The organism is Virgibacillus dakarensis, assembly GCF_900155625.1.
Classification (GTDB): domain Bacteria; phylum Bacillota; class Bacilli; order Bacillales; family Amphibacillaceae; genus Lentibacillus_C; species Lentibacillus_C populi.
Genome location: NZ_LT732553.1, coordinates 1,093,656 through 1,324,341, shown reverse-complemented (window position 1 = coordinate 1,324,341; position 230,686 = coordinate 1,093,656). Strand labels below are relative to the sequence as shown.

234 protein-coding genes and 2 pseudogenes (2 of these 236 only partly in view) are annotated in these 230,686 nt (G+C 40.3%); 66 read left to right on the top strand and 170 right to left on the bottom strand.

Annotation, left to right across the window (positions count from 1 at the left end; all coding sequences use genetic code 11):
• Together CZ382_RS06620 and CZ382_RS06615 are read left to right on the top strand one after the other, a co-directional pair.
• A protein-coding gene (locus tag CZ382_RS06620) for a type III polyketide synthase (RefSeq protein WP_088050416.1) crosses the window boundary here: on the top strand, positions 1-678 show its 3' portion. The gene continues 411 nt to the left of window position 1, outside the view; 678 of the gene's 1,089 nt are visible here — the last part of the coding sequence; its start codon lies off the left edge, out of view; it ends in the stop codon at positions 676-678.
• Positions 675-1,184: an isoprenylcysteine carboxyl methyltransferase family protein gene (locus CZ382_RS06615; protein ID WP_088050415.1), complete on the top strand. Its 510-nt coding sequence runs from the start codon at positions 675-677 to the stop codon at positions 1,182-1,184. Before CZ382_RS06620 ends, CZ382_RS06615 begins: the two co-directional genes overlap by 4 nt.
• Before the next feature lie 69 nt (positions 1,185-1,253).
• On the opposite strand, the gene CZ382_RS06610 is transcribed toward CZ382_RS06615, so the two are convergent.
• Positions 1,254-1,454 carry a cold-shock protein gene (locus CZ382_RS06610; protein WP_088050414.1) on the bottom strand — a complete coding sequence of 67 codons (201 nt, stop codon included), beginning with the start codon at positions 1,452-1,454 and terminating at the stop codon, positions 1,254-1,256.
• A 521-nt stretch (positions 1,455-1,975) separates the two neighbouring features.
• Between CZ382_RS06610 and CZ382_RS06605 the strand changes: the two genes are divergently transcribed.
• Positions 1,976-3,646: a formate--tetrahydrofolate ligase gene (locus CZ382_RS06605; protein WP_088050413.1), complete on the top strand. Its 1,671-nt coding sequence runs from the start codon at positions 1,976-1,978 to the stop codon at positions 3,644-3,646.
• Positions 3,646-4,236: an HD domain-containing protein gene (locus CZ382_RS06600; RefSeq protein WP_088050412.1), complete on the top strand. Its 591-nt coding sequence runs from the start codon at positions 3,646-3,648 to the stop codon at positions 4,234-4,236. The genes CZ382_RS06605 and CZ382_RS06600 overlap by 1 nt, the downstream gene beginning before the upstream one ends.
• A gap of 120 nt (positions 4,237-4,356) precedes the next feature.
• Here CZ382_RS06600 and CZ382_RS06595 read toward each other — a convergent pair whose 3' ends face one another.
• Positions 4,357-4,719: a DUF2512 family protein gene (locus tag CZ382_RS06595; RefSeq protein WP_088050411.1), complete on the bottom strand. Its 363-nt coding sequence runs from the start codon at positions 4,717-4,719 to the stop codon at positions 4,357-4,359.
• Between the two features lie 103 nt (positions 4,720-4,822).
• Positions 4,823-5,866 carry a C40 family peptidase gene (locus CZ382_RS06590; protein ID WP_088050410.1) on the bottom strand — a complete coding sequence of 348 codons (1,044 nt, stop codon included), beginning with the start codon at positions 5,864-5,866 and terminating at the stop codon, positions 4,823-4,825.
• Positions 5,867-7,221: 1,355 nt separating this feature from the next.
• Here CZ382_RS06590 and CZ382_RS06580 point away from each other — a divergent pair.
• From CZ382_RS06580 to CZ382_RS06520, 13 genes are all read left to right on the top strand, one after another.
• Entirely contained in the window at positions 7,222-8,181 is a 960-nt protein-coding gene (locus tag CZ382_RS06580; RefSeq protein ID WP_088050408.1) for a thymidylate synthase, read from the top strand.
• 17 nt (positions 8,182-8,198) lie between these two features.
• Complete coding sequence (locus tag CZ382_RS06575; protein ID WP_088050407.1) at positions 8,199-8,690, top strand: dihydrofolate reductase; 492 nt, start codon at positions 8,199-8,201, stop codon at positions 8,688-8,690.
• Positions 8,691-8,696: 6 nt separating this feature from the next.
• Positions 8,697-9,296 (top strand): molybdenum cofactor guanylyltransferase, encoded by a 600-nt coding sequence (mobA, locus tag CZ382_RS06570; RefSeq protein ID WP_230856083.1) that lies wholly within the window; start codon positions 8,697-8,699, stop codon positions 9,294-9,296.
• Between the two features lie 297 nt (positions 9,297-9,593).
• Positions 9,594-9,815 (top strand): twin-arginine translocase TatA/TatE family subunit, encoded by a 222-nt coding sequence (locus CZ382_RS06565; RefSeq protein ID WP_088050405.1) that lies wholly within the window; start codon positions 9,594-9,596, stop codon positions 9,813-9,815.
• Positions 9,816-9,821: 6 nt separating this feature from the next.
• Entirely contained in the window at positions 9,822-9,998 is a 177-nt protein-coding gene (locus CZ382_RS06560; RefSeq protein WP_088050404.1) for a twin-arginine translocase TatA/TatE family subunit, read from the top strand.
• Between the two features lie 134 nt (positions 9,999-10,132).
• Positions 10,133-10,900: a twin-arginine translocase subunit TatC gene (gene tatC / locus CZ382_RS06555; protein ID WP_088050403.1), complete on the top strand. Its 768-nt coding sequence runs from the start codon at positions 10,133-10,135 to the stop codon at positions 10,898-10,900.
• Between the two features lie 12 nt (positions 10,901-10,912).
• A complete protein-coding gene (locus CZ382_RS06550; protein WP_088050994.1) occupies positions 10,913-11,131 on the top strand; it encodes a YozE family protein in 219 nt (72 codons plus the stop codon).
• 113 nt (positions 11,132-11,244) lie between these two features.
• The gene (locus CZ382_RS06545) at positions 11,245-12,396 is read left to right on the top strand and encodes an exonuclease SbcCD subunit D (RefSeq protein ID WP_088050402.1); all 1,152 of its coding nucleotides are present in this window, start codon (positions 11,245-11,247) and stop codon (positions 12,394-12,396) included.
• 1 nt (position 12,397) lies between these two features.
• Positions 12,398-15,541, top strand: a complete 3,144-nt coding sequence (locus tag CZ382_RS06540; RefSeq protein WP_088050401.1) for an SbcC/MukB-like Walker B domain-containing protein — start codon at positions 12,398-12,400, stop codon at positions 15,539-15,541.
• A 584-nt stretch (positions 15,542-16,125) separates the two neighbouring features.
• The gene (vrrA, locus tag CZ382_RS06535) at positions 16,126-16,641 is read left to right on the top strand and encodes a VrrA/YqfQ family protein (RefSeq protein ID WP_159457770.1); all 516 of its coding nucleotides are present in this window, start codon (positions 16,126-16,128) and stop codon (positions 16,639-16,641) included.
• 80 nt (positions 16,642-16,721) lie between these two features.
• Positions 16,722-17,681, top strand: coding sequence for a peptide-methionine (R)-S-oxide reductase MsrB (gene msrB, locus CZ382_RS06530; protein ID WP_088050399.1), 960 nt, complete (start codon positions 16,722-16,724; stop codon positions 17,679-17,681).
• A gap of 50 nt (positions 17,682-17,731) precedes the next feature.
• On the top strand, positions 17,732-17,938 hold the full coding sequence (locus tag CZ382_RS06525; protein WP_088050398.1) for a DUF6501 family protein: 207 nt from the start codon (positions 17,732-17,734) through the stop codon (positions 17,936-17,938).
• A 204-nt stretch (positions 17,939-18,142) separates the two neighbouring features.
• Entirely contained in the window at positions 18,143-18,694 is a 552-nt protein-coding gene (locus CZ382_RS06520; RefSeq protein ID WP_088050397.1) for a histidine phosphatase family protein, read from the top strand.
• Here the strand turns inward: CZ382_RS06520 and CZ382_RS06515 are convergent.
• Complete coding sequence (locus tag CZ382_RS06515) at positions 18,689-19,879, bottom strand: M14 family metallopeptidase (RefSeq protein ID WP_088050396.1); 1,191 nt, start codon at positions 19,877-19,879, stop codon at positions 18,689-18,691. The two genes, CZ382_RS06520 and CZ382_RS06515, sit on opposite strands and share 6 nt — an antisense overlap.
• 176 nt (positions 19,880-20,055) lie before the next feature.
• On the opposite strand from CZ382_RS06515, the gene CZ382_RS06510 reads away from it, so the two are divergent.
• Positions 20,056-20,295, top strand: coding sequence for a DUF362 domain-containing protein (locus CZ382_RS06510; protein ID WP_088050395.1), 240 nt, complete (start codon positions 20,056-20,058; stop codon positions 20,293-20,295).
• A gap of 47 nt (positions 20,296-20,342) precedes the next feature.
• Here CZ382_RS06510 and CZ382_RS06505 read toward each other — a convergent pair whose 3' ends face one another.
• Together CZ382_RS06505 and CZ382_RS06500 are read right to left on the bottom strand one after the other, a co-directional pair.
• Positions 20,343-20,624, bottom strand: a complete 282-nt coding sequence (locus CZ382_RS06505) for an acylphosphatase (RefSeq protein WP_088050394.1) — start codon at positions 20,622-20,624, stop codon at positions 20,343-20,345.
• Between the two features lie 207 nt (positions 20,625-20,831).
• Positions 20,832-21,959 (bottom strand): RNA-guided endonuclease InsQ/TnpB family protein, encoded by a 1,128-nt coding sequence (locus CZ382_RS06500; protein WP_088050393.1) that lies wholly within the window; start codon positions 21,957-21,959, stop codon positions 20,832-20,834.
• A 427-nt stretch (positions 21,960-22,386) separates the two neighbouring features.
• On the opposite strand from CZ382_RS06500, the gene CZ382_RS06495 reads away from it, so the two are divergent.
• The 9 genes from CZ382_RS06495 to CZ382_RS06455 all read left to right on the top strand — a co-directional run bounded on the left by CZ382_RS06495 (position 22,387) and on the right by CZ382_RS06455 (position 32,223).
• Positions 22,387-22,803, top strand: a complete 417-nt coding sequence (locus CZ382_RS06495; RefSeq protein WP_088050392.1) for a hemerythrin domain-containing protein — start codon at positions 22,387-22,389, stop codon at positions 22,801-22,803.
• Positions 22,804-22,844: 41 nt separating this feature from the next.
• Positions 22,845-23,162: a hypothetical protein gene (locus CZ382_RS06490; RefSeq protein WP_088050391.1), complete on the top strand. Its 318-nt coding sequence runs from the start codon at positions 22,845-22,847 to the stop codon at positions 23,160-23,162.
• A gap of 84 nt (positions 23,163-23,246) precedes the next feature.
• A complete protein-coding gene (locus tag CZ382_RS06485) occupies positions 23,247-23,540 on the top strand; it encodes a hypothetical protein (RefSeq protein WP_088050390.1) in 294 nt (97 codons plus the stop codon).
• Complete coding sequence (locus tag CZ382_RS06480; RefSeq protein WP_088050389.1) at positions 23,521-27,204, top strand: nitrate reductase subunit alpha; 3,684 nt, start codon at positions 23,521-23,523, stop codon at positions 27,202-27,204. The genes CZ382_RS06485 and CZ382_RS06480 overlap by 20 nt, the downstream gene beginning before the upstream one ends.
• Complete coding sequence (gene narH, locus CZ382_RS06475; RefSeq protein ID WP_088050388.1) at positions 27,194-28,690, top strand: nitrate reductase subunit beta; 1,497 nt, start codon at positions 27,194-27,196, stop codon at positions 28,688-28,690. Before CZ382_RS06480 ends, narH begins: the two co-directional genes overlap by 11 nt.
• 3 nt (positions 28,691-28,693) lie before the next feature.
• Positions 28,694-29,296: a nitrate reductase molybdenum cofactor assembly chaperone gene (gene narJ, locus CZ382_RS06470; RefSeq protein WP_088050387.1), complete on the top strand. Its 603-nt coding sequence runs from the start codon at positions 28,694-28,696 to the stop codon at positions 29,294-29,296.
• A gap of 16 nt (positions 29,297-29,312) precedes the next feature.
• The gene (narI, locus tag CZ382_RS06465) at positions 29,313-30,014 is read left to right on the top strand and encodes a respiratory nitrate reductase subunit gamma (RefSeq protein WP_088050386.1); all 702 of its coding nucleotides are present in this window, start codon (positions 29,313-29,315) and stop codon (positions 30,012-30,014) included.
• A 147-nt stretch (positions 30,015-30,161) separates the two neighbouring features.
• A complete protein-coding gene (locus tag CZ382_RS06460) occupies positions 30,162-30,578 on the top strand; it encodes a hypothetical protein (protein ID WP_088050385.1) in 417 nt (138 codons plus the stop codon).
• A gap of 118 nt (positions 30,579-30,696) precedes the next feature.
• Positions 30,697-32,223 carry an FAD-dependent oxidoreductase gene (locus tag CZ382_RS06455; RefSeq protein WP_088050384.1) on the top strand — a complete coding sequence of 509 codons (1,527 nt, stop codon included), beginning with the start codon at positions 30,697-30,699 and terminating at the stop codon, positions 32,221-32,223.
• Between the two features lie 41 nt (positions 32,224-32,264).
• Here the strand turns inward: CZ382_RS06455 and CZ382_RS06450 are convergent, their stop codons facing one another.
• Positions 32,265-33,182 carry a LysR family transcriptional regulator gene (locus tag CZ382_RS06450; protein ID WP_088050383.1) on the bottom strand — a complete coding sequence of 306 codons (918 nt, stop codon included), beginning with the start codon at positions 33,180-33,182 and terminating at the stop codon, positions 32,265-32,267.
• Positions 33,183-33,253: 71 nt separating this feature from the next.
• Between CZ382_RS06450 and CZ382_RS06445 the strand changes: the two genes are divergently transcribed.
• The gene (locus CZ382_RS06445) at positions 33,254-34,321 is read left to right on the top strand and encodes a citrate synthase/methylcitrate synthase (protein ID WP_088050382.1); all 1,068 of its coding nucleotides are present in this window, start codon (positions 33,254-33,256) and stop codon (positions 34,319-34,321) included.
• 132 nt (positions 34,322-34,453) lie between these two features.
• A complete protein-coding gene (locus tag CZ382_RS06440) occupies positions 34,454-35,002 on the top strand; it encodes a DUF3231 family protein (RefSeq protein ID WP_088050381.1) in 549 nt (182 codons plus the stop codon).
• A gap of 300 nt (positions 35,003-35,302) precedes the next feature.
• Here the strand turns inward: CZ382_RS06440 and CZ382_RS06435 are convergent, their stop codons facing one another.
• The 5 genes and pseudogenes from CZ382_RS06435 to CZ382_RS06410 all read right to left on the bottom strand — a co-directional run bounded on the left by CZ382_RS06435 (position 35,303) and on the right by CZ382_RS06410 (position 40,814).
• On the bottom strand, positions 35,303-36,916 hold the full coding sequence (locus CZ382_RS06435) for an ABC transporter permease (RefSeq protein ID WP_088050380.1): 1,614 nt from the start codon (positions 36,914-36,916) through the stop codon (positions 35,303-35,305).
• 25 nt (positions 36,917-36,941) lie between these two features.
• Positions 36,942-37,823, bottom strand: coding sequence for an ABC transporter ATP-binding protein (locus CZ382_RS06430; protein ID WP_088050379.1), 882 nt, complete (start codon positions 37,821-37,823; stop codon positions 36,942-36,944).
• 180 nt (positions 37,824-38,003) lie between these two features.
• On the bottom strand, positions 38,004-38,615 hold the full coding sequence (locus CZ382_RS06425) for a TetR/AcrR family transcriptional regulator (RefSeq protein WP_235000396.1): 612 nt from the start codon (positions 38,613-38,615) through the stop codon (positions 38,004-38,006).
• Positions 38,616-39,303: 688 nt separating this feature from the next.
• Positions 39,304-40,053 carry an ABC transporter permease gene (locus CZ382_RS06415; protein ID WP_088050377.1) on the bottom strand — a complete coding sequence of 250 codons (750 nt, stop codon included), beginning with the start codon at positions 40,051-40,053 and terminating at the stop codon, positions 39,304-39,306.
• A pseudogene (locus CZ382_RS06410) lies at positions 40,054-40,814 on the bottom strand (ABC transporter ATP-binding protein). It abuts the gene before it with no gap.
• A 1,441-nt stretch (positions 40,815-42,255) separates the two neighbouring features.
• Here CZ382_RS06410 and ltrA point away from each other — a divergent pair.
• Positions 42,256-43,554, top strand: coding sequence for a group II intron reverse transcriptase/maturase (gene ltrA / locus CZ382_RS06400; RefSeq protein ID WP_088050375.1), 1,299 nt, complete (start codon positions 42,256-42,258; stop codon positions 43,552-43,554).
• Positions 43,555-43,729: 175 nt separating this feature from the next.
• Here ltrA and CZ382_RS06395 read toward each other — a convergent pair whose 3' ends face one another.
• The 14 genes from CZ382_RS06395 to CZ382_RS06330 all read right to left on the bottom strand — a co-directional run bounded on the left by CZ382_RS06395 (position 43,730) and on the right by CZ382_RS06330 (position 55,236).
• Complete coding sequence (locus CZ382_RS06395) at positions 43,730-44,038, bottom strand: DUF1048 domain-containing protein (RefSeq protein ID WP_088050374.1); 309 nt, start codon at positions 44,036-44,038, stop codon at positions 43,730-43,732.
• Positions 44,035-44,388: a DUF1048 domain-containing protein gene (locus CZ382_RS06390; protein WP_088050373.1), complete on the bottom strand. Its 354-nt coding sequence runs from the start codon at positions 44,386-44,388 to the stop codon at positions 44,035-44,037. Before CZ382_RS06390 ends, CZ382_RS06395 begins: the two co-directional genes overlap by 4 nt.
• Before the next feature lie 42 nt (positions 44,389-44,430).
• Entirely contained in the window at positions 44,431-44,763 is a 333-nt protein-coding gene (locus CZ382_RS06385) for a DUF1048 domain-containing protein (protein WP_088050372.1), read from the bottom strand.
• A gap of 1 nt (position 44,764) precedes the next feature.
• Entirely contained in the window at positions 44,765-45,103 is a 339-nt protein-coding gene (locus CZ382_RS06380; RefSeq protein ID WP_088050371.1) for a PadR family transcriptional regulator, read from the bottom strand.
• A gap of 487 nt (positions 45,104-45,590) precedes the next feature.
• Positions 45,591-46,310: a serine hydrolase domain-containing protein gene (locus tag CZ382_RS06375; protein ID WP_235000395.1), complete on the bottom strand. Its 720-nt coding sequence runs from the start codon at positions 46,308-46,310 to the stop codon at positions 45,591-45,593.
• Between the two features lie 46 nt (positions 46,311-46,356).
• Positions 46,357-46,833: a GNAT family N-acetyltransferase gene (locus CZ382_RS06370; protein ID WP_088050370.1), complete on the bottom strand. Its 477-nt coding sequence runs from the start codon at positions 46,831-46,833 to the stop codon at positions 46,357-46,359.
• Between the two features lie 744 nt (positions 46,834-47,577).
• Entirely contained in the window at positions 47,578-48,339 is a 762-nt protein-coding gene (locus CZ382_RS06365) for an ABC transporter permease (protein ID WP_230856015.1), read from the bottom strand.
• Positions 48,336-49,307 (bottom strand): ATP-binding cassette domain-containing protein, encoded by a 972-nt coding sequence (locus CZ382_RS06360; protein ID WP_088050369.1) that lies wholly within the window; start codon positions 49,305-49,307, stop codon positions 48,336-48,338. The genes CZ382_RS06365 and CZ382_RS06360 overlap by 4 nt, the downstream gene beginning before the upstream one ends.
• A gap of 21 nt (positions 49,308-49,328) precedes the next feature.
• Positions 49,329-50,201, bottom strand: coding sequence for a hypothetical protein (locus CZ382_RS06355; protein WP_088050368.1), 873 nt, complete (start codon positions 50,199-50,201; stop codon positions 49,329-49,331).
• A 3-nt stretch (positions 50,202-50,204) separates the two neighbouring features.
• The gene (locus CZ382_RS06350) at positions 50,205-50,540 is read right to left on the bottom strand and encodes a PadR family transcriptional regulator (RefSeq protein WP_088050367.1); all 336 of its coding nucleotides are present in this window, start codon (positions 50,538-50,540) and stop codon (positions 50,205-50,207) included.
• Positions 50,541-50,973: 433 nt separating this feature from the next.
• Positions 50,974-52,521 carry an ABC-F family ATP-binding cassette domain-containing protein gene (locus tag CZ382_RS06345; RefSeq protein ID WP_088050366.1) on the bottom strand — a complete coding sequence of 516 codons (1,548 nt, stop codon included), beginning with the start codon at positions 52,519-52,521 and terminating at the stop codon, positions 50,974-50,976.
• A 455-nt stretch (positions 52,522-52,976) separates the two neighbouring features.
• Complete coding sequence (locus CZ382_RS06340) at positions 52,977-53,390, bottom strand: hypothetical protein (RefSeq protein WP_088050365.1); 414 nt, start codon at positions 53,388-53,390, stop codon at positions 52,977-52,979.
• A 54-nt stretch (positions 53,391-53,444) separates the two neighbouring features.
• Entirely contained in the window at positions 53,445-54,317 is an 873-nt protein-coding gene (locus CZ382_RS06335) for a hypothetical protein (RefSeq protein WP_088050364.1), read from the bottom strand.
• Positions 54,301-55,236, bottom strand: a complete 936-nt coding sequence (locus tag CZ382_RS06330) for a WD40/YVTN/BNR-like repeat-containing protein (protein ID WP_088050363.1) — start codon at positions 55,234-55,236, stop codon at positions 54,301-54,303. The genes CZ382_RS06335 and CZ382_RS06330 overlap by 17 nt, the downstream gene beginning before the upstream one ends.
• A 157-nt stretch (positions 55,237-55,393) precedes the next feature.
• On the opposite strand from CZ382_RS06330, the gene CZ382_RS24525 reads away from it, so the two are divergent.
• The gene (locus tag CZ382_RS24525) at positions 55,394-55,678 is read left to right on the top strand and encodes a Uma2 family endonuclease (RefSeq protein WP_268811315.1); all 285 of its coding nucleotides are present in this window, start codon (positions 55,394-55,396) and stop codon (positions 55,676-55,678) included.
• Complete coding sequence (locus CZ382_RS06325; protein ID WP_268811314.1) at positions 55,563-55,979, top strand: Uma2 family endonuclease; 417 nt, start codon at positions 55,563-55,565, stop codon at positions 55,977-55,979. The genes CZ382_RS24525 and CZ382_RS06325 overlap by 116 nt, the downstream gene beginning before the upstream one ends.
• A 6-nt stretch (positions 55,980-55,985) precedes the next feature.
• Here CZ382_RS06325 and CZ382_RS06320 read toward each other — a convergent pair whose 3' ends face one another.
• Positions 55,986-56,561 (bottom strand): MOSC domain-containing protein, encoded by a 576-nt coding sequence (locus tag CZ382_RS06320; protein ID WP_088050362.1) that lies wholly within the window; start codon positions 56,559-56,561, stop codon positions 55,986-55,988.
• Between the two features lie 158 nt (positions 56,562-56,719).
• On the bottom strand, positions 56,720-58,177 hold the full coding sequence (locus CZ382_RS06315; protein WP_088050361.1) for an aminotransferase-like domain-containing protein: 1,458 nt from the start codon (positions 58,175-58,177) through the stop codon (positions 56,720-56,722).
• 124 nt (positions 58,178-58,301) lie between these two features.
• On the opposite strand from CZ382_RS06315, the gene CZ382_RS06310 reads away from it, so the two are divergent.
• From CZ382_RS06310 to CZ382_RS06290, 4 genes are all read left to right on the top strand, one after another.
• On the top strand, positions 58,302-58,919 hold the full coding sequence (locus CZ382_RS06310) for a LysE/ArgO family amino acid transporter (protein WP_088050360.1): 618 nt from the start codon (positions 58,302-58,304) through the stop codon (positions 58,917-58,919).
• A 138-nt stretch (positions 58,920-59,057) separates the two neighbouring features.
• On the top strand, positions 59,058-59,636 hold the full coding sequence (locus tag CZ382_RS06305; protein ID WP_088050359.1) for a Uma2 family endonuclease: 579 nt from the start codon (positions 59,058-59,060) through the stop codon (positions 59,634-59,636).
• A gap of 455 nt (positions 59,637-60,091) precedes the next feature.
• A complete protein-coding gene (locus tag CZ382_RS06295) occupies positions 60,092-60,868 on the top strand; it encodes a hypothetical protein (RefSeq protein ID WP_088050357.1) in 777 nt (258 codons plus the stop codon).
• Positions 60,865-61,725, top strand: coding sequence for a DUF3307 domain-containing protein (locus CZ382_RS06290; RefSeq protein WP_088050356.1), 861 nt, complete (start codon positions 60,865-60,867; stop codon positions 61,723-61,725). Before CZ382_RS06295 ends, CZ382_RS06290 begins: the two co-directional genes overlap by 4 nt.
• Before the next feature lie 60 nt (positions 61,726-61,785).
• On the opposite strand, the gene CZ382_RS06285 is transcribed toward CZ382_RS06290, so the two are convergent.
• The 6 genes from CZ382_RS06285 to CZ382_RS06260 all read right to left on the bottom strand — a co-directional run bounded on the left by CZ382_RS06285 (position 61,786) and on the right by CZ382_RS06260 (position 66,219).
• On the bottom strand, positions 61,786-62,079 hold the full coding sequence (locus tag CZ382_RS06285; RefSeq protein WP_088050355.1) for a nucleotidyltransferase family protein: 294 nt from the start codon (positions 62,077-62,079) through the stop codon (positions 61,786-61,788).
• A gap of 117 nt (positions 62,080-62,196) precedes the next feature.
• Entirely contained in the window at positions 62,197-63,090 is an 894-nt protein-coding gene (locus CZ382_RS06280; RefSeq protein WP_188724635.1) for a Cof-type HAD-IIB family hydrolase, read from the bottom strand.
• 1 nt (position 63,091) lies between these two features.
• Positions 63,092-63,871 (bottom strand): DeoR/GlpR family DNA-binding transcription regulator, encoded by a 780-nt coding sequence (locus tag CZ382_RS06275; protein WP_088050354.1) that lies wholly within the window; start codon positions 63,869-63,871, stop codon positions 63,092-63,094.
• Between the two features lie 265 nt (positions 63,872-64,136).
• Entirely contained in the window at positions 64,137-64,988 is an 852-nt protein-coding gene (locus tag CZ382_RS06270) for a deoxyribonuclease IV (RefSeq protein WP_088050353.1), read from the bottom strand.
• A gap of 11 nt (positions 64,989-64,999) precedes the next feature.
• Positions 65,000-65,809, bottom strand: a complete 810-nt coding sequence (locus tag CZ382_RS06265; RefSeq protein WP_088050352.1) for an Fpg/Nei family DNA glycosylase — start codon at positions 65,807-65,809, stop codon at positions 65,000-65,002.
• Between the two features lie 233 nt (positions 65,810-66,042).
• Positions 66,043-66,219 (bottom strand): YozQ family protein, encoded by a 177-nt coding sequence (locus tag CZ382_RS06260; protein WP_088050351.1) that lies wholly within the window; start codon positions 66,217-66,219, stop codon positions 66,043-66,045.
• 212 nt (positions 66,220-66,431) lie between these two features.
• Between CZ382_RS06260 and CZ382_RS06255 the strand changes: the two genes are divergently transcribed.
• The 7 genes from CZ382_RS06255 to CZ382_RS06225 all read left to right on the top strand — a co-directional run bounded on the left by CZ382_RS06255 (position 66,432) and on the right by CZ382_RS06225 (position 71,215).
• The gene (locus CZ382_RS06255) at positions 66,432-66,527 is read left to right on the top strand and encodes a YjcZ family sporulation protein (RefSeq protein WP_088050350.1); all 96 of its coding nucleotides are present in this window, start codon (positions 66,432-66,434) and stop codon (positions 66,525-66,527) included.
• Positions 66,528-66,842: 315 nt separating this feature from the next.
• Complete coding sequence (locus CZ382_RS06250) at positions 66,843-67,292, top strand: YndM family protein (RefSeq protein ID WP_088050349.1); 450 nt, start codon at positions 66,843-66,845, stop codon at positions 67,290-67,292.
• Positions 67,293-67,557: 265 nt separating this feature from the next.
• The gene (locus CZ382_RS06245; RefSeq protein ID WP_188724634.1) at positions 67,558-68,238 is read left to right on the top strand and encodes a hypothetical protein; all 681 of its coding nucleotides are present in this window, start codon (positions 67,558-67,560) and stop codon (positions 68,236-68,238) included.
• A 274-nt stretch (positions 68,239-68,512) separates the two neighbouring features.
• Positions 68,513-69,637, top strand: coding sequence for an SDR family oxidoreductase (locus CZ382_RS06240; protein ID WP_088050348.1), 1,125 nt, complete (start codon positions 68,513-68,515; stop codon positions 69,635-69,637).
• Between the two features lie 113 nt (positions 69,638-69,750).
• Positions 69,751-70,125, top strand: coding sequence for a carboxymuconolactone decarboxylase family protein (locus CZ382_RS06235; protein ID WP_088050347.1), 375 nt, complete (start codon positions 69,751-69,753; stop codon positions 70,123-70,125).
• A gap of 15 nt (positions 70,126-70,140) precedes the next feature.
• On the top strand, positions 70,141-70,347 hold the full coding sequence (locus CZ382_RS06230) for a heavy-metal-associated domain-containing protein (RefSeq protein WP_088050346.1): 207 nt from the start codon (positions 70,141-70,143) through the stop codon (positions 70,345-70,347).
• 358 nt (positions 70,348-70,705) lie between these two features.
• Entirely contained in the window at positions 70,706-71,215 is a 510-nt protein-coding gene (locus CZ382_RS06225; RefSeq protein ID WP_088050345.1) for a DUF3231 family protein, read from the top strand.
• Between the two features lie 222 nt (positions 71,216-71,437).
• Here the strand turns inward: CZ382_RS06225 and CZ382_RS06220 are convergent, their stop codons facing one another.
• The gene (locus CZ382_RS06220; RefSeq protein ID WP_088050344.1) at positions 71,438-72,229 is read right to left on the bottom strand and encodes a phosphosulfolactate synthase; all 792 of its coding nucleotides are present in this window, start codon (positions 72,227-72,229) and stop codon (positions 71,438-71,440) included.
• Positions 72,226-72,921 (bottom strand): 2-phosphosulfolactate phosphatase, encoded by a 696-nt coding sequence (locus CZ382_RS06215; protein ID WP_088050343.1) that lies wholly within the window; start codon positions 72,919-72,921, stop codon positions 72,226-72,228. Before CZ382_RS06215 ends, CZ382_RS06220 begins: the two co-directional genes overlap by 4 nt.
• Positions 72,922-73,354: 433 nt before the next feature.
• Here CZ382_RS06215 and CZ382_RS06210 point away from each other — a divergent pair, with 433 nt between their 5' ends.
• From CZ382_RS06210 to CZ382_RS06205, 3 genes are all read left to right on the top strand, one after another.
• Positions 73,355-74,062, top strand: a complete 708-nt coding sequence (locus CZ382_RS06210; protein WP_088050342.1) for a phosphoadenylyl-sulfate reductase — start codon at positions 73,355-73,357, stop codon at positions 74,060-74,062.
• 16 nt (positions 74,063-74,078) lie between these two features.
• Positions 74,079-74,207 carry a hypothetical protein gene (locus CZ382_RS24520; protein WP_268811313.1) on the top strand — a complete coding sequence of 43 codons (129 nt, stop codon included), beginning with the start codon at positions 74,079-74,081 and terminating at the stop codon, positions 74,205-74,207.
• 330 nt (positions 74,208-74,537) lie between these two features.
• The gene (locus tag CZ382_RS06205) at positions 74,538-74,726 is read left to right on the top strand and encodes a hypothetical protein (RefSeq protein ID WP_088050341.1); all 189 of its coding nucleotides are present in this window, start codon (positions 74,538-74,540) and stop codon (positions 74,724-74,726) included.
• Positions 74,727-74,831: 105 nt separating this feature from the next.
• Here CZ382_RS06205 and CZ382_RS23660 read toward each other — a convergent pair whose 3' ends face one another.
• The gene (locus CZ382_RS23660; protein ID WP_155554331.1) at positions 74,832-74,984 is read right to left on the bottom strand and encodes a hypothetical protein; all 153 of its coding nucleotides are present in this window, start codon (positions 74,982-74,984) and stop codon (positions 74,832-74,834) included.
• A 178-nt stretch (positions 74,985-75,162) separates the two neighbouring features.
• Positions 75,163-75,561 carry a VOC family protein gene (locus CZ382_RS06200; RefSeq protein WP_088050340.1) on the bottom strand — a complete coding sequence of 133 codons (399 nt, stop codon included), beginning with the start codon at positions 75,559-75,561 and terminating at the stop codon, positions 75,163-75,165.
• A 216-nt stretch (positions 75,562-75,777) separates the two neighbouring features.
• Here CZ382_RS06200 and CZ382_RS06195 point away from each other — a divergent pair, with 216 nt between their 5' ends.
• Positions 75,778-76,053, top strand: coding sequence for a YqhV family protein (locus CZ382_RS06195; protein WP_088050339.1), 276 nt, complete (start codon positions 75,778-75,780; stop codon positions 76,051-76,053).
• A gap of 35 nt (positions 76,054-76,088) precedes the next feature.
• Here the strand turns inward: CZ382_RS06195 and CZ382_RS06190 are convergent, their stop codons facing one another.
• From CZ382_RS06190 to CZ382_RS06180, 3 genes are read right to left on the bottom strand one after another with little or no spacing between them, the layout of a single operon-like run.
• Positions 76,089-76,844, bottom strand: coding sequence for an ATP-binding cassette domain-containing protein (locus CZ382_RS06190; protein ID WP_088050338.1), 756 nt, complete (start codon positions 76,842-76,844; stop codon positions 76,089-76,091).
• A gap of 25 nt (positions 76,845-76,869) precedes the next feature.
• The gene (locus CZ382_RS06185; protein WP_088050337.1) at positions 76,870-77,640 is read right to left on the bottom strand and encodes an ABC transporter permease subunit; all 771 of its coding nucleotides are present in this window, start codon (positions 77,638-77,640) and stop codon (positions 76,870-76,872) included.
• Positions 77,641-77,652: 12 nt separating this feature from the next.
• Positions 77,653-78,618: an aliphatic sulfonate ABC transporter substrate-binding protein gene (locus tag CZ382_RS06180; RefSeq protein WP_088050336.1), complete on the bottom strand. Its 966-nt coding sequence runs from the start codon at positions 78,616-78,618 to the stop codon at positions 77,653-77,655.
• 148 nt (positions 78,619-78,766) lie between these two features.
• Between CZ382_RS06180 and CZ382_RS06175 the strand changes: the two genes are divergently transcribed.
• Together CZ382_RS06175 and CZ382_RS06170 are read left to right on the top strand one after the other, a co-directional pair.
• Complete coding sequence (locus CZ382_RS06175) at positions 78,767-79,267, top strand: DUF3231 family protein (RefSeq protein ID WP_088050335.1); 501 nt, start codon at positions 78,767-78,769, stop codon at positions 79,265-79,267.
• Positions 79,268-79,438: 171 nt separating this feature from the next.
• Positions 79,439-80,656, top strand: a complete 1,218-nt coding sequence (locus tag CZ382_RS06170) for an MFS transporter (RefSeq protein WP_230856021.1) — start codon at positions 79,439-79,441, stop codon at positions 80,654-80,656.
• A 2-nt stretch (positions 80,657-80,658) separates the two neighbouring features.
• On the opposite strand, the gene CZ382_RS06165 is transcribed toward CZ382_RS06170, so the two are convergent.
• Positions 80,659-81,273 (bottom strand): YitT family protein, encoded by a 615-nt coding sequence (locus CZ382_RS06165; protein WP_088050333.1) that lies wholly within the window; start codon positions 81,271-81,273, stop codon positions 80,659-80,661.
• Between the two features lie 189 nt (positions 81,274-81,462).
• On the opposite strand from CZ382_RS06165, the gene CZ382_RS06160 reads away from it, so the two are divergent.
• Entirely contained in the window at positions 81,463-81,756 is a 294-nt protein-coding gene (locus CZ382_RS06160) for a phospholipase (RefSeq protein ID WP_308777255.1), read from the top strand.
• Between the two features lie 93 nt (positions 81,757-81,849).
• On the opposite strand, the gene CZ382_RS06155 is transcribed toward CZ382_RS06160, so the two are convergent.
• Positions 81,850-82,548: a DUF421 domain-containing protein gene (locus CZ382_RS06155; protein WP_088050331.1), complete on the bottom strand. Its 699-nt coding sequence runs from the start codon at positions 82,546-82,548 to the stop codon at positions 81,850-81,852.
• 168 nt (positions 82,549-82,716) lie between these two features.
• On the opposite strand from CZ382_RS06155, the gene CZ382_RS06150 reads away from it, so the two are divergent.
• The gene (locus tag CZ382_RS06150) at positions 82,717-83,460 is read left to right on the top strand and encodes a hypothetical protein (protein WP_088050330.1); all 744 of its coding nucleotides are present in this window, start codon (positions 82,717-82,719) and stop codon (positions 83,458-83,460) included.
• Between the two features lie 221 nt (positions 83,461-83,681).
• Positions 83,682-83,843, top strand: a complete 162-nt coding sequence (locus CZ382_RS23940) for a hypothetical protein (protein ID WP_188724632.1) — start codon at positions 83,682-83,684, stop codon at positions 83,841-83,843.
• Between the two features lie 79 nt (positions 83,844-83,922).
• Here the strand turns inward: CZ382_RS23940 and CZ382_RS06145 are convergent, their stop codons facing one another.
• On the bottom strand, positions 83,923-85,254 hold the full coding sequence (locus CZ382_RS06145) for a D-serine ammonia-lyase (protein WP_088050329.1): 1,332 nt from the start codon (positions 85,252-85,254) through the stop codon (positions 83,923-83,925).
• A 317-nt stretch (positions 85,255-85,571) separates the two neighbouring features.
• On the opposite strand from CZ382_RS06145, the gene CZ382_RS23935 reads away from it, so the two are divergent.
• On the top strand, positions 85,572-85,748 hold the full coding sequence (locus CZ382_RS23935) for a hypothetical protein (protein ID WP_188724631.1): 177 nt from the start codon (positions 85,572-85,574) through the stop codon (positions 85,746-85,748).
• A gap of 95 nt (positions 85,749-85,843) precedes the next feature.
• Positions 85,844-86,398, top strand: a complete 555-nt coding sequence (locus CZ382_RS06140) for a spore coat protein (RefSeq protein WP_088050328.1) — start codon at positions 85,844-85,846, stop codon at positions 86,396-86,398.
• Positions 86,399-86,546: 148 nt separating this feature from the next.
• On the opposite strand, the gene CZ382_RS06135 is transcribed toward CZ382_RS06140, so the two are convergent.
• From CZ382_RS06135 to CZ382_RS06125, 3 genes are all read right to left on the bottom strand, one after another.
• On the bottom strand, positions 86,547-87,044 hold the full coding sequence (locus CZ382_RS06135; protein ID WP_235000393.1) for a DinB family protein: 498 nt from the start codon (positions 87,042-87,044) through the stop codon (positions 86,547-86,549).
• A gap of 87 nt (positions 87,045-87,131) precedes the next feature.
• On the bottom strand, positions 87,132-88,079 hold the full coding sequence (locus CZ382_RS06130) for a helix-turn-helix transcriptional regulator (protein ID WP_088050326.1): 948 nt from the start codon (positions 88,077-88,079) through the stop codon (positions 87,132-87,134).
• Positions 88,080-88,285: 206 nt separating this feature from the next.
• A complete protein-coding gene (locus CZ382_RS06125; protein WP_088050325.1) occupies positions 88,286-88,465 on the bottom strand; it encodes a DUF1657 domain-containing protein in 180 nt (59 codons plus the stop codon).
• Between the two features lie 46 nt (positions 88,466-88,511).
• Here CZ382_RS06125 and CZ382_RS06120 point away from each other — a divergent pair, with 46 nt between their 5' ends.
• The 5 genes from CZ382_RS06120 to CZ382_RS06100 all read left to right on the top strand — a co-directional run bounded on the left by CZ382_RS06120 (position 88,512) and on the right by CZ382_RS06100 (position 92,583).
• Entirely contained in the window at positions 88,512-88,703 is a 192-nt protein-coding gene (locus CZ382_RS06120; protein ID WP_088050324.1) for a hypothetical protein, read from the top strand.
• Between the two features lie 188 nt (positions 88,704-88,891).
• Positions 88,892-89,761, top strand: a complete 870-nt coding sequence (locus tag CZ382_RS06115) for a COX15/CtaA family protein (protein ID WP_159457769.1) — start codon at positions 88,892-88,894, stop codon at positions 89,759-89,761.
• 82 nt (positions 89,762-89,843) lie between these two features.
• On the top strand, positions 89,844-90,977 hold the full coding sequence (locus tag CZ382_RS06110; RefSeq protein ID WP_088050322.1) for a zinc-dependent alcohol dehydrogenase: 1,134 nt from the start codon (positions 89,844-89,846) through the stop codon (positions 90,975-90,977).
• A gap of 297 nt (positions 90,978-91,274) precedes the next feature.
• Positions 91,275-91,793: a DUF2243 domain-containing protein gene (locus tag CZ382_RS06105; protein ID WP_088050321.1), complete on the top strand. Its 519-nt coding sequence runs from the start codon at positions 91,275-91,277 to the stop codon at positions 91,791-91,793.
• Positions 91,783-92,583, top strand: coding sequence for a cytochrome c oxidase assembly protein (locus tag CZ382_RS06100; protein ID WP_088050320.1), 801 nt, complete (start codon positions 91,783-91,785; stop codon positions 92,581-92,583). The genes CZ382_RS06105 and CZ382_RS06100 overlap by 11 nt, the downstream gene beginning before the upstream one ends.
• Positions 92,584-92,726: 143 nt before the next feature.
• On the opposite strand, the gene CZ382_RS06095 is transcribed toward CZ382_RS06100, so the two are convergent.
• The 17 genes from CZ382_RS06095 to CZ382_RS06015 all read right to left on the bottom strand — a co-directional run bounded on the left by CZ382_RS06095 (position 92,727) and on the right by CZ382_RS06015 (position 115,228).
• Positions 92,727-93,359: a DUF421 domain-containing protein gene (locus CZ382_RS06095; protein WP_088050319.1), complete on the bottom strand. Its 633-nt coding sequence runs from the start codon at positions 93,357-93,359 to the stop codon at positions 92,727-92,729.
• A 135-nt stretch (positions 93,360-93,494) separates the two neighbouring features.
• Positions 93,495-94,364: a 5'-3' exonuclease gene (locus CZ382_RS06090; RefSeq protein WP_088050318.1), complete on the bottom strand. Its 870-nt coding sequence runs from the start codon at positions 94,362-94,364 to the stop codon at positions 93,495-93,497.
• 2 nt (positions 94,365-94,366) lie between these two features.
• Positions 94,367-97,993, bottom strand: a complete 3,627-nt coding sequence (locus CZ382_RS06085) for a dynamin family protein (RefSeq protein ID WP_159457768.1) — start codon at positions 97,991-97,993, stop codon at positions 94,367-94,369.
• Positions 97,994-98,392: 399 nt separating this feature from the next.
• Entirely contained in the window at positions 98,393-98,848 is a 456-nt protein-coding gene (locus CZ382_RS06080; protein WP_088050316.1) for a CBS domain-containing protein, read from the bottom strand.
• A 62-nt stretch (positions 98,849-98,910) separates the two neighbouring features.
• Positions 98,911-99,399 carry a flavin reductase family protein gene (locus tag CZ382_RS06075; RefSeq protein ID WP_088050315.1) on the bottom strand — a complete coding sequence of 163 codons (489 nt, stop codon included), beginning with the start codon at positions 99,397-99,399 and terminating at the stop codon, positions 98,911-98,913.
• Positions 99,400-99,657: 258 nt separating this feature from the next.
• Complete coding sequence (locus CZ382_RS06070; protein ID WP_088050314.1) at positions 99,658-101,187, bottom strand: acyl-CoA carboxylase subunit beta; 1,530 nt, start codon at positions 101,185-101,187, stop codon at positions 99,658-99,660.
• Positions 101,188-101,204: 17 nt separating this feature from the next.
• Positions 101,205-101,987, bottom strand: coding sequence for an enoyl-CoA hydratase (locus CZ382_RS06065; RefSeq protein WP_088050313.1), 783 nt, complete (start codon positions 101,985-101,987; stop codon positions 101,205-101,207).
• An 89-nt stretch (positions 101,988-102,076) separates the two neighbouring features.
• Positions 102,077-102,289: an acetyl-CoA carboxylase biotin carboxyl carrier protein subunit gene (locus tag CZ382_RS06060; protein ID WP_088050312.1), complete on the bottom strand. Its 213-nt coding sequence runs from the start codon at positions 102,287-102,289 to the stop codon at positions 102,077-102,079.
• A 13-nt stretch (positions 102,290-102,302) separates the two neighbouring features.
• On the bottom strand, positions 102,303-103,658 hold the full coding sequence (locus CZ382_RS06055) for an acetyl-CoA carboxylase biotin carboxylase subunit (protein ID WP_088050311.1): 1,356 nt from the start codon (positions 103,656-103,658) through the stop codon (positions 102,303-102,305).
• Positions 103,655-105,304 (bottom strand): AMP-binding protein, encoded by a 1,650-nt coding sequence (locus CZ382_RS06050; RefSeq protein WP_088050310.1) that lies wholly within the window; start codon positions 105,302-105,304, stop codon positions 103,655-103,657. The genes CZ382_RS06055 and CZ382_RS06050 overlap by 4 nt, the downstream gene beginning before the upstream one ends.
• A 26-nt stretch (positions 105,305-105,330) precedes the next feature.
• Positions 105,331-106,473: an acyl-CoA dehydrogenase family protein gene (locus CZ382_RS06045; protein WP_088050309.1), complete on the bottom strand. Its 1,143-nt coding sequence runs from the start codon at positions 106,471-106,473 to the stop codon at positions 105,331-105,333.
• 104 nt (positions 106,474-106,577) lie between these two features.
• Positions 106,578-107,177, bottom strand: coding sequence for a TetR/AcrR family transcriptional regulator (locus CZ382_RS06040; RefSeq protein ID WP_088050308.1), 600 nt, complete (start codon positions 107,175-107,177; stop codon positions 106,578-106,580).
• A 142-nt stretch (positions 107,178-107,319) separates the two neighbouring features.
• Positions 107,320-109,770, bottom strand: a complete 2,451-nt coding sequence (gene parC / locus CZ382_RS06035; protein ID WP_088050307.1) for a DNA topoisomerase IV subunit A — start codon at positions 109,768-109,770, stop codon at positions 107,320-107,322.
• A 116-nt stretch (positions 109,771-109,886) separates the two neighbouring features.
• Positions 109,887-111,842: a DNA topoisomerase IV subunit B gene (parE, locus tag CZ382_RS06030; protein WP_088050306.1), complete on the bottom strand. Its 1,956-nt coding sequence runs from the start codon at positions 111,840-111,842 to the stop codon at positions 109,887-109,889.
• 365 nt (positions 111,843-112,207) lie between these two features.
• Positions 112,208-112,624, bottom strand: coding sequence for a CoA-binding protein (locus CZ382_RS06025; RefSeq protein ID WP_088050305.1), 417 nt, complete (start codon positions 112,622-112,624; stop codon positions 112,208-112,210).
• Positions 112,625-112,637: 13 nt separating this feature from the next.
• Complete coding sequence (locus CZ382_RS06020) at positions 112,638-114,164, bottom strand: ABC transporter permease/substrate-binding protein (protein ID WP_088050304.1); 1,527 nt, start codon at positions 114,162-114,164, stop codon at positions 112,638-112,640.
• Positions 114,164-115,228 carry an ABC transporter ATP-binding protein gene (locus CZ382_RS06015; protein ID WP_088050303.1) on the bottom strand — a complete coding sequence of 355 codons (1,065 nt, stop codon included), beginning with the start codon at positions 115,226-115,228 and terminating at the stop codon, positions 114,164-114,166. Before CZ382_RS06015 ends, CZ382_RS06020 begins: the two co-directional genes overlap by 1 nt.
• A 201-nt stretch (positions 115,229-115,429) precedes the next feature.
• On the opposite strand from CZ382_RS06015, the gene plsY reads away from it, so the two are divergent.
• From plsY to CZ382_RS05995, 4 genes are all read left to right on the top strand, one after another.
• Entirely contained in the window at positions 115,430-116,014 is a 585-nt protein-coding gene (gene plsY / locus CZ382_RS06010; protein WP_088050302.1) for a glycerol-3-phosphate 1-O-acyltransferase PlsY, read from the top strand.
• 273 nt (positions 116,015-116,287) lie between these two features.
• Positions 116,288-117,226, top strand: coding sequence for a GTP cyclohydrolase FolE2 (gene folE2 / locus CZ382_RS06005; RefSeq protein WP_088050301.1), 939 nt, complete (start codon positions 116,288-116,290; stop codon positions 117,224-117,226).
• A 36-nt stretch (positions 117,227-117,262) separates the two neighbouring features.
• On the top strand, positions 117,263-117,511 hold the full coding sequence (gene yidD / locus CZ382_RS06000; RefSeq protein ID WP_088050300.1) for a membrane protein insertion efficiency factor YidD: 249 nt from the start codon (positions 117,263-117,265) through the stop codon (positions 117,509-117,511).
• Between the two features lie 5 nt (positions 117,512-117,516).
• Positions 117,517-117,801: a HesB/YadR/YfhF family protein gene (locus tag CZ382_RS05995; RefSeq protein ID WP_088050299.1), complete on the top strand. Its 285-nt coding sequence runs from the start codon at positions 117,517-117,519 to the stop codon at positions 117,799-117,801.
• Between the two features lie 364 nt (positions 117,802-118,165).
• On the opposite strand, the gene CZ382_RS05990 is transcribed toward CZ382_RS05995, so the two are convergent.
• From CZ382_RS05990 to CZ382_RS05960, 7 genes are all read right to left on the bottom strand, one after another.
• A complete protein-coding gene (locus CZ382_RS05990) occupies positions 118,166-118,465 on the bottom strand; it encodes a hypothetical protein (protein ID WP_088050298.1) in 300 nt (99 codons plus the stop codon).
• Entirely contained in the window at positions 118,465-118,890 is a 426-nt protein-coding gene (locus CZ382_RS05985; RefSeq protein WP_088050297.1) for an acyl-CoA thioesterase, read from the bottom strand. Before CZ382_RS05985 ends, CZ382_RS05990 begins: the two co-directional genes overlap by 1 nt.
• A 116-nt stretch (positions 118,891-119,006) precedes the next feature.
• Positions 119,007-119,240, bottom strand: coding sequence for a small acid-soluble spore protein Tlp (gene tlp / locus CZ382_RS05980; protein WP_088050991.1), 234 nt, complete (start codon positions 119,238-119,240; stop codon positions 119,007-119,009).
• A 116-nt stretch (positions 119,241-119,356) separates the two neighbouring features.
• Entirely contained in the window at positions 119,357-119,485 is a 129-nt protein-coding gene (locus CZ382_RS05975) for an FbpB family small basic protein (protein ID WP_250889635.1), read from the bottom strand.
• Between the two features lie 73 nt (positions 119,486-119,558).
• Positions 119,559-120,149, bottom strand: coding sequence for a TlpA family protein disulfide reductase (locus CZ382_RS05970; protein ID WP_088050295.1), 591 nt, complete (start codon positions 120,147-120,149; stop codon positions 119,559-119,561).
• A gap of 160 nt (positions 120,150-120,309) precedes the next feature.
• A complete protein-coding gene (acnA, locus tag CZ382_RS05965) occupies positions 120,310-123,021 on the bottom strand; it encodes an aconitate hydratase AcnA (RefSeq protein WP_088050294.1) in 2,712 nt (903 codons plus the stop codon).
• A gap of 475 nt (positions 123,022-123,496) precedes the next feature.
• Entirely contained in the window at positions 123,497-124,639 is a 1,143-nt protein-coding gene (locus tag CZ382_RS05960) for an ATP-binding protein (RefSeq protein ID WP_230856019.1), read from the bottom strand.
• Between the two features lie 252 nt (positions 124,640-124,891).
• Between CZ382_RS05960 and CZ382_RS05955 the strand changes: the two genes are divergently transcribed.
• The gene (locus tag CZ382_RS05955; protein ID WP_088050293.1) at positions 124,892-125,377 is read left to right on the top strand and encodes a DUF2621 family protein; all 486 of its coding nucleotides are present in this window, start codon (positions 124,892-124,894) and stop codon (positions 125,375-125,377) included.
• Positions 125,378-125,390: 13 nt separating this feature from the next.
• Here the strand turns inward: CZ382_RS05955 and CZ382_RS05950 are convergent, their stop codons facing one another.
• The 9 genes from CZ382_RS05950 to CZ382_RS05910 form a co-directional block, all read right to left on the bottom strand.
• Positions 125,391-125,867: a CcdC family protein gene (locus tag CZ382_RS05950; protein ID WP_088050292.1), complete on the bottom strand. Its 477-nt coding sequence runs from the start codon at positions 125,865-125,867 to the stop codon at positions 125,391-125,393.
• 6 nt (positions 125,868-125,873) lie between these two features.
• Positions 125,874-126,269 (bottom strand): response regulator, encoded by a 396-nt coding sequence (locus CZ382_RS05945; protein WP_088050291.1) that lies wholly within the window; start codon positions 126,267-126,269, stop codon positions 125,874-125,876.
• The gene (locus CZ382_RS05940; protein ID WP_088050290.1) at positions 126,247-126,717 is read right to left on the bottom strand and encodes a Na(+)/H(+) antiporter subunit B; all 471 of its coding nucleotides are present in this window, start codon (positions 126,715-126,717) and stop codon (positions 126,247-126,249) included. Before CZ382_RS05940 ends, CZ382_RS05945 begins: the two co-directional genes overlap by 23 nt.
• Positions 126,718-126,783: 66 nt before the next feature.
• On the bottom strand, positions 126,784-127,488 hold the full coding sequence (locus tag CZ382_RS05935; RefSeq protein WP_088050289.1) for a cytochrome c biogenesis CcdA family protein: 705 nt from the start codon (positions 127,486-127,488) through the stop codon (positions 126,784-126,786).
• A 234-nt stretch (positions 127,489-127,722) separates the two neighbouring features.
• Positions 127,723-127,941 carry a YneF family protein gene (locus tag CZ382_RS05930; protein ID WP_088050288.1) on the bottom strand — a complete coding sequence of 73 codons (219 nt, stop codon included), beginning with the start codon at positions 127,939-127,941 and terminating at the stop codon, positions 127,723-127,725.
• 50 nt (positions 127,942-127,991) lie between these two features.
• Entirely contained in the window at positions 127,992-128,447 is a 456-nt protein-coding gene (sirA, locus tag CZ382_RS05925; RefSeq protein ID WP_159457767.1) for a sporulation inhibitor of replication protein SirA, read from the bottom strand.
• A gap of 323 nt (positions 128,448-128,770) precedes the next feature.
• Positions 128,771-130,774, bottom strand: a complete 2,004-nt coding sequence (gene tkt, locus CZ382_RS05920; protein WP_088050286.1) for a transketolase — start codon at positions 130,772-130,774, stop codon at positions 128,771-128,773.
• 105 nt (positions 130,775-130,879) lie between these two features.
• Positions 130,880-131,113 carry a DUF896 domain-containing protein gene (locus tag CZ382_RS05915; RefSeq protein ID WP_088050285.1) on the bottom strand — a complete coding sequence of 78 codons (234 nt, stop codon included), beginning with the start codon at positions 131,111-131,113 and terminating at the stop codon, positions 130,880-130,882.
• Positions 131,114-131,195: 82 nt separating this feature from the next.
• Positions 131,196-131,834: a YneB family resolvase-like protein gene (locus CZ382_RS05910; RefSeq protein ID WP_088050284.1), complete on the bottom strand. Its 639-nt coding sequence runs from the start codon at positions 131,832-131,834 to the stop codon at positions 131,196-131,198.
• A gap of 293 nt (positions 131,835-132,127) precedes the next feature.
• Here CZ382_RS05910 and lexA point away from each other — a divergent pair, with 293 nt between their 5' ends.
• Complete coding sequence (gene lexA / locus CZ382_RS05905; protein WP_088050283.1) at positions 132,128-132,751, top strand: transcriptional repressor LexA; 624 nt, start codon at positions 132,128-132,130, stop codon at positions 132,749-132,751.
• A 324-nt stretch (positions 132,752-133,075) separates the two neighbouring features.
• Here the strand turns inward: lexA and CZ382_RS05900 are convergent, their stop codons facing one another.
• The 16 genes and pseudogenes from CZ382_RS05900 to gltB form a co-directional block, all read right to left on the bottom strand.
• Positions 133,076-133,423: a hypothetical protein gene (locus CZ382_RS05900; RefSeq protein WP_088050282.1), complete on the bottom strand. Its 348-nt coding sequence runs from the start codon at positions 133,421-133,423 to the stop codon at positions 133,076-133,078.
• A 409-nt stretch (positions 133,424-133,832) separates the two neighbouring features.
• Positions 133,833-135,170 (bottom strand): type I glutamate--ammonia ligase, encoded by a 1,338-nt coding sequence (gene glnA / locus CZ382_RS05895; RefSeq protein ID WP_088050281.1) that lies wholly within the window; start codon positions 135,168-135,170, stop codon positions 133,833-133,835.
• A 180-nt stretch (positions 135,171-135,350) separates the two neighbouring features.
• Entirely contained in the window at positions 135,351-135,749 is a 399-nt protein-coding gene (locus CZ382_RS05890; protein WP_088050280.1) for a MerR family transcriptional regulator, read from the bottom strand.
• Positions 135,750-135,969: 220 nt separating this feature from the next.
• Positions 135,970-137,214 (bottom strand): methionine gamma-lyase family protein, encoded by a 1,245-nt coding sequence (locus CZ382_RS05885; protein ID WP_088050279.1) that lies wholly within the window; start codon positions 137,212-137,214, stop codon positions 135,970-135,972.
• A 7-nt stretch (positions 137,215-137,221) separates the two neighbouring features.
• Positions 137,222-138,457 carry a GTPase HflX gene (hflX, locus tag CZ382_RS05880; protein WP_088050278.1) on the bottom strand — a complete coding sequence of 412 codons (1,236 nt, stop codon included), beginning with the start codon at positions 138,455-138,457 and terminating at the stop codon, positions 137,222-137,224.
• Between the two features lie 118 nt (positions 138,458-138,575).
• Positions 138,576-139,490 (bottom strand): stage V sporulation protein K, encoded by a 915-nt coding sequence (gene spoVK, locus CZ382_RS05875; protein ID WP_088050989.1) that lies wholly within the window; start codon positions 139,488-139,490, stop codon positions 138,576-138,578.
• A 175-nt stretch (positions 139,491-139,665) separates the two neighbouring features.
• Positions 139,666-139,890: an RNA chaperone Hfq gene (gene hfq, locus CZ382_RS05870; RefSeq protein ID WP_088050277.1), complete on the bottom strand. Its 225-nt coding sequence runs from the start codon at positions 139,888-139,890 to the stop codon at positions 139,666-139,668.
• Between the two features lie 39 nt (positions 139,891-139,929).
• Positions 139,930-140,862, bottom strand: a complete 933-nt coding sequence (miaA, locus tag CZ382_RS05865; protein ID WP_088050276.1) for a tRNA (adenosine(37)-N6)-dimethylallyltransferase MiaA — start codon at positions 140,860-140,862, stop codon at positions 139,930-139,932.
• Between the two features lie 20 nt (positions 140,863-140,882).
• Positions 140,883-141,339 (bottom strand): annotated as a pseudogene (locus tag CZ382_RS05860) (Dps family protein).
• Positions 141,340-141,507: 168 nt separating this feature from the next.
• Positions 141,508-143,439, bottom strand: a complete 1,932-nt coding sequence (mutL, locus tag CZ382_RS05855; RefSeq protein ID WP_088050275.1) for a DNA mismatch repair endonuclease MutL — start codon at positions 143,437-143,439, stop codon at positions 141,508-141,510.
• Between the two features lie 19 nt (positions 143,440-143,458).
• The gene (gene mutS / locus CZ382_RS05850; protein ID WP_088050274.1) at positions 143,459-146,035 is read right to left on the bottom strand and encodes a DNA mismatch repair protein MutS; all 2,577 of its coding nucleotides are present in this window, start codon (positions 146,033-146,035) and stop codon (positions 143,459-143,461) included.
• Positions 146,036-146,153: 118 nt separating this feature from the next.
• A complete protein-coding gene (gene cotE, locus CZ382_RS05845) occupies positions 146,154-146,729 on the bottom strand; it encodes an outer spore coat protein CotE (protein ID WP_088050273.1) in 576 nt (191 codons plus the stop codon).
• Positions 146,730-146,886: 157 nt separating this feature from the next.
• A complete protein-coding gene (locus CZ382_RS05840; protein WP_088050272.1) occupies positions 146,887-147,315 on the bottom strand; it encodes a RicAFT regulatory complex protein RicA family protein in 429 nt (142 codons plus the stop codon).
• Position 147,316: 1 nt separating this feature from the next.
• A complete protein-coding gene (gene miaB, locus CZ382_RS05835; RefSeq protein ID WP_088050271.1) occupies positions 147,317-148,885 on the bottom strand; it encodes a tRNA (N6-isopentenyl adenosine(37)-C2)-methylthiotransferase MiaB in 1,569 nt (522 codons plus the stop codon).
• A 654-nt stretch (positions 148,886-149,539) separates the two neighbouring features.
• Positions 149,540-151,036: a glutamate synthase small subunit gene (gene gltD, locus CZ382_RS05830; protein ID WP_088050270.1), complete on the bottom strand. Its 1,497-nt coding sequence runs from the start codon at positions 151,034-151,036 to the stop codon at positions 149,540-149,542.
• 18 nt (positions 151,037-151,054) lie between these two features.
• Positions 151,055-155,614, bottom strand: coding sequence for a glutamate synthase large subunit (gltB, locus tag CZ382_RS05825; protein ID WP_088050269.1), 4,560 nt, complete (start codon positions 155,612-155,614; stop codon positions 151,055-151,057).
• A gap of 138 nt (positions 155,615-155,752) precedes the next feature.
• On the opposite strand from gltB, the gene CZ382_RS05820 reads away from it, so the two are divergent.
• Positions 155,753-156,655, top strand: coding sequence for a LysR family transcriptional regulator (locus CZ382_RS05820; protein WP_088050268.1), 903 nt, complete (start codon positions 155,753-155,755; stop codon positions 156,653-156,655).
• A 184-nt stretch (positions 156,656-156,839) separates the two neighbouring features.
• Here CZ382_RS05820 and spoVS read toward each other — a convergent pair whose 3' ends face one another.
• The 74 genes from spoVS to CZ382_RS05455 form a co-directional block, all read right to left on the bottom strand.
• Positions 156,840-157,100 carry a stage V sporulation protein SpoVS gene (gene spoVS, locus CZ382_RS05815; RefSeq protein ID WP_028782854.1) on the bottom strand — a complete coding sequence of 87 codons (261 nt, stop codon included), beginning with the start codon at positions 157,098-157,100 and terminating at the stop codon, positions 156,840-156,842.
• Between the two features lie 105 nt (positions 157,101-157,205).
• Positions 157,206-158,003 (bottom strand): TIGR00282 family metallophosphoesterase, encoded by a 798-nt coding sequence (locus tag CZ382_RS05810; protein ID WP_088050267.1) that lies wholly within the window; start codon positions 158,001-158,003, stop codon positions 157,206-157,208.
• Positions 158,004-158,153: 150 nt separating this feature from the next.
• Complete coding sequence (locus tag CZ382_RS23375; RefSeq protein WP_140392717.1) at positions 158,154-158,354, bottom strand: hypothetical protein; 201 nt, start codon at positions 158,352-158,354, stop codon at positions 158,154-158,156.
• Between the two features lie 68 nt (positions 158,355-158,422).
• A complete protein-coding gene (rny, locus tag CZ382_RS05805; RefSeq protein WP_088050266.1) occupies positions 158,423-159,982 on the bottom strand; it encodes a ribonuclease Y in 1,560 nt (519 codons plus the stop codon).
• 501 nt (positions 159,983-160,483) lie between these two features.
• Positions 160,484-161,518, bottom strand: a complete 1,035-nt coding sequence (recA, locus tag CZ382_RS05800) for a recombinase RecA (RefSeq protein ID WP_088050988.1) — start codon at positions 161,516-161,518, stop codon at positions 160,484-160,486.
• A gap of 175 nt (positions 161,519-161,693) precedes the next feature.
• Positions 161,694-162,941, bottom strand: a complete 1,248-nt coding sequence (locus CZ382_RS05795) for a competence/damage-inducible protein A (protein ID WP_088050265.1) — start codon at positions 162,939-162,941, stop codon at positions 161,694-161,696.
• Complete coding sequence (pgsA, locus tag CZ382_RS05790) at positions 162,941-163,519, bottom strand: CDP-diacylglycerol--glycerol-3-phosphate 3-phosphatidyltransferase (protein ID WP_088050264.1); 579 nt, start codon at positions 163,517-163,519, stop codon at positions 162,941-162,943. Before pgsA ends, CZ382_RS05795 begins: the two co-directional genes overlap by 1 nt.
• Positions 163,520-163,677: 158 nt before the next feature.
• Positions 163,678-164,577: a helix-turn-helix domain-containing protein gene (locus CZ382_RS05785; RefSeq protein ID WP_088050263.1), complete on the bottom strand. Its 900-nt coding sequence runs from the start codon at positions 164,575-164,577 to the stop codon at positions 163,678-163,680.
• A gap of 17 nt (positions 164,578-164,594) precedes the next feature.
• Positions 164,595-165,386, bottom strand: a complete 792-nt coding sequence (locus tag CZ382_RS05780; protein WP_088050262.1) for a DUF3388 domain-containing protein — start codon at positions 165,384-165,386, stop codon at positions 164,595-164,597.
• Positions 165,387-165,654: 268 nt separating this feature from the next.
• Positions 165,655-165,915: a DUF3243 domain-containing protein gene (locus CZ382_RS05775; protein ID WP_088050261.1), complete on the bottom strand. Its 261-nt coding sequence runs from the start codon at positions 165,913-165,915 to the stop codon at positions 165,655-165,657.
• A 151-nt stretch (positions 165,916-166,066) separates the two neighbouring features.
• Positions 166,067-166,783, bottom strand: coding sequence for an elongation factor P 5-aminopentanone reductase (ymfI, locus tag CZ382_RS05770; protein ID WP_088050260.1), 717 nt, complete (start codon positions 166,781-166,783; stop codon positions 166,067-166,069).
• Positions 166,784-166,791: 8 nt separating this feature from the next.
• Complete coding sequence (yfmH, locus tag CZ382_RS05765; protein ID WP_088050259.1) at positions 166,792-168,075, bottom strand: EF-P 5-aminopentanol modification-associated protein YfmH; 1,284 nt, start codon at positions 168,073-168,075, stop codon at positions 166,792-166,794.
• Entirely contained in the window at positions 168,068-169,357 is a 1,290-nt protein-coding gene (yfmF, locus tag CZ382_RS05760) for an EF-P 5-aminopentanol modification-associated protein YfmF (RefSeq protein ID WP_088050258.1), read from the bottom strand. The genes yfmH and yfmF overlap by 8 nt, the downstream gene beginning before the upstream one ends.
• A gap of 468 nt (positions 169,358-169,825) precedes the next feature.
• On the bottom strand, positions 169,826-170,785 hold the full coding sequence (locus tag CZ382_RS05755) for an ABC transporter permease (protein WP_088050257.1): 960 nt from the start codon (positions 170,783-170,785) through the stop codon (positions 169,826-169,828).
• Positions 170,786-171,832, bottom strand: coding sequence for an ABC transporter permease (locus CZ382_RS05750; protein WP_088050256.1), 1,047 nt, complete (start codon positions 171,830-171,832; stop codon positions 170,786-170,788).
• Positions 171,829-173,340 carry an ABC transporter ATP-binding protein gene (locus CZ382_RS05745; protein WP_088050987.1) on the bottom strand — a complete coding sequence of 504 codons (1,512 nt, stop codon included), beginning with the start codon at positions 173,338-173,340 and terminating at the stop codon, positions 171,829-171,831. Before CZ382_RS05745 ends, CZ382_RS05750 begins: the two co-directional genes overlap by 4 nt.
• Positions 173,341-173,726: 386 nt before the next feature.
• Complete coding sequence (locus tag CZ382_RS05740) at positions 173,727-174,836, bottom strand: BMP family lipoprotein (protein ID WP_088050255.1); 1,110 nt, start codon at positions 174,834-174,836, stop codon at positions 173,727-173,729.
• 119 nt (positions 174,837-174,955) lie between these two features.
• Positions 174,956-175,681, bottom strand: a complete 726-nt coding sequence (locus CZ382_RS05735; RefSeq protein WP_088050254.1) for a GntR family transcriptional regulator — start codon at positions 175,679-175,681, stop codon at positions 174,956-174,958.
• Positions 175,682-176,081: 400 nt separating this feature from the next.
• The gene (locus CZ382_RS05730) at positions 176,082-178,355 is read right to left on the bottom strand and encodes an FtsK/SpoIIIE family DNA translocase (RefSeq protein WP_088050253.1); all 2,274 of its coding nucleotides are present in this window, start codon (positions 178,353-178,355) and stop codon (positions 176,082-176,084) included.
• Positions 178,356-178,497: 142 nt separating this feature from the next.
• Positions 178,498-178,701: a YlzJ-like family protein gene (locus tag CZ382_RS05725; protein ID WP_088050252.1), complete on the bottom strand. Its 204-nt coding sequence runs from the start codon at positions 178,699-178,701 to the stop codon at positions 178,498-178,500.
• Positions 178,701-179,435 carry a ClpP family protease gene (locus CZ382_RS05720; protein ID WP_088050251.1) on the bottom strand — a complete coding sequence of 245 codons (735 nt, stop codon included), beginning with the start codon at positions 179,433-179,435 and terminating at the stop codon, positions 178,701-178,703. Before CZ382_RS05720 ends, CZ382_RS05725 begins: the two co-directional genes overlap by 1 nt.
• A 153-nt stretch (positions 179,436-179,588) precedes the next feature.
• Complete coding sequence (gene dapA / locus CZ382_RS05715) at positions 179,589-180,455, bottom strand: 4-hydroxy-tetrahydrodipicolinate synthase (RefSeq protein ID WP_088050250.1); 867 nt, start codon at positions 180,453-180,455, stop codon at positions 179,589-179,591.
• A 42-nt stretch (positions 180,456-180,497) separates the two neighbouring features.
• The gene (gene dapG / locus CZ382_RS05710; protein ID WP_088050249.1) at positions 180,498-181,730 is read right to left on the bottom strand and encodes an aspartate kinase; all 1,233 of its coding nucleotides are present in this window, start codon (positions 181,728-181,730) and stop codon (positions 180,498-180,500) included.
• Positions 181,731-181,759: 29 nt separating this feature from the next.
• Positions 181,760-182,806, bottom strand: coding sequence for an aspartate-semialdehyde dehydrogenase (gene asd / locus CZ382_RS05705; RefSeq protein WP_088050248.1), 1,047 nt, complete (start codon positions 182,804-182,806; stop codon positions 181,760-181,762).
• A gap of 307 nt (positions 182,807-183,113) precedes the next feature.
• A complete protein-coding gene (dpaB, locus tag CZ382_RS05700; protein WP_088050247.1) occupies positions 183,114-183,719 on the bottom strand; it encodes a dipicolinate synthase subunit B in 606 nt (201 codons plus the stop codon).
• Positions 183,719-184,603 (bottom strand): dipicolinic acid synthetase subunit A, encoded by an 885-nt coding sequence (gene dpaA, locus CZ382_RS05695; protein WP_088050246.1) that lies wholly within the window; start codon positions 184,601-184,603, stop codon positions 183,719-183,721. Before dpaA ends, dpaB begins: the two co-directional genes overlap by 1 nt.
• Before the next feature lie 413 nt (positions 184,604-185,016).
• A complete protein-coding gene (locus tag CZ382_RS05690; protein WP_088050245.1) occupies positions 185,017-185,250 on the bottom strand; it encodes a YlmC/YmxH family sporulation protein in 234 nt (77 codons plus the stop codon).
• Positions 185,251-185,329: 79 nt separating this feature from the next.
• Complete coding sequence (locus CZ382_RS05685; protein ID WP_088050244.1) at positions 185,330-186,550, bottom strand: M16 family metallopeptidase; 1,221 nt, start codon at positions 186,548-186,550, stop codon at positions 185,330-185,332.
• A gap of 31 nt (positions 186,551-186,581) precedes the next feature.
• Complete coding sequence (locus CZ382_RS05680) at positions 186,582-187,535, bottom strand: polysaccharide deacetylase family protein (RefSeq protein WP_088050243.1); 954 nt, start codon at positions 187,533-187,535, stop codon at positions 186,582-186,584.
• Positions 187,536-187,694: 159 nt separating this feature from the next.
• Entirely contained in the window at positions 187,695-189,809 is a 2,115-nt protein-coding gene (gene pnp / locus CZ382_RS05675; RefSeq protein ID WP_088050242.1) for a polyribonucleotide nucleotidyltransferase, read from the bottom strand.
• Between the two features lie 153 nt (positions 189,810-189,962).
• On the bottom strand, positions 189,963-190,232 hold the full coding sequence (gene rpsO / locus CZ382_RS05670; RefSeq protein WP_088050241.1) for a 30S ribosomal protein S15: 270 nt from the start codon (positions 190,230-190,232) through the stop codon (positions 189,963-189,965).
• Between the two features lie 188 nt (positions 190,233-190,420).
• Positions 190,421-191,359 (bottom strand): riboflavin biosynthesis protein RibF, encoded by a 939-nt coding sequence (gene ribF / locus CZ382_RS05665; RefSeq protein ID WP_088050240.1) that lies wholly within the window; start codon positions 191,357-191,359, stop codon positions 190,421-190,423.
• Between the two features lie 34 nt (positions 191,360-191,393).
• Positions 191,394-192,281: a tRNA pseudouridine(55) synthase TruB gene (gene truB / locus CZ382_RS05660; RefSeq protein WP_088050239.1), complete on the bottom strand. Its 888-nt coding sequence runs from the start codon at positions 192,279-192,281 to the stop codon at positions 191,394-191,396.
• A 90-nt stretch (positions 192,282-192,371) separates the two neighbouring features.
• Positions 192,372-192,716: a 30S ribosome-binding factor RbfA gene (gene rbfA, locus CZ382_RS05655; protein ID WP_088050238.1), complete on the bottom strand. Its 345-nt coding sequence runs from the start codon at positions 192,714-192,716 to the stop codon at positions 192,372-192,374.
• Positions 192,717-192,835: 119 nt separating this feature from the next.
• Positions 192,836-193,114, bottom strand: coding sequence for a DUF503 domain-containing protein (locus CZ382_RS05650; RefSeq protein ID WP_088050237.1), 279 nt, complete (start codon positions 193,112-193,114; stop codon positions 192,836-192,838).
• The gene (gene infB, locus CZ382_RS05645) at positions 193,111-195,282 is read right to left on the bottom strand and encodes a translation initiation factor IF-2 (protein WP_088050236.1); all 2,172 of its coding nucleotides are present in this window, start codon (positions 195,280-195,282) and stop codon (positions 193,111-193,113) included. The genes CZ382_RS05650 and infB overlap by 4 nt, the downstream gene beginning before the upstream one ends.
• 20 nt (positions 195,283-195,302) lie before the next feature.
• Positions 195,303-195,602, bottom strand: coding sequence for a YlxQ family RNA-binding protein (locus CZ382_RS05640; protein WP_088050235.1), 300 nt, complete (start codon positions 195,600-195,602; stop codon positions 195,303-195,305).
• Positions 195,592-195,873, bottom strand: a complete 282-nt coding sequence (gene rnpM, locus CZ382_RS05635; protein ID WP_088050234.1) for an RNase P modulator RnpM — start codon at positions 195,871-195,873, stop codon at positions 195,592-195,594. The genes CZ382_RS05640 and rnpM overlap by 11 nt, the downstream gene beginning before the upstream one ends.
• Positions 195,874-195,886: 13 nt before the next feature.
• A complete protein-coding gene (gene nusA, locus CZ382_RS05630) occupies positions 195,887-197,005 on the bottom strand; it encodes a transcription termination factor NusA (RefSeq protein ID WP_088050233.1) in 1,119 nt (372 codons plus the stop codon).
• 13 nt (positions 197,006-197,018) lie between these two features.
• A complete protein-coding gene (gene rimP / locus CZ382_RS05625) occupies positions 197,019-197,489 on the bottom strand; it encodes a ribosome maturation factor RimP (RefSeq protein WP_088050232.1) in 471 nt (156 codons plus the stop codon).
• A gap of 461 nt (positions 197,490-197,950) precedes the next feature.
• Positions 197,951-202,240, bottom strand: coding sequence for a PolC-type DNA polymerase III (locus CZ382_RS05620; RefSeq protein ID WP_088050231.1), 4,290 nt, complete (start codon positions 202,238-202,240; stop codon positions 197,951-197,953).
• A gap of 70 nt (positions 202,241-202,310) precedes the next feature.
• Positions 202,311-203,573: an RIP metalloprotease RseP gene (gene rseP, locus CZ382_RS05615; RefSeq protein WP_088050230.1), complete on the bottom strand. Its 1,263-nt coding sequence runs from the start codon at positions 203,571-203,573 to the stop codon at positions 202,311-202,313.
• A gap of 140 nt (positions 203,574-203,713) precedes the next feature.
• Positions 203,714-204,499 carry a phosphatidate cytidylyltransferase gene (locus CZ382_RS05610; RefSeq protein WP_088050229.1) on the bottom strand — a complete coding sequence of 262 codons (786 nt, stop codon included), beginning with the start codon at positions 204,497-204,499 and terminating at the stop codon, positions 203,714-203,716.
• A gap of 14 nt (positions 204,500-204,513) precedes the next feature.
• Positions 204,514-205,281 (bottom strand): isoprenyl transferase, encoded by a 768-nt coding sequence (locus tag CZ382_RS05605; RefSeq protein ID WP_088050228.1) that lies wholly within the window; start codon positions 205,279-205,281, stop codon positions 204,514-204,516.
• 520 nt (positions 205,282-205,801) lie between these two features.
• Positions 205,802-206,359 carry a ribosome recycling factor gene (frr, locus tag CZ382_RS05600; RefSeq protein ID WP_088050986.1) on the bottom strand — a complete coding sequence of 186 codons (558 nt, stop codon included), beginning with the start codon at positions 206,357-206,359 and terminating at the stop codon, positions 205,802-205,804.
• A 3-nt stretch (positions 206,360-206,362) separates the two neighbouring features.
• Positions 206,363-207,085, bottom strand: a complete 723-nt coding sequence (pyrH, locus tag CZ382_RS05595; protein ID WP_088050227.1) for a UMP kinase — start codon at positions 207,083-207,085, stop codon at positions 206,363-206,365.
• A 220-nt stretch (positions 207,086-207,305) separates the two neighbouring features.
• Positions 207,306-208,190: a translation elongation factor Ts gene (gene tsf / locus CZ382_RS05590; RefSeq protein ID WP_088050226.1), complete on the bottom strand. Its 885-nt coding sequence runs from the start codon at positions 208,188-208,190 to the stop codon at positions 207,306-207,308.
• 98 nt (positions 208,191-208,288) lie between these two features.
• Positions 208,289-209,053: a 30S ribosomal protein S2 gene (gene rpsB / locus CZ382_RS05585; protein ID WP_088050225.1), complete on the bottom strand. Its 765-nt coding sequence runs from the start codon at positions 209,051-209,053 to the stop codon at positions 208,289-208,291.
• 258 nt (positions 209,054-209,311) lie between these two features.
• Positions 209,312-209,755 (bottom strand): DUF6115 domain-containing protein, encoded by a 444-nt coding sequence (locus tag CZ382_RS05580; RefSeq protein WP_088050224.1) that lies wholly within the window; start codon positions 209,753-209,755, stop codon positions 209,312-209,314.
• 11 nt (positions 209,756-209,766) lie between these two features.
• On the bottom strand, positions 209,767-210,054 hold the full coding sequence (locus CZ382_RS05575) for a hypothetical protein (protein ID WP_230856020.1): 288 nt from the start codon (positions 210,052-210,054) through the stop codon (positions 209,767-209,769).
• A gap of 39 nt (positions 210,055-210,093) precedes the next feature.
• On the bottom strand, positions 210,094-211,461 hold the full coding sequence (locus CZ382_RS05570; RefSeq protein WP_088050222.1) for a DUF342 domain-containing protein: 1,368 nt from the start codon (positions 211,459-211,461) through the stop codon (positions 210,094-210,096).
• A 64-nt stretch (positions 211,462-211,525) separates the two neighbouring features.
• Positions 211,526-212,305, bottom strand: a complete 780-nt coding sequence (locus CZ382_RS05565) for a FliA/WhiG family RNA polymerase sigma factor (protein WP_088050221.1) — start codon at positions 212,303-212,305, stop codon at positions 211,526-211,528.
• Positions 212,306-212,521: 216 nt separating this feature from the next.
• Positions 212,522-213,019 carry a chemotaxis protein CheD gene (locus tag CZ382_RS05560; protein ID WP_088050220.1) on the bottom strand — a complete coding sequence of 166 codons (498 nt, stop codon included), beginning with the start codon at positions 213,017-213,019 and terminating at the stop codon, positions 212,522-212,524.
• A complete protein-coding gene (locus tag CZ382_RS05555) occupies positions 213,012-213,650 on the bottom strand; it encodes a chemotaxis protein CheC (protein WP_088050219.1) in 639 nt (212 codons plus the stop codon). The genes CZ382_RS05560 and CZ382_RS05555 overlap by 8 nt, the downstream gene beginning before the upstream one ends.
• Positions 213,651-213,656: 6 nt before the next feature.
• Positions 213,657-214,127, bottom strand: coding sequence for a chemotaxis protein CheW (locus CZ382_RS05550; RefSeq protein ID WP_188724610.1), 471 nt, complete (start codon positions 214,125-214,127; stop codon positions 213,657-213,659).
• A gap of 38 nt (positions 214,128-214,165) precedes the next feature.
• A complete protein-coding gene (locus tag CZ382_RS05545; RefSeq protein WP_088050217.1) occupies positions 214,166-216,175 on the bottom strand; it encodes a chemotaxis protein CheA in 2,010 nt (669 codons plus the stop codon).
• A 1-nt stretch (position 216,176) separates the two neighbouring features.
• The gene (locus tag CZ382_RS05540) at positions 216,177-217,241 is read right to left on the bottom strand and encodes a protein-glutamate methylesterase/protein-glutamine glutaminase (protein WP_088050216.1); all 1,065 of its coding nucleotides are present in this window, start codon (positions 217,239-217,241) and stop codon (positions 216,177-216,179) included.
• Positions 217,238-218,116 carry a MinD/ParA family protein gene (locus CZ382_RS05535; protein WP_327365023.1) on the bottom strand — a complete coding sequence of 293 codons (879 nt, stop codon included), beginning with the start codon at positions 218,114-218,116 and terminating at the stop codon, positions 217,238-217,240. Before CZ382_RS05535 ends, CZ382_RS05540 begins: the two co-directional genes overlap by 4 nt.
• Positions 218,103-219,218 carry a flagellar biosynthesis protein FlhF gene (gene flhF, locus CZ382_RS05530; protein WP_088050214.1) on the bottom strand — a complete coding sequence of 372 codons (1,116 nt, stop codon included), beginning with the start codon at positions 219,216-219,218 and terminating at the stop codon, positions 218,103-218,105. Before flhF ends, CZ382_RS05535 begins: the two co-directional genes overlap by 14 nt.
• Positions 219,215-221,248 carry a flagellar biosynthesis protein FlhA gene (gene flhA / locus CZ382_RS05525; RefSeq protein WP_088050213.1) on the bottom strand — a complete coding sequence of 678 codons (2,034 nt, stop codon included), beginning with the start codon at positions 221,246-221,248 and terminating at the stop codon, positions 219,215-219,217. Before flhA ends, flhF begins: the two co-directional genes overlap by 4 nt.
• Positions 221,235-222,347 carry a flagellar biosynthesis protein FlhB gene (gene flhB / locus CZ382_RS05520; protein ID WP_088050212.1) on the bottom strand — a complete coding sequence of 371 codons (1,113 nt, stop codon included), beginning with the start codon at positions 222,345-222,347 and terminating at the stop codon, positions 221,235-221,237. Before flhB ends, flhA begins: the two co-directional genes overlap by 14 nt.
• A 1-nt stretch (position 222,348) precedes the next feature.
• Positions 222,349-223,128, bottom strand: coding sequence for a flagellar biosynthetic protein FliR (gene fliR / locus CZ382_RS05515; RefSeq protein WP_088050211.1), 780 nt, complete (start codon positions 223,126-223,128; stop codon positions 222,349-222,351).
• A gap of 3 nt (positions 223,129-223,131) precedes the next feature.
• Positions 223,132-223,401: a flagellar biosynthesis protein FliQ gene (gene fliQ / locus CZ382_RS05510; protein WP_088050210.1), complete on the bottom strand. Its 270-nt coding sequence runs from the start codon at positions 223,399-223,401 to the stop codon at positions 223,132-223,134.
• Between the two features lie 15 nt (positions 223,402-223,416).
• Complete coding sequence (fliP, locus tag CZ382_RS05505) at positions 223,417-224,085, bottom strand: flagellar type III secretion system pore protein FliP (protein WP_088050209.1); 669 nt, start codon at positions 224,083-224,085, stop codon at positions 223,417-223,419.
• A complete protein-coding gene (locus CZ382_RS05500) occupies positions 224,078-224,740 on the bottom strand; it encodes a flagellar biosynthetic protein FliO (RefSeq protein WP_088050208.1) in 663 nt (220 codons plus the stop codon). Before CZ382_RS05500 ends, fliP begins: the two co-directional genes overlap by 8 nt.
• Before the next feature lie 263 nt (positions 224,741-225,003).
• Complete coding sequence (locus CZ382_RS05495) at positions 225,004-225,366, bottom strand: response regulator (protein ID WP_088050207.1); 363 nt, start codon at positions 225,364-225,366, stop codon at positions 225,004-225,006.
• Positions 225,367-225,379: 13 nt separating this feature from the next.
• A complete protein-coding gene (gene fliY / locus CZ382_RS05490; RefSeq protein WP_088050206.1) occupies positions 225,380-226,546 on the bottom strand; it encodes a flagellar motor switch phosphatase FliY in 1,167 nt (388 codons plus the stop codon).
• The gene (gene fliM / locus CZ382_RS05485) at positions 226,536-227,534 is read right to left on the bottom strand and encodes a flagellar motor switch protein FliM (protein WP_088050205.1); all 999 of its coding nucleotides are present in this window, start codon (positions 227,532-227,534) and stop codon (positions 226,536-226,538) included. Before fliM ends, fliY begins: the two co-directional genes overlap by 11 nt.
• Positions 227,535-227,606: 72 nt before the next feature.
• Positions 227,607-228,029 carry a flagellar basal body-associated protein FliL gene (fliL, locus tag CZ382_RS05480; protein WP_088050204.1) on the bottom strand — a complete coding sequence of 141 codons (423 nt, stop codon included), beginning with the start codon at positions 228,027-228,029 and terminating at the stop codon, positions 227,607-227,609.
• Positions 228,022-228,240, bottom strand: a complete 219-nt coding sequence (locus CZ382_RS05475; RefSeq protein ID WP_088050203.1) for a flagellar FlbD family protein — start codon at positions 228,238-228,240, stop codon at positions 228,022-228,024. The genes fliL and CZ382_RS05475 overlap by 8 nt, the downstream gene beginning before the upstream one ends.
• Before the next feature lie 58 nt (positions 228,241-228,298).
• Positions 228,299-229,096 carry a flagellar basal body rod protein FlgG gene (gene flgG, locus CZ382_RS05470; protein ID WP_088050202.1) on the bottom strand — a complete coding sequence of 266 codons (798 nt, stop codon included), beginning with the start codon at positions 229,094-229,096 and terminating at the stop codon, positions 228,299-228,301.
• Between the two features lie 82 nt (positions 229,097-229,178).
• A complete protein-coding gene (locus CZ382_RS05465; protein WP_088050201.1) occupies positions 229,179-229,550 on the bottom strand; it encodes a TIGR02530 family flagellar biosynthesis protein in 372 nt (123 codons plus the stop codon).
• A 1-nt stretch (position 229,551) separates the two neighbouring features.
• On the bottom strand, positions 229,552-230,046 hold the full coding sequence (gene flgD, locus CZ382_RS05460) for a flagellar hook assembly protein FlgD (RefSeq protein WP_088050200.1): 495 nt from the start codon (positions 230,044-230,046) through the stop codon (positions 229,552-229,554).
• Between the two features lie 9 nt (positions 230,047-230,055).
• Positions 230,056-230,686 carry the 3' portion of a flagellar hook-length control protein FliK gene (locus CZ382_RS05455; RefSeq protein WP_088050199.1) on the bottom strand. 656 nt of this gene lie beyond the right edge of the window, so only the last 631 of its 1,287 coding nucleotides appear in the window; its start codon lies beyond the right edge, outside the window; it ends in the stop codon at positions 230,056-230,058.

Sequence of the window (230,686 nt, the reverse complement as noted above, 5' to 3'; positions counted from 1 at the left end):
CCATTGTGGGGTCTTGGTTGTGCGGGGGGAGCAATCGGGTTATCCCGGGCATATGATTTTCTCGAGGGACACCCTGACAAAACAGTACTGGTTGTATGCGCAGAATTATGCAGTTTAACATTTCAAAAAGATGATCATAAAAAGAGCAATCTGGTTGGCAGTGCATTATTTGGTGATGGAATCGGTGCTGTATTGATGTGTGGCAATCATTCTTCCTATCGTTTTTACCGAACAAAAGTCTTACCTAAAATAAAACGTACAAGTTCGTTTACAAAGAAAAACAGTCTCCCTGTGATGGGCTGGGATATTACCAACAATGGGCTGGAAGTTGTCTTTTCCAAAAGTATCCCCAATCTTGTCCGGACACTTTGGAAAGACCATATCAATACATTTTTGCAAAACGTTAATTTAACAGAAAAATCGATTCACTCGTTTATCGTTCATCCAGGTGGAAAGAAAGTGTTACAGGCGATGGAGGGGACATTACATATTACTGCGGAAAAACTGGAGCATTCGTATCAAGTGTTACGAAACCACGGAAATATGTCCTCGGCCACGGTGATTTATGTGTTACTTGAATGGATGAAAGAAACGGTCAAGGAAAAAGAGCAGAGTATAGTATCTGCATTGGGACCGGGGTTTAGTTCAGAACTATTATTATTGGAGTGGAACAAATGACGACATGGATGGGCTTATTAATTGGTGTAATAATCTGTCAGCGGTTGGCAGAGCTGTTTATCGCAAAAAGTAATGAGAAATGGATGAAGGCGCGAGGGGGAATTGAGAAAGGAAAAAAACATTACAAATGGTTCATTATGCTCCACGTGTTGTTTTTTCTTGCTGTTATTTTTGAGGCCTCAGCAAATGATACTGCAGAGCGGCAATTAAATTACTTTTTGTTCACGATCTTTATCGCTGCCCAGCTAGGCAGGTTTTGGTGCATCCATACGTTAGGCAGGTTTTGGAATACAAAAATAATTGTACTGCCTGGTGTATCACTTATTAAGAAGGGGCCTTATAAATATATGAAGCATTCAAATTACTTGATTGTGTTAGTGGAACTGTTTGTCATTCCGCTTTTAGTCGGTGCTTATTTTACCGCAATCCTGTTCCCGCTCCTGCACCTTGGGCTGTTAAAATTACGGATACCAAACGAAGAGAGGGCATTGACAAAAGCGACGTGAGAATACAACCTTAATAAAACGCAAAAGGCGGTAATCCAGTGTGATTACCGCTTTAGTATATTCGTTAAATTATTTTTTTACTACATTAGCTGCTTGCGGGCCACGTTCACCTTCAACAATTTCAAACGACACTTCTTGTCCTTCTTCAAGTGTTTTGAAACCTTCTTCTTGAATTGCGGAATAATGTACAAATACATCGTTTCCATCCTCGATTTGAATGAATCCATAACCCTTTTCCGCGTTGAACCATTTTACTACTCCGTTTTCCATTGTATTAAATCCTCCCTAAAACTTTCACGCAAAAGCATGCATACACATCCTCTAAAACGTGGTGATAATACAAAGCAGGATGATAGAAAAAAGGCAACCCATATAGAAGCGTAGGATCATAAGTTACATCCACTTCTATAGAAGCTGCCTGCCGTTCATGATTCCATACATCTTCTTTGCTTGTGTAAATAATAGCTTATTTTAATTGCCTCGTCAAGAATTAGCCTTAAAAATTCACTATTTTTTCAGATCTTTTAGGGGATGTTCAGGAAGCTCAGAAAATGATAGGCGGCCAACTCAGGCACTTGCTTGCTTCTCCGTTTTTTGGCTAATATTGCACCTTTCCCGCTTGCAATGTGAATTCTGAGAAGTTTTCCTTGGTGCTTTCAATCGCGCCGCCTTGACTTTCAAGACGCAATTCAATGATTTTTGAACCCCCACTTATAGCTATATTTTTACCGCCATTCACGTTATAATGAAGGCGTCTTCATAAATAAAGGATGGGGAAGGGAGTAATCAGGATGAAAACAGATATTGAAATTGCACAGGAAGCGAAACTGAAACCAATCAGAGAAATAGCGGAAAGTCTTGATTTAACGGAAGATGATTGGGAGCCATACGGACATACGAAAGCGAAATTGTCCGATAGGCTGCTGAAGAAATTGGATCGTGTACCAGACGGAAAGGTTATTTTAGTTACATCGATTAATCCAACCCCGGCTGGCGAAGGAAAATCAACGGTTACAGTTGGGCTGGGACAAGCACTGCATAAAATTGGGGAGAAAGCGATTATTGCGTTACGTGAGCCTTCCCTGGGACCCGTAATGGGGATGAAAGGGGGAGCAGCTGGCGGCGGTTATGCACAGGTACTCCCGATGGAAGATATCAATTTGCATTTTACCGGTGATTTGCACGCCATAACAAGTGCGAATAATGCATTATCGGCTATGATTGACAATCATATTCAACGGGGAAACAAGTTGCAGATTGACCCCCGAAGAATTGAATGGAAACGAGTGCTGGATATGAATGATCGTGTGTTAAGGCAAATTGTTGTCGGATTGGGCGGTCCTAAACAAGGGGTTCCAAGAGAAGATGGGTTTACCATTACCGTTGCCTCGGAAATAATGGCAATTCTCTGCCTTGCAACTGGACTGGACGACTTAAAAGAACGGTTGGCTCGGATTGTTATCGGCTATACGTTTAAGGAAAAACCAGTAACCGTTAAGGATTTGAAAATAGAAGGTGCGCTTGCGTTACTGCTGAAGGAGGCAATCAAACCAAATTTGGTGCAAACGGTGGAAAACACGCCGGCAATCATTCACGGTGGCCCATTTGCCAATATTGCTCACGGCTGTAATAGCATTTTAGCAACAAAAACAGCTGCGAAATTAGGCGACTATGTTATAACCGAAGCGGGATTTGGCGCTGATTTGGGTGCCGAGAAATTTTTGGACATTAAAACACGGGCCGGTAACTTTGAACCAAGTGCAGTTGTCATTGTTGCAACCGTCCGAGCATTAAAAATGCATGGCGGTGTTGAGAAAGACCAGTTGACGACGGAAAATGTGGAAGCTTTGAAACAAGGCATGGCTAATCTTGAAAAGCATATCGAAACAATTGAACACTTTGGCTTGCCATATGTTGTGGCAATTAATAAGTTTCCGACAGATACCGAAAAGGAAACAAATTTTATTCATTCATGGTGCAGGGAAAAAGGAATTGATGTCGCCCTAACCGATGTATGGGCACACGGGGGAGAAGGTGGTATTGAATTAGCAGAAAAGGTTGTTCAAAAAGCGAACACAAAAGAACGTCATTTTAATCGAGTGTATGAATTAGACGAGCCGTTGGAAACCAAAATACGGAAAATAGCTCAAAAGGTTTACGGTGCAGTCGATATCGAATTTGCTGCGAAAGCAAAAAAACAACTGCAATTTTATCAGCAGCAAGGCTGGGGTAATCTGCCTGTCTGCATGGCCAAAACACAATATTCATTATCCGATAACCCGGCATTACTAGGAAGGCCTTCAGGATTCACCATAACAATCAGAGAATTGCGTGCTTCCATTGGTGCAGGATTTATCGTTGTTCTGACGGGGGAGATGATGACAATGCCTGGATTGCCCAAGCATCCAGCCGCATTAAATATGGATGTTACAGCTGATGGCAAGATTGCAGGATTATTTTAATGGAAAAAGGGGAACAGTTACTAAAAATACAAAATTATTGTCTCCCGCTTTTCCAGGACGATGCAACTGGCCATGATTTTTTTCATATGAAACGTGTTGCACGAATGGCGCGCTTGATTGCAAAGGAAGAAAATGCGGATACGTTCATTTGTGAGGCAGCAGCATGGCTCCATGACGTCGGCGATCATAAACTTTTTGCCGATCCTGAAAAAGCATTAAAAGAGACAGATTTATTTTTACAATCAATTGACATTACAGATGAATGGTTAAAACAAATAAAAACGGCAATGAAGGATGTTTCTTTCAGCAAAGGGCAGATACCGGAAACAATCGAAGGAAAAATAGTTCAGGATGCAGACAGGCTTGATGCTATTGGTGCGATTGGCATAGCCAGAACCTTTGCCTATGGAGGGGTCAGAGGGCAGTTGATTTATCATGATACGAATAGGGATAAGACATCGATCCAGCATTTTTATGATAAATTGTTGAAATTAAAAGCTGGGATGCATACAAAAACAGCAAAGCGGATCGCAGCTGAACGACACCTCTTCATGGAGGAATATTTGGCCCGATTTTTCAAGGAGTGGTGAAAAATAGCCGGTTTAGGTACTCAAAATCACTTAATCGAAAATCAATCTTTTTGGCGGCCTTTTTAAAACAAGTCGGGCAAGGAACCACCCTGCCCGACTTGTTTTTATCTTGTATTAATCTTAATCACCAACAGGTTCTTTCTGTGCTCTTCCGGTTTGCAACAGCCAATAATGCTGAAATATTTCCGTTATTCCGATGAGAAGACCAGTTAGGACCGCTCCCCAGAAGGTAACGTTTGTATCGACAAAAAGCATCGCTCCGAAATAAACTACTAGTGACGCGACAATAAAATCAATTGCCGTGCTTAACCAATTTGTGTTCTCACGTAACATCCATACTTCCATAAAATAGCCGATAACTGCCAAAACGACACCAATGATAATTGGCTGATACCAATAAGCAAAATCAACATTGGGAAAAATCCATGAAGCAAGTATAATGCCTACCGGACAGACAATTAATTTTACGATAAATCCACTCATTTTTATCCCACCTTTAAATATGATTACGCCTAGTATTCACCATATTGACGAGATTATTACAAAATGAGTGGATTTGTTCAAAAGACCATGTTACATTACGTGTTTAAATCCGTTTTGCTCCCAAATATTTTGCTTCCCAATAGGAATTGTTCATTTCGCTTATTTCGACCCCACGTGATTCCCCGGCGTGGATAAATTTTCCGTCACCCAAATAGATTCCCATGTGTGACGGACCTGGTTTATAGGTTTCAAAAAAGACCAGATCACCAACTGAGGGGCTGTCAACAGGTGAGGCAAAATTCCAGATATCACTAACCGTTCTTGGTGTAGTAATATCATGGGTTTGATATACATATTGAATGAATCCGCTGCAATCAAATCCACCTGGCGATTCTCCTCCCCATACATAGGGGGTGCCAACGTATTGGGTAGCGGCTTGTGCGATTTCAGCGTTATTGTTTCCTGTCACTTCCAAATTCATAACTTTACTTTTCTGGTTATCTGCTACCTGGTTTTGTTCCTCTGGCTGTGACTCTTGTTCGACTACTTTTTCCTGGCGGCTGCTTCCTTCTGCATCAGCCTTTTTGTATAATGCTGAGAGCTTTTGTTGTGTAACTTCATTCGTAAGCTCAATTCCAAGTTCGTCTTCAGCGGTTTCAAGTGCCCTGTTTGTCATCGGTCCGTAAATGCCGTCAATTTCCCCTTCATAATATCCAAAATAATGCAATGCTTGTTGAACTACTTTAACATCTTTGCTATGCAATCCAGGATAAATAGAATCAGATAAGTCCTTTATTTGCTCTAGATACATTGCCTTTTCCGCTTCAATTAATCTATATATCGTTTGAATGTCTGCCTGGCCTGTTACGACAACATTATTATCCTGTTGAAATTTTTTTAATGCATGTTCTGTCAGGATACCAAAATCACCATCCGTTTGATCGTCATAATAGGATAATTTATTCAGTTTTTGCTGTAATACACGAACTGTTTCTCCATGTTCGCCGTAGGAAAGAGTTTCTGCTTCCAATAGAAGTTTGTTTTGCAGGACAGGATATGCATCAACATAAACAGCGAGCGGCTGACTTAATACAAAGCTGTATAGCACGGATTGTTTGACAACTTGCTCTGGCAGTATATTTATCATGCAACGAGCTCCTTTCCCTTTTTTGTTCTTCTAATGGTGTTCAAAAGGAGGATAAACAGGAACGAGGTCGGTTAACGTCTGGAGGCATCCTGTTGCAACACCGCTGCCAGTACGTCTTGTGCGTCCAACTTGGAGGTGGCTTTATGAGAGCACCAGGGGAAAGCACTCCAAAGTATGCATCGCACGCAAAAAAGAAGTGGTATTCGGCAAGGATCGGGCTTGCACAGGACGTACCTGCTGTCTATTGACGTGGACGATTTGAGCAAAAAACCTCAAATGCTAATAGAAATCTCGAAACGTCATTTTTACCGGAATTTTGAACATCCTCTACACAGTTTTATGCCGAAATTAATGGTTTATGATCTACAGGAGATTACGTTTATGTTACAATGAATGAAAGAATGATTCGGTTTTATCCAGAACAAAGGCGCAAGCGCCGTTTAGCGGCGTATGGACTGCGCCCTGCCAAGCAGGGTGGTTCGGTGTTGCTGCGCAAAGCAGCGGTTTTAACCGAACATTCCTACGCAGGAGATAAAGGAAACATGCCCCTTCAAAAGGGGTAGACGTGAGTTGGCCGCAAAGGCCGTTCTTAGTCGGCCTTCCTTCCTACCCGAACCGATGTTGACTTATCGTACGGAGGCGGGTGTTGCACACTAGCCGCTGGGCGCTGGAGCCGGACGTGGCTTACTCTGCTGAGAGCAGAATAGAGCCTAAATTTATATACTTTTGTATGAAAACACTTATCGAGAAAAGCCAATACAAAGCTAGACCCTTCATCATTCAATTTTTTGAAGGGGTTAAATTATCTACGGACTTTATTTGTGATCTAAAGATAAAATACTATGTCCTTTCTTTGAACAAATTTAGCAATTTTGGTTAGGGTCTCCTTTATATTATAGTTAATGGAGGATGACCACATTACCAATATAACAATACAAATGACAGTAGTATTATTGAAAAACTTTTGTATACGTGTTCTAGTCACAATAGATGGTACTTCTATACTGTCACAACCCGTTTCTTATACAGGGTATCCCCTTTCAGGATCCACCAGAGTATTTTCGGCCTTGTTGTATTGTTATTAAACTGTATTGGCAATAAATGAATGTGATATACCTCCTATCCAGGCTAGAAATTCTTTTTCATCATAGATGGTGGCTGCGCGAATGCGGAGCCATGTTGGTTTCTTATCTCACGAGATTAACGGACTGTAATACACCATCTCTAAGTGTCAGTAAACTTGAAGGAGAGGTAAACAAGCCCGTAAATTCCTGATTTGTCGTGGGGAGGAAACCCTCACTGAATGAAGTTTCACTTTATGAACCAAATTACCACAAAACACGGGGGTTGAAATAATGCTGAAGGATGAACAAGCATACCTGGACTTATGTAAAACTGTTCTCAAAAATGGAGCTAAGAAAGAGGATCGTACAAACACTGGAACATATTCGGTGTTCGGCCATCAAATGCGGTTTGATTTAAGCAAAAGCTTTCCACTTTTAACGACAAAAAAGGTTCCGTTTCGTTTAGTAGCAAGTGAACTGCTTTGGTTTATTAAAGGAGACACTAATATTCGCTATTTAGTTAAACATAAAAATAACATCTGGAATGAATGGGCATTTAAAAAATGGGTAGAGAGCCCGGATTATGAGGGACCAGACATGACGGATTTCGGTAATCGCTCGCAGTGGGATCCGGATTTTAATGCGCGGTATCAGGAACAGATGACTATATTTAAAGAGAAAATCCTTCATGATGACACATTTGCTGCAACATATGGTGATCTTGGTTCGGTTTACGGTAAACAATGGCGTGCATGGAAAACGTCAAAGAACGAAACGATCGATCAATTAAAAAACGTCATTGATTCGATACGTACAAACCCGGATTCCCGCCGCCACATTGTTACTGCCTGGAACCCGGAGGACGTACCATCCAACATGGCGCTGCCACCATGTCATACGTTATTCCAGTTTTATGTTGCCGATGGGAAGCTTTCCTGTCAATTGTATCAGCGCAGTGCAGATATCTTTTTAGGTGTTCCGTTTAATATCGCAAGCTACGCGCTGTTAACACGTTTAATTGCACATGAATGTAACCTGAATGTCGGTGAGTTTATTCATACTTTAGGGGATGCACATATATATGCCAATCACATCGAACAAGTAAACATTCAGCTGGAGCGGGAACCAAGGGCATTTCCTAAACTAAACCTGAATCCGGAAAAAGAAACAATATTTGACTTTGAAATAACGGATTTTGAAATTGTGGACTACCATCCACATCCAGCTATTAAAGCGCCAATAGCTGTATAAATAAGGAGGAATTTACGTTGATTTCACTTCTCTTTGCCATGAGCCAAAATCAAGTTATTGGTTCAGAAGGAGATTTACCTTGGCATTTACCGAACGACTTGCGGTTTTTTAAAGAATTAACAACCGGTCATACCATTATTATGGGAAGAAAAACGTACGATTCCATTGGCAAGGCACTGCCGAACAGGAAAAATGTCGTTATTACAAAAAAGGATGAACAGCAATTCCCCGATAGCGTTCATGTCATTCATGATCTGGAAGCAGTCGAAAGGTGGAACGAAGCAAACCCAGATGAAGAGTTTTTTGTGATTGGTGGCGGTGCAATTTTTGAACAGCTCATAAACCACGCTGATCGTATGTATATTACATTTATTGATGCTTCATTTGCTGGCGACACACATTTTCCTATTTTCACAATGGACGAATGGTCGCTTACATCAAAAATAAAAGGGGAGAAGGATGAAAAAAATCCTTATGATTATTACTTTTTACAATATGATCGAAGGTAAGGCGGTATGATGAACAGCTGTGGTGTCATTCTTTCGGGCGGTAAGTCATCAAGAATGGGAGAAAACAAGTCATTACTACCATTAAATGATAAACCGGTAATTGAGCATATTGCAAACGAATTGACATTGATTAGTGATAAGGTTATTGTTGTCACAAACGAGCCTTCTGTGTATACATTTCTTGATTTACCACTTGTGGCAGACAGGTATTTTGACAAAGGCCCTTTAGCGGGGCTTGAGACAGCATTGTACCATCATCAGGCAGACGTTTATTTCGTTACTGCCTGTGACATGCCGTTTATCAATCGGCGGGTTTACTCGTATCTGCAAGAGCATTTAAACGATTACGATGCCGTTATTCCGATATATGAAAATCAGCTCCAGCCGCTTGCGGGAATATACAGGAGATCCGTATTGCCGGTAATCCAGCGGCATTTGGATAACGATAATCGAAAAGTACTAAGTATAGTTGACGATATTCGTGTCAACTATATTCATGAATTTGGCACAATTCCGGCTTATGTACGAACAAAACATTTCTTTAATATGAATAATCCGGCACAATACGAACAAGCTAAGTTGTCTTGGCAAAGGAATTTGTGTTAAAATATGTAGGCTATAAGAGATGTATTTTTAGAACAAAGGCGCAAGCGCCCGATTAGCGGCGTATATGCTGGACTGAACCGCAGGAGATAAAGGAAACACGGTGAGCTGGAAGCGAACCGATGTTGACTTATCGTACGGAGGTGAGGGAAGTCCACTAGTCGCTGGACGCTGGAGCCGGACGTGGCTTATCCTGCTGATAGCAGAACAGAGCCTAAATTTATATACTTTCTTATCTTTTAAAAAATAATTCCAAGTCAATTGCGTTGGCTTTATAATTAATGACAAAGAGGTGTACATATGTTTGCAAATATAGGATTTCCAGGATTGATTTTAATTTTAATCATTGCATTAGTCATTTTTGGTCCTAAAAAACTGCCGGAAATCGGTAAAGCAGCTGGTCATACATTAAAGGAATTCAAAAATTCGGCACGTGACCTGACAAGTGATGTTACGGATGAAGTAAAGGAAGCAAAAGAAATTATTGATGGCAAAGAAAGCAAATATAATCATTCGGAGTGATACATTATGTTTAGCAATATCGGTATTCCAGGGTTAATTTTAATTCTGATCGTTGCATTAGTCATATTTGGTCCTTCCAAGCTTCCCGAAATTGGCAAGGCATTTGGGAATTCACTAAAAGAATTTAAAAATGCTACAAAAGATATTGTCTCTGATGATGATAAAAAGGATAGCAACAAATAATACCAGTGATGGATTCCGAGAAGGTGTAAGGGCAATAACCTTACATCTTCTTTTGTGCTAGTCTAGGTAAATATTGAAATTTATGTGCTAGGCGCTTGCACTTTTGTGCTACTAACCGGGAGGAGTGTAAGGCAATGTCTGAAGATCAACAACAAACTGAAAATGAAAAGGAAATGAATATTACCGGACATTTATCCGAGTTAAGAAATAGACTAATCGTAACTGCAGTATTTTTTGTACTGTTTTTTATCCTTGGCTTTGTTTATGTGAAAGATATCTACGGTTTTTTTGTGAATGATTTGAAATTCACGTTAAATGTCATCAGCCCCGGGGAAATTATCTGGGTTTATTTTACCATGGCCGGGTTAGTTGCAGTTATTGGAACCATTCCTATTTTATTTTTGCAAATTTGGCTCTTTGTCAAACCGGGGTTAACCCCTGCTGAGCGAAAAGCGTCTGCTGCCTATATTCCGGCGGTCTTTCTATTATTTATTGGTGGACTGGCATTTGGCTACATTATTTTTATTAAGCTTATTTTACCGTTTTTGCTATCATTAAATGACGGGATGTTCAATGAGCTTTTTACCGTTGACAAATATTTTAAATTTTTGCTGCGTGTAACAATACCATTTGCGATCCTTTTTGAAATTCCGATTATTGCTATGTTCTTAACCAGTCTTGGAATTCTCACACCCGATTTTATGCGAAAAACACGAAAATACGCCTATTTTGTATTAATTATTATCGGGGCAATTGTCACGCCACCAGACTTTGTGCTGCAAATTGTTGTGGCAATCCCACTAATCATTCTATATGAAATAAGTATTTCTCTCTCCCGGATCGTATACAGGAAAAAGCTGAAAAAGCATCAGGAATTCATGGAACAGGACAGCTTTGAATAGGGGTGATATATGTTGCGCTCATTTTACCATTATATGATGACATACCGGGGGAAAAAACAACCTGACAACAGGAGCAGACTCGCTGATTGGATGTTTTATGATCATGATTTTCCAAAACATGCAATAGATTATGGAGAAATTTCAAGCTACCTGGAATGGAATAGTCCATTCCCAAATGCGCTGATGGTGTTTGATGAAGTATGGGATCTATATAAACGTGATGAAGAATGAAAAACTCTGGAGCAGATCCGGAGTTTTTTTGTTAAAATGGAACTAATAGAGGAGTTCAAAGTCACCAGCCAATTTGGCGACTTTTTAACACGTACTCATAAGGGGATGATGAAGTGAAGCTCTTACATACAGCAGACTGGCATTTAGGTAAGATTGTTAACAGTGTGCATATGACAGAAGAACAAGATTATGTACTAAATCAATTAATGGAAATTGTGAAAGAAGAACAACCAGATTGTCTGATTATTGCGGGTGATTTATACGATCGGGCTGTACCGCCAAAGGAAGCTGTTGAACTGCTAAATAAAATGTTAACCACTTTGATTATTGATTGCAACATCCCGGTGCTGGCGATTGCTGGAAATCACGATAGCCCTGACAGGCTTGAATTTGGCAATCAGTTGTTCCGGTCACAGCAATTGTATATTGAAACGAAATTATCAGCACCGCTCATGCCAATTACGATTCATGATGAATTTGGTCCAGTACATTTTCATTTAATTCCATACGTGGAGCCTGCAGAGGTTCGGTCATTTTTTGATAACGAAGAAATTACATCCCATCATACGGCAATGGAAGCAATCATCGATCATATTAAACAAAACAACGACATGAAAGAGCGTCATCTGTTTATTGGACATGCTTTTTTGGCTGGTGGAATGGAGTCAGAATCAGAAGAAAGGTTGTCTATGGTTGGTGGAAGCCCCTATATTGATGCATCACTGTTCAGCGATTTTTCTTACGTTGCGTTTGGCCATTTGCATCAGGCACAGCGCATAACAAGGGATACGATTCGTTATAGCGGGTCGATCTTAAAATATTCCTTTTCTGAAGCAAATCACAATAAATCAGTTACCATTGTAGAAATGAATGAAACGGGACATTGTGATTTGCGATTGATCCCCTTAATCCCAAAACATGATATGAAAGTAGTTGAGGGATATTTCCAGGAGTTAATGGATTACCCGGTGGAGAATACGGATGACTTTTTACATATCCGGTTACTTGATGAAGGAGAAATTATCGATCCAATGAATAAGCTGCGGAGCATTTACCCGAATATCCTTCGACTTGAACGTAAGGGACTGGCCAGATCTGCCAGTTTAGGGGATTTACAGCAAATCAGACAGCAGCAATCAAAGTCACATAGCGAATTATTTTCATCCTTTTTTGAAGAGATAAAAGGAGCACCGATAACAGCGGAACGGAAACAATATGTCGAAAAAATTGTTACCCAATTACTAAAAGACGAGAGAGGGGAGTAAGATGCGTGCGATTAAACTATGTCTTACTGCATTCGGCCCTTATTTGGAAAACCAGGCAGTAGACTTTCGCGAACTGGGAAACGAGTCTATTTTTTTAATAACAGGCCCAACAGGTGCTGGAAAGACAACGATTTTTGATGCGATTTGCTACGCATTATACGGCCGGGCAAGTGGTTCTGACCGTGACCAGGATTCACTGCGCAGTCATTTTGCCAAAATGGCTGAACCAACCGAAGTACAATTCCGTTTTTCCCTGAAGCAAAAAGTCTATGAAGTTATTCGAAGTCCAAAGCAGCCTCGTAAAAAAGATCGGGGAGACGGATACACGGAAGAACCAGCTAAAGCGGTACTTTATGAAATTGTTGACGGAAACAGTGTATTAATTACATCCCGAATAAAAGAAGTCAATGAAACACTGGAGGAAAGACTAGGCTTTGATTATGAGCAATTCCGAAAAATGGTGTTAATCCCACAAGGTGAATTTCGTAAATTAATCTCGGAAAATAGCAAAGAACGTGAAGTGATTCTGCAAAAGATTTTCCGAACTTATTTTTATGAGAGAATGACCGATGCGTTAAAAGCAGAAGCAAAATCCCTAAAGGAAAAAATTAGTGAGTTAGACCGGATGATGGAACAGGAAATAACGAAAATCAGCTGGCAGTATGAACAAATTGAGGAAGCAGACTCCATGGAAGTAGTTACGGAGAAAATCCAGGCGGAAATCGCCTATACGAAGAAACAGCTTGACGAGCTGGCACGAAAAAAAGCACTACAGCAAGAAGCGTTGAAACAGGCCCAGCAAAAACTGCACGAAGGAAAGTCACTGGAAGAAAAATATGTGGAACAGGAAAAACTGAAGAAAGAACAAGCAGCATTACAGGAACGTTTACCAGGTATCATAAAGCAAAAAGAGCGACTGAATTTGGCAAAAGCAGCACAGGAAATTATTCCGTTTGAAAATCAAAGCAATGCCCGTAAAAAGGAATGGCAGGAGCAAAAAGAAAAATTAGCAAAACAGCAGGCAAAAATAAATCAGCTGGAAAAAGAATTTACGGAAACTGAGGTAGCCTACAAAGAAGCAGCTGATCGGGAACCAGAACGAGAGAAACTGAAAGAATCAGTCAAACAGGCCAAAGTTCAATTAGAACAGGTAACGAGTTTCTTGACATTGCAAAGGGAAGCACAGCAAATAAATGCGGCCAAGGACAAGTACAAAGCACAACGTGATAGAGTCGAAACGAAGATAAAGCAGCTGGAAAACGAGATTGAAAAAATAGAAATAAAGTTAAATGATGAACAGGAAATGACGAAAACATTTTATCTGAAGCGGGAAGAGCTTGAGAAGGGAAAAGAAAAAGTCAATCAACTGGAAAGCTTGTTTACTGAAAATAATAGACTGGTAGAATTACGGAAAAACTATCAAGTGATGCAGCGAGAACTCGATAAGCGAAAGTCTCGTCTCGAACAATTGCGGGATCGGTGCAATTGTAAGGAAGAAGAGCAGAAAAAGCAATATGCTACGTTAATGGCACATCATCTAGAGGATGGGAAGGCGTGCCCTGTCTGCGGATCATTGGAACATCCTGAAAAAGCTCGTGCACATGAAACAGCAGTAAGTGAAAATGAACTGGAACAGCTCAAATCAGAACTTCAGCAAAATGAACAGGAATACGTGGCTTTTCAAGAGAAGGTTTTAGTATGTAAATCAGAGGGACAAAGTCAACGCGCTCAAGTGCAAAAGCTTTTTGATTCATTAGGTAACGATTTGACAGAGCTTGAACAAAATACTATTCAGCATGCAATTAACAACTGGAGAAAAATTCTGTCAAATTTGCAAAATGATAAAGACAATCTAGCCAGACAGCTAACTATACTGGAAGCATTAAAAAAGCAGCGGATACAGTATAAAAATGACCAACAAAAATTTAAACAAACGTTTGATCAATTGTCAGAGACCTACCAAAGCACTGCAAATAAAGCGGTAAAGGTAGAGGCCAAACTGGAAGAATTGGCCAAGCAGTTACCGGAAACGATCAATGATGCTGCAAATTTTAGAAACCAAATAGAGCAAATGAAGGCTGTTTTAGAGCAGGAGTTATTACGTTGGGAAAAGATTCGCGAGCAGTATCAGCAGTCCCATGATCGTTTGCAAAAAGAAATAACCATTTTGGACCAACAGCAATTATTTACAAACAACACGAAGCAAAATTTTGACGAGCAATATAACGTATTTACCAATGCGGTATATAGGAATGGATTCTCCACTATAGAATCGTATCAGGAGGCAAAGCTTACTCCGGACGAACAACAGAAAATGGAAAATCAACTCACTGCTCATGAGACCAGGAGAGAACAGATACGCTATCGCCTTGATGAGTTGGCAAGGCAAATAAACGAACAGCCTAGACAAGACATTGAGACGTTAGAAGCGCAAGTTGATCGTAAACAGGCAGAATTCCAGCAAATAAGTGACAAGATGTACGCGCTTGAATTAAAACAACAAAACGACATACAAACGGAACAGAATGTAGCCAACCAATTTGATCAGCAAAAACAGTTGGCAAACGAATATTATTCAGTTGGAGAATTAGCCGAACTGGCAAATGGGAACAATCATTTAAAGCTTTCGTTCGAACGATATGTCCTTGCTTCCTTTTTGGATGAAATATTACTGCAGGCAAATGTTCGGCTTGACCGCATGACGGATCACCGTTACCAGCTAATGCGCAGCGGTCAAGTGGCAAAACGAGGTGCGCAAAGCGGGCTGGATTTGGAAGTGCTCGACCACCATACTGGCCAAAAGCGGTCTGTCAAAACACTGTCAGGAGGGGAAGGATTTAAAGCGGCACTATGTCTGGCATTAGGATTAGCGGATGTAGTACAGGCACATGCAGGTGGTGTGCAATTAGATACGTTATTTATCGATGAAGGATTTGGAACGCTGGATGAAATTTCCTTGCAACAGGCGATCGATTGTCTAAAAGATTTACAGGAGAGCAACCGATTACTCGGAATCATTTCCCATGTTCCACAGTTAAAAAGCGAGATTCACGCTAAATTGCTAATTACACCATCACATCAAGGTTCAAAACTAGCCTTTTCATTTGGGCAACATGAAATTAGCAAATCCATTGTGAAACTCTAGCATCATTGTTCGTTATTATTCGGCAAAAAACGATAGAAAAGCCCGAAAACCTGTTACATTTTGCGGTTTCCCGGGAAATACTAGCTTTCTTATTTCCGATCATATTTCAGAATTTCGTCAAATTTGGGAGCCCCGTAAAGGAAAGGGTTGGCTTATAATAAAGGTATAAGCTACGAAAGAGGGGATACCATGTTATCTGTTATTTTGTTGGGGATTATTTTACCAGGTGCCATTGGATCGATTATTGCATCTGAGGTCATTGGTTAGACTACTTCTGAAAGGTCTTTATTGATCCTAAAGAAAGTATAAAAATTTGAACTCTATTTAGTTCGCAGCAAAGTGTGCCACGTCCAGCTCCAGCGCCCAGCGGCTAGTGGACTTCCTTCACCTCCGTACGATAAGTCAACATCGGTTCGCTTCCAGCTCACCGTGTTTCCTTTATCTCCTACGGCTCAGTCCAGTCCATACGCCGCTAACCGGGCGCTTCCGCTTTTGTTTATAAAGACCTTTTCCTTTTTGCCTACACCCTTTACATATAGCTACGTACAATAATCTAGACAATGATAACGAAAAGAGGGATAAACATGGTATTCCCATTTCAGCGTCCAACCAACTTCCCGTCTGGCCAAATGCCAATGCGACCAGGTCCGATGCAGCGAATGCCTGGTAATCCAATGTTTCCAAGTCGGGGTATAAACGGTGCTCCGAGTGGCAATTTTATGCAAAACATGCTTGGCCGGTTTCTCCAACCACAAAACCTGCAGCAAGGAGGGGCTGCCCTGCCAACACAAGCTGGAGGTGGTCTTACCAACACCTTAAATAATGTACAGCAGGTATTAAAAATGGTCCAGTCAACAGCTCCAGTTGTCCAGCAGTATGGTCCGATGGTAAAAAATATCCCAGCGATGTTTCGCATGATGAAGGCACTTAAAGATACAGAGGATGAACCAGAAGAAAGTACCGAGGATCCGCCAAAAGAACAAGATACCAGTAGTAAAAAAGAAGATTCCGGCAATGATAAAAATGAAAAACAACAACCATCGACACAACCTAAAACGAATATGAAAGATGGCGAGTCCAAACCAATGTTGTTCATCTGATCTGTTCAAGTCACATAACTTGCTTTTTTCCCAAAAAGACGAAAAAATGGAAGCAAACATTGCAAAATGGAGGTTACAAAATGGCAGCTAATGAAGAAATTGCTACATTTGCTGGTGGATGCTTTTGGTGCATGGTAGAACCGTTTGATGAGCGACCAGGTATTATAAAAGTAGTGTCTGGTTATACAGGCGGGGAAACAGAAAATCCAACATATGAGGAAGTATGCTCCCACACAACTGGTCATGTAGAAGCAGTGCAAATTACATTTGACCCGGCAATTATGCCTTATCAGCAACTGGTTGAAACTTTTTGGCAGCAAATCGATCCAACCGATCCCGGTGGACAATTCAATGATCGGGGAGATTCCTATCAAACAGCGATTTTTTATCATAATGAAAAGCAAAAAGAAATCGCTGAGGACGCTAAGCAAAAGTTAGCAGATAGCGGGAAATTTAACAAGCCAATTGTCACAAAGATTCTTCCCGCTAAATCTTTTTATCCAGCCGAGGACGAGCATCAGAATTATTATAAAACCAATTCCTTTCACTATAAATTGTACAAAAAGGGGTCAGGAAGAGCTGATTTTATCGAAGAAAACTGGAAAAAATCGTATGATAAAAGTAAACTAAAAGAACAATTAACACCAATTCAATACAATGTTACCCAGGAAAATGGAACGGAAACACCATTTCAGAATGAATACTGGGATAATGAAAAAGAGGGAATATACGTCGATATCGTTTCTGGCAAGGTATTGTTTTCATCCAAGGACAAATTTGATGCGGGCTGTGGCTGGCCAAGCTTTACCAAACCCGTTGACAATTATCAGGTGAAAGAAAACACCGATACTTCACATGGTATGATCCGTACGGAAGTAAGAAGCAGGGAGGCAGATTCACATTTAGGACATGTTTTCAATGATGGTCCAAAAGAGCATGGAGGACTGCGTTACTGTATGAATTCTGCTGCCATGCGCTTTATTCCAAAAGAAAAAATGGCAGAGGAAGGCTACCAAAGCTATTTATATTTATTTGAGTGAAGTTAACGGTAATTTAATTATGTAAACTAAAAGTAACGGAGTGGAAAGAAATGATCCATTTAAATTGGGAAAACAGCGACACAATCAAACAAATTAAATGTGTCCATGCAGATGCAAAAAAATTTATCGTCCATAACAAATTAACACCTGGAAAAGTGTACGATGTAAAAAATGAAACCGATGAATTTTATTTTATTATTGATAACAGTGAGCGTATTGGCGGATATTTAAAAACGTATTTTACGGAGATCAAATAACAGGGAATAACCCTGTTATTTTTTTAAAAAGATGGTTAAAATATTTTTGAATAATCATGTAACTTTTTGTCAAGGATTGAGATAAAAACCTTTTCTATCTTTAGCATGAATGCTATAATTGATTTATATTTTTAATTATTCCATATTTTGTTTTTCACAAAGCTAAGCTGCAACATCATATGCCATACAAGGGACTGAATTGTATTGAAAAAAATATTTTTGGTTCGTCATTGTTCAGCTGTTGGGCAACATAAGGATTCGCCATTAACCAAGGAAGGGATAAGACAAGCTCGCCAGCTTTCAACCTTTTTTGCAAGACAAAACATTGAATTTGATAAAATTATTTCAAGTCCTTATTTACGTGCAATTGAGAGCATCAAACCATATGCAGAACAGATCAATTCCCGGATTGAAGTGAACGAAAACTTAAGGGAACGAATATTAAGTGAAGAACCAATTGATGATTGGCTGGATGTGTTGGAACAATCATTTATCGATCTTGACTTTGCTTTACCTGGCGGAGAATCAGGAAACGATTGTATACGCCGTGCTAATTCTGTTTTGGAAAGCCTCTATTCTAATAATGCGTTATCGAATATTATTATTGTCAGTCATGGAAACTTGATTACATTACTCTTAAAGTATTACGATAACACGTTTGGATTCGACCATTGGAAAAGGCTAAGGAATCCGGATGTGTTTGTTATAACCCTTGATAATGGTTTGAAAAAGATTGAATGTTTGTGGGATCTATAAGTAGAGACTTGCAAGCAGAATCGCCAGGCTCTCCTGATAGATAGCAGGAAATTGTTTAATCGGCAGCGGGTTAACCCCGCTCCCTAATTCAATTGTAAAACCAGGCCTTCCAAATTCCTGGATAAACCAGTCTTTAAAGCCTGCATAATTATCCAGGTTTTGAATTGCAGCATATCCGCTTACACGAGCAAATTCTTCCACCATAATCGCCGAAATAGACGGTTCAAAATTTTTAAACCCCCAATATATTTCCTTTCCCTGTGTATGAAAAGCAAGTACCCGTGAGAAATTTTCTGTTTTAGCTAAATCAGCCATTGCAATAGCTTCCGGTTCTGACAACGGCTGCTGTCCTGGATAGTCTCTCGGTCCAGGTGATTTCGTTTTTCGGTTCGCTTCTTTTTCCCATAATGCCGGATATTGTTTATTTAAATCGACTCCCCTAATATTTGCTTTCCAGTTTGAAAAGTCTTCCTCTGGATGATTTAGTATTTGTACTTCATCATGAAAAGAACCTGCTGCATCCAACCCATTTAACACAAGATTTACTCCATCCGGATTAACCATCGGCACAATGGATAAACTTGAATCAATGTACAGTGAAAGCAGATAGATTCCATTGATAGACTGATTATTTGTAAGCGATAACGCGTACTGATTCAAAAAATTCATGATAACGGCTGATGTTATCCATTCATTTGCATGGAATGATCCATTCACATGGACGTGCTTGTCTCCCATGCCAATTTGCAGCTCAATTAAATCTTTTCCCATTACTGATTGGCCAATTGATTGAGCGGTGATAAAGGGATAAACTTTGATGAGCTGATTAATCGCTTTTATCATTTCTTCATACGTATAATGATCAACATCCGTTACAATAAGATCATTTACCCGTTCCGGTATGAAAATTTGCTGCCCTGCTTGTATACTATAGTGGTTAACGAATGGATTTACGAGAGTCAGGGCATCCATTGGAATATTGTGGCGGATAGCAATCTTCCATAATGTATCCTCTTTATTTATGATGTATTCGCTTAAAATGTAACCTGGAATCTGAATGGTTTGTCCAGCATTTAGTTGCTTTGCATCTAGTTTCGGATTTGATTTTTCAATGAGTACGAACGGTATATCAAATAACTGGCTAAAATACCAAAGTGAATCTTTATTCCGAACGGTTACTTCCATTTTGCTTCCACTCCTCAAAAAACGGTTACTACACAATATGATTGCCTGAAGCAAAACATGAATTTTTTTACGTATACCTTGAAAGAAGCAAGGTTGTTAGGTAGTATATTAATATACAAATTTTAATTAAGATGATTTGTACATATATTCGGAACGAGTGAAGGGAGGGGACTTGCTTGGCTTTTGTCATTACATCACCTTGTAAAAATGAAAAATCAGGGGAGTGTGTAGAAGTATGCCCCGTTGATTGTATAGAAGAAGGTAAAGATATGTTTTATATTGACCCTGATATCTGTATTGACTGTGGAGCATGTGAAGCGGTATGTCCGGTTGAAGCAATATACATGGAGGATGAGGTACCAGAGGAAGAAAATGAATATATCGCGTTAAACCGGCAATTTTATGAAGACCGATAAGGAATAAAAGCCACTACTTTTATGTAGCGGCTTTTTTTAATAAAATGTTATCTAATCGTAAACCCATCAAAATCATTTGTGGCAGACTGAGACGTTTCTACCTGCAGGTCATCTACACGAATAAAGCGGTTAAAGCCGGATTTAAGTTTTGCCAGAAAACGATTGACATCTGTTTCCTTTCCGGCAATTTCCAATTCAACAGTACCGTCCGCTTTATTTTGTACCCAACCAACCAAATTATGCTCCAATGCCGCTTGGCGTGCCGCGTAACGGAATCCTACACCTTGTACACGTCCACTAACAATAATATGTGCTTGCAACCAAGACATCCCCTTAAATAATCTATTCCTATATGTTATTTTACCTTACAGTGAATGACCCCACCTTATCATCCTTTCGGAATGCTTGAAGGTAGGGCTTCCTGTTTCACAGACCATTGCATCTTAGGGGATTCCTAAGACGTCTTACATTGTCTCCACAGGCTTTGTTTAGACTGTTCGGACACAACCTTGCCCTACAGTTTTTCGTGTTCTCATTTAGTCGATGACTACCATCTGATCCAGCTGTTCCATTCCTTTACGCAATATATTAAGACTTGCATTGTGGTCACGATCCAGGATTGTTCCACATCCTTTACAAATATGCGTACGAATAGAAAGAGATTTCTTTACTCGTGTTCCGCATGTAGAACAATCCTGTGACGTGAATGCTGGATCGACTTTTAGCAAGATACTTCCATTTCGTTCACATTTATAGGAGAGCATGTTTCGAAACATGCCCCACCCTGCATCGGAAATGGATTTTGACAAACGTTTATTTTTTACCATATGACGGATTTCGAGATCCTCTACGGCAATGATCGAATAGTCTTTCGCCAAATGGTAGCTTAATTTATGTAAAAAATCTCTTCGCTGATTCGCTACCTTTTCATAAAACAAATGGACTTTGCTCACTTGTTTCGCATAATTTGCCGATCCGCGTTTCATTTTAGAAAGTTTTGCCTGCGCTCTTTTAAGTTTCTTTTCTGTTTTACGAATAAATGTAGGGTTTTCATAGCTTTTTCCATCGGACAGAACTGCGTATTTATGCAGACCTACATCAATACCAACTGCAAGATCACGATTGATTGGAGCCGGGTATGCTTGTCCTTCGACACTGAAAATAGCATACCAGCGACTGCCTTGTCGCTTGATGATGAGTTGTTTGATTGTGCCTTCCATTGGTCGATGTAAGTGAATAGGAATTTGCCCGAGCTTGGATAGTTGTAACTTGCCGTTTTCTGTAAAAGATGCTGCATAGCGATGATGTGTATTCGGTTTGAAGCCAAATTGTGGGAAGGTCATGCTGTTGTAATCCTTGTGTTTTTTTAGTTTAGGGTAGTTCGTTTCTTTTCGAAAGAATTTGGTAAATGCATGGTCTAGGCGGCGGAACACTTCTTGTAAGGCTTGTGATGGTATTTCTTTTAGGAATTCCCATTCTTGCTTGTCTTGTTTCAGTTGCTTTTGCATGTCAAAACGACTATACGATTCCTTCGATTGTCTGTATTTACGTTGTTTGTCGAGAAGTGCAGAGTTGTATGTTAGCCGACAATAGGAAAGCCAGGTCTCCAGTATTTCTATTTGTTCAGGTAAAGGGAAAATTTCATATTTTTGATTCAGTAACATGAATGCACCTCCCAACTCTATTATGGATCATGCGTTTGGGGTTTACAAGCATTTTACGAAAGCAAACCGAAATTCATCACCCCTTAGCCTTTAGGGATTGCCAGTAACAGGCTTGAAGAGGGAGACTTCTTTCGGAAGGCAGTCAAAAATTAAAACATAACAATCCAGAACATTTTCAAGGTATATTTGCTATTCAGGAGATAAAAAGTTTTCATTTTGGGCACACTCATAATAAAATCTAACACATGTTATGTCGAAAAAGTAATAACGTGATAGTTGTCACACTAATTTGACTATCTATTGTTATGCAATATTATCCATGTTATTCTTAAAGTTATCAATACTATGGTTTATTAGATTATTCTTATTGTTATTCTTTATCGGTAATGGTCGTTTTTTTACTATTATTAGTGAGGAGAGAAGGATTATGTCAGGTCCCGCATTAAAACATGTGGATAGTCATGCGGCTATTCATGAAGCTGCATTACACGAAGCAGCAGAGTTAACCGGAATACTTGATCATTTGATCAGGGATGAGCAATTTGATAAAGCACTTGAAGTCGCATTAGTCACACTTGAACACTGGGAAACCAGAACATTGCGCCATGCGGATTCCGAAGAGGAAGGGTTGTATAAAGAACTTGTCGAGACCACACCATCATTAAAGGAATCTATTATAGGGCTGACACGTGACCATGATCTGTTACGGCTCCTCGTAAAAGAAATCAAGGTTATGCTAGATGAAGGAATTATTAATGATACTATCGTTCAGCGATTCCAGGCATTAATATTAGTTGATCAGCTTCATAATCAGGCGGAGGAGAAAATTTTACCCAATCACTAATTAGCCACCGGTTAAACATCACATTTTTGGAGGTGAGCTCGATGGAAACCGGGAATAAAAGTCAGGTGAAAGAACGGTCGTTGCGCATCGTATTCCCTGGACTATATCACCATATCGTTTCCAAATTGGAAGATATGCACATTCAACCATACGATATTCAAGCAACACTGCGAGAAGGTGATGCAGGATATCATATTATTTTACGTTTTGGTGAAGGATTTTCACATGCATTGTCGCAACACTTTACCGTGGACGATATAAATCAATTAAATACAGGTATTACCGATTTTATTAAAGATAGCGCTGAGAAAATTAAAGAAGCGATGATTGCTGATTATTTTAAAATGATGAAAATGTAAACGAATTGTTCATAAACACAAAAAGAGCTGCAGAGCAAAAGGATGTTTCCTTTGCGCAAGCCCATACAGAAAGGAAGAACGAGGATGTTTTCGTTTGAAGAGGATGCAAATTTTGTTCAGGATCGCGAAGATTTAATTGCCGTACTCCGAATGCGGTTTGGTAATCTTCCGGCAGGGGTTATAGATGGAATCTATAAAATCAATGATATGAACACACTGGAGCGATTGATATTAGTTGCAGCTAATGCCCCTGAGCTGAAAATTTTTCTTGAGGAAATGAAGGAAGGCACAGGCTCATTTAAAATTTTAGGTGAACGCTTTAATCCGATGAATTCACTAAATAAAGAGGGTGGTTTGGTTGAAAAAAACAAAAAATAAGCTGCTTGACTCGTTAATGCATATAAAACAAGGAGAGCGAATTAATAAGGAATGGACGGAAGAAAGCCCGCGCCCGCGTGCCTGGGAAGATATGTATCGCAGACGCTGGCAGCATGATAAAGTTGTTCGGTCTACACACGGTGTCAACTGTACGGGCTCGTGCAGCTGGAAGATTTATGTAAAGGACGGAATTATTACATCAGAAACCCAGCAAACAGACTACCCGAGCACTGGTGATGATTTTCCAGAGTACGAACCACGCGGATGTCCTAGAGGCGCCAGTTTTTCCTGGTATACATACAGTCCAATTAGAGTGAAATACCCGTATATCCGCAGCGATTTGTATGAGCTTTGGAAACAGGAACGAGAGAACGGGCGTGATCCCGTAGAGGCTTGGGAAATTATCGTAAGCGACCCGGACAAACGGGCACAATACGTCAATGCACGTGGTAAGGGTGGTTTTGTCCGGGCTACATGGCGGGAAATGTGCGAGATTATAGCTAGCTCCTCGATACATACGATTAAAAATTATGGTCCGGATCGGATTGCCGGATTCAGCCCGATCCCGGCGATGTCAATGGTAAGCTATGCTGCTGGCACCCGTTTTCTGTCCTTAATCGGTGGTACCATTTTGAGCTTTTATGATTGGTATGCAGACTTGCCGCCAGCATCCCCTCAGGTTTGGGGGGAGCAAACCGATGTTCCGGAAAGCGCGGATTGGTACAACTCCAAGTACTTTATCATTTGGGGAACAAACTTGCCACAAACCCGTACCCCTGATGCCCACTTTATGGTTGAGGCCAGATACAATGGGACAAAGGTTGTTGGTGTAAGTCCAGATTACGCAGAATACGAAAAATTCGCCGATATTTGGCTACCGGCAAAAGCGGGTACGGACGGTGCGCTGGCAATGGCAATGACCCATGTCATTTTAAAAGAATTTTACGTGAATAAGGACACACCATATTTTACTTCCTACGTAAAGAAATACACGGACCTGCCATTTTTAGTAACCATCGATGAAAAAGATGGCGAATATCGTAGTGGACGATTCCTAAGAGCGTCTGATCTCAATGATAGCCATGATCTTGCTGAATGGAAGACCGTTGTCTGGGATACAACAACGAAACAATGGGAAGTCCCGAATGGTAGTCAAGGATTCCGCTGGGACAAAGGCAGCAAGTGGAATCTGAAGTTAAAACGGGAAGATGGAACATGGATTGACCCTGCTTTAAGTTTTATTGATCAATCGGATGAAACCGTATTGGTGAACTTTCCATATTTTGCGGAAGAAACCGGGAATGTTGTTGAACGAGGTGTTCCGGTTAAACATTTTCAAGATAAAAACGGAAATACAATAAAGGTAACAACTGTCTATGATTTAATGATGGCGCATACCGGGGTAAATCGTAATTTGCCTGGTGACTATCCGTCCGATTATGACGATCTGAAGCCATATACACCTGCGTGGCAAGAGAGTATTACCGGTGTCCACAAAAATCATGTTATTAAGGTTGCGAAAGAGTTTGCTGATAATGCTGAACGAACAAAAGGAAAATCAATGATTGCGATGGGCGGTGGTACAAATCACTGGTACCACAGTGATCAAATTTACCGGGCTATCCTTAATCTCGTACTGTTAACTGGTTCACAGGGGGTGAATGGCGGGGGCTGGGCTCATTATGTTGGTCAGGAAAAAGTGCGCCCGCAGGAAGGATGGCAGCAGGTTGCATTTGCAAATGACTGGCAAAAACCGCAGCGGCTGCAAAATGCTACATCCTATTTTTATTTTCATACGGATCAATATCGCTATGAAACAAAGCTGAACCAGGAGGGAGCACCATGGAAAAGTAAATATAATGTGATGCATCCCGCTGATATGAACGCACTTGCTGCACGACTTGGCTGGTTGCCTTCATATCCGCAATTCACACAGAATTCAATTGACATCGTAAAAGATAGCCGGGAAAGAGGGGCCGAAACAGAGCAGGAAATTATTGACGATGTTGTGAAACAACTTAAGGGTGATAAGCTCGAATGGGCAATCGAAAACCCTGATCATCCCCATAATTTCCCAAGGGTCTTCTTTAATTGGCGCTCTAATTTGCTAGGCGATAGTGGAAAGGGACACGAATTTTTTGTCAAGCATCTCGTGGGTGGCGATAATCAGGTTTTAGCTGAACCGGAAAATTCCTGGCAGCCTTCTGATGTAAAGACATATGGTGATGAAGTGCCAACCGGAAAAGCAGACCTATTAGTAAGCGTTGATTTCCGGATGACCAGTTCTGGATTATTTTCCGACATTGTCCTGCCAACTGCAACCTGGTATGAAAAATTTGATATAAGCAGTACAGATATGCACCCATTTATTCATCCGTTTAATGCAGCAATTAATCCGCCGTGGGAGGCAAAGAGTGATTGGAATACATTCCGTGAAATCAGTAAGGTGTTCTCAGAGCTTGCTGAAAAACATCTGCCAGCTACAGAGGATTTAGTTATATCACCATTGGCACATGATTCAGAAGGAGAGGTAGCACAAGTCTTTGGCAAAATCAAAGACTGGCGGAAAGGTGAAGTAGAAGCAATCCCGGGGAAAACAATACCGAGCATGAAAATTGTTAAGCGGGATTATCCTAATATTTATCAAAAATGGTCGACAATTGGAGAAGAAATTAAAAAGGGATACGGCGGAAAAGGGGTAAAGATTCCTGGTGAAGATGTTTATCAAGAACTAGGATCAAGGCTTGGGAAGTCCAAACGGGATGGCATTGGGAAAGGCCACCCGGACTTATATACAGATAAACAGGCAATTAATGCCATCCTGTTAATGTCCGGTGCAAGCAATGGAAAACGTGCCGTTGCTGGTTGGAAATCATTAGAGGCCAAGACTGGACAAAAACTTGAGGAAATTTCCAAAGCACGTGAAGAAGAAGACTATACACTGGATGCCTTAACAGCTCAGCCGCGAACTGCGATTTCAACACCGGTTTGGAGCGGCATGGAGAAGGATAATCGACGCTATTCGCCGTTTACCGTAAATACCGAATACAATATTCCTTGGCGTACACTTACTGGACGACAAAGCTTTTACCTTGACCATGAAATGATGCTTGATTTCGGCGAAGGACTGCCTTTATATTTGCCGCCATTACACTATGGCCCGTTTCTTAAAAATGAAAAAGGCGTAGAAGAGGATGGACAATCCTTAACGGTAAGGTATCTAACCCCTCACCAAAAATGGGGTATTCACACGATGTTTACCGATACCACCAACATGTCGACCTTATTCAGAGGCTGGCAGGTACTCTGGATGAATGAAGAGGACGCAAAATCAATCGGCATTAAAGATAACGATTTTGTCGAGGTATATAACCGTAATGGAGCTATTGCAGCAAGAGCTGTACTGACATATCGAATCCCAAGGGGCATGATTTATATGTATCATGCACAGGATCGTACGTTAGGTGTACCGGCGACATCGATAAACAAAAAACGTGGTGGAACCCACAATAGTGTAACTCGTGTCACTTTGAAACCAACCCATATGATTGGCGGCTATTCCCAGCTAAGTTATGGCTTTAATTACTATGGTCCGACCGGACATCAACGGGATACGATTGCTGTAATCAGAAAACTGAAGGAGGTTGATTGGCTTGAGAATTAAGTCGCAAGTTGCGATGGTGATGCACTTGGATAAATGTATCGGTTGTCATACCTGCTCTGTAACGTGTAAAAACACCTGGACAAACCGCCCGGGTACGGAATATATGTGGTTTAATAACGTCGAAACCCGTCCAGGTCAAGGTTATCCGAAACGCTGGGAAGATTCCGATCATTATAAAGGCGGCTGGGTATTAAAAAATGGAAAACTGCAGCTCAAGGCAGGTGGACCGATTTCAAAACTGCTAAACATTTTTTACAACCCGGATCTGGCTAACATGGAAGATTATTATGAACCGTGGACATATGATTATCAAAACCTGATTGAAAGTCCGAAAAGAGAGAATCTGCCAGTTGGAAGACCTCAATCTATGATTACGGGAAAGTATATCGATAAACCAGAATGGGGACCTAATTGGGATGATGATTTAGCGGGAGGATCAGATGTTGTCTCGCAAGATCCATCTGTTGAAAAACTGCAGGAACATATCTCGATGGAATATGAGAAAACGTTTATGATGTATCTGCCAAGAATCTGTGAACACTGTCTGAACCCGCCATGTGTAGCTTCATGTCCATCAGGTGCACTATACAAACGCGATGAAGATGGCATTGTCCTTGTAGATCAGGAAGAATGCCGCGGCTGGCGTTTCTGTATGAGCGGATGTCCATATCATAAAGTTTATTACAACTGGAATACGCATAAAGCGGAAAAATGCAATTTTTGTTATCCGCGGACAGAAGCTGGTTTACCAACAATCTGTTCTGAAACATGTGTAGGCAAAATCCGCTATATCGGTGTCGTTTTATATGATGCTGATAAAGTAAAAGCAGCTGCATCGGTAGAGGATCCAAAGGACCTGTATGAAGCACAGCTTTCTGTCTTCCTTGATCCATTTGATCCGGAAGTAATCGAGGAAGCAAGAAAAGCTGGCATAAATGATGAGTGGATTGAAGGTGCACAAAATTCTCCGGTTTATAAAATGGCTATGAAGTGGAAAATCGCCCTGCCACTCCATCCAGAATACCGGACACTGCCAATGGTGTGGTATGTACCACCATTAAGCCCGATCATGAATCACATTACAAATGAGGATGAATTAAATACAGATGGCTATATTCCGGCTGTCGATCAAATGCGCATTCCCATGGAGTACTTAGCGTCCATTTTGTCAGCGGGTGACACAGATGTTATTCGAAAAGTTCTTCTCAAGTTGACAGCAATGCGGGTTCATATGCGTGGAAAAACGGTAGGCGGCATCGATGAATTCAGACAAACGAAATTGGTAAAAGAAGCAAATATAACACCTGAAGAAATTGAGGATATGGCACGTCTTCTAGGTGTTTCTAAATATAATGAACGGTTTGTTATTCCAACCGGCCGACGGGAAATGGACGACGATCTTTACTATAAACAAGGGGCATGCAGTATTGAAGATCTTGCACCACCTGAGGGAATGGTTACCTACCCATTTGGAAAAGGGGATTGATCAATGGAACAACAAGAACGTGCGCTTATAATGATTGCATCCCGGCTGTTAACGTATCCCGATGATAATTTTTCCACTCTGGCAGAAGATATTAAAGAGTGCATGGAGGAAAACATATCGTTAGCTGGATTGAGAGAAGAACTGGATATGGCTTTAAAACCGATATTTCATTATTCATTGCCAGAGCTGCAAAAGTTATATGTCACTACCTTCGATTTGAAAGCCAATCAGGGACTTTATTTAACTGCACATGAGTTGGGTGACAGTAATAAGCGGGGGGCAGCGTTAATAAAATTGCAAAAGGTCATCAATAAAGCAGGCTTTGAACGGGTGGATGATGAATTGGCCGATTACATGCCTATGTTGTTTGAATTCCTGGCGGCAGCACCAGACAACCAAGAAAATAAACGGCTAGTAAGAAGGCTTGCCGTGGCCATTCATAGAATCATGGGTCACTTGCCTGCCAGCAATCCCTATTACAATGTACTAGCAATTCTAATGGCATATATTTTCCCGGAACCAACGAAAGCGGAAATAGAAAAATTGGAATTTGAGCGGGAAGAGGCCGACCTTGAGGAATTGCCATATCCAATAATGTACAATTGACGAAGGAGAAGGTAGTATGAGTGATATTTTTTGGTGGGTTGTATATCCGTATATCTGTTTGACCATCATGATATTTGGAAGTTTGTACCGTTTTGCTTTTCGACAATTAACCTGGGCTGCACCATCGACTGAATTCTTTGAAAAGAAATGGCTAAAGTGGGGATCCCCTCTTTTTCACTACGGGATTCTCCTCGCCTTTATCGGTCATATAATGGGAATTATTATCCCGCTGAGGTTTTATAATATGATTGGTGTATCCAATCATCTGTACCACCTTGGTGCCGTTTATGGTGGTTCAATCGCGGGGATTATGCTAGTTGCTGGTTTGATCATTTTGCTTATCAGAAAAGTGGTTTTTGATCCAGTCCGGGTTCATGCAACTTTTGCTGACTTTTATTCTGTAATAGCTTTACTGATTATTTCAGGTATAGGATTGTATATAACTTTATTTCTGAATGTAACACCTGAGGAATTTGATTACCGATCAGCAATTGGTCCCTGGTTTCGTAGTTTATTTACACTTAGTCCTGATTACCTGCTTATGACTGGAATACCAGTTTTGTTTAAAGTTCATACCTTATTGGCTTTTGGGCTATTCGCATCCATACCGTTCACAAGGTTAGTGCATTTTTACAGTCTGCCGGCAACCTATCCCGGCCGGGCACCACAGCAATACCGGTCACGTGCAAGATATCAGAGCGGGCGTCAAGCTGATTAATCATTAAATAGAATGAGAAGGGGGTTTCCTGGTTCTCTATTTAGCGTTGTTCACAAAATCTCCTTTTTTAATCGCTTGCAGAAGTCAAGTTCTCCTACAAATTCATGATACAATATTGTTGTAAAATCGAATTAGGGGGTATATTTCATGGCTACTGGACCTTCACTGCGAAAACTTGAATCGCATCATTCCATCCATGAAGGAGCTCTTGTTGAAGCAAGGGATCTGACATTGCTTGTAGAACGATTAGCGAGGGACGAAAAAGTCAATGATTGCTTAAAAGCGGCCAAGACGCTTGTAGAACACTGGGAAACAAGGGTTATCGCTCACGCAGATGCAGAAGAGGATGGGTTTTATCAGGAGATACTCGAAGGAAACCCGAAAATGGCAAAAGAAATTCACATGCTGACACGGGATCATGACTTAATACGAATGATTACAGCTACCATAAAAAAGCAATTAGCCGAAAGAAAAGTTACAAAAGAAGTTATTGATCAATTTCAATCCTTATTAATCATCAATAAAATCCATAGTAATAGTGAAGAGGATATGCTGCTAACTTAATAACGTATATACGCAACAGACGGTTCAAAATTCATGGAACTGTCTGTTGCTTTTTGGATATTTCGCGACAAAAAGGTAAAACTAAATCCAACAATGTATTTTAAAGGAGCGAAACGAGATGGCTGAACAGATCAAGATGCCGCAATACCCCGAACCATATTGGCGGGATTCGGTAAGCTTGCCAACATTTCCTAAGTTGGATGAATCGATTGATGCTGATGTAGGGATCGTTGGCGGGGGGATCGTAGGAATAACTGCAGCATATCTATTATCAAAGCAAAATCTTAAAGTAGTATTGATTGATGCAGGGGTAATATTAAATGGAACAACCGGTCATACAACAGCAAAAATCACTGCACAGCACGGGCTTATCTACAATGAACTTATTGAACACTTCGGTAAAAACAAAGCTTCTTTGTATTATAAAGCATGTATGGAAGCGAAGCAATTGATCGAAGAAACAATAACCGAACATGATATCTCCTGCGATTTTAAAAAAGAAGATGCCTACGTTTTTACCAATGCCAAATCATATCTTCAACAGTTAGAGACCGAAAAAAAGGCATATGATCAGCTTGACATTCCTGGAGAACTGACGAATACCATTCCGTTAACTCTGCCAATTAAATCGGCGTTAATCATGAAGGACCAGGCACAATTTCATCCTTTGAAGTACTTAAAGGTATTGGTCGAGCAAGCGGTTAAAAACGGTGCAGAAATTTATGAAAATACAACTGCTGTTGATGTGGAATATACCAAACATCCAGCGATTATCACAAGGGATGAACACCGAATTAAATGCCGTTATGTGATAGAAGCGTCACACTATCCGTTTTATGATGGTCAAGGCTTTTATCCAACTCGGATGTACCCGGAAAGATCTTATATTATCGCTGTTAAAACACCAAAACAATTCCCTGGAGGTATGTACATTAACGCAGAGTCGCCAACACGATCCGTCCGGGGCGCAACGGTCAATGGCGAAGATTTATGGCTCATTGTTGGCGAAAATCATAAAACCGGCCAGGGAAAGTCAACAATGGATCATTATAAAGCTTTACAGGATTATGCCGAGACACATTTTGGGATATCCGAATTTGTCTATCGCTGGTCAGCACAAGATCTAACAACATTGGACAAGGTCCCGTACATCGGCCCAGTAACAGGTGCACAGCAATCTGTTTTTGTTGCTACAGGATTTCGTAAATGGGGCATGACCAATGGAACGATCGCCGCGAAAGTGATTAGTGATCAAATTATGCAAAAGGATAGCGCCTATGCAGATCTGTACACACCATCACGCTTTCAGGCTGACCCTGCCATTCGTGAATTTACCACTGCCAATGCTGATGTCGCCAAACATTTAATCAAAGGTAAGTTGGAATTTACCAATGACAATATCAAGGATCTGTCACCAGATGACGCAACAATCACCCGCGTCAATGGCCTGCGCACTGGTGTATATAAGGATAAGGACAATAAACTGTACGCTGTCGATACAACATGCAAGCATATGGGCTGTGAGGTACATTGGAATTCCGGCGACCGAACATGGGACTGCCCATGCCACGGGTCAAGATATACGTATACTGGCGAGGTTGTCGAAGGACCTGCAAAAGAACCGTTAAATAAAGTAGAGCTTTAAAACAAAAAGCAACCTTGCTGGTTGCTTTTTTTCCGTTATAATTAACCAAAATGATAACTCGAAATAAACGTTACAAAATCGTTTTCAAGCTGATGGTCATATTTATAAATCATATACATACTTGCTGCAGGTAATTCCATAAAAGGAACTGGGACTTCCAGCAATCGTCCCTCGATAATTTCACGATTAATGATGGATTTTGGTAAAAAACTGACACCAATTCCTTCCAATACAAACCGTTTTGTTATATGGGACTGATTCACCTTCATTAATTTATAGTATGTTACCGAGGTTTTCAATTGATCTTTTATGGAATCCCAATAAGCTGGATGGTTATCCGTAAAAATAATATTGTCTTCTAATAGTTTCTGCGCATCAATTATCGGCCCTGATTCGGCATCATAGCCGTCATGACTGCATACGAGACTAACGGGCTCTTCATGAAATTTAACGGAATTCACATTGGAAATACCGGGTAAACAGGATAGCCCGATATCAACATTGCCATGCTTAACCAAGTGAGAAATTTGCTCCGATTCCAGTACCTGAATCGATAATTCCACCTCAGGATATTGTTCCGTATATTTTCTAAGTATACTTGGCAAAATGGTATCGGCAAGCAAAGCAGAAATAGCAATCCTTATTGATTTATGAAATCCTTGCTGAAATCTGTTTACAGTTTTCATGCTTCTATCAAATTGCCCGATTATTTCTTTTGCTTCTGGATAAAACAATCTCCCAAGCTCTGTTAACGCAACATGCCTTCCATTTTTGACAAATAATTTATCCCCAAGTTCTTTCTCCAACTGCCTAATCTGAAATGTTACTGCTGGTTGCGTGATAAAAAGTTTTTCAGCAACCACTCGGAAATTTTCATATTGAGCAGCTAAAATGAACGTTTCCAGTATCCGTGTACCATCATTACACCCCATTAATAAAATATATTTATTATTATACAAAAAAAGATTAAATTTTAATAATTATACAGACGGTTTATACTCAAAGTAAGAAAAGGGAAGGGGAGTAACCAATGTTTCAGCCAGGATTAAAAGGAGTAACTGCGATCGAAACTGTATTAAGTCAAATTGATGGTGAGAAAGGAAGCTTGGTTTATCGCGGAATACCAATAGAAAAAATAGTTAAACAGTATTCTTTTGAAGAAACCGCTTTCTATTTATTAAAGGGAACATTTCCGGATCGATATACACTTGCCACATTCCAGGATAATTTAAAAACAAATCGGAAACTGCCCGCTTATGTAAAACAAATTATTGATCTGTTGCCAAAAGAACAGGCAATGATGGATGTATTACGGACTACAATTTCTTCACTAACACGTAATGAAACCGCTAATTTGGACAACGCAATTCATTTAATTGCAATCATACCAACAATTATTGCATACCGCTATAGGAAGTCAGCGGGAATGTCGGAAATCGAACCGAGCATGGATCTTGACCACGTGGAAAATTTCTTGTATATGCTGACAGGTTCCGTGAACAAGAATCAGGCAAAATTACTTGAATCCTACCTGATCATGACAATGGAGCATGGATTGAATGCCTCAACATTCGCGGCAAGAGTTACCATTTCAACGCAAAGTGATATCATTTCCGCAGTAACATCCGCAATCGGTACAATGAAAGGACCATTGCATGGTGGAGCACCATCAGGGGTGATCAATTTATTGGAGGAAATTAAGACAAAGGATCGAATAAGTGAAATCATTCACAAAAAGCTTGATAATAAAGAACGGATTATGGGTTTTGGCCATCGTGTATACAAAACTACCGATCCACGTGCAGAAGGTTTAAAAGCAAAAATCTTGGAGTTGGATGAATTGCCAGATTGGGTTGATTTAGCGCTGGAAACGGAAAAGGAAACAATTAACATCCTGAAAGAATATAAACCGGATCAGCGACTATATACAAATGTAGAATATTATGCAGCAGCCATTATGAAATCATTGGACATTGATCCAGCATTATTCACAGCTATATTCAGCGCAAGCCGAATTGTTGGCTGGTGTACACATGCAATGGAACAAGCAAGCAACAACACAATTTTCCGTCCAGGTGCGAAGTACATTGGCAAATAGCTTACCCCATATCCCTAAGGTCAGAGTTTTAAGATTTAACTTGTAGTTCGACTAAAGAGAGGATAGGAAGAATATAATCTTTTGTTCCGCAAACACTATAAAAAGGATGATTTGCAGGAGGGAAAGATATACATGACCACTATTTTTGAAACTGTAAAAGACTTTTTCCAAGTGAATTTGGATAATGAGCCAAAAAACCCGTTACATGTTGGAGAGGTTATGAGTTGTTGGCTTTATTTAACGGTAATGGATGAAGCAATCGTTTATATTCAGATCGGACTAAATACAACAACAGATGACCAAGTTATCAAAACGTTAAAAGAAAGTTTAGATCAGTGCAGAGCTCAAGCGGAGAGATTTAAGAACTTTATGAAAAAGGAAGGTGTTCATTTACCTCCAGCGAGTGAACAACGTCCAGATTCTGAACCAAATGGAGTTCCACTAGGAGTTAAACTTACGGATGATGAGCTTATGAATGGGTTAAGTATTAAGACGGTTTCTGCTATTACTATATGCGCTTCAGCGATAAATCAATGTATTAGAAGCGATGTAAGTGTTTTATTTACGCAATGTATGTTAGAGAAAATGAAATTTGGTTCAAGTTTAAAAGTTCTAATGCGGAAAAGAGGCTGGATAAAAGTTCCTCCATATTATTATCCCCCAGGATTACCAAAGCAGTAATAGGAAGAAGTTTGCACAAAGCACGCCAAAATTTCACGTTATTGAAAGGTAGCGTGAAATTTTTATTTTGTCTCATTATCATGAGTATACTTTGGTATTGAGATAAGGAAATTGTTTTCTTTTACAACTACCTATAATATATATTATGTAAACTCAAGAAAAATGTTAAATCATAGGCGCCAAGTCTTTTTCCGAAAATGGCGCCCAATATTGAAAGATTAAACCAGTATTCTTAAAATATACTTTATAGGCAACCCGCCATTAGGTCTTTAACTAATTTCACTTACTTATTGGTCAATATTAAGCACCTTCAATCATATCCCGCCTACTATAACCAAGGAAACCTATTACCATCAAAACGATGCTAATCACCGTTATTGTAAAGAAAATTGGAGCATCAAAATCCTCCATCGGCATTTGCGGAATCCAACTTTGAATTGCTGTTTTGGAAAACCATTCTGGTAATTCCAATATACCGCCAAAGTAGTTTAGTACAAAGGAGTAGCCAAGATAAACATAAACAACTTTACCTAGTTTCGGTGCCCAACCCAAGGCTAAAGAAGCAAGACCAGTAAAGAATAATACGGATGGTAAGAAGTTGTAGCCAGCAGCAAGAAAATCCAATATATCCATCGCTGTTCTATCCCCCATAGCTGTGATAGCTGTACCACCAAGACTACCTGCTGCTAATAAGATTCCAACTAAACCTGCAAAAATCGCTAACCCAATACTGGTCCAATAAAATTCGCTGCGGGTCACTTTAGTAGCATAAAGCTGACTTAAGTGTAAGCGGCTTTCTTCAGAGAACAGTTTATTGACAAGGGCAATTGGTAAAATCGAAACCAAACCAATCATGACCATCATAATCGTGCCAGTGAATGATTCTTCAATGGAAACGCCTGAATGAGAAAACATTTGTTTCATCATTTCGTTACTTTCCAGGAAGGTCTGCATGTCTCCATAAATCGAACCATAGGCAGCCCCCATAATAACAAAAGCAATCAACCAACCAATCATCACGCCTTTGTTAATCTTGATAAATAAACCGCGGACAGACAACAAGGATTTCTTTGCTCTCCCTCGACCTTCTCTTTCAGGAAGATAGCCAGCACCCATATCGCGAGCCCCTTCAAGGGTAAAAGCAATAATCACCACGATTATACTGAAAATCAAGGCAAAAATTAGTAGAGCCCAGTTATTTTCCGTAAAGGGATAGGTTAAATACGCCCAACCCAGTGGATTGATCATGGATAAGTCAACATTGGAGACATCTGTTCCCGCACGAATAATATAAAGTAATCCTATAATCCCAAGTGCTGAACCTGTTGCACCAGATGAGGTTGACATAACTTGCGCCATAACCAGAGCAATCCCAGCACCGATAACCCCAGCCATTCCGACTGATGCCCCAAATAAAAAGGAACCTTCAGCAGAAATAGTATCGGCACCGAAACTCGTCATTACTCCACCAATAAAAAGTGCTAATATGACATTAATAAAAATTGTCTCTATAATTGTGGCAAGAGCGTTTGCTTGACGGCCTACTTGAAATGAGCGCACAAGCTCAGTAAGACCAAGATCCTCTTCTTTACGGGTATGACTTACCACGTGTAAAACAGCTATTATCATCGCAAATAAACCACAGAATAGTAACATTTCATGCGCATACATTGCCCCTAAAGTATAATCACTTGCTGTTTCAACTGGTGTAGAGCCCACCATGGATATCATAGCAGGGTTTTGCAAGGTTTCATACATTCCCAGCAACCCTCGTCCTTTTGCTATTTCTTCAAATGCTGGAACAAACGCAGCTGAAAACAAGCCAAGTCCTAAAACCCAAACAATAATTTTTTTCCAATCACGTTTTAGATATTGTAGAAACAGTGTATCCCAACGCGCAAATTTTTCCTTCATCTAATTTCATCCTCCTTTCGGGCGCTTATCCTTCATAATGACGAATGAACAAATCTTCAAGGGTTGGCGGTACAGATTCAAATTTCTTGACACCTAATTTGCTTGCTTCCATTAAGATATCGTTGAGATACTGATTATCCGCAGAGAATGTTGCTTGATTATCTTTTTGGTTGAAATCAAATACTCCATTTACAGTGGCCATTTTAGCCACATCACCTTCTGTTGCCAAAGTAACAGTAGAACGAGCCAAATGACGCAGCTCATCAAGGGTACCAGTTTCCACAATTTCACCTTGGCGAATGATGACAACCTTATCCGCCAAGCGTTCTACTTCACTCAAAATATGAGAGGATAGCAGGATGGCTTTACCTGATTCTTTGATTTTTTCCACTTCTTCCTGGAAAATTGCTTCCATCAAAGGGTCGAGACCAGAAGTTGGTTCATCAAAAATATATAAATCCGAATCAACAGATAATGCTGCAATCAAACCAACTTTTTGTCGATTTCCTTTCGAATATCCTTTGGCTTTTTTCTTAGGATCCAATTCAAAGCGTTTAATTAAATAATCGCGTTTTTGCTTGTCTCCACCACCATGCAATTTAAGAAATAGATCAATAATTTCGCCACCTGTTAGACTTCCCCACAACGAGACATCTCCAGGGACATAAGAAATTCGTTTATGAATTTCAAGGCTGTCTTTCCAAACATCCTTATCGAATATTTCCACATTGCCGGCATCTCGTTTAATAATTCCCAATAAAGTACGAATAGTTGTGGATTTACCAGCGCCATTAGGGCCAATAAAACCGACAACTTCTCCAGCATCTACCGTGAATGTCACATCACTTAATGCTTGAAATTTACCGAATTTCTTTTGTAAACCTTGCACTTTTACAATTTCTGTCATAACACTGACACTCCTTTTTATAAATAATTTTGACATCATTTTATAACGTGCTTTCAGTTTAAGGAGAAGTTTATAATTCCAGATAAAAAACTATTGTAAATATTGATACCCTCATCTAACGTTGTAAACTTCCCACTTCTTCGTTAAATTTCTAACTTTCAATACACCCATATTTCATTTTTATTTGTAAAAGCTGTACTTAAGTATTTTAGTATAACCCTCCCATTCTTTAAGATATTGATTTCCAAATTCACCAATATCTTCAAAGGTATCTATTTGATGGAGAGCTTTCTCCCCAAATCCAAACATTGTCCAATTCAGGATTTCAATTGCCTTTTCGATATCAATCTCTTCACGGAACTTGGAGTAATCAATATGTTTATATATTATCTTTTTACCTTGATCATAGATTGGATCAACTTTGTGCTTAATAATTTTTTTTACCTCAGCCGATTCTTCTTGGGTGGAAGAAGCCAAGAAATCAAATACGTGAGGGAACTTTTTATGGATATGCAATTTCTGTAATCCAATATTCTCGATTCTTTTAAAAAGATCGGTTTCACTTAAATCAATTTGTTCATAAAGCTTCGCAATAACTTGAATACTGTATTCGATTAAATATACATAAAGATCCTTTTTGCTATTAAAATAGTTAAATAATGAGCCTTTAGAGATATTAGCCTCTTTTACAATTTCGTTTGTTGATGCTTTTTCAAAACCACTTTGGACAAATTCCTTTATTGCTGCGTTAATAATCCGCTCTTGTTTCTCTGATTTTAAGTTATTGAACATGGAATAAATGGTGATTATCTCCTTTCCGTTAAAATTAAAGTGACCATTATGGTCATATACAGTATAATATAAGTGACCGGGTCAGTCAACAGGAATCTAAAAAATGGGGTTCAAGTAGAGCCTTGAAATAAAGTTCGATTAAAAAATCCAATATTTTATAATAAAATAAAAAGAAAAGTTTAAAAGTGCGTGAACATCCTCTAAAAGAACTTTAAAGGTTGGTTAAGGATATCTCCATAAGTCAATGAACTAACAACTTCAAATGTTTTAGTATCAGGGTTATATTCAAAGACGACTAGTTCGTGCTGCCTTAATAATTTTTTCCTTCAATCCAAAAAAACTATGGACCACATTCCAACTGAAATGCAATCCATAGTTCCTTAAGTTAATGACATTGATTATCAAGCGGGTTTGCTTCGGAATTCTTTTACCGTCAATTATATCTATGGGCTTTATCTTTTAATTTCTCCTCTTGGGAAAGAAAACTTCCCGCTGTAAACTCTTCTAAAGCATGTATGGCAAACCACGCGTTGGGATAAGTGATCGAGCTGCCACCAATCACACCAATTTTGAGGGTTTTCATAGTTTCACCGATGGTTGCCTGGCATTTAAGCAGCCTTCCATGTGATAGCAAATACATTCATCGCAGCAGCTGACTATTGATATGGCTAATCCCATAATGGTGTACTTACCCTAACTGGCGTTTAAATGCTTTACTGGCGATCAAATAAGCGATGACCATGATCCCCACACACCAGGCAAGCGCGGTCCAGATACCATTGCCAACAGACCCTTCATACAAGAGAGCACGAATCGCATTCACGATTGAAGTCACGGGCTGGTTCTCAGCGAACGCACGGACAATTTTAGGCATGGTTTCGGTGGGGACAAAGGCCGAACTGATAAACGGCAGGAAAATCAGCGGGTACGAGTAGGCTGTCGCCCCTTCCATAGACCCCGCTCTCAATCCAGGAATGACCGCCAGCCATGTCAGCGCCAGCGTAAACAGCCCGAGTATTCCAGCTACCGCGAGCCAATCCAGGATATCAGCGCTGGAACGGAAGCCCATCAAGAGCGCGACCAGGATAACCACCACGACAGTAAGCGCATTGGAAACAAGCGAGGTCAACACGTGAGCCCACAATACCGACGAACGCTTGATGGGCATGGTAATGAAACGCGCCATCAGCCCGCTCTTTACATCCGTAAATAGCCGCAAGGAAGTGTATGCCACGCCGGATGCGATAGTGATCAGCAGAATTCCCGGTAATAAATAATTGACGTAATTGTCCGTGCCTGTTTCAATGGCGCCGCCAAATACATAGACAAACAGCAGCATCATCATAATCGGCGTAATCGCCACCGTGATAATCGTATCCGGGCTGCGCATGATATTACGCATTAAACGCCCTAGTAATACCCCTGCTTTGCTTTTCATTTACATCTCCTCCTTGTTGCCGATGATCGCGAGGAAAATATCCTCCAATGTCGGCTGCTTCTCGATGTACTCCACTTTCGCTGGCGGGAACATCTCCTTGAGCTCGGTAAGGGTGCCGGTCGTAATGATTTTTCCGCCATGCAGGATGGCAATACGGTCTGCAAGTTGTTCGGCTTCCTCCAGGTACTGGGTCGTAAGCAAGATGGTCGTGCCACCCTCGGAAAGCTCCTTGACGGTATCCCAGACTTCAATCCGTGCTTCAGGGTCAAGCCCTGTGGTGGGTTCGTCGAGAAAAATAACTGCTGGCTTCCCGATCAGGCTCATGGCTATGTCAAGCCGGCGCTTCATCCCGCCGGAATACTGGTCCGCCCGGCGATCGGCCGCGTCACGCAGGCTGAATCTTACAAGCAGATTGTCGGCGACTTGAGCGGGATTGGAAACTCCCCGCAACTTGGCGATCATCATCAGGTTCTCCCTTCCTGTGAGCATGCCGTCTAAAGCTGCGAACTGCCCTGTTAGGCTGATACTCTGGCGAACACGATCCGGTTGACGCTGGACATCAAAGCCGCAAATTTCTGCTTCGCCACCATCGGGCTTCATCAGCGTCGAGAGGATGTTGACCGTCGTCGTCTTGCCCGCTCCATTTGAGCCCAGCAGTGCGAAAATTTCGCCACGTCGCACCTCAAAATCCCCCCCTTTAAGACTTCCTTGTCTTTAAAAGATTTTTTTAAACCTTTTACAGAAATCGCTGCATTGCTCATACTTTTTTCCCCCTTATAAAAAGCTCAGCAAGGCCGCTTGCGAGATCCGGAGTAATTATCCGGTCGAGTGCCTTGCGAAGCTAGATTACCTGTATTCCCCTACTTAGTCTGACTGATAATCTGTATAACTTATTACCAGGTTAAAAATAGAACTGAATAGTGAAGGTGGCAATTCACATTTGTAACCATCTATTCAGTCGGTATTATAGTACTACGTTCCTTCTATTTTTTCATAGCCTTATCGACTTTTTGAATGGATAAGAAACCAACATGGCTCCGCATTCGCGCAGCCACCGTCTATGATGAAAAAGAATTTCTAGCCTGGATAGGAGGTATATCACATTCATTTATTGCCAATACAGTTTAATAACAATACAACAAGGCCGAAAATACTCTGGTGGATCCTGAAAGGGGATACCCTGTATAAGAAACGGGTTGTGACAGTATAGAAGTACCATCTATTGTGACTAGAACACGTATACAAAAGTTTTTCAATAATACTACTGTCATTTGTATTGTTATATTGGTAATGTGGTCATCCTCCATTAACTATAATATAAAGGAGACCCTAACCAAAATTGCTAAATTTGTTCAAAGAAAGGACATAGTATTTTATCTTTAGATCACAAATAAAGCCCGTAGATAATTTAACCCCTTCAAAAAATTGAATGATGAAGGGTCTAGCTTTGTATTGGCTTTTCTCGATAAGTGTTTTCATACAAAAGTATATAAATTTAGGCTCTATTCTGATCTCGGCAGGGTAAGCCACGTCCGGCTCCAGTGCCCAGCGACTAGTGGACTTCCCTCACCTCCGTACGATAAGTCAACATCGGTTCGCTTTCAGCTCACCGTGTTTCCTTTATCTCCTACGGCTCAGTCCAGTCCATACGTCGCTAAACGGGCGCTTGCGCCTTTGGCGTGCCCAGCACGCTGTTAATTGCGAGTTGGTGAAAGTCCAACCCAAGTAAGTACCAAGACGCTTGGTAGCTGACAAGTGACTGGTGGAGAAATCCTAAGGTTGAAGCCTTGTGACAAAGCACACTCAGTAGTGCGAGCAACCTAACAGGTCGTAACATAAAAGTGAATCCTGCCGCCTCGTCAGCAGACCCACACGTGGACAAGGAGAAGTCGATCCTGGCAAAGGAAGGAGAAGACCATGGAAGGTGTCAAGAACTTGGAAGAGCAGCACTGAAGAATCTCTCGGGGTAAGGGGAGCGACATGTTAGGAAAGTAATTAACGGAACTGGGGATACCCTCCTCGGTCACTCTACGGAGTAAAACAGAAACCTATAAGCCGATGGTGAAGTGGTGGAAGGGCTGAGAGGGAGTCGGAGGGGGTCATAGTACCGATGATGACGATGACAACACAACATTGTCTAGGGAAGGACGGCATAAGCCAATACCCTACTTCGTTCACAAGTTTGAAAGGAGGTACGAGTAAGTGAATGCCGGAAAACTGGCTAACTACACCAATGGAAAAGCTCAACGACTCCGATCAACTTTATATCTTTGTGCCAAGGAAAGTCCTACGAGACGATTTCACGCACTATATGATAAGATCTATCGTCCTGATATACTGGCGGAAGCATGGAAAAGAGTCAAATCCAAGAATGGAAGTGGTGGAATCGACAGGCAAACAATCGATGAGATTGTATATGACTATGGGGAAAGGGAATTCTTAAATGAGTTATACCTTGAACTAAAGGAAAATCAATTCCGTCCAAATCCAGTCAGAAGAACCTATATTTCAAAAGGAAATGGGAAAACAAGACCACTGGGAATCCCAACCATTAAGGACAGAGTGGCACAGATGGCAACAAAACTGGTACTAGAACCCATATTCGAAACAGATTTTCAAGATTGCTCGTATGGATTCAGACCAAAACGCAATGCCCATCAAGCCATAGCGAAAATCAAGAAAGCCAGTAAGAAGTCTGCTTGGGTGGTAGATGCCGATATTAAAGGGTATTTTGATAACATCAACCAAGATAAACTGATGAGGCTAGTGAAAATGAGAATTAGCGATAGAAGAGTACTAAAACTCATTCGCAAATGGTTGCGAGCAGGAATCATGGAAGATGGCCATTTTCGTGATTCTGTAACCGGGGTTCCGCAGGGTGGTGTGATCTCGCCACTATTATCGAACATCTATCTAAATGTATTGGACTCACTCTGGAATAAGAAGTTTGCACACCTGGGGCAAATTGTTCGCTATGCAGACGACTTTGTTATTATGTGCTCTACGAAGCAACAAGCGTTGGAAAGTATTCAGGTATTAAGAGGTATCATGAAGAAACTGAACCTTACACTTAGTCCTGAGAAATCAAGGCTTGTCAATATATGGGATAATACAAATGGATTTGACTTCTTGGGACTTCATCACAGAAAATTCCCTATTCTTATTAAAGGCGGTTACAAAATACATGTGATGTCGCACATACCGAGTAAAAAGGCAATGAAGAAAATGCGAGAGAAGATCAAGGAATATGTGGGAAAGAACAATAAATTGTCCCTAGACATAGAAGATCTCATAATAGGGCTGAATCGAAAGCTGCAAGGGTTTAAGAACTACTATCTTACTTCCCCGATAGCTAAGAAATGGCTTAATCGTATCGACTGGTATGTACTTGAACGACTTACAATATTTTGGAACAGGAAACGAAATAAACGCCACAAACACAGTAAAATGGGCGAGGTAATAGAAATGACCAAATATAAATTAGTGAAATTGGCGAGTTAGACAAGTACGTAATGCCAAAGAAAGAAGAACGTCGGAAAGCCGTATGAGGGAAAACCTCATGTACGGTTTGATGAGGGGGAACAGGAAGAGGAATTGCCCTCAAGTCTGGCTTAGTAAGGTGGAAAACCCTGAAACCCGAGGACAAGAAGGCAATATCTAACTCCTGTTTTCTACTCTACTTCTTGACCGATTCTTGATAGAGATCAGCGTAAGTTTTTGAACCTTCAATCAGTGCATCGCAGAAAGCAGCAACGTCTGTCCCTGTGACTTCAAGCACACCTTTTCCAGCAACTGCGCCTTCTTCAAAGAAGCTGAGAATTTCCGAGAGCAGTCCGATACCTTCGTTTAGCTCAACAGGACCGACTTTGAAGAGATATTTTTGAATCTCTTTATAGACAATTTGGTAATCTTGTGGAAGTGCTTTGACACGCGAAACATGTGCTCTCCATTCTTTTTTGTCTTGGATGATTTTTTTGATACTCATTTCAGTCCTCCTAATTTTCTTACTACGTTCTTGTTGAGTTGGTCTCGCCATTTATCTCTATAAATTTTTGCGCCTTCGTCACCAACAAGCGCTGTGCAGAAGCCTATGATATCATCTCCTAGTACTTCTTCGACGCTCTGACCGTCTGCTGATGTAACTTCAAGCAGTTCAAGAGCACTGTCAAGAATAGGCATCAGATTACGACCGGTGAAATCCCCACGAACCCACAGATTACTTATAATTTCTTTCCAAGCTGTTTGATATTCAGCTGGCAAGACTTTTACTCGTGCTTCAAAACCTTTCATTTCTTTAGTCATATCGCTGCCGGTTATTTTTTCTAAAAAGTTCATTGTAGTCTCCTTTAAGATGCTAAGCTGTTCAGCAAAGTTCTATTATTTAATCGTATCGTTCAACTTCGCGCGATATTTGTCCTTCCAAGTCTTCGCATCCTTCACTAGTTCTTCGCAAAAAGAGCCCACGTCCTCACCCGTAAGGTCAGTAATTTTCCTGCCTGCCGCTGCACCTTCCTCAAAAAGGTCGAGAATGCCGCCAAAAATACGGCTCATGTCCTTCCAGTCGGTGAGGCCACCAGCGGTCCACATATATTTTTGGATAGCTTTGTAAGCGTTATGGTACTCACTTGGAAGTGCCTTCGCACGCGCCTCCATCGCCTTCCATTCCCGCTTGTCATCCAGACTTCCGATAATTTTTTCAATAAAACTCATTTTACCTTCTCCTTTTGATTTCTTTAGTTTTGAGTTCGTTCATTTTGCTTGAGATAAAATCCCATTTTCTCCAAAAAATTTCAAGTTGCTTTTGACCTGCTGCGTTGAGTTTGTAAAATTTTCTCGGCGGTCCCACAGTGGATCGCTTTTTCTCGATGTCCACCAGATTGTTTTTCTCAAGCCTTATAGTAATCGTATAAACTGTGCCTTCAACTACATCAGTGAAACCAAGTTCTCGCAGCTGTTGCGTGATTTCATAGCCGTAAGTTTCGCCACGGCTGATGATCTCAAGCACACAACCCTCAAGCACTCCTTTCAGCATTTCTGTGATATTTTCCAAATTTCTCCCCCATTTGTATTTCACTATATTTTTTTCAGTACTCTGTAACACAGGTATTTTGTAATACAGATATTAAGTATTACTTATTACTGGTATATAGTAACGCAGAATAGTATCACTTGTCAAGAATAAAATATTTCGTCAAAAAATCCCATTATTACGATCTTCATAGGTGTTTTAATCAAATTTGATAGCTCATAATTGTATGGTAGGGGTTTTGTGTCGCAAACAATTTTAAAGATGTTGAATCAATTATTGATACAATTTTGCATTGGGAACCGGTGAGGTTAAAACCGACCTCCTGCTATTTATTAATGGCAGAAGGCAGTAGGTAATCCTTAAAGTAATGTATTAGTCTGGAAGCATCGTCAACTATATTGCTGGTATATATCACTACAAGTTGATAATCTGGAACAACAAGGATATACTGTCCCTTAAACCCAGATGCAAGAAAGAACCTGGGCTCATTACCTTGCTGTTTATTAATCTACCAGTGATAACCATACGCACTACTATCATTTACCTTGAACTTAGCCGATGTAGACTCTTCAATCCAGTGACTTGGAACGATCTGATTGGAATTCCATCTCCCTTTGTCCATGTATAATACACCGATCTTTAGCAAATCAACAGTCATCATGTTCAAACCGAACCCGGCAATAGCTACGCCCTGTGCATCAAAGTTCCACCTATAATTTGTGATTCCAAGGGGTATAAATAAATGTTTTTTCGCAAAGGCTTCAGTATTTAATCCCGTCGCTTTTTGTAAAATCGCACTCAACAAATGAGAAGAACCACAACTATAGATCATTCTTTGCCCCGGCGGGTAATCAACTGGTTGATCAAGTATAAATTCAACCCAATTTTTACTTGGTATCATGGCATTGTTACCTGGCCAGTGCAAACCTGAAGTCATTGTTAATAAGTGTTTTATAGTAATTTTTTGATCCGCTGTATCTTTTTTAAATTCTGGAAAATAATGAATGATAGGTGTGTTGACATGTTCGATGTATCCCTTATTTATGGCAATACCAATAAGGATAGATAAGATACTTTTCGTAACGGAATATATTTTATGTTGTCTTTCTTTCATTTTTCGATTTCTAAAATATTCAAATACCACAGACTTGCGGTGATGGACAAGGCAACTATCAATCTTATCTTTCTTAATTTTTCTTTCAAAATTTTTTATTAGGTCCTCATTCATACTGTTAAGAATCCTCCTATACAACGGGTTGGCATAACATCCATCATTATAGATCAACCCAATATCTTCTCTCTTCTTTCTTAACCTCAAACCCTAGGAATTTATAAAGTTTTAAAGCTGATTGATTTTTCGTTTCAACCAGAAGTTGTGCATATTCTAAATTGCAGTTTCTTAAATGTCTTATCCCTTCCGTTATTAAATGTTTTGCAAGTCCATGTCTTCTCCAATAGGGCTTAACGAACACATCTTCAATCGTGCCTATGTTCTCATTTTTTACTTTCCAAACTAGTATGCTGCCAATAATCATCTCATCGTTGTAAAAAGCTGTAATTGCTTTCCAAAATGGATTATTTTTATACTCGCGCAATTTCTCCACTCCAGTAGGGTCATCTGGCCAGATTTCACTTTCCGCCTTTAAATATTTACTTTTTTCTTCCTTTGTGTCAATGTACCAATGTTTTATGGTTACACCGGGTATTTTTATACCTATTCGAGGAACAGATTCAGATACTTTGTAATTCATCCAGTACAAGCTTTTATAATGCTTGAATCCTTTGTCCTCAAGATAATTTTGAAAACACCAACTGGAAACCAAACTTAAATTAGCTAAGACCTTTTATTATATAAATTCAACAAAAAGCCACAGAATTATATAAATAACCCTGTGGCTCAAATTGATAAATTCATAAAAATTGCCTGTGCTAATTGCCAAGCTCTAATCATAGATCCAAATCAATCATTATCTAACTAAATTAATCCGTATGAGTGAGAGGCAATAAATTTAACTTCCAAGGTTATCTTCATGAAATTTGACATTGCGTAACCTCACTCCCTTCCATAATATTACGAAAATTATACCAACTAAATTCCAAGAAGTCAATTATTATGAAGCTAACATTTTCTCCCTCGTTAATATTATCTGATTAAAACCAGCATTAACTCTATTGTATTAAAACAACCCTGTCCACTAATCAAATGACTTGGCGAAGTTTTCGTGTCACAAACAGTTTTAAAAGGGAAGTTTGTGTCGTTTTAATTAGATACAAACTTCCCAATATTAATTTAAATGATAATGTAGATTTATAAACATTTTAGTGTTTTTTTATCGTCTAGGAAATTATAAAATTTTGCGGCTGTGGATAACTTAATAACCGGATAAGCCACGTCCGGCTCCAGCGCCCAGCGCTTGCGCCTTTGTTCTTATGGCATATTCGTGCCGCCTGACAGTAAGTTCCTAATAATTTATAACTCCTACCCCTCTAAGTTATTATGCAATGGCTTTGTTGTAAACGCGAGTTGACCAAATCAATGTGATGATTGTAATAACCACAATGACAATAAACCCTACGAAAACAGATTGGTTCACGATTGATCCTTCCGCTAATTTTTTAGATGCTTCCACTCCATAATAAAGTGGATTGATATGAGCGAGTACTTGTAACCATTTTGGACCAAATGATATTGGTAATAAAATTCCTGCGAGTAAAGTTAACGGCAATTGTAAACTTGTTATTACAGCAGCAACTCCACCCACGTCTTGGAAAATCAAACCTAGACTTCCAGACCATGCTGAAAACATCATCGTAATAATTGAAAGTAATAGTAATTGTAGTAAAATACCTACTAAGTGAACTTCATACCCAAATAAACTTGAGATTACTAAAACGATAGTTGCTGGAATAAGAAACGCTACGACATCTTTTAATACCCCACCCATTAACATGGCGAATCGACTTGCAGGGGTTACACGTAAACGTTCAATAATCCCGCTCTTTAGGTCAAAAACCATTGTCCATCCTGTACCCGTCCCTGAGCTAAATGCTAAGAGAACTAGAATTCCCGGCACAAACATTTCCAAGACCTGGGCTGTATTCATGGCAGGATGCGTTATATTTTTTAATAATGGACTAAACAACAGTATATACAACAACGGAGTCATCAACCCAGAGATTACCCAAGCAATTTGACGAGCTGACTCTTTTAATTTACGAACAAAGAAAATATTCGTTTCCCGTACTACTTGCATCATTGTTCTCCTTCCTTTCCGCCATCACGTAATTCCTGTCCAGTTAAGGCTAAGAAGACATCATTTAAAGATGGCATTGATAATGATATATTTGCCAATTCGATATGATGTTCTTTCGTGTATTCAAAAATGTGAGCAACTAATTCTTCGCCTTTGGAAGTGTAAATGGTAAAATTCATACCCGTTTCTATCACATTACCAATTGCTAATTGATTAAAGAGCTGTTTCATTTTTTCAGCGTCTCGTGAATTTTTCAGTTCTATCGAAATAGCTTCCCCTGAAATCTTTTTCTTTAATTCTGTTGGTGTTCCCTCAGCAATGATCTTGCCGTGATCTAGAATAATTAAACGGTCACTTAAGGCGTCAGCTTCCTCTAAATAGTGAGTGGTAAGGAAAATTGTCATTCCATTGTCTCGTAATTTTTTAATATGTTGCCATAAATTAGCACGGTTTTGTGGATCAAGTCCTGTCGTTGGTTCATCTAGAAATAATACTTTTGGTTCATGTAAAATTCCTTGAGCAATCTCAACACGACGTTTTTGCCCCCCGGACAATGTGCGAACAAAGCGCGAAAGCAATTCATGAAAATCAAGCAACTTACTCAATTTGTCAATTCTTTGCGCTGTAACATCTTTTGAGAGTCCATATAATTTCCCTGATAATTCTAGATTTTCATGTACTGTTGCGTTTGGATCAGCACCACCAAGTTGACTAACATAGCCTATTTTCGTACGAACCTTTTTGGCATCGGTTAAAACATTACATCCAGCTACATCAGCCGTTCCGCCACTAATTGGTAACAATGTTGTTAGTATTCGTTGCGTTGTGGTCTTGCCTGCTCCACTTGGTCCAAGAAAACTAAAGATTTCACCTTGATAGACTGTAAAGCTAATATTATCAACGGCAATAATTTTTTCTTTTTTATTCCCATAGGTCATACTTAAATTTTCCACACTAATTGCCTTGACCATAATAGTCAGACCCACCTTTCTTTATAAACTTTTTTTCATGTAATGTGCGAGTAATAACATCATCACGGCTAGTGCCACAACTAATGGGATCCAACTGAAGATCCATAGTTTTAAAAATAGCAGGAAAACAAATGCACCAATTGCTAAAATCCAAACCGCTGCTGTCATCAAACCAAATGTTTGTGCATTACCTGAAGCTTCAAAGTTTTTTGCCCATTCATTATGTTTTTCAGCTTCTTTTAATACCCAGGATTTACGATAGTCAGATTCCGTAATTATTAAGAACGCAATCACACCAATGCTCGGTAAGGCAAAAGGGATTAAAATCGCAAGCGCACCTTCTAATGACTTGGCTTCACCGAATACCAACAATGGCACAAGTAAGGCGCCGAATAAGAAAACGAATACCGCAATGGCGTAGATTGATGCACGTAATGGACGCATTGGGTTACGCGTTACCGTTTCTTGCGTTAAGCCCATATAAACAAATCCTGCTAATGGAATGGCTAAGAACACCATCAATACACCTGTTAAGGCTTCAACTTTACCAGATGCAAGATAACTTAAACCTGCACTAATCAATCCAAATGCGGCAAGAACGCCTAAAATAGTATAAATAGCGGCACGTGGTTTTGTAACAAAATGTCGTAATGACATATACTGAATTTCAAACACTTCTTTCTTTTTCGCTAAACTCATTTGGTCAGCGATTTTATTGATGTCGGCAAACTCTATTTCAATTTTTTTTAAAGCTTCAGCACGTTTCAAACCAGTTGCTTCTAAGCTGTTCAAACGGTCTTGAAGATTCGTTAATAATTCCTCCTTAAAATCAATAAGTTCAGGTGATTCTTCATATTTTTCAAATGCGTTGTCAATAAATTCTTTTAGTTCCATGCATTATACCTCCGTAAATAATCGTTCCAAAATCTTCTTTGTAAATTCATAATCTTCAAGTTTTTGGTGATACAACGCACGACCTTGTTCAGTGATGCGATAGTACTTTCTACGACCACCTTGCGTTTCATCACCCCAATAAGATTCAATAAAACCATCCTTTTCAAGACGTTTATAACTGGAATAAAGCGTTGTTTCCTTTAATTCATACAATTTTTCCGTTTTTTGCAACACACGGTTATAAATTTCAAATCCATAGCGGTCGCGATCCAGCAAACTCGCTAAAACGATTGTATCCGTATGTCCGCGCAAAATATCACTTGATAATTTTCCACTCATATTTTCACCATCTCTTTTTGTTCATCGGAATACTACGACTGTCGTGTATTGAATTATTTTTTTAGGCGAGGACTTCTTTTCCCCACCTCCTTTCAACATAATTGTATGTCGTATTACTACGACTGTCAAGTATAAAAATTAAATTATGTAGTGACCTCCATTTTGAAGGATTTTCGAATCAAAAATGTCCGTGTTTTCGGGCTTCCTACCTGTTTTTTACCATTTTTTCGGTTTTTTTTGTACAAATACAAAAAAATCTAAACCAAAAATTACTCATCATTAAATCAAATAATAATTCATTTTTGACTCTTTAGTACCTATTAGTGTTTTCAGGTACTATTTTTTTCAAGAATAGTACCTGTCTGATTAAAAGTCTATTTATTAGATTTGAGTAATATTATTTGTTGGTTGGCGGACTAATGCCCTGTTAAAATTACTCCCGCAAAGTTTCCATATCCCACACTTGACTAACCCAGTCCTCATAAAATGCTGGTTCGTGTGACACAAGGATGAGTGTACCCTTATAATCACGCAATGCCTGCTGTAGTGCTTCTTTCGTAATCTTATCCAAATGGTTTGTCGGCTCATCCAATAAAAGTAAATTGCTATCTGCCAACTGTAGTTTGCATAACCGCACCTTTGTCTGCTCGCCCCCGCTTAGAGTAGTTAGAGGCTGAAAAATGTGTTCCGTCGTTAACCCGCATTTAGCCAATTTGGTTCGGACCTCTTTTTGTGTCAAGTCCGGAAAAGCGGACCATACTTCTTCCAATGCGGTTTGGTTTCCTGTTTCCTGTGCTTCCTGGGAAAAATAGGCTGGTATCACGCGATCACCGATTGAAACAGAACCCCCGAGCGCTGGTAATTCACCTAATAAGGTTTTCAATGTCGTTGTTTTTCCAATTCCATTTTGGCCGGTGATTGCAACTTTTTCTCCACGCTCAAGCTTTAAATTAATACCGGAAAATAATGGCTTTCCATAGCCAATGTCTAGATCCTTTGCTTCTAGAATGACCCTTGTCGGCTGCTCAGACACCGTGAATGAAAAGGCAGGTATTGGGTTGTTAATTGGTTTTTCAATGCGCACTATTTTTTGCAGCTTTTTCTCCCGGCTTTTCGCTTGTTTCGCTGTGGATGCCCTTGCTTTATTTTTCTGTACATAGGTCTCCAGTTTTTGAATTTCTTCTTGCTGCCGTTCGTATTGCTGATGAATTTGTTTCTTTCGCAGTTCATAGGCCTTTGTGAAATCGAGATAGGTCCCTGGATAGCGGTTGAGCTGTTTATGTTCCAGATGGTAAATAACATTCACCACGGCATTCATAAATGTAGTATCATGAGTAATAAGCATAAATGCGTGTGGATAGTTTTGTAAATAATCCCGCAACCATGTAATGTGCGCTGTATCCAAATAGTTTGTCGGCTCATCAAGCAAGAGCACGTCTGGCTGTTGCAAAAGCAGTTTTGCCAGCAGTAATTTGGTCCGCTGACCGCCACTTAATTCTTCTACATCTGTATCCAATCCCAACTGGGTCAGTCCCAAGCCATCAGCAACTGCTTCAATTTGTGCATCAACCCCATAAAAATCATGCTGCTCCAATTTCATCTGCAATGTGCTATATCTGTTCAATAGTCTCTCAAGCTGTTTCTCCGTGTTGTTTGCCATTTGTTCTGTAAGCGAAAGCATTTCTTTTTCGGCATCATACAATTCCTGAAACGCCCCCTGCAAATATGCTCGCAGGCTTTGCCCAGCGGTTAATTCAATATGTTGTTCTAAATTTCCGGACCGCGCTGCTGGATGCCAAACAATATTTCCGGCATCAGGCAGCAATTGGCCTGTGATGATCTTGAACAATGTTGATTTTCCAGCACCGTTTGCACCGACAAGGCCAATATGCTCACCTTTCAGCATGCGGAAAGATATATCATGTAAAACACTTTTTTCACCGTAGCTATGAATCAATCCATTAACTTCCAAAATACTCATCATTTCTCTCTCCTTATTTGGTATTTCCAAACACAAGAGAAAAGAAAGCGAAGATCACTTTTGCATAAAAAAATGACAGAGCGAGATAGTGCCCTGTCAGTATCAAACAATACCGTCAAGTGGAGACGGCTTTCATCGTTAGATAAAGAAAGCTTTCAGGTGTTTTATCCGCTGTTTACAACTTGTGTTTGGCTCATTAAAAAAGGGCATACGTATCCCGTTGTTAAGCAAAAACAAGTTGAAGCACAGCAGATAAAAACATTGATAAAGCTCCCTCCTTCACCATAACCTCATGTAATATCACTATTTTAACAGTTAATTTATCCATTTTCAAAAAATATATGCTATTAAATAAAAAATGCTACTATGTGTGTGATGGTAAATACGACTGAATCTTATAAAAACATTTACCATCATTGCTTTTTTAGTATCTTTCCAGAAATACCCGAAAGATTTCAAAACCTTTTCGCTTCAAATCTGTTCAGGTAAATTGGCCCATCTTTATAGAACTTCCTTTTGTCATTAACATGGTAACTGTCTAGTGTAAAGATATCATGATCATCACTAAATACTTCAAATACATCTCTGGATTTTCCGTTTGCTTCATTTTGAATTAATTGATAATCCTTGATTCCAAATCGCTTTTTTGTAACTTCATCCAAGGGTTCTTTGTCTTTCTTGCCATATTGCGTTTTATACCTAACATAAAAAGTATTTTTTTGGACTTCTAAACAAAAATTAAATGTTTTCAAGTCCATTAACTCACCGAATTCATTAATCATGTTTGCAGTGTGAGAATCTTGATCATAACTTAGACTCCACTCGTGCTCGCGAATTTTTTGGATCTCCTGTTGAAACAAACTTTCCATCGAGTTCCCCCATTTATATATAACTAGTTAAAACTAACTGCCATCCCCATAGTTCTATTCATTGCTTTTGTTGTCCGCTATGCGTCGAAGCGTTACTGGCTCATTCTTTTCCATCGTAGCTTTATAAAGTACAATGTTACCTGAAGGTGGGATGGAAGCATCGGAATACATCTCAAAGTTTTCATCTAATGCGATTGTCCAAGCTGCATGGTCATCTTTCATCAGCACAATAGCAAGTGTGCCAAACTGCTGGATATGATCCCAATCAAACAATTCTGTTTTTCCATTTTCCGTAACTGTGATACCCTCTGTATTGTTGATCACCTCTGCATTATCCCCTTGATACCGGCCATGCATTTCCGCTCCGACATAATAATAAGATATACCATTGCCGCGGTAACCATAGGTGCCAATGAATTGGTGAATCGAATTGTCGGCTGCTTTGTATGTAACTGCTGCAACATCGTTCGCTAACCATTTCACTTTATAGTCCCCATCCGTTTTATAAGGCAATTTTTCTTTAGGACGAGCCAGAATATCGAAATAGGATCGATAGTAAACCGCCTCCCCACTCTCCGTATCCTCTTTAATCGATAATACATGTTTAAAATCCGGTGAAATACTAGTTATATTTTTGATTTGCTGGTTACTTTTCACTAGCAATACTCCATTAACAATAATAAAAATGACAACCACACCAGCACCAATCTGTTTCCACCTTTTCGTCGTTTTAAGCAGCAGCAAAATAGCCAGAGCTACACAGATGACACACAAAATATTAATGATATAAAAGATCCGGTTATCGATATACTCAGCTTGAAATTTGGCATGGATGAAGAAATAACCCATTTGCAAACAGAAAAATCCAATGGCGAACACGAAAAGGAGCCAGCCGATAATCTGCGTTAATTTATTCGTCTGTTTCATTCGACTCCACCTCCTTAGAAAAATCCCATGTCTGGCCATTATCCTTTGAAATAAATTTGCCTTTTACTTTTCCACCTAGATAGTCCCCGTTAGGTCCTTGGTTAACCAAAACTGCTAAATGGTCCCCTTCTTTCATAGGGACTTCCGCACTAACAAAAATGAGATCATATTTTTCTGGCACGTTAAAGGTTGCTTTCTCCCACGAATTTCCGGCATCTTGTGTAACATAAACATCTGGATCTTCCGGATTAATCGTTCCAAAAGATAAAAAACCTGTATCCTTGTCGACAAAACCACCATCTGCAATTAATCTTGTAGTGTCCGGCCCATTGGTTTTCTCCCAGCTTTTCCCACCATCATGGGTTAAAAATACACTCAATCCCTCCTGTGACATCGTACGATCGCCGGAAACAATAACATAGCCGAAGTCATCATTTAAAAATGCGACTTTTCGAAAACGAATCGATGGATAAGGATCTGTCACAACGGAATCTTCCCATGTGTTACCTTGGTCAAGTGAATAAGTTAAGACTATTTTTTGGCTCTCCCAGTTGGCACCTTCCGAATACAAAAAGGCAACTCGATTTTTCGTCAGTATATAGCTATCATCAATCAGTTCCTGCTCGCTTCCATTGTAATCCCCTGCAAATAATTTATCTTTGTCAATGGGTACGTTAATCCAGTTCTTGCCTTTGTCGAACGTAATGTTTAGCTGATCGTTTTGTAATGAGTAATCAATGGTATGTTCGGCATACAATTGTTGTACCGGCTCCTCCGTTTGTTCTTGCTGTGCAGCTTGCTCCTCTATTGCTGTATACCACGGCATAGATAACGTTTTACTATGGTTTTGGTAAAAGAATGAAGCTATAACTAAGCCAATCACCATTACACCGGTCATGGCAAGGATAAAATTTTTCACCAATAAGACTCCCTTATAAAAATGATTTTCCTCTATAAGAATAGCAGAAATAGATTTCGAAATATATTGATTTGTATTCGCTTTAATCTGCTTGCTCTACCAAGTTTTTCTTGTTAAAATTTAGATAATTACCAACACAATAAGGAGGTTATGGAAAATGACCTACTTGGATAAAAACAAAACCTATACACTAGAAGAATTTTTACTATATGTGAAGGAAGAGCGCGCAGAGTTATATGAAGGCACTCCTGTTTTTATGGCACCCGCTTCTTTCCAACATGAGAACATCATTGCGAATTTGAGTAGACAATTCGGGAACGCACTACATGGTAAAACATGTTATGTATTTGGCAGCAATCTGCAAGTTGTTTTTCCGTTTAAAAACGAAAAAAAAAGGAAAGGACGATGTAGTTGTATTACCCGACATTTCCGTTATTTGTGACACGAGCAAACTGCGTAATAAGCGTTGTTATGGGGCGCCAGATTTAGTTGTAGAAGTACTATCTCCAAGTACAGGACGTAACGACCGCTTGCTAAAACGAAATTACTATGAAAAAGCCGGTGTAAAAGAGTACTTAATCATTGATGGTCAAAATCAATACATTGAAAAATACGTTCTCCATGAAAATACACTCAAGTTAGAAGAAATCTATACCAGTGAAAATCAACCTTTCTGTTCCACATGTTTTCCGGACATTACTTTTTCTCCTGAAGATATATTTTCTTTCCAGGAAAACGATTGAATATATCTATACACCACAAGGTTGCCCCGGCGGATTATAAACAACAACTTTAGCCTTATTACCTGTGAAAATTTTCCCGGGGCGTTCAACAATCCCGACAATCCCCCTACATCCCAATGCTAATTTCACAAAGCGTGCTGCCATTTTAGGCTTGTCCGGATATTGTTCCTGAATGACCATTCCGGGTTGCGTGCACGGCAGATTTTCCCCTTCACACAAAATCCCTGCTCCGCTCGGAAAAACAATTCGACTACCTGGCGTTAACCTCGTTAGATCTTGGAACCCGCGTAGTACAATATTTGCACCTAACCATTCTGGCAATATCCGCTCTACACCAAGTTTTTCTGCAACTAGATCACATTCTTCTGCTGAAACAATGGAAATCTGTCTTCGATTGAAAATTTCCGTGCCACGTTTATACATCGTTTCCCTTGCTCCAGCTAATTTGGTTAAACCAAAATGTAGATCCCCGGGAATTCCGCCATATTCCAGGTTCGCTTCTAAAACCTTATTGGTTACAAAAGTATCGGACTGATTAGCGATCAATATAGAATCAACTTGAACCTCATGATCTTTCCACATTTTAGTACCTCATTTCGAATATATAACTACCTTTTGAAAAACAAATACTACTCTTACTGATTCTCCTTGATTACTTACCACACTCACTAGCTCCCCTCCTCCTTATTTATCGGGATAAAATACGATTCACTTCAAAAATATTTTAATTATTGAACGGTTTACTTTGCTGTAATTAAGCGCTTTGCTATTTTTGCTAACCTTACAATACCCTTTTCAAGCTCGGCTAACGACGCATAAGAATAGGATATCCGTATATATTGGGTTGCATCACGATCGTACAGGTGTCCTGGATTAAGTAATATCCCCTCTTTTAAAGCTTGTTCAAAGAGGTCCCGGATCGATAGTGGTGGAAGTATGCGTACCCATATATAAAATCCCCCTGTTGGAATTTCCCACGAAGCAATATCTGCAAAATGTTTATCAAGCAGTTCAATAACAGTGTCCCGGCGAATTTTAAGTTGGTTCCTGATTTCAACTAAGTGCTCTTCATATAATCCACTTGAGAGCCATTCAGCCGCGGCCCATTGCGATAATGCGCTAGAACCATAATCAGTCTGCATTTTTATATCGGAGAGTCGTTCGACAACAGGCTCAGGACCAATAACCCAGCCAATTCTAAGTCCCGGGCTAACCGATTTGGACATACTTCCAAGGTAAAGAACCATTCCATTTTTGTCACGCGCCTTTAACGGTCTCGGAGCAGCAGAATCGATCCATAAATCCCGGTAAACATCATCTTCAATTAGGGGTAGGCTTAATTTTTCGCATAATGCCATGAGATCCTTTCTTCTTTCTTCCGTCATAAGCGTACCTGTGGGATTATGAAATGATGGTATCGTATACAACAAAGCTCCATTGTACTGTTTTTTGTATTTCTGCATTATCGATGTTTGAATACCCTGTTCATCCATCGGAATTCCAAATAATCGAATGCCAGCAGACTGAAAGACATGAACAGAATACAAATAGGATGGTCTTTCAAGCAATACAGATGACCCCGGATGTAACAGGCCAAGGGAAATTAACTGTAAAGCTTGTAGTGATCCTGAGACAATTAAAATCGATGAAGGAGATGTATGGATCCCCAATTTCTTTAAATGTTTTGTTAGTTGCTGACGTAAATAGAGATCACCTTTTGCTTCTTCATATCCTAGTGACATTTTCCTGACTGCAAGTTGTTGAAAAATAGTTTGCATTTGTTTATTTGGTAAAAGCTCAGGTGAAAGTTCCCCTGTCCCTAGCCGAATCATATTGGTACGGAACTCAGCATCGTTAATCTCCTTAATAGTTGGCAAATTTGGCCGGTGAATCCCTGCTTCTACATAAGCATTCCAATTGGGTGGTGGACTGGAGGCCATGAGACTCCATGTATTATTAACAACTTTTGTCCCGCCTCCCCTTCGCCCCGCAATTAAACCTGCTGCTGTTAATTCATCTAATGCCGTTACAATCGTGCTTCGGTTGACATGAAAAACTTCAGCCAATGTCCTTTGTGAGGGAATTTTGGTTCCAATCGTCCATTCCCCATGGATGATTTTTTCCTTTAAATATTCCTCAATCTGTTTATGTATAGGTGTTGCTGCCTGCCGATCTGGCTGCCATCCGAAATGGTTCATTTCATTCTCTCCCCCTAAAGGCATTATATAATTTGGTTGGCTCAATATCCATCCAAATGGTTGGAGACAAATCGTTTATGTTCCTCTAAAATAATAGCAGATTTTATGGGGAGGAAGAATACAAATGAGTGAAGCAATTATCCATGGGTTTATACTAGCATTAGGGCTTATTCTTGCCTTAGGTGCCCAAAATATTTTTGTCTTTAATCAGGGAGCCCTGCAGCCAACATTCACAAAGGCGCTGCCGGTTATTATCACAGCGTCCATTTGTGACACATTCCTGATAACGCTGGCTGTTTTAGGAGTATCATTAATCGTATTAAGCCTTGCGTGGCTGCAAATCGTTATTTTTGGTATCGGATTTATCTTCCTAAGCTATATGGGATGGTCGATATGGAACAGTACATTATCCACGAGTGAGGAGACAAGTCAGCTGTCAGCAAAGAAACAAATCACCTTTGCTCTTTCCGTTTCCTTGTTAAATCCGCATGCAATCCTGGATACGGTTGGAGTGATTGGTACCAATGCAATAAATTACACAGGTTTTGAAAAACTAGCATTTACATTAAGCTGTATCATGGTATCCTGGCTGTGGTTTTTCGGTTTAGCAATCGTTGGGCGAATGATTGGCCGGGTGGAAACAGCTGGTAAATGGATGATCCGGCTAAATAAACTATCTGCAATCATTATTTGGCTTGTGGCTGCTTATATAGGAAAAGAATTGGTCGATCTGATCTGGTAAAAATAATGCAATTAATGTAGGAGGAAAATCAAGTGAATGAGCCATTTTCAGAATAATATTATACTTCCATTGCTTCAACAAGGAATGCTTGCTATATTTAAGTAAAATACACTAATTTTTATAAAGGAGGATTGTAAAATGACCCAGTTGGATAAAAACAAAACGTACTCACTGAATGAATTTTTACTATATGTTAAGGAAGAACGTGCAGAACTATACGAGGGTGTTCCTATTTTTATGGCTCCGGCATCATTTGAACATGAGGGTGTAGTTGCCAACCTGATTCAAGAAATCGGTAGCGCTCTTAAAGGAAACACATGTCAAGTGTATGGGAGTAATCTTCAAGTAATCTTTCCATTTAAAGACGAGCAAAAAGGAAAAAATGATGTCACAGTGCTACCCGATATATCCATTGTTTGTGATAAAAGTAAACTTCGTAATAAACGTTGCTATGGGGCACCTGAAATGATTGTGGAAGTACTCTCCCCTAGTACATCCAGAAACGATCGATTGCTTAAACGTAACTATTATGAAATAGCCGGTGTGGGGGAGTATTTAATTGTTGACCATCAAAATCAGGCTATCGAAAAATATGTACTTCATAAAGATGCATACACTCTTGAAGATATTTATTCCAGCGAAAACCAATCTTTCAGTTCAACACGCTTTCCAGATATAGCCTTTTCTATTGAAGATATATTTTCTTTTTTAGATTAAATTAATAAGTAACAAAAAATGGCTCTTCGCTATCTAGTGTGGATACAACAAATTTCTAGGATTGAACTTTCGCCATTAATTATGTTCATTTCACCTTATATCTACTATTGGTCACGACATGAACAAGGCCAAACCGGACAAGGGAATGGGGTTCAATTGCTCGCTCAACATTCTCCACTTGTAACTCAACTAATTGCCCCTGCTCTAGAGTGGACGGAACAAGTGGAAATCAACACTAAATAGCGACGAACCAATAATGTGACTGAAGACGTTCTCTTCTTTTATTCTATCAGTCTGCCTTTACGAATCAAATGTTTTCCTCTTTTTGGACGATGCATATATCAGTCTAAATCATCTAACTTCTATAAAGTTTGACTATTTCATCTAACTTTTGTTATATTAGATCATATAATCGAATTCACCTATACTTTGGTTGTGGAAGGGGTTGTTTCAATATGTCCAATCAAGTCTCCGTTTTCATCATGGATGTTAGTAATTCGTCGGAAGAACATATTGGGAATGAAGTCAGTGAATATCTAGCACAATTAAAAAATAGCATGACGAAATGGACACAAAATAGAGTGGCGACAAGGATTAGTCACCGCGCGGGCGATGAACTGGTCGTTGTATGCAAGGGTTATGCCACCGCATATGTACTTGCTTTCTATATCAGCCGTATTTGGAAGTTCACCGACCACCTACCTTATTTCGGTCTATCATTTGGTGATATTCAAGCGGATGTAAATACCTTAAACTTAGAAACCTGGATTCATCCATTAATGAAACAAGCGAGACAGGCCAATGATTACCTGAAAAATCAATCGAACAGAAGCCTTTTTCGTTTTGCATTACCACGTTCACAAAGAGAACAAGGCTACACCGCTTATAGCGAGCAGTTTGAAGCATTGATCAATACCGATTTAACGCTAAAGCAGGAGCATATGAACGAACAAACCGACATTCAATCTCTCGTCTGTTCTCTCTATCTCATACTCGGCCAGCAAAATAAAGTAAGCCAATATCTTGGACGAACGACAGCTACTATTTCTCATCATATCAAACAGGGTAAAACACAAGTTATCTTACAAGCCTTTGATGATATGGTGAAGGTGCTGGGTTCATTAGGAGCACCGGATGAGGCATTTCTAGCGGATAAGCTGCAAAGCAATATTAGACGACATATCAACCATCATCTAGGCGATTATTTTCCTGTAGAAAGGAGTTCATCATGACTATTCTATTGCTGCTTCTTGCTCATTTCATCGCCGACTTTTGGCTGCAATCAGACCAAATGGTGAAACAAAAAATCAAATACTTAAAAAAACACATGCTTCATCATCTGTTGACAACAGGGATCACACTGGCAATTATCTGGGGCTATCAATACAGTTTTCAACATGTGATCCGTTATTTTATACTGCCTTTCGTCTTTATAATCGTCACGCATCTGCTGATCGATTGGTTGAAAATAAAACTAGTAAACGCCATGAAAAGCAGGAATCTGGCCAGGCTGGGATATTTCTTGTTAGACCAAGCATTACATGTGCTGATGATACTCATAACCTGTATCCTGTTTTTCCATATGCAGGCTCCAGCAATGGCAGAAAAACTATTAGACTTGTATGGAGAAGGTCGTTTAACCCTGTTCGATACAATGTTATTGATGATAATCATTTATATATTGGCGACAAGTGTTAGCGGTCATATCGTAAAGCATATCATTGGTTCCTTTCCGTCAGAACTTGCAAACTTTGAAGGGGCGCTGACATTACGCAATCAAATGAACCATGTACCAGAAACAAAGCAGCCTCAGAAAGAAAATAGTTTCACAGAGGAATATCATTATTATACTTACTCCACTCCGCTGCGTTCACATGGAAAATGGATTGGCTATATTGAAAGATTGCTGGTTATTCTATTAACGGCAATTAGCGCTTACCAGGCGATTGCGTTAATTATCGCGGCCAAGTCGATTGCTCGATTCAAACAGCTAGATGATCGAAACTGGGCAGAATATTTCTTGTTAGGCACCTTATCTTCTATCTTGCTTGGTTTAGTGCTCGGGCTCGTGGTACAAGCGATTTTGTGAAGATTAGTGATTTTCGGCTCTATTAATCCATGGCTGTAAAGACAGCTTGATAAGTATCAGCTACATTATCGGACAAGGGACATGCCGAAAGCTCCCCTTGTCTGACAATGGGTCTTCAATTCCAGCTAAGCTAAGAAATATTGATTCATGCACTGATTGTTCCGTAACAACATCAACTGATTTATTCAGCAATTCTTCAACTACATCCTTAAATCCGATCAAATCGAATAAACTTCTCCCTTTCTCAAATGAAACAATGAAATCGACATCGCTATTTGTGTCGTCCTCAAGCCTTGCAACAGAGCCAAAAACTTTCACATCGTAAATTCCGTGATTACCAGCAATTTCAGATATTTGTTCCCGCTTATCTTGTAATTGGGAGTATTGTCACAATAAGCCCTTCCGTTTTGTTTTAGCTTATTAATATGTTACTTCTATTATAACGCATTGGGTGAATATTATTTTTCATGATCAAAATTTCGCCTTACTACTGGATAATTTTTTGCTCACCAAGCTTAACGAATGAATGAAATGGGCAACGCCATCTTCATCGTTTGAAAGCGTAATTTCATGACAGGCGTTTTTAATTTCCGGATGGGCGTTTCCCATGGCTGCGCTACTCCCTGCTATCTTTAACATGGATAAATCGTTAAAACTGTCGCCGACTGCGGCCGTATCTGCTAGTGGGATATTTAACTTATTTGCAAGACGTTTTAACGCAAACCCTTTTGAAGCATTGACGTTTTCCAATTCAAAATTATGTTTAGCAGATTTGACAATCGACAACTCTTTCCGCGGGGCAAATTTGGTCCATCCTTTTTTCAGCTTTTCTGCATCAAATGAAAATGCAAGGATATTATAAAATTCCGTATCCATTTGTAACAGGTCTGTAAATGATTGAATATATGAAAATCCTGTTTGGCTGAATTGTTTCCGCGCCGCTTCATGCAGTTCCTGCATATTAGTGTCCGGGTTAGCACTTTTTACCCTGTCCATTTCTATAGCTAGCAGTTCCCGTCCATTATGGGGAGTGAAAATGGAATATTTGCTGAAAACCTCATAATAGAAATCCTCTTGTTCCAGCCACCTTAGGATTTCCATTACAACTTCCTTATGGATTGGTACAGAATGAAAGAGATTCCCATCTGGTTTATGGATGGTGGCTCCATTAGCGCCAATGATCCACGTATTGATTCCTGTCCCCTTAAAGATTTCTTTCACATCAAAATGGGCACGTCCAGTAGCAACGACCACTTCTACCCCACTCGATTGTGCGTCTTTGATTGCCTGTAAATTGTTTTGACTAATTCGGTTTTCTTTATTCAACAAAGTGCCATCCAAATCAATAGCTATTAATCTTATCATGTTATGAAACTCCTTCCCGGTCTTGATCAGCTGTCAGTAGTTCAACATTATATTTGTCTAATAGATACTGAAAGGGTTTAGTTGGTGTTTTATCTGTAATTAATATATCGACCTGCTGAAGATCAGCAAATCCATAGAAGTCTGTAATCCCTAATTTTGTATGGTCAGCCAACACAATAACCTGTTTAGCCTGCTCGATCATTTTGCGTTTTACTACGCCATCCTCTTCATGGGCAATCGTCAGCCCCCTATCCGATATACCGACGACACCGATAAATACTTTATCAACATGGTATTCTGAGAGTTTTTCAACGACAGAGGCCCCGTATAAAAAACGGTGCTCTTTTTGCAGTGTTCCACCTAAAAGCTGGATATTTACTTCTGGTTTGGAGGATAATACTTCTGCCTGGTTAATAGAATTTGTAATAACCGTACAAGAAATATTTGCTATCTGTTCAGCACAAGCTTGAACGGTTGTCGAGGCATCCAAAATAACCCGATCATTACGATAAATCAAAGAGCTTGCTTTTTTTCCAATAATTTTTTTCTCTTCCGATACCATTTGAAGACGACTGGAATAGTTTTTTACTTCATGACTGACTGATGGCAGGATAGCGCCACCTCGCGTGCGTATAATCGCTTTCTCTTCTTCGAGTCTGACAATATCCCTTCTTGCTGTATCCCTTGAAACATGAAAAAGCGAACATATTTGTTCAACGGAAATCCGATTGTTCTTCTTAAGAAATTCCAAAATTGAAACTAACCGCTCTTCTTGATACAAAAAATACACCTACTTTAAATTAAGCATTTGTAAGTAATTATACAGATAAATTATGTTTTTGCAATTATTATTAAGCATTTTAATGCATATATTATTTTATCACGCATAATTACTTAAGCATTTATAAGTAATTATTTGAGCTTCAAAATGGCGAAAAAGTAACTATTAAAATCTTAATTAGCCTTGACCAGAAAACGGTGTTACCTTTCGGGGATTATTATGATAAGTGATTTGGTATTCCGTCAGTGGTAGCAGTTCTTAAAAATTATTTTTCTTCTCCTTTCCCTCCCCACCTTTCCTGCAATTGCCTTATTTCTTCCTTATGTGTAATCTCCTCTTTTGGCGTTTCCAAAATAAACGGAATATCCTTTAATTGTGGTGTTTTAACTAGTTCATCAAATTGTGATTCGGATATATAACCATGGCCGAAAATGTTGGCATGACGGTCTTTCCCTGAACCGGTATCATATTTAGAGTTATTAAAATGGATTGCCTTTAACCGATCAAAGTACCCGAGTTCCATTCCTTTCTCCAGCACTTCATCCCAATTTTCACCATTCCATAGTCCACTTGCAAAGGCGTGACATGTATCCAGGCAAAATCCTATTTTTTCCGGTCGGTTAGATAAGTTGCGGACCTGGACAAGCTCTTCTAATGTCGTTCCAATTGATCCAGGTTTTCCAGAATTATTTTCCAGCAGTATTTTGCAACTGCCTTCCCACTCACTGAGAACTTCATCTAACATATCAATCATTAACCGATAACTTACCAGCGGATCGTCATGGCTGATCTGATTCCCGAAGTGTACTACTACACCAATCGAACCACAGGCATTCGCAATCTCCAAATCATTTCGCAACGATTGAATAACATCATCCCTTTTCTTAGCGCTTTTAGGTGTCAAACTCGTGGGATATGGCATGTGCGCGATAGATTCAAGGCCATGCACTAAGCAAAAATTTTTACATAACATCGCGTCATCCCTGTTAAATTCTTTCACAGACAAACTTCTTGGGTTCTTTGGAAAATATTGAAAAGCTGAAGCATTCATTGATAAGGCAAGTTTTGCTGCCCCAAAATAACCATCCCTTATGGAAACATGACTGCCAAATTTCATGAAACCCCCACCTAACGCTGACATCCTTGACAATAGAACGTTTTCCGAGAAGAAATTTCATCCCTGATAATGGTTCCACCACAACGGTTACATGTCTCTCCATCACGGCCATAAACATAGGTATTCCGATTATAACCACCTGTTTTGGTGTCCCCTACAAACAATGGCTGATCCATATAACCTCCGTATTGGATTGCTCGCTGCAGGATAAAACGGATGGATTGATACAATTGAACCTTCTCATTGTCAGTCAAGTCGTCCAATTTCCGTTTCGGCAACAGCTGGGCATGCCAGGCAATTTCATCGGAATAACGATTGCCAATCCCCGACAGGAATTCCTGGTCAACAAGTGTCGTTTTAACCCTGCCTCTTCGGTTTTTGACAAGCTTCAAAAAAGAATTAGGTGAAAAATTTACATCCAGTGGCTCCGGTCCTAAATCCATTAATTCTTGCTTTGCCTCTTCTTTTGTAAAAAGATGAAGATATCCTAACCTTAATCCAATAAAATAGAGATGGTAGTCACCAAAGGATAACTGCACTTGCACGGTACGATCCGGCTTTTCTTCTGTTGTTCCATAAAACATCCAGCCACCTAGCATGAGGTGTAATAGTAAACAAGAGCCATTTTCAAGGTGAAAGAGTAAATGTTTGGCCCTTCTCTCTATAGCTTCGATCTTCTGATTTTGCACCATATGTTTAAAGGTTTCTGGCTCTACATTAATTGATTTTTCCCGATTAATGATTACTCCCGCTATCGTGTTTCCGCCGATCTTTTGGGTAAGTAACGTTTTATAAGTTTCCATTTCCGGCAGTTCAGGCATTTTGTAACCCCCAAAAAAATGTTAATGATTGCTCCTCAATAATTCTTACACCTGCCATCTGCAAGTCTTAATTAACTCACTGGTCATCCTTACATTCCATAAACAGTCTTAGAATAGTATGGAGGCCTTTTGCAGATCCTATACAGTTCTAAGGGTGAACCTATTAAAAAGAAAGATCCAATCAGAAGAAAAAATCGGGCAAGAAGACCTGAATGTCTCCCTACCCGATTTTTTCAATCTGACTTTTGGTCAATCGTTCCTTCAGCATAATCATCTGAAACTTGTTCATGGGTTTCTGCCAATCCTTGCTCAAACTGGTTTTTTCCCTGATAAAACGAAGGGTGATAATTTTTTTCAGCAATTTTACGGCTGTCTTCCAGGTCGACCTTGTTCTTTTGATTTTTTGGCATTTGAAAACCTCCATTTTTATTTAACTTTCCCTCCGACGATCACCCGTTATTTTTCATCAATCCAATCTTTTCATTCCAATTATCGTTAATAATTTCTTATAAGCCGATAGTATTTCTGCACATTTTGCGTATGCACACTATATATGCCAATACGAATTTAATTAACAACCATATGATAGTAGTGATCCGATTTGAAAAGGAGGTAATTTTAAATGAGTTATGGCGGCAACAATGGATTCGCGTTAATTGTCGTTCTCTTTATCTTGTTGATTATTGTCGGAGCAAGCTATGTAGGAGGCGGTTATTAAGATCTGAAATTTAAGTAATAGCCCCTTTCAGCGTGTTTTATTACACAAAAAGTGGGAGAGCCTTGCCAGGGTTCTCCCTATTCTCTAAAAAATGGATTTGAACAAGAGACACACGCTTATATTAATTCCTTCTTTGAGTCATCACGAATGGCTTCCTTTTTCCTGTTAAATTTTACACCGACTATGAAAAACGCATAGTAATAATAGGACATAAAAGTCGGATTAATTATAAAAAAGTGGACAAGATATGCTTATTACAGAACTAACAATTTAGATATAGCGTGCAGCGAGAATAAAAAGGAAGGGTTTGGTACAATGGATCATCTAAAAGTATTAGGGATAAAATTCATTACTATTTCTATAAGCGTTTTCTCGATATTCGGGATTTTTTTTAATGCTACGTTAATAAATTTGTTTTGGATTAGTTTATTTGTTACAGGAATTTCTTATCTTATTGGCGATTTATTTATGCTGCGGAGATTTGGTAATATAGCTGCTTCCATTGCGGATTTTCCATTAGCATTTCTTTCACTCTGGGTGTTGGGTACTTTATTAATTGAAAGTAGTATTCCGATTGTTATGCTTTCTTTAATGGCAGCTTTCTTTATTACCTTTTGTGAGCCTTTCATTCATACCTACATCATCGAAAACCAACTTTCAGATGATGGACGGACTGATTCACCTAAAATGAGCCAATTACAAACCGAATTCGCTGAGGAAACAGACGGACAAACAATTACCAATAAGGAAAAACATGATAGCTAATTCTTCTATAAATTAATACGCAAACAATAATTACCTGTATCTTTTGAACTGATACAGGCTTTTCTTTTACGAGCTAACTACCTATACGCCCTATTGACAAGTTAATGAATATTTTTATCAATCTTTACTATTATATTATCAACTATTTCAAAAAGTGAATTTTCCTTTGCTCAATTCTTTCATTAGGCGGAAAGGTAAAATTACGAATAATTTAAGTGTTTTTTTGGATAATAAACAGTAAATATGTAAAAGAGGATGTTCAACTATGGAACAAATAGAAAAATTAAAAACTGCAGCTATGGCAATGGCTAGTGATCTAAAGGTACAGACTGTTGGCGGTGCAGAAAAAACGAACAATACTGTTATGGATATGGACTATGTAAATAGCATTTTGCATGATTGGAACGCTATGCCCAAAAAGGCAGCAATCCTTACAATCGAACAATATGGCCCTCCAAACGAGGCTATTTTCAGTCGACTCATCTGGTATAACAATGGACCATGGAAACGGACGATTGTATATCGAGATGAAATACCACATGATTTCCCTCAACCTCACACTGATGTTATAGAGAATTTTATCAACTACTCTGTTCCACTGGACATGTTTAATGAGCTCGCAAAATTTGATGGAAGCATAATAGTTGAACGGACTAGAGGAGAAGTGTCTTCCCGATGTGATATGGAGGCTGCCAATATTCTCGCACTTAATTTAATGAATGATATTGTTACAGGTAAGTTAAATGCTGAAAAAGCACGGAAAGTCTATTGCGAAATTATAACAGCATTTATGATGAACAATTCAACACCATATGCAGAAAGACTTCAATTCGCAGTACCAAAAGGTAAAACGTTTGATACAGATAAGGTCATGATCGTTAATGAGATGTCAAATCAAGTAACTGAAAAAGTTGAGGATGTTCTTAGTAATGATTCGAATATTTAGTGAAGTTTTAAATTAACCTGCTTTTTGTAAGGTAATCGGTTTTTAAAGAAAAAAACTTACCTCTATTTAGTCTTTTGGCGCGCATTAATTACTCCTACTCTTCCCATATTTATTTAATTTACCGACATTCAAATGGAAATATGGGAAATTTTAAATGGTATGCTGTGTTATATGTAGCCTCTTATTATGGTCTAAAGCAAGACTAAAGAAGGATTCGTAAACCTGCTCGAAACCTTATAAAGCAGAAAAACTATTTTGCAAGGAGGTCTTTACCATGAAACACCAACAGATTGACCAAGACGGTCAAAACTCAGATACGGTCATTGCCTTAAAAGAAGCTGACACAAGGAAGGTGAACCAGTCGAGGGATCACGTTTTCAGTAAATTGAACAATTTAACCTTAAAGAAATTAAAAGACCAGGTCATTGTGATTACAGGGGCATCAAGTGGAATCGGTTTGGTAACAGCAAGAATGGCTGCTGCAAAGGGGGCAAAAGTTGTTGTTGCTGCAAGAAATGAAAAGGCATTAATGGAACTGGTTAATGAATTGCGAGAAAAGGGCCATTCTGCAACCCTGGTACAGGCAGATGTGGGACGCGAAGAAGATGTAAACAAAATTGCAGAGACGGCTATAAAAGAGTTTGGGCATTTTGATACATGGGTTAATAATGCCGGGATATCCATCTTTGGACACGCTATGGAAGTAAGCATAGACGACATAAAGCGTATGTTTGCCACAAACTTTTGGGGTGTTGTCTACGGAAGCAAAGCCGCTGTGAAACATTTTAAAGAAAGAGGTGTCCCAAGTGCTCTGATTAATGTTGGAAGTCTGTTTGGAGACAGAGGGACGGTGATTCAATCGACTTATGCAGCTGCCAAATTTTCTGTACACGGATGGACGGAAAGCATAAGAATGGAATTGGAAAAAGAAAAAGTGCCGGTTTCCGTTACGCTTATCCATCCCGGCAGAATAGACACGCCTTATAATGAACATGCAAGAAGTTATTTGAATAAGCAACCAGCACACAGGGGAATGATTTATCCACCTGAAGCTGTAGCTGAAGCCATACTCTACTCGGCTGAAAACCCGAAAAGAGACATGTTTATCGGTTCCCAAGCAAAAGCTTTATACCTTGTGGGAACGCTTTGTCCACGCTTGACGGATAAACTAATGGAATTTATCATGTATCGAACCCAACATGCTAACAGACCTTCCAAACCACCTGAAGACAGTGCTTTATACCATGCAGGTTATGGGTTGCATGAGAGAGGAACAAATATCGGTTGGATCCGGTCCGGCAGTATGTATGTAAAAGCAGCTAAACATCCCATCTTTTCAACAACAGCAGCAATTGGAATAGGAGTAGCAGCCTGGGCAGCAATGAAACGGAAAAAATAAATTAATTACATTTTTTGAATAAGACACCCTCGCATTAGGTTACTTTAATGAAGGATTGATTCATAAAAACTGGGCAAAATAATCTTGAATTTTAAGAACTGGAGTGAAAACAAATGGAAATGAATGATGAGGAAATCGTTAATTATTTTGATCAATCAATTTCGGATTTTAAACAAGGCAGTAGTCGTCTTAGTAAAAAATTGCCGGAAATGACCCAAGGATACTTTGATTTTACGGAAGCTTGTTTTCAAGAAGGGGAAATCAGCAAAAAACATAAGCAACTGACTGCGCTCAGTATAAGTATTTATGCACAGGACGAATATTGTATTATCTACCATACAAAAGGCGCCGTTGAACACGGAGCAACTGAACAGGAAGTAATGGAGTCAATCGCCATTAGTGCAGCTCTAGGCGGAGGTGCAGCTTTCTCCCAAGGTGCAACACTTGCAATGGATGCGTTTGATTATTACAACCAGAGTTCCAAATAAAAAGGAGTTATATTGGTGGCTGAAGTAACTATTATTGTAAAAGAAGCTACATCCGGCAGTGCTATCCAGGAAATCGAACATTACCTTAATCAATTGGATGGCATAGATAGAGTTTTAGTGGATACAGCTGATGGCGAAGTTAAGGTTGAATATGATGATAAGAAAATCTCAGGGAAACGGATTGTTGACAGCTTGCAGCAGCACGACTTCTTATTGATGTAGCAATTGTCATCTGTTTGTCTGACTCCTTCTTTATCAAGCGTAGATTTTTTTCGATTAAGAGGATGTTCAAAAATTCATTAAATGATAATGCGAAACTCGGGTCACTTACTTGTTTCTCCCTGCTTGGCGAATTCAGCACTTTTCCACGTGCAATATGAACTGAAGAAAGCTTTCCTTGGTGCTCTCACTATGCCGACTCGCCCTTCAAGACCAAATTTTTGTAACTTTGAAAACGCACTGTTATCAACGCTTGATCCATTTGTTTAATATTTCTTATCCCCGTGAATACGCAGGAAAAAGTAGGGAACCTTAAAAATGCAAGGGGATTTATTACATGAAATTAATCAGGAGGATTGCTATGGGAATTTTAAGTGGAAATTCTAACGACGAGCCAATGCACTATGGAGAGGTTTACGGAGCTTGGGCTTTTTTAACTGCCGCTAAAGGATCAATCGCTGGCAACCAGACTCATTTAAATCATGCAGGTGATGAAGACCTGCGAAAATTACTTGAAGAAACTATTCAAGAAGGACAAAACGAAGTTAATCAGATTGAAACGCTCTTAAAAAATAATGGGGTTGATATGCCACCAACCCCTCCGGAACGACCTAAAGCTTCCTTGGAAGATATTCCGGTTGGTGCTCGTTTTATGGATCAGGAAATAGCGGCTGCTTTGTCCGCGGAGATAGCTGCGGGATTAGTTGCATGCAGTAAGATGATTGGTCAATCCATCCGAGAAGATATTGCAATGATGTTTGAACAAATTCATACGCAAAAGGCATCGCTCGGAGCAAAAGTTCTTAAGCTGAATAAAGAAAAAGGCTGGTTGATTCCTCCTCCATTACATCATGGTACAGCTAAAGATTGATTTGATGAGATTATGAGTTCATATTTAGTCTATGTTTCAAGGTATCAAATTTTTTGTAATCGACATGGAAAATGATCCCGGCACAAATTACCGGGGTCATTTTAGATCCTTCTGCAAGGAAACAATTTTTTAGCGGCCAAATTTTACTGAATTATTGATTCAACTGTTGTTGGTTCAGTTGTTAAACTATTTGAGCGATCTATTGCAGTGTTACCTATTCCCCTATTCCTCCTTGTTAACAAAGAACAGATTTCTAAACTGGTTAAACGTATCAGAACGTAATCCCAGACGTAAGGTCTCCAGTGAGATTACGTCTAATAAAGCAATATTGGCCAGGTTGACATTCGCCCCTACATGTTTAATAAAAAAAGTTTGCATCTTTTTATTTGGTGCTTCAAAGATTAGTCTTTCTAATGGAATACCCGAGTCAGCAATTTGTTCAAAAATATCAATTCGAATATCGCCATTCTCCCGACATATTCCACTTGTTCCGCTTTCTCTCGCTTCAGTGATGACTTTTGATGCACCAGCCTCTATATCCTCATAAATACTTTCAATCCATTCAGTGGAATCCTGATTATTAGCCATGAAAGAATCTTTATGACCAACTTCGCTAAAGACCGTAAATTCATCTGCAAAATCCTTGATGAACCTGGTTTTGTCACGGTTGGATATAGCGACTGTACCATTGGAAATTTCTACATGACTGCAGTTAAACGTTTTGCAATAGTTGTAAAACGATTCAACCTTATCCTGACTCAGAAACTTTTCGAATAACGTACCACCAAAAAAGAATTCTATTCCATGATCCTGCAAACAAGCTATTTTCCGTTCCAAAAAATGGGTCACAACGGATGTACCCCAACCAAACTTTACAAAATCAATATACTCACCCGAGCTACGAATGGTATCCCTGAACAAATTCAAGGGAACTCCATTATCAATGATAACCGTTAACCCTTTTTCTCTTGGTTTTGCTTCCCTTGTTGGTAGTATTAATCCCGATTCCGTCATACATTAACCCTCTCAATCTTTGGAATTTCGCTAGTCGTATTCATCTTCATAACGAAGTCCGTATTGATCTCTTTTAAACAATTATTAATATCTTCACGTAAAAATACCGGATTTTCTTCGTCAAAAAATTTTTCTGCTACATGGGAATGTTTGATTCTTTCTTTTACCTCCTGGGCTGAAATTAAATTTGAACTACCTTCCAGCATACTTTTGATATACTCTGCACAAGCAAGATCATCGTCCCCGCTCGGATGGGAGGCAATAATATGAATCATTTTCCCGTTTACGGCTGCCATTTTTTCTCTAATAAAAGCTGCCGTTTGTTTGGCATTTGAAAATCCGGTAACAAAGACATGCTTGGATGCCAAACAATTTAAAGCAGCCCGTACCCCATTCGTTGTCTTTTGTACAAGTGTTTTTCCTGTAAGATTTAGTTGTTTAATATGAGATGGCGAGTTATCCAAATCGAATCCTTCGATAGCTAAACCATCTACCTCCCCCGCCAGCAGGAAGTCAGGATTTTCCTTTTTTATTTGTAACGCCTGTTCTATTGAATCTGCAAGAAAAATACAATGCACCCCTTGTAAAAAAGCATAATGTGCTACCGTAAATGCACGAATAACATCAATAACAATCGTAATATCAGCAGCTTTAGGGGGTGCCGCATTACCTTGGTAAATGATAATCTGCATTCGTTTTCCCCACTAACCTCTAAAAAATTGGATACAAATTTCGTGTAATTATCCGAACCACATACACTAAGTATATTCGCCTATTATATAGTCGTTACAATTATTTCTAAATCCAGTCTTTAAGAGGATGTTCAAAAAATCACCAAATGACTAACCGGCGAATCTCTTCGTTAGCAGCGGAGGATCTTCTGCTAAAAACTGTCCCACGACAATTACCAACAGCAAAATTCAGTACGTCCTGTTCAAGCCCAGTTCCGGGAGCAACGCCGTCTCGACCATTCAGTGACTTTTTGAACACGTAACTTTAAACAAAATAGGCGTTTTATCTTTAACAAACCTTGATCCATTTGAATACATTTATTTCAGGCAGATACCCACGCAATGGATTATTACGAAAGAATCTCATTGTTAGTTAAATGTTAGGTGGTAAAAAATGGAGGAAAAATTAACGTATGATAACTGGAACGACCAGGTTCAAGCGAAGCTCAACGCACGTTTAAAAGATTTCATGGACGTGATTAAGTGGGCCTTTCAAGTATATGAGGATAAAATCTTGTATTCTTGCAGCTTTGGAGCAGAAGGAATTGTTTTAATTGATCTGATTGCCAAGGTTAACCCCTGCGCAACGATAGTCTTTTTGGATACAGGTTTACATTTTCCCGAAACCTATTCCCTCATCGAAGAAGTGAAACAAAAATATCCCAACCTTAACATAAAAATGGTTAAACCGTCGTTGACTGTGGAGGAGCAGGCAGCTGAATATGGTAACAAACTGTGGGAGCGTCATCCAAATCTATGCTGTCATATCAGAAAAATTCAACCACTGGCGCGGGAGCTATCCCGTGTAGATGCCTGGATTTCCGGGTTAAGACGGGAGCAGTCAATTGGCAGAAGGAATATAGCGTATATTAACAAGGATGATCGATTCAAAAGCATAAAAATTTGCCCGTTAATTCATTGGAAATGGGATGATGTTTGGGAATATATCAAATTAAATAACCTCCCTTACAATAAATTGCATGACAACAATTATCCAAGTATCGGCTGTGAAATGTGTACACTTCCAGTTAAGGATGGAAGAGACGCACGATCGGGCAGATGGGCAAACTTCCAAAAAAGCGAGTGTGGGCTGCACCAATAAGTAGGGGCTGTTTTGAGTGATAACAATACTTTTATTTATCGTTGCTTCCTTTTTTGCTATCAATATTGGTGCAAGCGGTGCCGTAGCATACATGGGAATTGCCTATGGAACTGGTGCAATAAACAAACAAAAATTGCGTTACTAGTTTGTGAGGTAGACGTCTTTTTCGGTGCAATCCTGGGAGGTGGAGAGGGTTGTAAAAACACTGGGGGTCGGGGATTGTCCCTGGGAATGTTATCTCCATTCATGTCGCACCTCATCATCCTTACTTCGGCCTCCATATCTCTTTTTATCGCCAATCTAAGTGGTATTCCTTTGGTTACGGTTAGGGCCGGTATTGCTTTTAATGTACTGTTGTTGAGACATTGACCGTAATTATTATGTATTGGTTACTCTTTCCCTTACTTTCCCTTTTACTGGCATTTTCCGTAAATAAAGTAATCTAAATTATCGACAAGAAGTGATTGAAAGGTAAATGGTTGAAGTTTATGGGTCTATTAGGCATCATAACCGGCTTTTTGGAGACGTTTTCTGCAGGGCTAATACGATTGACCAGGGAAACCTCGTTGGCGGGTTTGTCGCGCTAGGCGCCATTCTTCTCGGTGACAATGTACTTGAAACAAATGGCAAACGGATTACAACTTTGAAACTGATAATTAATTAATCCTAAAAAGGGAACAGGATTTCTACTATTCACCTGTTCCCATTTCTTATGGACACTATTTTTTATTATGATCCTTTTTGTTTGCCTTATTGTACCTTTATACCTCTATTCATATATCTCATCTGCATTTTTATAGCGCAATTTTTCCGAATCAATCCTATCTTCCTCGTGATTGTTTGCGTCTCTATTCTGTTGTCCCTCAGCTCTTTTATCATACTTCATTTCCTGGTTCCGATTACTTTTTCGATTCCTTATCATGTGATAAATTCCTTTCTTGTTAAACTAATTGCACGTATAATTTACCCAGAATTTCTCGTTTCAAACGGAAAGGCTAACAACTATACCCTCTATGCTAAAAAGGTCTGTGTTTTCAAAAAGTCACGGCAAGCCATCTCCAGAGTTCACCGCTTCTCATTTGGCAGCTTGTTAAACATCTTTAATAAGCCATGCTAGCATCATGATAATACTTAAATTCCAACAAATTATTTGCCGGATCAAGCAAAAAGAAGGTCAGATGTTCCTCCTGTCTGCCTGCAAACCGTACCATTGGCTCCTTAAAAAAGGGCAGGTCTTCCTTAATTGCCATTTGCAACGCCTTGTCGTACTCTTCCTTGGCTAAAAACGTAATACCAAAGTGGCGCGGGTACATTTTCGGATTTTCGTCTACATGATTCGGACTTAGATGACATACCACCTGGTCACCGAAAAAATCAAAGGTTACGCGATCAGCATACCTCCTTGCAAGCTTGCACCCCAACTTTTCATAAAATTCTACTGTCTCATCTAACTCCTTACATGGTATCGCCAAATGAAACACTTTATTTGTTTCTCTCATATTAATTCCTCCCGCTTTAACTGAGTTGTAAATACTTGGATAACAGCAATTACATAATTCCACCTTTGCAGGCTGTTATTCGGCTGTTTTTTCGCTAAACCTTATACGAGCGGTTTTGCTTCGTGTCAAAAAATATATAAATCTTTTTCCCAATTCCCGTCCTTATGTGTACAAGTAGTGCATATAATGAATGAAGTACAATACAGGAGGAAAAAGATGTTTACCATATTGGAAAAAGCAATTATTGGCATGGCGCTTTTACGGATATTATCAGGATGTATCGAAATATTTGCCGCCTATCTGATGATCCGCTTTAATGAAGTCGAAAAAGCGCTAATTATTAATACTTCACTTGCCTTGATCGGGCCTTTAATTTTGGTAATTACGACTGCGATTGGCATATTTGGCATTGCCGACAAGCTATCATTTGGAAAGTTTTTTTGGATTATTATCGGTGTTGGTTTCATTCTCTACGGTGTAAAAAGCAACTAATCGTTTCTAATCGAGTGAAAAAAATCAATCTTTACCTACATAACGAAATTTTTCTTCTGCTGGCGATCCATTATTCGCCCCAGAATTTCTTCCAAATACATGGAAAATGCTGGGTGGGTGCGCTGCCGCGGCCTTGGTAAATTAATTACCTGATTGAGACTGACCTTTCCGTTTTCAATTAAGATAACCCGATCTGCCATTGCGACTGCTTCTTCCACATCATGTGTTACGAGAATGGAAGTAAACTTATTTTTTTGCCATAATGATGCAATCAGGTCCTGCATTTCGATCCGGGTAAGTGCATCAAGTGCACCTAGTGGTTCATCAAGCAGCAGGAGTGATGGATCATGAACCAATGCCCTTGCCAGTGCTACCCGCTGTTTTTGTCCGCCAGATAGTTTCGCCGGATATTCCTTCATCCGATCTTCAAGCCCGACTTGCCTTAAAGCTATTTTTGCCTTTGCTTTTGCATCCTTTGCCAGGCCGATACAAACATTATCAATAACCCGCTTCCAAGGCAGCAAGCGGCCATCCTGAAACATGATTCGCGCATGTTCATTTAATTGTGTCAGCGGCTTATCATTAATTCGGATTACCCCTTCATTCAGTCTTTCCAGACCTGCAATTAATCGGAGCAATGTACTTTTGCCGCATCCGCTTTTCCCGACAATGGCAACAAATTCTCCTTTATGAATAGAAAGTTCCAATCCATTTAAAACAGTTCGATCGCCGTAACCCTTCTGAACATCTTTAAGCAGTACATGTTCTTTTTGTTCCGGAATTACTTTCACTTGTCTCCATCTCCTTTACCAGCCATTACATATTCCACTGAAGTAACCTCCGTTCCAAATATCTGGCGATAACATCCGATAATTTCCCGAACAAGGCATATAGTACAATACTAAGCACAATGACATCCATCTGCATAAATTCTCTGGCATTCATAGCCATATACCCGATTCCGGAATGCGCTGAAATCGTTTCCGCTACAATCAATGTTAACCACATGACCCCCAGCGAAAAACGAATCCCTACGAGGATGGAGGACATTGCCCCGGGGAGAATAACGTTGAAAAATAGTGCTCCCCCTTTCAGTCCATATGCCCTCCCCATTTCGATTAAACTTTTGTCAACTGATTTAATACCATGATAGGTATTGATATACACTGGAAATAATACCCCTAAAGCCACTAAAAATATTTTCGATGTTTCATCTATTCCAAACCATAGGATGACAAGTGGGATTAATGCCAAATGCGGTATGTTTCTGAGCATTTGGATAGAGGTATCAAAAACGAGGTCAGCAAATCGAAATACACCGTTAAATAAACCAAATAAAAAGCCGATAATCCCGCCAATGAGAAATCCGGCCAGTGCTCTCGTAAGACTGATCGAGACGTGGCTGAATAATTCCCCTGTTGATACCAGCCCAATAGCAGCTTGAAATACCTTTGTCGGAGCTGGTAAAATCCTTTCTGGAAGGGCTCCTGCCCATGAAAGAAGTTGCCATCCCGATAGTAACACCAGCGGAATACACCATGGGATGATTTTCACAGCCGCTTCCTTTCCTTTGGGTCTCACAAGCATGATCCTCCTTCTTTACTTCGATTGTTCTTGCATGACATCCGCTACGTTTATTTTTTTCGGAATAATGTTCAAACGATAAAACGTATCGGCAATTTCCTGTTGCTCCTGGATGATTTCTTCACTAATCGGATCAACACCATAGATGCGTCGCTCGACCGCTTTTTTGATCGCCTCTTCTTCAATATTTAAAATCGGAGCTAGCATCGCAACTAATTCCTCATGATTGTTGTTCGACCAATCAGACGAGTTTTTTATTTCTTCCATAACAACATCGATCAGATCCGCATGATTTTCAGCAAATTGGTCATTCGTAATAAAAAAATCCCGGTCGGTTGTAATCCCTTCCCCATTAACAAGCAGGGATGCATTGGAAAAAAGTTCCGTTGAGGCAGTATATGGATCCCAAACTACCATGGCATCTACATCTCCTTGCTCAAACGCAATTCGTGCATCTCCCGGAGTTAAAAAGGCTGGCGTTATATCTGTGTACTGTAAACTTGAATTTTCCAAAGCCTTCGCAATTAAATAATGGGAGCTGGATCCTTTCGCAAAGCTTACCGTTTTATTTTTTAAGTCGGCAACGGTTTTAATATCTGAATCCTTTGGAACCAGGATGCCGCTTCCTGCAAATTTCGATTTTCCAGCAGCAACAATTACAAACGGTGTACCTGCCGCCTGAGCAAAAATTACTGGAGAATTCCCAGTTCTGCCAAAATCGATACTTCCTGCATTTAATGCTTCAACCAAAGCTGGACCAGCCTGAAATTCTTTCCATTCCACCGTGTATCCAAGCGAATCCAGCCGCTCTTCAAGTGTTCCAAGTGATTTCAGAATGATAAGGGGGCCATTCTTTTGGTAACCAATGCGAATAACATGATCTTGTTCTGTATTAGCAGAAGCATCATCACTCATGCTACAGCCTGTAACAGCAGTCATACATAATAAGCCAATTAGCAGCAATGAAATCTTCTTTCTCATATCCCTTAACCTCATCCTTTTTTAATTTATATCTGTTTTTAGCCTATGTATAAATCATTCGCTGGTTCCTGTCCCGGATAAATTCGATACGGGATAATTTTTTCCTTTTTAGGAAAACTAAATTTACAAAAATAGAGGGGGTAATGTAATGAGCAAATTAAACGGTAATCCACAGGAGGAGCCGCTTCATTCTGGAGAAGTTTTTCATCTATGGTCATATCTATACGGATCAAAGGCTGTTCTGGTGACAATGCAGGTTTTAATTAATCATACAGGTGATCATGATTTAAAGGTGTTTCTAGAGGATCTTGTAGAAAGCGGCTTTACCCAGGAGGAGCAGCAGGTTGAAGCAATCATAAAGGAAACTGGGATTCGCTTGCCGCCTGCCCCTCCAGACCGTCCCAATGTAGAAGTACAGGATATCCCGGCAGGAGCTCGATTTAATGATCCGGAAATTGCTGGCCTTGTGCAAAAAGAATTGACAACAGGAAAAATATTATGCAGCTACATCATGGGGATTTCTTTTCGGGAAGACATCAGGACCATGTTCGGCGAATTCCATACCCAAAAAGAGGAATATGAAGTGAAACTTATGGGGATTACCAAGGAAAAAGGCTGGATCGTTTCTCCACCAATCAATTTAAAATAAAGGGTAGCTTTATTTTCCCCTGCTAAATGTTCGTTGAACGAACAGATTACGGGCAGTTCATCCCTCATTTATGTTTTTTGAATCTTGATGTGGGGGTTTACTGCCTGCCTTAGATGGGATAAATCTATATGTCAAGGAGTTGGCGAAAAAGTGCAATCCAAAAATAAGGGCATGACCATCATAGCCATCGGGTCTATCCCACTTATTATGACGTTGGGCAATTCGATGTTAATACCAATGCTCCCGGAAATGAAAGCTTCCTTAAAGCTTTCGCAAATGCAAGTTAGTTTGACTATTACCGTTTTTTCGATCGCAGCAGCTATTCTTATTCCGATTATCGGGTATCTTTCCGATCGGTTTTCACGAAAAATTATTATTGTTCCTTCCCTCGTTCTGTTTGGACTGGGCGGATTACTTGCTGGAGTTGGCGCTGCTTTTTTTGCAAATTCTTATATGTGGATTCTGATTGGCAGGACGATACAAGGAATTGGTGCAGCAGGTACAGCACCAATCGCAATGGCCTTGACAGGGGATTTATTTAAAGGGAGCGAACAAAGCCGTGTACTCGGAATTTTCGAAGCATCCAATGGACTTGGAAAAGTTTTATCCCCTGTTCTTGGGTCGCTCTTTGCCCTGATTACATGGTTTTCCGTCTTTTTTGTGTTTCCGGTAATAAGCTTGATTTCCGCTTTACTTGTATGGATTTTTATTAAAGAAAAGAGCAATCGGCAGGCACCCCCACCCTTCCCTAAATATGTCCGGGGTTTATTAAGTGTGTTTAAGCATGAAGGAAGATGGATTTTCACTACATATCTTGCAGGTGGAACATGTTTATTTACCTTGTTTGGGATCCTGTTCTATTTATCGGATGTTCTGGAAAAGGTATATAAAATTGACGGCTTTATGAAAGGTCTTATCCTGGCAATTCCATTACTTGTTATGGTAACTACATCTTATATTACCGGAAATAGAATCGGCAAGAACCTAGAACGAATGAAGAAATTGTCCGTTATCGGCTTTTGCCTGATGACGATTTCCTATGGATCACTAGTATTTCTGGAAAAACTAACCCCATTTCTGCTCGTACTTGCAATCAGCAGTGTTGGGGCAGGACTTATTCTGCCATGTGTGAACAGTATTATTACCGGTGCTGTTGGGAAAGAACGCCGGGGATTTGTCACATCATTGTATGGGTCTGTCCGCTTTCTCGGTGTCGCGCTAGGTCCCCCGATCTTTTCCCGTTTAATGGACTGGTCAAGAACCGGCATGTTCCTATCGATCGCAGTGTTCACACTGCTTGTTGGTTTGCTTGTGCTCACATTGCTTCATGTAAAGGGTAAAGATGGAAAGGAAAACAAAAATACTGTCTTTCGTTACGACTATATGTAATGTTATGGTTTCTTTCTCCAGCCAAGTGTATAAGCTTGATGAAACGTCAAATTACACACATAATCCACTAATTTTGTCGAAATCCATTGACTGGCAAAAGCGAGTAAAATTATTTTCCAGTCAATAATCATTGCGGTAATAAGAAAAACAAGACAATTGATATAAAATAGCGGCTTTCCAGGCAGGATCTCCCGTCCAGAGGCAATAATCAGGGCAACTACTCCCACTCCACCATTGGAGACCTCCTGGCGCATCAGCATCCCGATTCCGGTTCCCAGGAAAACAGAACCAAGTATCAGGTCGACCATCAGGTTTTGATCTGGGACGGAAACACTTTGCTCGAAAAACTCGATCGAAACAGATGTCATCGTGATACCGACAATTGTCCACAATACGAATCGTTTGCCAAAATAATTTACACCGAGGAGAAGCATGGAAAAATTGACAATCCAAAGTGCCAATCCGTCACTAATGCCAAACCAGTAGTTCAGCAGGATGGCAATTCCGCCAGCCCCACCTGATGGTATCGAATTAGGAAATAAAAACAGACCCATCCCCAGTCCTTGCATGGCTCCGCCTGTTAATACCAGTGCATTTTTTATCATGAATTGTTTCATGGGGTTCCTCCTTATCAGGAACAGGTTTCGATTGTGGTGTGGACAACTCTTCCTCCTATACTTATTCAGCCAGTCCGGGAAAAATGATTGGGAAGTTTTCGTATTTGGGGTATATAAACAAACCATGGATTTTACCCAGACATATGATAATAAAGAGTATTCCAATTGATTTGTATACAAGAGGAGGAGATGGTAATCATGCTAGTGGAAAGGAGAAATAGGGGATTTCGTCCGCGGTTTTGCTTGTTTCCAGGTTACAATTGGTGCGGACCGGGCTGCAGTGGTCCGGGAGCACCGGTAAACGCTGTTGACGCAGCTTGTAAAGCGCATGATTTGTGCTACCGGAAATATGGCCCGTCATGCGGATGTGATCAAGAATTTCTTTATCGCCTGCGTCCACTGATAAACCCTCATACACCAGAAGGACGCCATGCCCGAACCCTCTATCGGTACATGAGGCTGCAATCGCTTTTTACGTGTTAAATATGGTAATGCGAAGCGGGAACATTTAACAAGTGTCCTCGCTTGTTTAAACCGTTAGTGTTCAAACCTTTTGTTGTATGACAAATCTAAACATTACGTAGATTGATTTGACACCTGCTCAATCGACTGCACAAACAACCCCTCCCCTTCCAGCCATTCGGCAATAAAAACATCTTGATAATGATTTATTCCTTGTGCTTGAAGCTGCAATTTCAACCATTCCTCGTTCCGGCCAAACTCTTTTAATTCATCTCGTAACAATTCCCCGTCACGTATAAGTGTGATGGGAATATGTACAGGCTTTTCCGGAAGATTCAAATCCTGTTGCTGAGCTTTTTGTTTTGGTGATTTTTTTAATATGCTGATCGAACCGTTAGCTTCCAGATAACAGTATGCCACTTCACGTATTGAAAAAGTCTCGGACTGGCGCAGAAGACTTTGAAGCTGATTAAGATTCATCTTGTTTTTCTTTAACTGATCCCGATTGATAACCCCATTCCGAATTAATACAGATGGTTTCCCTTCAAATAGCTTTCTCATCTTTAAATATTTCTGTCCTAATGCTTCTACCACGAACAACAACAATGCCCACAATGTCATGGAAAAAATGATGTAACCAACACCTATTTTTTGATCGTATAACGCATTTCCCAACAGTTCACCCAAGACAATCGAACCTATAAACATAAACGGTGTAATTTGATTAATAATTTTTTTACCAAGGATCTTAATAAGAATAAACAATAGAGCAAATCCTACAACTAATTCAAGGGTTAAATAACCAATGTTCATTTGTTTACAACTCCTAACATTTCTAGCTACTATGATCATAACCATTTTTATTAAGCGGTAATCTGTTAAAAGGTGAACAACCTGTAAGCAGCTGGGATCATAAACAGTCCGGAAATTATGGTATAGTTAAGTCTAATGGGAGAAAATTTGTCAAAATAGGAGAACATCATGGGAATAACAAGTTATGCAAAATTTTCACTATACAAGAATGCCGTTTTTTCATTGACCTTACCTTTACAAAAAGAAGAAATCGTTGCGAAAAAATTTTTACTGGAGCAATCTCCTGATGCGAAGCTGTCAATATATTACGCACCGGTTGAATATATAAATGATGATGCTGCCATCCTGATTGTTGGTATTACACCGGGTTTTCATCAAATGCAAAAGGCTTACACGAAAGCGATACAGCTGAAAGTCGAGGGATTGAATAATGAAACGATACTTCATCAAGCGAAACTTGCCTCAAGTTATCAAGGCACGATGCGGAAAAATTTGATTCAAATGCTTGACGAATTAAGTTTGCCTGATTATTTGGGATTAGCATCTGCGGCAGAATTGTTTGGTGATGCAAATCATTTGCTTCATACAACTGGGCTGATCCCTTACCCTGTCTTTTATAAGAACAAAAATTATACTGGTTCCACCCCTGACTTGCTTGCGAATAACATACTCAGCCGCTATGTGATGGAATGTTTTGTGAACGATGCAGCCCGCCTTAAAAAGCCAGTAATCATTCCATTGGGTGTAACAGTTGCAAAGGTTTTGTCCCATCTTGCTGCAAAAAGCCTTTTCGATGATACATACTTGCTTACCGGATTTCCCCATCCATCAGGTGCAAATGGCCACCGTCACCGACAATTTGCACTAAATAAAGAGCGGATGAGAAAGAAATTAGCTGTTTATTTTAGCTAACGTGAACAGAACTTTTAGCATCTGTGAATCATCCAAATCTTTTAATACATGGGGGAAACAGTTCTGAGACAAGTTAATTTTCTAATATAACTAATATAAGATGCTGTTCAACATCACGATAAGCGGCGATTCCCTTCGTTGGGTTGGGGCGAGCAGGACGTGGTGTTCTACTCGACCTCGATTTTTTTGAGTACGCGTTATAAAGGAAAGGAGATTGGCTAATGAAGTATCTTGACTGGCATATGATTTTTTTTACCGGAGTGACACTCGTCCATGATTATTGGATCTTTTGGGGACTCCCGCAAATTCACTATTGGGAAATGAAACAGACATATCCTGTTATTGGCAATGACGACAAAGATGACGGAAATAAGGCTGCATAACCATTTGCCCCAGGGATACCCTGAGGCTTTTTGAAAAGGAAAAATACTAATTGCGGAACGGAAATTACTCATTAACCAACTATCGGCTACTCTCCATAAGATCTCTCCCTTTCTCATAAAACTGCTTCCGGTCTGTTTCCGGTACAAGCGCACCGCCTGTTGCCCACGCAATGTGGGTTGCTTGTTCAGCGTTCAGGTTATGTTTTTCCATGTATGTTGTTTGTGCTATTTTACCAGGACCCGGCAGCCCTGCGGCGGCTGACGGTTCTACGTAAATGTCCTCACTGGCAGCAAGCGTAAATAGTAATTTATACAATTCGTCATCCTCTATCGTATAAATACCACTTATTAAATGTTCGCTTATCGAGGTAGCAAAGCGGGAAGGCCTGCCAACCGCTAATCCGTCAGCAGCTGTTCGGTTGTCAATTCCAAAGTCCTGAACTGATACTTTTTCTTTCTCACCTGTTAAGAGCCCAATTAATACAGATGGAGAATGGGTTGGTTCAACAAAAAAACAGTGAACATGATCACCAAATACTTGTTTCAACCCGAAGGTAATACCACCTGGTGACCCACCTACACCACATGGTAAATAAACAAATAACGGATGTTCATGATCTACTTTGATTTGTTTTTCATCCAGCTGTTTTTGTAAATGCAGTGCGGCTACACTATATCCTAAAAACAGATGTTTGGAATCCTCATCATCAACAAAATATCCAAGTGGATTTTCTTGTGTTTTTTGTCGGCCTTTACTAATTGCCTCACTAAAATCACCGGGAAATTCCAGTACCGTTGCACCTTTTTCCCGAAGCAAGTCTTTTTTCCATTGCTTTGCCTCCCGGGACATATAAACAGATACATGAAACCCCAATTTTGCACTGATTATCCCGATACTCAATCCCAAATTTCCGGTTGAGCCAACACCAATGGAATATTTTTGAAAGAACGATTTTAATTTTTCACTGGCAAACACCGCATAATTCGTTTCTTTCGTAACAAGACCTGCATCCAATGCCGATTTTTCCGCATGCTGTAATACCTCGTAAATACCACCTCTAGCTTTAATCGAGCCAGCAATTGGCAGCTGATTATCGCACTTCAGATATAGTTCACCTGCAAAAGGCAAAGCGAAATCATTGGTAAGCTTTTCCTTCATGGAAGAGATTTCACGTAATGGTGATTCGATTATACCATTTGTTTCCGGAAACGCCTGTTGCAAAAAGGGGATAAAGCGCCTCCACAACTGCTCCGCTTCTTCTATGTCAGTTTTATTCACAGCTAACGATGGTAAATTCTGAACCTGTTTTATTTGTGGGTTTAACCAAAAAACTGGATGTAAAGCGGTAATATCATGTAATAAAGGATAATGATTTTTCCAGTACTGTAGCTCCTGCTCTGTAAATGCCATTATATTTCAACCTTTCTGTTCAAATGCAATCGATCGGGATTTTTGCGAGTTCGATCGGGTCTTTTGCACATTCGATCGGTATTTTGTGCACTCGATCGGGGCTTTTGCACATTCGATCGGGATTTTTGTGCGTTCGATCGGGCATTTGTTATTATTAATGTTAACATATACCATATTTTTAAAAATAACCTGACGTGATAAAAGGAAAATTTTAATAGATTTTTACCAAAAAGATCAAGAGTTAATTTTACAAAAGGGGACAAATTACCTATGTGAGATAAAACATCTCACCACATAAAAAATCAGGAGGGTCTCCAATGAACAACCGTGACAATAACAATCGCGATCGTCAAAAGAACCGTAACAATGATAACAATCGCAATCAGGATATAAATAATGTTGAATTTGCGAATGAAAATGAGTTCCTTGATGAGAGAGACTTTGACGATAATAACAGACAACGCAATAACGACCGACGAAATAACCGTAAATAGGTAGTTAGTTTTTCTCCTATGGAAACCTGTATAACGAATCACCCGTTCGTGATGCAGGTTTTCTTTACGAATTAGTAAAAAGGAGGACATTAATCATGCAATTAGCGTCCCATGAATTAAATGATTTAAGTGAACTTATTACGGGCTGTTACAATACTGTCAATTGTATGGCCGGCTTTATTAATCAGGCACAGGATCCGGAGTTGAAGGAGCTATTACAAAGGCATTTCCCTCTTCATGTGCAGGATTATAATTTAAAGGTTGAATTTGTCCAAAGTCAAACGACGCCGGATATTACAAAATTCAAACCAGCAGATCTAAAACCGATGTTAGATTCCTTTACACAGGCACCCGTGAACGAATTTGCCTCTGCTACCCCGAGAACGGTCGTCCAGCAGCACAACGACCGGGAAATCGCGACCGCCTATTTAATTAATCAAAAGGGAAGTGCGAAAAATTATGCCGCATCGGCTGTTGAGTGTGCAAATCCGGATTTACGAGCGTTTTTGGAAAATGCCTTCTTAAATAGTAGTCACCATGCATATGAAATGTGGCAATATATGACGAAAAAAGGTTATTATCCACTTATGCCTGCTCCACAAAATGCCATTGAAACAGTTGCTTCCATGTATCAGCCGGTACAGCAATAACCTTCTGAAAAGAAGCAGGGCACCCACTTTTGTGGCTGCCCGCTCATATAAACTGCGTGCCCAATTTGACTTTCCCTTTGTTGCACTAAAAATCAAGTTGATGCATTCAAGACATTTAACACTACATTCCTTTTGTTCGACCATCCTCTTACACGTAAAGATCGAACATATTAACGTCGTAGCCAAGTTGCTTTAAATAATTAAAAAATTGTCCTCGATGATGGAAAAAATGGGAAACCTCTTCAACAAGCCAATGCGCTTGAGTGGCTCCTTCATCGAGATAAAATGGTTTTGTTTTCTTTGTTAAAAGGTCTTGATCAGACAGTGATAGCATGAATGTTTTAAAGGTGGAAAAGCCCTCCTTCATCGCAGCAATCATCGTTTCCGATGATCCCAATTTTTCATACCTCGTTTCCAGGTCTTGAATCGTTTGTTGATCTTTTTCTTGCCAAAGATTAAGATCCACCTCTGGTATGGAAACAATGTGGTTTGCAAGCTCCTTAAGATTGCGCATGTTTTCCGCGGGGCGATAATCCCAATCATCTGCTTTTACCTTTTGCAGCAAACCGGCCATGGAGCGGATGCCGACTTCAAGCTCTTCTAACAGTTCATTTCTTAATATGCTTACAGCGTTCACTACGATCATTCCTTCCCTTATTTGATTTCCTATTGAATATAACATCGAATAGTGACAAATCGTGTCATCATTCGGGGAAAATTTTTAATAAAAAGATCAGCTGTAGTGTTTCGTTAGGGTTTCCAATTTTTGTTTTATGTACGAAACGGCCTCGGGAGGTTCCTTTATGGACGCTTCGATACCGAAATTCCAAATAAGATCGACAAAATAAGTAAGCTCCGACTTCGGAATTTCCGTATCAATCCATCCTGTCCCGTTCTTGCGTATTTTTACAATATGTTCCAAATCAATATCCGATAGTGCACGCCGGACACCTTCTCGTGTGAGCTCTATAACAAAAGGAACTGGATCGGGGCACCCCTTTTCGGATAATCGAAGCCAGTCAATAACGGATTTATAAGGCAAGTTCTGTAACGTTTCCGCCTTCGTTCGCACGGCGTTTTTTATTCGGTCAGCACGAAATAAGCGAACGGCATGGTGCCGAAAGCAAAACGCGGGACAGTACCAAAACCCGTTGTAGCTATACAGACCAATCGGTTGAATGGTTCTTTCCGTGATACCATCTCGACCGTCATAATCGATCAACAGCGCTGATTGATCAATTGCGGATTCTAAAATCAATTCCAGATGTTCTGCTGGCTGAGCACGGTTAGGATTCCAGAAGACGATCCGGTCTTTCATAGCGTCGATGCGGGATTTTGCGTCTTCAGGTAAATATTGATAAAACTTTTTTAAAACAAAACCGGTTTCCGTTGCAAAAGGAAGAGATCCAAAAAATTGCAAGGACTGATAAGCAAAAAACAGAGTAACTGCTTCCGATTCCTTTAAAAATACCGGCGGAAGCATCCGATCGTTTAACACATAATAACCACCGTCAGCACCGACTTCGGAGTAAAGCGGAACACCGAACGTACTCAATTCGTCCAGGTCACGGAGCATGGTACGATAAGAAACACCAAATTCCGCCGCCAACTCTTTTGCCGTGAATCGCCGTTTGGTATTCACGGTCATCATTAATTCAATTAAGCGTTGTGTTTTCGACATTTCAGCACTTTCAACCCTTTACTTTTGTAATACTATTTTGTCTAAGTATAGTTCAAAAAGATAATTTGTTCCATAAATCCCTAATGTTTTCTCTTAAAAAACTTTAAACAACCATTAAATAAAGGTCGATTTCCTTCAATGTAGGATACCGACCTTTTAATTTCCCATGGGACAGCCATGCGTAGTTGTTAATAGAAAGCTTGAATTTAACTTTGTTTATATTGTGGTTCCTCTGTTTGCATGTACTGTAATCGTGTTTTTAAATTATCAAGGATAACCTGTTGCTGCTGGGCAATATTTTGATACATTTGTTTCGCATTTTGGTCTTGTGTCTCTAAAGCAAAACTGTGTAAATTTGCCAAGGTACTTTCACAGCTTGAAAGCATTCAAAGGGGGATAACACACACGAATGAAAAATCGTGGGATAAAGCATTGGATGAGACTAAAAATATTGATGATTATCTGTATGTAATCAGTTACCGCTACGATCAGAAAAAGGTGAACAAACTAAACAGCCATGTAGATGAACTGGAAAAATCACTCATTATAATGGACAAAGAAAAATCCAAGAAAACATGGAATAAAGTGAAAAAAAGATGGAATGAACTAAAAGCAGATAGGTAATTAGTGATGTTAATATTTTACTGCCGCCAGACCTAGTTTATAATAAATATAAACTTTTCCAACCGAACACATATTATGTACTTCTACCTTTTCAACATCTTTCCGTTTAAGTGATACAGAACACATTGATTTATTTTACTATTTGCTACACTGATGGTATTAACTTAAAAATGGGAAGGGTGTTGTATTTGGTAAAGAGAACATTGGCTTTTACTGTGGCAATTCTCACATATATTTTAATTGTTTTCGGAGGTTATGTCGCTTCATCTGAATCGGGAATGGGATGTGGTCCTGATTGGCCGCTATGTAACGGAAAAGTTATTCCCATATTGCAAGGCGATACACTGATCGAATTTGGACATCGGGTTATTGGGGCATTATTATTTATTCTTGCAGTTGTGTTGTATGGCACGATTAAAAAAACGGCTAAACATGAACTTGAAAAGAAAATTGCCAACTGGATGCTGTTATTACTTTCCTTACAGTTGATCATGGGTGCAATCATTGTCTTTTATCATCTGCCATCTTTAATTATTTCTACCCATTTATTGATTGCAATGGTTTTCTTAAGTCTTTTGATCTGGTATTGGAGAAATGAAGAAGGTAATGGGTTTTCTGAAATAGAAACACTACAAGGATATAAAAAGCATTTGAACATCCTCATACTTTTATTATTTTTTACGATGGGGATTGGAGCATATGTAAAACATCAGCATTACGGCTTGGCTTGTGGATGGCTTTCATGCGGAGATTCCATATTACCCGGATCACTTCCCGAACTTTTGCAAACCATCCATCGCTTATCAGCATTCATTTCGGTCTGTTACATTTTAGTTATAACTTACATAGTAGTAACTAAAAATATAAAGATTTTAAAATCAAGAATGGTTCTTGCTTTATTTATCATAATCCTGCAAATTATTGTAGGGGTCATCACCATACTTTTATTCATTTCCGTTTCATTCGCAGTATTACATATAGCATTGGCTGCTTTGCTATTTGCCATCATTATAGAAGCCAGAATTAGTTTATCTTATCCTCATAATCTTGATCGTTAATTTCTTAAACGAAGGTATAAGTTTACTTCTTAAGCTGATTATAAGTACAAGTATAAATGAAATAGCTTGGAGGCATACAGCGATGAAAGCAGTCACATACCAAGGTAAAGAATCAATCACAGTGAAAAAAGTTGATGATCCAACAATTCAAGATCCCCAGGATGTCATTGTTAAAATAACATCTACTGCTATTTGCGGATCCGATTTACATCTTTACAAAGGCAATTTTCCACTGCCTATTGGCTACATTATTGGCCATGAACCAATGGGTATAGTCGAAGAAGTAGGATCCGAAGTGACAAAAGTGAAAAAAGGTGATCGTGTTATCATCCCGTTTACGGTTGCATGTGGCAAGTGCCACTATTGTAATCACCATCAGGAAAGTCAATGTGATAACGCCAACCCTCATTACGACTCCGGGGGCTATTTTGGCTATTCCGAGAAATTTGGCGATTATCCCGGCGGCCAGGCGGAATACCTGCGTGTACCATTTGCAAATTATACACCATTTCTTGTGCCACCAGACTCAGAATTGGATGATGAACAACTATTGTTTTTATCTGACGTACTGCCAACTGCCTATTGGAGTGTCAAGCATGCGGGGGTGAAACAAGGTGACACTGTAATCGTCCTGGGATGCGGACCGATCGGCTTAATGGCACAGCAATTTGCCTGGCTTAAAGGAGCAGAACGCGTAATTGCTGTTGACTATTTTGATTACCGGCTTGCGTTTTCCAAAAAAATGAATAACACAGAGATCTTTAACTTTACGAAAGATAAGGACATGGGAGAAACGCTGAAAGAAATAACGAAAGGTGGTGCTGATGTCGTAATCGATTGTGTCGGAATGGACGGCAAAAAGTCGCCACTGGAATTTGTGGAACAGAAACTCAAATTACAAGGGGGCACGTTGGGTGCGATTCAAATTGCGACTAAAGCAGTTAAAAAATATGGGACATTTCAAATAACGGGAGTATATGGTGGTCTTTACAATATGTTCCCATTGGGCCCTTTTTTCTCCAGAAATGTTACGCTAAAAATGGGCCAAGCACCTGCCAGAAGTTATATGAAAAGTTTGTATGGAATGATTGTTGACGGAAAAATCGACCCTACCAGGATCATTACACATAAACTTGATTTAAACGATGCGTCACACGGTTACAAGATTTTTAATAACCGGGAAGATGAATGTATAAAGGTGATTTTAAAGCCATAAGCAAATGATTTTCATTATTACCGCCCACCTACAAGTCCATGATCAAAAGTCACCGAATTGGATCTTAAAGATCGAGGCGTCGTAGCTCCCGATTACCGGGCTTGCAAGAACGTGCTGACTTCTGCTGTTGGCAGTTAACGTGGGCGGTTTGAGCAGAAGATTCCTGGAGTCCCGACACTTATTATTCAGAAACTTTTTGAACATCTCTTAAAGAAGCTGATGTATAATCATTTTGGCTTAGGTTAAACTGTTATAAAAACTGTGATCACATAGTATGATAGGAACCAGGGAGAACATATGGTTGACGTAAGGAATAATCCCCCAAAAAAATCAAATGATAGCAATCAATCTAATTACTCAAGTCGTAATCTGCTGTCAGGTTTCCTGTTCGGCCTAGGTATTGCCGCTTTTATCGATGAGACTGTTTTTCATCAATTACTGCGATGGCATCATTTTTACGATAAGTCCACGACCGATATTGGGCTGATTTCAGATGGCCTGTTCCATGCTTTTAGCTGGTTTGCAACTATCGGGGGATTGTTTATGTTCGCGGATCTTCGCAGGCGAAACGCTTTATGGCTCGCCAGGTGGTGGGGAAGCGTGCTTGTTGGAGCAGGTACGTTCCAGTTATACGACGGGACAATCCAACATAAGCTAATGCGGATCCACCAGATTCGTTATGTAAAAAATGTTCTTATCTATGATATGGTATGGAATACCTTGGCTGTTTTACTGATTATTATCGGCATCTTGCTTATTGTTCGTACAAGACGCGAGCTAAAACAAGTGAAAAGGGATAATCCAAATGAACAATAATCATGATTATCACAGTAATGGACTTCTCTTTGATCTTATTATAGCAATACTTTTTATCGTCATGTTAGTTATTTACATAGGAACCGCCATTGCATCCAGCAATCGGAATCGCCTGAGAAAATGGCCGTTACACCGCTACGTCTTCTGGGTTATCGGTCTTCTTTGCGCTGCCGTTTCCGTGGTTGGCCCCTTAGCTAATCATGCACACGTGGATTTCAAGGCGCACATGATCGGCCATTTACTCTTGGGAATGCTGGCACCGCTCCTATTAGCACTTGCTGCACCTATGACACTTCTCCTGCGAACACTTAAAGTACCTGCAGCACGCCGTCTTTCACGCCTGTTAAAAAGTTATCCGGTACGTATTCTTAATCATCCCATCATTGCATCTATCCTCAATATTGGAGGGCTTTGGCTCCTCTATACAACGGACCTGTACATATTGATGCAACAAAACATCTTTTTACATCTGGTGGTACACTTACACGTATTCTTAGCTGGTTATCTTTTTACAGTATCCATGATCTATATTGACCCGATCCCTCACCGATTTAGCTTTATTTACCGTTCTGTTGTCCTCGTGATTGCCTTAGCGGGGCACAGTATCTTGTCCAAGCACATTTATGCCGAACCACCTAATGGCGTATCTACGGCCCAGGCGGAAAGTGGTGGAATGCTAATGTACTATGGTGGAGACGCCATTGACATTATTCTTATTACCATACTTTGTCTACAATGGTTCAGAGCAACCCGACCACGGCCACCATTGGCGATGAGTACGCGAGTTTAACCTTATTATAAAAGGGAGCCACTAGATCAGCTTAAGCAGTCTCAATTTATTTCCAATAGAACCCCCATAGGTAAAGTAGGCAACTGGCTTGATACCAGCTGCCCGTTAGATTGTTATCTGAAAGTACGTAAGATAGGAAAGACTTATTGCAAATGCTTCGGGGGAGTCTGCTGATGCTCGTTGTTTTTAACTTCTGCAAAAATATTTTCTTGATTAAATTGCTGGTTCATCTTAGTTAACTGCTGGGTTAGCTGCTCCAATCGCACCTGATTGGTCATTAAAGATTCAACCGATTGCTGTAACTCACGAATTTCCTTTTTTGTTGCCGGCTGGGCTTCTTGTTTTAAGGTGAAACCGACTTGCCCATTTGGTTCCAGTGTTGCCCATTCCACATCACTGATCTTCATTACGTTCTTCTGTCTCAATTTCATTTCCAGTTGATCTACCGTCATTCTTACCTTTGCCAACGCTTTCTCGTTTAATGTTCCATTTTCGATCAATATTTTTGATTTACCTGTAATCAGTTTTTCTAGACTATCGAATTTTAATTGTCCATACTCCATTACAAGCAGTGTCAAAACGAGTACAGCGCCAACTGTAAAGGTAACCCAAACATTTTTGCTTGTTACTGGCTGGATAAGTAATGTTCCGATTGACACCATGAGCACCGCTTGTGCCAATGTCATCTGGGAAATCGTTTTTTTTCCAGCTATTCTTAACAAAAATGTACCGACAATTACAATTAATGCAGCCTGCCAAATCCAATTGAAATCCACTATGATTGTTCCTCCCTCCAGAAATTTAGATTCCTTAAAACAAATTGCGTTCTTTCCTTTTTTAGGTTGCCTGTCTCATACTTATTTATTCTACATAAAAAAGCAGGTCAACAACGTATGACCCGCTTTTGCTTGCTATCCAATTAATTTTGTTAAATGCTTAAATTCCAGTTCAAGAAACTTATTGTTAATTTTGGCTTTATCGTATTGCCAAAGTGCTGTATCCAATGGGCAGCTTACTGGAACGTCGCACTTTATTTTTGCCAGCTCCTTTGATAAATGCAGCATATCAAGATTAGCTTCAATTTTGTTGCGCACACCTTTTGGCAATTGATCAATATTGGCTAACATATTATCAATCGAGTCATATTCCTGAATCAGTTTTAATGCCGTTTTTTCACCGATACCTTTAACACCTGGATAATTATCCGATGTATCACCCATTAACCCTTTTAACTCAATGACCTGTTTCGGTGCAATCCCGCGTTTTTCATAAAAGTTTCCCACTGTGAATAAATCATAATTACCTTGTCCTTTTTTCATGATCGCCACACTTATTCCCTTATCAACCAGCTGCAGGATATCCTGATCACCAGTTAAAATAATCACATCATGTTCATGGTTAAAGTGCTGAGCCAACGTGCCAATACAATCATCTGCTTCAAAATTCTCTATGCCAACATTCGGCATATCAAACGCCGCAACCACTTCCTTGATCAGATCAAATTGCGGGATTAATTCTTCCGGCGGCTCGCCCCGATTTGCCTTGTAGCCCGCAAATAAATCCGTACGAAATGTTTTGCTTCCCATATCCCAGCAGCAAATCACGTGCGTTGGGGCAAATTTCTCAACTGCGTCAAGAAAATATCGTAAAAATTGATAAATACCGTTTGTCGGTACCCCTTTGCTTGTCTTCATAAAGTTTCCACGGAATGCTGTTGCATAATAACCTCTAAATAATAGTGCCATGCCATCGACAAGTAATATTTTATTTGTCTTTACCATCCTCAACCCTCATTTCCATGTTCAGCCATAATTGCTCGAAGCTCCTGCTGTTTCGCCTTTAATAAATCAATATCGATCGTTTCCGACAGCATCGATAAGGCGTCATCAATATATTTGTCAATCGTTTCCAGTGTATCCTGCTGCACTTGTTTCATCATGTCGTTCCATTGTTTCTGATAGGAGGACATCATTTTTTCTTTATTTTCAATCATGTAGTCCTCGGCATAAGGTGTTAACGTCTGATACAGCTCTTCCTTCATTTTCTCTTTTTCATTTTTCACGAAAAACGCTTTCGTTCCTCTAAAGCGACCCAGTATTTTTTGAAAAATCCCTGTATCAAGCTCGGTAAATGCTTGTTCATGCTCGGGGGTTGAAAGATCAACAGCACCCAATTTAGGGAGCAGCAATTTTTCATCGATTTGTTCGGCTTTCCTTTTGAACCCTTGGTAGGCATCATTAGCAAGCGACTTTAGGAAAGCTTCGACTCTTAGTGAAACAGCGCGTAATTCTTGTACTAATTCATATCCCGCATAATCCAGAAGCTCAGCAAGACTCTTAGTCAATTGTTGTGTGGCCTGTTGACCTGATTCTGTTATCGTTGCCGGGTTGAAGAATTCCTTAAACATATCATGAAAGCGAATGCCGAACCGTTCCATGACGTAATACAATTGTTTATCCAGCTTTTGCCTGATCTGTTCTGCATACAAACCAGCATCCATTTCACTCGCCGCTTGTTCCAGCATTTCCCGTTTTGAAAAAAGCTGTATCCGGTATTGTTCTTTTTCCTGTTCATTTAAACTTGCTGATACAATATAATTCGTTATCGATTGATATGCCCGTTTTATATCCAGTAAAGCAGCTTGAATCGATAAAGCAGCCAAATCGTTATGGATAAACTGATAAAATTCCCGCTCGAATTGCTGCATATGATGATCAACAGCTGCCTGTTTTTGTTTCGCCAGCAATGCCTGTTTACTCGAGACCGGAAAAATTCGAGGAAGACGAATACCTAATTGTACTAATTGACTTTCCACATAATCGGTTACTAATTGCAGTTCCTTATCGTCTTTTGCCAAATCGCAGGCGTTAACAATAAAGAACATTTTATCAAGCTGAAATGCATCCTTTACCCGCCCAAGCTGCATGAGAAAGTCTTTATCTGCCCGTGACAATGCATGGTTATAGTAGGTGACGAAAAATACTGCATCCGCATATTTGATATAATCAAATGCAACATTTGTATGTCGTGAATTAACGGAATCCGCCCCAGGTGTATCGACAAGGGTAATTCCTTTTCTCGTCAGCTCGCAATCAAAATAGAGATCAATTGCTTCCACAAAACATGCCTTCGTTTCGTCACTGACATAATCTTGAAAGCCGTCCATTGTTATGACAAGCTGATCCCCAATTGCATCCTTACTTTCCTGATAACCGGTCAGCATGGCCTGTAAATAGGATTGATGCATTTGCTTCAGCTCGCTGCTTTGTTGTATGTTATTTGTGTTTACCCACTGAATCAGGTCAGTAAAATCAGCAGCTGCTGGTGAAAAATGCTTCGTAATCGCAAATAAATCAGCATACAATGTATCTTCCGTCTTCATGTGTACGACAACAGTGCCATGAGGATGGCCTTCCGTGACAGGACATATCCGGTTAATTGCTGCCGTTGTTGGATTTGGTGATACTGGTAAAACATTTTCACCAATCAATGCATTGGCAAACGATGATTTTCCGGCGCTAAACGCTCCAAACAGCGCGATTGTATAAGACCGTTCAAGCAACTGCTGCCGTTTTCTTGTTAAGTCAGCAATGATCGACTGAAAACCTGGTAATAAAGTAATCGTTTCAATCGTTTGTCCCATACTTTCGGTAACAGCATCAACGGATTGTGTTTTATCGTTGTGCGGTATAACCTGCTGCCGGACTTCTGGTAACGGTTGCGTGTTATCATCTGGCGCCTGCTTTAAAAGGGTACGTTGTTCGAAACGGGTATTTTTTTCTAAAACGGCCTGATCCAATGAAATGGTAGCATATCGATCTGGATAATGCAGTATATCTTCCAGCTGCTTTTGTTTATCTCGTAACGTCTGTTTCAACTTCGCGATCTCTTCATGCTGCTGAATTGCATTTGTCAACTGTGCCAGTTTCTTTTGATAGTCTGCCAGTTTCCGGTTATTTTCCTTGGCTGCTTGCTTATCAATCGCTTCCCATAATTGCAGCGCCTTACGTTTATATTTTTGTTTTATATCCTGTTTGACCTCGTTTGTGTAATTTAGCACCGCTTGACCATTCACTTTTGCACCGGGGTTAATTAGTCCAATAAGATTCTCTGCTGTATAGTCAACCGAAACCTGCTGGGCTAATTCCAAAAGTCCTTGATCGGTTACCCCGTATCTCTTCAGCAGATCGGTAAATTTATCACGTAATTTCCATTGAATAGCTGCTTCCATCATTTCACGCAATGCATACAAAAAAGTCTGTAAACGGACTTCCCTTTCCGCAGCTGTTTTTTTCTTTGTGCTAAATAGTCCAACCTTAAAATCGTCCTGCTGTGCCTCTAAAAACGCTGCTGCCTTCTCTCGTAATTCGTGCGGCATTAGATAAGCATTGTTTAAGGTCGATTGCAATTCATGATGAAAGTCCTCATCCAGCTGCCAATGACTATCTTCTACATCCGTTATCTGTTGTTCAAGCGCCTGTTTGTGCAGGTAAATATCATCTTCCTCCCCACCTTGCCCGGGAAAGGATGTCATTTTTGCCGCAAATTCATGATTTAAATAGTGTTTATGCTCATCCATTATTTGCTGAACAGAATGGGCGATTGAAGGTGATTCATCCCGGCCATCCGTCATCAAGGAAAATAAATCCGCTTTTAACTGCTGAAACTGATTATGTGCACTATTTTCAGCTATTAATGATGTATAAAAGATTGCTTCAGGAATGATGTTCCATTGCTGAAACGTTTGTTTTACACTGTTTTCGAACATTTGAAAGGATATTTCCGCTTTGTCATGTTTATCTATCTGATTAATCACCACATAAAACGGAATTCGTTTTTCATGCAATGTATGCAAAAATTGCAGATTCACCTCGGATTGGACGTGATTATAATCCATGACATACACTAGCAGATCAACAAGATGCATCGACGCCTCTGTAATCAAACGATCCGCGTCATCTGCTGCATCAATGCCGGGCGTATCAAAAATGGCAGTCCGCTCTGGTACAATAGTTCCGGAAGTGCTTAATTCTATTTTTTTAATGGTATCTTTATCTTTGCAATAGTCTTTAATCGTTTCCATGTCGTACGGTTCTTTATATTCCATTGGCGCCTGATCATGAAAATAGATCCGCGCTACACCTAGACCAGAAGTGATTTTCACAACATTAGCACTTGTTGGGATCGGGCTTTCAGGGAGGATATCTTCCCCTAAAAGGGTATTGATCATCGTTGATTTGCCTGCTGAAAAGTGGCCGGCAAAGCTAACGACAAATTCATCATTTTTCCACTTCTTATATAACTCCAGTATCTTCGTTGCGCTTTCTTGATCTCCATTTGCAAGCATCACTTCATACAGCGCTGTAAGCTCTTCTTTTCCCGCTTGCGGTGGTGAAGTAGTCAATTCCAAGATGCACATTTCCTTTCTTATTTAACAGTTCATATACTTCTATTATACGTTGTTTCACACCCAAATGCTACCGGATCACTAAATGTGCGGATATTTCTTTAAACCATAATGACACTTACCTGCATTAAAGAGAAAAACGGCCAGTCTCCCAATATTAAATAGCATTTCAACGATGAACAAATTGCTTATCAATATTGCAATCACTTTATGTAAGTCCGCCTTAATATCAAAAACCTTCCTTACTACATGCTATACAAATATACAAAATTATCCAGCCCTTTTGCCTAAGCTTTAAAATAAAAGGGCTTCTGCGAGATACAGAAGTCCTAATCATTTCGACTATAATGGAGTTCAAAGGTCACCAAATGATAAGTGGGCGACTTTTGCACACACATATAGTTAAATCAATTTTGTTGAAATAAAACGGATTACATCACCACGGCTGATAACACCTACAACTTTATTGTCATCATCAATAACAGGTATTTTCTTAAAGCGGTGCTTGGAAAAGATCGATGTTGCCGCATCCAAAGTATCATTAGGATGAACCGAATAAATTGGTTTATTTCGCATCAGGTTACCAATTTTATCATCAACAGCGTAATCCAATTTATGCTGCAGGTCTTCCCTCTCACTGAAAATAACGAGTGCATACATATCATAAACAGTTCTGCCCTTAGGCTGTAAAAAACGAATGACATCACCATCTGTTACCATTCCACATAGTCTATTCTGTTCGTCCACAACCGGGACACCGCCGATTTTATTTTTTACAAGCAGTTCCAGCAATTCTCTTATTGACCTGTCCTTTGTAACGGAAATAACGTCAGTAATCATAAATTCACTAACCTTCATTTTATCACCCCATTATAGGTTTATACATTAAGTATATTTTACCAAATCATGAATTGCCATTCTTACTTGTTGGACTTGGTATGTTTATTTGATGCGATAGAACGGTATTTACCACCAAAAAATAAGACCGGATCCCCTTGCCCCATATTGATTTGGGTTACTTCGGCAATCAAAATCATATGATCCCCTGCCTTAGCCGTATCTTTAACATAACAGGACATTGCTGCAAGTGAATTATCGATAACTGGTATATTATCTAGTTCTATATAAGGTATTTTTTGTCGATCCTTTTCAATCTGTCTGGCAAAAATCATCGCCAATTCCTTTTGATCTTCTGATAAGATACTTAATCCGAATTTTTTCGTGTTTTGCAGCTTATCGTACATAGAAGCTTTTTCATCAATGGAGATAGCAATTAGCTTAGGATCCAGTGAAACGGACATAAATGCGTTTACTGTCATCCCGATAATCTCGTCATTATAGTTTGTTGTTACAATTGTGATACCGGTTGCAAACTTCTCCATAGCATCACGAAAAAACCGACTATCCATTATGGAATTCCCCCACCTTCCTCCTAATTCACTCAAAACAAGGATATCACCAATAAAAGAAAAATAGAAAAAAGATGTTTTTGCGGAGATAATCAAGACGGTTCAGCGAATTTCTGGCTTGGTTCAGAAACTTTCAAAAATCTTCAGCATTCCTCTAAAAACCAATTAAAAACTGCTACAGGCTAATAATGTATCAAGCTAAACAAGGTAAAAAGTCATCATACGAATTAAAACCGTATGATGACCTGCTTTCATAAATTATACCGGGTAAACCCCATGTTTTCTTTCCGTAAATGAGACAGCCTTTGATTCATACATGGCAAAACGTGTTACCAATTCTGAACGCAATCTATCAGGTTCCACGACAGCATCAACAACTAATTCCGAGGCCAACCGGTAAATATCAATATTATCTTTATATTCATCCTGTTTTTCTTGAATAAATGTTGGGCGCTCCTCTTCCGGAAGTTCGGCAATCTTGTTGGCATATACAGCATTAACAGCTGCCTCCGGTCCCATAACTGCAATTTGGGCAGTCGGCAATGCTAAACAGCAGTCTGGTTCAAATGCCGGTCCGGCCATTGCATATAACCCGGCACCATATGCTTTTCTGACTACAACAGAAATTTTGGGAACAGTTGCTTCGCTCATTGCCGCAAGCATTTTTGCACCGTGGCGGATGATGCCGGCACGTTCCACCTTCGTACCAATCATAAAGCCCGGGATATCCATCAAGAATAATAAGGAAATATTGAATGCATCACATAATTGAATAAATTTTGCCGCTTTATCGGCTGAATCAGGAAACAAAACGCCACCTTTAACTCGTGGCTGATTCGCAATAATACCAACTGATTTTCCATTAATACGGGCAACGCCGGTAATTAGTTCCTTCGCAAATTTCTTTTTAATTTCACAAAAACTGTCTTCATCAATAATGCGATCAATAAAATCGTACATATTAAATGGAGCATTTTGATTTTCCGGAATCAGATCAGAAATTGACTTATCAAATGCTTTCACATCTTTTGCCGTGATAGCTTTTGGTTTTTCTTTGAAATTTGCTGGGAAATAGCTTAAATAGTTGCGGGTATAGGCAATTGCTTCTTTCTCTGTTTTCACCAGGACGTCTCCACAGCCAGAAATCGAGCAATGCATTTTTGCCCCACCCATTTCTTCAAGTGAAACCTTTTCACCAATTACCTTTTCCGCCATCCGTGGTGAACCAAGATACATGGAAGCATTCCCGTCAACCATGATGACAATATCGCAAAATGCTGGTATGTATGCTCCGCCAGCCGCGGATGGACCAAACAACAAACATACTTGCGGTACTCTGCCTGATAATTTAATTTGATTATGAAAAATCCGCCCCGCTCCCCTGCGCCCGGGAAACATCTCGATTTGATCGGTTATCCGGGCACCGGCTGAGTCAACTAGGTATAGCATTGGCATTTCAAGCTTCTCCGCTGTTTCCTGAATGCGAATAATTTTTTCAACGGTGCGCTTCCCCCATGAACCTGCTTTAACCGTTGAATCATTGGCCATTACACAAACAGTCTGGCCGTTTATGCTGCCAATGCCGGTGACAACGCCATCCGATGGCAGCGAATCATCTACACAATTTGCAAAAAATGCATCTTCTATGTCAATGTCCTCGTCAAAAAGTAATTCCAATCGCTTGCGAACAAATAATTTCCCTTTTTCGGCATTTTTTTGATGGTATTTTTCTTTTCCGCCTTGTTTTATTTTCGCTACCCGTTGTTGTAAATCTTCTACATAAGTCATGTTTACAGCCCCCTAACTTATTTTCCGGCATATACGGCTTTTCTTTTTTCTTTAAATGCTGCCAGTCCCTCACTCCTGTCACTAGTTGGAATGGTTTCCCTGTAACATAAATGCTCAATGTTCAGACCTGTTGCAAGATCAGTTTGCAAGCCCAGATTGATAGCTGTTTTCGCTTGTCTTAATGCAATTGGTCCGTTTTGGGCAATCTGTTTGGCAAGTTCGAGTGTATTTTCTCTTAATTTATCTGCAGGGCTGATTTGCTCGACCAGCCCTATATCCAACGCTTCTTTAGCCAAGATTGGTTTTGCTGTAAAAATCAATCGTTTTGCCTGCCCTACTCCGATTAATCTCGTTAACCGTTGTGTTCCCCCTGCACCTGGAATGATAGCAAGTGAGGTTTCGGTTAACCCCATTTTGGCATTCCCGGATGCGATACGGATGTCACAAGCGAGTGCCAGCTCTAATCCTCCGCCAAAAGCAGCACCATTGATCGCGGCGATAACCGGTATCTTTATTTGCTCAACAGCTGTAACCGTGTCCCCAATATAGCGGACCGCTTCGATTGTTTGCCGATCATTCATTCCCTTGCGTTCTTTTAAATCGGCACCTGCACAAAAAGCCTTTTCTCCTGCTGCTGTTATGATAACACAGCGAATTTCATTGTCCTGATTAATGTTGTGAACACATTCATCTAATTCCGCAAGCAGCTGCTTTGACATGGCATTAGCTGCCTCTGGTCGGTTTAACGTTATGATTGTGATATGGTCATCTGTCATTTCATAATGGACAAGTGCGGTCAACCTAAACCCTCCTGACAAAATATTCATGCCAAAATCCAATACCCGCAATACCTGTTCAAAGGAGCACGAGCATTGGTTAAGAAATATAGTTATTCAATAATCGCGATAACGTCTCCTTCGTTAACAAAATCGCCTTCCGCAACTTTTATTTCCTTTACGGTACCTGCCTCTTCACTAGCAATCGGTATTTCCATTTTCATTGATTCCAAGATGACAATATCCTGATCCTCTTCCACACTTTCCCCTTTATTAACTGTAATTTTCCATACACTTCCTGCCATTGATGCTTTCACTTCCTGCATTGTTGTTTCCTCCTTAATTGGTTTTAACCATTGGTAAATAATGTTTTTGTACAAATGCTGTAGTTGTGTTGCCAGCTTTAAATGCTTCATGATCAATTACCGTTTCAAGCATCGGTATGTTCGTTTTAATTCCGTCAATTTTATAGTTTCCCAGCGCGGACTTCAGTACTTCGATTGCCTCAGCTCTTGTTGCTCCGGTCACGATCAGCTTGCCTATCATCGGATCATAGTAAGGGGTTACATCATAATTTGCGGTTACCGCAAGCTCATTTCTTACATTCTCTCCAGCTGGTGCTTCCATCGTTGTAATATGTCCTGGAGAAGGGAAAAAGGATACGGGATCCTCCGCATAAATCCGAACCTCAATTGCGTGCCCATTAATGTTTAATGAGGCCTGATCAATAGTTAATGCTTCCCCATTTGCGATGTTAATCTGCTCCTCCACAATATCCAGCCCGGTAATTTCTTCGGTAATTGCATGTTCTACTTGAATTCTCGTATTCATTTCTAAAAAGTAAAAGTTCTCTTCTTCATCAACAAGAAATTCAATTGTGCCAGCATTTGTGTAACCGATTGCTTTGGCTGCTGTTACAGCTGTTTCCCCCATTTTCATCCGGGTCATTTCGGAGATAAATGGAGATGGTGCTTCCTCGACTACCTTTTGATTTCTGCGCTGAATGGAACACTCCCGTTCAAACAAATGAACGGCATTCCCGTACTCGTCGGCTAAGAGCTGAACCTCGATATGACGCGCGTTTTCCAGCTTTTTCTCCATAAACATCGCCCCATCACCAAAAAAGGTTTCCGCACGTTTGGAATTGCTGGCAAACGCCTTCGTCAATTCTGCATCAGATTCGACAACTTGCATTCCGATTCCGCCACCGCCTGCAGATGCTTTCAACATGATTGGATAGCCAATTTCTTTAGCGATTGCGAGTGCCTCATCAGCACTTTCGACTGCACCATCTGTTCCGGGAACAACCGGGACACCTGCTGCCTGCATTGTTTTCCTTGCTTCAATTTTACTTCCCATTTTTTTCATGATAGCACCGCGTGGACCGATAAACGTTAACCCAGCCTCCTGACACTTCTCGGCAAACACAGCATTTTCACTCAAAAACCCATAGCCGGGATGAATTGCATCCGCATTCGCTTCCTTTGCGATTTGGATTATTTTATCTGCTTTTAAATAGCTTTCATTAACACGCGGCGGGCCAAGTAAATAGCTTTCATCCGCAAGTGCGACAAATGGTGCCTTTTGATCCGCTTCGGAAAAAACAGCAACCGTACGGATGTTTAATTTCTTGCACGTCCGTATCACCCGGGCTGCAATTTCACCGCGATTTGCGATCAATATTTTTTTAATCATAAACTCGCACCCTTCTGTTCAAATTGCTTTGACGCAAGTTCTTTCAATTTATATTTCTGGATTTTTCCACTTGCCGTCATTGGGTAATCATCAACAAATTGAATATATTTCGGGATTTTATGCCTGGAAATATTCCCTTCACAAAACTGCCGTACGTCCTTTTCGGTCAACAGAATACCTTCTTTTAAGACAATCCAGGCCATTACTTCTTCACCATATTTCGCATCAGGCACGCCAATTATTTGCACATCCAGAATATCCGGATGCTGGTAAAGAAATTCTTCTATTTCCCGTGGATAAATATTTTCGCCGCCACGGATAATCATATCTTTCATGCGACCGGTTATTTCTAAATAACCATTTTCATCCATAACGGCAAGATCCCCTGTATGGAGCCAGCCTTCACTATCGATTACAGCATTTGTTGCTGCTTCGTTATTGTAATAACCCTTCATCACATGATACCCTCTCGTGCACAATTCACCAGGCAGCCCCTGCTCCTGCTCCTCGTTTGTTCCTGGTACTGTTATTTTTACTTCAACATTCGGGTGTGCCCTGCCAACCGTACGTGCTTTCAATTCAATTGGATCATCTGTTTTTGTCTGGGTGATTACCGGTGATGATTCGGTTTGGCCATAGGCAATCGTAATTTCGGAGGCTCCCATTTTGGTCATGACATCATTCATTACTTCAATTGGACACGTTGATCCGGCCATGATTCCTGTACGCAAATAGGAAAAATTATATTTGGAAAAATTCGGGTGATTTAATTCGGCAATAAACATTGTTGGAACCCCATGCAACCCGGTACATTTTTCATCTGAAACAGCTTTCATCACTTTTTCTGCATCGAATTGCTCCAATATAACCATTGTTGTTCCCTTGGAAACGGCTGCAAGTACGCCCAACACGCAGCCAAAGCAATGAAAAAAAGGAACCGGAATGCAGAGCCGATCTTCATTTGTCAGTTTCATACAATCAGCAATCTGTTTGCCGTTGTTTACGATATTGTAATGAGTTAACATGACACCCTTGGGAAAACCAGTTGTCCCGGAAGTGTATTGCATATTAATCACATCATCATAGCGTAAGAAATTTTTACGTTCCGCAAGTGTCCCATCACTAACTTCTGCGGCCTTGTTCATTACTTCTTTCCACGTATAGGCGTTTGGATAATCTTGATCACTAATCACAATAATATTTTTCAGGTGGGGAGCCTTTTGCGCCTGGAGATTCCCTTTTTCTGCATCTGTGAACTCAGGACATACCTGTTGCAAAATATCGATGTAGGATGTCCCTTTATAGGATTCTGCCAAAATTAATGTTGTAGATTCGGATTGCTTTAATAGATATTCCAGTTCTTGTGCCTGATAATTCGTGTTGACAGTAACAAGTACTGCCCCCATCTTTCCTGTTGCAAACTGTGCCGTTAGCCATTCCGGTTTATTATCAGCCCAAATGGCCACATTCTCTCCTTTTTTGATCCCTAAAGACATTAGCCCTTTTGCCGCTTGGTCAGCCATTTCATTAAATTCTTTGTATGTTTTTCTTAGGTTCAACTCTGGATAGACAACCGCTTCCTGATCCGGATACAAATTCACTTGTTCTTCTAATAACTCGCCAACCGTCAGATTTAATAAACTCATGAACGTTCTCCTTTCATTCCTTTATTCTAGCATCCTAGTTGTCTAGCGATCACAAGTCGTTGAATCTCGGAAGTTCCTTCGCCAATTTCCAATAGTTTTGCATCCCGCAAATAACGTTCCACTTCATATTCCCGCATGTAACCATAACCGCCAAGGATTTGAATAGCCTGATTCGCCGAGCGGAATGCGGTCTCTGTAGCATATAATTTAGCAAAAGCAGCCTCTTTTGTAAACGGTTTCCCTCGATCTTTTAACCAGGCAGCCTTGTGTACCATATTCCGCGCCAGCTCTACTTCCATTGCCATATCGGCAAGCTTGAACTGGATAGCCTGGAAATTGGAAATGGATTTACCAAATTGTTTTCTTTCCTTGGCATATTCCAGCGCCTTTTCCAGTGAGCCTTGAGCGATCCCCAACCCTAGTGCTCCGATGGAAATTCGGCCGCCGTCAAGGGTATGTAAAAATTGTTTGAAGCCTTTATCCGGATCACCCAGCAGGTTTTTCTTTGGTACGCGAACATGATCCAAAACAATTTCCGCCGTATCCGATCCGCGGACACCCATTTTATCGTAGTTGCTTTTCGTTGTAACACCTTCCGTATCAGTTGGAACAATGATGGCACTTATTATATTTTTGCCCCGTTCATCTTTTCCCGTAACAGCAGTAACAATAATGGTTTTCGCGTAATTTGCATTCGTAATAAAACATTTTTCACCATTGATAATGTAATCATCACCATCAGCCACAGCAGTTGTCTTAGTACCTGCTGCATCCGAACCTGCATTTGGCTCAGTCAGTCCAAAAGATCCTAGAGCACTTCCTGCTGCGAGTGGCTGCAAAAATGTTTCTTTTTGTTCCTCCGTTCCAAAATAATAAATGGGACTGGCGCCTAATGAAACTGCTGCTGCATAGCTTAAGCCGGTGCTGCCGCAGACCCGGCCAATTTCTTCAACAGCAATTGCATAAGAAATCGTGTCGCCACCAGAACCGCCATATTGCTCAGGAAATGGAATACCTAATAACCCTAGTTCCCCCATCTGTTCAAAAATATCTAACGGAAATTTGGCCGTTTTATCAATTTCAATTGCTCGTGGTTTAATAACATTTTCCGCAAAATTACGGACCATTTTTTTAATCATGGCTTGCTCTTTTGTTAGCTCAAAATTCATGTTAAATCCCCCTTGTAACAACAAGACCGACTGGTTGGTCTGTTCGTGTAGTAAAAAAATGAAAGTGGACACTTCCAGTTAATAAAAACGCTTTCATTTATTTGTTAGTATATACTTTTCCCGGTAAGTTCCCCCCCTGATAGAACGGAATGCAAGATTAAATCCACAAAAATATCACCGATTTCATCAATCGTCTTTGTACCTGATTGATTGTACCATTTGTATGTCCAGTTGACCATTCCCAATATCGCCATTCCGGTAATGTCTACGGACAGATCCTCACGAAACTCACCACATGCCTTGCCTTCGCGGATTGTCTCTAATATTATGTGCTTAAATTGGTCACGCTTCCTTTTTATCAGTACTTCATATTGTGATTTTAAATAGATTGTTTCCTGATAAAAAACAGCAATATGCGGTTTGTATAAATCAAATACTTTAACAAATTCCTTAATAATTGCCCGCAGTTTTTCAGTGGGTGATACAAACGTTTCATTTGCGATTGTTGCTTTTTCTAACGCGTACGTGATAAATGTGTCATGGATAACAAACAATAATTCGTCCTTTGATGTAAAATGATGATAAAAGCCGCCTTTGGAGGCGCCCGCTTTTTCAACGATTTCATTGACAGTTACGCCATGATAACCATGCTTTTCAAACAGCAATAGTGATGCCTGAACGATTTTGCTTCTTAAATCAGACATAGGACCCCCTTCTTTGGAAAATGTGTAATTTAACCTTATCATATTTTTCAGAGTATATGAAGTATTTTTTGAAAAAGTCTATTTTTACGATTTAACAAGATGAGGAGTGTAATAGTCAGCCGGGACGAACCCGGCAACTGTTTTATTCTTCCTGTTCAGTAAATGGTTGCTGATAGTCAGCGTCTTTCCATGCTTCCGTAACCTCACCCTGGGTATCGGTATCAATGATAAACGACCCATTACTATACCGGTCGCTGGCCGATAATTCTAGCGGGTACAAACTGTATATTTCTCCTGTACTCGTTTTAAAGCAAATTGTATCATTCTCGTTTATGGCGAATGCCCCACGGACCCGATGTGCTTTATGTTTGAGCTCCCGGAGCATAACCAGCCCGCGTTTTGCCCGACCAGTTTTTTCAAATTCATTTAATTTCATGCGCTTGCAAGCTCCGCGATGGGTTACCAGGACAATTGATGGTTCAGCTAAATCATCAAACACTTGTCCACTTACAACGTATTCATCTTTTTTCAGTTGAATCGCCTTTACACCTGCTGCACGCTGCCCAACAGGCGACACATCTGACTCGTGATACCATAATCCATATCCTTTATTGGACGTGATAAAAATATCGGAATGTCCAGCTGTCTGATAAACATTAACAAGCTCATCATCATTTTTTAAGTTAAGCGCTACTAATGCTTTTGAATAGCGCTGTGCTTCATATAACGGCAGTTCACTCTTTTTCACCATACCATTTTTTGTAAAAAAGACAAGATAGCGGTCACTTGAAAATTCCCTGACAGGGATACATTGAATAATCCGCTCGTCATTATTAATGGCAACAATATTCGATATGTGTTGGCCAATGTCCTTCCATCTGATATCAGGAAGTTCGTGAACCGGGAGATAAATATATTTCCCTTTATTCGTAAACAGCAATAGTTTATCTGTCGTATTCAGTTCAATTAAACCTACTAAATGATCCTCCTCTTTTATCGCAAAATCTTCCCCATTCGATGCTCCATATGACCTGAGGCTTGTTCGTTTGATATAACCATCCTTTGACACGGAAACGAGGACATCTTCACTTGCGACCATTACTTCGATGTTAATCTTTAATTCTTCAATTTCATCCTCAATAATCGTCCGCCGCTTATCAGCATACGTTTTTTTCAATTGTTTTAAATCGGTTTTAATCGTCTGCAGCAGTTTTTTTTCACTAGCTAAAATGGCTTCCAATTCCGTAATTTTTTTGCGCAGTCCATCTGCTTCTTTTTCAAGTGCCGTAATATCGGTATTGGTCAGCCGGTATAATTGCAACGTTACGATTGCTTCGGCCTGCGCCTCGGAGAATCCATATGCTGCTATAATACGTTTTTTGGCGTCTCCTTTGTCTTTGGATGCGCGAATGGTTGCAATTAATTCATCCAAAATAGAAATTGCCTTGATTAATCCTTCGACAATATGCGCACGTTCATTTGCCTTTCTCAGTGTAAAGGTTGTTTGCCTTGTTACTACTTCTTTCTGATGGGTGATATAGGCATCAAGCATTTGTGGTAATGACAATAACTTCGGTGCTTTATCCTGGATAGCTACCATATTGAAATGGTATGTAACTTGCAAGTCGGTGTTTTTGTACAAGTATTTTAAGACACCTTCACTTTTGGCGTCTTTCTTCAGCTCAATTACAATTCTTAATCCGGTACGATCTGTTTCATCACGGACTTCAGCTATCCCTTCTACTTTCCGGTCGATTCGCAGCTCATCAATTTTTTTGACCATAGTAGCTTTGTTGACTTCGTACGGGATTTCATTAATGATGATTTGTTCCCGATTGCCACGAATCGTTTCTACCTCGGCTTTACCCCGAACGATAATCTTTCCTTTACCGGTTTCATATGCTTTCCGGATACCATCAATACCCTGAATAATCCCGCCGGTTGGAAAATCAGGTCCTTTTATGACATCCATTAATTCATCTATAGTCACAGCAGGTTTGTCGATTTTTTTAATAACCGCATCGATAACCTCTCCCAAGTTATGTGGCGGGATATCTGTTGCATACCCCGATGAAATCCCTGTTGACCCGTTCACAAGCAGATTGGGAAACTTGGCAGGTAATACGACTGGTTCATTTATCGTATCATCAAAGTTCGGCATAAAATCGACCGTTTCTTTGTCAATATCACGCAGCAGCTCTGATGCAATACTGGAGAGTCTTGCCTCCGTATACCGCATTGCCGCTGGAGGATCCCCATCAATACTGCCATTGTTGCCATGCATTTCCACCAACACATTACGTACCTTCCACTCCTGGCTTAACCGGACCATCGCTTCGTAAACAGGTGAGTCACCATGTGGATGATAATTTCCAATTACCGTACCAACTGTTTTGGCGGATTTACGATAATTTTTATCATGGGTGTTTTTTTCTTCATGCATGGCATATAAAATTCTTCGTTGTACTGGTTTTAGGCCATCTCGCGCATCAGGTAATGCTCTGTCCTGAATAATATATTTACTATACCTTCCAAATCGGTCACCAATAACTTCTTCAAGTGGAAGATCCAAATATTTCTCTGGTTGTGCCAAACCAATCCCCCCTTATTCCATAACATATACATTCAAAAAAAATCGCCAATTAAAAACTAGCCAACTCTAAAGTTAACCACTATTGTTTGGTAAGTTTTCGGACATACTACTATAATCTATTCCGTATGAATCTTATCATTCTCTAAAATATTAGCATCATCATTCATGCCAAATTCGACATGACTTTCAATCCATTTCCTTCTTGGTTCGACCTTATCACCCATTAGCGTTGTCACCCTTCGTTCGGCTCTTGCCAGATCCTCGATGGTTACCCGAATCAGTGTACGCGTTTCTGGATTCATGGTTGTTTCCCATAACTGATCAGCATTCATTTCGCCAAGCCCTTTATAACGTTGGATCGTATACCCATTTTTAAACTGTTTTAATGCTTCCTTTAGTTCACTGTCCTCCCAGGCATAGACGATCTTTTCACTTTTTCCTTTACCTTTGGAAATTTTATACAAAGGTGGTAATGCAATATAAACTTTGCCAGCTTCAACTAAAGATCGCATATATCGGTAAAAAAAAGTCAACAACAGTACTTGAATATGTGCGCCATCCGTGTCAGCATCTGTCATAATAATAATTTTATCATATTGAACATCGTCTAAATCAAAGTCACCGCCAACGCCTGCACCGATTGTGTGAATAATTGTTGATATCTCCTCATTTTTGAATACATCCTGAAGATTAGCTTTCTCCGTATTAATAACCTTTCCTCTTAACGGAAGAACTGCTTGAAATTTACGGTCACGGCCCTGTTTTGCGGAACCGCCGGCCGAATCCCCCTCCACTAAATATAATTCATTCTTCTTCGGATTTTTGGATTGAGCTGGTGTCAATTTTCCGCTTAAAAGTGTATCTTTTCGCCGTTTCTTCTTGCCTGACCTTGCTTCCTCCCGTGCTTTTCTGGCTGCAACCCTTGCCTCTTTTGCCTTAATCGCCTTTTTAATCAGCAATCCGGCAACGTCCGGATTTTCCTCCAAAAAGTATGCCAGCTTCTCGGAAACAACTGCATCTACAGCTGACCTTGCTTCCGATGTCCCAAGCTTTCCTTTTGTTTGGCCTTCAAACTGCAGTTTCTCCTCAGGAATCCGGACAGATACAATCGCTGTAAATCCTTCCCGAATGTCCGTACCTTCCAAATTTTTATCCTTTTCTTTTAACAAAGCTGTTTTTCTGGCATAGTCGTTAAAGCTTCGTGTTATCGCACTTCTTGCTCCAGATTCATGTGTACCACCATCTTTTGTACGCACATGATTCACAAAGGAAAGCATACTTTCCGCGTAACCATCATTAAACTGAAAAGCAAAATCAACCTCAATTTCCTGTTGCTGGCCTTCAAATGAAACAACCGGGTGGAGCGTATCCTTTTCTTCGTTCAAATAGGTAACAAATGATTCCAATCCATCTGGAAATTGGTAAACTTCTTTTTGTTTCTCCCGTTCGTCGATTAATTCAATTTTTAATCCTTTTAAGAGAAATGCTGCCTCACGCAACCGTTCTGATAAGGTTTCAAAATTAAATACCGTTGTTGAGAAGATAGTGTTATCCGGCTTGAACTGGATGATCGAACCTTTCTTACGTGTCGCGCCTCTTTTTTCCAAGGTTCCGACCGGTTTCCCACCGCTTTCAAACCGTTGAAAATAAGCGTAACCGTCGCGAAAACTGGTAACTTCCATCCACTCGGACAGGGCGTTGACAACAGAGGCACCAACACCATGTAATCCGCCACTCGTTTTGTAGCCGCCCTGACCAAATTTCCCACCAGCATGCAAAACGGTAAAAATGACTTCAATCGTTGGTCTGCCAGTACTATGCATTCCTGTTGGTATCCCCCGGCCGCCGTCCTCAACCGAGATACTATTATCTTTATGTATCGTTACTTTGATAAGCTCTCCGAATCCAGCCAACGCTTCATCGACAGCATTATCAACAATCTCAAAAACTAAATGATGGAGCCCGCGCGTATCTGTACTCCCGATGTACATACCAGGCCTTTTTCTTACCGCATCAAGACCTTCTAATATTTGAATCGAATCATCAGAATATTGTAATGGCTGTTTAACCAATGTAGACACTGCCCCTTCCTTAACCTCTTATTTCTATAGTAGAACGAATGTTTGTCGTTGTAAAGTATATTTTGTCTTATTCATACCTGAGCATGTCTAATAGTATACTACAATTAATTTCGGATTGTATAGCAATCATGTGAAATATACCCGCGCAAAAGGATGTTCAAAAGTCGCTAAATTGGGTCTTGAAGGTCGGGACGGCGTAGTAAGAGAGCATCAAGGAAAGCTCCCTCAAATTCACAACGTATGGAGGAAAATCGCTATACTCACCAAGGATTGAAAAAAGTAAGCATTATCGCTTGGTGACTTTTTGAACATCCTGTAAGGTAAAAAGGATGACTGGTCAGAGTCATCCCCCGAGCCTATTTATTGCCGATTAAAACGGAGTGGGCGACTTTAATACACATGTCCATTATAACAGTAATGCCGTGCTCTGTTAAAAAGTCATATGCCTCATCGTTTTCTATCCCTTGCTGTGCCCAAAATACGCTCGCTTCCGTAAGCACTGCTTCTTTAGCAATCCCAGGCAGAAATTCGGGCCGCCGGAAAACATTAATGATATCAATTTTCGCTGGAATATCAGTTAATGAGGAATAAGCTTTTTCACCAAGAACCTTATCGACTTTCGGATTAACCGGAATAATTTTATATCCCTGCTCCTGCATTCGCTTTGAAATTTGGTATGATGTGCGTTCCGGTTTGTCCGATAATCCGACAACAGCGATTGTTTTTGCTTCTTGCAATATATTTTTAATTGTTTCCTTTGCAGGGTTTTCCATTAACAAAACCTCCTCAATGCTTCAGTAGTCCTTGCTTAATTAAAAAATCCCTTGCTACTTTCTCTGGTGACTCATCTTCATAATCTACCAGATAGTTCATTTGCCGCATTTGATCGTCCGTTATTTTACCCCCAAGCTGATTTAAAATTCCCTCTAATCCAGGGTATTCTTCCAATGTTTCCGTACGTACAAGTGGTGCACCTTGATATGGCGGAAACAGATTTTGCGGATCATCCAATGTTACTAAGCCTAATTCTATCATATAACTGTCAGTAGCATAGGCATCAATTACATCGACTTCACCACTGGACAACGCTTCTTGGCGGATACCTGGTTCCATTGTTTTCACGTTTGCAATATCCAACCCGTAAACATCCTGCATCCCAACATAGCCATCGTACCGGTCTTTAAACTCTAATGTAAACCCTGCTGTTACATCGTTTTCAATCTTATTCAAATCGCCAATCGATTGCAAATCATGTTGTTCGGCAAATTCCTTAGTGGTTGCCACCGTATATGTGTTGTTGTATTTCATTGGCGCAAGCAGTTCCATATCATATTGTTTCTTCATTCCCTGCTTAGCCTGCTTGTATACTCGATCCGGATCAGTGCTTTTTGCTTCTTGTTTCATATGCGTAACAATCGCCGTACCGGTGAATTCCGGATAAATATCAATACTTCCTTTCTGTAAGGCGCTGAAGACAAATGCTGTTTTACCCAATCCGGGCTTTAATTTAACGTTTAAATCGGTATTTTCTTCAATCAACAGCTTGTACATATTAATTAGGATCGCTGGTTCAGATCCCAGCTTAGCCCCAATAACAAGGTCAGCCTTTTTACCGGAATGAAATAATAAAGGAGAAGCTACTACAAGAACGGCGATCATTAACATTGCCACAAATGATTTAAATCCTGCTCTCCGGGAAATCCGTTCAAACCCTCGTAAAATAAAGTCGAGGATAATGGCGAGCAATGCTGCGGGAATTGCCCCCAGCAGTATTAGATTAATATCTGCACCACGGTCAAGACCTAATAAAATTAATTCCCCTAAGCCGCCAGCACCAATTAATGCCGCGATTGTTGTTGTGCCAACGATTAAAACCATTGACGTACGAATCCCTGCCATAATCACAGGCATAGCAATTGGCAGTTCTACTTTCGTCAATCGTTTTAACGAATTCATCCCCATTCCTGTTGCCGCTTCCTTAAGTGCAGGGGCTACCTCCTTTATTCCTGTATACGTGTTACGTAAAATTGGCAATAAACCGTAGGCCGTTAATGCGATAATTGCTGGTGTTGTCCCAATCCCAAAGAATGGAATAAGAAATGCTAATACGGCAAGACTTGGAATGGTTTGCATGATTGCGGAGACTCCAATTATCGGTTCAGCAACCCGTTCATATCTCGTAAGGATTAACCCTAAAGGCACGGCAATAATAATCGCAATGATGAGCGAAATAAGCGAAATTTGTAAATGCTCCCAAATGGTTTCCACTAATACATCTTGTCGTTTTTCGAAAACGGAGATAAACGTTTCCATTATTGGATCACCCCGTTTTCCATTTTTGTTTTGCTTTTAAGAAAGGCAACAATATCTTTGTAGCTTAAAACACCGACTAATTTTTGCTCTTTTACAACCGGAAATAATACTTGGTCACTCGATTGGATAATCTCTGTCGCTTTATACAATGGCAAATGATTGTCCAATGTTTTGACCTCATGGAAAATTCCGTTCGTTGCTGCACCGTAATACATGTTATGTTCATCCCGGATAATATACGTACCGGCAGTTTGATATGTCTTTTCAGCAAACACTTTTTTCGTAATCACCCGATCATTTGATTGATCGGCAATGACGTCAACAGCCGTTTGCCACGGTGATTTTCGTTCCCCAATAAAATCTTTGACGAATTGGGTCGCTGGATGCAAAATAAGCTCTTGTGGTGTATCCATCTGGACGACCTGACCATGCCGCATTAGACATACTTTATCACCGATTGCCATCGCTTCATCCATATCGTGAGTTACGAAAACAATCGTCTTTTTAATTTCTTTTTGTAATTTGCGAATATCACTTTGCAGCTGTTCACGGCTAATAGGATCCAATGCACTAAATGGTTCATCCATTAAAATAATGTCCGGATCTGCGGCAAGTGCACGTATGACGCCAATACGCTGCTGCTGACCGCCGGATAATTCACTTGGCATCCTTTTTTGATATGTGGCAGGATCAAGTCCAACCATATCCAGTAACTCTCTCCCTCGTTCACGGATTTTTTTGCGTTTCCATTTTTTCATTTCCGGTACAACTGCAATATTTTCCTCAATTGTCATATGCGGAAATAAGGCAATCTCTTGCAAAACATATCCAATATTCCAGCGTAATTCATGAATATTATAATCATTAATGTCTTTATCATTTATGTATATTGCCCCAGATGTAGGCTCAATTAACCGATTAATCATTTTCATTGTTGTTGTTTTCCCACAGCCGCTTGGACCGATTAGGGTGACCAATTCTCCGTTATTTACCTGGAGCGAGAAGTCTTTTAGTGCTTCAGTCCCGTCTGGATATACCTTGTTTACCCGATTAAATTCAATCACCTGTTTCTTTCCCTCCTTAGATAGAATTCTTTTAATGGTCATACCCTTATTACTAGTTTTAGAAACATGTACGAAAATTGCAAGTCAAAAACATCGAATAAACGAAAGCTAAATGAATAAGTTGCGATTATAGGTTCTTTCCTGGACAAGTTCATGGTAGAATAAACTATACAATTGTTATATTAAGAGAGAAGGAATCATATGGAATATGTTGTATTCGCCTGTCTGGCATACATTTTAGGTTCAATACCATCCGCATTGATCGTGGGAAAAGCAGGATATAAAATAGACATACGCGAGCATGGCAGTGGTAATTTGGGTGCAACCAACACCTTTCGTGTATTAGGTTTAAAGGCAGGAATTATTGTTACTCTATCTGATATTTTAAAAGGAACATTAGCAACACTTCTTCCATTACTTGTTGATGCAGACGTTTACCGGCTCGTAATTGGGCTATTTGCCGTTATTGGTCATACATACCCACTGTTTGCAAAATTTAAGGGCGGGAAAGCAGTGGCAACTTCAGGAGGTATTATTTTAGGCGTTAGTCCGCTATTATTCATTATTATGATCGTTACATTCCTGCTTACGTTATATCTCTCTAAATATGTTTCCCTATCATCGATGATTACAGGGATAGTTGCGGTCATTGCAGCTATTTTGCTCAAGGAGGATATTTTCCTGATTATCGCTGTAGCTGCATTAACTATCTTCGTCTTCTATCGCCACAAGGAAAATATTAAACGTATTAAAAACAAAACCGAACCAAAAATTACCTGGATGTGATAGTCAGAGGTTAGAGGCCAGATTGGTGGAAACTGGTGAGGGTGCAGGTTTTCCAGGATTGTGTAGCTTTAATTTTTTAAGCATTATTTCCAGTTGGTAGCAGAAGTATCCATTACAGCATACTTTTGCCTTTTTCCCCTGGGTTTTAAGTATAAAGTTACTTCATTCGGTGGGAGGTATTTCATCCCGTTAATGCGTGATAAACCAATCAATTGAATATTACTGCTCACTTCAGTATACTTTAATTGTTAGGAGCAGAGAGGTGATGACGCTATGAATAAATTTGAAACACTCCCAAAAAAACAATTACCAAACAAAGCAGAACGACATAAATTATTTGGTTCGGTTGAGCCTGGTCCGAAAACGAAACCGGTTGAAAAAAGTAAAATGGCCGATTTGCAAAATACAAAAAAAGACTTTTTATTTGATCTGGATGAAGTTGGCATTACTAATGTGAAGCATCCAATCGTAATTACCAGCAATTTGCATCCCGAAACACAAACAAGTATTGGTACATTTCAATTTACGTCAGCAATCGAAAAAACAAGTAAAGGGACAAATATGAGCCGCTTTACTGAACAGCTGAATCTGTACCATGAAGCAGGTTTCTCTGCGGATATAGCTACATTGAAACGGTTTACGAAAGATCTTGCTGAACGTTTAAAACAACGTGACGCTGAAATTACGGTTACCTTTCCCTGGTTTTATGAACGACGCGGTCCACAATCAGACCTTTCTGGCATGAACCACGCGGATTGTGGAATAACGGTTGCTTATGACCAGAAAAAAGGATTTAACGTTTCTACCTCCCTATCGGTGCCAGTCACAACGTTATGTCCTTGTTCCAAAGAGATTAGTGAATACAGTGCACACAATCAACGTGGCTATGTAACGATGGAAATTAATTTGGATGATAATGTTGATGAAACCAAACTGGATTGGAAGGAACAGCTGCTTAATGCTGCGGAAAGTAATGCAAGCTCAAGGCTCCATCCTGTTTTGAAACGACCAGATGAAAAAATGGTTACAGAAGCGGCATATGAAAACCCAAGATTTGTTGAAGATATGGTGCGGCTTGTTGCTGCTGATCTTTACGAGATGCCTTTTGTTAAAAAATTTAAAGTTGTCTGCCGTAATGAGGAATCCATTCATATGCATGATGCGATTGCATCCGTGACGTATGATAAGAAACATGCTGAGACATCGATCTGAACTTCTTGTTAAATCGCAGTGAAGAAGGATAATAATATGAAATACATTTTCATCACATTAATCAAATTTTACCGGAAAGCAATCAGTCCATTTAAACCGCCTTCGTGCCGATTTTATCCTACATGTTCCGAATACGGGCTGGAGGCCTTTAGACGGTTTGGAGCAATTAAGGGGGGCTATTTAACCATTAAACGGATCGGGAAATGCCACCCATTTCATCCTGGTGGGGTTGATTTAGTACCGGAAAAGAAAGAGAAAAAACAGAAACGGTTTAAAGGGAGCTGACGGGTTTGAAACTACACGTGACAAATGATACGGCTGAATGGTATAAAAGTGAGTTTGACCTGCAAACGCCTGCCCGGCTGCGCTATTATGTACGATATGGATTTGGCGGTCATATTCCCGGGTTCTCGTTAGGGGTCCGTGTGGATACCCCGAACGAAATGTACACCAGTTATCAGGTTGACGGTTTAACTTTTTTTATTGAGGCAAAAGATGCCTGGTATTTTGAAGAGAAAGATTTGTTTGTAAAACTTAACAAGGCTAAAAATGAACCTGAATTCAGCTACGAATAGATTCTATACCAACAAAAAGGAAGATTGGCTCCTATCCGATTTTCCTTTTTTTATAAGATAAGGAAGTTTAAAGCCTCTATTCTGCTCTCGGCAGTAAGCCACTTCCAGCTCCAGCGCCCAGCGGCTAGTGTGCTTCCCTCACCTCCGTACGATAAGTCAACATCGGCTCGGGTGGGAAGGAAGGCCGACTAAGAACGGCCTTTGCGGCCAACGTCGGCATACCCCTATGAAGGGGCATGTTTCCTTTATCTCCTGCGGTAGGAATGTTCGGTTAAAACCGCTGCTTTGCGCAGCAACACCGAACCACCCTGCTTGGCAGGGCGCAGCACATACGCCGCTAACCGGGCGCTTCCGCTTTTGTTCTTTATAGATTAAATCGTCTTATTTGTCCCCACTGCTGTTCATTGCGTAAAATCAGTTTTTGCCGCTCGCCAAATAAGTCGAAATGAGGATAATCCTGATAGTGATCAATCCATTCTTCCTTTAAACCATATTTATTGCCCCACGAAATCAATTTCTTCACGTCGCTACACCCAACTTTTGTAACCGTATTACAGCCAGGAAATCTTGGATCTTGCCAATAATGGGTCAGGAAAGCAATATTCCCACTTCTCACTTCACGCTTCCATTGTAATAAATCCTGACGTTTTAACCCGAAGGCCATCAGGAATTTCCTTTTATTTGCCTGGAATATGCTTCATGCCAATCAGGGAACGCACGCCGTAATGATAATGGCCGGAAGCTGTCTTTTTTGACAATGACATGTTCGGTTGTACCGCTTACAGCTACATTACCAGCTCCATTCAAAATTTGATAGGCATAAACAGAACGTAAGCCATCATATTTTTCCAGCCATGTTTCAACAATAGCTTCTTCCCCGTAACGAATTGGCTTTTTAAAAGAAATTTGCGCATCTATAACAGGTGAAACAACGTTATGTTTTTCCATGTCTGCATAGTTAAGTCCAAGATTTTCGATAAATTTGGTTCTGCCTATTTCAAACCAAACTAAATAATTGGCATGGTAGACAACACCCATTTGATCGGTTTCCTGATATCTTACTTCTATTGGTGTCCGTACTTTGCTCAATGTTAAGATCCTCCTTCTACTACTGCCACTAAATAGTTTATCATAAATAAGCAGCAAATGAAGGAACTTTGCTTTTCATTAAAAAACCCGGAATACATTAGTCCGGGTTTTTGGTTTTAGGATTGCTGTTGGTCATGCGCTTCATCTTTTATTTCCTGTCGCATTCCTTCAATAGCTTCCTCACGACGTTTATTTTTTTCTTTAATCTTTTCTCTTTCTTCATCAGAAGAAAATTCCATCGTATCATGTGCTTTTTCAATATTTTGAATCGTATCCTGTACCATACTTTGCAGTTTTTCTACATTATCGCTTCGGTCATCAGGCTTTGGTTTGTAAGAATCATTTGCCATTTTGAATCTCCTTTCCTGTAAAGTATCATCATTATATTCTGCAATAATGTTTTTACTATACAAAAAAACAGCTTTCACTTTGATATCATCCAAAAGTTGAAAGCTGTTTACTGGCACTACTTTTCATTCTTTCTTTTTAAAAATTGATTCCGTTTCATTTCTAAATTTTGCTCAATTTTTTCCATTAATACTTGATCCTGTAATATTTGTTCGCGGTTTTGGCTAACCAATTCGTCAAATGTCAGTTTTTTCTTTAAAGAAATCGTAATCCACTCCTTTTTTTATTAAGAGTATTACCATTTCTTTAGAAAATTATAATCATTCTAAGCTGTGAAGCGTTTCTGTCATAAATTCATAGGTCATGGGACCGACCTTTTTTTCCTGCTGAATCTTCCCGTCGGTGCCGATAAAGTATGTTGTTGGTAGTCCAAAAATTGCATATTGATTAGCAACCTTCATATCTTTGTCCAATAATATCGGATACGTATAACCATTTTCCTCAATAAAATTTCTTGCCTTTCCCACGTTAGGCTCTGTATTTACAGCCACTATTTCTACCTCATCTTTGTGTTCGTCATAAAACTTTTGCATCTCTGGCATCTCAATTCGACATGGCCCACACCAGCTGGCCCAAAAATTCAAAAAGACTTTCTTTCCCCTAAAATCTGATAGTCTGACTGTGTCTCCATCAAGTGATTCCAGTTCAAAATCCGGAGCCGGTTGGCCAGGTTCAATACTTGATTTTCCCGGTGAAACGATCGCAGCACCTTTCACGTCTGGATCTTTGCTTATGTTTACTGCAGTCTTATCGGTATCTGCTGCTGATTGTTCCTTATTTTTTTCCGCAAAATTGAAAATCAATATTCCTGCCAGTAGCGCAATCACTGCAATTCCAAGTATTTGTTTCATTGAAATGTCTCTCCTTACTGAGGCTTCCATAATACTTATTACAGTATGCATGATGTCATTCCTATTTGTAAAGGAAACATGATCATTGTTGGAAAATGGTCAAAAATAAAAATAAGTCCTTACACATAATACTTCTTGTAAGGACTTATTTTACACTAGATTAATTCTCCAGTTTATTACGTAAAACCATTTGTAAAATACCACCATGGCGATAGTAGTCAATTTCTACTTCACTGTCAAAACGGGCAATTGCTTTGAATGTAGTTGTTTTGCCATTTTCATCGACGGCTGTAACATTTACAAGATCATGTGGCTGTACATTTTCGTCTACTTCAACAGTAAATGATTCTTTACCGGTTAAACCTAGTTTATCGGCATTTTGACCTTTTTCAAATTGTAATGGAAGTACACCCATCATAACAAGGTTTGAGCGATGAATCCGTTCAAAGCTTTCTGCAATAACCGTTTTAATACCGAGCAGAATTGTTCCCTTAGCTGCCCAGTCACGTGATGAGCCCATCCCATAATCCTTGCCACCCATGACAAGTAGTCCAGTGCCATTTTCCTGATACTTCATTGCAGCATCATAAATTGGCATTACTTCTTCTGTTGGCCAGTACGTTGTATACCCGCCTTCCGTACCTGGTGCAAGTAAATTACGAATCCGAATGTTGGCGAATGTTCCACGCATCATAACTTCGTGGTTACCACGTCTTGAACCATAGGAGTTAAAGTTACGTGGTGACACACCTTTATCCTGCAGATATTTTCCAGCTGGCATATCCTTTGCGATTGCTCCAGCAGGTGAAATATGGTCGGTTGTTACAGAGTCACCAAATTTACCAATCGCACGTAAATCCGTTAGCGGTTTAACAGAACCCGCCTCTTTTGATAACCCTTCAAAGAATGGCGGGTTTTGAATATAGGTAGATTCTTCATCCCACTCGAATAAAGGTTCATCTGTTGTTTCAATTTCGTTCCATTTTTCATTCGAACTAAAGACATTTTCGTATTCTTTACGGAAAATCTCAGGTTTAACAACACTTTCGACTTGTTCTTTTATCTCTTCCATTGTTGGCCAAATATCTTTCATATAAACTGGATTTCCGTCTTTATCCGTACCAAGTGATTCTGTAGTCAGGTCAATATCAACGGTTCCCGCTAACGCATAGGCAACAACCAAAGGTGGTGAAGCCAAATAGTTTGCTTTCACTAGTGGATGGATACGCCCCTCGAAGTTGCGGTTACCAGATAATACGGACGAAACTGTCAAATCATTTTTTGCAATGGCTGCTTCAATCTCTTCACGTAAAGGACCGGAGTTACCGATACATGTTGTACAGCCATAACCAACCAAATTAAAGCCAATTTGATCCAGATATTGCTGCAGGCCAGAATCGTCCAGGTACCTTGTGACAACTTTTGATCCTGGTGCCAGAGATGTTTTAACATATTCAGGTACACGTAATCCTTTTTCAACAGCCTTTTTAGCTACTAACCCGGCACCGAGCATGACATAAGGGTTTGATGTATTGGTGCATGATGTAATGGCAGCAATTGCCAGTGCACCGGTTTTCATAACCGAAGTTTTACCATTTGGATGTTCTATGGTTACTTCTTTATTAAATTCCGTTTTATCCAAACCTAATCCCTGATTACCTGCGGGTGCTGTCACCGCTTTATTAAATTCCTTTTTCATGTTGGATAAAGCAATTAAATCCTGCGGGCGTTTAGGACCTGACAAGTTCGGTTCCAGTTCGGAAAGATTGATTTCTACCAGCTCCGTGTATTCCGGATCTGCCTGATCAGGAGAATACCACAGATTGTTTTCCTTGCAATACTTCTCAACTAATGCAATATGCTCCTCACTACGGCCGGTTAAACGTAAATAGCTTAATGATTCATCATCGACCGGGAAGAATCCGCATGTTGCACCATATTCTGGAGCCATGTTGGAAATTGTTGCACGATCAGCAAGCGGCATATCTTGTAACCCGGGGCCGAAATATTCAACAAACTTGCCAACAACATTCTTCTCGCGCAATACCTGTGTTACCTTTAACGCTAGGTCTGTAGCTGTTGTTCCTTGTGGAAAGCTGCCGATAAATTTAACACCAATTACCTCAGGTGCAGGGAAATAAGATGGCTGACCCAGCATGCCTGCTTCCGCCTCAATACCACCAACACCCCAGCCAAGTACACCCAGCCCATTTATCATCGTCGTATGGGAGTCGGTACCAACCAGTGTATCCGGGAATGCATCATAGGTTCCGTCCTCATTTTCCAGACCATGGACAACACTGGCAATATATTCCAGGTTTACTTGGTGAACGATTCCTGTTGCAGGTGGAACAGCTCGATAGTTTTCAAATGCCTTTTGTGCCCAGTTTAAAAATTGGTAACGCTCAGCATTCCGCTCGAATTCAAGCTCCATATTTGCTTTAAGTGCATTAGGTGTTCCGTACTGGTCAACTTGTACGGAGTGATCAATTACTAAATCAACTGGCACTTCCGGATTGATTTTATCCGGCTCGCCACCCATATCAACCATTGCTTTTCGTAATGAAGCAAGGTCAACAACGGCAGGTACACCAGTGAAATCCTGTAAAATAACGCGTGAAGGTTTGAATGGCACATCTACCCCTTTGCCATCTTTTGTTCCCCATTTTGCTAATCCTGTTACATGTTCATCTTTAATAACACGACCATCATGTTGACGAATAAGCGATTCTAGTAACACACGAATAGAAAATGGTAAACGTGATATATTACTAGATCCACCGTCTTCCAACGCTTTTAAATGATAGTAGTTATACGTTTTTCCATTTAGTTCAAATTGCTTTTTCGCTTGAAACGCATCCTGTTTTGTCATGTAAGCCATACCCCTTTCAAATTGTCAACTATTCTGACCATACCCCAACTAGAATAGTAGACAGCAAAAATACATGTATCATCTACTTTATATTAAATGATTTTTGTGCGAAAAAGCAACTGTTTCCAGCTGTACGGCATATAGTAAATATTTATGTAAATTGATAACCAATACTTATCGAGGATATGAACAAAGGCGCAAGCGCCCGGTTTAAGGAAGGATGACTAAAACCGGCACGTCAATAACCAACGTCGGCATGACCTGCATCCTGGAGCCCGCGTATATGCTGCGCCCTGCCATTTAGTGTGGTTCGGTGTTGCCGCCGGGAGCGGGGGTTTTAACCGAACATTCCTACCTTAGAAGATAAAGGAAACATGCCCCTTGCCCAGCGTTCTAAGCCGGCCTGCTAATTTGGCAACTTTTGCACATGCACATATATAGCTTTTAAATGATAGTGAATTGTCAAATTATACCTCTAGTAATCTGCCGCCTTTTGAAATACGATGGAGAAGGTACTTCCCTTATCTGCATTTTGGGAAATATCCAATTTGGCATTGTGCCGATCCAGAATTTGCTTTGTGATCATCAATCCAAGTCCTGTTCCATTTTGCTTCGTGGTGAAAAACGGCTCTCCCAGTTTATGTATGATTTCCTCTGATATACCTGGCCCCTGATCGATCACATCAATGACAACTTGTCGATCCGAAGTATGAACTTGTATATGGATCGTTCCCTCATCTTCCATTGCTTCAATGGCATTTTTAGTTAAATTAATTAATACTTGTTTAATCTGCGAACGGTCGCAATGAACGAGAACATCGGTTGATTGTTCCCATTCAAACGTTATTCCCTTTAACCTCGCTTGCGGCTTTAATAATTCGGTAACATCCCGAATCATTTCTGCTATCGATTCCTTTTGTTTATTATCGGTCATCGGTTTTGAGATAAATAAAAGCTCGGATGTAATAGTTTCCATTTTTTCAATTTCATCAATCATAATTTTATAATATTCTTTTTTCCGATCAACACCTGCTTGCAACAATTGAATAAACCCTTTTAGAGATGTTAATGGATTACGGATTTCATGGGCGACCCCTGCTGCCAATTGTCCAGCAATTGACATTTTTTCCGAACGGATCATCATCTCTTCCATCTCTTTTTTGTCTGAAATATCCCGTAATGCCGAAATATAATAAACGTTTCCGGTTTCGTCCTTTATCCTTTCCACTTTACATTCTGACCATATATATTTACCATCCTTATCCCGAATATTGATGTTGAAAATTTGTCCGGTTTGTTCCGTACCCTTAAGCTGTTCTTCCATATATGCGGCATCTTCCGGTAAAATTTTTTCGTACCACTGTGTTCCTTTAAGCTCCATCGTTTTGTACCCCAGCAAACGTTCCACAGACTTTGATACAAAGCAGACCTTCCCATTACGATCCCAGATTGTAATAACATCACTTCGGTTTTCTTCACTCCAATCAACCATAACTCCTGGGAGAGTTGTCGCATCGTGAAAAATGAAGTTATCATTTCCCGCAGACTTGCATTGCGTTTGATTTTGCGTATTCGCTTTATCACCTGATTTTTTATCCACATTTAATTTTTGCCTCAATACCATTGCCCCCTTTTTTGCAAAATCCAACATTTATCCCTCTAAATCTACTTATATGTATTATCGTATACAATTATGATACTTGTTTGTGTGGTAAACTCCTATTATAATTAAGAGTGAGTTGTAATCTTGATTCACACGAATAAAAGCATCAAGTATTTGTATCTTACTATAAAAAGCGAAAAAAATAAATCTTTAGAACTCTTTACATAATTGATTTATCGATAAAATCAGGAGAAAATAGGTGAAATTATGTCGATCTTAATGGATTATTTCATTATCATATGGGGGATCCTGCTCATAACACTCATGTCAATCGGCGGCTTCTTTATGTTCCGTAAATTTTTAAAACGATTGCCTAAGGAAGATGGCAAATCAACCATGGACTGGGAAGAATATTACATGGAGAAAACGAAAGATATGTGGGGCGACAGCGAAAAAAAGTTATTAGAAGAATTAGTATCCCCTGTCCCTGAATTGTTCCGCGATGTAGCCAGACAATCAATTGCCAGTAAGATTGGCGAAGTCGCACTCAGGAAACAGAGTAAGAAAATAACGCAGGACGTGCTTATTGAAGGTTATATCATTGCTACACCAAAACGTGATCACAAGTTTTTAAGGAAAAAACTGCGCGAAAAAGAAATCGATATTACGCCTTATGAACCTTTATTTCAGCTTTCACCGGGAACGTACAAATATAAAGTAAAACAAAAATTAAAGCAAAAACGCCCGCATTGATACGGGCGTTTCCTTATACACTATGATATTTTAATTCCTTTTCCAATTTCTTGTATTTGTATAACATGGCTAGTCTCCATGATAAAATCATGCCAAACGCAAGTAAAAAGAACATTCCACTCGTTTCACCCAATGAAATCGTACTGCCAATAATCAGCTTAATGATAATTCGTACAAGGAGTAAACCGAATAAAATAAACACAAATGATTTTGACGGAATCAAATAAATGTCATTGTCCTTTATTTCAAATTTTGATGTTTTAATAAGAAATATGGAAAAAAATACTCCCACAAAAAATGCCTCTAAAACTTGTGTCCAGGCAACACGAAATTCAGGCACAAAAAACATACATGCACCGGTACTCATAAATAACGGCGGTAAAATGATTTTCTTTACCGAAGCCGGTTTTTTTGCAGCCTTTAATCGAACAAAAATCATGGTGGTAGCCATAAAAAAAGCAACTACCGTACTTGCAATAACCCAAAACATGTTTCATCAACTCTTTCTTGGATGACTACCAGCCCGCTTCATTTTATGTAATACACGATCTATTGTTTCCAGGACACGATTCTCATCAAACGGCTTCACAATAAAATCCTTTGCCCCGATTTCAATTGCACGGGTAACAACCTTTTGCTGACCCATCGCGGAACATACGATGATTTTTGCATGTTCATCATACTTGATAATTTCTTTCATCGCATCTATACCGTTCATTACAGGCATGGTAATGTCCATTGTCACTAAATCAGGATTTGTTCTCTTATACAGTTCAATTGCTTCATTTCCATCCTTTGCCTCGCCAACAATTTCATGATTTTCTCTTTTAAAAATGGATGCTAATGTAACCCGCATAAATGCTGCATCATCAACTATCAGAATCCTCGCCAATCTCGTTCCCCTCCAGCCCATCTTCTTGATCATTTGCGATGGTTAGAATAATTGTCATGGTTACCCCCAATACAGTCACATAAACACCAAGATCAAAAAGCATTGCCGTTGCAAGTTCTACTTCACCAAAAATTGGCAATGTAAAGTGTCCGAATGTATGTGATAAGAAAGGTACATCAAAAACAAATGAGCCGATTCCAGTTGCTACGGCAATTAGTAATCCGATTGGAATCAGAGTCCGGTAATTAATCGGTAAGATTTTATTTACCGTTTCCATTCCATACGCCATATTCATCAGAACAATTGCTGAGGCAGTCATCAGGCCACCAACAAAGCCCCCGCCAGGTGAATTATGACCTGCAAGCAATAAATAAACGGCAAATCCTAATAAAATAAATGCAATTAATGATGTTGTTGTACGCAATATGAGATCATTCGGTTTAAACATGTAATACGGCCCCTTTTAAAAACATATATAGGTACATCATAATACAACCATATCGGAAAATCTATTCTAAAACCCTTTGAAATTTAACCAGCCGGATAAAAACGACGTTAATTGCGTCATCCAATCGAAAAACAGTGCGATCCCCATCAAGATCATGATGGATCCGCCAATTTTCACAAGGATAACACTATGCCGCTTAATCCAGTTAAGTTTCCCAATGAAAAATGATAATATCAGAAACGGCAGGGAAAAACCTAATATATAGCTAACCATCATCACGATACCTATGTCAGGATTCTGTGCTGTCAAGGAAAGAACTATCATTAAAATTGGTCCCATACAAGGTGTCCATCCCAAGGAAAAGGCCAAGCCAATGATAAAGGAACCAATGTATCCAGCTGGACGATTCTTAAAAGTGATTTTCTTATCCTTCATCAGAAATTTAAAATTCAGTACGCCGACAATAACAAGTCCAAAAAAGATAATTAAGATGGCGCCAATTTGCCGGATGACCTCCTGATAGGTTCTTAAGAACTCGGACAGGATAGAAGAAGTAAAACCCATCATGATATAAATACAGGAAAATCCAACCAAAAAGAAAACCGTATGTAACATGCTTTTTTTATTAAATTTCCTGCTGTCATCTTTTAAATCGGACACACTCATGCCGGTTATATACGATAAAAAAGCAGGATAAAGCGGAAGTACACAAGGTGAAATAAAGGATAAAAAACCCGCGCCAAATGCAATAAAAATATTTATTTCAGACATAAAAATCCTCCTAAGAAAACCATTTGCTCTCTCTATTTTAACAAATTATGCAGCTAATCGAAGAAAATGAATTTGACAATTATCCAAACCTTTTGGAAACGGAGTAGCAAGGGCTGAATTTGATCGCTTGTGATCGGAATGACCAAAATTTTAAAATACCCCTTACTACCAACAGGTACTAAGGGGTATTATGTATGATGCTAATCCATTCTGACAATATATGATGATTGCTGATTACTTTTGCTGATTGTTCATTGCACGCATCATTTGATTGATTTTTTTCTGTGATGGTTTTTGACCCATTTGCATCATTAAAGTCCGAAGCATTTGCTCATTAATTGGTGGGTTCTTCTTTAGATAATTCATCATATATTTTCTGGCGATAAAAAATCCGAGAGCGACACCAGCAATCAAGGCAATAATAGCTATTAATACGACCCAAATCGTAGCCATGCAAGCTTTCCTCCTTCATGTTGTCTCTCATACAGTATAGTAAATCAATGTTAAGAATACAATACTTGTCCATGCAAATATGCTCTTTCCTTTGAAACCGGCGAGATCCAACCATAGTTATCGACGTCATTTCTCATAATAAAGAGAAATGGCTGAAATGATCGTAGTGCTGGAAACAACAACATTTCGGCATCATGCAACATTTCACAACGAAAGTTTATCTGTTTTTCGTGGATATGTAAAGAGATAGCTTGCGTGTCTTCGTTTCGCATTTCGAGATAGTTGCCATCAATTGTTACATTACGTCTGTTTTTCTCGTTATTTTTAATGTGGGTTATCAAAGCACTAGTTGAAAATGTATTGGTAATAAACTTAAACTGATTTTTGAGGTCCGTTCTCTCCGGATTATTTTGATATTCTTTTAAAAAACGATATAATATTCCACTTTTATGGAAATACCGATACGCAAATTCTTCCTTTACCCAATAGATAGAATAATTCCCCACCGAAAACCCCTCCCCTTTTAACTCTATTATACGTATTCCAGTTAAAAATTATGTCATTTCCTGATGCGAAATCCTACTAGTTTTGTCGATTACAAACAAAAGTACAGCCCGTTGAATAAAGTAGAACTTCATTCAACGGGGGATCCCATCCTCCCTACTGAGTTGAACGAATCGGATCGTTACGGATGGTGCTACTCAGCTATCTATCCTTCTATATTTTTCAAGGCTTGAAGCAGGGGTCTAATGAACGGTGAGGCGGGATAAAAGAGAACTGAATAGTAAAACGGGCGCCCCACAGTTAGTGAGCCACCCGTTTTCATTTATTATTTTATTAACTTTTCAACCTCTGCAACAACATTTTCTACTGTAAACCCGTATTCCTCAATAACTTTTTCACCTTTTGCAGAAGCGCCAAATCGATCAATACCAATTATCGTACCATTGTCACCAACATAACGCTCCCACCCAAATGAAGCGGCCATCTCAATTCCTACTCGGGCTTTAACATTTGCTGGCAGAACTTCATTTTTGTATGCTTCATCCTGCTCGTTAAACCGATCCCATGACGGCATGCTGACAACACTTACATCAATGCCTTTTTCTTGTAGGGCCTTTTTAGCTCCAATAGCTAATTGCACTTCGGAACCAGTTGCAAGTAATAACGCATCTGGAACGTCTTTTGCTGACTTGCTAATAACATATGCACCTTTTCTAACCCCTTCATAGGCGTTTTCTTTTGTGCCCTCTAATGTTGGTAACCCTTGTCTGGTTAACACGAGTGCTGTTGGCTTGTCCTTTGATTCCAAGGATATGCGCCATGCTGCTTGTGTCTCGTTTCCATCGGCAGGACGAATCAGGGAAAGTCCCGGCATTGCCCGCATTGCTGCTAATTGTTCAATCGGTTCATGTGTCGGACCATCTTCGCCAACCGCAATCGAATCGTGCGTAAATACATATGTTACCGGCGTTTTCATAATGGATGACAATCGTACAGCAGGTCGTAAATAATCACTGAATACAAAGAATGTACCAGCATATACTTTTAATCCGCCGTGTAATGCCATTCCATTTAGTGCTGCTGCCATGGCGTGTTCACGAACACCAAACCAAATGTTGCGGCCAGCATAATTGTTACGGGAAAAGTCATCTTCATTTTTTAACGTGGTTTTGTTTGAACCTGCCAGGTCAGCACTTCCGCCAAAGAAATATGGTACGGCTTTCGCAATTGCATTTAATACTTCACCGGAAGAAGCTCTTGTTGCCAGTTTATCTTTTTCGGGTTCATACACTGGAAGTTCTTTATCCCAGTCTGCAGGCAATTCCCCTTTTATAGCACGTTCCAGTTCATCTGCTAATTCAGGATATTTTTCCTTGTATGCTGTGAACAGTTCATTCCAAGCCTGCTCCGCTTCAGCACCTTTTTTGCCGATTTTTTTGTTAAAATCAGCATATACTTCATCTGGAACATTAAAATCTTCATGCTCCCATTTATAATATTCCTTGGTCAATTTTACTTCATCCGCACCTAGTGGGGCACCGTGTGATGCGCTTGAGTTTGATTTGTTCGGTGACCCATAGCCGATAATCGTTTTGATTTCGATTAATGTCGGCTGTTCGGTATTTTCTTTTGCTTGTTTAATCGCTTTACGTAACGCATTTACGTCATTGCCATCCTCAACCCTGATGACCTGCCATCCGTATGCTTTAAAGCGTTCTTCTGTATTATCGGAAAATGAGCGGTTCAGCTCCCCGTCAAGGGAAATATCGTTTGAATCATATAGCGCGATTAATTTTCCTAACCGGAGATGCCCAGCGAGTGAAGCGGCTTCATGGGAAATACCTTCCATCAGATCACCATCACTAATTAGAGCGTATGTATAATGATCGATAACCGAGTAGTTATCCCTATTATAGGTAGCGGCGAGATGCGCTTCAGCCATTGCCATCCCAACAGACATGGCAATTCCTTGTCCTAATGGTCCGGTTGTTGCTTCGACACCATCTGTATGATGTACCTCAGGATGTCCTGGTGTCTTCGAGTTCCATTGACGGAATTCCTTTAGGTCATCAATTGTCAGATTATAGCCGGACAAATGCAGTAAACCGTATAACAGCATGGAACCATGTCCTGCTGAAAGAACAAAACGGTCACGATTAAACCATTTGGAGTTTTTCGGGTTATGATGCATGAAATCAGTCCATAATGTATATGCCATCGGCGCAGCACCCATTGGCAAACCTGGATGCCCTGAATTAGCATTTTCGATGGCATCAATTGCTAACGTACGAATTGTATTAATAGATAACTGTTCAACATTTTCTGACATCTTTGTTTTCCTCCGTTTCGTCAAGTTGTGATTACCACTCTATTTTATATTGAAGTTCCTAATCTCACAAGTATTAGCAAGCTACCGTATTTGGTCTTGTAAAAACTAATGCTTTCTCTCTCTCTCTTGCATATCACGCAGTTTTTGTGGTGTCACATCATTTCCTTCCCAGTCAACTACCGTCATCGTCTTTAATTGATTTTTAAACGATTTTCGCACGTTTTTCAAATATTCTTGCCGCAGCTCATGCTGTTCCTGTTTTTCTTTGTCCGTTAGTCCTTCTGATTTGGCCTTTTTCGCTAATGTATTGATCCGTTCCAGTTTTTCTTTTCCAATCATAGTAAAAACCTCCAACTTTAAAAACGCAAGAACCATTATCATGTTCCTCGCGTTTTTATCATACCGTTCCTATATAATAGTTTCAAGCGTTATGATACTCCTGATACCTTCGGTGAACCGTTGCTTTTGATACCGAATGCCCCATCCCGTTTAATGTATGGGCAATCTCCTCAAAGGTTAGCTTCTTTTGCCTTAACCGAACAACCTCTTCAATCGGAAATGCCTTTCGTTCACGACCTGGTGCTTTGTTTCGGTATGCCAGATTCTTACTCGGATCATACCCTTCATTAATTGCTTTTTTCATCCCTCGCTTGATTTTGCTATTGTGTATTCTGCGTTGATATTCTTCTACGATCCCGACAATTTGCAAAACCATGGAATCGGACTCAGAAAGTTCCAGCCTTCCGTCATGAATAGCAGTATAGATTGGAATACTCATTTTGTGTAATTGATGGAATAAGGCAATCTTTGTGTTACCTCTGCCTAATCTTGTTTCATCCTGAATAAGCAAACAATCAGCGTTTTTTGCAGAAAAGCAGTCCAGCAGCTGAAATATACCGTCCCGATCAATCTCATAACCGCTTGCCTGCTCTTCAATTACTTTCTCAACAGAAAAATCGTATTTTCCTGCAAGTGTAATAAGCTCCTGCCTTTGTCTCGCCAATGATGTTTCCTGTGTCTTTTTATCCGTGCTTACCCGACAGTAAAGAATAGCTTTCACGATAATTACCCCTTCGCTCATAATTAGTACACAATTATGCGCTAGTGATCATGGAAAAATATAAAAATCCTAATGTTAAAGCAAATGTTACAAGATAGAATACATCTGTTTTCGTAAGTTTTCCAAACATAGCCATCAGCTCCTTTTTAGTATAAGAACTATTGTTCGACTTAAAACCATCATACACCCGAACACACGATCCTGTCAACATTTTTTTCGAACGAACGTTTGCGAATATTTCATTCTAGTGATAAACTAGTGGTAATAAATACTATGCGGGAGGAGTTTATTACATGACCAAGCTTTCCAAAAGGCAACAAATGATCCTTGATTACATTAAGGATCAGGTTAAGTTGAAAGGCTATCCGCCATCTGTTAGAGAAATAGCAAGTGCAGTTGGACTTGCATCAAGCTCTACTGTCCATGGCCATTTAGCGAGGATCGAAAGCAAGGGCTATATCAGAAGAGACCCAACCAAACCTAGAGCAATTGAAATTTTGGATCCATTAGAGGAGAATAATATTCCGAAAGATGAAGCGCGGTATGCACCAGTAATCGGCAAAGTTACAGCTGGTATCCCGATTACTGCGGTCGAAAATATCGAAGAGTTCATTCCGCTGCCAAGCTCAAGCGCAGGACCAGATGACAGTTTATATGTACTGGTAATCGAAGGAGAGAGTATGATTGAAGCTGGTATATTAGACGGAGACATGGTTATCGTAAAACAGCAAAATACAGCACAAAACGGGGATATTGTTGTTGCCATGACGGATGAGGATGAAGCTACTGTCAAGCGATTCTTTAAAGAAAAGGACCACATTCGCCTACAGCCGGAAAACGCAACAATGGAAGCCCTCATTTATCAAAATGTGACGATTTTAGGCAAGGTAATTGGGCTATACCGGAATATTCATTAAAAAACCTTGATACGCGGTATGCGTATCAAGGTTTTTATTAGTAAATTACCCAGTTTAAAAGGTTGGTAATCTATTTCTGGAAAAATTGCTTAAAGAATGCTATCCAATCTGTTCCTGTTAATTGGCCGCTAACAATAAATGTACCTATAAACAAAAGCATGAATATAAATACAAACAGATAACATTCAAGAGATTCCTTCCAATAAGGTTTGTTATTCTTCATCACGAACTATTCCCCTTTATTTTTCAGTACTTATTATTAAACCCACGCCAAATAAAGCCTTCAATTTGCTAATGAAAGCTAAAGGCTACATTCAAAATCAATCACTCGTATAAGGGGAGATAGTTCGATTGGTATTTTCTTACATCTAAAAACCCAGCTGCTTCTACATCGTTTTGGAAAAAGTCAACCTGATTAGCAATAGATGTAATTTGGTACACAACCGTTTTTACTGCAGGAAGGATTGGATCTGCTTTATATTCGTTTTGAACTGGTAGTGTAGCTGGTGCAGTAATATGGGCAGCATTTATATCCGATATATAACTTGCCGAAGAAATCGTTGCTTCGTCAACTTGCTCTACGTTAATATGTGAGGTTATTTGGATGGCCTGGCTTAGCACCAAAAAGCCAAACATGATAAACAACAACGCGCTGCCCAACCATTTCTTCAACCTAACTCGCCTCCGGTCTAAACAATACCGGTTTGGGAAACCGATTAAGAGTATTCTACCATGACTCCATCTATTTTTCATTCACAATTTTAACCTGAAAGGGAAAATCACTTGAAAATGGCCACTATCATCATCTGCTAATTCCCTGCAGTGAAGGGTGTTGATAAGATTAGCAAAAAACCAAAGTGACTTGATCCTTTATTTACTGGGGGATTATTTAAATCTTTTACTATTAGAAACACCATATCTATAAATTAAGTAAAGAAAAAATACCGCCCAGTTAAAATTCAACAGGTCGGTATTTTGAACTTAAATATTTTTTGGGGGTATTCCAGGGGTGTCAAGGACATAAGCTCTAAAAGCCAAAAGCCAGGACACGGCCACGACCTGGAACCCTATTATATCAACCTTAATAACTAGTCAAATACTGCTCCCGCTCCCAAGGATGAACCGTCGTGCGGAACATGTCCCATTCAATTTCCTTCGCCTCAATAAAATGCTCATAAAGGTGCTCACCAAGTGCTTCCACAATCACTTCATCTTTTTGCAACTCTTCTAATGCATCCATTAAGGTTGCCGGCAAGTCTTTAATACCGTTTTTCTCGCGTTCCTCTTTATCCATGACATAGATATTACGATCTACTGCAGTTGGCGGTGTTAACTCATTTTTAATTCCGTCTAATCCGGCCGCTAGCAGTACTGCCATCGCCATATATGGATTGGCAGATGGATCAACACTTCTTGCTTCGATACGTGTACTTAACCCTCTTGAATACGGAATTCGGATAAGCGGGCTTCTATTCGTACCGGACCACGCCACATAACAAGGTGCCTCATAACCAGGGACAAGTCTTTTATACGAATTGACCGTTGGATTTGTGACTGCTGTAAAATTAGTTGCGTGCTTAATGATGCCGGCGGTAAACTGGTAAGCTACCTCACTCAGTTGCATTTCCCCATCTGGATCAAAAAATTTATTTTCTCCATCCTGAAATAGCGACATATTAACATGCATACCTGAACCATTGACCCCAAAAAGCGGTTTCGGCATAAAAGTGGCGTGCAAGTTATGTTTTCTAGCAATTGTTTTGACAACAAGCTTAAACGTTTGGATGTCATCAGCATGTTTGACTGCATCAGAGTATTTAAAATCAATTTCGTGCTGACCCGGTGCAACCTCGTGGTGAGAAGCTTCAATTTCAAATCCCATTTCTTCCAATTCCAGTACGATATCGCGGCGGCAGTTTTCTCCCAAGTCTGTCGGCGCTAAATCAAAATATCCACCTTTGTCATTCAACTCCAAGGAAGGCTCGCCTTTTTCATCCAGCTTAAATAAGAAAAACTCTGGTTCTGTTCCGATATTAAATGCACTAAAGCCTAATGCTTCCATTTTTTTAACGTTACGTTTCAAATTGTAACGCGGGCACCCTGCAAATGGTGTACCATCCGGATTGTAGATATCACAAATAAACCGGGCAACTTTTCCCTTGTCTGATGTCCATGGAAAGACAACAAATGTATCTAAATCAGGATATAAATACATATCAGATTCTTCAATCCGGACAAACCCTTCAATTGAGGAACCGTCAAACATCATTTTATTGTCCAATGCTTTTTCCAGCTGACCTAGCGGGATTTCCACGTTTTTAATCGTTCCAAGCATATCGGTGAATTGCAAACGGATAAAGCGAACGTTTTCCTCCTCGATTTTTTTATAGATTTGCTCTTTCGTTAATTTTGAACCCATGCAGTTTCCTCCTAAATGTATGTTAAATATGTTTATCCAACCTCAACGGGCAGTAAAACCCGCCTTCAAGACTTTGATAAAAAAAGGCAAATGGGCGATCAACTGACCTTAAAGGATCGATTCGTTCAACCAAGATTCAGCAGGGTATAAAAAGAAACCACCACTGAATGAAGTTTGCCTTTATTGAAAAAATCTTGATAACTCACCCTGTCGCAAACTTGTCTTACCCATTCTGCCTGCTTCGTATAACTCGTTTTTCAGCATTTTTCTTAATTCTTTATCCGATAGAATGGCATACTGTTCTTCTTGTTTCTGTTTTTCCAGCAATAATTTTTGTTCTTCAAGGACCAGCAAATGCTTAATACCAGCGAGATTAATACCTTTATCAAGCAGGTCTTTTATCTCCAGTAAACGATCAACATCGTTAAAGGAAAACAATCGCTGATTACCGGTTGTTCTCTCGGGATGAATAAGCCCGTGTCCCTCATAATTTCGTATTTGCCTTGCCGTTAATTCGGTTAATTTCTTGACGATACCGATCGAGAATAAAGGCATGGAACGTCTATCCTGATCGTTCATTTACTCCCCTCCTATTTGTTATTAAATAACATTTTAAAGTATGTAATAGATCCTGTCAAGTTAATGTTAGGTTTCCTTACATTAACTTTAAAAAATTCGGTATTTGGCTCATCCTATTAGCGAATGCCGAAGTTTTTCTTTTACCTTAATGCGTGATAAAATCTTATATTTTCTTAAAGTGCAAAAAAGAGGTGGCTTCCCACCTCTTTTTTTCTTTACCCTATTTTAACGTCAGGAAACCCTTATCGATAAGATCTATAGCAGCTTCCTTTAAAGCAATTTTCACATGCTCATAGGTTAAGCCGCCTTGCACAAACGCGGTATATGGGGCACGTAACGGTCCGTCTGCAGTTAGTTCAAGGCTTGCTCCTTGAATAAACGTTCCAGCTGCCATGATGACATCATCCTTATAGCCAGGCATCGGACTTGGCACTGGTGTCACAAATGAATTGACAGGCGAGTTCATTTGAATGGTTTGGCAAAATGCAACCATTTGCTCCGCATTAGCAAACGTTACCGATTGAATTAAATCCGTTCGTTCCGCTTGATAATCTGGCTTTGTCGTGTATCCGATCAATTCTAAAAATCGCGCTGTAAAAACAGCCCCTTTTAATGCTTCCCCGACAACATGCGGAGCTAAGAAAAATCCTTGGTACATCTCCTCCAGCATCTGTAATGTGGCACCCATTTCTTTCCCCAGTCCTGGTGCAGTCAAACGATGGCCGCATTGGCTGACGAGATCTTTGCGCCCAACGATATAACCACCTGAACGAACGATCCCACCACCAGGATTTTTAATTAAGGAACCAGCAATAATATCTGCACCAGCATGTAATGGTTCTCTTTCCTCAACAAATTCACCGTAACAGTTATCAACAAAGACGATTATTTCCGGATTTATTTCTTTAACAAAGTGTACCATTTCTTCTATTTGCTGAACCGTAAAGGATGGACGATCATCATACCCCTTTGATCGCTGGATAGCAACGACCTTTGTCCTTGGCGTGATGGTTCGATTTACTCCCTGGTAATCAATTGCACCATCTGGCAGGAGGTCTGCTTCCCTATAGGTAATTCCAAAATCTTTTAATGAGCCTGTATTGTCAGCATGTTTTCCAATAACCGATTCAAGTGTATCATATGGTTTACCTGTCATATACACAAGTTCATCAGCAGGTCTCAGTAAGGCGAATAACACGGTAGAAATCGCATGTGTTCCAGATACGATCTGCGGTCTTACTAAAGCATCTTCGCCACCAAACACTTGCGCATATACGGCTTCCAATGTTTCCCTTCCATTGTCATCATAACCATAACCGGTAGTGGAATGAAAATGACTGTCACTGACCCGGTTATGTTTAAACGCATCAAGTACCCGTTTTTGATTCACTTCAACTGTTTTTCGGATGTTGTCGTGGATGTTTTTACAATCCAGTTCCGCCTGTTCTGCAAATTGTTCTATCATTCGTACGTTATTGCTCCTTTAATTGGCTTGTTAGCGGGTGACTTTCCCGGATAAAGCCTTTCATTAAATATTTCATTTGTTCTTCATCATAAACCTGTTCATCGACTATCGTCTCATGTGCAAACCGGTCTATTAATTTTCCTTGATCAGGATCGAGTATCGTTCTGTACCATACCCATTCATCCCTTAAAATCGCTTCCACCTTCGCTAATAAATCTTGAATGTTTCGCTCATCAAAGGCACTAATCAGGATGGACGGATGATGTGCAGGGATGAACTCTTCTGTCAGCAAATCCTGTTTGTTATATACCGTTAACATCGGGATTGAGTGGGCACCCAACTCCTCAAGTAACGTAAGAACGGTATCCTGATGCTGCTCCTGATCCGGATGTGATGCATCAACAACATGCAAAATAAAATCGGCCTCGGTAACCTCTTCAAGGGTTGATCGAAAAGAAGCAATAAGTGATGTCGGCAAGTCCTGAAGAAATCCGACCGTATCGGTAACAAGCGACCTGAAACCGGATGGAAACTGAATTTTCCGTGTGAGCGGATCAAGGGTTGCAAATAGTTGATCCTCCTCAAGTGTTTGGCTCCTGGTAATCCGGTTGAACAGTGTCGATTTCCCTGCATTGGTATACCCAACAATGGCAATTTGAAAAACGTGATTGGATTTACGGCGGTTCCGGTACTGTTCACGCTGGCCAACGACCATTTTCAGACGCCGTTTTATATCAAAAATCCGCTGCCTGATATGACGCCTGTCAGTTTCCAGCTTTGTCTCCCCAGGCCCGCGTGTACCGATACCAGCTCCTAGCCGGGATAATGCCAAACCTTGCCCGTGAAGCCTTGGCAGCATATATTGTAATTGTGCCAGTTCGACCTGCAGCTTTCCTTCTTTCGTATTGGCACGAGTAGCAAAAATATCCAATATCAACTGACTTCGGTCAATTATCCGAACGCCGAATCGTTCCCCCAGATTTCGTAATTGCCCAGCAGATAGCTCATCATTGGAGATGACTAAATCGATTTCCAGTTCAGCTATTTGCTCTGCAATTTCTTCCATTTTCCCCTCACCAATGTAATATGCAGGATGGATTCGATTACGATTTTGCGTCATGATTTTTTTTACTGTTCCACCTGCAGTTTTACTTAAGGAGGTTAATTCATCCAATGAGGACTTGAAGCGCTCGGTGGTCTGTTCCGGTTTTTTTACAGCTACGATTAGTATTTGTTCCGACATGTCTACCAGCCTTTCCCTGTCTTGCATGCTTATATCATAGCAAAGAAACAAGCACGGTACAATTCTATCCCCTGTATGGATTAGGTTGGATGGTTATTGATTGAAGCATTGCCTTCCATTAAATCTCATCGTTAAGCTGCAGGTCACTTCCGGTTAATCTGATTAAATCATCGGTAGCATATTGTTTGCCACAAAGCACCCGTACTGCATGCCGTCGTATCGAATGTTCAATAACATTTCTTACGTATCGGGCATTGGCAAAATTCCGTTCCCCTTCCCGGGTTTTTCGGTAAAGGTGTTCCTGCAATTTCCATTCCGCTTCCTGTGATAAGCGGTATTCCCTGATTGACACCATTTGTTTGGCAATATCCATCAGCTGCTCAACATCGTAATCCTGAAAATCCAATATAAACGGAAACCTTGATTTTAGTCCGGGATTAAGGAGTAAAAAACGCTCCATTTCATGCGGATATCCGGCTAAAATCAATACAAGATCGTTGTGGTTGTCTTCCATATGCTTTACCAGTGTATCGATTGCTTCTTTCCCGAAGTCTTTTTCACCGCCGCGTGCCAAGGAATAAGCTTCATCAATAAACAACATCCCGCCCATTGCCTTTTGAATAATCGACCTTGTTTTTTGTGCTGTTTGCCCGATATATTCTCCGACTAAATCAGCCCGCTCGGCTTCAATGAAATGCCCCTTTGACAATAGCCCCATTTCAAAATACAGTTTCGCAAGCTTTCTGGCGACCGTTGTTTTCCCTGTTCCGGGGTTTCCCTTAAATAACATATGGAGTACTTGTTTTGTGCATGCAAGACCAATTTCCCTTCGTTTCTCATTGATGGCAATTGTTGCATATATTTCTTTAATTGTTTTTTTTAAACGTTCCAGTCCTATGAAGGATGAGAATTCCTGATCAATGTGTGAAAATGGACCATTATCCATCTGGTTTGGTTGCTTATTACGATCAATCTGTACAGCCTTTTTATCATGAAAGACAATATTGATTTGCCCATTTTTATTTCGTACCATTTGCGTTTCCACTTCATCACCCCTTCGTCACCATAGTATACGCACGTTTTTTAAAAGGTGTGACAAACGCCCATGCCCGGAAGTCAGATATCAGAAGCCGGGGGTCAGAGATTCAAGGTGAGGTCAGCTATAAGCTAAACGGACACCCTTAAACGAGTGCCCGTTACGTTACGCCTTATTCTTTTTCAAGTTTTACGTTTTTAACAGGTGCGAATGTGGAGATTGCGTGTTTGAAGATAAGCTGTTGCTTGCCGTCTGTCTCAAATAAAACGGTAAAATTATCAAAAGCTTTTACTATCCCCCTAATTTGAAACCCGTTTGTTAAAAACACAGTAACCGAAATGTGATCCTTTCTAAGCTGATTTAAATAATTGTCCTGAATATTTACCGATTGTGCCATTGCATTTCCTCCTCTTTCTATCTGTACATATTCTTATTTCTATGTTTCTTTTAAGATTCCTGCAAGATCGGCCAAAATAATGGGAAAAGTTCGATTAATCGAATCGGGTGTGATCGTATACCAATTTACATCCATCTTGTTCTTAAACCATGTATACTGCCGTTTCGCAAACCTTCTTGAATTACGTTTCAAGACATCAATTGCTGTTTCCAGACTCTGCTCTCCTTTTAAATAAGGGATGAACTCTTTGTAACCGATCCCACTCATGGATTGTTTCGATTCGAGACCCTGCAGGTACAAATGTTGTACCTCATCAAGCAATCCAGCCGCCATCATGCGATCAACTCGCTGATTAATTCGCTCATACAATAGTTTCCGATCCATTTCCAATCCGATAAAAATGGGATTGTACGGAGAATCTCCCTTCTGTTGGTTGTTTTCTGACATTGTCTTGCCAGTTGTTTCATAGATTTCAATTGCCCGAATCAGCCGGCGATGATTGTTGGGATGGATCTTGGCAGCTTGTTCCGGATCAATTTCCGTTAAGTAATCATAAAGCTGTTCTGGTCCATTACGTTGAATGGACTTTTCAAGTTGTTCAGTTAGCTTGCTGTCCCGTCTTTGTTCGGAAAAATGGTAATCGTATAATGCCGCCTGGATATAAAGGCCGCTTCCCCCTGCCAAAATCGGCAGATGCCCCCTTCCAGAAATTTCATCGATATACGCTTGCACATATGCCTGGAAATCAGCAACAGAAAATGCTTCATCCGGCTTTTTTATATCAATCATATAATGGGGGATTCCCTGCATTTCAGCTTTGGTTGCTTTTGCTGTTCCGATATCCAGCCCCTGATATACTTGCATAGAGTCACCGCTGATCACCTCACCATGAAACGTCTTGGCAATTTCTATACTTAGTTGTGTCTTTCCGACAGCCGTCGGGCCAACAACTGCAATAACGTTTTGTTTCATTCCCTTTCCCCTGTATTCATTTATTCGTATGCTTCATATGCCTGTAACATCCAAACATATTTTTCTAATTTTCCCTGTAAACCGATTAAGAGATCATTTGTTGGCTCATCCTTCTGTTCGGCTGCGAGTGCTAGTCCGTCTTCCCGTATCTCTTTTATTATCTGTTCGTAATCATGACACAGCTGTGCGCTGTGCGATGATCTCATTTTCCTTATCATCTGCCGTTGCTTCTTCAATTGTCGCTTCCTTCAAATATTTACTCATTGTTGCCAATGGTTTTCCATTTATCATTAAAATCCGTTCGGCAATCTCATCCAGATCATTTGCTGTTGCTTGATACATTTCCTCAAATTGAGCATGTAACTGAAAAAAGTGTCTGCCTTGCACATACCAGTGATAGCGATGCAATTTTACATACATTACAAAGTAATTTGATAGAAGCTGATTTAGAAAGTTAATTAACCGCTGACTTTCCATCCGAAATACCTCACTTTTTTCTCCTGCTAAGCTAGCTTGGTGTTTTATCACGCATTAATAGGCAGTAATACCCCCACAGAATAAAGTTTCACTTTGTCTCCAGCCTTGGATAGGCTAATATAACACTTTTCCTTCTAGGTTTAACATGATATTACCAATTTATACATGTTACATCACTCTTTTGAACATTTTTTCCAGTTCATATGTCGAAAAATGAACGATAATTGGCCTTCCATGTGGGCATGTAAATGGATCGCGCGTTGAACGCAAATCCTCTAGCAAGTGAAACATGTCATCCTTGTTCAAATAATGATTTGCTTTAATTGACCGTTTGCATGACATTAATATTGCCGCATCTTCCCTGATTGCCTCAATATCAATTTTCTCCTCGTCCATAATCTGCGCAATCATCTCGCGGATAACCTCTTCTTCAAATCCTTGCGGAAACCAGGTTGGGTGTGAACGAATAATATATGTCTGATTGCCGAACGACTCAAAAAACAAACCAACCTTCCCCAGTTCCTCGTGAAAGTTTTCAATAATAATCGCTTCCTGTTTGGAAAAATCAAATGTCAGCGGGATTAATAGCTCTTGTACTTCATTCGTTGTTTTGCCCAGCTTTTGTTTAAAAAATTCATACTTAATGCGTTCCTGTGCTGCATGCTGATCAATCATATACAAGCCATTTTCATTTTGCGCCAAGATATAGGTTCCTTGCAGTTGACCGATCGGATACATTACCGGTACCCGTTCTTTCCTAACATTAACTGGTTCATCATTTGCCACAAATTTCTCTGAAAATGACTCAGCAGGTGGTTGTGTGGTCTGTTGTTGACCAGTCTCTGGAGCCGCCAGCTCAGGAGCAGTATCTTTGTACGCCCTGTTGGAGTGAAAGGATCCCTCTGCTTCATTCACATACTCATCAGTATCCCAATTGGATAGATGTCTTTTATTCTCATATTGATCCTGATCCCAATTGGTGTTTTGTACTTCGTTGGTATGTTGGTCAGCATACCAATTCCCCTTCTCTGCCGGTTTTTGTGGATCATAAAATTGCATTGTCTGCTGCACAGAATCCGGCTGCCGTTTTTCCTGCCGTCCCAATTCGGGAATTAGTGAAGTTTCCCGGAATTTCTGTCGGATTGTTTCTTCAATAGCCGTGAATAATTCCTTGTCTTTACTGAAACGAACCTCCAGTTTGGCCGGATGAACGTTAACGTCAACTAAAATTGGATCCATATTTATAGCTAATACAACAATCGGCTGCCGGCCAATTGGCAATAACGTATGATACCCTTTAATAATTGCTTGCGATAACGCAATACTCTTAATATAACGACCATTGATGATGGTTGAAATATACGAACGGGATGCGCGGGTTACTTCCGGCTTGGCGATATACCCCTGAATCTGAAAATCAAGCGTATCATGGGCAATCGGCAGCATTTTTTTTGCCACACTCATTCCGTATACGTGGGCAATAACCTGCAGCAGATCACCACTTCCGGTCGTTTTAAAAAGCTGTTTCCCATTATGCGTTGCCTCAAACCGGATATTAGGATGGGACAATGCTAACCGGTTCAGCAAATCAGTAATATGGCCAAGCTCTGTATGGATCGTTTTCATGTACTTCAGTCGTGCTGGTGTATTATAAAATAAATCCTCAACAACAATTTCCGATCCTTTTCGGGCATCACTTTTCTCTTTATGAATAAGCTTTCCACCTTCAAGCTTGAGCATTGTACCTGCTGCGTCACCCTGAGACGTTTTCACCGTTAAGCGGCTAACGGCAGCAATACTGGCTAACGCTTCACCACGGAAACCGAGTGTTTTAACATGAAACAGGTCCGTTTCATGTTTAATTTTACTTGTTGCATGGCGCAAAAAAGCCCGCTCGCAATCTTCTTCTGCCATCCCATCCCCATCGTCGGTAATTTTTATTTGCTGTAATCCCGCTTCAAGGATATCAACTTTAATCCATGAACTGTTTGCGTCAATACTATTTTCGATCAGCTCTTTTACTACAGATGCCGGCCGTTCCACCACTTCCCCGGCAGCTATTTTGTTGGCAAGTGCATCAGGCATTTGCACTATTTTCATAAAACTCGTCCTTTCCCAGCTATTTTGTCAACTTTTGCAGGCGATACAATGCGTTCATCGCATCCAGTGGAGTCATATCAAAAAGATCCAGTTTGGCCAGTTCTTGTAAAACTTTCACTTCCGATTTCTTTGGATGCTTGACGCTTTTCTGTGGTCTTTCCTCTTCCTTGAATAATGACAGCTGCTTCGTATCAGCCTGGTCTTGAATTGGTCCGGGCTGGTCATAATTTTCAAATTCACGTAAGATGGAACTGGCTCGGGCAATTAATTGATCGGGAAGATTGGCAAGCTTTGCAACATGAATCCCGTAGCTTTTATCGGCAGCACCAGCTTTAATTTGATGGAGAAACACGACATTCCCTTCATACTCTTCCGCACGCACATGGATATTTTGAAGTTTGTCCAATGATGCTTCCAACGCAGTCAATTCATGATAATGGGTTGAAAATAATGTTTTGGCATGAATGTTATTGTGGATATATTCGACAATCGCTTGAGCCAATGCCATCCCATCATAAGTGCTTGTGCCGCGCCCGATTTCATCGAGTAAAATTAAACTTCGCTCCGTTGCATTCGTAATGGCATGATTGGCTTCAAGCATTTCTACCATAAATGTACTTTGGCCGGAAACCAAATCATCAGCAGCACCGATTCGGGTAAAAATTTGATCAAAAATAATTAAATCCGCTTCATCACACGGTACAAAACAGCCGATCTGTCCCATGATCACCGTAAGTGCCAATTGTCGCATATACGTACTCTTCCCGGACATATTTGGACCTGTAATCAATAGCACCTCTGTTTCCTGATCAAGTACTACATCATTAGGTACAAACGATCCGTCCTTCATTACTTGTTCAATTACTGGATGCCGGCCATTCTTAATCGACAATCGCTTATCCACAAACCGTGGACGCTGATAATTATTTGCTTCACTTACTGTTGCAAATGCCTGCAGGACGTCAATTCGACTTACAATATCCGCCAATTCCTGTAAAACTGAAATTTGTTCCTTCAATTGATCGCGAATTTCAAGGAACAAATGATATTCCAGTTCCACACTTTTTTCTTCTGCTTGTAAAATAAGCTGTTCCTTTTCCTTTAACTCTGGTGTTACAAAACGCTCAGCATTTGTCAACGTCTGCTTACGTTCATATCTCCCTTCAGGTAGCAGGTGTAAATTGGCTTTGGTTACTTCAATATAATAGCCGAACACACGATTGTAACCAATTTTTAACGACTTTATCGTTGTTTCCTGTTTCTCTTTCTGTTCCAGTTCGGCGATCCACTGTTTACCATTGCGGGATGCATCACGGTATTTATCCAATGTCTCATTGTAACCATCTTTTATGATCGCCCCCTCCTTGATGGAAACCGGTGGATCGTCTACTAAACTATTCTCTAATATGGTCACGATCTGTTCTGGAAAGTAAACCGCATCACTTAAATCTTTTATTCGAGGTTCGGGAAATTGCTGTAAAACAGCTTTTAATTCAGGGATTTTCACCAGTGATTGTTTCAGTTGAATTAAATCACGGGCATTTACATTACCAAAAGCAATTCTTCCGGCTAACCGTTCCAAATCATATACAGATTTCAACGTTTCGCGTAAACCATTTCGCTCCATAAATCCTTGATAAAACCCGTCAACAATCGATAAACGTTCTTCAATAAGCTGTTGATTGATTAGAGGACGCTCCAGCCATTTTTTTAATAGTCTCGATCCCATTGCGGTTACGGTCTGATCAAGTACCCATAACAAGCTGCCATGCTTTCCTTTTTTTAAAATTGTCTCCGTCAGTTCCAGATTGCGTTTCGAATACATATCCAGAGACAAATAATCCTGTAATGCAATAACCTTGGCAGGCTGCAGGTGATCAAGCGACCTTTTTTGGGTATGCTGGATATAATTTAACAATCTGCTAAATGCCTTCATTAACCGCTCATCATTTAACTCATCACATAGATTACGATATTCTCCATTAAACGTAATTTCATCTTGAAAAGAAACGGTCACATTTAGCTTCCCTGCTAAATCACACTGCCAATCCTCCGGTAAATTAGAGGAGACAACGATTTCTTTGATAGGTTGATTGTACAACTCGTGTATAACCGCATCCCATCCATGGTTTAGCAGCGCAATTTGATTTTCGCCGGTTGATAAATCATTATAGACAATGACAAATGAGCCGTCCTGAAAATGGGAAAGACTAGCAATATAGTTATTTTCCCGCTCGTTTAACATATTTGTTTCCATGACCGTTCCAGGGGTTACCAATTGAACAACCTCGCGCTTGACAACACCTTTTGCTGTTTTCGGGTCCTCTACTTGTTCGCAAATTGCTACTTTATAACCCTTTTCAATTAAATTTTTTATGTAATTTTCTGCCGAGTGATATGGTACCCCACACATCGGAATTGGTTCCTTCTGACCCGCATCCCGTTTCGTCAGTGTAATTTCCAGTTCCCTTGCTGCCTTGATAGCATCGTCAAAAAACATTTCATAAAAATCACCTAAACGAAAAAATAAAAAAGCATCCTTGTGTTCCGCTTTAATTTGTAAATACTGTTCCATCATGGGTGTATATTTTGCCATCATTAGTCCTCCAGAAAAGCCATATATATTGTCTTATTATAGCATATATCAGGAGAATGAATCGACTGACAAAAGCTTATAAAAAAACTTACGAGAGAATTGCTCCCTCGTAAGTATATTAGTCTTTACTGCTGCTGCTGCTTTCATTTAGAAAATCTGGATTAACATCGTTTAGTTCTTCGTCTGTTATATCAAAGCTCCAGTCATCATCATCATCTTTTTCACAACCCTTTGGATCCACTTTGACACAGATCTTTGTTTCCCCGATTATTTGTACAACAAATTCACGTTCAATCTCAACAACAATTTTATGACCCTGATTAGCAATCTTGCATTCAAGACAATTTGGCTGCTGCACGACTTTACAAATAACATCATAGTCATCATTTAAGCAGTTGTCATCCTTGATGGATAACGGGATATAATCACAGTATGTTACCCTTTCTGTTACTACTTCTGTTTTTGTATTGTCATTATAGGAATACCAAATGTTTATATCGTAGCTGCCATTCACCTCAACCGTATCTTCGGACTTTTTCTTGGCGTTATACAAATGATTGATTACCCAGCAGCCAAGAATACTTGACGGTCTATGGGATGGCGTTACGGAATGAGTTGCCTGCGTGAATTTGCGTCCTTTACCGCAAACTGCTTTTGTGATGATTTCTCTATACTCTTGTTCAAGAAAACTCATAATTACGTTTACCTCCTCTTTTTTCATAGTCATTTTATGCAAGACAAATACCTAAAGTGCATAGCTAAATTATTTGTCTTAAAAGAGGGGGAACCGTTCTTGAAAAAGCAAGTCTACAAACTCCAGGCGGGGATGCCCGATCCCCGCCTGGAATTTGTTAGTGGCTACATGCAGAACTATTTTTTACTTTTGATCCTGTTTCACCTGAAAGCAGGTCACCGCCAGTTGATTCAATTACTTTATTTGTTACTTCCCGGGCAATTGTACCAGTAACAAGCTGCAGTACATCGTTGACAACAATTTGTGTTTCTTTAAATTCCTGAACAACCGGAATTTCATCGAGCTCACCCTGAAGCCGATCTATTTCCGCTTCAACCTTCTTTAATGCTTCCTTTTTTTCATAGGCCTGGAAATTAACGGCTTGCTTTTGCAAAGCCTTAATCCGATTAATTAACTGTTGTACTTTTTTATTTTCATTTATTTTTGCTTCAACCTGCTTAAAACGATCAATTTCATCTGTATTTGCAAGCATGTCTGCCAATCTTTTGGCTTGATCCAGTACTTGAGTACGTGTATATTCCGCCATTTTAGTTCACCTCTACCGTATTTTCTGCCATTACTCCATTTAATGACCATGTTTTTGCTTCGGTAATTTTTACATCAACAATTTTTCCTATCGCCGATTTCGGACCTTTAAAATTAACCAGTTTATTTCTTTCTGTATACCCGGCTAAAACATCCGGATCTTTTTTACTCTCGCCTTCAACAAGTACTTTAACGATCTTTTCCTGGTACTGTTTCATGGATGAAGCCGATTGTTTATTGACAAGCTCATTTAAACGATACAAGCGCTGCTTTTTCACTTCCTCTGGTACATTATCCTTTTTCCGCGCTGCAGGTGTACCTTCACGAGGAGAATAGATAAATGTATAGGCTGCTTCAAAACCAACCTCTTCCACAAGTGTCATCGTTTCTTCAAATTGCTCATCTGTCTCATTTGGAAACCCAACAATGATATCTGTTGTCAATGTCGCATTCGGCATTGCTTTACGAATTTTGCGGACTAGTTCCAAATAGTCTTCACGGGTATATTTCCGATTCATTTTTTTCAATATTTCACTACTTCCGGACTGAACCGGCAAGTGAATATGATCAAGTAAATTACCGCCTTTTGCAAGCACTTCAATTAACCGGTCATCGAAATCTCTTGGATGGGATGTTGTAAAACGTACCCTGGGTATATCAATTTTATGAATATCATCCATCAGGTCCCCAAGGCCGTATGTGATGTCTTCAAAATCTTTTCCGTACGCATTGACATTTTGCCCAAGCAGTGTCACTTCCTGATAGCCTTGTGCTACCAAATGGCGTACCTCCTGGATGATATCCTCTGGTCTGCGGCTCCGTTCTTTCCCACGGGTCATTGGTACGATACAATACGTACAAAACTTATCACAGCCGTACATGATGTTTACCCATGCTTTAATTTTTCCTTTGCGTGCTTTCGGAAGATTTTCGATGATGTCCCCTTCCTTGGACCATACTTCCACAACTTTTTCCTTGCCGAACATTGCTTCTTTAACTAACTGTGGCAGACGATGAATATTGTGCGTTCCAAAAATCAGGTCAACTTGTGGATGTTTTTTCATGATCCGGTTAACAACGGATTCTTCCTGGGACATACAGCCACAAACACCAAGGATTAAATCTGGTTTTTCCACTTTTAATGGTTTCAGGTGGCCGATTTCCCCGAACACTTTATTTTCTGCATTTTCCCGAATGGCACATGTATTTAATAGAATGATATCCGCTTCGTTCGTGTCAGCTGTTGACTCATAGCCCATATCCGTTAAAATACCTGCCATGACCTCTGTATCATGTTCATTCATTTGACAGCCATATGTACGGATCAGGAACTTTTTCCCTTTACCAATGTTTTCCATATCCTCAGGGATACCAAAATCATAATGAACCGTTACTTTATCGCGCCCGCGTTTCCGTGCCTTATTCAGATTTGGTGGCTCATACGTCGTTTCAAAATACTTGGCAAAATCAGCACTCGTTTTTTCGCTTAATGGTTTGTCCTGTCCGGATTTTCTGTCCGCGGCACCCATCTGCTTAATTTGTGACTGTTCCTTTCGCTGTTGTTCGTTCATTAACGAAACTCCTTTCTTTATATCAAACACTAATTTACACATAGGTGTACATTATTACAGTATAATGCCTATACACAAATTAAACAATACGTGCGAAAAATCCGCAAACGAAAAAACCTCCCTTTATGGAATAAGTAGTTCACTTACCGTGGGAAAAATATCAATCTCATTACAACTAGCATCGAGGTTATGAACGACCAAATACAGGGGAAGAGCCATCACTCGGTCACTCAATGATATTATGAACGACCAAATGCAGCGGAAGAACCATCATTCGGTCACTCAATGATATTATGAACGACCGAATGCAGCGGAAGAGCCATCATTCGGTCACTCATTGAGGTTATGAACGACCAAATGCAACGGAAGAGCCATCATTCGGTCACTCATTGAGGTTATGAACGACCAAATGCAACGGAAGAACCATCATTCGGTCACTCATTGAGGTTATGAACGACCAAATGCAACGGAAGAGCCATCATTCGGTCACTCAATGATATAAGAACTACCGAACAACGTTATTGTCAATTATTTCTATAAATACGAAAAATAGCATACTGATCACGATACGAATTGGCCAGCTATTAGACTTGTTAATTTAGTTCTTCTCCATTAAAAGTGAACTACTACTTGGGAGGCAAATGTCTACTTTTTCTAAGCTTCCAGATAAGACGGCAATATCGAGCTGCCCATCAAATACTGGTCAACCCGCCGAGCCACTTCACGCCCTTCATTAATCGCCCAAACGATTAAACTTTGACCGCGTCTTGCATCACCAGCCGCAAAGACCTTTTCAACATTCGTAGTGAAGTCTCCGTATTTTGCTTCAACCTTTTTATTGTTTGTACGCACATCGAACTGTTGCAGTATTTGTGGCTCTGGCCCTTCAAACCCAATGGCAATTAGCACAAGCTGCGCCGGCCAAACTTTTTCAGTACCGGGGATTTCGTTAAAGGTAAACACGCCATTTTCATCTTTGACTTTTTCCATTTGGACAGTGTGTAATTCTTTTAAATTCCCGTTATCATCCATAACAAACCGCTGTGTTTGGATGGAGTACTGTCGTGGATCCTTATTGAATTTAGCGGTTGCCTCTTTGTGTGCATAATCGACAGTAAATATATTAGGATATTCCGGCCACATGTTACTGTTAGCTCTGGCTAATGGCAGTTTTGGATGTTTGCCGAACTGGACAACGCTATTAGAGCCTTGCCGAAGTGCTGTTGCGATACAATCGGCTCCTGTATCTCCACCACCGATTACAATCACATCTTTTCCTGCTGCATCAATGAAGTCATTTGCTCCCATATCAGTGTTTAGTAATTTTTTTGTGGAACCTGTTAGATAATCCATTGCCAAGTGAACACCCGTTGCTTCCCGGCCATCAATAACGAGATCACGCTGTTTTTGCGCCCCGGTACATAGGATAACCGCATCATGCTTCGCTTTTAAGTCCTCAGCTGAAATGTCTGTTCCTACTTCGGTATTGGTCGCGAAATTGACCCCTTCCTGTTCTAATAGTCTAATTCTCCGTTCAACTACATCTTTTTCCAGCTTCATGTTTGGGATACCATACGTCAATAATCCACCTGCACGGTCTTCACGCTCATAAACTGTCACCGTATGGCCAGCTTGATTCAATTGGTCTGCACTTGCCAACCCTGCCGGACCCGATCCTACAATGGCAATTGATTTACCTGTGCGTTTGTATGGAATCCTTGGTGTCATCCAGCCATTTTCAAATCCTTTATCAATAATGGTCCGTTCAATACTTTTAATGGTGACAGCCGGGTCAGAAATAGCAAGTGTACAGGATCCTTCACAGGGAGCAGGGCAAACTCTTCCAGTGAATTCTGGAAAATTATTTGTTTTTAACAGCCGTTCCAAAGCTTCTTTCCATTGTCCGCGATAGACAAGGTCATTCCACTCGGGAATTAAGTTATAAATCGGACACCCGGTAGTTGCTCCATTCAGTTCTTCTCCGATTTGGCAAAACGGGGTCCCGCAATCCATACACCGTGCTCCCTGTCTCATTAAAACATCATCAGAGAAAGGAGCGGCATATTCTTTCCAATCCGTTAGTCGTGTAAAAGGATCACGCTCTTCAGCCTCTTCACGCTGGTAATCCATGAAACCAGTAACTTTACCCATGCTATGCTCTCCTTTCCTCTAAAATGATACAGCTTCATGTTTTTTTGTTTCTGAAACGGTCGCTTTCTTGTGCTTTTTTGATTGAAAAGCGTGCATAGCTGCCTTTTCATCTGATAAACCATCATTCTTATATGCGTCAATTTTTTCGAGCATTCGTTTATAATCTTTCGGAATAACTTTCACGAGATTTTTCACGCACTCATTCCAGGCATATAGTACATAAGCTGCCTTTTTACTTCTTGTATAACGATAATGATTTTCCACCATCTGTTTTACTTCTTCTCTTTCCTGCTCTGCTGTAAGTGATTCAAACTCCACCATTTCTTTGTTGCATAACTGTTTAAATTGCGCTAAGTCTTTAGCAAGAATATAAGCAATGCCACCAGACATCCCCGCTGCAAAGTTTTTGCCTACATCACCTAAAATAACGACACGTCCACCAGTCATATATTCACAACCGTGATCGCCAATTCCTTCTACGACAATGTTCGCACCGCTATTTCGGACGGCAAACCGTTCGCCGGCGAATCCGTTAATGTATGCTTCTCCACTCGTAGCACCGTAAAAAGCAACATTCCCAATAATAACGTTATTGGATTCGGATAGTTTTGCAGCTGTCGGGGAGGAAACGACCACTTTTCCGCCAGACAAGCCTTTTCCGACATAGTCATTAGCGTCACCAGTCAGCAGCAATGACATACCTTTTGGGATATAAGCTCCAAAGCTCTGTCCCGCTGAACCGGAAAATCGTAACGTTATGGTGTCTTCTGGTAATCCAGCTTCTCCGTAACACTTCGAAACCTCGCTGCCAACTATCGTTCCTGTCACACGATGTGTATTTTTAATAGGGTAAGTCAAATCTACCCGTTGCTTAAACGTTAAAGCCGGTTTTACAGCAGGTAAAATTTCGCGTAAATCAAGCGATTCCTCCAAATGATGATTCTGTTCTCTCTGACAAGTTCTCGATCCATCAACTTGGAAAAGCAAGGTTGATAAATCCAGAAACTTTGCTTTCCAATGTGCTTTAGCTCGGTCACTTACAGCTAAAACGTCTGTCCGTCCAACCATTTCATCGACCGTTCTGAAACCTAATTGCGCCATGATTTCTCTAACTTCCTGTGCAATATAGTACATAAAGTTAACGATATGGTCGGGGTCACCCATGAATTTTTTCCGTAATTCCGGATCTTGAGTGGCGATTCCTACTGGACATGTATTTACGTGGCACACCCGCATCATGACACAACCCAGGACGACCAGTGGTGCTGTTGCAAAACCGAATTCCTCAGCCCCAAGCAACGCCGCCATCACCACATCTTTTCCTGTCATCAGCTTGCCATCGGTTTCTAATACAACCCGATCTCTTAACCCATTTAGCATCAGCGTTTGATGTGTTTCGGCGAGTCCCAGCTCCCATGGCAGACCTGTATGCTTAATACTTGTTTTTGGCGAGGCACCTGTTCCACCGTCATAGCCGCTAACCGTAATAACATCCGCGGCTCCTTTGGCAACTCCTGCAGCGATTGTCCCGATTCCTGCTTTTGCCACGAGTTTTACACTTACACGGGCATGACGATTGGCGTTTTTTAAATCATGAATCAGTTGCGCCAGATCCTCGATGGAATAGATGTCATGGTGTGGCGGTGGGGATATTAGTCCAACGCCCGGGGTTGATCCACGTACATCTGCTATCCATGGATACACTTTATTTCCCGGCAGCTGTCCACCCTCACCAGGTTTTGCACCTTGAGCCATTTTAATTTGCAGTTCGTCAGCATTAACTAGATAATCGCTTTTTACACCAAAACGTCCAGATGCAATCTGCTTGATGGCACTTCTTTTTAAGTCACCGGTTTCGCCGATTACAAATCGGTTTGGATCCTCTCCGCCTTCTCCACTATTGCTTTTCCCGCCAATCCGGTTCATCGCAATTGCTAACGCCTCATGTGCTTCCTGACTTAACGAACCAAATGACATAGCTCCAGTTTTAAACCGTTTAACGATTTCTTCTGCCGATTCTACTTGTTCAATTGGTATAGAATCCGTTTGCTTAAAGGTGAACAAATTCCGCAAAAAATTAATTCGTTCTTCATTTGCTGCTTTTGAATATTGCTTAAACAAATCGTAATCGCCCCGTCGGCACGCCCATTGCAGCATGTGAATGGTTTTCGGATTAAACGCATGATGTTCGCCAGTTTTCCGCCATTGAAAATCACTCCCGGAATCCAATGTGTGATTAAGATTATCTGCATAGGCACTTTTGTGACGCTTTATCGTTTCTTCTGCAATCGTGTCTAAATCAATCCCGCCAAGCTGTGAGGCTGTTCCAGTAAAATAGCGGTCAATGACGTTTTTACTAATTCCGATTGCTTCAAATATTTGGGCACCACGATAGCTTTGAATGGTGGAAATTCCCATTTTGGACATTACTTTGACGACACCTTCTGTAATGGCCTGAATATAGCGTTCTACTGCATCTTTATAGCTATATGACAAATGTTTTTCTTTAATTGCTTGACTTAACGTGGCGTATGCAAGGTATGGATTTATTGCATTTACCCCATAACCAATTAAAGCAGCATAATGATGAACCTCTCTAGCCTCACCCGATTCAGCAATTATGCTTACTTTTGTTCGGCTTCCTTGTCGGATCAAATGCTGATGCAATGCACTTACTGCAAGCAGAGAAGGAATGGCAATTGCTTTTTCGTCCATCTCACGGTCCGACAGAATTAGAATATTGATACCTCGGGCAATTGCCTCGTCAGCCTCTTTGCATAACTGATTCAATCCCTGTTTAAGGTCCTTATAAAATAGCGTGTCGATTGTTTTGCTTGTAAATCCCGGATAGCCGCCCCCCTTTAATTGCCGAAGCTGTTCGTTAGATAGTACTGGAGTGTCAACTTGAAGTCTGCGACAGTTTGTTTCATCTGGATGAAGGATATTTCCTTCTGCCCCCAACAGGCTCGTTGTAGATGTAACAAGCTGTTCCCGGTAAGCATCAATTGGCGGGTTTGTTACTTGTGCAAATAATTGCTTGAAGTATGAAAACAAGGATTGCGGATGGTCTGACAATACCGCTAATGGCACATCATTTCCCATCGCCCCAATCGGATCCTTTTCATCGGCTACCAATGGAAGCAAATATTTATGAATATCTTCATACGTATAGCCAAATGCTTTTTGTCTTGTCAGCAAATCAGTAAATGGTTTTTCTGCTTTGGTTTCGATGCTTCTATCCATTTTAACAAGCTCTGTGTCCAGCCATTGGCGATAAGGTTCGCCTTGGGACATTTCTGTTTTAATTTCTTCATCGGAAATGATCCGTCCCTCTTCCAAGTCGACGAGCAGCATTTTTCCGGGACTTAGACGGTCTTTATATAAAACATTGCCCTCTTCCACATCGATGACTCCCACTTCTGATGAAAAGATAAGGTAGTCATCTTTTGTTACATAATATCTTGCTGGTCTTAATCCGTTTCTGTCCAGAATTGCCCCAATTTGCCTGCCATCTGTAAACGAAATCGTCGTTGGTCCGTCCCACGGCTCCATTAAGGCACTGTGATATTCATAGAAGGCTTTCTTTTCCTTCGACATATGCGGATTATTGACCCACGGTTCTGGAATCAGCATCATCGCTGCATGAGCAGGTTTCCTGCCCGCAAGAACAAAAAACTCCAAAGCATTATCCAAAATGGACGAGTCGCTTCCACTTTCATCGAGGATTGGTACTACTTTTTCCAAATCATCACCGAAAGCGTCCGAGATAAACTGTTTTTCCCGCGCTTTCATCCAGTTGACGTTTCCTCTTAACGTATTGATTTCGCCGTTATGCATTAAATAGCGATTCGGATGTGCCCTTTCCCAGCTTGGGAAGGTATTTGTACTGAAACGGGAATGCACCAATGAAAAGGCAGATACAAAATCTTCATCCTGCAAATCAGGGTAAAATGCATTTAATTGTTCTGGTGTCAATAACCCTTTGTAAACAATTGTCTGACTTGAAAGACTGGTAAAGTAAAAACGTTCTTCCCTTTGCCATGCAATCTTTTCAGCTTGCTTCCGAATGACATACAATTTTCGTTCAAACGCCGTATTTTCTTTGATCGCTGGATTTGCACCAATAAACACCTGACGAATGAATGGACAGCTTTCCTGCGCCTTCATTCCAATTTTGTCAATTTTTACAGGTACCGTACGCCAGCCAATTACAGTCTGGCCTTCTTGTTCGACAAATCTATTAATCCGAGCTTCCATCGCTGCTCGGTTCTGATCCTCATTGGAGAAAAAAATCATCCCTACACCGTAGCGTCCTTTATCGGGTAAGTTCATTTCCGAACAAACTTTACGGAAAAAGAGATCCGGAATTTGCACCATTAGTCCAGCCCCATCCCCTGTTGCCGGATCGCTCCCTTGTCCTCCTCGGTGATCCAATTGACAAAGCATGTGCAGACCCTTTTTTACAATATCATGTGTGGGGACGCCATTTATATGCGCATATAGGCCGATCCCGCATGCATCATGCTCAAATTCAGGGTGGTAAAGACCTTGAGCTTTTGGTATTTGATTAAAACGCATTATGTTTACCCCCGTTCATTTTCACACTTGAAGTGAAAATTTTCTTATTTTTATTATAGGTTTTCAAATCAATCTAAACAATATATAATTTAGATTAAAACAATCTATTATTGAGATCAATGTACGGAGGTAAAAAATATGGAATTGCGTCAATTACGGTATTTTATGGAAGTGGCTGAGCGCGAACACGTATCAGAGGCGGCGATCCACTTACATGTTGCCCAATCAGCGGTAAGTAGACAGATTGCTAATTTAGAGGGGGAACTTGGGGTTACTTTATTTGAACGTGAAGGCAGGAATGTGAAATTAACACAAATTGGTAAAATATTTTTAACCCATACGAAGATTGCGATGAAGGCAATTGATAACGCAACAAAACAAATTGATGAATATCTGGATCCGGAGCGTGGAACCATTAAAATCGGTTTCCCTACAAGTTTATCCAACCATCTGTTGCCAAGTGTTATCTCCGCCTTTAAAAAGGAATACCCGAATATCGCCTTCCATTTACGGCAAGGATCCTATAAATTCTTAATTGATTCCGTAAAAAATGGTGATATCGATGTCGCTTTTCTCGGGCCTGTCCCTAAAAAAGACCCCGAGATTGAGAGCCACATTTTATTTACCGAAAGTATATTAGCTCTACTGCCGCTATCCCACCCTTTGGCAGAAAGAAAAAGTCTGTATCTCAGTGATTTAAAAAAGGATGAATTCGTTAGTTTCCCTAAAGGTTATGTTTTGGAGAACATACTAGTGGATGCGTGCAAACAGGCTGGATTTGTACCAAACATCTCATCAGAAGGAGAAGATTTGGACGCTATCAAAGGTCTGGTCGCAGCCGGGATTGGGGTTACCCTCTTACCGGAAAGTACGTTTCACGAAGCAATACCAAGGATGACCGTTAAAATCCCAATCGATATCCCGGAAGTCAGAAGAACAGTCGGGATTATAAAACAGAAGGGTAAAGATTTAGCACCATCGGAAAAAGTGTTTTATAAATTTTCCAAGCAATTTTTCTTGAGGCTGGAAAAGTTTCTCTAAAGTGAAGCTTCATTCCGGTAGGTGGTTTTTTTCCATTACATGTTGGATAAATGATTCAGGTCTTCACAGGGGGTTGATTATTTTTTGAAGTCATGGTGCCCGAGGTCCAACTTGCTTTTAAGAAGCGATAAAAATAGTGCTACGCTGATCACGTAACACTTTTTATAAAAAAATAAATTCAGAGTTATCTAGGTTCGACAATTAATTTAATCGCTGTCCGTTCTTCATTATCGATCATAATATCGGTAAAGGCTGGAATACAAATCAAATCAACTCCACTAGGGGCAACAAATCCTCTGGCGATAGCCACCGCTTTTACAGCTTGGTTTAATGCTCCCGCACCAATTGCCTGAATTTCCGCTGAGCCACGTTCACGTAAGACGTTTGCGAGTGCACCTGCTACTGAATTTGGACTTGATTTAGCTGACACTTTTAATATTTCCATTACTAGTACCTCCTTCATTTACTAATGTAGTTCTAATGTAACTATATTCTTGGAGATGATAGCTTATTACCTTATTATGCAGGAAGAATTCAAATAATTCAAATATCAGCTGAAGAATGGATGGTCATCGTTAATTAAAATACGTTCCATGTTAGAGGCAAAACCGGTTTTATCATCAATTGTCACTAAAATGCCATTCAGCTGTGTTCTTCCCTTTTTATCGACTTCAAAACGCACCGGCAAGCTGGTTAAAAATTTTTTCAAAACTGCTTCTCTTTCTGTACCTAAAATTGCATCATATGGGCCGGTCATTCCAGCATCCGTAATATATGCGGTACCCTGAGGTAAAATGCGCTCATCAGCTGTCTGGGTGTGGGTATGTGTACCGACAACCGCACTGACCCTGCCATCAACATACCAGCCCATTGCTTGTTTCTCGCTTGTTGCTTCCGCATGAAAATCCAGAAAAATGATCTTCGTTCGTTTTTGCGCATCGGCAATTAATTGATCGACTTTTCGGAATGGGTCATCCAGCGCCGGAAGAAATGTACGGCCTTGCAAGTTGATAACCGCAACCTCAGTACCATTTAACTGATAAAAAACGAGCCCTTTTCCAGGTGTACCTTTAGGAAAGTTTGCCGGACGGATCATATATTTGGCATCATCGATGAATTCAAAAATATCTTTTTTATCCCATGTATGATTGCCCATCGTAATTACTTGGGCGCCCCATTCTAAAAATTGTTTATAAATTTTTTCCGTAATTCCTTTTCCTGAAGCGGCATTTTCACCGTTCATAATAACCATGTGCGGCCGGTATTTTTCTTTCAGCCTTGGCAAATATTCCCTGACCATATCTCTTCCTGGTGACCCAACGATATCACCAATAAATAAAATTTTCATTCTTCGTAATCATCCTAACTAAATAGTGTACTCTCAGTGTTTCACAACGCATCAACGTTTGTCAAAACTATTATACCTTAAATGCAATGAAATCGGCGAATCAGGCCAAAATAAAACAAAAGCGGTCATTTACGACCGCTTTTGTTTATTCTAGTTCCAGTGTCCAGCGACTAGTGGACAACACCCGCCTTCGTACGATAAGTCAACATCGATGAAAGAGGAAGTTCGGTTAAAATCGCAACGTCCTGTTGCAACACCGAACTGACCTGCATCCTGCAGCCTCCAGCTCACCGTGTTTCCTTTATCTCCTACGTAGGAATGTTCGGTTAAAACCGCCGCTCCCGGCGGCAACACCGAACCACCCTGCTTGGCAGGGCGCATTCCATACGTTGCTTAACGGACACTTCCACTTTTTTGTTTTATTTTGCATATTCAACTGCTCTTGTTTCGCGGATAACCGTTACTTTGATATGTCCCGGGTAATCCAGTTCCCCTTCAATTCGCTTGCGAATATCGCGGGCAATTCGTACTGATTCAATATCGTCGATTTCATCCGGTTTTACCATAATGCGAATCTCTCGACCTGCTTGAATAGCGAATGATTTTTCCACACCTGTGAATGATTCTGAAATCTCTTCCAGTTTTTCCAAACGCTTAATGTAATTTTCAAGCGTCTCACTTCTTGCTCCGGGTCTTGCAGCAGATAGTGCGTCTGCTGCAGCTACGAGAACCGAAATGATGGAAGTCGGTTCCTCATCACCGTGATGGGAAGCAATTGAGTTGATTACAACTTCATGCTCTTTATACTTGATTGCAAGTTCTTTTCCGATTTCAACGTGACTGCCTTCTACTTCATGGTCAATTGCTTTGCCGATATCATGAAGCAAGCCGGCTCTTCTAGCAAGTGTTTCATCTTCACCCAATTCAGCAGCAAGCAGTCCAGCTAAATATGCTACCTCCGTAGAATGCTTTAACACATTTTGACCATAGCTTGTACGGTATTTTAGACGTCCAAGAATTTTTACCAAATCTGGATGTAAACCATGTACTCCAACTTCAAATGTTGTTTCCTCACCAACTTCCCGTATATACTCGTCAACCTCGCGTCTTGCTTTATCCACCATTTCTTCAATCCTTGCCGGGTGAATTCTGCCATCCTGTACGAGTTTTTCCAATGCCATACGGGCTGTCTCTCTCCGAATTGGATCGAATCCCGATAAAATAACCGCTTCTGGAGTATCATCGATAATTAAATCGATTCCTGTTAACGTTTCTAACGTTCGGATATTCCGGCCTTCACGTCCGATAATACGGCCTTTCATTTCATCATTTGGAAGGTTTACAACAGATACGGTTGTTTCAGCAACGTGGTCTGCAGCACAACGTTGTAACGCAAGGGAAAGAATACTTTTCGCTTTTTTATCGGCTTCTTCTTTCGCACGGTTTTCAGCTTCTTTTATCATTAATGCTGATTCATGTGATACTTCTTGTTCGATGCGCTCTAAAATAACCTGCCTTGCCTGGTCAGTTGTATATCCTGAAATGCGTTCAAGCTCCGTTTGCTGCTCTTGTATCATCGCTTCCACTTTGCTTTCCATTTCTTCAATTTGTTGTTGTTTTTCTGTAAGCGATTGTTCCTTTTTCTCGAGCAAAAGTTCTCGCTTGTCCAGTGTTTCACTCTTTCTGTCCAGATTTTCTTCTTTTTGTGTCAGACGATTTTCCTGCTTCAGCATTTCATTTCGTCTTTCTCTTAATTCTTCCTCTGTCTGCTGGCGAAGTTTATGGTTCTCATCCTTCGCCTCAAGAAGTGCCTCTTTCTTAGCGGCATCTGCATTCCGGTGTGCCTCATCCACTATTTGCTTCGCTAAACTTTCTGCACTGGAAATTTTAGCTTCAGCTATAGATTTACGAATCAGATAACCAACAACAATACCGACGATTAGGGTAAGCAAAATGGAGATGATTAAAGTAATATCCACGGATTTCACCTCCTATTGCTATAAAATTGTACAATTCATTATTGTCGGCATGTACCATGTTCAATGAATAAATAACAAAAAATGTATAATAAAAATTATAAAATTATACATATTAATTTTAATTCCCATTATAGCCAATGTCAAGGAAACGTCACAACTAAACGAAACTTAATTATATAAGCTCAAAAACTGGCTTGTTCCTGATAATAGATGAGGATGAAATACCAGCACAAAAGCGGAAGCGTCCGTTTAGCGACGTATGGACTGGACTGAGCCGTAGGAGATAAAGGAAACACGGTGAGCTGGAAGCGAACCGATGTTGACTTATCGTACGAAGGTGAAGGAAGTCCACTAGTCGCTGGGCGCTGGAGCTGGACGTGGCCTACTCTGCTGAGAGCAGAATAGAGCCCAAATTTATATACTTTCTTACCTTTCAAAAAATAAACCCCTTGCCAGCTATTTGACAAAGGATTTAGTTCTCCATGCAGTTATGTTAATGAATCAAACATCAAGCGTTTCTTGTCCAGCTTCTACAGATTCGTTGTCGGATTCATCCAAATTATAATGTGCCCTGATTGCGTCATGAATCTCTGCCATTACATCTTCATTTTCTTTCAAAAATTGTTTGGCATTTTCTCTTCCTTGCCCAAGACGTTCTTCATTATAGGAATACCAGGCACCACTTTTTTGGACAATATCCAAATCGGAACCAATATCAAGGATTTCACCTTCTTTGGAAATCCCTTCGCCATACATAATATCAACTTCTGCTTGTTTAAATGGTGGTGCAACTTTGTTTTTGACAACTTTAATTCTAGCTTTATTTCCTACCATGTCGTTACCTTGCTTTAAGGTTTCGGCACGACGAACTTCCAGTCTTACGGAGGAATAAAACTTTAGGGCTCTGCCACCAGGAGTTGTCTCCGGATTCCCAAACATAACTCCTACTTTTTCTCGTATTTGGTTAATAAAAATTGCAGTAGTTTTTGATTTATTAATAGCCCCTGACAGTTTTCGCAGCGCCTGCGACATAAGACGTGCTTGTAAACCCACATGGGAATCTCCCATTTCACCTTCAATTTCCGCCTTTGGAACTAATGCGGCAACTGAGTCTATTACAAGAATATCGACCGCACCACTTCTTACTAGTGCTTCAGCAATTTCCAAAGCCTGTTCACCAGTATCCGGTTGGGACAAAAGCAGTTCATCAATATCAACACCTAATGCACGGGCATATGTCGGATCGAGTGCATGTTCGGCATCGATGAACGCTGCTTGTCCGCCTTTTTTCTGTGCTTCGGCAATCGCGTGAAGCGCTACCGTTGTTTTACCTGATGACTCAGGGCCATAAATTTCGACAACCCGTCCGCGTGGGTAACCGCCAATTCCTAATGCCACGTCCAATGCAAGAGAACCGCTTGGGATCGTTTCAATCTTCTGTATTGGCTCCTCACCAAGCTTCATAATCGATCCTTTTCCAAATTGTTTTTCAATTTGCCTTAACGCCATATCTAAAGCTTGTTTTCTATCACTCAATGGTTGTACCTCCTTTAAATTAACTATATACATCATAACTTGTTTTTCGTTTTTTGCCAACAAAAAAGTCGAATAAATGTTCTTGTTTTTTATCCGACTTTTTTGCTGTAAAACACTATTTTGTTGTAACCTTTTCTTTGAAAAAGCGATTTTTCCTATAATGAAGAACACCATTTTACAATTTTAGATAGTTAAAAAGAATTTCATAACCTTTGATAACAGCTTTTCTGCGCACCGCTGCTCTATCACCAGCAAAGGTGAATTTTTCAGCTTGCTCATCCCCGTTCTTCGTGATAATGGCAATATAAACGGTACCAGCTTGCTGCCCTTCAATGGTATCTGGCCCGGCAACGCCAGTGAAGCTAATTCCAACAGTAGAATCCAGCAGCTTTCTGACATTTTCTGCCATTTCCAGAGCGCATGCTTCACTGACAGTCCCTTTTTCCCGAATGGTTGCGGGGGAAATATGCAGCACATTTTCCTTCACTTTTGTATCATAGCAAACAATACCACCACTAAAGACAGCAGATGCACCTGCAATTGCCACAAGTTTATCGGAAAACATACCACCTGTCAGGCTTTCAGCGGCTGCCAGTGTCCAGTCCTTTTCTTTTAATAACTGAAACACTTTTTCTTCTAATGTTTCATTATCAACTCCATAGCAATATTGACCAACACCATCCAATATTTGTGTCTTTGTTTGCTGAATTAGCTGCTCTGCTTTTTTGGAAGTATCTGCTTTTGCCGTGATCCGAATGGCAACACCATTATCCTGTGCTAACGGTGCAATGGTCGGATTTGATTGTTGATCGATGATTGGTTTTAGTTCATGCTCCAGCCGTGATTCACCAATGCCAATAAATTGCAGCATGGTTGATCGAATAATGGAAAACTCACCGGTACGTTTTGTGAGTGCCGGGAGAACATGATTCGTAACCATCGGCTTCATTTCTTTTGGGACACCCGGCAAAAACACCCACGTTTTTCCTTGATGGATGACGATCATTCCAGGTGCCATTCCAACATTATTCTTAATTACCTCAGCACCAGCAAAAGTGCGTGCCTGCTTTTTATTATTCGGTGTCATATTATTGTGCTGCTTGCGGAAAAAGGATGCTATCTTTTCCATTGACGCTTTGTGTTCGACCATTTCCAACTTGGTAAGGCGTTGAAATGCCTCTCTTGTCAAGTCATCATCTGTCGGACCTAATCCCCCCGTAACGATGATAACATCAGATCTTTTCGAAGCCTGTAAAAATTGTTCGTAAACCCGGGTTAAATTGTCACCCACTACAGAATGATAATAGACATCAATTCCGGACAGCGCCAGTTGCTGTGAAATCCATTGTGCGTTTGTATTGGCGATTTGTCCAAGTAACAGTTCCGTGCCAACAGCGATAATTTCTGATTTAATTTGTCCCATTATTTTGCATCCCTCATTACATTCCAATTTTTAGCAAAATAATCATACCCAGAAAGAACAGTAAAAAATAAGGCTACATATAACATTATCCTATCAAATGGAAAATTCACATATGCAAATGGAAAATTATGCAGCAGCAATGCTGCGATTGCAACAATTTGGGTCACCGTCTTAAGCTTCCCCAACTTGCTAGCTGCCAGCACAATTCCTTCTCCGGCCGCAACGAGCCGTAAGCCTGTAACCGCAAACTCCCTGCTAATAATAACAATTACTAACCAAGCAGGTGCTAAGTCCATTTCGACTAGTAAAATAAATGCTGCGGAAACAAGCAGCTTATCTGCCAACGGATCAAGGAATTTACCCAAATTTGTGACCAGATTATATTTCCTCGCGTAATATCCATCAATCCAGTCGGTCGTGGAAGCAACAATAAATAATAATGCTGCGGCAAAGTCAACAGCCGGTAGTACAGCCTCTCCCATTTGCCATTCGCCCCAGTCAAACGGAACACTAAGAAGGATAATAAAAATCGGGATTAAACAAATACGTGATAGCGTTATTCGGTTAGGTATATTCATAATGTTTACCTCCTGTTTTTGGCGGTGCTTTATAATGTAAAACTTCATTCAGCAGGGGTATTAGCGCCGTAAATGCGTGATAAAACCCTTCCACATTCGTTTTAGAGGAAGGGTTTTTAGAACATTTAGCCGAATGCCCGCTGAAATGTTTACTTGCTTTATTCGGATGGTGATAAATTGATCCATAGCTTTTGATGAACATTTTCTTGCGGATCTACCGGATATTCCAGTTCAACACCATTTATTGTTATTTTCAAATCGGGTGCTTTACCGATATTCAGGTAAATTCGTTCATCATCCGAAACATCGAATTCCTGTGGTGAATTATCCGCCGACAATTCTTGCGCGTAGTAAGATTTCCCATCACCATTTTCCATCCCCAAATAGGTATTGCCGTCCGATTCAAGTGTTATTTTTATTTCATCTCCGGCATTTTCCAGTTCCAATGTTGATTCAGGGCTCGCACCGGTGCCCTTTTCCACAACCGTTAATTTTGGCTTCGGAGTATTAGATTCGTCCTTCGTGTTATCAGAATGTTCTTCGTCAGCCGAATCGTCTGCCGTATTATCATCTGCAGTTTTTTCATCTTGTTTATTGTCATCCGGTTCATAAATAATTTCATTGTCATCCGGTTTATCTACCGGACCAGCACTATCCTTGGAAATTGCTTCTTTATAAAAATACCAGGCAGCAAAAACAATGCCGATCACTAATACGACTACAATAATGGTAGGTAAAAATGAAAAAACTGCCGGATTTTTCGTCGACGTATTTTCTTTCCTTGAGCGCTGGATTCGTGTATATTGGGCTGTACTTTCTTCCTCTGTTTGCGGAATTTCTTCTTTATACTCCTCTAAAAGTTCATTCGGATCCAATCCAACAGCCGCTGCATATTCTTTAATAAATGCTCTTGCATAAAATTTACCAGGCAAAATGTGGAAATTCCCTTCCTCGATTGCCATTAAGTACCGCTTTTGAATTTTCGTGGTTTCCTGTACACTATCAAGTGATAAATCTTTTTCCAATCTCGCCTCTTTAAGTTTTTCACCTATTTCCATTCATAACACCATCCATTTTAAAAATCAAACATCGAAAAACCGTTGTCTTGATGCACTTGCGGCCGCTCAACTGGTTCATATGTAATTTCTTCATCCTCATTACTGCGCAGTTCGATAATATAATCAAAATCATCCAGCTCATATTCAGTTGACTGAACAAATATATCTGGATGCTCGACAACTTTAATTGCCGGAAGCTGCATGATTTCCCGTACTAACTGCCAATGCTTTTCATTGGCACGCCGTGTTGATACAATGCCATCAATAATATATAAATTATCACTGTTATATTCATCCTGAATTAATTGGCTCCGGATTGTCTGCTTTAATAATGTACTTGATACAAATAACCAGCGTTTGTTTGCACATACACTTGCCGCCACAATTGACTCCGTTTTCCCGACACGCGGCATGCCACGAATCCCAATTAATTTATGCCCTTCTTTTTTATATAACTCGGCCATAAAATCGACTAACAACCCTAATTCATTTCGGACAAACCGGAATGTTTTCCGGTCATCAACATCACTGTGAATATATCTTCCATGTCTGACTGCTAATTTATCACGTAACTTAGGTTTCCTCAATTTCGTTATTTTTATCGTATCCATTGTTTGTAAAACTGATTTTAATCGTGTGATTTGTTCATCCCTTTTGGAAAGAAGCAGCATTCCCCGTCTTGAATTTTCCACGCCATTAATGGATATAATGTTGATGGACAACATTCCCAATAAAGAGGATATATCACCTAATAACCCAGGACGGTTGTGTTGAATTTCGTATTCAAAATACCATTCTGTTTTCTCCATAGTCCGCTCCTTTAAATGCAGATACTTTTTTACGATCACATTCTATTCTATAATAAAGGATTTTTCCTGTTCTGAAAAGTAGATTGTCAAGATAAATCCAGATTGCTAGAAAAATATTCCGTAAAGTACACTAGCCGCCGGGCGCCGCCAAGTGAACGTGCTAATCCAGCCACTCTGTTATCTACAGCATACAAATGTTGTAACTTCCTGGTAAAAAATATAAAAGAAGCTGGATTATCAAATCACAGCTTCTTTCAGGCTAATAAGATTATTTTGCATTTCCTTCATTTTGCACAAGCTTTACCATAGAACTTGCGATCGCTTGTCTTTCTTCAGCAGAGGCAGCATTCCATAATTCAAGCAATACCGCTTCTTCATCATTTTTTGCATCAACTCTTTTAGCGAGGTAGTCACCGACCTCATACGCCAAATTGGAAATCGTTTGCTGGCTCATCCCTTGCTGTTCAGCTTGCTGCATTCGGTTGGCCAGGAAATCCTTCCACGTATCAAAGTTATCCAAAACAGACATTATTTCAGCCTCCTTCTTTTTTACATGTATAGTATTTGAATTTCTTTCTCATTTATACACATAAAGTGAAACTTCATTTAGTGGGGATTTCCGACGGACAGGAGGTGCTAGTGCAGGCGAAAACATGCGGACGTGGCGGTCTAGCCTGCCGTTACCAGCCACCGTTTATTTCGATGATCTCCCCTTGAATGTAGTTGGATTTTTCATCAAGGAGAAACCCGACAACATGGGCAACTTCATCTGGTTTTCCAACCCTGTTCATCGGGATTCGCTCTAAGACGGTATCGATTTCAGATGGCGTCAAGTGACCATTCATTTTCGTATCAATAAACCCCGGACTAACGGCGTTTACCGAAACACTACTAGGCGCAACTTCCTTGGCCAAAGCTTTCACAAAGCTATTCTGTGCGCCTTTGACCGAGGAATACATCACCTCATGGCTGGCACCGACATTTCCCCAAATGGATGTAATAAAAATAATCGAACCGGATCGCCGATTGATCATCGGCGGCAATAATTGTTTGATAATCAGCCATGGTGCCTTTACGTGTAACGTTAGCATGCTATCCATTTCTTCAGCGCTCGCCTCCTGAAACAGTCCATAGCGTGCGGTCCCGCTGGCAAAAATAATTGCATCAACAGGAAAAACCAATTCATCAAGCAATGCAGCAATTTCATTTTGCTTCGTTAAATCAGCTTGTATTTCCAGCAGAACCTGTTCTTGTTTTATCCTGTCATGCAGCTTTTCGATTGCTTGTTTGTTTTGATGATAATGGAGCATAAGCTGGTAACCATCATCGGCCAATTCTTTGGCAATTGCTATGCCAATATCTCCACTTGCTCCAATAATCAGTACATTTTTCCCCATAAAATCGCCTACTCTGCAGCAATTTGACAAACGGTTAAGCGTTCTTTTTGGATCCAGTCTTTAATAAAAGCAGTTACTTCATCTAGTGTAAACGACTGAATTGTTGGGATGAGCTCAAATAAATCGACTCCAACCGTGTCATAATGGATGAATTTGTTGGCTATAAATTCCAATGAATTCATAGCACGTAATAATTGCCCGATTTTTTTCTTTTTCATCTGGGCAAATTCCTCCGCTGTTAATGTCGCATGATTGGTACTTAACAGCATCTCTTTCACTTTTCCAGCAAATCGTTCCGGTTCAGAAGTGTTACTGCCAATTAACGAATAACCAAAATTCTTCTCCAGATTCGTTTCATAATAGAAGCTTGAATCAATCAGCTTTTCTTCATATAGCGTCTGATAAAACGTACCGCCTTTGGAAAAATAATGATCGAGCACCATGCTTTGTAACAGATCCTTCTTAAGAAATTCCTCGCCATTCAATTCCGTGGTTGATTCCTTAATACCGATTGTGCATTTCGGTATTGATACCGGCATGACAATTTTGTTTTCGGGCATTGATACTTGACCAGGTTCGTCCGGATAATCCCGTTTGATCGCATCCATTTTTGCGAATTCCTTTTTGGCCTGATTTGCTTCAATTAATTGCATCATGTTTTCCGGTTGAAAATTTCCGGCAATAAATAATGTCATATTTTCCGGGTGGTAAAACGTGTTATAACATGTATACAGATCATCTTTTGTAATGGCACTGATCGATTCAACCGTACCAGCAATGTCTATCTTTACGGCATGTTTCTGGAACATACCTTTGATTGTGCCCATGAATGCTTGCCAATCCGGCTGATCATCATACATGTTAATTTCCTGGCCAATAATCCCCTTCTCTTTTTCCACCGATTGTTCAGAAAAATACGGATCCTGAACAAAATCAAGCAATGTTTCCACGTTTTCTTCAATATTTGTTGTGGCAGAAAACAAATAGGCTGTCTTCGTAAACGATGTATAGGCATTGGCCGAGGCACCCTGCTTCCCGAAATCAGCAAAAACATCACGATCTTTCTTTTCAAACATTTTATGCTCCAAAAAATGGGCAACTCCTTCAGGTACTGTTACCTCTTCATTTTTTCCAAGTGGAACAAAGGTTTGATCAATGGATCCATAATTTGTTGAAAATATCGCATACGTCTTTGCCATCTGTGGTTTCGGTAATAAAAATACCGTCAAGCCATTGGCAAGCTTTTCCGAATAGATCGTTTCTTTGATGTCCTGATAAGTTTGTTTATTCATCTGCATTCCCCCCATTCTTTGTTAATAAGTAGACGGTATCCAATTCCATTTTCTTCGCAACGTTGACAATTTCTTCTTTGGTCACTTGCTTTATCCCGGCAATTAATTCCTCCGGCGACATTTGCTTATTACCAATGACTTGCTGGTAGAGCATTTCGATGATGCCTTGCTGATTGTCCAATGTTTCCAGCAGCTGGTTGCCAATCAATCCTTTCGTTTCCTTTATTTCCTTATCCGTAAAGTCACCTTTTTTCATAGCTTCCATTTGCTGTTCGATAATTTCTTTCGCCTGTTCATAGTCCTTCGGGGCAATCCCGCTAAACACCATCAGCAATCCTTTATGACTTTCAAACCGGGATGACGCATAGTAAGCTAAACTATGCTTTTCCCGGACGTTAATAAATAGTTTGGAACTTGGGAACCCGCCAAATAGTCCATTAAACACCTGCAGCGCAAAATAATCCTCATCACTATACGTAATATTTGTCCGGTAGCCAAGATGCAATTTTGCCTGTTGTACGGCCTGTTTTTCAATGACTGTATCAGGTCTTCCAATCCGCTTTGCAGCTTCCGGCTGGTTCGTTGCCAATCCGGAATCAGCATCACGGTTAATAGATGAGATAAATTTTTCTTTCATGCTATTGCTTTCCACATCACCTGAAACATATATATCCAGCTGATCATGCTGGATCGCTGTCTGATAATACTGGTAAAGATTTTCCGGGGTAATGGAGGCAAGATCCTCTTCATACCCATGAACATGCAGCCGGTATATTTCGTCTTTACACATTTCATCAATCAGCCTAGTATTGGCATAGCTCATTTTATCGTCCACAAGTGCATTCATTTTTTGCTTTAACGTTTCTTTTTCCCTGTCTGTAATCGCTTGAGAAAATGCTCCGTTTTCAACGTTCGGATGAAAAATTACTTCATTTAATAATGCTACTGCATTGTCCATTACCGTGGATTCATCAGCGATAAACTTATCATTTGCAACTTCCAGCCGTACACTGATAATATGATTATTCCCCTTCTTTGTACCATCAATGGAAAGAGTAGCACCATACAAATTATCCAGCTGTGTCTCAAGCTCTTTCCTGCTCGGATAAGCTTTTGTTCCCTGCTTTAATACATAAGGAAGCAATGCCCGCATCGTAATCGTATCACGGTCCAACGGTGCTCTAAATTTTGCAACAAAAGCAATTGTTTTATGCTTTTGATGTGGTATGACATGTAAGCGAAACCCGTTTTCCCGGAACACCTCTTCAGTAAGTTTATTCATCAGTTTTCCTCCCATTATATGTAGCATGCTGATGTATTCTTTTTTACTATCTCAATTACAGGTTATTCTATTCTGATTATCATTATAGGCTATTTTTGCCAAAAAATAAAAGAACTGACCCTAATTGATCTGGATCAGTTCTTTTATTTTACTTTTAAAGAATAATAGGTTCTATGCGCTCCGTTAACTAAACAGGATGATCCTCGTCCAGCTCCAGCGCCCAGCGGCTAATGGACTTCCTTCACCTCCGTACGATAAGTCAACATCGGTTCGGGTAGGAAGGTAGGCCGACTAAAAACGGCCTTTGCGGCCAACGTCGGCATACCCCTTTTGCAGGGGCATGTTTCCTTTATCTCCTACGGTAGGAATGTTCGGTTAAAACCGCCGCTTTGCGCGGCAACACCGAACCACCCTGCTTGGCAGGGCGCAGCACATACGCCGCTAACCGGGCGCTTCCGCTTTTGCAGATTATCGACTTCCTTTAATATACGGAACACCATTTGCCTTTGGTGCTTCTGCACGTCCGATAAATCCTGCTAATGCCAGGATGGTTAATACATATGGGGCAATCAGCAAATAGATTTGCGGTACATCTTTAAGGAATGGAACACCAGCACTGATGACACTTAAACTTTGGGCAAAGCCAAAAAATAATGCCGCACCCATTGCTCCGAGCGGATGCCATTTACCAAATATAACAGCCGCAAGCGACATAAATCCTTGTCCAACGATCGTTGAATGAGAAAAATTTAAGGCGATCGTTAAGGCGAAAACAGAACCGCCAAGCCCGCCCATAGCTCCTGATATGATGACAGCAATGTAGCGCATTTTATACACGTTGATGCCATTTGTATCGGCTGCCATTGGATGTTCTCCAACTGCTCGCAAGCGTAATCCAAATGGTGTTTTATAAAGGATATACCAAGCAACAAAAGCTAAAACAATTGCTAAATAAGACGTTAAATACGTATTTTGAAAAAATATTGGACCGATCACAGGAATGTCACCCAACAGCGGGATGTCGGTTGTATAGAATGGCTCCGTTACCATGTCCGTCTGCCCCTTTCCATACCATTGTTTCGTTAGGAAAACACCTAAACCAAGTGCTAAAAAGTTAATGGCTACCCCACTGACAACCTGGTCGGCTCGAAATGATACAGAAGCAACCGCATGGATAATTGAAAAAATACCGGAAACAACCATTGCAACAAGAATGGAAACCCATGGTGTAAAGGCTCCTAAAGCATCAGCGAATGCCAGATTAAAAACAATCGCTACAAAAGCTCCCATTACCATTAGCCCTTCAAGACCAATATTAACGACACCGGATCGCTCACTGAATACACCACCTAACGCTGTAAAAATAAGGGGTGCAGAAAAGAAGAGTGCAGGTGTAATAATGGATTGCAATATATCAACGAACCCCATTTATTTCCCCTCCTTTTTAAAGCGAAGCAATAGCCAGCGAATAAGATAACTTGATGCAACAAAGAAAATAATTAACGCAATAATAATATCAGCAAGTTCAGATGGTACACCCGCAACGGTAGGCATATTAACAGCCCCTACCTTTAGAACACCGAACAAAAATGCTGCAAGCACGACACCAACAGCGCTATTTGCACCTAATAAGGCAACGGCAATTCCATCAAAACCTAAATTGGTAAAACCGGACATAACGGAAATAGTTCCATATGTTCCAAGACCCTCCATCGCTCCGGCCAGTCCAGCAAAAGCTCCTGAGATCGCCATCGACAAAATAATATTTTTACTGACATTCATGCCTGCATACTTTGATGCGTGCTGATTAAATCCAACTGACTTCAGCTCATAGCCAATTGTTGTCCGATCAATAATAAACCACATCACTAATGCAGCAAATAAGGCAATTAAAATACCGTAATGCAGTCTGGAAAAATACGTCATATTTTGCAGCCAGGCCGATGCAAGTGATGCTGATTCAGGGATTGGTTCAGTTATTTCTGCATTATCGGTTAGAATACTGCGGATAATTTCATTCGTACAATATAATGCGATATAGTTCATCATTATTGTTACAATTACCTCATGAACCCCAAGTTTCGCCTTTAACAATCCGGGAATAAATCCCCATATTCCTCCGGCAACTGCGGCCGCAATAATTGCCAATGGCAAATGAATGTACATAGGGGCATCTACAGAAAGCCCGACCCATATTGCCGCAAGCCAGCCTACAATGACCTGGCCTTCAGCCCCAATATTGAACAGACTTGACCGGTAAGCAAAGCCAACAGCCAAACCGGTAAGGATATATGGTGTGACCTTCCTTAATGTCTCACCGAAGAAATACAAGTCACCGAATGAGCCTTGCCAAAGTGCTGCATATCCTTCAATTGGATTATATCCGGAAAAAAGCATAATGATAGCACCGAAAAGCAACCCTAAAAATACAGAGATAATTGGAACCAATAGATGAAATTTTTTATTGGAAGTCATTTTTTATCACCTGCACTTTCCGTACTGCCTGCCATCAGTAAGCCTAGTTCTTGCTCATTAGTTTCTTCTGGTTTTACATTGGCAACAATCCGTCCATCAAACATTACGGCAATACGATCACTTACATCCATAATTTCGTCCAATTCAAAGGAAACGAGTAATACCGCTTTTCCTTTATCTCTTTCTTCAATCAGCTTTCTATGAATAAATTCAATTGCCCCAACATCTAAGCCCCGTGTAGGCTGAGCAGCAATTAATAAATCAGGTGAACGATCGACTTCCCGGCTGATAATTGCTTTTTGCTGATTCCCTCCGGACAATGCTCGGGCTTTTGTATGTTCACTCGGTGTCCGGACATCATATTCTTTAATTAGTTTCGTTGCCTTTTGATAAATCGCTTTAAAATTCAGTACCCCGCCTTTTGAAAAAGGTTTTTGGTAATAGGTTTGCAGTACCATATTTTCGCCGATCGGATAGTCCAAAACAAGTCCATATTTATGTCGGTCTTGCGGTATATGACCAACACCGCTTTCGGTCACTTTTCTCGGTGTCATGTTGGTTATATCCTTGTTATTAAGCTTAATTGTACCTGATTCCGATTTTACCAGACCGGTTATCGCTTCGATTAATTCCGACTGACCATTTCCGTCAACTCCTGCAATCCCGACAATTTCACCAGCGTGTAATTCAAGATTCAAGCCTTTGACCAAGTCTACTTTTCTACTATCTTTAACAAAAAGATTGTCAATTTTAAGCACAACTTCTTTCGGCTCAGCTGCCAATTTATCTGTCTTAAAACTGACATCTCTTCCAACCATTAATGATGCAAGCTCCGTCACGTTTGAATCCTTCACATCAACGGTCGTAATCCCTTTTCCTTTACGTATAACGGTACACCTGTCACACACTTCCATAATTTCCTTTAATTTATGGGTAATCAGAATAATCGATTTGCCCTCTTTGATTAAGGAACGCATAATTTCAATAAGCTCATTAATTTCCTGTGGGGTCAAAACAGCGGTAGGTTCATCAAAAATAAGCACCTCCGCCCCGCGGTATAGCGTCTTTAATATTTCCGCACGCTGCTGCATCCCAACTGAAATATCACTTATTTTCGCAGCAGGATCTACCTTTAAACCGTAACGGTCAGAAAGCTCCTGAACTTCTTTTTCGGCCTTTTTGAGATTAATTTTCCCGCTCTTTTTTGTCGGTTCACTGCCCAAAATAATATTCTGGGTAACGGTAAACGTATCGACCAACATGAAATGCTGATGTACCATTCCGATTCCCAGGTCATTTGCAATGTTGGGATTGGTGATATTAACCTTCTCACCATTAACACGGATTTCCCCTTTTTCCGGCTGGTACAAACCAAACAGCACATTCATTAAGGTAGATTTTCCAGCACCATTTTCACCTAACAACGCATGAATTTCCCCTTTTTTTAATTGTATGGTTATATCATCGTTGGCAACAATTCCAGGGAATTCCTTACGAATATGAAGCATTTCAACAACATAATCACCCACCAAACCTCACCCCTCTAAAAATATACTGGCTGCTAACAAAAGTGAAAAGCGCCCGTTTTAAGGAAGACCGGCTAAAACCAGCACGCCAATAGCCTCCATCGGCATGCCCTGCAGAGTCTCTAGTATGGACTTACTGAACCGATGTTGACTTATATATGGTGACGTGTTTGTCTCCCTTTAACAGTAGCTGGACGTAGCTCAATATGACGTCCTGCTATTCGCAGGCGGAGATAATATATTTCCTGGTAATAAAAATCACCAAATGAAGTGGCTGGAAATAATCACTTCATTTGCGGACTTTAGCTGGATTAAGGTTGAAAAGGCCGGAAAACCCAGCCTTTTTCACCCATAAACTTTTCCTGCTCTTATAACGCATCGACGAATTCTTTTGTCTCTTCGCGTGTTTTTGGCACATCAATTTCACCATTTGCGATTTTTTCTTTCCATTCGTTAACCGCCTCAACAATCTCATCGGTCATTGCTTCTTCATTTGTTGTTGCCACACTTATCGCATCATCTTCCAAACCATACTCAAGGATCTCTCCGCCAGGGAAATCACCGCTCATGGATTTGTTTGCCAAATCCTGTACTGCAATATCAACACGTTTAACCATGGAGGTCAATGTTACGTTATTATCACCGATTTGCCCCTCTTCATGCTGGTCACGGTCAACACCAATCACCCAAATTTCCTTGTCCGGATCATTTTGTTTAATGTCCTTTGCTTGAGCAAATACACCATTTCCTGTTCCACCAGACGAATGATAAATAACATCAATACCATTGTTATACATATTTGTAGCAATTAATTTTCCTTTATCAGCAGCTCCAAAAGATTCAGCATATTGAACATCAATATCGATATCTGGATTTATTGATTTAACTCCAGCGATAAAGCCGGATTCAAACTTATTAATTAATGGAGAGTCAACACCACCAACGAATCCAACCTTATTTGTTTTTGTCTTCATTGCTGCAGCAACCCCTACCAGGAATGAACCTTCATGCTCTTTAAAGGTAACGCTTGCCACATTTGGTTGTTCCACAACATCATCGACAATTGAAAAATGCGTATCCGGATACTGTTTGGCAACCTTGGTAATACCTTCTTTAAGATTAAAACCGATTCCAAAGATTAATTTATAATCCTGCTTCACTAAACGGGTAAGGTTCGGCATGTAATCCGATTGATCATTGGATTGGGCATAATCAATTCCCTTTCCTTTCGCGAGACCATGTTCGTCAGCCCATGCTTGCAAACCTTCCCAGGCTGATTGGTTAAATGATTTGTCATCAACACCGCCAATATCGGTTACCATTGCTGCACTGAAGTCAGCTGCCTCTCCATTATCGACTTTTTCACCTGATTTTTTATCATTGTTTTTATCCCCGCTGTCTGAACTCCCACAGGCAGCCAGTACCATTCCAATAGTTAAAATTAAAGCAAATAACAAGATAAACCTACGACTTTTCAATGCTAATACCCCCTATTTAAAATTTGTCCAAAAAATGAACGACCTGCCATACAACCAATTGCTTACACCGTTAGCAATCACCCCCTTAAACATGTTCACGCTGCTATTTTGAACACACCCTATAAACGTTTCCGTAAAACATAAAAGCTGAATATATCAGAACGAAAATAATTAACGGAATATAATACTGGTTCATCTTCAGCAGTATAATGTACTTGCTTTAACAATAATAGTGATTGCTCCGGATCACAGTTTAAAATGTCATAAATCCGGTCATGGTAACTAATCGGTTCAATATAAGTAACTGCATATGTAATTCGCTTTCCGGCATAGTCTTCCATCAGCTTGAACAAGGAATCCTCTTCATGAACATGATCCAAGGGAATAAGGCCTTCTGGTATTTTGTCAATACAAAATACTACTGGTTCATTGTCCGCGGTTCGTACCCGTTCTATCTTGGCAAGCTTCCGGATTTCTTTAGAGGAAAAGCGAGAGCGGTCGTCCTCTGTCGGTTCAATTGTTTCTGTGGAAATATATTCCGAACCGGGAGTTTTCCCTGCTTGCTTAATCATGTACGTGACACTGTTCAACTGTTCGATTCCGGACGAGTAAATAGGTTTTGGATTAACAAACGTACCAACTCCATGCCGCCGTGTCACTACATTTTCTTCCTCTAGAATTCGGAGAGCCTCACGTAATGTAGCTCGCGATACACCTAATTGTTTTGATAATTGAAACTCGGAAGGGAGCTTTTCTCTTTCCTTATATTTACCGCACTCAATATCACGTTTCACTTCATCTATTACTTGTAAATATAAATGGCGTGAATCCATTTTAATAGACATGATATCCCCCTTTTTGCTAGACTGGCCACAAAACGAAAGCGCCTTCATATGAACAACAATACGTAGATTCTTTCAAGAGATCTGACCTCTGACGTATGACTCTTATATCCGAGAATAAATATACCATTTTTCTGAAAAGAAATAAACAGTTATAGGACAAATTTCTTAAAAATCGCGTCATATTTTTCTCCTTTCTTTTAAATTTAGACAAAAATCGGTAAAACTCGTGAATAAACAGGCAGTATCTACCTGAAATAGGTAATACTGCCTGTAAGGAAACATCATGCAAATCTTTAAGCGTTTGAAAAATGTTCTAGGCAGATAACAAAGTATAAACTTTCTTATCCTGCATAAGTGCAACTAAGGCATTCGCCCAAAGGCTTGGCGAATGCCAAGTTTTCTAAGATAATTTTTCTTCAGAGCCCTGGGAAATTAAAACGGTTCTTGGTTTACTTCCTTCATAAGGTCCGACAATCCCTCGATCTTCCATTGCATCAATCAGCCGGGCAGCTCTCGTATAACCAATACGAAATCTGCGTTGCAGCATGGAAACACTGGCACTTTGCATTTCTGTGATCAGCTGGACAGCTTCATCATATAGTTCGTCATCCACTTCATTGACAACCTCTGCTGTATCCTCTGGTATCATTTCTTCCTGGTAGGATGCTTTTTGCTGTTCAATGCAATGATCCACAACACGCTCTACCTCTTCATCAGACAGGAATGCCCCTTGAACTCTTGTTGGTTTGGAGGCACCAACAGGCGTAAAAAGCATATCACCTCGTCCGAGTAATTTTTCTGCACCACCTGAATCCAATATCGTCCGCGAATCCGTTTGTGATGAGACACTGAATGCAATTCGTGAAGGGATATTCGCCTTGATCACTCCAGTAATGACATCCACAGACGGGCGTTGTGTTGCGATAATCAGGTGAATTCCGGCTGCCCGGGCCATTTGGGCAAGTCTTGTTATCGAATCCTCCACGTCATTGGAGGCAACCATCATTAAATCAGCTAATTCATCGACTAATACGACAATATATGGAAGATTTGGCTGCTGTTCTTCTTCTTCAGCTGATTGATTGTATTTTCGAATGTACTCATTATACCCTTCGATGTTTCTCGTTCCAGTGTCAGAAAAAAGGTCATAACGGCGTTCCATTTCAGCAACTACTTTTTTCAGCGCCCTTGATGCTTTTTTCGGGTCTGTTACAACAGGGGCAAGAAGGTGTGGTATCCCATTATAGACATTTAATTCAACTTTTTTCGGGTCAATCATCATCATTTTTACTTCATGCGGCTTAGCACGCATTAAAATGGTTGTAATAATGCCATTGACGCAAACACTTTTCCCGCTCCCGGTAGCACCAGCTATTAATAAATGCGGCATTTTATTTAATTCACCGACAACTGCTTCTCCGGAAATGTCCCGACCTAAAGCAAATAATAGTTTACTAGTCTGCTTCATGGAGGTATCCAACACTTCTCTCAGAGATACCATTGCCACCTCCTGGTTCGGTACCTCAATCCCGACAGCGGACTTACCGGGGATCGGTGCCTCGATTCGGATATCTTTTGCTGCTAATGCCAATGCGAGGTCATCGTGCAGACCAACAATTTTGCTTACCTTTACACCCGCTTCCGGGTATACCTCATATTTCGTTACAGCAGGACCAACGTGAACTTTGGTTACTCTTGCTTTTACTCCAAAGCTATGAAATGTACGTTCCAATTTTCTTACAGTTGCCTGGATATGTGATTTCTCATGCTGCTGTGAATTATGTGCTGGTTCTGCTAATAAGTCAGGTGATGGCAGTACATATTCATAATTTTCAACCTCGGTCATCGGCATCGCTGCCAGGTCCACATCATCTGTCTCAGCCGGATCATTGTTAACGGGACCATCACCATTTTCATCATTTGTCTGTGCTGTTTCAAACGAATATTGCACATCGGTAAAATCCTGGATAACAGGTTCATCATCCGTCACCTTATCTTCAGCGATATCATCCGCTTGTAAAACTTGTTCATCCTTCACCCTTTGCCTTTTTTCCCGTGACTCCTGCCAGCGTGTTTTTAGCTTTTGCCACCATGAATCCAGTTTTTTTGCTAACTTTGTGAAAAAATCGCCAATGGAAAACTCGGTCATAAACATAATGCCAACCATAATTGAAAAAACCGCAACAATCTTGGCACCTACAGCAGAAAACAGGAAGTAACAAAAAGCGAAAAGTATAGCACCGACCATGCCACCACCAGTTTGCGCTGCAGTACCGCCACCATTCACATAGAGAAAGAAATTATCCCATGTTGCTTTGATAATCGATGTATCTCCTACATACAATAACAAGCGTTCAAATGTTTGAATATGGGTCAGGAGTAATCCGCCAGACAATATGATGTAAAAACCAATCATTTTTTTTTGGGTAAAATCTGGGATTCGGCGTTTTACCAGCAAAATTACACCGGTAATTAATAGAAAGATAGAAGCGATAAAATACCAGATTCCAAAAAAGAACCGAAAAATATTTTCCAGGAAAGCCGATATGGCACCATCACTTATCGCACCAGCCCCACTGCCGAAAATAGCGAGAAAGATAAATAATAGGCCTAATAATTCAAATTTCACTTGTTTTTTTAATTGTTTTTTTCGCTTTTTTCTTTTCTTGGCCACTCTTTTCACCTCTATTTGCCAATAATACTAGTTTAAACATTCTCGGGCTAATTAGAAACCCCTGCCATGGTTCTGGCAAGGGTTACCGCAACAAACATCTTTCACCAATATTATAGCATAAATTTGCGAGGGATATTACCAATTATCGTAAAATAGTACCTGGAGTATAGGCAGCATCCATAAAATCTTGCGGGTCTGTGGATAAAAGCTGTAATATTTGATAGGATCCATCATCCAGTTGTTCGACATATAATTGTTTTCCCTGATAGGAAATGCATTGCCGATTGGAAAATTCTTTGTCGGAACATGGAAAGATGTCTGCTTCTGATAATGGTGTATACAGCATTATTGAATCACCTGCTTGTTACCGTCATTATTTTCCTTGATTAAACTGTTTAGTTTTTCCATTGCTTCCTTAACACCACCGACTGCATCAATCAGGCCATATTCAACCGCCTGGGCACCAACTATATTTGTACCGATGTCCCGTGTCAGGTTACCTTTGGCAAACATCAGCTCTTTAAATTTTTCCTCTTTAATGTTGGAATGATTAACAACAAAATTAATAACCCGATCCTGCATTTTGTCCATATATTCAAATGTTTGTGGAACACCGATAACCAAACCGGTTAAACGGATCGGGTGAATTGTCATTGTTGCTGTTGGGACTATGAACGAATGTGTTGTCGCCACGGAAATTGGTACCCCGATCGAATGTCCGCCGCCAAGGACGACAGAGACAGTTGGTTTTGATAGGGAAGCAAGCATCTCTGACAATGCAAGCCCAGCTTCAACATCTCCGCCGACCGTATTTAACAGGATAATCAGTCCTTCGATTTTTGGATTTTGTTCGACAGCAATCAGCTGGGGAAGCAGATGCTCATACTTTGTCGTTTTATTTTGCGGTGGTAATTGAACATGTCCTTCAACTTGTCCGATTATCGACAGAACATGAATATTTGAATCTGAGGCTTGAGGAATAGTCGATTGCCCAAGCTGCTGGATTTTTTGAACTAATGACGATTCATTTTGCTGGCCTTCCTGCGTGTCATCTGTTTTCTTTGTTCCATCATTATTCATTTCGCAACACTCCTTTTATTCTGCTTCAGCACTGTCATTAGTATGAACGAAACAGAAGTGTTCCATGCATTACAGAGGCTGGAGGTAAGTAGTTGAAGGTCAGCTTATGATAAATGCTTTTTATATTAAAAAGGTAAATCAGCAAATGCCAATTTACCTTTCAATCAATTCTTTTAATGTTTTTTGTTCCAGTTGTGTAAGTGGAACAAGCGGCAGTCTGACGGGGCCAGCTTCAATCCCCTTCATTTGCAGTGCTGTTTTCACTGGGACTGGTGAAGGTGACATAAATAATCCATTCATGATTGGCAGTACCCGGCGATGGATAGATGCAGCTTTTTTTACATCGCCCTTGTTAAATGCCTGAATCATCTCTCCTATTTCATTGCCAATTATATGTGAGGCAACAGATATAACTCCCGTTGCACCGACTGCCAGCATTGGTAATGTTAATCCATCCTCACCTGAATAAACCGAGAAGTCTTCGTTGGTTTGTTCAACGACTTCTGCAATTTGGTCTAGATCCCCACTTGCTTCTTTAACTGAAACAATATTTTCAATCTCACTTAACCGGATAATCGTTTCAGCACTCATTTTAACAACAGATCGGCCAGGTATATTATAAAGCATGACAGGCAGTTTTGTTGCATTCGCAATATCCTTGAAATGTTCATACAGCCCAGCTTGATTTGGTTTATTATAATATGGTGTTACGAGCATAACTGCATCCACACCACATGCCTCCGCTTCCTTTGTTAAAGCAATAGAAGCGGAGGTATTATTACTGCCTGTACCAGCTATCACCGGTACCCGTTTATCAGCCGCCTTGACTACATGCCGGAACAGGTTTACCTTTTCTTCTGTTGTCAATGTAGGTGATTCCCCAGTCGTACCAGCTACAACCAGCCCTTCTGTTCCGTTATTAAGCAAATAATCGATTAAAACAGTGGTTTGTTGATAATCGACGTTTCCCTTCGAATCAAAAGGAGTTACCATCGCGGTCAGTACGTTCCCAAAATTCATGTCATTACTCCCTTTCTCTTGCACAAAATCACGATAGCCAAATCACATTATCGGTTGTCTTGCCATACTCAATTCAAACGCATCGTGCAAAGCATTTACAGCAGTAGCCAGATCCTTCTCATGGATAAGGACCCAAATTGTCGTGTGGCTGTCCGCTGACTGCAGGATTTGTACATTCTGATTTGTTAAGGCTTGCACGATTTTGGAGGCTACCCCGGGAACCCCTGTCATTCCAGCACCGACTGCAGAAACCTTTGCACATTTCTCCGTTATTTCCGGCTGGAAACCAAGCGTTTTGAGAACACGAACGGCTTTTTTCGTAAATTGCTCTGGAACTGTGTATAACACACCTGTTGGCGAAATATTAATAAAATCAACGGAAATGCCAGACCCGGCCATTGCTTTAAATACTTCGGAATGAAGCCTCATTGCTTCTTCTTTTGTCTGTACCCTGATTTGCGTAATTTTATCCATATGGGCAATTCCGGTAATCAGCCGATCCGGAATATCGCTTCCTAATTCCTGAATTCTTGATGCGGTAACCAATGTCCCTTGATCACTTAAATAGGTTGACCTGACACGCATCGGGATTTTTGCCTGCATAGCAATTTCTACGGCCCGGGGATGAACCACTTTCGCCCCCTGATAGGCCAAATTGCAAATTTCGGTATAGGTAACGACATCCAATGGGCGGGCCGATTTTACGACACGCGGATCTGCTGTCATAATTCCATTAACATCAGTAAAAATTTGTATTTCCTCCGCGTCAAGTGCAGCCCCCAATGCCGCAGCTGTCGTGTCACTTCCACCTCTGCCGATCGTTGTTATCTCGCCTGTTTCTGTTTGCCCTTGAAAACCGGCAACAACAACAACATCGTTTTGCTCAAATTCCTGCAAAATGCGGGTCGGGTTAACCTTCCTTATTTTCGCCTGGTTAAAATCACTGCTTGTTATAAAACCAGCTTGTGCACCAGTAAGGGCAGTTGCTGATATGTGGTGTTTTTGCAATTCATTTGATAGAACAACAGAAGCAATCGTTTCTCCGCATGACATCAATAAATCAAGCTCACGTGCAGAATTATGATTAGCAGGAAAACCAACCAGATCCAAAAGCGTATCAGTCGCATATGGGTCCGGTTTTCTTCCTAATGCAGATACGACAACAACTAATTTTTTATCTTGCCTTAATGCTTCTTTAATATGCCGGATAACATGATTTCTGTTTTCTTTTGTTTGAACAGATGTACCACCAAATTTTTGTATTAATACCTGCATTGTTACACCTCTTGCGTAAAGTCTATTCTTTATAGTAAGTTATTTTTAATTAATCGTTCTGCAATTTGTACTGTATTCCAAGCAGCACCCTTCATTAAGTTATCAGAAACAACCCATAAATGGAACCCGTTCGGTTTATCCAAGTCTTTTCTAACCCTGCCGACAAACACATCTTCCTTATCTGATGCACTTAGTGGTGTTGGATATGTTTGTGTACCCGGATCGTCTTCCAATACGATTCCATCCGCGTTCTCTAACACTCTCCATAAATCAGCTACTTCTATATCTTCCTTGTCAACTTCGACATATACACTTTCAGCATGTGATTTAAAGAAAGGTAACCGTACACAAGTAGCTGCAACTGGTAATTCAGGTGCATGCATAATTTTTTTAGTTTCGTTAATCATTTTCATTTCTTCAAACGTATAGCCATTTTCTTGAAATACATCAATTTGTGGCAATGCATTAAAGGCAATTGGATAATGGTTTTGTTCGCCCTTTACCGGTAATATCTCTGCTGTCATTTCCTGATTTTCCATAAATTGTTTTGTTTGCTTTTCAAGTTCCTCACATGCCTGTAAGCCAGACCCGGAAACTGCCTGATAAGTCGAAACGATTATACGACGAAGCCCAAATGCCTGCTGGATTGGCTTTAGCGCAGCAACCATTTGGATTGTCGAGCAATTAGGATTTGCGATAATTCCATTGTGTAATTTCAGATCTGTCTCATTCACCTCTGGAACAACAAGTGGCACATCTTCATCCATCCGAAAGGCACTGGTGTTATCAACGACAACTGTACCATGTTTGACAGCCTCTGGTGCCAATTTTTTGGAAACAGAACCACCTGCCGAAAATAAGGCGATATCTACCTCAGCAAAACTGTCAGGAGTTGCTTCTTCTACGATTATTTCTTTATTATCAAAGAATACCTTTTTACCAGCGGAGCGTTTCGATGATAAAAGTTTTAGCTTATCAACTGGGAACTTCTTATCTTCAAGTATTTTGATGATTTTTTGTCCGACTGCACCTGTTGCACCTACTACTGCTACATTATAAATGGTTTTCCTGGCCATTAAAGCGTTCTCCTTCCATATCCATAAACTCTAGCAATTTATGATTTTCTAAAGAATTATAAAATTTGTTTGCGGTGTATAACTCAACGGCTGGATCAGCCACGTCCAGCTCCAGCGCCCAGCGGCTAGTGTGCAACACCCGCCCCCGTATGATAAGTCAACATCGGTTCGCTTACGAGGAAGGCCGACTAAAAGCAGGCTTGCCGCCCAACGTCGGCATACCCCTGTTGCAGGGGCATGTTTCCTTTATCTCCTGCGGTTCAGTCCAGCACATACGCCGCTAAACGGGCGCTTCCGCTTTTGTTATTTATTCTAACATATTTTCGTGCTCATAAGGTATTATAACAGGTTGAATTTGCTGATAATCAAGTGCTTTTTCCACGGTGGCTGACAAGTAATCCATATTAGCAACGAGCGAATTCGGTTTTTTGAAAGGATCATCCTGGCCGTATGGAATAAAATAAATAAATTTACTTGCCATTAGACGCATTAAATTAACCCCGTTCAGGCCGAGTGCATCATTTGTTGAGATTCCCAATACAACAGGTGACTGATTGCGCATCGTTGCCTTTGCCGCCATTAGTACAGGGCTGTCTGTCAACCCATTTGCGAGCTTACTTAGTGAATTTCCGGTTAACGGGGCAATCACCATACAATCTAACGGGTTAGCAGGTCCCAATGGTTCGGCCTCCGGCATGGTTGTAATCACCTTTTTACCTGTTATGGATTCAATTTTTTCAATATGATCTGCTGCCTTGCCAAACTTCGTGTCCGTTGTTCTTACAGTATATGTTACAATTGGAACAACGTCAGCCTTTTCTTTCATCAATCGTTCCAGTTGTGGAAAAACTTTATCATACGTACAATGGGAAGCTGTAATTCCAAATCCAATACGTTTACCTTCTAATGTCATTACGCTCGCTCCTTTCCATTTTGCAAAAACTGTTTGATTACATCAGCAAGTATTTTCCCTGATGTCTTAGGTGCTACAATTCCCGGCAAACTACGGGAAAGTATTGCCTTTATACCACGCTTTTCAGCATATTCGAAGTCCGTTCCGCCAGGCTTGGAGGCTAGATCAAAAATTAATGCATGTGATGGCAGTTGCTGAATGGAATCTTTTTTTATGACAAACGCGGGGATCGTATTGATTAATAAATCGCATGCTTCTGTATGCTTGGGAAGGTCATCCAATGGGATAGCTGTCAGCCCCATTTCGGTTATCCGAGCAAGATCCTTGATGCTGCGTGCGCAAACAGATACTTTCGCGCCTAATGCCGAAAATTTATTTGCAACCGTATTCCCAACCCTGCCAAAACCAACAACGATTACTCTGGAAGAATGAATCGTATAATCCGTATGTTCAATTGCCATCATGATCGTACCCTCTGCTGTCGGGATAGAGTTGTAAATAGCTACATCGTCTCGATCAAATAGAGCAGTTAATTGCAAATTTAACTCATTTGTTAATGATGTCAGATAATCGTTGGTTATACCGGTAAAAATTAATGTTGATGGACGAAGTTTTTGAAACCAGTCTTTCGTTAGCTTTATTTGCTGATCAGAAAATACCGTTTCAATTTCACCGTTTTGGTTTGTACCGGTAATTGGCAAAACAACAGCATCCAGTTTTTCGGGCTCCAAATCATGAAAATCGACTTGCTTTAAACCAGTGAACCCTTGCTCCAATTTGTCAAAACCAACTAAAAATATCGTTGTATTAGGCATTTGCTGCAATTGACGTATTAGTTCCAGATAGCGTCCATCGCCACCCAATACAGCTATGAATTGATCCATGTAAGTATACACCCCTCACCATGTAATACACGCTAATTTATCACTTTTCTTTATAGTTTATGTGGGTAATGTATCTTAGTGATTCCAAACACAAAAAAAGGCCAGTATCATATAAAAATGACACTAGCCTTACAGCATATTAATTATAGTTTGTTTTTAAAGTAAAAGTATAAAATTTGTAGCTGTGTAAAGTCTTTACCAGGAAAAGCCACGTCCGGCTCCAGCGCCCAGCGGCTAGTGTGCAACACCCGCCTCCGTACGATAAGTCAACATCGGTCGGTGTAAAGGAAGGCCGACTAAAGGCGGACTTTGCGTCCAACTCACGTCTACCCCTTTTGCAGGGGCATGTTTCCTTTATCTCCTGCGGTTCAGTCCAGCACATACGCCGCTAAACGGGCGCTTCCGCCTTTGCTTCAATCCCACTCGACCATAATCATGTCTTCACCGATCTTTTTGATGGAGTCCCAACGGATTTTCGTTTCGGCACCTTCCTTTTTTAACCCAAACCATTTGTAATTGGGAATAATAAACGATTCGATTTGACCGGTATGCTCATTAATTTCCAAATCCGTTTGCCCTAGAACCCCGAGTCTCGCGCCTTGATTAATGTTAACAATCTCTTTACCGCTTATATCCTTATAACGCATGGACAGCACCCCCGTATTGTATTACCAGTATATGATCAAAGTAGTCCAGCTATGCTGGTAAGAATACGAGGGGAAATTTCTAATCCGGCTTCGGTGCGATTAATGCCCTGGCGGTTGATTGCTTAAATACATGCTCAATTACGGCTTGAATGGATTCATGGCTAACTGCATCAATTTCCTGAATCATTTCATCCAGTGACCGGTGCCGATTTAATAATAGTTCATTTTTTCCATTGCGGCTCATCCGGCTGTTCGTACTTTCCAGACCAAGAACGAGGTTGCCTTTTAATTGTTCCTTGCTGTTTTTTAATTCTTTGTCCGTCAAACCGTCCGTAATCAATGTGTCGACTGTTTTCCTGATTGTATCTTGAAGCAATGGCAGTTGCGTTTTACCTGTTCCCGCGTAAATGGTCAATAATCCATTATCCTGGAAGGAAGAGTGATAGGAAAACACAGCATAAGCAAGCCCCTGCTGTTCGCGGACATCCTGAAACAACCTTGAGCTCATACTGCCGCCAAGTACATTATTCATGATGATCAAGCTGTACATGTTTTCATCATCAACAGCTAATCCATCATATCCCAAGCATAAATGTGCCTGCTCCGTTTCCTTGTTTCGTTCAATGCTGCTTGCGATAAAGGTTGGTTTCAGCACTTTGGCACGCTTATATTCAGATTGATAGCTCCCAAAATAATGATCTACCTTCTCTATAAAAGTATTGTTCACATTACCAGCAATCGAAACAACAACATTCTCGGGTGTATACCGTGCTTTTATATAATTTCGCAAGTTTTCCGGTTTAAATGATTTTAAATGCTCCTCTGTTCCTAAAATAGGATAACCGAGAGGATGATCCCCGTAAGAAGCACGTGCCAATAAATCATGAACAATATCATCTGGTGTATCTTCATACATTTTAATTTCTTCCAGCACCACTTTTTTCTCGCGTTCCATTTCTTCTTCATCAAAAGCAGAGTTAAAAAACATATCTGCTAAAATGTCCAGTGCTAATTCTTTATGGGTATCTAATACTTTCGCATAAAAGCAAGTATATTCTTTTGAAGTGAAAGCATTCACTTGCCCGCCAATAGCGTCAAATGCCTCAGCAATATCTTTAGCTGACCGTGTCTTCGTACCTTTAAAAAACATATGCTCTAAAAAATGGGAAATACCATTATTCTGTTCATTCTCATTACGAGATCCAGTTAGCACCCAAATCCCAATTGTTACGGAACGGACTGCTGGAATATTTTCCAATACGATACGCAAGCCATTCTCACTCGTATGCTTCTCTATCAACTTGATGTCCTCCTAATTTCCGTCTTGCTTGTTATCGTTCTTCACTTAATAGTTGATCAACGGTGCCAATTTTATATCCCTTGTCTTTTATGATGGAGATCAATGATTCCAATCCTTTAGTGGTAGATGAGGTGGGGTGCATTAACACCATAGCACCTGGATGAATTTTCGCATTCACCCTATTTACCATAACAGAAACAGCCGGATTCTTCCAATCAATTGTGTCCACTGTCCATAATATGGTTTGCATATCCATATGATCTGCAATTTTTACAACTTGATCATTAAAACTTCCACTGGGTGGGGCAAACCATTTTGGTGTTTTACCGGTGATTGCTTTAAGAATGTCATTTGTTTGTCTGATTTGTTCTGTTATTTCCTGCTCCGACAGATGAGCCATATCCGGATGATTGTATGCATGATTACCAATAACATGGCCTTGTTCAGCAATCATTTTTACAAAATCGCTGTTTTCCTTCGCCCATTTCCCTTCAATGAAAAACGTTGCTTTGACATTATTTTCTTTTAATATAGTAAGAATTGTCGGGATGTATTCCGTCCCCCACGATACATTGATCAGAAAAGCGGTCATTTGCTTCTCCGGATGGCCCCGGTATATCGGAGCGGGGGGTAAATCCGTTAATGAAACCTCAGGCGGGATCTGATCATAAACAAGTAATGTTTTATCGAAGACCCCTTTTTCTTTCATTTGTTTATATGATTTTGCAACATTTACGTTAATACCATTTCTTCCTGGTGTTTTCTTCCAGACTCGATCGATCACTGCATCTTGAGGAGCAATTGAAAATTCAGCGCTTTTTTCTTTTATCTCTTTATATAAAGTGTCTTCACTTTTCGTTACTTGTTCCACTTCATTGGAAAATGTTGTAACATCATTTATTACAAATGGATTATATTCATGATTAAAAGACATGGCCACTATGATGACAAATACACCTATATGGACAATTCGTTTCCAGTACATCCAAATCCCCCCTCAATCATCTATATGAGGGCTATGGACAAGGTATGATAACAGAAGTCAGAAGTCGGAAGCCGGATTACAGATTAGAAGCTGAAACCAATACATTTTCTCATTAAAAAAGAAACTGGTCAGCCAGCTTCTTGTTTGTGCTTCTCAACATTATGATCTTGATTTCTCCTGTTTTTCCCTTTCTTCCTTTAAAACAGCCTTTCGGGAAAGGTTAATTCTGCCGTGATTATCAATTTCCTTTACTTTTACCATAATCTTATCACCGATTGATACAACATCTTCCACTTTGTTCGTGCGTTCCTCGGCTAATTCAGAAATATGCACCAAACCATCCTTGCCTTTGAACAATTCCACAAATGCGCCGAATTTCTCAATCCGTTTTACCGTTCCCAAATACATTTGACCTGCTTCAACCTCACGAACAAGATCTTCAATAATTTGTTTGGCCTGTTCATTCATTTTTGCATCTGTAGAAGAAATAAATACACTTCCATCTTGTTCAATATCAATTTTAACACCGGTTTCATCAATAATTTGATTTATTTGTTTACCACTTGGCCCGATGACATCACGGATTTTGTCCGGATTTATTTTCATTGTCAATATTTTGGGCGCATACTCGGAAAGCTCTTGTTTCGGTTCCTTGATCGTAGCCAGCATCGACGCTAAAATTTGCATCCGGCCTTTTTTAGCCTGTGTCAATGCTTCTTCCAAAATCTCCCTTGACAATCCGTCGATCTTGATATCCATCTGTAATGCTGTTACGCCAGCCGCAGTACCGGCTACTTTAAAGTCCATATCACCTAGTGCATCTTCCATCCCCTGAATATCAGTCAAAATGGTGTAATCGTCCCCAGACTTCACGAGACCCATGGCAATCCCGGCAACCGGTGCTTTAATTGGAACACCTGCATCCATCATTGCTAATGTACTTGCACAAATACTTGCCTGTGAGGTAGACCCATTTGATTCCAAAACCTCTGATACGAGACGAATGGTATACGGGAAAACTTTTTCAGAAGGAACTACTTTCTCTAGCGCCCTTTCTCCTAATGCACCATGACCGATTTCACGACGGCCCGGTCCACGAATTGGTCCTGTTGCCCCAACACTGTATTGCGGGAAGTTATAATGATGCATAAACCGTTTTGACTCTTCCAAATCCAATCCGTCCAGGATCTGTACATCGCCTAATGCACCTAGTGTACAAATACTCAAGGCCTGGGTTTGTCCACGTGTAAACAATCCGGAACCGTGTGTTCTTGGCAGCACACCAATTCTTGATGATAAGGGACGGATTTCATCAATTTTACGGCCATCTGGACGAACCTTTTCTTTGGTAATTAAACGGCGAACTTCTTCCTTTACCATTTTATCGAGGATCGATTTTACTTGTGTGACGACTTCATCGTCTTCTTCATCATATAATGCGGCAATTTCCGCTTTAACTTCATCAATGGCCTGCTCACGAGCATGTTTCTCTTTTACTTGAATTGCAGCTATGAGCTTGTCTTTTGCTTGTTCAGCAACTTTCTCAGACAATGCTTCATCGATTTCAAATAACGTTACTTCCTTCTTTTCAAGCCCTGCCGATTTAACAATTTCTTCTTGAAACGCAACTAATCGTTTAATTTCTTCATGACCAAACATGATTGCTTCAAGCATTACTTCTTCCGGTACTTCCTGTGCACCTGCTTCAACCATATTAATGGCTTCCTTCGTACCTGCAACCGTCAAATCAATGTCACTTTTTTCCTCTTGTTCTATCGTCGGGTTGATAACAAATTTACCATCTATCCGTCCAACTTGAACACCTGCAATCGGCTCTTCAAACGGAATATCGGAAACACTTAGTGCGATTGAGGATCCGATCATTGCGGCAATTTCTGTTGAGCAATCTTGATCAACACTCATAACGGTACTGATTACCTGAACTTCATTTCGAAAACCATCCGGAAAAAGTGGACGAATTGGCCGGTCAATTAAACGCGAAGCAAGGATCGCTTTTTCACTAGGTCTTCCTTCCCGTTTGATAAAGCCCCCGGGTATTTTTCCAACCGCATATAAACGCTCTTCATAATTAACGGTAAGCGGGAAGAACGGTAAATCCTTTGGCTCCCTTGATGCAGTCGCAACCGATAACACCGAGGTGTCACCATAGCGAATCATACATGCACCATTGGCCTGTTTAGCTAATTCTCCAATTTCAACGATAAATGGTTTACCGGCGATTTCCGTGGAGAATACTTGTTTTTCTTCTGCCATTAGTTTTAATACTCCTTTCAAAAAACATTCTACCTATCATTTTATAGTTAATAAGTGAAAATGTAAATTTTATGTAGTAATAAAGTTACCAAAGTTGGTGTTTTTACTCAATAACTGCAAAAAAAGCAGGATTACTCCTGCTTTTTTTAGCAATTATCGACGTAAGCCAAGCTTTTTAATTAATTCACGATAGCGTGTAACGTCTTTGTTACGCAAATAGTTTAGTAAATTACGGCGTTTACCGACCATTTTCAATAGACCGCGACGTGAATGGTGGTCTTTTTTATGAACGCGCAAATGTTCATTTAATGTAGTGATTTCCTCTGTAAGGACAGCGATTTGTACCTCCGGTGATCCAGTGTCATTTTCATGAACCTTATACTCGGAAATAATTTCGTTTTTACGTTCTTTTGTGATTGCCATCCTGTTCACCTCCTATTTTTTGTTCATATCCCCTGTCCCCTAGCAAACGTCGGAGCTTCGATTTGCCAAGCGAAGGTTTTATCGTTTACAAGAATACATCTTTTCCGTTAAAAATGCAAGTGCAAAAACAAAATTGCAGCTGCTGGAATAAGGGTTGTTTCTCGTTAGGCCACGACTATATTCCTAATCTAGCTGGAAAAATAATCACGAATAAGTTTCTCATCGTTTGCGATCTGATCAATCAGTGCTTCTGTACTATCAAACTTTATTTCATCACGAATAAATTTGCACCATTCCATTTGCAACACTTCCCCATACAAATCATTTTTATAGTCAAAAATATTAACTTCTAATGATAAGTCTTTACGATTTGCTGTAAACGTCGGATTGGTGCCGAGGCTGGCCATACCTTCATAGCTTTCATTTTTAACGATTACCTTTACCGCATAAATACCGGGTTTTGGCAGCAGCGCATCCCGATTTAACTGTATATTTGCTGTTGGATATCCGAGTTTTTTCCCTCGTTTATCTCCTTCAATTACAATTCCGCTAACCGTTAATGGTCTCGCCAGCAATGTTTTAACACCTTCTACGTTACCCGCTTTAAGCAGTTTCCTGATTTTTGTCGAACTAACTTTTTCATCATCCAATTCCACTTTTTCAATGGTTGTAAAGGTAAATTCGCCCCTTGTATATTCTGCCATATTATTCATATTGCCTTCGCCTTTAAATCCGAATGAATAATCAAATCCCGCTACCAAATGCTTAATATTCAGGCCAATAATAAAATGGTCAATAAATTGCTGCGGTAATAAGGATGATAATTCCTTGTTAAAGGTAATAATATAAAGGCGATCCACGTCCAGTTGCTGTAATACTTCCTGCTTTTCCTTTAATGGTGTAATGTACTGGACATGCTGCACATCCTTTTTTAAAACGACTGATGGATGCGGATGGAACGTAATAACAGCACTTTCCATACCTCTTGATCGCGCTTCTGACACGGCAGTTTTGATTACTTTCTGGTGCCCTCGATGTATTCCATCAAAAAAACCGATTGCTGCTGCCGTTTCCGGAAGTTCGTTCATTGTTAATGTATGAGGATACGTCAGTTCAATTGTTCGCAAAACTTTTCACCTGCACTTTTACCTATTTTAAGAATTATGAAAATACACGCACTGGCTTAATTTGTTTATCGTTTTCCGGATGGGTTTGATAAATTGCCAGAACCTTATCCTGATGCATCATAAGAAAAGGATCGGTCTTGAATCTCAGGTCCCGCTTTGCCAGTTTTTGCCCACACAATACCTTTTGCTTTGTATCATCATCTACCATTATACAATCTAAATGTGTTAATCCTCTAGTAATAGGCAATAACAATTTTTTTGTCTGATCCATTTTAACCGCTTTTTCAATCGCAGTAAATGTGACTGTATCAGACTGTGCAATTGATCCTGTCCGGGTTCGAGTTAAGGCTGACATATGGGCGGGATAACCCAAACGTTGTCCAATATCAACACACAATGTCCGTATATAGGTACCTTTAGAGCAAACAACATTTATTTTAAATGATGCATCATTGATGAACTCTATAAATGCCAGTTCGAAAATGGTTACGGTTCTTTCCGGACGGTCTACCGGTTGATTTGCTCGAGCATACTCATACAATTTTTTCCCGTTTACTTTAACTGCCGAATACATTGGCGGAATTTGGGTGATTTCACCAGTAAACGATTGTAGCACCGTTTCAATTGCTTGTAGTGCCGGCTGTTTTTCTACCATTTTCCGGTCAATGACTTGTCCTGTTCCATCTTCTGTTTCTGTTGCCGTACCTAATGTAATTTCAGCAAGATACGTTTTATTCGTATCCGTTAAAAACGGTACAATCTTTGTTGCCTGCCCGACGCAAATTGGCAGGACACCTTCTGCTTCCGGATCGAGCGTTCCAGTATGGCCAACCTTTTTCATATGTAACAGTTTTCTTATTTTCATGACACAATCGTGTGATGTTAATCCTTTAGGCTTCCATAATGGAATGATACCATCCATATTAAATGCCCCCAGCTTTTAAAAATTCCTGATAAAACATAGGGAAAATCTGACCCGGCAACTTTACAGCCAGAATCAGATTTTCTCCTTCTACTTTTTATTCAAATCGCGTAAAATTGTTTCAATCCGATTACCTTGTTCGAGTGCCTCATCAAATTCAAAAGATAATTCGGGCGTTTTACGCAAGCGAATACGCTGCCCCAGCTCAGACCGGATAAATCCTTTCGCCTTGGCCAGACCAACAAGTGTATCATGCTTCTGCTGATCATCACCAAGCACAGATATAAATATTTTTGCTTGTTGCAGGTCTCCTGTTACCTCAACATCCGTAACCGTTACAAAACCAACACGCGGATCTTTTATTTTTCGGCCGAGAATATCACCGAGTTCCTTTTTCATTTGTTCTGCAACACGGTTTGCACGTAAATCACTCATTTAGATCACCTCGTTATAAGAAAACTCCGCACGTACTTCCGGAAGATTACCAGTCAAATTGGGGAAATCGGCGCTAGAACCGATTTCTTATTATCTGACTTCTCCACTCTATTTGGAAGCTATAAGTAACCGAGATCTGTAATAGTTCGCTCCAGTTCCGGGAACGTGTCAATTACCTTTAGTGTTTCCTGGATAACCTGTTCAGCATGTGTTTTGCTATTCGAGATTGTAACAATTCCAAGCTTTGTCCGCTGCCACAGATCATGATAATCCAGTTCTGTTACTGCTACATTAAAATCATTTCGCAGCTTTGCTATTATACGTTTTATAACAGAGCGCTTTTGTTTTAATGAATGGCCTTCATACAGCAGACACTCTATCTCGGCATAGACAATCATTTCCGTTCAATTTCCTCCATGACAAATGCCTCGATCGTGTCGCCCTCTTTGATATCGTTGAATTTTGCAATTGTTACCCCACATTCATAACCTTGAGCAACTTCTTTCACATCGTCTTTGAAACGTTTTAACGTATCAATTTCCCCTTCAAATTGCACGATACCATCGCGAATCAGACGAACCCCTGAGTCCCTCGTTAGTTTACCTTCTGTTACATAAGCGCCGGCAATAGTTCCGATTCGTGAGACTTTAAATGTTTCCCTGACTTCCGCTTGACCAATAATTTTTTCTTCATATTCCGGATCAAGTATTCCCTTCATCGCAGCTTCTATTTCCTCAATTACTTTATAAATTACACGGTGTAAGCGTACATCCACTTTTTCCGATTCCGCTGCTTTTTTAGCATTTGCATCTGGGCGTACATTAAACCCGATTACAATAGCATTGGAAGCAGATGCCAGATTAATGTCCGATTCCGTGATTGCTCCAACCCCGGTATGAATAATTTTAATTTTAACGCCCTCCACTTCAAGCTTGCGCAAAGAAGAGGCCATTGCTTCTGCAGAGCCTTGAACATCAGCTTTAATAATGATATTAATCTCTTTCATTTCGCCTTGTTTAATTTGCTCAAACAAGTCATCAAGACTTACCTTTGATTGCTCGGTACGGTTTTCCTCGATGTGTTTTTGCTGGCGAGCTTCCCCGATTTGACGGGCCTTTTTCTCATCAGCAAAAACTAAAAACTGATCCCCTGCCTGTGGTACATCATTAAGTCCGGTTATTTCTACAGGTGTTGACGGTCCTGCTTCTTTTACACGTTTACCGATATCATTTACCATTGCCCGTACACGCCCAAACGTATTTCCGACCACAACGGAATCGCTAACATGGAGTGTACCGTTTTGGACAAGCAGCGTTGCAACAGATCCTCTTCCTTTGTCGAGTTGTGCATCAATGACAGTCCCAAAAGCACTCGTATTCGGATTTGCTTTTAATTCTTCTACTTCTGAAACAAGCAGAATCATTTCCAATAAGTCATCGATACCTTCGCTTTTAACAGCAGAAAGTTGAACAAATATCGTATCACCGCCCCAATCCTCTGGAATTAATTCATATTCCGTTAATTCCTGCATCACCCGATCGGGATTCGCTCCCTCTTTATCTATTTTATTGACAGCTACAATGATCGGAACTTCGGCGGCTTTTGCATGGTTAATTGCCTCGACGGTTTGTGGCATGACACCATCATCTGCAGCAACAACCAAAATTGCAATATCGGTTACCTGTGCACCTCTTGATCGCATGCTCGTGAAGGCGGCATGGCCTGGTGTATCAAGAAAGGTAATTTTCTTCCCGTTGTTTTCTACCTGATATGCACCAATATGCTGGGTAATACCGCCAGCTTCACCCGCCGTTACCTTTGTATGACGGATGGAATCAAGCAGCGTCGTTTTTCCATGGTCAACGTGTCCCATAATCGTTACGACTGCAGGACGTTCAATTAGATCCTTTTCGTCATCTTCCTGTATATATTTGTCAAAGTCCGTATCCTCCAAAATAATTTCTTTTTCCACGGCTACATGAAACTCTTCACAGATCAGTTCTACTGCATCATCATCAAGATCCTGGTTTTTTGTAGCCATTACCCCAAGAAACATTAACTTCTTAATAATTTCAGATGGCTCTTTATTCAATTTTTCGGCTAATTCACTTACCGTCAACGTTCCACTATATTTAATTTCTTTTGGAGTTTCTTTTACAACCGGCTGTTTTGTTTGCTGCGCCTGTTTATGATTATTTTTCCCTTTTTTATTTTTCCATTGTTTCGTTTGCTGCTGATTGTTTTTCTTCGGTTTAGCTTGTGCTGAAGCGTGATGCTGGTTGCCGCCTTTTTTATCCGGTTTTCCGGCAGACGGTTTTTTTGCACCTTTTGGATTATGCTGCCTATTGCTTTCTTGTTTCTTGTTATTGTTCGTTCCCGTTTTTGTTTTCTTTTCTGTTGATGATGGATTGGATTTAAATTTCTTATCCAATTTAGAAATCACATCACCTGATATAGTTGACATATGGTTTGACACCTCTATATTCAGACTTTTCAGGTGTCCAATTACATTTTTACTTGTTGTATTATTATTTTTGGCATATTCATATACACGCATTTTTGGCATACGTTCACCCCCGTAGTTATTTACCCGAGTAACGATTTGATCTTAGCGGCAAATCCTCCATCTAAAATAGCAATAGCTACTCTTTGTGTTTTCCCAATAGCGTTCGACAGTGTTTCCCGATCGTCTACTATTCGGAAGGGTATTTCATAAGTTTTACATTTATCCGTTATCTTTTTTCGTGTCGCAGGACCAGTATCACTTGCTAAAAGCACAAGTTTTGCCCGTCGTTGCTGAATGTCTTTGACGATTGTCTCTTCACCTAACGAGCATTTTCTGGCACGATATGCTAAACCGACCATATTCAAGTAGTTATTTGGCATGCTTCGTACCATCTGCTATTTGCCTCAATTCCTCATAGATCGCGGGTTCAATTTCGGCATTGAACTGGCGATTCAGCGCTCCGGTTTTTTCTGCTTTATCGATTACTTCCCTATCCTTTGACAGATAAGCCCCGCGTCCATTTTTCTTGCCGGTTTCATCGACAAATACGTCACCTTCTTTTGTTCGGACAATCCGAATAAGCTCTTTTTTCGGTCGCATTTCATTTGTCACAATACATTTTCGTTGTGGAATTTTTCTTTTTTGTGCCATCAGGCAGTCCTCCTTATTCAAACAAATCGTCTACATTGTCAGAAAAGGTTGTTTCTTCATCATCTTCTATTGTAAAGTTGTCAGTTATCAGACCCTCATTTCTTGCTTCTGTTTCACTCTTAATATCAATTTTCCAGCCGGTCAGTTTGGCGGCAAGTCTTGCGTTTTGTCCACGTTTTCCAATAGCCAATGATAGCTGATAGTCTGGTACGATTACCGTTGTTGCTTTTTCTTCTTCATTTACAAGCACCTCAACTACTTTAGACGGACTAAGGGCATTTGAAACGTAGACAACCGGATCTTCCGACCACTCGACTATATCAATCTTTTCCCCTTTTAGTTCATTAACAATTGCTTGCACCCGCTGTCCTTTTTGCCCAACACATGACCCAACCGGATCAATCTCCGGGTCATCGGCAAAAACGGAAATCTTCGACCGGTCACCAGCCTCCCGTGAAACGGATTTTATTTCAACTGTCCCATCATAAATTTCTGGTACTTCCATTTCAAACAATCGTTTCAAGAGACCGGGATGTGATCTTGATACATAGATTTGCGGCCCTTTACTTGTATTTTCAACCTTGGTTACATATACCTTCAAACGGTCATGTACTTGATAATCATCTGTCGGCATTTGTTCTGACTCGGGTAATTTTGCTTCAATCTTGCCAAGGTTTACATAGATGAAGCGAGGATCCATTCGCTGGATGATCCCTGTCATCACATCTTCTTCCCGATCAGCATATTCGCTAAAAATAACACCGCGTTCTGCTTCCCTGATTCGTTGCGTTACGACTTGCTTGGCAGCTTGTGCTGCGATGCGGCCAAAATCCTTTGGTGTAACCTCCACCTCAATGACATCATCCACTTCGTACTTCGGGTCGATGTCTTTGGCCTGTTCTAATGACAGTTCCTGCTGGTTATCCTCCACTTCATCTACTACCGTTTTTCTGGCAAACACACGCATTGAACCTGCATCTTCGTCAAGATCAACACGCACATTTGTTGCTGACTTAAAATTTTTTTTGTAGGCAGAAATCAGTGCAGCTTCCAATGCTTCCAGCAACACATCCTTATCAATGCCTTTTTCTTTTTCCAAATAATCAATCGCGTCAAACAACTGACTCTTCACTTCTTTTCCCCCTTTATAACGTTACAGCAAGTCTTGCTTTTGCTATTTTATTGTATGGAATATCAACTTGTTTTTTACGCGTTTTTAGCTTGTATTCAATCGTTACGATGTTGTCTGCGAATGCTTTCAGAACCCCCTGGTATTCTTTTTCACCGTCTACTGGTTCATAGAGCTTGACAAACACATTATTATTGATGTTCTTCGCAAAATCCTCCGCTGTTTTTAACGGACGCTCCACACCTGGTGACGATACTTCAAGAAAATAAGCTTCTTTGATCGGATCTATTTTATCCAGCTTCTCACTTAATTGTTCCGATACATATCCGCATTCCGCAATATCGACGCCACCTTCTTTATCGATGTATACACGCAGAAACCAGTTCTTGCCTTCCTTCACATACTCAACATCAACTAATTCAAGATTATTTTCCTGTAAAATGGGCTGGACTAATTCTTCGGTTGTTTTTACTACTTGTGAACTCAACAACATATCCTCCTTTATTCAGTTTTCACTTACCCTTATTATGAACAATCATGCTTCATTTCATTTGAACACTTCTAAAGAAGCGTGAGCCACATCCAGCTCCAGCACCCAGCGGCTAGTGTGCTTCTGCTTTTTGCTTATCAATATAAAACCCCTGCCGGAAGATGTGGCAAGGGAGAAGTTACTCAAAAGAAAATTGAAGTATGAAGAAAGAGTGGGTTGGCCCACTCTTTTAACCGTTCGTATCAATACTTACCAATAAAAACTATATCACAACAAAAATAATCTTGCAAGACGCAGGGATATCATGATCAAAAAAGGAATGATTAAGGTTTATTTTAGGTCAAAAATCATTAACGGCGTGAATCACAGGAACAAGAAAAAGATAGATGCAGTACTACAAGCGAACGGCTGAGAAAAAACATGATTGTGTCAGCCATTCTGCCACTCTTTCTGCCACTCTAAAAAAGAGACAATTGGTTTTTCTCTGCCATCCCTTCTAAACATCCGTGATTATCCAGGTATTCTAAAACTGTTTTGGAAATTTTGCTGCGCTCACGAAGATCCTCTTTTGAGAGAAATTCTCCCTCTTCCCGTGCCTTTACAATATTTAGTGCTGCATTCGTTCCCAGCCCATCAACCGCATTAAACGGTGGGATCAGTGAATTCCCATCAACAATAAAATCCGTAGCGCTTGATTTATAAAGATCTACCTTACGAAATGAAAATCCACGTTCACACATTTCCAATGAGATTTCCAATACGGTTAATAAACTTTTTTCTTTTGGTGGTGCATCATTTCCTTTCGCTACTATTCCTTCAATCCGCTGTCTTATTGCATTTGAACCCTTAATCATGGTATCGAGTTCAAAGTCATCTGCCCTTACTGTAAAATAAGCCGCGTAAAAGAGAATAGGATGATGAACCTTGAAATAAGCGATGCGGATTGCCATTAGAACATATGCAGCGGCATGCGCTTTCGGGAACATATATTTGATTTTTTTACAGGATTCAATATACCAATCAGGAACGTCATGCTTTTTCATTTCCTCGATCCATTCATCCTGTAATCCTTTCCCCTTCCGAACGAATTCCATAATTTTAAATGCCAGTGATGCTTCCAAGCCCTTGTGCATCAGGTATACCATAATATCATCGCGACAACCGATAACGTCCGGCAATTGACAAATACCGTCATTAATTAATTCCTGTGCATTGCCCAACCATACATCCGTTCCGTGTGAAAGACCGGAAATAATGACAAGCTCAGCAAATGTCGTCGGTTTCGTATCCTCCAGCATTTGTCTAACAAATTTAGTACCAAATTCCGGGACGCCCAATGTACCCGTTTTACAATTTATTTGTTCCGCGGTTACCCCAAGTGATTCGGGTCCGGAGAATATTTTCATAACCTCATCATCGTCTGTCGGGATTGTTTTCGGATCAATTCCGCTTAAATCCTGAAGCATTCGAATGACGGTTGGATCATCGTGCCCGAGTATGTCCAATTTTAGCAGATTATCATGAATCGAATGGAAATCAAAATGGGTCGTACGCCATTCACTTTTCCGATCATCGGCGGGAAATTGAATTGGCGTGAAATCAAAGATCTCTTTATCATCAGGAACAACAATAATACCGCCTGGATGCTGTCCGGTTGTCCGTTTCACCCCGGTACAGCCTTGTACAAGCCGATCAACTTCGGCATTTTTATAAACGAGCTGCTTATCGGAGGCATAGCCTTTTACATAACCATAAGCAGTTTTGTCAGCTATGGTCCCGATTGTTCCAGCACGGTAAACATTATCCTCACCAAATAATACCTTTGTATAATTATGTGCCCTGGGCTGATAATCACCGGAGAAGTTTAAATCAATATCCGGAACCTTATCCCCTTTAAAGCCAAGAAATGTTTCAAACGGAATATCTTGTCCATCCTTTGTCAAGGGTGTAGCACAGCTTGGACAATTTTTATCCGGAAGGTCAAAACCACTGCCAACCGACCCATCGGTTATAAACTCGTGGTGATGACACTGCGGGCAAACATAATGCGGCGGCAGAGGATTTACCTCGGTAATTTCCGACATGGTGGCAACCAAGGACGATCCCACCGAACCCCTTGAACCGACAAGATAACCATCATCCAGCGATTTTTTTACCAGCTTATGGGCAATTAAATAAATTACGGCAAATCCATTACCAATGATACTCTCTAATTCTTTTTCCAGCCGATCCACAACAATTTGCGGTATGGGTTCACCGTAAACGAATTTGGCACGATTATAACAAAGGTCACGCATCTCTTGTTCCGCACCTTCAATTGTTGGTGTATAAAGCCCATCCTTTACCGGAGAAATCGTTTCTATTTCATCCGCCAGGCTTTGCGTGTTGGTTACGACAATTTCTTTTGCCGTATCCTCCCCTAAAAAACGGAAGCAATCGAGCATTTCATTGGTTGTTCGAAATGGCGTATCGGGCAATGTTTGGCGGTTTAATGGATTACCAGCCTGTGAGGCAATTAATATTTGCCGGTACAGCTTGTCATGTTCGTCAATATAATGCGTATTTCCCGTTGCCACTACCCGTTTTTTCATCCGTTTACCCAAATCTACTAATTTCGTAATGATGTCTAAAACTTGTGCTTCATTTTGGACAAGCTCTTTCTCAAGCAAATGAACATAGTTTGCTGGTGGTTGAACTTCGATATAATCATAGAATTCGGCAACTTTTTCCGCTTCTTCCGCCGATTTTTGCATCATTGTTTCAAAAACTTCCCCTTTATCACATGCAGTCCCTACTAAAATACCATTACGAAACTTTTGCAATTTGGATCGGGGTATCCTTGGCATACGGTAAAAATAATCAATATGTGCATGGGAGACAAGTTTATAGATGTTTTTTAAGCCCTCCTGGTTTTGTGCAAGTAACGTACAATGAAACGGACGAGAGCGCTGATAGGCATTCCCTTCCCCCATATGATTATTTAAATGTGCATGATTGGTGATGTCCTTTTGCATTAACCGCTGGACTAATTTCCATAGTAAATATCCCGTTGCCTCCGCATCATAAATTGCCCGGTGGTGTTGCGTTAATTCAATGTCCAAGTGTTTACAAAGCGTATTTAAACGATGATTCTTTAATTCTGGAAAAAGAAATCTGGCAAGTTCCAACGTATCAATAACGGGGTTTTTCACTTTTTCATAGTCAATTCGCTGATAGCCGGCATTTAAAAACCCAATATCAAAGCTGGCATTATGAGCAACTAAAATCCCATCAGCCGTCCATGCGAAAAAGTCTTTTAATACATCCGCTATTTCTGGGGCATCTTTTACCATATCATCCGTAATCCCTGTAAGATCAATCGTTGTTTGTGACAATGGATGATGAGGATTGGCAAACCTTTCAAACCGGTCAATAATTTCACCCTGGTGTATTTTAACTGCTGCCAGTTCAATTATCGTATCATAAACAGCTGATAGACCCGTCGTTTCCACGTCAAAAACAACGTACGTACCATTTCCCAATTCCACGTCCTGTTCGTTGTAAGCAATTGGGACACCATCGTCAACGAGGTTCGCTTCAACACCGTACAACACCTTAATTCCATGTTTCTGACCTGCTGCATGCGCTTCCGGATACCCCTGTACACCAGCATGATCAGTGATCGCAACAGCATGATGTCCCCATTTTGCTGCTTGCTCCACTAAGCGGGAAGGAGAAACGACAGCATCCATTTGGCTCATTGTTGTATGTGCATGGAGTTCAACCCGTTTTTCTCCCTCAGGAGCAGTATCTTTTCGCGTTTCTACCTGAATCTCATGCATATCGTTCGCCATCATTGCTAATTCATTCGTGTACATATCCGTTTGGATACTGCCCCGCGCTTTTATCCACATCCCCTTTTTTAGCTGTTCAAATACTTTAGCGTCATCGTCACCTTTAGAGAACATTTTAATTTGAAGAGAGTCCGTATAATCAGTCGCCTTAGCAATTAGAAGACTTCTTCCCGATCTGAGCTTACGGATTTCAGCCGAAAACACATAGCCTTGTACGGTAACCCGCCGTTCTTCCTCCTGAATTTCTTCCATCTTTATGGCGTCATCCTGGATCCCGTAACCAATTGCAAATGGTTTATTCGTCTGTTCATTTTCTTTATTTTGTTCGCGTTTTTCTTTTTCTTGAACGGTTTTTAAAATAATTTGCTGGTCTTCCATCGCTTTTTGTTCGCGGAATTTTTGTAAATCGGCTGCTTCTGTTTTTACTTCAATCACTAAAGAATAGGCTGGCGCGCCAATCTTTTTGCAATAAGCCCGAAATGGTTCTTCCAACCGTCTTTTTAACGCAGTAGCCTCTGCGTCATTCCGAGCTGTTAACATAATGTTATTATTGTTTACCTTGGGTGTTTGATTATGTACTAAATCTTTATAAGCAGGAGATAAATTGGAGATCGATTGGTTAAACCATTTCCAATGATCGCAAATGGTTTGTTCATCGCAACGCTTATCTTCCGCATACAACGTGACATCCACTTTGGCAATTTTCTTAAAAGAATCCTGTAGCCTGGCAACCATATATTGATAGATATTACTTGGCAATACACGTTTGACCTGGATATGAAAGTGCCATGTTTCTGTCTTTTTATAAACCTCCAGCCGAATTAGTTCGCTATCCTGAAAATGGTCGATATATTCCGCAGGCATTTCAAGCTGTTGCAACAATACTTTCATTTTCTCTATATTTGTTATTGCCATAACGTACCTCTCCTACAAGACAAAATTATACGGGAACCCTTGCATATTGCCGAGGGTTCCCCGTCCAAACTTATAAAAACAAACGCTGGATATCATTCCAGGTGACAACAATCATTAATAGCATAAGCAAGGCAAGACCAATGAAATGAACAATTCCTTCTTTTTGCGGGTCAATTGGCTTGCCGCGGACAGCCTCGATTCCGACAAATAGCAGCCTGCCGCCGTCAAGAGCTGGTAATGGCACCAAATTGACAATTCCCAAGTTGACACTGAGCATGGCAGTCCACATCAGAAACGAATTGAAACCGGTTTGGACAGCCTGATCCGTTACGTCATAGATTCCGACGGGTCCAGATAACGCTTCGATCGATAATTGCCCGGTAATCAGCATACCCAGGTTCGTTAAAATCAGTTTCGTCATATCATACGTTTGAACAAATCCATATTTCAACGTTCCGGTAAATGATTTCTCAAACATCTGCGTGACACCAAGCTGACCGAATGTGATTCCTTGGGATTCCTGTTTCGCAGGTATAACAGTGATCTCCTCTGTTTCCCCATTTGCCCGCTTTACCGTCATATTTAATTCTTGTCCAGGATTATCCTGAACAATTTTCGTAAATTCTTCCCATGTTGAAATGGATTTTCCATCAATTTGAACAATCTCATCCCCATGCTGGAATCCCGCTTCCGCTGCAGGTGTACCGGACTGTGCTTCGTCAATAATGGCTTGTTCGGTTGGTACACCTTGGATCAGACCAAGAATAAAAAAGATCACAATCGCTAAAATAAAATTCATCATCGGCCCGGCAAATAATTGCATTGCCCGTTTCCCAACACTTTTAGATGCGAATTGCCGGTCATATGGAGCAATCTGTGTTTCTTGCTCATCCATTACAAAAAAGGCCTTTTCATCTACCTTAAACTGCAATTTATGATCTTCTTCGTCAATTTCATACCCTTCAATAAGTAATTGATGATCCAAATCTGCATGTTCAACTTCAATAACACGTGCGTTCGGATGTTTGGATTTATTATTGACGATAATTTTATTTACTTTGCCCTCATCATTAAACTCCAGTCCAATATGATGTCCTGGTTTTAGTTCAATAATTTCCGGGTCGTCTCCTGCCACTCGCACATATCCGCCAATAGGAAGCAGCCTGATTGTATAAACAGTTTCATTTTTCGTAAATGCAAATATTTTTGGCCCAAATCCAATTGCAAATTCCCGCGCAAGCATCCCAGCACGTTTAGCAAAGATTAGATGACCAAACTCATGGATAAAAACGAGTAATCCAAACATTAGAATAAACGCAATAACGGTAGTCAAAAGAGAGACACCTTCCTTTATATGAATCGATTAACCATCATGCATATGGTAAATTGGATGATGCTGCATACAACTACAATTAAGTTTAACCTTTTTGCGGCAATCAATACAAATCATTCAACATTGTTTCAACAACATGTTCAAATGAAACCTATCAAATATAAAATTGGTAATACAAACAGTAAACTATCAAGTCGATCCAAAATACCACCATGACCCGGCAAGAGTTTTCCAGAATCCTTTACACCGTAATGCCGTTTGAATGCGGATTCGACCAGATCACCAATTTGTCCAAAAACAGATACCAGGATCGTAATGCCAATCATAGCACCCATTGTATATGGAAACGGGGCAGCTAATTGAAAGCTGACACCAACAGCACATGCAAGGATAACCCCGCCAAGGGCTCCTTCAATCGTTTTATTTGGACTGATTTTCGGCCACAGTTTATTCTTGCCAAATGCCTTGCCAATAAAATATGCACCCGTATCGGTTGCCCAAATAACGAGGAGTACATAAAAAATATAGTTTGGTCCATCTCCCCTGGCAACAATCATGGAGAAGAAGCCCATTCCAATATAAATGGCGGATAACAGGAGAAAGCCTGCATCATCAAAATTAAACTTATTCTTAATGAATACGATATATGTTAATAATAACACAACAAACAGAACCGTTACTTCTGTTTTATCCAACCCAATTAGCGGAATACTGTCATTCTCATATTCCCACAAAATAGTCCATACGTAAATGATCGCCAGGATAGCAGGAGCGCCATAATGTTCTCTCTTTCGCATTTGAATCAATTCAAGTAGCCCGATCGTTGCCAACAGATAGACAAAAAGAGTGAATGGCAAGTTGCCATACAATACAAAAGGTACAAATATAATTAAAGCAAAAATTGCTGTCAGTATTCGCTGTTTCATCGTCGTTTCAACACCTATATACCTCCATAGCGCCGTTTGCGCTGCTGATAATCATGGAGCGCCTTTCGAAATATCTCTTCATTGAAGTCAGGCCACAATACATCCGTAAACCAAAATTCAGAATAAGCGACCTGCCAAAGTAAAAAGTTGCTTAGCCGTTGCTCTCCACTCGTACGAATTAATAAATCAGGATCGGTCAAACCAGTCGTGTACAAGTATTCGGAAAATATCTTTTCATCCAAAGCATCAATCGACAATTTACGACCGTCAATATCGGTCATAATTTCCTTTATAGCTCGCATAATTTCGAATCTACTACCATAGTTTAAAGCAAAATTTAATAATAATCCATTATTATTCCTTGTTTTTTCCTTTGCATATTGAATTGCCTCTTTTGTATGATCAGGCAATCCATCGAAATTGCCAATTGTGTCAATTCTTACATTGTTCTCCATTAGCTCTGGCAAATAAATATGTAAAAATTCCTTTGGCAGTTTCATTATATAATCCACTTCTGTTTTTGGCCGCTTCCAATTTTCAGTAGAAAAAGCATATAACGTTAAAATTTCCACTTTATATTTTCTCGCAGCTTTAACAATTTCTTTTACAACATCCATGCCTTCTTTATGCCCTGCGATCCGTGGAAGGCCCCTTTTTTTTGCCCATCTCCCATTCCCGTCCATAATAATAGCAACATGTTTTGGTATATTTTCTTCTTCCAGACTGCATTGATCATCTGTATCAAGTTGTTTATTCTTTAAAAAAGGAAGTTTCAATGACATTGTTTGTCCTCCAGATAGTTTGCGTAGCGATCGAGTAATTATAAAGTGAAACCTCATTTAGTGGAGGTTTCCGACGCACAGGACGTGACGGTTTTAGTCTGCCCTTCCTGCGCCCCACTCACTTTTTTGGTTTACTCACGCTTAGTGATAGGGGTATTACAGCCCGTTAATGCCTGATAAAAGCATAGCGCAGCAACGGCTTGAATGGAGCCCGCGATTTGTCTTATACAATCCTTTCGACTATAAACAATATGAAGGAAAAAAGAATTATATGACTTCTCATGATTTGCTCCAGAGTACCCCACACTTGTGAAATTTAATTATACCATGATTTTTCTCATTATGCCTTATCTCAAAAGCGAAAGACAATGTCCCTGTTATTAAGGAATAACTTGGTTTCATATAAAAAACAAAAGCCCCCTTTAACAAGAGGGCGGATGCTTCTTATTTTATATGTAAAATAAGAAAGATTTCAATAGGATGCTGCTAATTACCTGTCTGAATTATTTACCATGTAATTTTAAACTTCCATAATTTCTGCTTCTTTATTTTTGGCAAGCTGGTCCAATTTAGCGATGTGGTTATCCGTTTCTTTTTGTACTTCATCTTGCTTGTTGCGTAGTTCATCCTCTGTTAACTCGCCATTTTTTTCCGCTTTTTTCAGTTGATCGTTTGCATCACGGCGAATATTCCGCACTTGCACACGAGCTTCTTCCACATACTTTCCGACAACTTTTACTAATTCTTTGCGTCGTTCCTCGGTTAACGCCGGAATGTTAATCCGAATCACCTGGCCATCGTTTGATGGGGATAAACCTAAATCCGCTTTTTGAATAGCCTTTTCCACATCGCCAACTGATGATTTGTCAAAAGGTGAAATGACCAATAGCCTTGCTTCCGGTGCAGAAATTGTTGCCAATTGGTTAAGTGGTGTAGATGCACCATAATAATCAACATAAATGCTATCCAATAAAGATGGATTTGCACGTCCTGCACGTACGGTAGCTAAACTTTTTGAAAAAGCCTGTACAGCCTGTTCCATTTTTTCACGCATTTGTTTTAGAATAGCTTCTGACATCATTTATTTCCCCCTTATTGTTGTACCAATTGTTTCTCCAAGAACAACCTTTTTAATATTTCCTTCATCAGTTATTGAAAAAACAATCAATGGTATATCGTTATCCATACACAAAGAAGATGCTGTAGAATCCATTACTCCCAACCCTTCATTCAACATTTCCAGAAAGGAGAGATTCTCGTATTTTTCTGCATCCTTATTTACCTTTGGATCATCTGTATAAACACCATCAACATTGTTTTTGGCCATTAAAATTACTTCAGCCTCAATTTCAGCAGCACGTAAAGCAGCAGTCGTATCCGTTGAGAAATACGGATTCCCGGTGCCCGCAGCAAAAATCACAACACGTTTTTTCTCCAAATGGCGAATAGCCTTCCTTCGTATGTAAGGTTCGGCAACCTGACGCATTTCAATCGATGTTTGTACACGTGTTGGTATTCCGATATTTTCCAAGCTGTCCTGGAGTGCAAGGGAATTCATAATCGTTGCCAGCATACCCATGTAATCAGCGGTAGCACGATCCATTCCCATCTCACTGCCAACTTTGCCGCGCCAAATGTTTCCTCCACCAACTACAATGGCTATTTCTACTCCTAGTTCGGCTACTTCTTTAACCTGTGAAGCGATGGATTGCATAATAGTCGGTTCAATTCCATAACCTTGCTTTCCACTTAATGCCTCTCCACTTAATTTTAGTACAATTCTACGGTAACGTGCTGTTGTCATAGTAACCTCCATAGAAATAAATAGTTTTCACCTGAAATGTTGCTCCTCTTACCGGGAAATTCACTTAAGAAACAGGGAACAACAGCCGTGTCCCCTAATTTTTGTATACGCCCAGCTTAGGGTCGAGCGACTTTTGTTTAAAGTAAAGAAAGTATAAAATTTGAGGCGCTATTATGCTTACAGCAGAGCAGGCCACGTCCGGCTCCAGCGCCTTTGTTTATTACTTTTTAACCTGGCTCATAACTTCTTCAGCAAAATTATCTTCCCTTTTTTCCATACCTTCGCCAACTTCATAGCGAACAAAAGCTTTTACTGTTGCCCCTTTATCGGCTACATATTTTTTCACTTTTTGATCTGGATCTTTGACAAAATTTTGCTCGAGTAAGCAAACCTCTTCAAAGAATTTTCCTAAACGGCCTTCTACCATTTTCTCAACGATTTTTTCCGGCTTTCCTTCATTTAGAGCTTGTGTTTTTAATACTTCACGTTCATGATCGACATCTTCTTTGGCAACCTCATCGCGGGAAACATAACGCGGGTTTACAGCCGCCGCATGCATTGCGATATCCTTTGCCAATGTTTCATCTGTAGTACCTTCAAGCAATGATAGAACACCAATACGACCGCCCATATGAAGATAGGCACCAAATGCATCATTGTCTGTTTTGGTTAAAACGGCAAAACGGCGAAGTGAAATTTTCTCCCCGATTTTAGCGATAACAGATTTGATATATGTTTCAACCGTATCCCCTTCACCATGAAGTTTTTGCTGTAATGCCTCTTCAACAGTTGCTGGTTTTAATTTTACAATATGCTTTGCCAATTCGGCTAGTAATTGTTTAAATTGATCATTTTTAGTTACAAAGTCTGTTTCGCAGTTCACTTCCAAAAGAGCTGCTGTATTATTGTCCACCTCGATATAAGTAGAACCTTCTGCCGCGATACGGTCAGCTTTTTTGGCAGCTTTCGCGATCCCTTTTTCACGTAAATAATCAATTGCTTTATCAATATTACCATCTGTTTCCTGAAGTGCCTTTTTACAGTCCATCATGCCTGCTCCAGTTTTTTCACGAAGTTCTTTTACCATTTTTGCTGAAATTGCCATTATATATCCTCCTTAAAAGATTATGTTAGTATGTCTGTGCACTTCTTTAAAAAAGGTGATAAAAGGCTTATCCTCTTATCACCTGTCCTTTTAAACGATTACTCTTCAGCAGCTTCTACTTTTTCCGCTTCAGCTGTTTCAGTTTCTTCTGTCTGTTCTGCTTCCACTTCAGCGGTTTCTTCACCTTGTTTTACCTCAAGGATCGCATCTGCCATTTTTGAAGTAAGAAGTTTAACAGCCCGGATAGCATCATCGTTTGCCGGTATCACATAATCGATTTCGTCCGGGTCACAATTTGTATCAACAATTCCGATAATCGGAATGTTTAATTTATGTGCCTCAGCAATTGCAATACGCTCTTTGCGAGGATCAATAACGAACATAGCATCTGGAAGCTTGTTCATTTCTTTAATTCCACCCAAGAATTTCACAAGACGATCTTTTTCTTTCAATAACCCAACAACTTCTTTTTTCGGAAGTACTTCAAATGTTCCATCCTCTTCCATACGTTCAATGTCTTTAAGACGGTTGATGCGTTTACGGATCGTTTGGAAGTTTGTTAATGTACCACCTAACCAGCGCTGGTTCACATAGTACATGCCTGAGCGTGTCGCTTCATCACGAACAGAATCCTGTGCTTGCTTTTTCGTACCTACGAAAAGAATAGTACCGCCATCAGCAGCGATATCCTTTACGTATTTGTAAGCTTCATCAACCTTTTTCACTGTTTTTTGCAGGTCGATGATGTAAATGCCGTTACGCTCCGTGAAGATGTATTTTTTCATCTTCGGATTCCAGCGGCGTGTCTGATGTCCAAAATGTACACCAGCTTCGAGTAATTGCTTCATCGAAATTACTGACATAATATATCCTCCTATTGGTTTTTTCCCTCCGTTTGTATCATCTTTGCCTAAGAACCATACGAAAACGCTGATGCGTTTTTCCAGAAGCCTGCAGTCAGAGTGGAATGGTTTTTTCTGACCTCCGACCTCCACCTTCTAACCTCTGCTATGGCACCGCTTTTGCAAATCAACAAACGTGTGTGATTAAACTTGTTCACGTATCATGAGTGAACATAGTATTTACACCAAAAATAAATATATCATATGGCTACAATGCAATCAAGCATTATTATTCGTTTCGGCATGTAATTTAATAATAAGTGCTGCTTCCGTTTTTCCGCAATTAAGTCTGCTCGCAATTTCTTCATGTGAAACTCCTTGATCATGAAGCTTTAGAACCCTTGCTTGTAATGAGGTTTCGAGACTATCTTCTACCTCCGGAACAAAAAAATCATTTAATTTATTACTTCCCTTTTCCACCGGTGCAACCGGAGCCTCTGCCTGTTTCTTTTCTTCTTTTGATTCCATAGTATCATTATCGCCAAGTTTTGTTTCCAATAGTCGATTTTCTTCTTTTATTTCAGCTAGATATGTTTCAAAGAGTCCGATTATCTCATCCATGTTAGTTTGTTTTGCCGCTTTGTTTTGCTTTACCAGCTGATAGATGGCTATTAGGGCAGTGATATGCAATAAAAAACTAATAAAAAATAGAAATCCTATCAAAAAAATCCCCTCTATCCAGAAAAATCAATTTTGCCGTCTAAATACGGATGATCCATTTCCTGACCCTCTTCTGTTACCTGCTCCTTATGCTGCTGATCCTGATTTGCCTGTTTGGATTGGCCGGAACCCTGTTTAATGGTCGGCTTTCCCGTTTTTTCAAATTCATTTACACGTTTCCGCTTCTGCTCATCTTTTAGTAATTGACTCGCTGCAAGTGATTCCTGCGAATGCTGCGTTTGTTTCAGCATTTGCTCCTGCAGTTTTCCTGCATCCTGTGACCTTGGGAGGGCCACCTGCATTTCGATGGATTTCCAGCTCAGGATTGATCACTTCCCCTGTTAAAGTGATAAAAGGCTTATCTCATTTTGCTCAAGCCTCATTTGCACGTTTTTGGTTGTTTTATTTATTTTCCGTTTGTATTTTCCAAAGGTTACAATTGTATTACTGTAAAGATAGCCTCTTACACTTAATTTGGCTTCTGTTTCACTGCCGATTTGTCCGTTAAGCTGGCTTAGTTGTTCATCGATTCTGGCAATTTTTTCGATTGTTTGGTTAATTGAATTACGTTGTCTTAACATCGTTATTCGAACTTTAGGGTTTTGTTGATCACGTTGATTCTGCATTTTTTCACCGAGGACCGTTAATTTTTTTCGTGTATCCAGTAATTCCGCTTTTTCAGCCGAAAGTTCCTTTTCTTTGTCCATCATTCGTTTATGAACACCCAAAACAATCTCGGTTTGCGTACTCATTCGGTTGCCAATATCTTTTGCTTCAACCGATTTTCCGGCCGATAAAATACCGCCGATAATATTACCTTTTTGACAGTAAATATGACACCTGGCTGTACATTCACTATGTAAAATCGAACGCTCAACATAGATATCATCTCCAGCATGGGCAATTCCCTGGTTGATATACCCGACATGGATGTTACCATCAGCCTTGATAGAACCTTTTCGGAGTCCGGCGAAGCCTTCCGAGATAAAAATGGATCCGCCAGCAATCAATGTTGCCGCTTCCACCATACCATATATTTTGATATCCCCTCCCGCTTTCACTGTATAGCCTGTTGGTACATCTCCATGTATGACAATGGATCCAACAAAATCCAAATTCCCATCCTTCATTGACAATGTTTCATTTATTTGATAAACCTCATACACCTGAATGGAACGAGGATTTATGCTAACCTGTCCTTCTGCTGTCGCATAAAAAGAGTGATCCTGTTCATGATAAACGACATTTTTTCCTGCCTTTACTAATACAGGTTTCCCTGGCCGCGCCTTAATCTCCTTACCGAATATATCGATTCCGTTTTTTCCATCTCCCGGCATCGTAATCGTCGCGAGCCGCTGCCCTTTTTGTACGGAAGGAATGCGCATCACATCGCGAAAATTCCAATCGGCCGTTTTTTCAAATTCAGTATCGAAATTAAGCCCATACGTAATCGTACCATTTTCACCATGTTGTGCAAGTTGCCCTCTTGCAACAATAACCGGAAATTCAACCACAGACAGATCGGAAACGATTAATCGGATTGTATCATGAAGCACTCCGTAGCAAACCTTTTTCTCTTTTAGGATGTTAATTATTCCGTTTTCGGTGAGCTCCAGATCACCGTCAATGGGCTTATCTGTTCGATACAAACTGGCATGTAACCGATCATTTGATATGTTAATATAAAAATAGTTCTGCAAATCCCCCATTTTAATATCCCCTTTTACTTAACGTTGTAAAAGATTGTTCAACATTCAAATCAAACTTGTCAGCCTATGCTAAAGCGTGAATCTTTTGTAACGTATTTCGCAGCTTAAAGATTGCTTTGCGATGGATTTGAGAAATTCTCGACGTTGTTAACCCTAAAACCTGGCCAATTTCGGTCAATGTCAACTCCTGGTGGTAAAATAAACTAATCACCATTTGTTCGTTATCATTCAGCTGTTTTATTCCTTTTGCAAGCTCCAAATGAAGTTCTGATTTGATCATCTGTTCATCCGGTAAAATCGATGCCTCATCTGGTATGATATACCCAATCCCCTCCTTATGATCATTTGTCATGTCTTTTGGTTTGTCTTCAATGGACAAGACATTAGCAAAAAGTGTGTCGCGCACTAAAGTTTCCACTTCTTCCCGGTTCATCCCCACCTTTACAGCGATTTCCTCCGAATTAGGAGAACGCTGAAGCTGCTGCTCCAGTTCCTGGGAAGCTTTTTCTATTTTTTTCGTCTTTTCCCGGATGGAACGGGGAAGCCAATCCTCTCTTCTTAAACCATCAATTATGGCACCGCGGATACGAAACGATGCATAGGTGTCAAATTTAAGATCTCGTTTGGAATCAAATTTATTTAACGCATCAAACAACCCAATTAGACCAAAACTTTTTATGTCATCCTTACTGACATTATTCGGCAAATGACTAGAAATTCTTTCCACATGAAACATTACCAAATACATATAGTTCTCAATCAATTCATTTGCTGCCTCTTGATCCTTATCGTGTAGCCAACTTTCCCAGAGTCGTTGTTCCAGAGGAGATGTTTTCGTTGTCATTTTTACGCTCGCCCCTCCCATGATTGCTTTAAGTGCTTGTTCAAAAAGTCGACAAATCGGGTCTAGAAGGTCGGGACGGCGTAGCTCCCGAGCATCGGGCTTGCACGGGAAATGCTAACTTCTGCGTTGGTGATTGCCGTGGGTGATTTTAGCAGAGCCCCCCTGCTGACTCCTACGTTCGCCGCTCATTATTTGGTGACTTTTTCAACATCTTCTTCAAATACATGCTTCTCCCTGATTTATTGTACGTATCTTCAATTTCCCTGTTTCTGGATTAAATTCAATGGTTCTGCCACAGTTTCCACCAACATCAGATGCAACGATTGGAATCTGATGATCACGCAGCTTCCCTTTAACAGCTTCAACATTTCTTGGCCCGATCCGCATTATTTCGCTTGCTGATGAAAACTGAAACATTTGCGCACCACCAGCCAGCTTTGCCTTTAAAACATGCTTTCTCGCACCGCTTGCACACAATCTTTCGATTAAAATATCGATTGCCGTGTCGGCGTATTTATAGTTATTTACTGTTTTTTGCTTGTTCATCGTTGAATCAGGGAGCATGATATGCGCAAGACCCGCAACCTGCTTCGGTGGATCGTAAAGTACCACACCAACACATGAGCCAAGCCCGGAGGTACGTATTGTGTTTGGCGGGAATACAATATTCAGATCCGCTATGCCAACTTTGACGACGATCCCAGTCTCATGCATGATCAGTAATCCCTAAACTGGTAAATAGTTTCTTAAATGAAGCCGGATCAGGCAATAACAGGAAATGACCGTGAATACCAGCTACGCTTGATTGTTCATTTATTTTTGTATCGATAATAATTGCGTAATCAGATACCTGTGATAACTCAACTAAGCCAACTGCCAAAATCGCTCCTGCCATATCTATACTTAAGGATGGTACAGAAGGCTGCATATTAATATTCGTAAAGTCAGCTAAGGCCGAAAGATAGGAGCCTGCCAAAATATTTCCGACCTCTTGCAGTGCCGAGATAGCTAGTTCACTTGGTCCTTTATCTCCGACAAGGGAAAATTCCTTATCTGACGTTATCTCTCGCACCAAATATTCCGCTTCCTTTTTTGTTAAAATGAAATAAACGGTTCCAGGTGCTTGTCCCTGGATGCGAATAAAGACAGCAGCAATTAATTCCTCGGGACCGCCGATTAGCTCCATTACTTCATCAAAAGCTACTATTTTGACAGAGGGAACTTGCATATCGATTTTCTTATTAATTAATTTTGCCATGGACGTAGCAGCATTTCCTGCACCAATATTGCCGATTTCACGAAGCACATCCAATTGTATGTGTGAAAACTGATCGGTAAAATCCATCGTTTTTTATCCTTCCACCGATTTCAATTGTTTTATTTCATTTTTTGAGAGAACCTTCTGCAGATTCAAAAGGATTAATAGCCGATTTTTCAACTTCGCAACCCCTTCAAGATAATCTACATCAACCGTTCCAACCACTTCCGGTGCCGGTTCAATCGAACTTTCCGGGATATCGATCACATCGTTTGCAGCATCAACAATTAAGCCGACTTCGATATCATCCATATAAACGATAATGATTCTTGTCGCCTCACTATATTCTGCTTCCTCAATGCCAAACCGTTTTCTTAGGTCGATGATTGGTGTCACTACACCGCGCATATTAATTACACCTTTAACAAAATCAGCCGTTTGCGGCACTCGAGTAATTGGCTCAATCCGCTCAATTGAACCAACCTGTTCTACAGAAACAGCATACTCCTCATTCTTTAATTGAAATACGATTACCTTTTTATCCAGTACAGCCTCATTTTCCATGATAATCCTCCTGTAATGTTATTTTTGAACATCCACTACTATTTAATTAATGCATTACAATCAATAATCAATGCTACTTGTCCATCACCAAGAATGGTTGCACCGGAAATTGCAAAGACATCGGTTAAGTAGTTACCAAGCGATTTTAAGACAATTTCCTGCTGGCCGATAAACGAATCAACAACAAGTCCTGCCAGTTTATCCCCTTTTCTGGCAATGACAATCGATTCATACTCTTGCTGTTCCGGGTCCTTCCCTTGAACGGCAAAGATGTCCTTTAAAAATACTAACGGAATAACCTTCCCACGGAAATCGATCACCTTTTTACGATGTGCATGCATGATATCATCTTTATGAATAATCGCAGTTTCAATGACGGATGATAAAGGAATCGCATATTTCTCCGTTTGCAATTCGATTAACAGAACGGAAATAATCGACAGGGTTAATGGTAACTGGATGGAAAAGGTAGAACCTTTGCCCACCTCTGCAGCAATGGAAATATTCCCACCTAATGATTCAATTGTATTTTTTACAACATCTAATCCGACACCACGCCCCGATATATCGGAAATGGTATCTGCAGTTGAAAATCCGCTTGCCATGATCAGTTCGTAGATTTGGTTATCGGTTAATGATTTGGCCTGATTCTGACTGATCACTGCATTCGCAATGGCTTTTTTCAGAACTTTGTCTTTATTGATTCCAGCGCCATCATCGGAAATTTCGATAAAAACATGGTTGCCGCTATGATAAGCTTCCAGTTTAATCGTTCCTTGTTCCGGCTTTCCTTTCTGTCTGCGTATCTCAGGTGTTTCAATTCCGTGATCCATCGCGTTGCGGATCAAATGAACCAGGGGATCACCAATTTCATCAATCACCGTCCGGTCAAGCTCTGTCTCTGCACCAATGATTTCTATCTCAACATTTTTGTTTAAATCACGTGCCAATTGCCGGATCATGCGGGGAAATCGGTTAAATACCTGATCAACCGGTACCATCCTTATCGTTAGAATAATAGATTGCAAATCGCCGGAAACTCTTGTCATCCGCTCTACTGTTTCTTGCAGATCGCTATGATTTAAGTCCATGGAGATCTGTTCTAAACGCCCCCGGTCAATCACCAGCTCCTCAAATAGATTCATTAAAACATCCAGCCGGTCGATATTGACCCGGATCGTTTTGTTATAGGTGCTTTTCCCTTGTTGTTTTAAGGTTATTTCTTCGGTCTTTGTTTCCTTCGTTTGCTGTACAGGTTTTTCAGCAGTCTGTTGCTGCTTTGCCTGCTCCTGTTTATACCCGGAAATGGAAAAAGGATTAATCGTAACCTGTTTAATCTCGGATACTTTATTGATTTTCTCCGCAATCTCCCTTTGGTTGCAGCGGGAAACGAACAATACGGTAAAGGAACTTTCGAAATTCTCATCTTCCAGATCATTAACGGATGGTTCTGATTTAATTACTTCTCCAAGTTTCTCCAATACTTCAAATACCATAAATACCCTGGCGCCTTTTAACAGGCAATCCGCCCTGAGCTCTACCGTAATTTCAAAATTTCCAAATCCGCGTTCTGCCGATTCATTCAGGATAGACAACTCAAATTCATTTAAAGACGTAATGGTTTCCAATGCGTTGGCCGGCTCGCCAGTTTTTTTGTCATCAGTTGTCTCTTTGTTCTCAATAGCGTCCAAATGTGCTGTAACCTGATGAACGTCCCGGTTTCCATTACCTCCTGCTGCAATATCTTCTACCATTGCAGTTAAATGATCGACCGCATCAAATAAAACATCCATCATTTCCGTTTTTACCTTTATCTTGTCGTAGCGGATCCCATCAAACACATTTTCCAATTTATGTGTCAATGTTGCCAAATCATTGTATCCCATCGTAGCAGACATGCCTTTTAGGGTATGTGCAGCTCGAAAAATCTCATCGATAATTGTTTTTTCAGCTGGATTTTTCTCCAGTGCCAATAACTGTTTATATAAAGACTCCAGATGTTCTCTGCTTTCATCAAGAAATACATCCAAATACTCTGTCGTATCCATGCTACTTCCCCCTTAAGCTTTCAGCAAACTGTGCAATCGTGTCACCAATTTTATGTAAATGCCTGATATAGTTCACACAATTTGTTTTTACAGCTGATTTTGGCATGCCGTACACGATCGATGATTCTTCGGCTTCAGCGATGACAATTGTATTTTTGTCTCGTTGTTTTAATTGGATAATTCCTTGTGACCCATCGTGCCCCATGCCAGTTAATACAACAGCGATTTTATTCACGTTATCCTGTAGTGCCAATGATTCAAATAACACATCAACAGCAGGCCTGTGCCCAAATAGTTCATTTTCCTGTGTTAATTCAATAGCTAAGGCAGTACCTGCCTTTCGTATTTTCATATGAAAATTGCCGCGAGCAATATATGCTGTTTCCGGTTGGATTATTTCCCCATGAACCGCTTCCCTTACATGAATTCCAGCCAGCGCATTCAACCGCGTTGCAAGTGATTTCGTAAATCCGGCTGGCATATGCTGCACAATTAAAATCGGTGCCGGAAAATCGGCCGATAATTCGGTTAAAATTTGCTGCAGTGCTTTCGGCCCTCCAGTTGACGATCCAATTGCTACAACTGTCTTTGCATGTGGCCGTAAAGGTTTTTCGATCTGCTGTGCTCTAATTGGATGTTGTGTTTTTGATTCCCTTTTCGGTAATACAGCATGTGCAGCTGTAACAACCTTTCTAATAATTTCCCGTTTGATCCTGGTAATATCCAACGAGATAGCGCCAGATGGTTTCGTAATGAAATCGACCGCACCATTAGAGATAGCTTGAATCGTTTTATCGGTTCCAGCTGCCGTCACACTGGAAACCATCACCACCGGAAGTGGCCGTTCCTCCATTATTTTCTGCAATGTCGTTATTCCATCCATTATCGGCATTTCCACGTCCAATGTCACAACATCAGGTGATAAGTGCTTTATCTTTTTTATTCCATCATTTCCATTTCGTGCGGTTCCGACAAGTTCCAGACGGTCATCACTTCCAATGATATCGGAAATCATTCTCCGCATAAAAGCTGAATCATCAATAACTAAAACACGGATCGGCTTCATTGCTTGTTCCTCTCTGTCATGAACCGTTTTACTTTTTGTACGAATGAAAGGGATTCCTGTTGATTAAGGCTGATTTCGTTTGCCAGATAACTGGTCACGATTTGTTTAAGTGCTCTTGAAACGGGTGCTTTGCTGTTCAATAATAGATAAGGAATTTGCCTGGTCACCGCCGTTTGGACTGTTTTATCATCCGGCAAAACCCCCATTGGGAAAACATTCACCTGTAAAAATCGGAAAACAACCCGTTGGAATTGATTTAGTACTTTTGTCCCGAATTTTGCTGTACGAGATCGGTTCATTACTACATATATCGGCATATTTCGCTGTTTGTTTACAATATGTTTAGTCATTCCGTATGCGTCTGTGATGGATGTTGGTTCTGGTGTTGTAACGACAATACACTCATCGGCTGCCATGACAAACGCCAAACTGTCACTTGTTGTGCCTGCACCCATATCAAAAATTATATAATCATACTTTGGAATCAGATCATTGTACTGTTCAAGGAAATAATTCATTTTCATCTTGTCCATTGTAAAAAATTCGGACAACCCCGAACCGGCAGCAATATAATCCAAATTGTTCGGTCCTATTTCCAAACAATCCCTAAATGCCAACTGATCGGCCAGCATGTCAACGATCGTTTTATTTGTTTGCATACCTAGTAAAATATCAATATTTCCCATACCAACGTCTAAATCAAACAAAAGAACTTTTTTGCGTTTATCTAAAAGCTCTAATGCAAAGTTCAGAGCGAAATTGGATTTGCCGACACCACCCTTTCCACTGACAATGGCTATTGTTTTTGCATGGGTCTGATTATTTTTCACAGCTAACTTTTGCCTTAATTTCGCCGCCTGATCATCTGGCATCATAATCACCCACTAGTAAATTACTGATAACCTCTGCTGACGGGGCTAGTAAATCGTCTGGAACATCCTGCCCGTTTGTCAAATAGGCAATTCCAATTCCATAACGTAATAGAACATTAAGTATGCTGCCGTACTCCCTTGTTTCGTCAATTTTTGTAAAAATTAGCGAATTAATCGGTATGTGCTGAAATTGTTCATATATTGCCAGAATATCGTTTGACTTTGCCGTCAGCGATAAAACAAGATAGGTTTCCACCTGTTCATCAAAATTAATAGTCTTATTTAATTCTTCGACATAGTGTTTATCACGGAAATTTCGACCTGCTGTATCCACAAAAATCAAGTCATACTCCTGAAATTTTGCGATGGCCGCTTGGTAATCGTTCCTATTGTAAGCTACTTCGATTGGCACATCTAATATCCGCGCATATGTTTTCAATTGTTCAATTGCGGCTATTCGGTACGTGTCGGCGGTAATAAAGGCAACCTTTTTGTTATCATGTAGCGTGCAAACTGCAGCAAGCTTCGCGAGTGTTGTCGTTTTCCCAACACCGGTTGGACCGACAACCTGAATAATTTTTTTCTCATATGTAATACCGTGAAATGGTAAATCCCCGATCCGCTTTTGAATCTCCTCTTTCGTATCTTGAAAAATTTGCGCTTGTTCTGGAGTAAACCCATCACGCCGATGGTTTTCAATAATTTCACTAACTAATGTTGCAGCCAGACTCTCGGAAACCTCCTGATCTTGCAAATGCTGGTAAACAGCTTGATACTCGAACGGGAATTCCATTTTAGTTCCAGCTCGTTGCCATTCCATCATTTTCTTTAACTGTTTAATTTCCTTAATTACAGGATCTGTTTGATCGTTTTTCGCTTCAGCATTTTGGCTGACAACTGGTTCGGGAACAGGTTCCCTTTTTGGCTTTTGCGGTTGTGGATCCAGTGCCGCAATGACTTCTATTTTCCGTTTTTTAAACAAACCGAGCATACCGCCAGCTTGTACTTCCTTCGAATGAAGAATGACTGCATCTGTCCCAAGCTCCTTACGAATTTGCTGCATTGCTTCCGGCATTGTTGGTGCTATATATTTTTTTACTTTCACGCAACATTCACCACCCCAACACTTTGAACCTGTACATCTGGTTCAAGTTCGTTATATGACAGGACAATAACCTGTGGTAAAAAACGGTCGATCAATTGTTTCACGTACATACGAATTGCCGGTGAACATAGGACAATCGCTGTCTCCTCCTGTAATGCAAGTTTTTCTACCTCATCATGCAGGGTTGTAACGATTTCCTGCTGGGATTCCGGATCCAATGATAAATAATTTCCATGTTCTGTCTGTTGAATATTTTCCGCTACTCGTTTTTCTACTTTGCCGGAAATGGTAATAACTTTTAACTCTTTATCATTGCTAGCGTATTGTTTGGTAATTTGCGCGGACAATGCCTGTCTTACATATTCCGTTAACAGCTCCGTATCATTTGTCATCCGGGAAAAGTCGGCAAGTGTCTCAAAAATAACTGGCAAATTACGGATAGAAATATTTTCTTTTAATAATTTGGCTAAAACTTTTTGGATATCGCCAATAGCAAGTGGCTCTGGTGTAACTTCTTCGACCAGGATCGGATAGCTTTCCTTTAAATGATCGACAAGTTGTTTTGTTTCCTGCCGGCCTATCAATGTATGGGCCTGCCGCTTTAGTACCTCTGTGATGTGCGTAGAGACAACCGATGGCGTGTCGACTACTGTATAGCCGGACAATTCAGCCTCATCTTTATTTTCCTCGCTTATCCATTTGGCGGGTAAGCCAAAAGCCGGTTCTTTTGTTTCGATCCCCTCTAGTAAATCTTCATCAGGATCCGGTGTCATTGCCAAATAATGATCCAGAAGCAGTTCACCGGAAGCAACTTCATTCCCTTTTATTTTTAAACGGTATTCATTGGGATTAAGCTGAATATTATCACGGATTCTTACAACAGGAATAACAATCCCTAGCTCGATTGCCAGTTGTCGCCGTATCATTATAACCCTGTCCAGCAGATCACCGCCTTGATTGGCATCAACTAATGGGATCAGTGCATAGCCGAATTCAAATTCAATCGGATCCATGCTAAGCAGGCTGACAACATTTTCTGGTGCCTTCATCGCCGAAGACTCCTGCTGCTCCTCTTCTTCCGTGTCCGGTACCTCGGAAACGCTTTGCTGTTTTAATAGCAAATAACCACTCAGCGCTAGTAGTGCAGCAAGTAATGTTGTTAAGAAAAAGTTAATCGGTGTAAGTCCAAGCAAAAAAATAGTTCCGGCAGCAATAAATAACAATTTTGGATACCGGAGCAGCTGTCCCGTTACTTCAGTACCTAAATTTCCATCACTGCTGGCTCTGGTTACGACAATCCCTGTTGCCGTTGAAATCAATAATGCCGGAATTTGACTAACTAACCCATCTCCTACTGTCAGTCGCATAAACGTATTGATCGCTTCCTGAAATGACATGTCCATCTGTACGATGCCAATTATTAGCCCAAAAATGATATTAATTAAGACAATGATAATCCCAGCAATCGCATCCCCTTTAACAAATTTGCTGGCACCATCCATCGAGCCATGAAAGTCTGCTTCGGCTTCCACCTTTTCACGTCGTTCCTTTGCCTGCTGCTCCGATATTAAACCGGCATTTAAATCAGCATCAATGCTCATTTGCTTCCCAGGCATAGCGTCCAGTGAAAATCGTGCTGCCACTTCCGATACACGCTCAGATCCTTTGGTAATAACCAAAATGTTGATGATTACCAAGATAATAAACACGACAAATCCAACAAGCGGATTATCACCGATTACAAAGGATCCGAACGTATCTACCACTCCACCGGCATCCCCTTCCGACAAAATGGATCTCGTTGTTGAGACATTAAGCCCTAGTCGAAATAAGGTTAATAGTAAGATCAATGTAGGAAAAACGGAAAATTGCAACGTATCCTGTGTGTTCATTGATACTAAAATAACAATAAGTGCGAGCGATATATTACATAAAATAAGAACACTTAAGAGCCATCCTGGAAGCGGCACAACTAACATTACAATGATTAAAATAACACCTAATAAAACCGATAAATCACGTGCTTTCACGGATCTCACCCCTGTCTGTACTAAACCTTTTTTCCATTCGATAGACATATGCCAGAATCTCGGCCACAGCCTGGTAAAATTCTTCCGGTATTACGTCACCGATTTCAATAGCATCGTATAACGCACGGGCCAGCGGTCGATTCTCAACTGTCATTACCTTATTTTTTCGTGCAATTTCTTTAATGCGAAACGCCAGGTGATCAACACCCTTTGCGACAACGTACGGTGCACTTGCCTTTGCTTCCTCATATTTAATAGCAATAGCAAAATGGGTTGGATTCGTAATAACGACATCTGCAGCAGGTACTTCACTCATCATCCTTCTTGTGGCCATTTGCCGCTGTTTCTCCTTGATTTTTGATTTGATTAATGGATCCCCTTCGATATTTTTATATTCATCTTTAATATCCTGTTTGGACATTTTGATATTTTTTTCAAAATCATATCGTTGATAGGCATAATCAAATACAGCCAAAAATAACAAAGCAATCGTTGCGGCCATTCCCATAATGATCGTAACCTTGCCAAAAAAGGCCAATGCGCTGTCAACATTTTTAAATGAAAGCATCATCATGTCATCTTTGTACATCCAGATGACCGCAAACGTGATGACGCCAATGAAAACAATTTTTAATAATGACTTCAGCAATTCAACCAATGCACGGATGGAAAAGATTTTCTTTGCCCCTTTAATGGGGTCAATTTTTTTTAAATCAAATTTCAATGGTTCGGTTGTAAATAAAAACCCTATTTGCATAAAGTTGGCGGCTAACCCGGCAATAATCGCGATTAATATAATTGGTGCAAGCATTTTTGCTGTTTCAATCGTAGATTCTATAAAGACCTGATGAACGGTATTCTCGGTTACATTCCATTGAATATATTCTGTAAAAGCATGGCTGTATAAGGCTGTCATGCTATCCTTCATAAAGCCGCCAAACAGAAATAATATTAGAAAGCAAAACAGCAGCAGAAATGCTGTATTAATATCCTGACTCTTTGCAACCTGCCCTTTTTTCCGGGAATCCTGCCGTTTTTTCGGAGTGGCTTTTTCCGTCTTTTCACCTGCAAAAAATTGTAAATCCAGCTTTAATGACAAATTAAGCACCTCCGAATATTTGCATTAATCCCCTCATCGTGTCGAACATGGTTGAAAACAGATTTTTCACCAGCACGACATATAAGCTAAGGAAAAACAAAATAACTACAAAGCTAACACCGATTTTCAATGGTAATCCAACGACAAATACATTAAGCTGCGGCACCGTTCTGGCGATGATTCCTAACGCGACATCGACCAGAAACAAACAACCAACAATCGGAATCGCCATTTGAAATGCTATTAAAAACATCTGATTAAATGTGTCAATTACAAAATCGGCGATTGACCCGTTATGAAACGGGATAAATGCATCAATTGGAATCAGCTGATAGCTATAATACATTCCATCGATTAACAAATAGTGTCCATTGACCGATAATAGAAACAGGAGGGCAATCATATAAAAATATTGTCCTGTTAACGGGCTTTGTGCACCGGTTTGTGGATCGATAACATTTGCAATTGCAAAGCCCATTTGAAAATCAATAAATCCGCCAGCTATCTGGATTGCCGCTAAAATAATATAGGCGATTAACCCAACGAACAGCCCGACTATTGCCTCTTTCATCAGCAGCAAAAAATACGTTTCGTTTATTGGTATTTCGGATGCATCAACCGTATAAACAAAAATTAATGCCAAAAAAAAGCTGAAACCTATTTTAAACGGTGCAGGAATTGTTCGATACGAAAACAATGGCAACGTTACGAAAAAGGCAGCAATCCGTACAAAAATGAGCAAAAAAGCCGGTACAGTAGTAAAATTGATCATATCCAACATGTTTTACCCTACAAACTGATTTAAATTTTGGTACAAATCTACAGTAAACTCAATCATTTTTGTCAGCATCCATGGCCCGAAAAAGACCATCCCAACCAGGACAGCAACTATTTTAGGTATAAAAGCTAAAGTCTGTTCCTGAATTTGTGTTGTTGCCTGGAATATACTAACAAGCAGTCCGACTGCGAGCGCCAGGATAAGCAGTGGTCCTGTCACAAGTAAGATCGTATAAATTCCCTTTTCTGCTAACGCTAAAACAAATTCACTATTCAACCGAACACACCTCTTTTATTGAAACCCTTCAAGCAGGGAGTGGGTAATCAAATACCAGCCATCTACAAGCACGAATAATAAAATCTTAAACGGCAGTGAAATCATCACCGGTGGCAGCATCATCATCCCCATCGACATTAAGACACTGGCAACCGCCATATCAATGATCAAAAAAGGAACAAAGATCATGAATCCCATTTGGAAGGCCGTTTTTAATTCACTTATTGCAAAAGCTGGGACAAGCGTTGTAATTGGGATATCTTGAACAGTCTCCGGCTTTTCCATTTCCGCATAGTTCATAAATAGCGCCAAGTCCTTTTGTCTCGTGTGCTTTGCCATAAATTCCTTCATTGGTGCGCTAGCCCGTTCATAGGCTTCGTCCAGTGTTATTTCTTCATCAAAAAGCGGTTTTAGTCCATCATCATAGACCTCATGAAACGTCGGTGCCATGATGAAAAAAGTTAAAAATAATGCGATTCCGATTAAGACCTGGTTTGGCGGCATTTGCTGTGTTGCAAGCGATGTCCTTACAAATGACAGTACAATGATTATTCTCGTAAAACTTGTCATTAAAATTAATATACTAGGTGCCAGCGACAAAACGGTCAATAATAATAATAGCTTTACGGATGTTGCAACAGATGAAGGATCTGAACCTGAAAACATATCAATAAAATCATTCATGTTTATCTTCCTTCTGCCTGGATTGATTAATCAGCTTTTTTCTTCCCTCTTTTAATTTTTCAAGTTCAGTAGTAAACAGTCTTTTGAATTCATTGCGTTTCTCCGTTTCTCCAGTACGAGCTTCGTCATTTTTTGTTAAAAAAAGTGATGGCATAGTACGTTCGTTTTGTCCCTCGTTATGATGTAACAGGTCGTTTTTTACTTCCTCATCCGTTATCTCCTGAAGCATTTCGACATTCTCACCGACACCAATCAAATACATTTTTTTGCCTATACGGACAATTTGAATGGATTTATTTGGGCCAACCGATATACCGCCAAGATTCTCAAGCGCCTTAACCCGGGAAAAGAGCCTATTCCGCTTATTTAGAAATTTCAGCACCAGATAGATAAGTGCAACTACGATTAATAAGGCAAACCCCATTTTTACGAATTCAAATACCAATGATCCATTATCATTACCGATGCTTGGATTGGCTTGATCATCTTCAGACTTCTGCTGCTTATCAGGTGTCTCCCCGTCCAGATCAACGCAATCAGCGTTTCCTTCCATACAATCCTTGACATTTGGTGATGCTGCCAGGACATTTATATTCATCACGGTTGATAGGATTACCAGAAGTAACCCCACCGTGATACCAATTTTTTTACCCACATTACTCACTCGTTTCTTATTAGAAAACTTGGCATTCGCCAAGCCTTTGGGCGAATGACTTAGTTGCACTTATGCAGGATAAGAAAGTTTATACTTTCTTATCTGCCTAGTAAAGGAAGAATATAATTTTAACTATATTAATTCATTATCAGAAAAGGCCATGTCCACCACATACGCGGGCCTGCAGGTTGCGGTCATGCCGGAAGTTGGTTATTGTCGGCCGGTTTTAGTCGGCCTACCTTAACCGGGCGCTTCCGCTTTTCTTAATCTAACGCCTTTTGAATTGCTTCGATGACCCGATCGGCCTGAAATGGTTTCACAATGAAATCCTTTGCCCCCGCCTGGATGGCGTCAATGACCATTGCCTGTTGGCCCATTGCTGAACACATGATTATCTTTGCATTCGGATTTATTTGCCTGATCTCCTTTAATGCTGTTATCCCATCCATTTCCGGCATGGTAATATCCATTGTCACAAGATCGGGCGTCAATTCTTGATATTTTTCCACTGCCTGAGCCCCATCCTGTGCTTCACCTGCAATAGTAAATCCGTTCTTCGTTAAAATATCTTTGATCATCATTCGCATAAATGCTGCATCATCTACAATTAAAATACTGTGTGCCATTTATCCATTCTCCCTACTTTAATTTCATTAATCTAGCAGATTGACTAATAATATCTGTTACTCGAACACCAAAGTTTTCATCAATAACGACAACCTCACCTGTTGCAATTCGTTTTTCATTCACAAAGATATCGACTGGTTCTCCCGCAAGCTTATCCAGTTCAACGATGGATCCAGATGACAAATCGAGTATATCCTTAATTGTTCGCTTCGTACGGCCAAGTTCAACGGTAACCTTTAATGGGATATCCAACAGCATATCAAGGTTACGTTGCTCATTTTTATTCAGCTCAACAGGAGCAAAGCTGGAGAAATTTGCCTCTTGAACGGTCGCGCTTTTTTGGTCAATATGATCTCCTAAATACTGTGGTGTTTCTTCTTCAACATCAAATGGTACTTCCTGATGGGCGGTGGCCGGTTCCACAGGATTTTCCAGTAGTTCCACAGCCGCAGCCGCCTGCTCTTGGGCATTTTCCCCAGATTCGTTCAGCAATTGGGCCACTAATTGTTTGGCAAACGAAATCGGAATCAATTGCATAATATTTGAATCTATCAAACTTCCTACTTTTAGTTGAAAAGAAACCTTCACAAACACTTCCTCGTCATGCATTGATTCCGTATCTGCGAGATTTTCCGAGTTTATTAAATTGATCGACGGCGGTGATATGTCAATTCGCTTTTCAAACACGGTAGACATACTCGTTGCAGCGGCACCCATCATTTGATTCATTACTTCCTGTACGGCACTGAGATGAATGTCTGTTAATTCCTTAACTGGAGCTGTCCCCTCTCCGCCAAGCATAATATCGGAAATAACGGCTGCATCCTCTGCCCTGATCACAAAAACATTCTTGCCGCTGAAACCTTCCACATAATTCACTTGAATACTCACATGTTCAAAGGTAAACTCCTCGATCAAATTAGCCTTTTCCATAATAGAAACAGTTGGTGTCGTTATTTCCACCTTTTGCTGCAATAATGTGGACAGTGTTGTAGCTGAACTGCCGAATGAGATATTGCCGATCTCTCCTAGCGTATCGATTTCCAGCGAGGAGAAATAATCATCAGCATTTGCCTTTGCACGCGTACCTTGTGTTGTATCATCTCCTTCATCTGCATCTTCACTAATTTGTAGTAGTGCATCTATTTCATCCTGTGAAAGCATTCCATCATTCATCATCGTCGCCCCCCTTAATCATTCTTTCTAATATTTGCACGGACATCCGATTTTTAAATTTACCCGGCTGCACATAAAATTTTGGTTCATTATTTATTTTTAGTGTTAACGGCTGATCAATTGCCTGATTCAAGCCGATTACATCATCTTTATTTAAATGTAAAAACTGTTGAATTGAAATGGTTGTTTCACCAAGCAATGTTTTTGCTTCCACTTTTGCCTCTTGGACATTTTTGGTTAATTTTTCATATGCTTCCGGATCACGTTTCTTCGCCTGTGTCTGCATCCAATAATGGACGGAAAGATTCGGAATAATTGGCTCCAATACAATGTGCGGAATACAGATATTAATCATTCCGCTAGTTTCTCCAATGGTTGTATTCAAGGAAACGACAACAACTGTCTCATTTGGGGCAACCATTTGCAAAAATTGCGGATTGACTTCAAAGTCTTCCAGAACCGGATCAATTTCCACAAGTGATGACCATGCTTCCTGCAGATTAACAATGGCCTTTTCGAACAACTGTGACATCAGCATCGTTTCGATTTCTGTCAGATTGTCTACTTTGTTGACACTGCTTCCTTTTCCACCCAGCACCCGATCAAGCATCCCATAAGCGATATTCGGGTTGACCTCCATCAAAATTCTGCCTTCCAATGGTGCAACACTGTATATATTTAACACCGTCATTTTCGGTACGGAGCGTATAAATTCTTCATAAGGAATTTGATCAACCGACGCAACCGATATATTGACATATGTACGTAATTGTGCAGAGAAAAAAGTAGTTAATAATCGAGCATAATTTTCATGAATACGTAACAAACTGCGAATTTGATCCTTTGAAAAACGAAGTGCACGTTTAAAATCATAAACGCGGATTTTCTTTTCTTTTTCTTCCTTCTTTAATTCCTCAGCATTCATTTCGCCTGATGATATTGCAGAAAGCAGCGCGTCGATTTCATTTTGCGAAAGTACTTCTTCTACCAAAAATCCTCACCTCCATCGTGGAGTAATTCAGCAGGGAATGTGCCCCTACCCTAAGCCTCATTTTATTACACGTTATTGCAGTATTTTGCTAATCGTGTAAACGTCGGTTACTTTTCCTTCCGTCATGACTTCGTTCAATTTTTGCTTCACATGATCTTCCAAGTCGGAGAGGCCACTTTTGAAAGCTTCCTCATCCATGTTTGCTAATTCTTTAATTAACATATTTTTTAATTGAAATTCGCGCTTTTCTACTTCCTCTTTAGCATTTTTGCTGTCCGTAACAATTTGAAATTGAATACGGACAAAGCTGCCATCTTGTAAATCAGTTGTCATATCAGATGTTTGATAGGAATACGCTACTATGTCATCCAGTGTTTGGGCACTACCGCTTTTTTTGTCATCGCCCTTTACATTTAGAACAACAACCAAGGCAAGAGCGCCCGCGATCAGCAGGATAACCAGGGTCGTTATCATCGATTTTGCCAGCTTATTCATCGGCACTATCCACCTCTTTTACTATTCCATGAAACCCGATTTTCCGGTAATAATATGTAATTAATTCCGCTACCCTAGCTTCTGTTTCCTTTACAACCAGTTTCTTGCCATTTAACAATGTGATGGTTGTGTCCGGATGTGATTGAATTTGCTCAATCATACAAGCATTCAATGTAAAGGTTTCATCGTTCAATCGCGTAAGTTTGATCATCCTATAGTGGGGGTTGCTTCAATGGGTGACACCATCAAAGCATCCCCTTCCCCTCCATTTATCGTTTTAAATTAACCAATTCCTGCAAAATTTCATCTGATGTTGTAATAATCCTCGTGTTCGCCTGGAAACCACGCTGGGCAGTAATCATTTCCGTGAATTCCTCCGACAGATCTACATTGGACATTTCCAGTGCGCCGCTAACGATCGAAGCGGTGCCGTCAGACTCGGGTGCAGCCAGGTCTGCTGCTAATCCTGCATTCTCTGTATTGAGGAACAGGTTATTCCCGGCCTTTTGCAGACCGGCTGGGTTGGAAAAGTTCGCCAACGCAATTTGACCAGCTGTTTGCGGATCGCCATTCTCGTCAGTATAATTTACCGTTCCGTCCGTTTGCACGCTAAAATCCTGCGCCGTATTAGGAATGTTAAGAGGATCTCCATCCATTCCGACTAAATAGTAACCATCTGGATTTACAATATCCCCATTGTCATCCAGACGGAAGTTTCCAGCACGAGTATAGAATCTATTCCCATCTCCAGCGTCTACAACAAACATGCCGTCACCTTCCAAAGCAAAATCCAACGGGAAATTGGTTGTTTGCCGGAATCCTTGTGTATGAATGTTATCGATTGTTCCTAACTGTGATCCTAGTCCAACTTGTTTCGGATTAATCCCGCCACGCGTAGCAGTTGCTCCTTGTGCACCTGAAGTCATTTGACTCATCATATCCTGAAACGTCACACGACCTTTTTTAAAGCCTGGTGTGTTGACATTTGCAATATTGTTGCCGATAACATCCAATTTTGTTTGAAAACCCTTCATTCCTGAAATACCCGCATACATTGAACGTAACATATTTTCAATCCCCTTTTCGTTTTATTATTTAAAGCTGAATCAGTCATTCAACAGCTTGGTTGGCCTCCCAGAAGGGTCCGGCCTATTCATTGATTAGAATTGTCCCATTAATATTGGTAAAAATTTTGCTTGCTGCCTCTTCCCGGTTCATTGCTGTTACGACCGTATTGTTTTTTGTACTGACAAGTAATGCAGCATTATTCATCACAACTAATGAATCTGTAACGCCCTTTCGTTTAGCCTCTGCCATTTTTTCCGTAATCAACTGCCAGTCTTTTTCGTTAATGGATATATTGCGTTCGTCTATCCGTTCCTTGGCATGCTTACTAACCTTTACTTTATCAACACCTGCCAACACGGCTTTAAAATCCGATTGTTTGGCTGGATTTGCTACCTTTTTCACATTTTGCAGTGGCAGTGTATGTGATGGTAATTGATGAATACGATGATCCATGCTATTCACTTCCTTCAGTTGAATCGGGATCGGCATTCCCATCTTCTTCATCAGCAGCTGCACTTGGATCGTTAACTTTTAAGATGGCGTCTGCGTAGACCTTTTCACCATTTTCCAATTCCAAAATAGCCCATCCATCCTTTTGACTGACAGCGACAACTGTACCCGTCTCAATGGAAGTCTTTTCTCCGGATTCTTCATCATAAGCTTGATACGTAACCTCTTTACCAATCATATGGCTATATTTAATAACCGGCGAAACAAGTTGACTTTGTACTAAGGTGTCGATTGATTGTGTCATATTCATCATCTGTTCAAGCGATGAAAAAGTAGCCATTTGCGAAATGAATTCACGATCATCCATTGGGTTGGTTGGATCCTGATTTTGTAATTGCGTCATTAAAATCTTTAAAAATTCGTCTTTGCCAAGTTCTGGACTTGGTACGTTCTGGTTTTGCTGGTTACTTAAATAAAGTGATGGATCAATTTTTGTCACAGTGAACACCTACACTTTCTCATTCATTAACAGGTCATGAAATACCAATTCGGTCTCATCTGTTTGCTGACCTGAATCCCCATCCTTCGTATGATGCTGGGAATGTTCCTCGCTTTGTTCATTCATGGACCGTTCTTCTTGTTTACCTTGAAAGCCTTGTGCTTGCTGTGAAGTTATGTCTTGTTTCTCGACAACAACCTGCTGTGGCGAAAACATATGCTTCAGCTGATGCATATTAGACTCTAGCATATCTTTCGTTGCTTGTGACGTGACCATGATTTTTACGGTCATTTCGCCATTAATTCGGGTTAACTTCACCATCATTTCACCAAGATTATCTGGCTTCAGTGTAATGGACAATTGTGATGTACCATTGTTCATCGTAAGAAATTTACTCGTCTTCATCACCTTTTGCAGCTGCTCGATCAGTTGCTGAGGCGCCGATTGGGAATGTTGACTCTGATTCAGATAGATAACGTATTGTTCCACTTTAGACATCGGCATCGATGATAATGCCTGTATTTGCTGGGTCGAGCCTTTCTCAACAGATTGCTCGTTTAATGCCTTATGCAGCACTTTTGCCACGTCATGACTTGTTACTTTAGCATTTATATTGTATTGCTGATTGGACACAAACTGG

Bases quoted from the DNA above. Each gene is read 5' to 3' on its own strand.
- CZ382_RS06615 (WP_088050415.1), top strand. From the start codon at position 675: ATGACGACATGGATGGGCTTATTAATTGGTGTAATAATCTGTCAGCGG.
- CZ382_RS06610 (WP_088050414.1), bottom strand. From the start codon at position 1,454: ATGGAAAACGGAGTAGTAAAATGGTTCAACGCGGAAAAGGGTTATGGA.
- CZ382_RS06605 (WP_088050413.1), top strand. From the start codon at position 1,976: ATGAAAACAGATATTGAAATTGCACAGGAAGCGAAACTGAAACCAATC.
- CZ382_RS06600 (WP_088050412.1), top strand. From the start codon at position 3,646: ATGGAAAAAGGGGAACAGTTACTAAAAATACAAAATTATTGTCTCCCG.
- CZ382_RS06595 (WP_088050411.1), bottom strand. From the start codon at position 4,719: ATGAGTGGATTTATCGTAAAATTAATTGTCTGTCCGGTAGGCATTATA.
- CZ382_RS06590 (WP_088050410.1), bottom strand. From the start codon at position 5,866: ATGATAAATATACTGCCAGAGCAAGTTGTCAAACAATCCGTGCTATAC.
- CZ382_RS06580 (WP_088050408.1), top strand. From the start codon at position 7,222: ATGCTGAAGGATGAACAAGCATACCTGGACTTATGTAAAACTGTTCTC.
- mobA (WP_230856083.1), top strand. From the start codon at position 8,697: ATGATGAACAGCTGTGGTGTCATTCTTTCGGGCGGTAAGTCATCAAGA.
- CZ382_RS06565 (WP_088050405.1), top strand. From the start codon at position 9,594: ATGTTTGCAAATATAGGATTTCCAGGATTGATTTTAATTTTAATCATT.
- CZ382_RS06560 (WP_088050404.1), top strand. From the start codon at position 9,822: ATGTTTAGCAATATCGGTATTCCAGGGTTAATTTTAATTCTGATCGTT.
- tatC (WP_088050403.1), top strand. From the start codon at position 10,133: ATGTCTGAAGATCAACAACAAACTGAAAATGAAAAGGAAATGAATATT.
- CZ382_RS06540 (WP_088050401.1), top strand. From the start codon at position 12,398: ATGCGTGCGATTAAACTATGTCTTACTGCATTCGGCCCTTATTTGGAA.
- vrrA (WP_159457770.1), top strand. From the start codon at position 16,126: ATGGTATTCCCATTTCAGCGTCCAACCAACTTCCCGTCTGGCCAAATG.
- msrB (WP_088050399.1), top strand. From the start codon at position 16,722: ATGGCAGCTAATGAAGAAATTGCTACATTTGCTGGTGGATGCTTTTGG.
- CZ382_RS06525 (WP_088050398.1), top strand. From the start codon at position 17,732: ATGATCCATTTAAATTGGGAAAACAGCGACACAATCAAACAAATTAAA.
- CZ382_RS06515 (WP_088050396.1), bottom strand. From the start codon at position 19,879: ATGGAAGTAACCGTTCGGAATAAAGATTCACTTTGGTATTTTAGCCAG.
- CZ382_RS06505 (WP_088050394.1), bottom strand. From the start codon at position 20,624: ATGTCTTGGTTGCAAGCACATATTATTGTTAGTGGACGTGTACAAGGT.
- CZ382_RS06500 (WP_088050393.1), bottom strand. From the start codon at position 21,959: ATGTTACTGAATCAAAAATATGAAATTTTCCCTTTACCTGAACAAATA.
- CZ382_RS06495 (WP_088050392.1), top strand. From the start codon at position 22,387: ATGTCAGGTCCCGCATTAAAACATGTGGATAGTCATGCGGCTATTCAT.
- CZ382_RS06490 (WP_088050391.1), top strand. From the start codon at position 22,845: ATGGAAACCGGGAATAAAAGTCAGGTGAAAGAACGGTCGTTGCGCATC.
- CZ382_RS06485 (WP_088050390.1), top strand. From the start codon at position 23,247: ATGTTTTCGTTTGAAGAGGATGCAAATTTTGTTCAGGATCGCGAAGAT.
- narJ (WP_088050387.1), top strand. From the start codon at position 28,694: ATGGAACAACAAGAACGTGCGCTTATAATGATTGCATCCCGGCTGTTA.
- narI (WP_088050386.1), top strand. From the start codon at position 29,313: ATGAGTGATATTTTTTGGTGGGTTGTATATCCGTATATCTGTTTGACC.
- CZ382_RS06460 (WP_088050385.1), top strand. From the start codon at position 30,162: ATGGCTACTGGACCTTCACTGCGAAAACTTGAATCGCATCATTCCATC.
- CZ382_RS06455 (WP_088050384.1), top strand. From the start codon at position 30,697: ATGGCTGAACAGATCAAGATGCCGCAATACCCCGAACCATATTGGCGG.
- CZ382_RS06445 (WP_088050382.1), top strand. From the start codon at position 33,254: ATGTTTCAGCCAGGATTAAAAGGAGTAACTGCGATCGAAACTGTATTA.
- CZ382_RS06440 (WP_088050381.1), top strand. From the start codon at position 34,454: ATGACCACTATTTTTGAAACTGTAAAAGACTTTTTCCAAGTGAATTTG.
- CZ382_RS06435 (WP_088050380.1), bottom strand. From the start codon at position 36,916: ATGAAGGAAAAATTTGCGCGTTGGGATACACTGTTTCTACAATATCTA.
- CZ382_RS06430 (WP_088050379.1), bottom strand. From the start codon at position 37,823: ATGACAGAAATTGTAAAAGTGCAAGGTTTACAAAAGAAATTCGGTAAA.
- CZ382_RS06425 (WP_235000396.1), bottom strand. From the start codon at position 38,615: ATGTTCAATAACTTAAAATCAGAGAAACAAGAGCGGATTATTAACGCA.
- CZ382_RS06415 (WP_088050377.1), bottom strand. From the start codon at position 40,053: ATGAAAAGCAAAGCAGGGGTATTACTAGGGCGTTTAATGCGTAATATC.
- CZ382_RS06395 (WP_088050374.1), bottom strand. From the start codon at position 44,038: ATGAGTATCAAAAAAATCATCCAAGACAAAAAAGAATGGAGAGCACAT.
- CZ382_RS06390 (WP_088050373.1), bottom strand. From the start codon at position 44,388: ATGAACTTTTTAGAAAAAATAACCGGCAGCGATATGACTAAAGAAATG.
- CZ382_RS06385 (WP_088050372.1), bottom strand. From the start codon at position 44,763: ATGAGTTTTATTGAAAAAATTATCGGAAGTCTGGATGACAAGCGGGAA.
- CZ382_RS06375 (WP_235000395.1), bottom strand. From the start codon at position 46,310: ATGAATGAGGACCTAATAAAAAATTTTGAAAGAAAAATTAAGAAAGAT.
- CZ382_RS06370 (WP_088050370.1), bottom strand. From the start codon at position 46,833: ATGAATTACAAAGTATCTGAATCTGTTCCTCGAATAGGTATAAAAATA.
- CZ382_RS06365 (WP_230856015.1), bottom strand. From the start codon at position 48,339: ATGATGCAAGTAGTACGGGAAACGAATATTTTCTTTGTTCGTAAATTA.
- CZ382_RS06360 (WP_088050369.1), bottom strand. From the start codon at position 49,307: ATGGTCAAGGCAATTAGTGTGGAAAATTTAAGTATGACCTATGGGAAT.
- CZ382_RS06355 (WP_088050368.1), bottom strand. From the start codon at position 50,201: ATGGAACTAAAAGAATTTATTGACAACGCATTTGAAAAATATGAAGAA.
- CZ382_RS06350 (WP_088050367.1), bottom strand. From the start codon at position 50,540: ATGAGTGGAAAATTATCAAGTGATATTTTGCGCGGACATACGGATACA.
- CZ382_RS06345 (WP_088050366.1), bottom strand. From the start codon at position 52,521: ATGAGTATTTTGGAAGTTAATGGATTGATTCATAGCTACGGTGAAAAA.
- CZ382_RS06340 (WP_088050365.1), bottom strand. From the start codon at position 53,390: ATGGAAAGTTTGTTTCAACAGGAGATCCAAAAAATTCGCGAGCACGAG.
- CZ382_RS06335 (WP_088050364.1), bottom strand. From the start codon at position 54,317: ATGAAACAGACGAATAAATTAACGCAGATTATCGGCTGGCTCCTTTTC.
- CZ382_RS24525 (WP_268811315.1), top strand. From the start codon at position 55,394: ATGACCTACTTGGATAAAAACAAAACCTATACACTAGAAGAATTTTTA.
- CZ382_RS06325 (WP_268811314.1), top strand. From the start codon at position 55,563: ATGGTAAAACATGTTATGTATTTGGCAGCAATCTGCAAGTTGTTTTTC.
- CZ382_RS06320 (WP_088050362.1), bottom strand. From the start codon at position 56,561: ATGTGGAAAGATCATGAGGTTCAAGTTGATTCTATATTGATCGCTAAT.
- CZ382_RS06315 (WP_088050361.1), bottom strand. From the start codon at position 58,177: ATGAACCATTTCGGATGGCAGCCAGATCGGCAGGCAGCAACACCTATA.
- CZ382_RS06310 (WP_088050360.1), top strand. From the start codon at position 58,302: ATGAGTGAAGCAATTATCCATGGGTTTATACTAGCATTAGGGCTTATT.
- CZ382_RS06305 (WP_088050359.1), top strand. From the start codon at position 59,058: ATGACCCAGTTGGATAAAAACAAAACGTACTCACTGAATGAATTTTTA.
- CZ382_RS06295 (WP_088050357.1), top strand. From the start codon at position 60,092: ATGTCCAATCAAGTCTCCGTTTTCATCATGGATGTTAGTAATTCGTCG.
- CZ382_RS06290 (WP_088050356.1), top strand. From the start codon at position 60,865: ATGACTATTCTATTGCTGCTTCTTGCTCATTTCATCGCCGACTTTTGG.
- CZ382_RS06280 (WP_188724635.1), bottom strand. From the start codon at position 63,090: ATGATAAGATTAATAGCTATTGATTTGGATGGCACTTTGTTGAATAAA.
- CZ382_RS06270 (WP_088050353.1), bottom strand. From the start codon at position 64,988: ATGAAATTTGGCAGTCATGTTTCCATAAGGGATGGTTATTTTGGGGCA.
- CZ382_RS06265 (WP_088050352.1), bottom strand. From the start codon at position 65,809: ATGCCTGAACTGCCGGAAATGGAAACTTATAAAACGTTACTTACCCAA.
- CZ382_RS06260 (WP_088050351.1), bottom strand. From the start codon at position 66,219: ATGCCAAAAAATCAAAAGAACAAGGTCGACCTGGAAGACAGCCGTAAA.
- CZ382_RS06255 (WP_088050350.1), top strand. From the start codon at position 66,432: ATGAGTTATGGCGGCAACAATGGATTCGCGTTAATTGTCGTTCTCTTT.
- CZ382_RS06250 (WP_088050349.1), top strand. From the start codon at position 66,843: ATGGATCATCTAAAAGTATTAGGGATAAAATTCATTACTATTTCTATA.
- CZ382_RS06245 (WP_188724634.1), top strand. From the start codon at position 67,558: ATGGAACAAATAGAAAAATTAAAAACTGCAGCTATGGCAATGGCTAGT.
- CZ382_RS06240 (WP_088050348.1), top strand. From the start codon at position 68,513: ATGAAACACCAACAGATTGACCAAGACGGTCAAAACTCAGATACGGTC.
- CZ382_RS06235 (WP_088050347.1), top strand. From the start codon at position 69,751: ATGGAAATGAATGATGAGGAAATCGTTAATTATTTTGATCAATCAATT.
- CZ382_RS06225 (WP_088050345.1), top strand. From the start codon at position 70,706: ATGGGAATTTTAAGTGGAAATTCTAACGACGAGCCAATGCACTATGGA.
- CZ382_RS06220 (WP_088050344.1), bottom strand. From the start codon at position 72,229: ATGACGGAATCGGGATTAATACTACCAACAAGGGAAGCAAAACCAAGA.
- CZ382_RS06215 (WP_088050343.1), bottom strand. From the start codon at position 72,921: ATGCAGATTATCATTTACCAAGGTAATGCGGCACCCCCTAAAGCTGCT.
- CZ382_RS06210 (WP_088050342.1), top strand. From the start codon at position 73,355: ATGGAGGAAAAATTAACGTATGATAACTGGAACGACCAGGTTCAAGCG.
- CZ382_RS06205 (WP_088050341.1), top strand. From the start codon at position 74,538: ATGGTTGAAGTTTATGGGTCTATTAGGCATCATAACCGGCTTTTTGGA.
- CZ382_RS23660 (WP_155554331.1), bottom strand. From the start codon at position 74,984: ATGATAAGGAATCGAAAAAGTAATCGGAACCAGGAAATGAAGTATGAT.
- CZ382_RS06200 (WP_088050340.1), bottom strand. From the start codon at position 75,561: ATGAGAGAAACAAATAAAGTGTTTCATTTGGCGATACCATGTAAGGAG.
- CZ382_RS06195 (WP_088050339.1), top strand. From the start codon at position 75,778: ATGTTTACCATATTGGAAAAAGCAATTATTGGCATGGCGCTTTTACGG.
- CZ382_RS06185 (WP_088050337.1), bottom strand. From the start codon at position 77,640: ATGCTTGTGAGACCCAAAGGAAAGGAAGCGGCTGTGAAAATCATCCCA.
- CZ382_RS06180 (WP_088050336.1), bottom strand. From the start codon at position 78,618: ATGAGAAAGAAGATTTCATTGCTGCTAATTGGCTTATTATGTATGACT.
- CZ382_RS06175 (WP_088050335.1), top strand. From the start codon at position 78,767: ATGAGCAAATTAAACGGTAATCCACAGGAGGAGCCGCTTCATTCTGGA.
- CZ382_RS06170 (WP_230856021.1), top strand. From the start codon at position 79,439: ATGACCATCATAGCCATCGGGTCTATCCCACTTATTATGACGTTGGGC.
- CZ382_RS06165 (WP_088050333.1), bottom strand. From the start codon at position 81,273: ATGAAACAATTCATGATAAAAAATGCACTGGTATTAACAGGCGGAGCC.
- CZ382_RS06160 (WP_308777255.1), top strand. From the start codon at position 81,463: ATGGTAATCATGCTAGTGGAAAGGAGAAATAGGGGATTTCGTCCGCGG.
- CZ382_RS06155 (WP_088050331.1), bottom strand. From the start codon at position 82,548: ATGAACATTGGTTATTTAACCCTTGAATTAGTTGTAGGATTTGCTCTA.
- CZ382_RS06150 (WP_088050330.1), top strand. From the start codon at position 82,717: ATGGGAATAACAAGTTATGCAAAATTTTCACTATACAAGAATGCCGTT.
- CZ382_RS23940 (WP_188724632.1), top strand. From the start codon at position 83,682: ATGAAGTATCTTGACTGGCATATGATTTTTTTTACCGGAGTGACACTC.
- CZ382_RS06145 (WP_088050329.1), bottom strand. From the start codon at position 85,254: ATGGCATTTACAGAGCAGGAGCTACAGTACTGGAAAAATCATTATCCT.
- CZ382_RS23935 (WP_188724631.1), top strand. From the start codon at position 85,572: ATGAACAACCGTGACAATAACAATCGCGATCGTCAAAAGAACCGTAAC.
- CZ382_RS06140 (WP_088050328.1), top strand. From the start codon at position 85,844: ATGCAATTAGCGTCCCATGAATTAAATGATTTAAGTGAACTTATTACG.
- CZ382_RS06135 (WP_235000393.1), bottom strand. From the start codon at position 87,044: ATGATCGTAGTGAACGCTGTAAGCATATTAAGAAATGAACTGTTAGAA.
- CZ382_RS06130 (WP_088050326.1), bottom strand. From the start codon at position 88,079: ATGTCGAAAACACAACGCTTAATTGAATTAATGATGACCGTGAATACC.
- CZ382_RS06125 (WP_088050325.1), bottom strand. From the start codon at position 88,465: ATGCTTTCAAGCTGTGAAAGTACCTTGGCAAATTTACACAGTTTTGCT.
- CZ382_RS06110 (WP_088050322.1), top strand. From the start codon at position 89,844: ATGAAAGCAGTCACATACCAAGGTAAAGAATCAATCACAGTGAAAAAA.
- CZ382_RS06105 (WP_088050321.1), top strand. From the start codon at position 91,275: ATGGTTGACGTAAGGAATAATCCCCCAAAAAAATCAAATGATAGCAAT.
- CZ382_RS06100 (WP_088050320.1), top strand. From the start codon at position 91,783: ATGAACAATAATCATGATTATCACAGTAATGGACTTCTCTTTGATCTT.
- CZ382_RS06090 (WP_088050318.1), bottom strand. From the start codon at position 94,364: ATGGTAAAGACAAATAAAATATTACTTGTCGATGGCATGGCACTATTA.
- CZ382_RS06080 (WP_088050316.1), bottom strand. From the start codon at position 98,848: ATGAAGGTTAGTGAATTTATGATTACTGACGTTATTTCCGTTACAAAG.
- CZ382_RS06075 (WP_088050315.1), bottom strand. From the start codon at position 99,399: ATGGATAGTCGGTTTTTTCGTGATGCTATGGAGAAGTTTGCAACCGGT.
- CZ382_RS06070 (WP_088050314.1), bottom strand. From the start codon at position 101,187: ATGACTTATGTAGAAGATTTACAACAACGGGTAGCGAAAATAAAACAA.
- CZ382_RS06060 (WP_088050312.1), bottom strand. From the start codon at position 102,289: ATGCAGGAAGTGAAAGCATCAATGGCAGGAAGTGTATGGAAAATTACA.
- CZ382_RS06055 (WP_088050311.1), bottom strand. From the start codon at position 103,658: ATGATTAAAAAAATATTGATCGCAAATCGCGGTGAAATTGCAGCCCGG.
- CZ382_RS06050 (WP_088050310.1), bottom strand. From the start codon at position 105,304: ATGAGTTTATTAAATCTGACGGTTGGCGAGTTATTAGAAGAACAAGTG.
- CZ382_RS06045 (WP_088050309.1), bottom strand. From the start codon at position 106,473: ATGAATTTTGAGCTAACAAAAGAGCAAGCCATGATTAAAAAAATGGTC.
- CZ382_RS06040 (WP_088050308.1), bottom strand. From the start codon at position 107,177: ATGTCTGATTTAAGAAGCAAAATCGTTCAGGCATCACTATTGCTGTTT.
- CZ382_RS06025 (WP_088050305.1), bottom strand. From the start codon at position 112,624: ATGGAAAACCCTGCAAAGGAAACAATTAAAAATATATTGCAAGAAGCA.
- CZ382_RS06020 (WP_088050304.1), bottom strand. From the start codon at position 114,164: ATGGAAACGTTTATCTCCGTTTTCGAAAAACGACAAGATGTATTAGTG.
- plsY (WP_088050302.1), top strand. From the start codon at position 115,430: ATGGAATATGTTGTATTCGCCTGTCTGGCATACATTTTAGGTTCAATA.
- folE2 (WP_088050301.1), top strand. From the start codon at position 116,288: ATGAATAAATTTGAAACACTCCCAAAAAAACAATTACCAAACAAAGCA.
- yidD (WP_088050300.1), top strand. From the start codon at position 117,263: ATGAAATACATTTTCATCACATTAATCAAATTTTACCGGAAAGCAATC.
- CZ382_RS05990 (WP_088050298.1), bottom strand. From the start codon at position 118,465: ATGGCCTTCGGGTTAAAACGTCAGGATTTATTACAATGGAAGCGTGAA.
- tlp (WP_088050991.1), bottom strand. From the start codon at position 119,240: ATGGCAAATGATTCTTACAAACCAAAGCCTGATGACCGAAGCGATAAT.
- CZ382_RS05970 (WP_088050295.1), bottom strand. From the start codon at position 120,149: ATGAAACAAATACTTGGAATTGCAGTGATTGCGCTACTGGCAGGAATA.
- acnA (WP_088050294.1), bottom strand. From the start codon at position 123,021: ATGACAAAACAGGATGCGTTTCAAGCGAAAAAGCAATTTGAACTAAAT.
- CZ382_RS05955 (WP_088050293.1), top strand. From the start codon at position 124,892: ATGTCGATCTTAATGGATTATTTCATTATCATATGGGGGATCCTGCTC.
- CZ382_RS05950 (WP_088050292.1), bottom strand. From the start codon at position 125,867: ATGTTTTGGGTTATTGCAAGTACGGTAGTTGCTTTTTTTATGGCTACC.
- CZ382_RS05940 (WP_088050290.1), bottom strand. From the start codon at position 126,717: ATGTTTAAACCGAATGATCTCATATTGCGTACAACAACATCATTAATT.
- CZ382_RS05935 (WP_088050289.1), bottom strand. From the start codon at position 127,488: ATGTCTGAAATAAATATTTTTATTGCATTTGGCGCGGGTTTTTTATCC.
- CZ382_RS05930 (WP_088050288.1), bottom strand. From the start codon at position 127,941: ATGGCTACGATTTGGGTCGTATTAATAGCTATTATTGCCTTGATTGCT.
- tkt (WP_088050286.1), bottom strand. From the start codon at position 130,774: ATGTCAGAAAATGTTGAACAGTTATCTATTAATACAATTCGTACGTTA.
- CZ382_RS05915 (WP_088050285.1), bottom strand. From the start codon at position 131,113: ATGATTGGAAAAGAAAAACTGGAACGGATCAATACATTAGCGAAAAAG.
- lexA (WP_088050283.1), top strand. From the start codon at position 132,128: ATGACCAAGCTTTCCAAAAGGCAACAAATGATCCTTGATTACATTAAG.
- glnA (WP_088050281.1), bottom strand. From the start codon at position 135,170: ATGGGTTCAAAATTAACGAAAGAGCAAATCTATAAAAAAATCGAGGAG.
- CZ382_RS05890 (WP_088050280.1), bottom strand. From the start codon at position 135,749: ATGAACGATCAGGATAGACGTTCCATGCCTTTATTCTCGATCGGTATC.
- CZ382_RS05885 (WP_088050279.1), bottom strand. From the start codon at position 137,214: ATGATAGAACAATTTGCAGAACAGGCGGAACTGGATTGTAAAAACATC.
- hflX (WP_088050278.1), bottom strand. From the start codon at position 138,457: ATGTCGGAACAAATACTAATCGTAGCTGTAAAAAAACCGGAACAGACC.
- spoVK (WP_088050989.1), bottom strand. From the start codon at position 139,490: ATGGTACGAAATAAAAATGGGCAAATCAATATTGTCTTTCATGATAAA.
- hfq (WP_088050277.1), bottom strand. From the start codon at position 139,890: ATGGCACAATCGGTAAATATTCAGGACAATTATTTAAATCAGCTTAGA.
- miaA (WP_088050276.1), bottom strand. From the start codon at position 140,862: ATGAAACAAAACGTTATTGCAGTTGTTGGCCCGACGGCTGTCGGAAAG.
- mutL (WP_088050275.1), bottom strand. From the start codon at position 143,439: ATGAAAATAGTGCAAATGCCTGATGCACTTGCCAACAAAATAGCTGCC.
- mutS (WP_088050274.1), bottom strand. From the start codon at position 146,035: ATGGCAAAATATACACCCATGATGGAACAGTATTTACAAATTAAAGCG.
- cotE (WP_088050273.1), bottom strand. From the start codon at position 146,729: ATGAGTTTTCTTGAACAAGAGTATAGAGAAATCATCACAAAAGCAGTT.
- CZ382_RS05840 (WP_088050272.1), bottom strand. From the start codon at position 147,315: ATGGCGGAATATACACGTACTCAAGTACTGGATCAAGCCAAAAGATTG.
- miaB (WP_088050271.1), bottom strand. From the start codon at position 148,885: ATGAACGAACAACAGCGAAAGGAACAGTCACAAATTAAGCAGATGGGT.
- gltD (WP_088050270.1), bottom strand. From the start codon at position 151,036: ATGGGTAAAGTTACTGGTTTCATGGATTACCAGCGTGAAGAGGCTGAA.
- gltB (WP_088050269.1), bottom strand. From the start codon at position 155,614: ATGCGTTTTAATCAAATACCAAAAGCTCAAGGTCTTTACCACCCTGAA.
- CZ382_RS05820 (WP_088050268.1), top strand. From the start codon at position 155,753: ATGGAATTGCGTCAATTACGGTATTTTATGGAAGTGGCTGAGCGCGAA.
- spoVS (WP_028782854.1), bottom strand. From the start codon at position 157,100: ATGGAAATATTAAAAGTGTCAGCTAAATCAAGTCCAAATTCAGTAGCA.
- CZ382_RS05810 (WP_088050267.1), bottom strand. From the start codon at position 158,003: ATGAAAATTTTATTTATTGGTGATATCGTTGGGTCACCAGGAAGAGAT.
- CZ382_RS05795 (WP_088050265.1), bottom strand. From the start codon at position 162,941: ATGGGACAAATTAAATCAGAAATTATCGCTGTTGGCACGGAACTGTTA.
- pgsA (WP_088050264.1), bottom strand. From the start codon at position 163,519: ATGAATATACCTAACCGAATAACGCTATCACGTATTTGTTTAATCCCG.
- CZ382_RS05785 (WP_088050263.1), bottom strand. From the start codon at position 164,577: ATGGAAATAGGTGAAAAACTTAAAGAGGCGAGATTGGAAAAAGATTTA.
- CZ382_RS05780 (WP_088050262.1), bottom strand. From the start codon at position 165,386: ATGGAGAAAACAGAATGGTATTTTGAATACGAAATTCAACACAACCGT.
- CZ382_RS05775 (WP_088050261.1), bottom strand. From the start codon at position 165,915: ATGTCTGTTTTGGATAACTTTGATACGTGGAAGGATTTCCTGGCCAAC.
- ymfI (WP_088050260.1), bottom strand. From the start codon at position 166,783: ATGGGGAAAAATGTACTGATTATTGGAGCAAGTGGAGATATTGGCATA.
- yfmH (WP_088050259.1), bottom strand. From the start codon at position 168,075: ATGAATAAACAAACTTATCAGGACATCAAAGAAACGATCTATTCGGAA.
- yfmF (WP_088050258.1), bottom strand. From the start codon at position 169,357: ATGAATAAACTTACTGAAGAGGTGTTCCGGGAAAACGGGTTTCGCTTA.
- CZ382_RS05755 (WP_088050257.1), bottom strand. From the start codon at position 170,785: ATGGGGTTCGTTGATATATTGCAATCCATTATTACACCTGCACTCTTC.
- CZ382_RS05750 (WP_088050256.1), bottom strand. From the start codon at position 171,832: ATGACTTCCAATAAAAAATTTCATCTATTGGTTCCAATTATCTCTGTA.
- CZ382_RS05745 (WP_088050987.1), bottom strand. From the start codon at position 173,340: ATGCTTCATATTCGTAAGGAATTCCCTGGAATTGTTGCCAACGATGAT.
- CZ382_RS05735 (WP_088050254.1), bottom strand. From the start codon at position 175,681: ATGTCTATTAAAATGGATTCACGCCATTTATATTTACAAGTAATAGAT.
- CZ382_RS05725 (WP_088050252.1), bottom strand. From the start codon at position 178,701: ATGCTGTATACACCATTATCAGAAGCAGACATCTTTCCATGTTCCGAC.
- CZ382_RS05720 (WP_088050251.1), bottom strand. From the start codon at position 179,435: ATGAATAATGATGGAACAAAGAAAACAGATGACACGCAGGAAGGCCAG.
- dapA (WP_088050250.1), bottom strand. From the start codon at position 180,455: ATGAATTTTGGGAACGTACTGACCGCGATGGTAACTCCTTTTGATTCG.
- dapG (WP_088050249.1), bottom strand. From the start codon at position 181,730: ATGCAGGTATTAATACAAAAATTTGGTGGTACATCTGTTCAAACAAAA.
- asd (WP_088050248.1), bottom strand. From the start codon at position 182,806: ATGGCCAGGAAAACCATTTATAATGTAGCAGTAGTAGGTGCAACAGGT.
- dpaB (WP_088050247.1), bottom strand. From the start codon at position 183,719: ATGACATTAGAAGGTAAACGTATTGGATTTGGAATTACAGCTTCCCAT.
- dpaA (WP_088050246.1), bottom strand. From the start codon at position 184,603: ATGGATCAATTCATAGCTGTATTGGGTGGCGATGGACGCTATCTGGAA.
- CZ382_RS05690 (WP_088050245.1), bottom strand. From the start codon at position 185,250: ATGCGTTATAAGGATATAAGCGGTAAAGAGATTGTTAACATTAATCAA.
- CZ382_RS05680 (WP_088050243.1), bottom strand. From the start codon at position 187,535: ATGTACTGGAAACGAATTGTCCATATAGGTGTATTTGTCATCATAGTG.
- pnp (WP_088050242.1), bottom strand. From the start codon at position 189,809: ATGGCAGAAGAAAAACAAGTATTCTCCACGGAAATCGCCGGTAAACCA.
- rpsO (WP_088050241.1), bottom strand. From the start codon at position 190,232: ATGGCAATCACAAAAGAACGTAAAAACGAAATTATTTCCGAGTATAAG.
- truB (WP_088050239.1), bottom strand. From the start codon at position 192,281: ATGGATGGTATCATTCCATTATGGAAGCCTAAAGGATTAACATCACAC.
- rbfA (WP_088050238.1), bottom strand. From the start codon at position 192,716: ATGAGTGATTTACGTGCAAACCGTGTTGCAGAACAAATGAAAAAGGAA.
- CZ382_RS05650 (WP_088050237.1), bottom strand. From the start codon at position 193,114: ATGATTGTCTATGCCGAGATAGAGTGTCTGCTGTATGAAGGCCATTCA.
- infB (WP_088050236.1), bottom strand. From the start codon at position 195,282: ATGCCAAAAATGCGTGTATATGAATATGCCAAAAATAATAATACAACA.
- CZ382_RS05640 (WP_088050235.1), bottom strand. From the start codon at position 195,602: ATGCCAAATAACTACTTGAATATGGTCGGTTTAGCATATCGTGCCAGA.
- rnpM (WP_088050234.1), bottom strand. From the start codon at position 195,873: ATGGCACAAAAAAGAAAAATTCCACAACGAAAATGTATTGTGACAAAT.
- CZ382_RS05620 (WP_088050231.1), bottom strand. From the start codon at position 202,240: ATGGCAATAACAAATATAGAGAAAATGAAAGTATTGTTGCAACAGCTT.
- CZ382_RS05610 (WP_088050229.1), bottom strand. From the start codon at position 204,499: ATGAAACAGCGAATACTGACAGCAATTTTTGCTTTAATTATATTTGTA.
- CZ382_RS05605 (WP_088050228.1), bottom strand. From the start codon at position 205,281: ATGTCATTGAAACTTCCTTTTTTAAAGAATAAACAACTTGATACAGAT.
- frr (WP_088050986.1), bottom strand. From the start codon at position 206,359: ATGTCAGAAGCTATTCTAAAACAAATGCGTGAAAAAATGGAACAGGCT.
- pyrH (WP_088050227.1), bottom strand. From the start codon at position 207,085: ATGACAACAGCACGTTACCGTAGAATTGTACTAAAATTAAGTGGAGAG.
- tsf (WP_088050226.1), bottom strand. From the start codon at position 208,190: ATGGCAATTTCAGCAAAAATGGTAAAAGAACTTCGTGAAAAAACTGGA.
- rpsB (WP_088050225.1), bottom strand. From the start codon at position 209,053: ATGTCAGTAATTTCGATGAAGCAATTACTCGAAGCTGGTGTACATTTT.
- CZ382_RS05575 (WP_230856020.1), bottom strand. From the start codon at position 210,054: ATGCAGGTGGCCCTCCCAAGGTCACAGGATGCAGGAAAACTGCAGGAG.
- CZ382_RS05570 (WP_088050222.1), bottom strand. From the start codon at position 211,461: ATGGGGGATTTGCAGAACTATTTTTATATTAACATATCAAATGATCGG.
- CZ382_RS05565 (WP_088050221.1), bottom strand. From the start codon at position 212,305: ATGACAACGAAAACATCTCCTCTGGAACAACGACTCTGGGAAAGTTGG.
- CZ382_RS05560 (WP_088050220.1), bottom strand. From the start codon at position 213,019: ATGCATGAGACTGGGATCGTCGTCAAAGTTGGCATAGCGGATCTGAAT.
- CZ382_RS05555 (WP_088050219.1), bottom strand. From the start codon at position 213,650: ATGGATTTTACCGATCAGTTTTCACACATACAATTGGATGTGCTTCGT.
- CZ382_RS05550 (WP_188724610.1), bottom strand. From the start codon at position 214,127: ATGGAAAATGAGGCTGTACTGGATAAAAAGGTAATCGTATTTCAATTA.
- CZ382_RS05545 (WP_088050217.1), bottom strand. From the start codon at position 216,175: ATGGATACGACAGAGTATTTGGATGTATTTCTTGATGAAAGCAGAGAA.
- CZ382_RS05540 (WP_088050216.1), bottom strand. From the start codon at position 217,241: ATGAAGCCGATCCGTGTTTTAGTTATTGATGATTCAGCTTTTATGCGG.
- CZ382_RS05535 (WP_327365023.1), bottom strand. From the start codon at position 218,116: ATGATGCCAGATGATCAGGCGGCGAAATTAAGGCAAAAGTTAGCTGTG.
- fliR (WP_088050211.1), bottom strand. From the start codon at position 223,128: ATGTTGGATATGATCAATTTTACTACTGTACCGGCTTTTTTGCTCATT.
- fliP (WP_088050209.1), bottom strand. From the start codon at position 224,085: ATGAATGATTTTATTGATATGTTTTCAGGTTCAGATCCTTCATCTGTT.
- CZ382_RS05495 (WP_088050207.1), bottom strand. From the start codon at position 225,366: ATGGCACACAGTATTTTAATTGTAGATGATGCAGCATTTATGCGAATG.
- fliY (WP_088050206.1), bottom strand. From the start codon at position 226,546: ATGATGAATGATGGAATGCTTTCACAGGATGAAATAGATGCACTACTA.
- fliL (WP_088050204.1), bottom strand. From the start codon at position 228,029: ATGAATAAGCTGGCAAAATCGATGATAACGACCCTGGTTATCCTGCTG.
- CZ382_RS05475 (WP_088050203.1), bottom strand. From the start codon at position 228,240: ATGATCAAACTTACGCGATTGAACGATGAAACCTTTACATTGAATGCT.
- flgG (WP_088050202.1), bottom strand. From the start codon at position 229,096: ATGTTACGTTCAATGTATGCGGGTATTTCAGGAATGAAGGGTTTTCAA.
- CZ382_RS05465 (WP_088050201.1), bottom strand. From the start codon at position 229,550: ATGGATCATCGTATTCATCAATTACCATCACATACACTGCCACTGCAA.